The organism is Deinococcus wulumuqiensis R12 (assembly GCF_011067105.1).
Classification (GTDB): Bacteria; Deinococcota; Deinococci; order Deinococcales; family Deinococcaceae; genus Deinococcus; species Deinococcus wulumuqiensis.
This window is the reverse complement of record NZ_CP049357.1, coordinates 1,435,001-1,656,444: the sequence shown is the minus strand read 5'-3', so window position 1 is coordinate 1,656,444 and position 221,444 is coordinate 1,435,001. Positions and strand designations below refer to the sequence as shown.

214 protein-coding genes, 4 tRNA genes, 2 other RNA genes, 1 pseudogene and 2 riboswitches (1 of these 223 cut by a window edge) are annotated in these 221,444 nt (G+C 67.6%); of the genes and pseudogenes, 110 read left to right on the top strand and 111 right to left on the bottom strand.

Annotated elements, in window-relative coordinates; all coding sequences use genetic code 11:
- Positions 1-160 precede the first annotated feature (160 nt).
- From G6R31_RS08100 to G6R31_RS08080, 5 genes are all read right to left on the bottom strand, one after another.
- Positions 161-1,438 (bottom strand): aspartate aminotransferase family protein, encoded by a 1,278-nt coding sequence (locus G6R31_RS08100; RefSeq protein WP_017870540.1) that lies wholly within the window; start codon positions 1,436-1,438, stop codon positions 161-163.
- Positions 1,439-1,667: 229 nt separating this feature from the next.
- Positions 1,668-2,303: a hypothetical protein gene (locus tag G6R31_RS08095; protein WP_017870541.1), complete on the bottom strand. Its 636-nt coding sequence runs from the start codon at positions 2,301-2,303 to the stop codon at positions 1,668-1,670.
- 3 nt (positions 2,304-2,306) lie between these two features.
- Positions 2,307-2,867: a GNAT family N-acetyltransferase gene (locus tag G6R31_RS08090; protein WP_017870542.1), complete on the bottom strand. Its 561-nt coding sequence runs from the start codon at positions 2,865-2,867 to the stop codon at positions 2,307-2,309.
- 74 nt (positions 2,868-2,941) lie between these two features.
- Positions 2,942-3,496, bottom strand: a complete 555-nt coding sequence (locus G6R31_RS08085) for a GNAT family N-acetyltransferase (RefSeq protein WP_017870543.1) — start codon at positions 3,494-3,496, stop codon at positions 2,942-2,944.
- Complete coding sequence (locus G6R31_RS08080) at positions 3,493-4,032, bottom strand: GNAT family N-acetyltransferase (RefSeq protein ID WP_017870544.1); 540 nt, start codon at positions 4,030-4,032, stop codon at positions 3,493-3,495. The genes G6R31_RS08085 and G6R31_RS08080 overlap by 4 nt, the downstream gene beginning before the upstream one ends.
- A 109-nt stretch (positions 4,033-4,141) precedes the next feature.
- Here G6R31_RS08080 and G6R31_RS08075 point away from each other — a divergent pair, with 109 nt between their 5' ends.
- Positions 4,142-5,254, top strand: a complete 1,113-nt coding sequence (locus tag G6R31_RS08075; protein ID WP_017870545.1) for a Gfo/Idh/MocA family protein — start codon at positions 4,142-4,144, stop codon at positions 5,252-5,254.
- Between the two features lie 254 nt (positions 5,255-5,508).
- On the opposite strand, the gene G6R31_RS08070 is transcribed toward G6R31_RS08075, so the two are convergent.
- From G6R31_RS08070 to G6R31_RS08050, 5 genes are all read right to left on the bottom strand, one after another.
- Entirely contained in the window at positions 5,509-5,691 is a 183-nt protein-coding gene (locus G6R31_RS08070; RefSeq protein WP_017870546.1) for a hypothetical protein, read from the bottom strand.
- Between the two features lie 49 nt (positions 5,692-5,740).
- A complete protein-coding gene (locus G6R31_RS08065; RefSeq protein ID WP_017870547.1) occupies positions 5,741-6,988 on the bottom strand; it encodes a lycopene cyclase family protein in 1,248 nt (415 codons plus the stop codon).
- Positions 6,989-7,049: 61 nt separating this feature from the next.
- Complete coding sequence (locus G6R31_RS08060; protein WP_017870548.1) at positions 7,050-7,799, bottom strand: anti-sigma factor; 750 nt, start codon at positions 7,797-7,799, stop codon at positions 7,050-7,052.
- Positions 7,796-8,851 (bottom strand): RNA polymerase sigma factor, encoded by a 1,056-nt coding sequence (locus G6R31_RS08055; RefSeq protein ID WP_017870549.1) that lies wholly within the window; start codon positions 8,849-8,851, stop codon positions 7,796-7,798. Before G6R31_RS08055 ends, G6R31_RS08060 begins: the two co-directional genes overlap by 4 nt.
- Before the next feature lie 194 nt (positions 8,852-9,045).
- Entirely contained in the window at positions 9,046-10,482 is a 1,437-nt protein-coding gene (locus G6R31_RS08050) for an IS4 family transposase (RefSeq protein ID WP_081608361.1), read from the bottom strand.
- 154 nt (positions 10,483-10,636) lie between these two features.
- Between G6R31_RS08050 and G6R31_RS08045 the strand changes: the two genes are divergently transcribed.
- The 6 genes from G6R31_RS08045 (at position 10,637) to G6R31_RS08020 (ending at position 16,773) form a co-directional block, all read left to right on the top strand.
- Positions 10,637-10,915, top strand: coding sequence for a twin-arginine translocase TatA/TatE family subunit (locus G6R31_RS08045; protein WP_017871002.1), 279 nt, complete (start codon positions 10,637-10,639; stop codon positions 10,913-10,915).
- A 51-nt stretch (positions 10,916-10,966) separates the two neighbouring features.
- A complete protein-coding gene (gene tatC, locus G6R31_RS08040; RefSeq protein ID WP_017871001.1) occupies positions 10,967-11,764 on the top strand; it encodes a twin-arginine translocase subunit TatC in 798 nt (265 codons plus the stop codon).
- A gap of 123 nt (positions 11,765-11,887) precedes the next feature.
- Positions 11,888-12,808: a prolipoprotein diacylglyceryl transferase gene (locus G6R31_RS08035; protein WP_017871000.1), complete on the top strand. Its 921-nt coding sequence runs from the start codon at positions 11,888-11,890 to the stop codon at positions 12,806-12,808.
- A 129-nt stretch (positions 12,809-12,937) separates the two neighbouring features.
- Entirely contained in the window at positions 12,938-14,398 is a 1,461-nt protein-coding gene (gene glmU / locus G6R31_RS08030) for a bifunctional UDP-N-acetylglucosamine diphosphorylase/glucosamine-1-phosphate N-acetyltransferase GlmU (RefSeq protein WP_017870999.1), read from the top strand.
- 123 nt (positions 14,399-14,521) lie between these two features.
- On the top strand, positions 14,522-15,406 hold the full coding sequence (locus tag G6R31_RS08025; RefSeq protein ID WP_017870998.1) for a UbiA family prenyltransferase: 885 nt from the start codon (positions 14,522-14,524) through the stop codon (positions 15,404-15,406).
- On the top strand, positions 15,403-16,773 hold the full coding sequence (locus G6R31_RS08020) for a phytoene desaturase family protein (RefSeq protein ID WP_017870997.1): 1,371 nt from the start codon (positions 15,403-15,405) through the stop codon (positions 16,771-16,773). The genes G6R31_RS08025 and G6R31_RS08020 overlap by 4 nt, the downstream gene beginning before the upstream one ends.
- A 12-nt stretch (positions 16,774-16,785) precedes the next feature.
- Here G6R31_RS08020 and G6R31_RS08015 read toward each other — a convergent pair whose 3' ends face one another.
- The 4 genes from G6R31_RS08015 to G6R31_RS08000 all read right to left on the bottom strand — a co-directional run bounded on the left by G6R31_RS08015 (position 16,786) and on the right by G6R31_RS08000 (position 20,696).
- On the bottom strand, positions 16,786-17,124 hold the full coding sequence (locus tag G6R31_RS08015) for a hypothetical protein (RefSeq protein WP_164993941.1): 339 nt from the start codon (positions 17,122-17,124) through the stop codon (positions 16,786-16,788).
- A gap of 243 nt (positions 17,125-17,367) precedes the next feature.
- A complete protein-coding gene (locus G6R31_RS08010) occupies positions 17,368-19,128 on the bottom strand; it encodes a S8 family serine peptidase (RefSeq protein WP_017870996.1) in 1,761 nt (586 codons plus the stop codon).
- 257 nt (positions 19,129-19,385) lie between these two features.
- Entirely contained in the window at positions 19,386-19,814 is a 429-nt protein-coding gene (locus G6R31_RS08005; protein ID WP_017870995.1) for a GNAT family N-acetyltransferase, read from the bottom strand.
- Between the two features lie 108 nt (positions 19,815-19,922).
- On the bottom strand, positions 19,923-20,696 hold the full coding sequence (locus G6R31_RS08000) for a hypothetical protein (protein WP_152423689.1): 774 nt from the start codon (positions 20,694-20,696) through the stop codon (positions 19,923-19,925).
- A 104-nt stretch (positions 20,697-20,800) separates the two neighbouring features.
- Here G6R31_RS08000 and G6R31_RS07995 point away from each other — a divergent pair, with 104 nt between their 5' ends.
- Entirely contained in the window at positions 20,801-21,631 is an 831-nt protein-coding gene (locus tag G6R31_RS07995) for a hypothetical protein (protein ID WP_017870993.1), read from the top strand.
- A 44-nt stretch (positions 21,632-21,675) separates the two neighbouring features.
- Here G6R31_RS07995 and G6R31_RS07990 read toward each other — a convergent pair whose 3' ends face one another.
- From G6R31_RS07990 to G6R31_RS07960, 7 genes are all read right to left on the bottom strand, one after another.
- Complete coding sequence (locus G6R31_RS07990) at positions 21,676-22,242, bottom strand: hypothetical protein (protein WP_152423687.1); 567 nt, start codon at positions 22,240-22,242, stop codon at positions 21,676-21,678.
- 106 nt (positions 22,243-22,348) lie between these two features.
- The gene (gene pruA, locus G6R31_RS07985) at positions 22,349-23,920 is read right to left on the bottom strand and encodes an L-glutamate gamma-semialdehyde dehydrogenase (protein WP_017870991.1); all 1,572 of its coding nucleotides are present in this window, start codon (positions 23,918-23,920) and stop codon (positions 22,349-22,351) included.
- 51 nt (positions 23,921-23,971) lie between these two features.
- Positions 23,972-24,376 carry a hypothetical protein gene (locus G6R31_RS07980; protein WP_152423686.1) on the bottom strand — a complete coding sequence of 135 codons (405 nt, stop codon included), beginning with the start codon at positions 24,374-24,376 and terminating at the stop codon, positions 23,972-23,974.
- Between the two features lie 61 nt (positions 24,377-24,437).
- Positions 24,438-25,370 carry a proline dehydrogenase family protein gene (locus tag G6R31_RS07975; RefSeq protein ID WP_017870989.1) on the bottom strand — a complete coding sequence of 311 codons (933 nt, stop codon included), beginning with the start codon at positions 25,368-25,370 and terminating at the stop codon, positions 24,438-24,440.
- Positions 25,363-26,133 (bottom strand): GntR family transcriptional regulator, encoded by a 771-nt coding sequence (locus tag G6R31_RS07970; protein ID WP_017870988.1) that lies wholly within the window; start codon positions 26,131-26,133, stop codon positions 25,363-25,365. Before G6R31_RS07970 ends, G6R31_RS07975 begins: the two co-directional genes overlap by 8 nt.
- A 48-nt stretch (positions 26,134-26,181) precedes the next feature.
- Positions 26,182-26,652, bottom strand: a complete 471-nt coding sequence (locus G6R31_RS07965; protein ID WP_017870987.1) for an MgtC/SapB family protein — start codon at positions 26,650-26,652, stop codon at positions 26,182-26,184.
- 90 nt (positions 26,653-26,742) lie between these two features.
- Positions 26,743-27,135, bottom strand: a complete 393-nt coding sequence (locus tag G6R31_RS07960; RefSeq protein ID WP_017870986.1) for a hypothetical protein — start codon at positions 27,133-27,135, stop codon at positions 26,743-26,745.
- Positions 27,136-27,242: 107 nt separating this feature from the next.
- Between G6R31_RS07960 and recO the strand changes: the two genes are divergently transcribed.
- On the top strand, positions 27,243-27,977 hold the full coding sequence (gene recO / locus G6R31_RS07955; protein WP_025567660.1) for a DNA repair protein RecO: 735 nt from the start codon (positions 27,243-27,245) through the stop codon (positions 27,975-27,977).
- A gap of 204 nt (positions 27,978-28,181) precedes the next feature.
- On the opposite strand, the gene G6R31_RS07950 is transcribed toward recO, so the two are convergent.
- Both G6R31_RS07950 and G6R31_RS07945 read right to left on the bottom strand, forming a co-directional pair.
- Positions 28,182-29,063 carry an alpha/beta hydrolase gene (locus G6R31_RS07950; RefSeq protein ID WP_017870984.1) on the bottom strand — a complete coding sequence of 294 codons (882 nt, stop codon included), beginning with the start codon at positions 29,061-29,063 and terminating at the stop codon, positions 28,182-28,184.
- Between the two features lie 83 nt (positions 29,064-29,146).
- Positions 29,147-29,875, bottom strand: coding sequence for an SDR family oxidoreductase (locus G6R31_RS07945; RefSeq protein WP_017870983.1), 729 nt, complete (start codon positions 29,873-29,875; stop codon positions 29,147-29,149).
- 105 nt (positions 29,876-29,980) lie between these two features.
- On the opposite strand from G6R31_RS07945, the gene ppgK reads away from it, so the two are divergent.
- The 4 genes from ppgK to rpmE all read left to right on the top strand — a co-directional run bounded on the left by ppgK (position 29,981) and on the right by rpmE (position 33,406).
- Positions 29,981-30,838, top strand: a complete 858-nt coding sequence (ppgK, locus tag G6R31_RS07940) for a polyphosphate--glucose phosphotransferase (protein ID WP_017870982.1) — start codon at positions 29,981-29,983, stop codon at positions 30,836-30,838.
- Positions 30,839-30,976: 138 nt separating this feature from the next.
- Positions 30,977-31,711: a sporulation protein gene (locus G6R31_RS07935; RefSeq protein WP_017870981.1), complete on the top strand. Its 735-nt coding sequence runs from the start codon at positions 30,977-30,979 to the stop codon at positions 31,709-31,711.
- 74 nt (positions 31,712-31,785) lie between these two features.
- A complete protein-coding gene (locus G6R31_RS07930) occupies positions 31,786-32,982 on the top strand; it encodes an amidohydrolase family protein (protein WP_017870980.1) in 1,197 nt (398 codons plus the stop codon).
- 202 nt (positions 32,983-33,184) lie between these two features.
- Positions 33,185-33,406 carry a 50S ribosomal protein L31 gene (gene rpmE / locus G6R31_RS07925; protein WP_010887471.1) on the top strand — a complete coding sequence of 74 codons (222 nt, stop codon included), beginning with the start codon at positions 33,185-33,187 and terminating at the stop codon, positions 33,404-33,406.
- A gap of 435 nt (positions 33,407-33,841) precedes the next feature.
- On the opposite strand, the gene G6R31_RS07920 is transcribed toward rpmE, so the two are convergent.
- Complete coding sequence (locus G6R31_RS07920; protein WP_017870979.1) at positions 33,842-34,858, bottom strand: DHH family phosphoesterase; 1,017 nt, start codon at positions 34,856-34,858, stop codon at positions 33,842-33,844.
- An 83-nt stretch (positions 34,859-34,941) separates the two neighbouring features.
- On the opposite strand from G6R31_RS07920, the gene G6R31_RS07915 reads away from it, so the two are divergent.
- Positions 34,942-35,616 (top strand): HAD family hydrolase, encoded by a 675-nt coding sequence (locus G6R31_RS07915; protein ID WP_017870978.1) that lies wholly within the window; start codon positions 34,942-34,944, stop codon positions 35,614-35,616.
- Between the two features lie 301 nt (positions 35,617-35,917).
- A complete protein-coding gene (gene aceA, locus G6R31_RS07910) occupies positions 35,918-37,207 on the top strand; it encodes an isocitrate lyase (RefSeq protein WP_017870977.1) in 1,290 nt (429 codons plus the stop codon).
- Between the two features lie 230 nt (positions 37,208-37,437).
- Here the strand turns inward: aceA and G6R31_RS07905 are convergent, their stop codons facing one another.
- Together G6R31_RS07905 and G6R31_RS07900 are read right to left on the bottom strand one after the other, a co-directional pair.
- Positions 37,438-38,283 carry an ion transporter gene (locus G6R31_RS07905; protein WP_229659289.1) on the bottom strand — a complete coding sequence of 282 codons (846 nt, stop codon included), beginning with the start codon at positions 38,281-38,283 and terminating at the stop codon, positions 37,438-37,440.
- Between the two features lie 105 nt (positions 38,284-38,388).
- Positions 38,389-38,823, bottom strand: a complete 435-nt coding sequence (locus tag G6R31_RS07900; RefSeq protein WP_017870975.1) for a hypothetical protein — start codon at positions 38,821-38,823, stop codon at positions 38,389-38,391.
- A gap of 155 nt (positions 38,824-38,978) precedes the next feature.
- Between G6R31_RS07900 and G6R31_RS07895 the strand changes: the two genes are divergently transcribed.
- The 6 genes from G6R31_RS07895 to G6R31_RS07870 all read left to right on the top strand — a co-directional run bounded on the left by G6R31_RS07895 (position 38,979) and on the right by G6R31_RS07870 (position 45,498).
- Positions 38,979-39,455: a hypothetical protein gene (locus G6R31_RS07895; RefSeq protein ID WP_025568135.1), complete on the top strand. Its 477-nt coding sequence runs from the start codon at positions 38,979-38,981 to the stop codon at positions 39,453-39,455.
- Between the two features lie 155 nt (positions 39,456-39,610).
- Entirely contained in the window at positions 39,611-40,516 is a 906-nt protein-coding gene (locus G6R31_RS07890) for a histone deacetylase family protein (protein WP_017869085.1), read from the top strand.
- 193 nt (positions 40,517-40,709) lie between these two features.
- A complete protein-coding gene (locus G6R31_RS07885) occupies positions 40,710-41,348 on the top strand; it encodes a cyclic nucleotide-binding domain-containing protein (protein WP_017869084.1) in 639 nt (212 codons plus the stop codon).
- Between the two features lie 305 nt (positions 41,349-41,653).
- Positions 41,654-42,703 carry a DNA double-strand break repair nuclease NurA gene (locus G6R31_RS07880; RefSeq protein ID WP_017869083.1) on the top strand — a complete coding sequence of 350 codons (1,050 nt, stop codon included), beginning with the start codon at positions 41,654-41,656 and terminating at the stop codon, positions 42,701-42,703.
- 23 nt (positions 42,704-42,726) lie between these two features.
- Entirely contained in the window at positions 42,727-44,535 is a 1,809-nt protein-coding gene (locus G6R31_RS07875; protein ID WP_017869082.1) for an ATP-binding protein, read from the top strand.
- 96 nt (positions 44,536-44,631) lie between these two features.
- Positions 44,632-45,498, top strand: coding sequence for a DMT family transporter (locus tag G6R31_RS07870; RefSeq protein ID WP_017869081.1), 867 nt, complete (start codon positions 44,632-44,634; stop codon positions 45,496-45,498).
- Between the two features lie 64 nt (positions 45,499-45,562).
- Here G6R31_RS07870 and G6R31_RS07865 read toward each other — a convergent pair whose 3' ends face one another.
- A complete protein-coding gene (locus tag G6R31_RS07865; protein WP_026138653.1) occupies positions 45,563-46,465 on the bottom strand; it encodes a transglutaminase-like domain-containing protein in 903 nt (300 codons plus the stop codon).
- Positions 46,466-46,606: 141 nt separating this feature from the next.
- Between G6R31_RS07865 and G6R31_RS07860 the strand changes: the two genes are divergently transcribed.
- On the top strand, positions 46,607-48,652 hold the full coding sequence (locus tag G6R31_RS07860; RefSeq protein WP_017869079.1) for a thioredoxin domain-containing protein: 2,046 nt from the start codon (positions 46,607-46,609) through the stop codon (positions 48,650-48,652).
- A gap of 81 nt (positions 48,653-48,733) precedes the next feature.
- Here the strand turns inward: G6R31_RS07860 and G6R31_RS07855 are convergent, their stop codons facing one another.
- From G6R31_RS07855 to mqnP, 8 genes are all read right to left on the bottom strand, one after another.
- A complete protein-coding gene (locus G6R31_RS07855) occupies positions 48,734-48,922 on the bottom strand; it encodes a hypothetical protein (protein ID WP_152423406.1) in 189 nt (62 codons plus the stop codon).
- Positions 48,923-49,215: 293 nt separating this feature from the next.
- Positions 49,216-49,896, bottom strand: coding sequence for a ribose 5-phosphate isomerase A (gene rpiA / locus G6R31_RS07850; protein ID WP_017869078.1), 681 nt, complete (start codon positions 49,894-49,896; stop codon positions 49,216-49,218).
- Positions 49,896-50,429, bottom strand: a complete 534-nt coding sequence (prxQ, locus tag G6R31_RS07845) for a thioredoxin-dependent peroxiredoxin PrxQ (RefSeq protein WP_025567489.1) — start codon at positions 50,427-50,429, stop codon at positions 49,896-49,898. Before prxQ ends, rpiA begins: the two co-directional genes overlap by 1 nt.
- Before the next feature lie 17 nt (positions 50,430-50,446).
- The gene (locus tag G6R31_RS07840; RefSeq protein WP_017869076.1) at positions 50,447-50,866 is read right to left on the bottom strand and encodes a PaaI family thioesterase; all 420 of its coding nucleotides are present in this window, start codon (positions 50,864-50,866) and stop codon (positions 50,447-50,449) included.
- A gap of 364 nt (positions 50,867-51,230) precedes the next feature.
- Complete coding sequence (locus G6R31_RS07835; RefSeq protein ID WP_017869075.1) at positions 51,231-52,364, bottom strand: LysM peptidoglycan-binding domain-containing M23 family metallopeptidase; 1,134 nt, start codon at positions 52,362-52,364, stop codon at positions 51,231-51,233.
- A 77-nt stretch (positions 52,365-52,441) separates the two neighbouring features.
- The gene (locus G6R31_RS07830) at positions 52,442-52,903 is read right to left on the bottom strand and encodes a hypothetical protein (protein WP_017869074.1); all 462 of its coding nucleotides are present in this window, start codon (positions 52,901-52,903) and stop codon (positions 52,442-52,444) included.
- Positions 52,904-52,960: 57 nt separating this feature from the next.
- A complete protein-coding gene (locus G6R31_RS07825) occupies positions 52,961-53,257 on the bottom strand; it encodes a hypothetical protein (RefSeq protein WP_017869073.1) in 297 nt (98 codons plus the stop codon).
- A complete protein-coding gene (mqnP, locus tag G6R31_RS07820) occupies positions 53,239-54,135 on the bottom strand; it encodes a menaquinone biosynthesis prenyltransferase MqnP (RefSeq protein WP_017869072.1) in 897 nt (298 codons plus the stop codon). Before mqnP ends, G6R31_RS07825 begins: the two co-directional genes overlap by 19 nt.
- A 205-nt stretch (positions 54,136-54,340) precedes the next feature.
- Between mqnP and ssrA the strand changes: the two genes are divergently transcribed.
- Together ssrA and G6R31_RS07810 are read left to right on the top strand one after the other, a co-directional pair.
- Positions 54,341-54,688, top strand: a transfer-messenger RNA (tmRNA) gene (gene ssrA, locus G6R31_RS07815).
- Between the two features lie 54 nt (positions 54,689-54,742).
- Positions 54,743-54,827: transfer RNA gene (locus G6R31_RS07810), tRNA-Leu, on the top strand.
- Between the two features lie 216 nt (positions 54,828-55,043).
- On the opposite strand, the gene mglA is transcribed toward G6R31_RS07810, so the two are convergent.
- Entirely contained in the window at positions 55,044-55,634 is a 591-nt protein-coding gene (gene mglA / locus G6R31_RS07805) for a GTPase MglA (protein ID WP_017869071.1), read from the bottom strand.
- A 126-nt stretch (positions 55,635-55,760) separates the two neighbouring features.
- The gene (mglB, locus tag G6R31_RS07800; protein ID WP_017869070.1) at positions 55,761-56,246 is read right to left on the bottom strand and encodes a GTPase-activating protein MglB; all 486 of its coding nucleotides are present in this window, start codon (positions 56,244-56,246) and stop codon (positions 55,761-55,763) included.
- A 100-nt stretch (positions 56,247-56,346) separates the two neighbouring features.
- Between mglB and G6R31_RS07795 the strand changes: the two genes are divergently transcribed.
- Positions 56,347-58,257 (top strand): phosphodiester glycosidase family protein, encoded by a 1,911-nt coding sequence (locus tag G6R31_RS07795; RefSeq protein ID WP_051056449.1) that lies wholly within the window; start codon positions 56,347-56,349, stop codon positions 58,255-58,257.
- 7 nt (positions 58,258-58,264) lie between these two features.
- Here the strand turns inward: G6R31_RS07795 and G6R31_RS07790 are convergent, their stop codons facing one another.
- The gene (locus G6R31_RS07790; RefSeq protein WP_026138652.1) at positions 58,265-58,849 is read right to left on the bottom strand and encodes a 3'-5' exonuclease; all 585 of its coding nucleotides are present in this window, start codon (positions 58,847-58,849) and stop codon (positions 58,265-58,267) included.
- 88 nt (positions 58,850-58,937) lie between these two features.
- Here G6R31_RS07790 and G6R31_RS07785 point away from each other — a divergent pair, with 88 nt between their 5' ends.
- The 4 genes from G6R31_RS07785 to G6R31_RS07770 all read left to right on the top strand — a co-directional run bounded on the left by G6R31_RS07785 (position 58,938) and on the right by G6R31_RS07770 (position 62,885).
- Positions 58,938-60,035 carry a CPBP family intramembrane glutamic endopeptidase gene (locus G6R31_RS07785; RefSeq protein WP_029732924.1) on the top strand — a complete coding sequence of 366 codons (1,098 nt, stop codon included), beginning with the start codon at positions 58,938-58,940 and terminating at the stop codon, positions 60,033-60,035.
- 77 nt (positions 60,036-60,112) lie between these two features.
- Positions 60,113-60,904: a hypothetical protein gene (locus tag G6R31_RS07780; protein WP_229659240.1), complete on the top strand. Its 792-nt coding sequence runs from the start codon at positions 60,113-60,115 to the stop codon at positions 60,902-60,904.
- A gap of 305 nt (positions 60,905-61,209) precedes the next feature.
- Positions 61,210-61,707, top strand: coding sequence for a ribonuclease E activity regulator RraA (rraA, locus tag G6R31_RS07775; protein WP_017869066.1), 498 nt, complete (start codon positions 61,210-61,212; stop codon positions 61,705-61,707).
- On the top strand, positions 61,704-62,885 hold the full coding sequence (locus G6R31_RS07770) for a sensor histidine kinase (protein ID WP_017869065.1): 1,182 nt from the start codon (positions 61,704-61,706) through the stop codon (positions 62,883-62,885). Before rraA ends, G6R31_RS07770 begins: the two co-directional genes overlap by 4 nt.
- 74 nt (positions 62,886-62,959) lie before the next feature.
- Here G6R31_RS07770 and crtI read toward each other — a convergent pair whose 3' ends face one another.
- Positions 62,960-64,606 (bottom strand): phytoene desaturase family protein, encoded by a 1,647-nt coding sequence (crtI, locus tag G6R31_RS07765; RefSeq protein ID WP_017869064.1) that lies wholly within the window; start codon positions 64,604-64,606, stop codon positions 62,960-62,962.
- 77 nt (positions 64,607-64,683) lie between these two features.
- Positions 64,684-65,610 (bottom strand): phytoene/squalene synthase family protein, encoded by a 927-nt coding sequence (locus tag G6R31_RS07760; RefSeq protein WP_017869063.1) that lies wholly within the window; start codon positions 65,608-65,610, stop codon positions 64,684-64,686.
- 269 nt (positions 65,611-65,879) lie between these two features.
- Between G6R31_RS07760 and G6R31_RS07755 the strand changes: the two genes are divergently transcribed.
- From G6R31_RS07755 to G6R31_RS07745, 3 genes are all read left to right on the top strand, one after another.
- Positions 65,880-66,713, top strand: coding sequence for a phage holin family protein (locus tag G6R31_RS07755; RefSeq protein ID WP_017869062.1), 834 nt, complete (start codon positions 65,880-65,882; stop codon positions 66,711-66,713).
- A 1-nt stretch (position 66,714) separates the two neighbouring features.
- Positions 66,715-67,566: a hypothetical protein gene (locus G6R31_RS07750; protein WP_029732793.1), complete on the top strand. Its 852-nt coding sequence runs from the start codon at positions 66,715-66,717 to the stop codon at positions 67,564-67,566.
- A gap of 112 nt (positions 67,567-67,678) precedes the next feature.
- Positions 67,679-68,077 (top strand): Fur family transcriptional regulator, encoded by a 399-nt coding sequence (locus G6R31_RS07745; protein WP_017869060.1) that lies wholly within the window; start codon positions 67,679-67,681, stop codon positions 68,075-68,077.
- Positions 68,078-68,119: 42 nt separating this feature from the next.
- Here the strand turns inward: G6R31_RS07745 and G6R31_RS07740 are convergent, their stop codons facing one another.
- The 4 genes from G6R31_RS07740 to G6R31_RS07725 all read right to left on the bottom strand — a co-directional run bounded on the left by G6R31_RS07740 (position 68,120) and on the right by G6R31_RS07725 (position 72,509).
- On the bottom strand, positions 68,120-69,247 hold the full coding sequence (locus tag G6R31_RS07740; protein WP_017869059.1) for a glycosyltransferase family 4 protein: 1,128 nt from the start codon (positions 69,245-69,247) through the stop codon (positions 68,120-68,122).
- A complete protein-coding gene (locus G6R31_RS07735) occupies positions 69,240-70,130 on the bottom strand; it encodes a bifunctional 5,10-methylenetetrahydrofolate dehydrogenase/5,10-methenyltetrahydrofolate cyclohydrolase (protein ID WP_017869058.1) in 891 nt (296 codons plus the stop codon). The genes G6R31_RS07740 and G6R31_RS07735 overlap by 8 nt, the downstream gene beginning before the upstream one ends.
- A 17-nt stretch (positions 70,131-70,147) precedes the next feature.
- Positions 70,148-71,683: a bifunctional phosphoribosylaminoimidazolecarboxamide formyltransferase/IMP cyclohydrolase gene (gene purH / locus G6R31_RS07730; protein ID WP_017869057.1), complete on the bottom strand. Its 1,536-nt coding sequence runs from the start codon at positions 71,681-71,683 to the stop codon at positions 70,148-70,150.
- Between the two features lie 59 nt (positions 71,684-71,742).
- Positions 71,743-71,826, bottom strand: a riboswitch (ZMP/ZTP riboswitch).
- A 119-nt stretch (positions 71,827-71,945) separates the two neighbouring features.
- Positions 71,946-72,509, bottom strand: coding sequence for a hypothetical protein (locus G6R31_RS07725; protein WP_017869056.1), 564 nt, complete (start codon positions 72,507-72,509; stop codon positions 71,946-71,948).
- Between the two features lie 105 nt (positions 72,510-72,614).
- Between G6R31_RS07725 and G6R31_RS07720 the strand changes: the two genes are divergently transcribed.
- Positions 72,615-73,202 (top strand): hypothetical protein, encoded by a 588-nt coding sequence (locus G6R31_RS07720; RefSeq protein WP_017869055.1) that lies wholly within the window; start codon positions 72,615-72,617, stop codon positions 73,200-73,202.
- Positions 73,203-73,445: 243 nt separating this feature from the next.
- On the opposite strand, the gene G6R31_RS07715 is transcribed toward G6R31_RS07720, so the two are convergent.
- Positions 73,446-74,435, bottom strand: coding sequence for an alpha/beta fold hydrolase (locus tag G6R31_RS07715; protein WP_017869054.1), 990 nt, complete (start codon positions 74,433-74,435; stop codon positions 73,446-73,448).
- Positions 74,432-75,763 (bottom strand): O-acetylhomoserine aminocarboxypropyltransferase/cysteine synthase family protein, encoded by a 1,332-nt coding sequence (locus G6R31_RS07710; RefSeq protein WP_017869053.1) that lies wholly within the window; start codon positions 75,761-75,763, stop codon positions 74,432-74,434. The genes G6R31_RS07715 and G6R31_RS07710 overlap by 4 nt, the downstream gene beginning before the upstream one ends.
- Positions 75,764-75,902: 139 nt before the next feature.
- Positions 75,903-75,997: riboswitch (SAM riboswitch) on the bottom strand.
- A 172-nt stretch (positions 75,998-76,169) separates the two neighbouring features.
- Between G6R31_RS07710 and G6R31_RS07705 the strand changes: the two genes are divergently transcribed.
- Positions 76,170-76,246: transfer RNA gene (locus G6R31_RS07705), tRNA-Ile, on the top strand.
- A 344-nt stretch (positions 76,247-76,590) separates the two neighbouring features.
- Here G6R31_RS07705 and G6R31_RS07700 read toward each other — a convergent pair.
- Together G6R31_RS07700 and G6R31_RS07695 are read right to left on the bottom strand one after the other, a co-directional pair.
- Entirely contained in the window at positions 76,591-77,946 is a 1,356-nt protein-coding gene (locus G6R31_RS07700; RefSeq protein WP_017869052.1) for a M1 family metallopeptidase, read from the bottom strand.
- Positions 77,943-78,416: an NUDIX domain-containing protein gene (locus tag G6R31_RS07695; RefSeq protein WP_017869051.1), complete on the bottom strand. Its 474-nt coding sequence runs from the start codon at positions 78,414-78,416 to the stop codon at positions 77,943-77,945. The genes G6R31_RS07700 and G6R31_RS07695 overlap by 4 nt, the downstream gene beginning before the upstream one ends.
- A 95-nt stretch (positions 78,417-78,511) precedes the next feature.
- Between G6R31_RS07695 and G6R31_RS07690 the strand changes: the two genes are divergently transcribed.
- Complete coding sequence (locus tag G6R31_RS07690; RefSeq protein ID WP_017869050.1) at positions 78,512-78,829, top strand: hypothetical protein; 318 nt, start codon at positions 78,512-78,514, stop codon at positions 78,827-78,829.
- Positions 78,830-79,093: 264 nt separating this feature from the next.
- Here G6R31_RS07690 and G6R31_RS07685 read toward each other — a convergent pair whose 3' ends face one another.
- Entirely contained in the window at positions 79,094-79,642 is a 549-nt protein-coding gene (locus tag G6R31_RS07685; RefSeq protein ID WP_017869049.1) for a phosphoribosyltransferase family protein, read from the bottom strand.
- 309 nt (positions 79,643-79,951) lie between these two features.
- Between G6R31_RS07685 and mbhE the strand changes: the two genes are divergently transcribed.
- The 7 genes from mbhE to mnhG are packed head-to-tail and all read left to right on the top strand — an operon-like array spanning position 79,952 to position 86,125.
- Positions 79,952-82,360, top strand: coding sequence for a hydrogen gas-evolving membrane-bound hydrogenase subunit E (gene mbhE, locus G6R31_RS07680; RefSeq protein WP_017869048.1), 2,409 nt, complete (start codon positions 79,952-79,954; stop codon positions 82,358-82,360).
- On the top strand, positions 82,357-82,899 hold the full coding sequence (locus tag G6R31_RS07675) for a Na(+)/H(+) antiporter subunit B (RefSeq protein WP_017869047.1): 543 nt from the start codon (positions 82,357-82,359) through the stop codon (positions 82,897-82,899). The genes mbhE and G6R31_RS07675 overlap by 4 nt, the downstream gene beginning before the upstream one ends.
- Complete coding sequence (locus tag G6R31_RS07670) at positions 82,899-83,348, top strand: NADH-quinone oxidoreductase subunit K (RefSeq protein WP_017869046.1); 450 nt, start codon at positions 82,899-82,901, stop codon at positions 83,346-83,348. The genes G6R31_RS07675 and G6R31_RS07670 overlap by 1 nt, the downstream gene beginning before the upstream one ends.
- Positions 83,349-83,356: 8 nt before the next feature.
- The gene (locus tag G6R31_RS07665; RefSeq protein WP_229664834.1) at positions 83,357-84,952 is read left to right on the top strand and encodes a proton-conducting transporter transmembrane domain-containing protein; all 1,596 of its coding nucleotides are present in this window, start codon (positions 83,357-83,359) and stop codon (positions 84,950-84,952) included.
- A complete protein-coding gene (locus G6R31_RS07660) occupies positions 84,949-85,458 on the top strand; it encodes a Na+/H+ antiporter subunit E (RefSeq protein WP_017869044.1) in 510 nt (169 codons plus the stop codon). The genes G6R31_RS07665 and G6R31_RS07660 overlap by 4 nt, the downstream gene beginning before the upstream one ends.
- The gene (locus G6R31_RS07655; protein ID WP_017869043.1) at positions 85,455-85,715 is read left to right on the top strand and encodes an MrpF/PhaF family protein; all 261 of its coding nucleotides are present in this window, start codon (positions 85,455-85,457) and stop codon (positions 85,713-85,715) included. The genes G6R31_RS07660 and G6R31_RS07655 overlap by 4 nt, the downstream gene beginning before the upstream one ends.
- Positions 85,715-86,125, top strand: coding sequence for a monovalent cation/H(+) antiporter subunit G (gene mnhG, locus G6R31_RS07650; protein WP_017869042.1), 411 nt, complete (start codon positions 85,715-85,717; stop codon positions 86,123-86,125). The genes G6R31_RS07655 and mnhG overlap by 1 nt, the downstream gene beginning before the upstream one ends.
- Before the next feature lie 113 nt (positions 86,126-86,238).
- Here the strand turns inward: mnhG and G6R31_RS07645 are convergent, their stop codons facing one another.
- Entirely contained in the window at positions 86,239-86,556 is a 318-nt protein-coding gene (locus tag G6R31_RS07645; RefSeq protein ID WP_017869041.1) for a hypothetical protein, read from the bottom strand.
- Positions 86,557-86,681: 125 nt separating this feature from the next.
- On the opposite strand from G6R31_RS07645, the gene G6R31_RS07640 reads away from it, so the two are divergent.
- The 3 genes from G6R31_RS07640 (at position 86,682) to dtd (ending at position 88,244) form a co-directional block, all read left to right on the top strand.
- Entirely contained in the window at positions 86,682-87,458 is a 777-nt protein-coding gene (locus G6R31_RS07640) for a LysM peptidoglycan-binding domain-containing protein (RefSeq protein WP_017869040.1), read from the top strand.
- A gap of 89 nt (positions 87,459-87,547) precedes the next feature.
- A complete protein-coding gene (locus G6R31_RS07635) occupies positions 87,548-87,805 on the top strand; it encodes a DUF1844 domain-containing protein (RefSeq protein WP_025567808.1) in 258 nt (85 codons plus the stop codon).
- Position 87,806: 1 nt separating this feature from the next.
- Complete coding sequence (gene dtd / locus G6R31_RS07630; RefSeq protein ID WP_025567807.1) at positions 87,807-88,244, top strand: D-aminoacyl-tRNA deacylase; 438 nt, start codon at positions 87,807-87,809, stop codon at positions 88,242-88,244.
- 381 nt (positions 88,245-88,625) lie between these two features.
- Here dtd and G6R31_RS07625 read toward each other — a convergent pair whose 3' ends face one another.
- From G6R31_RS07625 to G6R31_RS07610, 4 genes are all read right to left on the bottom strand, one after another.
- Positions 88,626-89,210, bottom strand: a complete 585-nt coding sequence (locus G6R31_RS07625) for a response regulator transcription factor (protein ID WP_025567769.1) — start codon at positions 89,208-89,210, stop codon at positions 88,626-88,628.
- Positions 89,207-90,280: a HAMP domain-containing sensor histidine kinase gene (locus G6R31_RS07620; RefSeq protein WP_017869036.1), complete on the bottom strand. Its 1,074-nt coding sequence runs from the start codon at positions 90,278-90,280 to the stop codon at positions 89,207-89,209. The genes G6R31_RS07625 and G6R31_RS07620 overlap by 4 nt, the downstream gene beginning before the upstream one ends.
- A 192-nt stretch (positions 90,281-90,472) precedes the next feature.
- Entirely contained in the window at positions 90,473-91,156 is a 684-nt protein-coding gene (locus tag G6R31_RS07615) for a Bax inhibitor-1/YccA family protein (protein WP_017869035.1), read from the bottom strand.
- Positions 91,157-91,251: 95 nt separating this feature from the next.
- Positions 91,252-92,805 (bottom strand): PRC-barrel domain-containing protein, encoded by a 1,554-nt coding sequence (locus G6R31_RS07610; RefSeq protein ID WP_017869034.1) that lies wholly within the window; start codon positions 92,803-92,805, stop codon positions 91,252-91,254.
- A 117-nt stretch (positions 92,806-92,922) separates the two neighbouring features.
- Here G6R31_RS07610 and G6R31_RS07605 point away from each other — a divergent pair, with 117 nt between their 5' ends.
- From G6R31_RS07605 to rnpB, 3 genes are all read left to right on the top strand, one after another.
- Complete coding sequence (locus G6R31_RS07605; RefSeq protein WP_017869033.1) at positions 92,923-93,309, top strand: hypothetical protein; 387 nt, start codon at positions 92,923-92,925, stop codon at positions 93,307-93,309.
- Positions 93,299-94,072 carry a pseudouridine synthase gene (locus tag G6R31_RS07600; RefSeq protein ID WP_017869032.1) on the top strand — a complete coding sequence of 258 codons (774 nt, stop codon included), beginning with the start codon at positions 93,299-93,301 and terminating at the stop codon, positions 94,070-94,072. The genes G6R31_RS07605 and G6R31_RS07600 overlap by 11 nt, the downstream gene beginning before the upstream one ends.
- A 21-nt stretch (positions 94,073-94,093) precedes the next feature.
- Positions 94,094-94,537, top strand: an RNA gene (gene rnpB / locus G6R31_RS07595) — RNase P RNA component class A.
- A gap of 182 nt (positions 94,538-94,719) precedes the next feature.
- On the opposite strand, the pseudogene G6R31_RS17090 reads toward rnpB, so the two are convergent.
- Positions 94,720-95,019 (bottom strand): annotated as a pseudogene (locus G6R31_RS17090) (DUF2721 domain-containing protein); the annotation flags it as partial.
- Positions 95,020-95,187: 168 nt separating this feature from the next.
- On the opposite strand from G6R31_RS17090, the gene G6R31_RS07585 reads away from it, so the two are divergent.
- Entirely contained in the window at positions 95,188-96,360 is a 1,173-nt protein-coding gene (locus G6R31_RS07585; protein ID WP_017869030.1) for an AI-2E family transporter, read from the top strand.
- A gap of 75 nt (positions 96,361-96,435) precedes the next feature.
- Entirely contained in the window at positions 96,436-96,975 is a 540-nt protein-coding gene (gene rnhA, locus G6R31_RS07580; RefSeq protein ID WP_017869029.1) for a ribonuclease HI, read from the top strand.
- Between the two features lie 149 nt (positions 96,976-97,124).
- Here the strand turns inward: rnhA and G6R31_RS07575 are convergent, their stop codons facing one another.
- A complete protein-coding gene (locus tag G6R31_RS07575; protein ID WP_017869028.1) occupies positions 97,125-97,565 on the bottom strand; it encodes a DUF3197 domain-containing protein in 441 nt (146 codons plus the stop codon).
- Between the two features lie 86 nt (positions 97,566-97,651).
- Between G6R31_RS07575 and G6R31_RS07570 the strand changes: the two genes are divergently transcribed.
- Both G6R31_RS07570 and G6R31_RS07565 read left to right on the top strand, forming a co-directional pair.
- Complete coding sequence (locus tag G6R31_RS07570; protein ID WP_017869027.1) at positions 97,652-97,963, top strand: ribosome-binding factor A; 312 nt, start codon at positions 97,652-97,654, stop codon at positions 97,961-97,963.
- A complete protein-coding gene (locus tag G6R31_RS07565) occupies positions 97,957-98,379 on the top strand; it encodes an acyl-CoA thioesterase (protein WP_017869026.1) in 423 nt (140 codons plus the stop codon). Before G6R31_RS07570 ends, G6R31_RS07565 begins: the two co-directional genes overlap by 7 nt.
- A 153-nt stretch (positions 98,380-98,532) precedes the next feature.
- Here the strand turns inward: G6R31_RS07565 and G6R31_RS07560 are convergent, their stop codons facing one another.
- Entirely contained in the window at positions 98,533-101,241 is a 2,709-nt protein-coding gene (locus tag G6R31_RS07560; RefSeq protein WP_025566706.1) for a vWA domain-containing protein, read from the bottom strand.
- Between the two features lie 277 nt (positions 101,242-101,518).
- Between G6R31_RS07560 and G6R31_RS07555 the strand changes: the two genes are divergently transcribed.
- Both G6R31_RS07555 and pprM read left to right on the top strand, forming a co-directional pair.
- The gene (locus G6R31_RS07555; protein ID WP_017869025.1) at positions 101,519-103,567 is read left to right on the top strand and encodes a DNA topoisomerase subunit B; all 2,049 of its coding nucleotides are present in this window, start codon (positions 101,519-101,521) and stop codon (positions 103,565-103,567) included.
- Positions 103,568-103,850: 283 nt separating this feature from the next.
- Positions 103,851-104,111 carry a DNA damage response modulator PprM gene (gene pprM, locus G6R31_RS07550; protein ID WP_017869024.1) on the top strand — a complete coding sequence of 87 codons (261 nt, stop codon included), beginning with the start codon at positions 103,851-103,853 and terminating at the stop codon, positions 104,109-104,111.
- 52 nt (positions 104,112-104,163) lie between these two features.
- Here pprM and G6R31_RS07545 read toward each other — a convergent pair whose 3' ends face one another.
- Complete coding sequence (locus tag G6R31_RS07545) at positions 104,164-104,952, bottom strand: tetratricopeptide repeat protein (protein WP_017869023.1); 789 nt, start codon at positions 104,950-104,952, stop codon at positions 104,164-104,166.
- 86 nt (positions 104,953-105,038) lie between these two features.
- On the opposite strand from G6R31_RS07545, the gene G6R31_RS07540 reads away from it, so the two are divergent.
- On the top strand, positions 105,039-105,521 hold the full coding sequence (locus G6R31_RS07540; protein WP_017869022.1) for a hypothetical protein: 483 nt from the start codon (positions 105,039-105,041) through the stop codon (positions 105,519-105,521).
- Between the two features lie 58 nt (positions 105,522-105,579).
- Positions 105,580-107,520, top strand: coding sequence for a LysM peptidoglycan-binding domain-containing protein (locus G6R31_RS07535; RefSeq protein ID WP_017869021.1), 1,941 nt, complete (start codon positions 105,580-105,582; stop codon positions 107,518-107,520).
- Between the two features lie 238 nt (positions 107,521-107,758).
- Here the strand turns inward: G6R31_RS07535 and G6R31_RS07530 are convergent, their stop codons facing one another.
- Together G6R31_RS07530 and rpoB are read right to left on the bottom strand one after the other, a co-directional pair.
- Complete coding sequence (locus G6R31_RS07530) at positions 107,759-112,402, bottom strand: DNA-directed RNA polymerase subunit beta' (protein ID WP_017869020.1); 4,644 nt, start codon at positions 112,400-112,402, stop codon at positions 107,759-107,761.
- Between the two features lie 117 nt (positions 112,403-112,519).
- The gene (gene rpoB, locus G6R31_RS07525; RefSeq protein WP_017869019.1) at positions 112,520-115,999 is read right to left on the bottom strand and encodes a DNA-directed RNA polymerase subunit beta; all 3,480 of its coding nucleotides are present in this window, start codon (positions 115,997-115,999) and stop codon (positions 112,520-112,522) included.
- 247 nt (positions 116,000-116,246) lie between these two features.
- Here rpoB and G6R31_RS07520 point away from each other — a divergent pair, with 247 nt between their 5' ends.
- The 6 genes from G6R31_RS07520 to G6R31_RS07495 all read left to right on the top strand — a co-directional run bounded on the left by G6R31_RS07520 (position 116,247) and on the right by G6R31_RS07495 (position 123,659).
- Complete coding sequence (locus tag G6R31_RS07520) at positions 116,247-117,527, top strand: class I SAM-dependent methyltransferase (protein WP_017869018.1); 1,281 nt, start codon at positions 116,247-116,249, stop codon at positions 117,525-117,527.
- A gap of 120 nt (positions 117,528-117,647) precedes the next feature.
- Positions 117,648-119,525 (top strand): RNA polymerase sigma factor RpoD, encoded by a 1,878-nt coding sequence (gene rpoD / locus G6R31_RS07515; protein ID WP_017869017.1) that lies wholly within the window; start codon positions 117,648-117,650, stop codon positions 119,523-119,525.
- Between the two features lie 175 nt (positions 119,526-119,700).
- The gene (locus G6R31_RS07510; RefSeq protein WP_152423393.1) at positions 119,701-121,158 is read left to right on the top strand and encodes a DUF4129 domain-containing protein; all 1,458 of its coding nucleotides are present in this window, start codon (positions 119,701-119,703) and stop codon (positions 121,156-121,158) included.
- Positions 121,155-122,138, top strand: a complete 984-nt coding sequence (locus G6R31_RS07505) for an AAA family ATPase (RefSeq protein ID WP_017869015.1) — start codon at positions 121,155-121,157, stop codon at positions 122,136-122,138. The genes G6R31_RS07510 and G6R31_RS07505 overlap by 4 nt, the downstream gene beginning before the upstream one ends.
- On the top strand, positions 122,135-123,271 hold the full coding sequence (locus G6R31_RS07500; protein WP_017869014.1) for a DUF58 domain-containing protein: 1,137 nt from the start codon (positions 122,135-122,137) through the stop codon (positions 123,269-123,271). The genes G6R31_RS07505 and G6R31_RS07500 overlap by 4 nt, the downstream gene beginning before the upstream one ends.
- A 124-nt stretch (positions 123,272-123,395) precedes the next feature.
- Positions 123,396-123,659, top strand: coding sequence for a hypothetical protein (locus G6R31_RS07495; protein ID WP_017869013.1), 264 nt, complete (start codon positions 123,396-123,398; stop codon positions 123,657-123,659).
- A 121-nt stretch (positions 123,660-123,780) separates the two neighbouring features.
- Here the strand turns inward: G6R31_RS07495 and G6R31_RS07490 are convergent.
- Positions 123,781-123,866: transfer RNA gene (locus G6R31_RS07490), tRNA-Leu, on the bottom strand.
- A 46-nt stretch (positions 123,867-123,912) separates the two neighbouring features.
- Positions 123,913-123,989, bottom strand: a tRNA-His gene (locus G6R31_RS07485).
- A gap of 118 nt (positions 123,990-124,107) precedes the next feature.
- On the opposite strand from G6R31_RS07485, the gene G6R31_RS07480 reads away from it, so the two are divergent.
- Entirely contained in the window at positions 124,108-125,250 is a 1,143-nt protein-coding gene (locus G6R31_RS07480; protein ID WP_017869012.1) for an acyl-CoA dehydrogenase family protein, read from the top strand.
- Here the strand turns inward: G6R31_RS07480 and G6R31_RS16865 are convergent.
- Genes G6R31_RS16865 through G6R31_RS07465 form a run of 4 tightly spaced genes read right to left on the bottom strand, consistent with a single transcriptional unit; the run spans position 125,247 to position 127,223 of the window.
- On the bottom strand, positions 125,247-125,774 hold the full coding sequence (locus G6R31_RS16865; RefSeq protein WP_264148984.1) for an alpha/beta hydrolase: 528 nt from the start codon (positions 125,772-125,774) through the stop codon (positions 125,247-125,249). The two genes, G6R31_RS07480 and G6R31_RS16865, sit on opposite strands and share 4 nt — an antisense overlap.
- Positions 125,761-126,327: a hypothetical protein gene (locus G6R31_RS16860; RefSeq protein WP_225983328.1), complete on the bottom strand. Its 567-nt coding sequence runs from the start codon at positions 126,325-126,327 to the stop codon at positions 125,761-125,763. Before G6R31_RS16860 ends, G6R31_RS16865 begins: the two co-directional genes overlap by 14 nt.
- A 23-nt stretch (positions 126,328-126,350) precedes the next feature.
- Positions 126,351-126,635, bottom strand: a complete 285-nt coding sequence (locus tag G6R31_RS07470; RefSeq protein ID WP_017869010.1) for a DUF427 domain-containing protein — start codon at positions 126,633-126,635, stop codon at positions 126,351-126,353.
- A gap of 36 nt (positions 126,636-126,671) precedes the next feature.
- Positions 126,672-127,223: a DinB family protein gene (locus G6R31_RS07465; protein ID WP_017869009.1), complete on the bottom strand. Its 552-nt coding sequence runs from the start codon at positions 127,221-127,223 to the stop codon at positions 126,672-126,674.
- A 124-nt stretch (positions 127,224-127,347) separates the two neighbouring features.
- On the opposite strand from G6R31_RS07465, the gene G6R31_RS07460 reads away from it, so the two are divergent.
- From G6R31_RS07460 to G6R31_RS07450, 3 genes are all read left to right on the top strand, one after another.
- On the top strand, positions 127,348-130,464 hold the full coding sequence (locus tag G6R31_RS07460; RefSeq protein WP_017869008.1) for an alpha-amylase family glycosyl hydrolase: 3,117 nt from the start codon (positions 127,348-127,350) through the stop codon (positions 130,462-130,464).
- A 108-nt stretch (positions 130,465-130,572) separates the two neighbouring features.
- Positions 130,573-131,211, top strand: coding sequence for a DUF47 domain-containing protein (locus tag G6R31_RS07455; RefSeq protein ID WP_025566712.1), 639 nt, complete (start codon positions 130,573-130,575; stop codon positions 131,209-131,211).
- Between the two features lie 19 nt (positions 131,212-131,230).
- On the top strand, positions 131,231-132,232 hold the full coding sequence (locus tag G6R31_RS07450; protein WP_017869006.1) for an inorganic phosphate transporter: 1,002 nt from the start codon (positions 131,231-131,233) through the stop codon (positions 132,230-132,232).
- 72 nt (positions 132,233-132,304) lie between these two features.
- On the opposite strand, the gene G6R31_RS07445 is transcribed toward G6R31_RS07450, so the two are convergent.
- Both G6R31_RS07445 and G6R31_RS07440 read right to left on the bottom strand, forming a co-directional pair.
- Positions 132,305-133,522, bottom strand: coding sequence for an ABC transporter permease (locus G6R31_RS07445; protein WP_017869005.1), 1,218 nt, complete (start codon positions 133,520-133,522; stop codon positions 132,305-132,307).
- A gap of 16 nt (positions 133,523-133,538) precedes the next feature.
- Positions 133,539-134,273 (bottom strand): ABC transporter ATP-binding protein, encoded by a 735-nt coding sequence (locus tag G6R31_RS07440; protein WP_017869004.1) that lies wholly within the window; start codon positions 134,271-134,273, stop codon positions 133,539-133,541.
- 68 nt (positions 134,274-134,341) lie between these two features.
- On the opposite strand from G6R31_RS07440, the gene G6R31_RS07435 reads away from it, so the two are divergent.
- Positions 134,342-135,136: an endonuclease III domain-containing protein gene (locus G6R31_RS07435; protein WP_025566714.1), complete on the top strand. Its 795-nt coding sequence runs from the start codon at positions 134,342-134,344 to the stop codon at positions 135,134-135,136.
- Between the two features lie 171 nt (positions 135,137-135,307).
- On the opposite strand, the gene G6R31_RS07430 is transcribed toward G6R31_RS07435, so the two are convergent.
- Positions 135,308-135,571 carry an acylphosphatase gene (locus G6R31_RS07430; protein WP_017869002.1) on the bottom strand — a complete coding sequence of 88 codons (264 nt, stop codon included), beginning with the start codon at positions 135,569-135,571 and terminating at the stop codon, positions 135,308-135,310.
- Between the two features lie 73 nt (positions 135,572-135,644).
- Here G6R31_RS07430 and G6R31_RS07425 point away from each other — a divergent pair, with 73 nt between their 5' ends.
- Positions 135,645-136,616: a phosphotriesterase family protein gene (locus tag G6R31_RS07425; RefSeq protein ID WP_017869001.1), complete on the top strand. Its 972-nt coding sequence runs from the start codon at positions 135,645-135,647 to the stop codon at positions 136,614-136,616.
- Positions 136,617-136,685: 69 nt separating this feature from the next.
- Here G6R31_RS07425 and G6R31_RS07420 read toward each other — a convergent pair whose 3' ends face one another.
- Positions 136,686-137,285, bottom strand: coding sequence for a hypothetical protein (locus G6R31_RS07420; protein WP_017869000.1), 600 nt, complete (start codon positions 137,283-137,285; stop codon positions 136,686-136,688).
- Positions 137,286-137,407: 122 nt separating this feature from the next.
- Between G6R31_RS07420 and G6R31_RS07415 the strand changes: the two genes are divergently transcribed.
- From G6R31_RS07415 to trpA, 11 genes are all read left to right on the top strand, one after another.
- Positions 137,408-138,409, top strand: coding sequence for a polyprenyl synthetase family protein (locus G6R31_RS07415; RefSeq protein ID WP_017868999.1), 1,002 nt, complete (start codon positions 137,408-137,410; stop codon positions 138,407-138,409).
- 68 nt (positions 138,410-138,477) lie between these two features.
- Complete coding sequence (locus G6R31_RS07410) at positions 138,478-140,400, top strand: alpha-amylase family protein (RefSeq protein ID WP_017868998.1); 1,923 nt, start codon at positions 138,478-138,480, stop codon at positions 140,398-140,400.
- 180 nt (positions 140,401-140,580) lie between these two features.
- Positions 140,581-141,384, top strand: a complete 804-nt coding sequence (gene hspR, locus G6R31_RS07405) for a heat shock protein transcriptional repressor HspR, fused homodimer type (protein WP_017868997.1) — start codon at positions 140,581-140,583, stop codon at positions 141,382-141,384.
- Positions 141,385-141,442: 58 nt separating this feature from the next.
- Entirely contained in the window at positions 141,443-142,384 is a 942-nt protein-coding gene (locus G6R31_RS07400; RefSeq protein WP_164993974.1) for a metallophosphoesterase, read from the top strand.
- 272 nt (positions 142,385-142,656) lie between these two features.
- Complete coding sequence (rlmN, locus tag G6R31_RS07395) at positions 142,657-143,697, top strand: dual-specificity RNA methyltransferase RlmN (protein ID WP_017868995.1); 1,041 nt, start codon at positions 142,657-142,659, stop codon at positions 143,695-143,697.
- A gap of 201 nt (positions 143,698-143,898) precedes the next feature.
- Entirely contained in the window at positions 143,899-145,680 is a 1,782-nt protein-coding gene (locus G6R31_RS07390) for a tetratricopeptide repeat protein (protein WP_017868994.1), read from the top strand.
- Positions 145,677-146,942, top strand: a complete 1,266-nt coding sequence (locus G6R31_RS07385; protein WP_081608164.1) for an SPOR domain-containing protein — start codon at positions 145,677-145,679, stop codon at positions 146,940-146,942. The genes G6R31_RS07390 and G6R31_RS07385 overlap by 4 nt, the downstream gene beginning before the upstream one ends.
- Positions 146,943-146,953: 11 nt before the next feature.
- Positions 146,954-147,646, top strand: coding sequence for a redox-sensing transcriptional repressor Rex (locus G6R31_RS07380; RefSeq protein WP_017868992.1), 693 nt, complete (start codon positions 146,954-146,956; stop codon positions 147,644-147,646).
- The gene (locus tag G6R31_RS07375; RefSeq protein ID WP_017868991.1) at positions 147,643-148,284 is read left to right on the top strand and encodes a hypothetical protein; all 642 of its coding nucleotides are present in this window, start codon (positions 147,643-147,645) and stop codon (positions 148,282-148,284) included. The genes G6R31_RS07380 and G6R31_RS07375 overlap by 4 nt, the downstream gene beginning before the upstream one ends.
- Positions 148,285-148,408: 124 nt before the next feature.
- Entirely contained in the window at positions 148,409-149,650 is a 1,242-nt protein-coding gene (gene trpB, locus G6R31_RS07370) for a tryptophan synthase subunit beta (RefSeq protein ID WP_017868990.1), read from the top strand.
- A complete protein-coding gene (gene trpA, locus G6R31_RS07365) occupies positions 149,647-150,456 on the top strand; it encodes a tryptophan synthase subunit alpha (RefSeq protein ID WP_017868989.1) in 810 nt (269 codons plus the stop codon). Before trpB ends, trpA begins: the two co-directional genes overlap by 4 nt.
- A 55-nt stretch (positions 150,457-150,511) precedes the next feature.
- On the opposite strand, the gene G6R31_RS07360 is transcribed toward trpA, so the two are convergent.
- A complete protein-coding gene (locus G6R31_RS07360) occupies positions 150,512-150,841 on the bottom strand; it encodes a DUF309 domain-containing protein (RefSeq protein WP_017868988.1) in 330 nt (109 codons plus the stop codon).
- 82 nt (positions 150,842-150,923) lie between these two features.
- On the opposite strand from G6R31_RS07360, the gene trxA reads away from it, so the two are divergent.
- A complete protein-coding gene (gene trxA, locus G6R31_RS07355; protein ID WP_017868987.1) occupies positions 150,924-151,253 on the top strand; it encodes a thioredoxin in 330 nt (109 codons plus the stop codon).
- Between the two features lie 71 nt (positions 151,254-151,324).
- Here trxA and G6R31_RS07350 read toward each other — a convergent pair whose 3' ends face one another.
- The 11 genes from G6R31_RS07350 to sdhC all read right to left on the bottom strand — a co-directional run bounded on the left by G6R31_RS07350 (position 151,325) and on the right by sdhC (position 159,790).
- Positions 151,325-151,921: an RBBP9/YdeN family alpha/beta hydrolase gene (locus G6R31_RS07350; RefSeq protein ID WP_017868986.1), complete on the bottom strand. Its 597-nt coding sequence runs from the start codon at positions 151,919-151,921 to the stop codon at positions 151,325-151,327.
- Positions 151,921-152,937 (bottom strand): M42 family metallopeptidase, encoded by a 1,017-nt coding sequence (locus G6R31_RS07345; RefSeq protein ID WP_017868985.1) that lies wholly within the window; start codon positions 152,935-152,937, stop codon positions 151,921-151,923. Before G6R31_RS07345 ends, G6R31_RS07350 begins: the two co-directional genes overlap by 1 nt.
- A gap of 11 nt (positions 152,938-152,948) precedes the next feature.
- Positions 152,949-153,362 (bottom strand): isochorismatase family protein, encoded by a 414-nt coding sequence (locus G6R31_RS07340; RefSeq protein WP_017868984.1) that lies wholly within the window; start codon positions 153,360-153,362, stop codon positions 152,949-152,951.
- 33 nt (positions 153,363-153,395) lie between these two features.
- Entirely contained in the window at positions 153,396-153,845 is a 450-nt protein-coding gene (locus G6R31_RS07335; protein WP_017868983.1) for a TlpA family protein disulfide reductase, read from the bottom strand.
- An 83-nt stretch (positions 153,846-153,928) separates the two neighbouring features.
- On the bottom strand, positions 153,929-154,252 hold the full coding sequence (locus G6R31_RS07330; RefSeq protein WP_017868982.1) for a DMT family transporter: 324 nt from the start codon (positions 154,250-154,252) through the stop codon (positions 153,929-153,931).
- Positions 154,249-154,575: a DMT family transporter gene (locus G6R31_RS07325; protein ID WP_017868981.1), complete on the bottom strand. Its 327-nt coding sequence runs from the start codon at positions 154,573-154,575 to the stop codon at positions 154,249-154,251. The genes G6R31_RS07330 and G6R31_RS07325 overlap by 4 nt, the downstream gene beginning before the upstream one ends.
- Before the next feature lie 416 nt (positions 154,576-154,991).
- Positions 154,992-156,131, bottom strand: a complete 1,140-nt coding sequence (locus tag G6R31_RS07320) for an NAD(P)/FAD-dependent oxidoreductase (RefSeq protein WP_017868980.1) — start codon at positions 156,129-156,131, stop codon at positions 154,992-154,994.
- 263 nt (positions 156,132-156,394) lie between these two features.
- A complete protein-coding gene (locus tag G6R31_RS07315) occupies positions 156,395-157,189 on the bottom strand; it encodes a succinate dehydrogenase iron-sulfur subunit (protein WP_017868979.1) in 795 nt (264 codons plus the stop codon).
- A 58-nt stretch (positions 157,190-157,247) separates the two neighbouring features.
- On the bottom strand, positions 157,248-158,999 hold the full coding sequence (gene sdhA, locus G6R31_RS07310) for a succinate dehydrogenase flavoprotein subunit (protein WP_017868978.1): 1,752 nt from the start codon (positions 158,997-158,999) through the stop codon (positions 157,248-157,250).
- Between the two features lie 57 nt (positions 159,000-159,056).
- Positions 159,057-159,434 carry a succinate dehydrogenase hydrophobic membrane anchor subunit gene (locus G6R31_RS07305; RefSeq protein ID WP_017868977.1) on the bottom strand — a complete coding sequence of 126 codons (378 nt, stop codon included), beginning with the start codon at positions 159,432-159,434 and terminating at the stop codon, positions 159,057-159,059.
- Entirely contained in the window at positions 159,434-159,790 is a 357-nt protein-coding gene (gene sdhC / locus G6R31_RS07300) for a succinate dehydrogenase, cytochrome b556 subunit (protein ID WP_017868976.1), read from the bottom strand. Before sdhC ends, G6R31_RS07305 begins: the two co-directional genes overlap by 1 nt.
- 251 nt (positions 159,791-160,041) lie before the next feature.
- Here sdhC and G6R31_RS07295 point away from each other — a divergent pair, with 251 nt between their 5' ends.
- The gene (locus tag G6R31_RS07295; RefSeq protein WP_017868975.1) at positions 160,042-160,284 is read left to right on the top strand and encodes a hypothetical protein; all 243 of its coding nucleotides are present in this window, start codon (positions 160,042-160,044) and stop codon (positions 160,282-160,284) included.
- Positions 160,285-160,299: 15 nt separating this feature from the next.
- Here the strand turns inward: G6R31_RS07295 and G6R31_RS07290 are convergent, their stop codons facing one another.
- Entirely contained in the window at positions 160,300-161,142 is an 843-nt protein-coding gene (locus G6R31_RS07290) for a phosphatase PAP2 family protein (protein WP_017868974.1), read from the bottom strand.
- Between the two features lie 76 nt (positions 161,143-161,218).
- Between G6R31_RS07290 and G6R31_RS07285 the strand changes: the two genes are divergently transcribed.
- Together G6R31_RS07285 and G6R31_RS07280 are read left to right on the top strand one after the other, a co-directional pair.
- Positions 161,219-162,322, top strand: coding sequence for a WD40 repeat domain-containing protein (locus G6R31_RS07285; RefSeq protein WP_017868973.1), 1,104 nt, complete (start codon positions 161,219-161,221; stop codon positions 162,320-162,322).
- A gap of 48 nt (positions 162,323-162,370) precedes the next feature.
- Positions 162,371-163,954 carry an ABC transporter ATP-binding protein gene (locus G6R31_RS07280; RefSeq protein ID WP_017868972.1) on the top strand — a complete coding sequence of 528 codons (1,584 nt, stop codon included), beginning with the start codon at positions 162,371-162,373 and terminating at the stop codon, positions 163,952-163,954.
- Positions 163,955-164,329: 375 nt separating this feature from the next.
- Here the strand turns inward: G6R31_RS07280 and G6R31_RS07275 are convergent, their stop codons facing one another.
- Both G6R31_RS07275 and G6R31_RS07270 read right to left on the bottom strand, forming a co-directional pair.
- Positions 164,330-165,328, bottom strand: a complete 999-nt coding sequence (locus G6R31_RS07275) for an ABC transporter permease (RefSeq protein ID WP_017868971.1) — start codon at positions 165,326-165,328, stop codon at positions 164,330-164,332.
- Between the two features lie 173 nt (positions 165,329-165,501).
- The gene (locus tag G6R31_RS07270; RefSeq protein WP_017868970.1) at positions 165,502-166,539 is read right to left on the bottom strand and encodes an ABC transporter permease; all 1,038 of its coding nucleotides are present in this window, start codon (positions 166,537-166,539) and stop codon (positions 165,502-165,504) included.
- A 736-nt stretch (positions 166,540-167,275) separates the two neighbouring features.
- Here G6R31_RS07270 and G6R31_RS07265 point away from each other — a divergent pair.
- Entirely contained in the window at positions 167,276-168,484 is a 1,209-nt protein-coding gene (locus tag G6R31_RS07265; RefSeq protein WP_188713206.1) for a WD40 repeat domain-containing protein, read from the top strand.
- Positions 168,485-168,557: 73 nt separating this feature from the next.
- Here the strand turns inward: G6R31_RS07265 and G6R31_RS07260 are convergent, their stop codons facing one another.
- Together G6R31_RS07260 and G6R31_RS07255 are read right to left on the bottom strand one after the other, a co-directional pair.
- Positions 168,558-169,310, bottom strand: coding sequence for an RluA family pseudouridine synthase (locus G6R31_RS07260; RefSeq protein ID WP_017868968.1), 753 nt, complete (start codon positions 169,308-169,310; stop codon positions 168,558-168,560).
- A complete protein-coding gene (locus G6R31_RS07255) occupies positions 169,307-169,900 on the bottom strand; it encodes an NADPH-dependent FMN reductase (protein ID WP_017868967.1) in 594 nt (197 codons plus the stop codon). Before G6R31_RS07255 ends, G6R31_RS07260 begins: the two co-directional genes overlap by 4 nt.
- 388 nt (positions 169,901-170,288) lie before the next feature.
- Here G6R31_RS07255 and argC point away from each other — a divergent pair, with 388 nt between their 5' ends.
- Positions 170,289-171,335 carry an N-acetyl-gamma-glutamyl-phosphate reductase gene (argC, locus tag G6R31_RS07250; protein ID WP_017868966.1) on the top strand — a complete coding sequence of 349 codons (1,047 nt, stop codon included), beginning with the start codon at positions 170,289-170,291 and terminating at the stop codon, positions 171,333-171,335.
- Positions 171,336-171,606: 271 nt separating this feature from the next.
- On the opposite strand, the gene G6R31_RS07245 is transcribed toward argC, so the two are convergent.
- The gene (locus tag G6R31_RS07245) at positions 171,607-171,954 is read right to left on the bottom strand and encodes a hypothetical protein (RefSeq protein ID WP_017868965.1); all 348 of its coding nucleotides are present in this window, start codon (positions 171,952-171,954) and stop codon (positions 171,607-171,609) included.
- A 210-nt stretch (positions 171,955-172,164) separates the two neighbouring features.
- Here G6R31_RS07245 and G6R31_RS16855 point away from each other — a divergent pair, with 210 nt between their 5' ends.
- The 3 genes from G6R31_RS16855 to G6R31_RS07230 are packed head-to-tail and all read left to right on the top strand — an operon-like array spanning position 172,165 to position 177,172.
- Entirely contained in the window at positions 172,165-172,638 is a 474-nt protein-coding gene (locus G6R31_RS16855) for an NUDIX domain-containing protein (protein ID WP_017868964.1), read from the top strand.
- On the top strand, positions 172,635-176,435 hold the full coding sequence (metH, locus tag G6R31_RS07235; RefSeq protein WP_017868963.1) for a methionine synthase: 3,801 nt from the start codon (positions 172,635-172,637) through the stop codon (positions 176,433-176,435). Before G6R31_RS16855 ends, metH begins: the two co-directional genes overlap by 4 nt.
- Positions 176,432-177,172: a methylenetetrahydrofolate reductase gene (locus tag G6R31_RS07230; RefSeq protein WP_017868962.1), complete on the top strand. Its 741-nt coding sequence runs from the start codon at positions 176,432-176,434 to the stop codon at positions 177,170-177,172. The genes metH and G6R31_RS07230 overlap by 4 nt, the downstream gene beginning before the upstream one ends.
- Positions 177,173-177,240: 68 nt before the next feature.
- On the opposite strand, the gene G6R31_RS07225 is transcribed toward G6R31_RS07230, so the two are convergent.
- The 3 genes from G6R31_RS07225 to G6R31_RS07215 all read right to left on the bottom strand — a co-directional run bounded on the left by G6R31_RS07225 (position 177,241) and on the right by G6R31_RS07215 (position 180,392).
- Positions 177,241-178,533 (bottom strand): DUF4139 domain-containing protein, encoded by a 1,293-nt coding sequence (locus G6R31_RS07225; RefSeq protein WP_017868961.1) that lies wholly within the window; start codon positions 178,531-178,533, stop codon positions 177,241-177,243.
- A 144-nt stretch (positions 178,534-178,677) separates the two neighbouring features.
- Positions 178,678-179,631: an electron transfer flavoprotein subunit alpha/FixB family protein gene (locus G6R31_RS07220; protein WP_017868960.1), complete on the bottom strand. Its 954-nt coding sequence runs from the start codon at positions 179,629-179,631 to the stop codon at positions 178,678-178,680.
- Entirely contained in the window at positions 179,631-180,392 is a 762-nt protein-coding gene (locus tag G6R31_RS07215) for an electron transfer flavoprotein subunit beta/FixA family protein (RefSeq protein ID WP_017868959.1), read from the bottom strand. Before G6R31_RS07215 ends, G6R31_RS07220 begins: the two co-directional genes overlap by 1 nt.
- 341 nt (positions 180,393-180,733) lie before the next feature.
- On the opposite strand from G6R31_RS07215, the gene G6R31_RS07210 reads away from it, so the two are divergent.
- Positions 180,734-181,429: a hypothetical protein gene (locus G6R31_RS07210; RefSeq protein WP_025567241.1), complete on the top strand. Its 696-nt coding sequence runs from the start codon at positions 180,734-180,736 to the stop codon at positions 181,427-181,429.
- Here G6R31_RS07210 and G6R31_RS07205 read toward each other — a convergent pair.
- The 3 genes from G6R31_RS07205 to prfA all read right to left on the bottom strand — a co-directional run bounded on the left by G6R31_RS07205 (position 181,426) and on the right by prfA (position 183,542).
- Positions 181,426-181,827, bottom strand: a complete 402-nt coding sequence (locus G6R31_RS07205) for a carboxymuconolactone decarboxylase family protein (RefSeq protein ID WP_017868957.1) — start codon at positions 181,825-181,827, stop codon at positions 181,426-181,428. The two genes, G6R31_RS07210 and G6R31_RS07205, sit on opposite strands and share 4 nt — an antisense overlap.
- A gap of 94 nt (positions 181,828-181,921) precedes the next feature.
- Positions 181,922-182,425 (bottom strand): NUDIX hydrolase, encoded by a 504-nt coding sequence (locus tag G6R31_RS07200; RefSeq protein WP_017868956.1) that lies wholly within the window; start codon positions 182,423-182,425, stop codon positions 181,922-181,924.
- Positions 182,412-183,542 carry a peptide chain release factor 1 gene (gene prfA / locus G6R31_RS07195; protein WP_029732746.1) on the bottom strand — a complete coding sequence of 377 codons (1,131 nt, stop codon included), beginning with the start codon at positions 183,540-183,542 and terminating at the stop codon, positions 182,412-182,414. Before prfA ends, G6R31_RS07200 begins: the two co-directional genes overlap by 14 nt.
- 335 nt (positions 183,543-183,877) lie before the next feature.
- Here prfA and pckA point away from each other — a divergent pair, with 335 nt between their 5' ends.
- The 6 genes from pckA (at position 183,878) to G6R31_RS07170 (ending at position 191,286) form a co-directional block, all read left to right on the top strand.
- Positions 183,878-185,473 carry a phosphoenolpyruvate carboxykinase (ATP) gene (gene pckA / locus G6R31_RS07190; RefSeq protein ID WP_017868954.1) on the top strand — a complete coding sequence of 532 codons (1,596 nt, stop codon included), beginning with the start codon at positions 183,878-183,880 and terminating at the stop codon, positions 185,471-185,473.
- Between the two features lie 215 nt (positions 185,474-185,688).
- Entirely contained in the window at positions 185,689-185,820 is a 132-nt protein-coding gene (locus G6R31_RS17020) for a hypothetical protein (protein ID WP_264148968.1), read from the top strand.
- Positions 185,821-185,905: 85 nt separating this feature from the next.
- Entirely contained in the window at positions 185,906-187,030 is a 1,125-nt protein-coding gene (gene pdhA / locus G6R31_RS07185; RefSeq protein ID WP_017868953.1) for a pyruvate dehydrogenase (acetyl-transferring) E1 component subunit alpha, read from the top strand.
- 100 nt (positions 187,031-187,130) lie between these two features.
- Positions 187,131-188,132 (top strand): alpha-ketoacid dehydrogenase subunit beta, encoded by a 1,002-nt coding sequence (locus tag G6R31_RS07180; RefSeq protein ID WP_017868952.1) that lies wholly within the window; start codon positions 187,131-187,133, stop codon positions 188,130-188,132.
- Between the two features lie 528 nt (positions 188,133-188,660).
- Positions 188,661-189,920: a Glu/Leu/Phe/Val family dehydrogenase gene (locus G6R31_RS07175; protein ID WP_017868951.1), complete on the top strand. Its 1,260-nt coding sequence runs from the start codon at positions 188,661-188,663 to the stop codon at positions 189,918-189,920.
- Positions 189,921-189,972: 52 nt separating this feature from the next.
- Positions 189,973-191,286 (top strand): Glu/Leu/Phe/Val family dehydrogenase, encoded by a 1,314-nt coding sequence (locus tag G6R31_RS07170; protein ID WP_017868950.1) that lies wholly within the window; start codon positions 189,973-189,975, stop codon positions 191,284-191,286.
- A gap of 265 nt (positions 191,287-191,551) precedes the next feature.
- Here the strand turns inward: G6R31_RS07170 and G6R31_RS07165 are convergent, their stop codons facing one another.
- The 5 genes from G6R31_RS07165 to G6R31_RS07145 all read right to left on the bottom strand — a co-directional run bounded on the left by G6R31_RS07165 (position 191,552) and on the right by G6R31_RS07145 (position 197,523).
- Positions 191,552-192,583 carry a GGDEF domain-containing protein gene (locus G6R31_RS07165; protein WP_017868949.1) on the bottom strand — a complete coding sequence of 344 codons (1,032 nt, stop codon included), beginning with the start codon at positions 192,581-192,583 and terminating at the stop codon, positions 191,552-191,554.
- A 368-nt stretch (positions 192,584-192,951) separates the two neighbouring features.
- On the bottom strand, positions 192,952-193,563 hold the full coding sequence (locus G6R31_RS07160) for a site-2 protease family protein (RefSeq protein WP_017868948.1): 612 nt from the start codon (positions 193,561-193,563) through the stop codon (positions 192,952-192,954).
- A gap of 49 nt (positions 193,564-193,612) precedes the next feature.
- Positions 193,613-194,836: a tRNA nucleotidyltransferase/poly(A) polymerase family protein gene (locus G6R31_RS07155; RefSeq protein ID WP_017868947.1), complete on the bottom strand. Its 1,224-nt coding sequence runs from the start codon at positions 194,834-194,836 to the stop codon at positions 193,613-193,615.
- A 13-nt stretch (positions 194,837-194,849) separates the two neighbouring features.
- On the bottom strand, positions 194,850-196,118 hold the full coding sequence (locus G6R31_RS07150; RefSeq protein ID WP_025568154.1) for a S1C family serine protease: 1,269 nt from the start codon (positions 196,116-196,118) through the stop codon (positions 194,850-194,852).
- 451 nt (positions 196,119-196,569) lie between these two features.
- Positions 196,570-197,523, bottom strand: coding sequence for an Hsp33 family molecular chaperone HslO (locus G6R31_RS07145; RefSeq protein WP_017872017.1), 954 nt, complete (start codon positions 197,521-197,523; stop codon positions 196,570-196,572).
- A gap of 246 nt (positions 197,524-197,769) precedes the next feature.
- Between G6R31_RS07145 and G6R31_RS07140 the strand changes: the two genes are divergently transcribed.
- Both G6R31_RS07140 and G6R31_RS07135 read left to right on the top strand, forming a co-directional pair.
- Positions 197,770-199,629, top strand: coding sequence for an ABC transporter substrate-binding protein (locus G6R31_RS07140; protein ID WP_029732948.1), 1,860 nt, complete (start codon positions 197,770-197,772; stop codon positions 199,627-199,629).
- 72 nt (positions 199,630-199,701) lie between these two features.
- Positions 199,702-200,388: a response regulator gene (locus G6R31_RS07135; protein ID WP_017872019.1), complete on the top strand. Its 687-nt coding sequence runs from the start codon at positions 199,702-199,704 to the stop codon at positions 200,386-200,388.
- A 227-nt stretch (positions 200,389-200,615) separates the two neighbouring features.
- On the opposite strand, the gene G6R31_RS07130 is transcribed toward G6R31_RS07135, so the two are convergent.
- A complete protein-coding gene (locus G6R31_RS07130; protein WP_017871320.1) occupies positions 200,616-201,098 on the bottom strand; it encodes an OmpH family outer membrane protein in 483 nt (160 codons plus the stop codon).
- Positions 201,099-201,351: 253 nt separating this feature from the next.
- Positions 201,352-201,834 (bottom strand): OmpH family outer membrane protein, encoded by a 483-nt coding sequence (locus G6R31_RS07125; protein ID WP_017871321.1) that lies wholly within the window; start codon positions 201,832-201,834, stop codon positions 201,352-201,354.
- A gap of 162 nt (positions 201,835-201,996) precedes the next feature.
- Here G6R31_RS07125 and G6R31_RS07120 point away from each other — a divergent pair, with 162 nt between their 5' ends.
- On the top strand, positions 201,997-202,626 hold the full coding sequence (locus G6R31_RS07120; RefSeq protein ID WP_025567667.1) for a CBS and ACT domain-containing protein: 630 nt from the start codon (positions 201,997-201,999) through the stop codon (positions 202,624-202,626).
- A 243-nt stretch (positions 202,627-202,869) separates the two neighbouring features.
- Here G6R31_RS07120 and G6R31_RS07115 read toward each other — a convergent pair whose 3' ends face one another.
- Entirely contained in the window at positions 202,870-204,027 is a 1,158-nt protein-coding gene (locus G6R31_RS07115) for an aminotransferase class V-fold PLP-dependent enzyme (RefSeq protein WP_017871323.1), read from the bottom strand.
- Between the two features lie 108 nt (positions 204,028-204,135).
- On the opposite strand from G6R31_RS07115, the gene G6R31_RS07110 reads away from it, so the two are divergent.
- Entirely contained in the window at positions 204,136-205,503 is a 1,368-nt protein-coding gene (locus G6R31_RS07110) for an FAD-dependent oxidoreductase (protein WP_025567665.1), read from the top strand.
- Positions 205,504-205,932: 429 nt separating this feature from the next.
- On the opposite strand, the gene G6R31_RS07105 is transcribed toward G6R31_RS07110, so the two are convergent.
- From G6R31_RS07105 to G6R31_RS07095, 3 genes are read right to left on the bottom strand one after another with little or no spacing between them, the layout of a single operon-like run.
- A complete protein-coding gene (locus tag G6R31_RS07105) occupies positions 205,933-206,289 on the bottom strand; it encodes a roadblock/LC7 domain-containing protein (RefSeq protein ID WP_017871325.1) in 357 nt (118 codons plus the stop codon).
- Positions 206,286-206,624 carry a roadblock/LC7 domain-containing protein gene (locus tag G6R31_RS07100; protein ID WP_017871326.1) on the bottom strand — a complete coding sequence of 113 codons (339 nt, stop codon included), beginning with the start codon at positions 206,622-206,624 and terminating at the stop codon, positions 206,286-206,288. The genes G6R31_RS07105 and G6R31_RS07100 overlap by 4 nt, the downstream gene beginning before the upstream one ends.
- Positions 206,621-206,968: a roadblock/LC7 domain-containing protein gene (locus G6R31_RS07095; protein ID WP_017871327.1), complete on the bottom strand. Its 348-nt coding sequence runs from the start codon at positions 206,966-206,968 to the stop codon at positions 206,621-206,623. Before G6R31_RS07095 ends, G6R31_RS07100 begins: the two co-directional genes overlap by 4 nt.
- A gap of 410 nt (positions 206,969-207,378) precedes the next feature.
- Between G6R31_RS07095 and G6R31_RS07090 the strand changes: the two genes are divergently transcribed.
- The 4 genes from G6R31_RS07090 (at position 207,379) to G6R31_RS07075 (ending at position 210,577) form a co-directional block, all read left to right on the top strand.
- Positions 207,379-207,990, top strand: coding sequence for a helix-turn-helix domain-containing protein (locus tag G6R31_RS07090; RefSeq protein ID WP_017871328.1), 612 nt, complete (start codon positions 207,379-207,381; stop codon positions 207,988-207,990).
- 152 nt (positions 207,991-208,142) lie between these two features.
- The gene (gene apbC / locus G6R31_RS07085) at positions 208,143-209,195 is read left to right on the top strand and encodes an iron-sulfur cluster carrier protein ApbC (protein WP_017871329.1); all 1,053 of its coding nucleotides are present in this window, start codon (positions 208,143-208,145) and stop codon (positions 209,193-209,195) included.
- A complete protein-coding gene (locus tag G6R31_RS07080) occupies positions 209,192-209,986 on the top strand; it encodes a helix-turn-helix transcriptional regulator (protein WP_017871330.1) in 795 nt (264 codons plus the stop codon). Before apbC ends, G6R31_RS07080 begins: the two co-directional genes overlap by 4 nt.
- 36 nt (positions 209,987-210,022) lie before the next feature.
- Complete coding sequence (locus G6R31_RS07075) at positions 210,023-210,577, top strand: 2'-5' RNA ligase family protein (protein ID WP_017871331.1); 555 nt, start codon at positions 210,023-210,025, stop codon at positions 210,575-210,577.
- Between the two features lie 136 nt (positions 210,578-210,713).
- Here G6R31_RS07075 and G6R31_RS07070 read toward each other — a convergent pair whose 3' ends face one another.
- The 3 genes from G6R31_RS07070 to G6R31_RS07060 form a co-directional block, all read right to left on the bottom strand.
- On the bottom strand, positions 210,714-211,814 hold the full coding sequence (locus G6R31_RS07070; RefSeq protein WP_017871332.1) for a bifunctional 3-deoxy-7-phosphoheptulonate synthase/chorismate mutase: 1,101 nt from the start codon (positions 211,812-211,814) through the stop codon (positions 210,714-210,716).
- A gap of 99 nt (positions 211,815-211,913) precedes the next feature.
- On the bottom strand, positions 211,914-212,321 hold the full coding sequence (locus G6R31_RS07065; RefSeq protein ID WP_017871333.1) for a globin domain-containing protein: 408 nt from the start codon (positions 212,319-212,321) through the stop codon (positions 211,914-211,916).
- Between the two features lie 243 nt (positions 212,322-212,564).
- Positions 212,565-213,176, bottom strand: a complete 612-nt coding sequence (locus G6R31_RS07060) for a TetR/AcrR family transcriptional regulator (protein ID WP_017871334.1) — start codon at positions 213,174-213,176, stop codon at positions 212,565-212,567.
- 95 nt (positions 213,177-213,271) lie between these two features.
- Between G6R31_RS07060 and G6R31_RS07055 the strand changes: the two genes are divergently transcribed.
- Entirely contained in the window at positions 213,272-213,583 is a 312-nt protein-coding gene (locus G6R31_RS07055) for a DMT family transporter (protein ID WP_017871335.1), read from the top strand.
- Complete coding sequence (locus tag G6R31_RS07050) at positions 213,580-213,921, top strand: DMT family transporter (protein ID WP_010887648.1); 342 nt, start codon at positions 213,580-213,582, stop codon at positions 213,919-213,921. Before G6R31_RS07055 ends, G6R31_RS07050 begins: the two co-directional genes overlap by 4 nt.
- Positions 213,922-213,954: 33 nt before the next feature.
- On the opposite strand, the gene dgt is transcribed toward G6R31_RS07050, so the two are convergent.
- The gene (dgt, locus tag G6R31_RS07045; RefSeq protein ID WP_017871336.1) at positions 213,955-215,073 is read right to left on the bottom strand and encodes a dGTP triphosphohydrolase; all 1,119 of its coding nucleotides are present in this window, start codon (positions 215,071-215,073) and stop codon (positions 213,955-213,957) included.
- Positions 215,074-215,119: 46 nt separating this feature from the next.
- Between dgt and G6R31_RS07040 the strand changes: the two genes are divergently transcribed.
- Both G6R31_RS07040 and ribF read left to right on the top strand, forming a co-directional pair.
- Positions 215,120-215,623: an NUDIX hydrolase gene (locus G6R31_RS07040; RefSeq protein WP_017871337.1), complete on the top strand. Its 504-nt coding sequence runs from the start codon at positions 215,120-215,122 to the stop codon at positions 215,621-215,623.
- Positions 215,620-216,513, top strand: a complete 894-nt coding sequence (gene ribF / locus G6R31_RS07035; protein ID WP_017871338.1) for a riboflavin biosynthesis protein RibF — start codon at positions 215,620-215,622, stop codon at positions 216,511-216,513. Before G6R31_RS07040 ends, ribF begins: the two co-directional genes overlap by 4 nt.
- Before the next feature lie 52 nt (positions 216,514-216,565).
- On the opposite strand, the gene G6R31_RS07030 is transcribed toward ribF, so the two are convergent.
- Entirely contained in the window at positions 216,566-217,981 is a 1,416-nt protein-coding gene (locus G6R31_RS07030; protein WP_164993973.1) for a CAP domain-containing protein, read from the bottom strand.
- A gap of 379 nt (positions 217,982-218,360) precedes the next feature.
- On the opposite strand from G6R31_RS07030, the gene G6R31_RS07025 reads away from it, so the two are divergent.
- The 3 genes from G6R31_RS07025 to G6R31_RS07015 all read left to right on the top strand — a co-directional run bounded on the left by G6R31_RS07025 (position 218,361) and on the right by G6R31_RS07015 (position 221,045).
- On the top strand, positions 218,361-219,263 hold the full coding sequence (locus tag G6R31_RS07025; protein ID WP_017871340.1) for a 1,4-dihydroxy-6-naphtoate synthase: 903 nt from the start codon (positions 218,361-218,363) through the stop codon (positions 219,261-219,263).
- Positions 219,264-219,348: 85 nt separating this feature from the next.
- Positions 219,349-220,272, top strand: a complete 924-nt coding sequence (locus G6R31_RS07020) for an ABC transporter ATP-binding protein (RefSeq protein ID WP_017871341.1) — start codon at positions 219,349-219,351, stop codon at positions 220,270-220,272.
- Entirely contained in the window at positions 220,272-221,045 is a 774-nt protein-coding gene (locus tag G6R31_RS07015; protein WP_017871342.1) for an ABC transporter permease, read from the top strand. The genes G6R31_RS07020 and G6R31_RS07015 overlap by 1 nt, the downstream gene beginning before the upstream one ends.
- A gap of 83 nt (positions 221,046-221,128) precedes the next feature.
- Here G6R31_RS07015 and G6R31_RS07010 read toward each other — a convergent pair whose 3' ends face one another.
- On the bottom strand, positions 221,129-221,444 hold the end of the coding sequence (locus G6R31_RS07010) for a phosphatase PAP2 family protein (RefSeq protein ID WP_051056510.1). The gene runs 1,028 nt beyond the window's last position; only the last 316 of its 1,344 coding nucleotides appear in the window; the start codon falls outside the window, past its right edge; it ends in the stop codon at positions 221,129-221,131.

The following is a 221,444-nucleotide window of genomic DNA, read 5'->3' as shown; positions in this document are numbered from 1 at the left end:
AATCCGACTGAAAGGAGTAGGAAAAAATACGGATTCTGCGATATGGATGCACAGGCGGCGCTTTCCCGACTGTGCAGGAATTAAGCGGAATCCGTATGAAATGAAGTAAAAGAGATGGCCGAAACGCGCCGCCATCTCCGAAGAAGAATTCCGCCCCTGACTACTCGGTCTGAATGCTCTCGCCCTGGCTGACCTGGGCCTGCCCCATGTCGTCCTGCGCGGCGGCGAGTTCGGCCTGTCGCTCGGCGCGGGGATTGACGTTGTCCAGCACGCGCCCGAAGGCGGCCACCACCGCGTCGATCTGCTCCCGGCTGATGACGGCGGGCGGCAGGAAGCGCACCACCAGCGGAGTGGCGGCGAGGCACAGCACCCCCTCGTCGTGTTCCATCGCGTGGATGTAGGGTGCACTCTTTTCCTTGAGTTCGACGCCGATCATCAGGCCCAGGCCGCGCACCTCGCGGATTTTGGGGGACTGGAGGGCGCGGAGCTTTTCCATCATGTATTCGCCCTTCTCGCGGGCCTGCTCGGACAGCCCTTCACGCTTCATGGCGCGGAGGGCAGCGGTTCCGGCGGCCATGCTCAGCGGGTTGCCCCCGAAGGTCGTGCCGTGGCCGCCCGCAGGCATCCGGTCGGCCACCTCGCCCGTCATGGCAAAGGCGCCGATGGGCACGCCGCCCGCCATCGCTTTGGCCAGGGTCATGCCGTCGGGAATTACGCCGAAATGCTCGCAGGCGAACATCTTCCCGGTGCGGCAAAAGCCGGTCTGGATTTCGTCCAGAATCAGCAGGGCGCCCTTTTCCTTCGTGATGCGGCGGGCTTCCTGCATGAATTCGGGGCTGGCGGGCCGCACGCCGCCCTCGCCCTGCACGGGTTCGAGAATGACGGCGGCCACGTCCTCGGTCACGGCGGCCCGCAGCGCGTCCACGTCGCCGTAGGTGATGTGGGTGACGTTCTTGTTGTCCACCGCGTCTCCGAACGGCTCGCGGTACTTCGGCTCCCAGGTCAGGGCGAGTGCGCCGAGGGTGCGCCCGGAAAAGCCGCGCTTCATCGCCACGAACCGGGAGCGGCCCGTCCCGGTGATGGCGAATTTCTTGGCGGCTTCCATCGCCTCGGTGCCGGAGTTGCACAGAAACACGCGGTCCAGGCCCTGCGGCAGCACACCGACCAGTTCCTGCAGGAACTCGGCCCGTTTGTCGTTGGGCACGGTCTGGGGCATCGCCATCAGCTTGGCGGCCTGCTCCTGCACCGCCTTGACGACATCGGGGTGGCTGTGGCCGATGGTGGCGACCCCGTAGCCCGCCACGCAGTCGATGTAGGAGCGCCCGTTTTCGTCCCACACCGTCGCACCCTGGCCGCGCACCATCACCACGTCGTGCTTGGTGTAGATGCCGCTGTCGTAGCGCTTCTCGGTGGCGAGCCATTTGCTGTCGTTGGTCATGCCCGTCAGTCTAGAGCAGTTCTCCGAATTACGTGATGCGCGGAACGGCACCGCGCATCACTCCATTCTCCGCCCTGCTCAGTGTTTTGCACTCGCTCTCTGCGAGCTGTCCCAGTCCGCTCGCCAAAAAGACGTTACGTCTTTTTGTCAAATGCTCTAGGCGCTCAGCCCACCTGCCCCGCCCCTTTGTTTGTGCAGAGGCGCCTTTTGCCATCCGCCCTCTATCCCTTCAGTCCCAGTCCCACTCGCGCCAGTCGCTGGGCCGCGCTTCCCCGCCCCCACCTTCCGCCCGCGCCGGAGCTTTGGCCGGGGCCTGTCCGGGGGCAGGAAACCAGTCGTAGGCGGCGGCGAGCGCGGTGTCGAGCCTTTCCATCAGCAGGGCGCGCAGCTGCGCCGATTCTTTCTCGGTGACTTTGCCCAGTTCCTTTTCGAGTTGGCGCTGCGTCCTCTCCAGTCCGGCGAGGTAAGGAGCGCGGGCCTTGTTCTTGGCCCCCTTACGCAGGGGTTCGGGGTGGATGGTGGGGGTATACCCCTCGGCGGCGGCCCGCAGCAGGGCGGCACGCTTGGCTTCACGCACCTCGCGGTTGCGGGCGGCGCGTTCGCGGGCGTCGGCGGCTTTCGCCTGCGCCGCCAGAAAAGCGTCGTCGCGCTCGGCCTCGTCCACCCGCGTTTCCAGGTACAGCTTGACCGGGGGCAGACGCCTGCGGCCCATTTTCAGGCCGTTTTCGCGGGTCAGGTCGTGCGGCCCCAGAAAGCGCTCGATCAGGCGCGGCGTCCAGCCCCGGTCCTTGAGATCCTGCGTGGCGAGGTGGCCCGGCGGGTTGACGGGCTTTTCGCGCCCCGCCTTTTCCTTTCTGGCGGCCACGGTCTAGGCCCCCGCCCACTCATGCCGCAGCCACTCACGACGCAGCAGGTCCAGCCGCACCGAGTCGTAACGCTCCCCGCCGACCACCCGCGCCTCGCGCACCCGCGAGCATTCCCGGAAGCCCAGGCGACGGGCCGCCCGAATCATGCGTTCGTTGCCGCTCCAGGTGGTCACGGTCAGGGTGTGCGCGTCGGTCCAGTCCAGCGTGTCCTGCACCCACAGCGCCAAGGCCCGCGTGCCCACGCCGCCGCCCCAGTACGCCGGGTCGTAGATGAGGATGCCCAGATCCCACCAGCCGCCGCCCGCCGGTTCTTCTTCCGAGCGGTTGACCATGCCGACCACCGCGCCGCCCACCTCGATCACGCGCTCGTCGGCGTCGGGGGGGGTGGCGGCGAGGTAACGGATATAGGCCTGCATGGTTTCGCTCGTCTGGCCGGGCGGCGTGTAGGGCGCGTCCCACTCGCGCCACTGCGCCGCCTCGTCGGTCAGCCAGCGCTCCAGGGTGGGCAGGTCGTCGGGGCGGCGGTCACGCAGAAGGACGGTGGGGGCAGAGGGGTCCGGCACGGCGGGGAGTATAGGCGCGGGGGGATGAAAAGGGATTGGGGCTTCGTTCGGTGGGGCGGCGGATAGGGCGGCGGTCAGGCTCGCCGTTCCATCCGGGCGTAGCTGTGACCTGCCAGTTCGCGCCGTCCGACCTCGGTGAGGCCGCTGCGTTCGTACAGCCGCCGCGCCGGGTTGCCGTCCTCGACCAGCAGGGTCAGCGGCAGGCCGAGCGACTGTGCCCTGGCAAAGCAGGCCCCGAGCAGCGCCGCGCCGATGCCCTGCCCCCGCACGGCCGGGAGGGTCGCCAGCGTGTCCAGATAGAACTCGCCCGCCTCGGCCTCGCTGACCACCTCGGGAGAAAGCCCGAGGCTGCGGCGGTGCTGCCGGAAGGGGTCGTCGAGCGCGTGCGCCAACTCGCCGGGGTAGACCAGCGCGAGGCCCACCCGCTGCCCCTGTGCTTCGGCCACCAGCACGTTCGTAAAGCTCAGGCGGTTGCCGCGCAACACGAAAAACTGCGCGATGACGTGCGCGGCGTCCGTGTCGTTGTCGGTGCCGGTCAGATGATGGCCGATGGCACCGATGGCTTCCTGAATCAGCGGCGCGGCAAACTCGGCGTCGAAGGTCTGGGCGGGGCGAAGGTGGACGGTCATGCCCCAGTTTCCCACTCGCGCCGCAGTGCACACAGTTTCACGCTGTCCCAGCGCTGCCCCTGCCACAGCCGCGCCTCCGGAATGCGGGCGCACTCGCGGTAGCCGACGCGCTGCGCCGAGCGCACCATGCGTTCGTTGCCGCTCCAGGTGGTCAGGGTGAGAACGTGGGCATCCGTTTCGGCAAAGGTCAGGGAAGTCCAGAGCCTCAGCGCCTGCCGCCCGAAGCCGCCGCCCCAGTGCCGGGGGTCGTAAATCACGATGCCGAGTTCCCACCACCCGCCCCCCGCCGGTTCCTCCTGCGAGCGGCTGACCATGCCGATGCATTCGCCGTCCAGCGCGATGATGCGCCTGTGTGGGCCAGGAGGGCGGGCCGTTTCCACGAACTCGCTCAGCGTCTTTTTCGCGCCGGACCTGGGAAAATAGGGGCCGTCCCACCGCTGCCATTCCGGGTGGCCCTCGCCGTGCAGCCAGCGCCACAGCACGGGCAGGTCTTCGGGGCGGCGTTCTCGCAGGGTCAGTCCAGGCATCGGGGCCATTGTCGCTGCTTTGCCGCCGCCGGACATCCGCCAGTTGACCTGCCGTCACCTCAAGGCCGTGTGAACCGCTTCCAACCCCCGCCGCACCGCTTTTCCTTACCGTGGGGCCATGCCCCTCAAACCGGAGATTCCCAAACCCGAATCCGAAGTCAAGCGCGTCGGCTACGCCATCGTCGGCCTCGGCAAGCTCAGCGCCGAAGAGCTGATTCCGGCGGCCCGCACCAGCGAACATGCTTATGTTGCCGCGTTGGTCACGAGCGAGGAGGACAAGGGCGAAGCGTTCGCCCGCGCCTTCGACCTCACCGAGAACGACGTGTACACCTACGACGAGTTCGAGAAACTGGCCGAGCGTGACGACGTGGAAGCCGTCTACATCGTGCTGCCCAACTCCATGCACCGCGAGTACGTGGAGCGCGCCGCGAAGATAGGCAAGCATGTGCTGTGCGAAAAGCCCCTGAGCTTGAATGCCGAGGACGCGCAGGCGATGGTGGACGCCTGCCGGGAAGCGGACGTGCTGCTGATGACCGCCTACCGCTGCCAGTACACCCCCGAACACTGGGCCGCCCGTGACGCCGTGCAGAGCGGCAAACTCGGCACCATCCGCGTGATCGACTCCATCCACGCCCATGTCGAGGACGACCCCGAGGCGTGGCGTCTGAAGATGGCGCTGGCGGGCGGCGGCCCCCTGCCCGACATCGGCCTGTACTCGCTGAATATCATCCGCTTCGTGCTGGGCGAGGAGCCGCAGTGGGTCTTTGCCGACCTGCACCAGCCCGAGGGCGACGAGCGCTTTGGGGAAGTCGAGGAGCGCGTGAGCTGGACGATGGGCTTTTCGGGCGGTGTGGTCGCCCACTGCCTGACCAGTTACGCCGCCCAGAGCACCTCCACCCTGCGCGTGCTGGGCGAAAAGGGCAGCGTGCTGATGGACCCGGCCTTCGACTACCAGGGCCTCAAACTGACCATCGAGGACAGCGAAGGCAAGTTCCAGCCCAGCTTTCCCGCCTACGACCAGTTCGGCAACGAGTTCGACCACTTCGCGCAGTGCATCCGTGAGGGCAAGACGCCCTGGACCCCCGGCGAGGAAGGCGTGGCCGACCACGTGGTCATGGACGCCATCTACGAAAGCGCCCGCACCGGCAAGCGCGTAGAGCTGAAGCCTGTGAAGAAGAAGGACGCCTCGCGCGGCGAGAAGAAGCCCGAGATGCCCGGCGAAGGGGCGTAATACGGATTCCGCTAAATTCCTGCACAGTCGGAACTACACCGCCTGTGCATCCATATCGCGAAATCCGTATCTTTTCCTACTCCTTTCAGTCGGATTGAATCCAGAAATCTGCTGGATTCAATCGGAATCCGTATAAATCGGGACAGAATTCATCTTCGTTCCTGGCCCTCTTCCTGCGTGGAAGGGGGCTTTTTGCGGACGGGTACATCAAAAAACCGCCCCGGCGCTAGGCCGAGGCGCGGTCCATGCTGCGGTTACTGCTGGCGCTCGTTGCCGCCGAGGTTGTCCTGAAGCTCGCTGAGCTTGTCGGCCTTCTGCTTGTCGCTCATGTCGCGGTCCATGCCGTTGGCGTCCACGTTGCCGGTGGCGCCCTGCATGCCTTCCTCGATCACTTCGTTCTGGTCGGTGTTGCCGATGTTCTCGTCTGCTTTGGTCATGCTCTCAGTGTGAACCGGGTCCAAAATCGCTGGGTGGGAGCGGCGTGCATCAAACCTTCAGCCCCGCGGCGGCGGCCAGCGCCCGGCTGCTCACGGCAGGGTGCGCGAGGGCGGCGCGGGCCAGCGGCAGCCGAACCCGGCCCCCGGTCTGTGCGAACACCCGCAGCATGGTGCGTGCCAGGCTGCCCGCGTCGGTGCCCGGGTGCAAGAAGGCGGTCCACTCGCGGGGGGGCAGGTCAAAAAATGTCCTGAAGAAGTGCGGCAGCGTGCTGCGGTCCAGGCCCAGCAGCGCCCCCACACCCAGCAGATGCACCTCGCGGGCGGCGCGGCGCTCGGGGGGCCACAGGGCGGCCCAGCCTGCCGCTGCCGCGTCGTCGCCGAGGCTGTCCTCGCTCCGGCGAAGGGCGGCGGTCACGGCGTCGGCCACGCCCGGCGCGTCGGCCAGCGCCCCGGCCACCTGAAACCCGCTGACGGGGTGGACCCGGCCCGCCGCCGCGCCGTAGGCGAGCACGGGGCCGGGCGCGGGGGCCTGCGCGTTCATGGGAAAGGCCACCCACTCCTCGCTCTCGATGCCGCGTGGCGGCGTGCCCTGGGCGTCCAGCCGGGCCAGCAGGCGGCGGCGCAACTCGTCACGGGTGGGCGCGGGCCGGGCAATCAGGCTCGTTTCTTCCACGAAGTAGCGGTCTGCGCCGAGGTGCATGGCGTACAGGAAGGTCGCTTCGCCCCGGCGCAGCTCCGGCGCGGGCGTGCGGTAGTCCATCCACACCATGCTGCCGGGCGTGACGGGCGGGCGGCGAAAGCGGGCCACCACCCCATAGGCCGTCTGAAGTGCCGGACCACCGGGAAAGCGGACGGAGGAGACGAGCGCCCCGTGCCCGCTGGCGTCCACGATCAGCCGGGCGTGCCAGACCGCGCCGCTCTCGCCCCCTACGGTCCAGCCCGTGCCGCGCCGCTCGGCGTGCATGGCCCGGCCCTGGGTCCAGGTCCAGTCCGCCCGCCCGCGCAGGGTCCGCAGCAGCGCGGCATTGTCCAGCAGGGCGTAGGGCTGTCCGAGCGGTGTCACGGGGGAGCCGGTGTACACCCGCACGTCGGTCCAGACCTGTTCGGCGCAGCCCTGCGCCCAGGCGGGCAGCTCGCCCAGCCAGGCCCCGTAGGTGGCGGGAAAGGGCCGGGGCGGATGGGGCGCGACTTGCCGCACGGATAGCCCCCGCGCGGCGAGTTCGGCGCTCAGGGCAGTGCCGCCCGGTCCGCCGCCGATGACCAGCACGTCGCAGGAAGGGGAAGAAAGGGGCGCCATACGGCTCAGGCTAGGGCCGGAACGGGCCGGGGCGCCGCAGGCCAGCCGACACTCCGGGGCCTCAGCGCAGCCGGAATTTGAACAGCAGGGGCGTGCTGGGCTGCTCGCTGCCGCCGGGAGGCTCCACGCTGACGGCCAGAACCGCTTGCCGGGGCATGGCGCGGGTGATCAGGCCACTTTCGAACACCCCCAGCGAGCGGGGAAGGGGGGCGTTGCCGGGGCCGGGCAGCAGGCGCCACAACTGGTAGACGCGCCCGGATTCCAGGGGCCGGTCCATGTGGACATACACCCGCCCGTCGCCGAGCCGCACCAGCCGGGCCACGGCGCCGCCCGAGTCCTGCACGGCTTCGAGCTGTGCTCCCGGCGCCGCCGCATACCGCGAGGCCGCGTCGCCCGCCGGACGCAGGAAAAAGCCGAGGGCCAGCGCCGCCGCCAGGGCCAGCAGGGCCGGGAGCGCCCACGAGGGGTCGGGACGCCGGGGGGCACGGGATGGGGCCGGGGCAGCGTGGGCCGCTTCGGACGCCGGGGCCTGCCCTGCCTGCGCGTCGTGGCGGCCAGCGGGAAGCGGCGGGCGGCTTTGCGCGGCGGTTTCGGCCCGCACCCGCTCGAGCAGCCGCAGGTCGGCCCCCTCCGGAATGCTCTGGGCATAGGGGTCGAGGTCGGCCAGCAGGGAGGCCAGCGCGTCGAGGTCGCGGCGCAGCGCCGCCCGGAGCGCGGGGTCGTGGTCGAGCGCCTGCTGCACCCGCTGCTGGTCGGCGCTCCCCAGTTGCCCCAGCGCCAGCGCCAGCAGTTCCTGCCGCGACGCGCTCACGCCCGGACCTCCGGCGCGGCGTTGCGGGGGTCGAGTGGGTCGGCCCCATCCGACGGGGTGCTGTCAGACGGAGTGCTGTCGGACGGGATGTTGTCGGGCAGGGTGCCGTCGGCGTCCTCAACCGGCATCCTCTCGGACGGCGCGGCCTGGGCGGGGAAGGGGTGGCTTTCCGGCTCCGTGTTCATCTCTGCCACCCCCGCCTCTGCCACAGTCACCTCTGCCGGATTGACTTCTGCTGGAGCGATCCTGACTGGGGCCACGACGACTGAAGTCGCCGCCTCACTCGCCCCGGCCTCCTCGGTTCTCTCGGCTTCTTCGGCTGGCTCAGGTTCGCTCCGGCGGCGCGGCGGCTCCCAGGGTTCCACCCGCGTCACAGGCGCGGTGGCGGCGAGGCTGGTGAGGGAGGGAAAGAAATCGGCTTCTGGGGCCGCAGGCGCAGCCGGGTCCGGTGTCATAGGATCCGTGTCGGCAGGCCCGGCGACGGCATGGGCCAGGGCTGTCTGCAGGGCTTCCTGCGCCAGCCCCGGAAGGCGCTGCATGGCCGAGAGCAATGCTTCCTCGACGGCGGGCTGGGGCAGGCCGCTGATTTCGGACAGGCGGGCGGGCGGCTCGCCGCAGTAGTAGGCCAGGGCCAGCAGGTGCAGGTCCGGGTCGCCGGGGGTGTCCAGCCGCCCGAACTGGTCGTGCAGGCGCATGGTGCCGCCCAGGCCGCGCCGCAGTTGCAAAAAGCGGTGGTGGGCGATGCTGATGAGCCAGCCGTGCACGCTGGCGCGGGCCGGTTCGTAGTGCGCGGCGTGGTGCCAGGCGATCATCAGCGCGTCCTCGACTCCCTGCTGAACCGCGTCCGGCGACGCCAGGATGCGCTCGCCCAGGCCGTACAGGGCGCGGGCGTAGCGGCGGTGGAGTTCGAGCAGCGCCCCCTCGTGCCCGGCGGCCATGTCGCGCAGCACCTGCTCGTCGCTGGGCGGGGGCGGGCTGGCCCCTGGCCGGGGGCCGGAATCGGTGGAAAAAGGCCCCGCGTGGGGGGCGTGGGAGGAGTGGTCCGCGCTCATGCTTCTGCCCGCCAGCTTACCGCACCGCCCTCACGGTTCTGCCACGCGCCGCGGAGCTGAAACCGGGCTGACAGGGCCGTGCAGACTGAGGGGTTCAGAGCCGGTTGTGCGGGAAGGCTGCCCCTGGTGCCGGAACACCTCCGCGTTCTAACCTCGGTCTCGCTGGCGAGGTCTAGTGCTTGTCATTCCCCAAATTAGGTGCGAGCTAACTTATACCCCTCGACATAGACCTGAAGCATATTCATTCCCTCCCACAAGGCCTGCCACCCTGGCAGGCCATCGCTTTTTCGGTTCATATGTCCTCCCAACCTTCCCAATGCCAAAATGACGTCCTGCACAGTCTTCAGTTGCCGTTTCAAAACCTTGCTCAGCACCTGAAGTTCGACGGCACTCAACCCAGCGCTCTGAGCTGGATCATTTGGGCGTTCTCGTGAATCCTCGCGTAGCGCGAGTAACCTTGTGGCCACCACACTCATCATCGAAATCATGGCTTTGAGACGCTGACCCGCTTCCAACTGGAGCCGCTCTGCTCCCAGGCCCGTCTTCAACCCTTTATGAAACTCTTCCACCAGCCAACGGGCCTGGTACTGAAGCGCCACTTCGTGCGCTTCCTCAAAGGTCTCAATGTCGGCATCCGTGAGCAGCATCCATTCCAACGGTTCTTTCACGTCATCCGAAGGCTTTTCTGCCACACGAACAATGCTGACCCGTATCCCTTCCTGACGAGGTTTACCTTGACCACCCGCCATTGGTGTCGGCCAAAGGTACGCACGAACAACACTCACTTCAACGTGTGCAGCACGTGCTTTCTGACCTTTTCTCCCTCGAAGGTCTATGGTGTAACTTCCAAGCGGCGAGGCAGCCCTGGCTGCCTCAAAGACATGCCCAATGCACTCCCGTGTGCGGGCATTCGGATCAAGAAGCCGCCGGTTTTGGGCTGCCCTGACAACGAAACCCTGTCCTTGAGCGATGACGCCACGCATAAAGACCTCAATATCTGCCCCTCTGTCACAGACTCTGACCCATCGAACGTCTTGGTCGTCCGGCCCTTTTCCGATGCGTTCAGTTGCTCTTGTCCACAACGCACTTTCCTTGTTTTCCCGCTGGCGTCGCTCAGCGTCGCTCTCTGACGCTGTGGGTGCGGGTTGCCGGAGGTAATACTCCTGATCGAGTATGCCCAGAACCTGAACGGGAAGCCGTTGCCCACTTTGCTGATGGGGTTTTTGCCATTTCACAGCAAGTGTCGTGTGGAGGGTAAACCCCTGCCGAACCGGGGATCTGAGATCCCCGGTCCGCCCAAGGCCGGGAGTCTCCTGATGTCGTGACCAGATGAATTCGCTGCTGTCTTCAAGCAGCAAGAAGGTTCCTGCCTGCCCCAGTGCTGCGCGTACATGGTTGCGGTGAGGTGTTTGAAGGCGCTCAGGGGTTGCCTCCTTGCGTGACATGAAGGTATACGCCGCTTTGACATCTGCTCTACGGTCAAAAAGCTTGGGGATGGACTTCCCGGATCGGGAAGCCATCCCCTGCGCAATGCGTACTGCTCGTTGATTTCTACGCCGATCTCCAAGATCCACAGCACCAAAGTGCTTCAGTGCCCATTGCTCTGCCTGTAGCGGGTGAAAGGTCGTCACCTACATAGACTGCCTCAATTTGGGGAATGACAAGGGTCTAGTGTGGGGGCCTGTGAAGGTCGGGCCGCAGCGGACCCTTTCCGGAAAAATCGCCGCTCGGCCACCCCCCGTTTCCCCTTTCTCTCTTTGTGCCACCCTTTCCCGGAGGAATCCCATGCCGTTTGGACCGCTTGAAATTATTCTGATTCTGGTCGTCATCGCCCTGCTGTTCGGTGCCAAGAAACTTCCCGAGCTGATGAAGGGAATGGGTCAGGGCATTCGCGAATTCAAGAACGAGGTCCGGGACCCCGCCGCCCCCGCGCCCGGACAGACCACCCAGACCACCGTGTCTGCTCAGCCGGTGGTGGACGTGGCCTCGCGCCAGCTCGACCCGGTGACGGGCGCGCCAGTGGTGAACGAGTCCGCCGTGCAGGTGCCCGGCGAACGCCGCTGAGGGCCGCCCGCGAGTGGTCGCCGCAAGAGACGAGATGAAAGGACGCCTGCCATGACCCGCCCGCCGCCTGCCTCGCCGCCCCCGCCGGAACTGGCGAGCGCGCCGCTGTTCGACCATCTGGAGGAGCTGCGGCGGCGCCTGATTTTCAGCGTCGTCTTTCTGGTGATCGGGATGGTGATCGCCTTTACCTACCGCACGCAGCTGATCGAGCTCGTCAAGGTGCCGCTGACCTACTCGGAGCTTTACACCTCCGGCAAGGTGCAGCTCGTCACCACCCGGCTCGCCTCGCAACTGCTGCTGAGTTTCAACCTCGCGTTCTGGGCGGGGCTGGCGCTCGCGCTGCCGCTGATCGTGTGGCAGATCTGGGCCTTTATCGCGCCGGGACTGTACCCGCACGAGCGGCGCTGGGGCGTGCCGTTTATCCTGGGCGCCGGTTTCGCCTTCGCGGGCGGCGTGGTGTTCGGGTACAAACTGGTGCTGCCCACGATGGTGCCGTTCCTGATCGAGTTTCTGGCCGGGACCGTCACCCAGATGCAGGACCTTCAGGAGTACATCGGGACCGTCGTGACGTTTCTGGTGGCGTTCGGGGTGGCCTTCGAGTTGCCGATTCTGGCGGTCATCCTGACCCGGCTGGGCATCGTCAACCACGTCATGCTGCGCCAGGGCTGGCGCTTTGCGCTCGTCGGCATCATGGTTCTGGCCGCCGTGATCACGCCCACCCCCGACCCCGCCAACATGGCGCTGGTGGCGGTGCCGCTCTACGCCCTGTACGAACTCGGCGTGGTGCTCTCGCGGGTGTTCCGGGTGCTGCCGCCCGCCGAGCAGGAGCAGCCCGCCCAAACGTCTTGAAAGCGGCGCACCTCCCCCGGCTCCCTGCTCCTCTTACGGACAGGGGGCTTTCCGTATCTCCTGTATGTCCCGCGTGTCCTGGCTCGTGGGGCGGCTTCAGGGCATACACTGACCCGCAGACCTATGGACCCCGTTTTCTTACAGATCGGCAACTTCACGATTGCCTGGTACGGCGTGCTGATGATGCTGGGCATCGCCGCCGGCTACTGGCTGGGCCTCAAGCTGGCGCGCGAGCGCGGCCTGGACGCCGAACTCTTCGAGCGCATGATTCTCTGGATGCTGCTGTGGGGCTTCGTCGGGGCGCGGCTGGTGTTCGTGCTGACCTCGTGGCACGTCTTCGAGGGCACGCCCTTTCCCCGGGTGCTGCTCGACATCGTCAACCTGCGCAACGGCGGCATCTCCATTCACGGCGGCTTGATCGGCGGCATTCTAACCCTGATCTATTTCGCCCGGCGCTACCGCCTCGACTTCTACCGCTACGCCGACCTCGCCGTGCCGGGCGTGGCCCTGGGCATCATCGGCGGGCGGCTGGGCAACATCATGAACGGCACCGATACGGTGGGGCGCGTGACCGGCTGGCCGGTGGGCTACCGCTGGCCCGACAGCGCCCGCGCCTTTCACGAAGGCATGTGCCGCCCCGCCCCCAACCCCGACATGGACCTGTCGAAGTACTGCGAGCAGGTCGGCAACCAGATCGTGATGACGGCGAACGTCCACCACACCGCGCTCTACGGCGTCATCATCGGCATCATTCTGGCGGTGGCGTCGTATTTCTGGCTCAAATCGCGGATTCCCGGCTGGGCCTTCTGGCAGTTCTGGCTGTGGTACTCGGTGCTGCGGGCCGGCTGGGAAGAAACCTTCCGCCTCAATCCGCTGACGGTCAAGAGCTACCTGAACCAGGGGCCTGACGCGCCGGGCATCGGCCTGTGGACCGACACCCAGATTTTCAGCGTGCCGCTGATTCTGGTCAGCCTGTGGATGCTGTGGCGACTGCGCCGCACCCCCCAGGACGCCGAAGTTGCGCCGGTCCACCGGCAGGGCTGAGCCGCGAAAGCGCTCCGGGGCCAGGGCGAGTGCCGCTCCGGCCCCTTTTTCCTGGCCTGCGCGTCCCGTCCCTTTTGCCCCTTCACCCCTCGCATCCCGACCCTCTACACTGCGCCAAAGGTGACAACCATGACCCAACAACCCCGTCCCCTGGACGTTCTGATTCTTGCCGCCGGGCAAGGTACCCGCATGAACTCCGCCCTTCCCAAGGTGCTGCACCCCATTGCGGGCCGCCCGATGGTCGCGTGGGCCGTGAAAGCCGCGCAGGAACTCGGCGCCCGCACGGTCGTGGTGGTGACCGGGCACGGAGCGGAGAAGGTGGAAGCCGCCCTGCAACAGCCCGGCGTGGCGTTTGCCCGTCAGGAGCGGCAGCTCGGCACCGGCGACGCTTTTCTGAGCGGGGCCTCGGCCCTCACGGAAGGCGGCGCCGACATTCTGGTGCTCTACGGCGACACGCCGCTGCTGCGCCCTGAAACCCTGCGCGATCTGGTCGCCAGCCACCGCGAGCAGGGCAGCGCCATGACCGTGCTGACCGGCGAACTGCCCGACGCCACCGGCTACGGGCGCATCGTGCGCGGCGCGGGCGGCGAGGTGGAGCGCATCGTGGAGCAGAAAGACGCCACCGAGGAAGAAAGGGCCATAGGCGAATTCAACTCCGGGGTGTACGTCTTCGACGAGCGGGCGCCCGAACTCGCCAAGAAAATCGGCAACGACAACAAGGCGGGCGAGTACTACCTGACCGACCTGCTGGGGCTGTACCGCGCAGGGGGCGCCCACGTCCGCGCCTTCCGGCTGAGCGACCCCGACGAGGTGCTGGGGGCCAACGACCGCGTGGGGCTGACGCAGCTGGAAGCCATCTTGCAGCGCCGCATCCACGAGGGGCACCTGAAAGCGGGCGTGAGCCTCTCGCTGCCCGGCACGGTCCTGATCGAGGACACCGTGCAGATCGGGCGCGACGTGACCATCGAACCCGGCGTGATTCTGCGCGGCCAGACCCGGATTGCCGAGGGCGCCGTGATCGGGGCCTACTCGGTCGTGACCGACTCCATCATCCACGAGCGGGCGGTCATCAAGGCCCACAGCGTGCTGGAACAGGCCGAGGTGGGCGCGGGCAGCGACGTGGGGCCGTTCGCCCGCTTGCGCCCCGGCACGGTGCTGAGCGAGGGGGTCCACATCGGCAACTTCGTGGAAACCAAGAACGCGCGGCTCGACGCGGGCGTCAAGGCCGGACACCTCGCCTACCTGGGCGACGTGGAAATCGGCGCGGAAACGAACGTCGGCGCGGGCACCATCGTCGCCAACTTCGATGGGCTGAACAAGCACCAGAGCAAAGTGGGCGCGGGCGTCTTCATCGGCTCGAACACCACCCTGATTGCCCCGCGTGTGGTGGGAGACGCGGCCTTCATCGCGGGCGGCAGCGCCATTCACGACGACGTGCCCGAGGGCGCGATGGCCGTCGCCCGCAGCAAGCAGCGCAACATCGGGGGCTGGGCGCGGCGCTACTGGTCGGCCCCCGAACGCCGCGAGAAGCTGGCGAAGAAGCTGCCCTGGCTGGCCGGGTGGCTGGAGAAGGGGGAGGGGAGAGAGTAGAGAGGGGAGGGAAGAGGGGGGAGAGCCAGGGCGTTCCCCTCTTTGCCGCTCCACCCTGTTCCCTCAGCCCTGTTCCCTCAGCCCTCCACCCTTTACCCTCCACCCTCTCTACAATGCCCCCGCATGTCCGCCCCGCCGTCCCGTCTCCTGCTGCCCCTCTCCCGCCTGCTGGTCATTTCGCGTCCGGCGCTGTGGGTCAACACCATCGGCACGCTGGTGACGGGCGTGTGGCTGACCGGGCGGCTCTGGACGCCCGATTCCGGGGTGCTGGCGCTGCTGCTGTACCTGACCTTGCCCTTCAACCTGCTGATTTATGGCCTCAATGACCTGTCCGACCGTGAGGAAGACGCCCGCTCCAGCCGCAAGGGAGGCTGGCAGGGCGCCCGGCTCCGGCCCGAGGAGGAGGGGCCGCTGCTGCGCTCCACGCTGCTGGTCAACGCGCCTTTTTTGCTGGGGCTGGCGCTGGTGCTGCCCCCCGCCGCCACCGGGGTGCTGCTGCTCTCTGCCGGGTTGTTTGTCGCCTACAGCCTGCCGCCGCTGCGCTTCAAGGCCCGCCCCTTTCTGGACGGGCTGAGCAACGTGGCCTACGCCTTGCCGCTGGCGCTGCCCGCGCTGGCGTTCGGGGTGGCTGTGCCCTGGGCGCCGCTGCTCGCCCTGATGAGCTACTCGGTGGGCAAGCACGCCTTCGACGCCGCGCAGGACATTCCCGCCGACCGCGCCGCTGGCACCCGCACGGTGGCGACCACGCTGGGCACGCGCGGCACGGCGGCCTACGCCCTGGCCTGGTTTCTGCTCGCCGGGGCGCTGCTGTGGCCGGTGTCGCGCCTGACCGCGCTGGCCCTGGCGCTGACCTGCGGCGGCATGGCGCTGGCCCTGCTGCTCTGGCCGACCCCTGGGCAGGCGGGGCGGCTCTATCCCCTGAGCATCGTCACGCCCTGGATCGTGGGCAGCGTGGCGGGCGTGCAGCTCGTCTTTCTGCTGGCGCGGGGCCGGTGGGACGGCCTGTGAAGTCGGTCGGCGTCCTGGGCGGCGGCCTGGCGGGGCTGTCGCTCGCGTGTCTGCTCGCGCAGCGCGGGCACACGGTCACGGTGTACGAGCGCGACCGCGCCGGGGGCAAACTGCGCCGGGCGGCAGCGGGCGGGCTGACCTTCGACACTGGCCCCAGCCTGTTTACCTTTCCCGAGGTCTGGCGCACCCTGCTCGCCCGGCTGGGGGAAACCGACCCGCTGGACCTGCGCCCGCTGCCGGGCGGCCTGGGCACGCAGCACACGCCGTTCGGCGCGGTGCCCCTGCCGGTGCCGCCGGGACATCCCCTGTTCGGAGAGTGGCAGCGCTACGTCGCCGGGGTCGCGCCGCTGCGCCCTCACCTGCTGGCGCTCCTGACCACCCCACCCTGCCTGACCTCGCCCGGATTTCTGCGGGCCAGCCGGGTGCTTGCGGGGGTACTGCGCGGGCACCTCAGCGCGGAAGGGTGGGTGGCCGCCCACGGGTTTTCCCCGGCCCTCGCGCACGCGCTGCGGACCCAGGCGCTGGGTTCCGGGTTGCCGCCCCAGGACGCCCCGGCGCTCTACGCGCTGCTGCCCGGTTTGCTCGGCGCGGAGGTGTACCGCCCGGCGCGGGGCATGGGCGCGGTGCTGGACGCGCTGCTGGCGTTCGCCCGGGCGCGGGGGGTGGTGCTGCGTGAGGCAAGCGAGGTGACGCGGCTGGACGATCTGCTCCTGGACGGGCTGCAACTGGACGGGCTGCGGCTGACCCTGGCGGATGGGTCACAGGTCCGCCATGACCTCGTGGTGAGTGCCCTGGACCCGGCGCGGCTGGCCCAGTTGCGGGGCCGCCCTGCTCCGTCGCCCCTCGCCCGGCGCACCGTGAGCGGGCTGGCGCTGTATTTCGCGCTGCCGGAGGAGAGCGGTCTGCCCGCCACTTCCGTGCTGCCGCCGTCCGATTTCGCCGTGTTCCGGCGGGCGCTGCACGCGGGCGAGTTGCCGCCCGACACCCTGACCCTCGTTCACGCCGAGGGGCGCAAGCTGGCGGTGCTGCTGACCGTTCCGGCGCTGCCACGCGACCTGGAGCCGGGTCACCCCTGGGTGCAGGCGCAACTGCGGCGGGTGCAGGCCGTGACGGGCGGGCCGGACCTGGGGCGCGGCGCGGCGGTCACGGCGCTGGGTCCCCTCCACTACGCGGCAGGCGGGCATCCCGGCGGGGCGATTTACGGCGCGGCGGCTCCGCTGTGGCGTTCGGGGCCGTTTCACCCGCAGCCTTACCGACTGGGGCCAGGGCTGTGGCAGGTCGGCACCGGGGTCCATCCCGGCGGCGGGTTGCCCGCGATTTTCGGCGGGGCGCTGATCGTGGACCGGCTGATGGCTGGGCCGTCCTGACGTGTTCCAGTGTCACTTCATACGGATTCCGATTGAATCTGGTAGTTTCAGATTCAATCCGAGCGGATGCGAGTAGGAAAAAATACGGGTTACGCGATATGGATGCACAGGCAGCGCTTTCCCGACTGTGCAGGAATTAAGCGGAATCCGTATCAGGTCGCCGTAAGGGTCGTCGTTGCCGCCGCCGGACGGAGTCGGTGCGCTTGTTCCCTGGCCGGGCGTCGCGCCGGAGGCCGGAAACGTGCGGGTCTGGTCCCAGGCAATCATCCCGATGCACAGCAGCAGAATGACGGTCAGCGCCATGAGCAGGGGGTCAGGCGAGCGGCGTGGGCGCGGCGCGGGCGAGGTCATGGTCGCCTCTGGTGAACCGGGGAGATGATGCGGGCGAGGCTGCCGCCCACCAGCCCTGGAGAGCGCCCGCTCAAGGCTTGAACTCCGGCCAGTCGCGTTCCCTGAAGGTCACCTCGTTCCATTTGGGATGGAAGCCGGGCGTTTCCTGAAGTTCGTCAGCCCTTCGTCTGCCGGGGCTGAAGGTCCGCGCTGCGAAAAACCCCCAGCGGTGGCCGGGGGTGATGTGGGTTGCCGGAGCGGAGCTTACTGCCCGGTGATCGCCTTCAGCGGCTGCACCAGCCCGGAGCCGAAGTTGTTGTCCTTGCCTGCCGCGCCCAGGTCCTTGGCGGTGGAGGTCAGCAGGTTGAGCAGTTGGGTGTTGGTCAGCGTGGGTTTGGCGGCCCAGACCACGGCGGCGGCGGCGCTGACGTGCGGGGTCGCCATGCTGGTGCCGTCGAAGTATTCGTAGTCCGCACCCGTGACCGCGACGGTGCCGGTGGTCGGCAGCTTGCCCAGCAGCGCTTGCCCATCGGCCTGGAGGATGCCCACCACCGGCACGCTATAGGCGTTGGTCAGGCTCGTGCCCAGGGGGCCCGCCGCGTTGTTGTAGATCATGACGCCCCTGGCGCCGCTGGCCACCGCGTTGGCGGTCTTTTCCTCGAAGGAGCAGGTGCCGCGCGCAATCAGGGCGATGTTGCCGCTCAGCGCCGCGTTGCGGGTGGAGGTGCCGCAGAACTCGTTCGCGCCCGCCGTGCCGGTGCCGTCTCCCGCCCTGACGATGGTGCCGCTGAAGCTGCCCTTGCCGGTGTTGTCGGCGGCCTGCACCTGCGTGAAGGTCACGCCGCCGCCCGAGGCGCTGGCCTGGGTGCCCTGCCCGAGCGGAATGCTGCTCAGCACGCTCACGCCGGGGCCGACGAGGTCCACCTGGTTGCCGAAGTTGGAGAAGTCCGCCTTGGCCTCCGCGCTGTCGATGGCGCCGATGCCCACCACGTTGGTGTAGGCGGCGGGGTAGGACACGGCGGCGCCGTCGTTGCCGGTGGCGGCGACCGTCAGCACGCCTTTGTTGTAGACGCTGGTGTAGGCCCGCTGCTCGGTTTTGCTGGCGCGGCCCCCGCCCAGCGACAGGCTGATGACGACCTTGCTCTCGGTGCCCCCCTGCGACTTGAGCTGCGCGGCGCACCAGTTCACCCCGTTGATGATGCCGCTGGAGCTGCCGGAGCCGTCGTCGCCCAGCACGCGGGCGATGTACAGGTTCACGCCGCTGGCGACGCCGCCCACACCGTTGGCGTCCATGCCGCTCTGCAGGCCGCTTGCGCCCGTGCCTGCGCCGTACTGGGCGAACACCGTGCCCGCGACGTGGGTGCCGTGGTGCGACACGTCGTTGAGCTGGTAGGGGTCGTTGCGATTGAGGTCCGCCGTGAAGTTCTTGAAGCCCTTGATTTTCTTCTGGAACTCGGGGTGGTTGCCGTCGATGCCCGTGTCACCGATGCACACGGCCACGCCTGCCCCGGTGTAGTTGCTGGCGCGAAGCTGCTCGACCCTGAGCGCGTTGTCGCCCCAGGTGTACTCGCCGCTGGCGGTGTACGGCGGGGTGGTCAGGGCGAGGCTGCTCAGGTTGCCGCCCTTGCTGGCGCCCGCGTCGGTGCTGCCGCTCTTGAAGCCCTGGGCGCGGCGCACCAGATCAGGCTCCACGTACTCCACCAGCGGGTTTTTCTCCAGCTTGCTCAGCGCCTCGGGCGAGAGTTTGACCGCCGCCGCGCTGATCTCGGTCCACTGGCTGGTCATCACGCCGCCCGCCGCGGCGATGGCCTGCGCCTGCATCGCCGCCTGCTCGGTCAGGCTCTGGGCACTCAGCGCACTCTGCTTGAAGCCGACTAGGTAGGCTCCGGCAATCACTTCGCCGTCGCTGCTGGGCTGGCTGGCGACAGGCTGGTCCGCTGCGGCGGCAGGCGTCTGAAGCTGCTGCCCGCACGAAGCCAGGGTGAGAGCGAGGGTGGCGGCGAACAGGGTGCGCGTGTGCTTCATGGGGCCTCCGGGCAAAGGAAAAAACGAATGGGAGAAGCGTCTACCGACCAACGGCAGCCAAAAATTTTCTGTCAGAACCGAAGGACTGACATCAAATTGAGCTTGGGCGGAATCCTAGTGTCGGCTTCATCTCTGCCCCTCCAGAATGCCTAGACAGGCTGGTCCGAGTTCAGAACGGTGATTTTCCTTCGTCCAGGAGGACTTCCACAGCAGTGGCTGGAGCATGGGGTGCCTTGCCGGGTGAGCTTGTGTGGAAGTTAAGGCAGGCTGCGCCGCATGACCCACTGCGGGCCGTGTTCGCCTCCGTCGCGCACGAACCAATCGGCAAAGCCCGCCTTCTCGTACACGCGCCGGGCGTGGGCGTTACGCTGGTTGACCACCAGGAACACATATTCCGCCTGCGGGAAATGCCGACGGGCAAAATCGGCGGTCTGCGCCATCGCCGCCGTCCCTACGCCGCGCCCCTGGCAGCGTTCTTCTATGCTCAGCGCCCGAATCGCCGCGCCCGCCGGGTCGGGTTCCGGCAGATACTTGTCGCTCTGCGCCCCTCTGGAAAGGACGAAATACCCCACCACGTCTTCACCGTCCAGAATGCTGACGCCCAAGCTGTCCGGGTCGGCTTCCGCCTCTGGAATCAGGTCGGCGGGGTAGGCCGTGAAGCCCTCCTGCTGCGGCGGAAGCTGCAAGGTGGAGAGCGCGGCGAGGTGCGCGGGTTAGTAGGGGGTGAGGGTGGGCATGGACTGAGGATAGGAGAAAGCCCCCAGCACACTTGCCGGGGGCCAAAAACGTCTGCCTCAGCGAATGCGGATGCTCTGCGCGAGGCGGTCAAGCGCGGCGAGTTTGCCATCTTCGGCGTCCAGCCGCGCACTCATCCGCTGTATGGCCTGCAAGCCGCCCGCTTCAGGAAGGAGCGCCTCGCCAGCCTTCACAGGGAAGCTGGCCGGAGCGTAAGGCAAGCGCACCGAAATGACGTATTTTCCGTCCCGACTCAGTCCCTGAAAGGTATAGAACACGCCGCTGCGCGGGTAATCGGTCAGCATCTCCTGCCCACGAATAGCCAGATACCGCACGCCCTGAAGCTGAGGCGTCTGCACGCGCCGAATGGCTCCAGCGGCGACCTGCGCCGTGTTCGTCAGCGGCAGATAGGGAAGCTCCTTCCACCCGCGCTGGGCGGTGGGCGAACGCTTGCCAGAAATGATGTCCCGCAGGCCACTGAGTTGCTCATTCACCTTCGCTTTGCTTGGCCCCTTGTACAGCGTCAGCCAGTTCTGCACGGGCGTGACCGTGACGTAAGCGGGCGGCATGTCGGCGGGAAACTGAGACTTCCATCTGGCCTGTCCTGCCCTGTCCAGCACCACCCGCACTTGCGAAGGCGAGAACTGAAAGTAGGGGCCGACGTTGGGGCCGCTTTCGGGGTAGGTCACGGCAGGCCGCACCTCTGCCCGCACCGCGTAGCCGGGAGCCGACAGCGTGACGTAGGGCAGCGGCACAGGCTGAAAGCTGACTTTTTCCTGTGCCAGCGCGGGCGAGAGGGTAAGGAGTGCGAAGGTGAGGGAGAGGCGACGCATGCGAAAAGTGTACTTTGACACTGTGACGGGGAAATGATGGTCAGGGGCGTCTAGCAGCCACACCGCGTCAGTTGCCCTTCATGTGTCTGCCCTAGCCTGAGCCTATGCGCCGACTGTTGCCCCTCGCTGCCCTGTTTCTGGCTTCCAGTGCCGCCGCACAGACGTTCGGCCCCGCGACCTTCTACGCCCCCGCCGATTGGCCCGCGCTGGAGCGCATCGCGCAGCAGGTGCCCGCGTTTTCGGGGTTCACCGTTTCGGAGCAGCAGGGGAAAGGAGTTGTCCTGCCCACCCTGACCGACCCGAAGCAGGAAACCGCGTTGCGGGCGGCGCTGAATGCCGACCCGTACTGGCAAAAGCGGCTGGCGGGCTGGAATATGGGCCAGGGCGTCATCCGCATGAAAACGCCCGTCAGCCGCCTGCTGGATGTGGCACGGCGGGTAAAGCAGGAGCGCCCCAACGCCACGCTGCGGATAGATACGGCGTTCGGCAAAGTGCGGCTGAATGCGCCCGCCGCCTACACCCGCGAGTTGGCCGCGAAGTTGAGAACGGGGGATTTGCTGGTGGATAACTCTTGGAAGCCCCTGCCAAAGTTTAGCTACGACGTGCAGCCGCGTCAGGTGAGCCTCAAGTTTGTCGGCGACGACCCGCGCCACGCTATTCCCGATTTGCGGGTCACAGTCAAAAACTTGGGTGACGGCCCAGCTGGACTTGCGCTGTACTGCGGTACCCTCCCCGTTCACGTAATCACCGAGAAAGGGGAAGCGACACCCCCAGTCAACCTTTTCTGCCCTGACATCCTTGATGTGCGGCTGCTTCAGGTAGGAGAAACAAGGACTTTCTCTTCTTTCTCCTTCAGCAATCTCAAAAAGCTGAGGCCGGGGCGCTACGCATGGCTGGTGGGAAAAGAAAAGTTTCCGTTCGTGCTGACGAAGTAAAACGAAAAAGCCCCCAGCGCACTGGCCGGGGGTTTCCATCTCCTTCAATTCGTTTTTTTCCCGTTCCAGTCCGTCTTGTGTTTTCCTGTTCGCAGGCTGATGGTCGGCCCCCTACCCTTGTCGTCGCGCAGCAGCAGGAACCATTCGTCTGCGTTGCCGTAGCTGGTGTATTTGGGCGTGTAGGCCAGAGTCAGAAGTGGCCCGCCTGCGGCGTTGCAACGGGCACAGGCAAAGCCGCTCGTTACCTGCGAGTAGTTCAGGTCAGCGACTACTTTTCCCGTTGGGTCGTAAATCACGACAGCGTGCATGGTGCCGTTCTCGCCACCCCAGTTGTCCAGCGTCACGACGTGCCCACGCGGGCCAATCAGGACGCGGGCGGGCGTATTGACCAAGGGATGCTTCCAGAGAGTCTTGAGCGTGCCATCCGCCTGAAGTTGAAACAATTCGCCCCAGCTTTCCTTGGCACTTGAGCCTCCCACCGCTTTCGGGAGGAACTTGAAACCGTAGTTGCCATAATCGGTAGCGACCAGCATAGGCGTAGGCTTGACCCAAGAAGTGGCCGCCGCTACAGGAGAGAGAGCGGCGAGGAGGGTGAGAGCAAATCGGCGCATAGGACAAGGTTACTTTTACACCATGACGAAAAAATGATTTGAAAAAGCCCCCAGCTTCTGCGCCAGGGGCCAAATCTTTTATCCATCACCCATCATCTATCATCCATCACCATCTTTCCGTCACCGTCTTGAGCTGCATGAAGTTCGCCAGGTAATCCGGCCCACCCGCCTTGCTGTCGGTGCCGCTCATGTTGTAGCCGCCGAAAGGCTGCACGCCCACAATCGCGCCCGTAATCTTGCGGTTGAAGTACAGGTTGCCCACTTCAAACTCGGCGCGGGCCTGTTCCAGACGTTCGCGGGAGCTGCTGCACACGCCGCCGGTCAGCCCGTACTCGGTGGAGTTGGCGATGTCGAGCGCGTCCTGCCAGTCTTTGGCCCGCAGCACGGCGACCACTGGCCCGAAGATTTCTTCCTGCGCCATGCGCGAGTCGCGCTGCACGTCGCCCACGATGGTCGGCTGAATGTAGTAGCCCTGCTTGCCGTTCGCTTCGCCGGGGGCCTCGCCGCCCAGCAGCACTTTGCCTTCCTGCGGGGCCAGTTCCAGATAGCCCTTGATTTTGTTGAAGCTCATCTGGTTCACCACGGCGGTCACGTTGGCGTTTTCCTCGCCCGTCCCTATCTTGAGGGCTTTAGCGCGTTCCACGAAGCCGCTGACCACTTCGTCGTACACGCTGTCCACCACGATCAGGCGGCTCATGGCGCTGCACTTCTGGCCGTTGAAGCCGAACGCGCCCTGCGTGGCAGCGGTAATCGCGTTTTCGATGTCGGCGGTTTCGTCCACGATCAGGCCGTCTTTGCCGCCGAGTTCCATGATGACGCGCTTGATCCACTTCTGACCGGGCTGCACCTTCGCGGCCACCTCGTTGATGTGCAGGCCCACGGCGCGGCTGCCCGTGAAGGTGATGAAGCGGGTTTTGGCGTGGTTGACGAGATATTCGCCCACTTCCTTGCCGACGCCGGGCAGGAATTGCAACACGCCCGCAGGCAGGCCCGCCTCGCGCATGATGTCCACCATGAAGCCCGCGATGAGGCCCGCGTCTTCGGCAGGCTTCACAATCACGCAGTTGCCCGCCACGATGGGAGCCGCCGCCATGCCGATGAAGATGGCGCACGGGAAGTTCCAGGGGCTGATGCTCACGCCCACGCCGAGCGGAATGCTCATCAGGCCGTTTTCTTCGCCCTCGAACCAGGTGGTTTCGCTGCTGCCGAAGCCCGCGTACTTCATGGCCGAGCGGGCGTAGTACTCCAGAAAGTCGATCGCTTCGGCCACTTCCACGTCGGCCTCAGCGTAGTTCTTGCCCACCTCGATGCTCATCAGGGCGCAGGCTTCCAGGCGGCGGCGCTTCAGAATCGCGGCGGCCTTCAGCAGAATGCGGGCGCGGGCGTCCATGTCCCACTTCTTCCACGACTCGAACGCCTTCCACGCGCCTTGCAGGGCATTTTCCGCATCCTGAATGGTGGCCTTGGCGGTGGTGCCGACCACTTCGGCGGTGTCGCAGGGGTTGATGCTGGTCAGCTTCCCTTCGGTGTCCACTTCCTTGCCGTCGATGATGAGGGGGTAATGCTTGCCGACCAGTTCCTTACGAACTTTGGCGAGGGCTTCCTGGTAAGCCTTGACGTTCTCTTCTTTGGTGAAGTCGGTGAAGGACTGGGGGCGGTATTCTTGAACTTTGATCATGGTGTTTTCCTCCGTGAAGGTCTAAGTGTCTAAGAGTCGAAGGGTCTAAGGCTAAATTTCGGATACGTTACATACGGAAAAGTGACATGAGAACATACGACAGGTGGCGACTGTCCTTCTTTTATCTTTTTCAAAGAAGTAGCCTGCTCCCAGTTGTTCTACAAACTGCCAGCCTTGATTCAGAATCAAAGACTGAATCTGCTTGGCATCTTTCAGTAAGTATCTTCCGCCTGTACCACCTGTTTGAAAATGCTTTGGCTTGCCAGTGAAATAAACGGCAGGCGCAGCAGCAAACAATTCACCTGCTTTCGGTTCTTGCTTCTGAAGCGCCGAGGCATTCAGCCCCAGCCAGAGCAGCGGCCAGAAGGCGTAGACGAGGGCGAAACCCAGAGGGACAGGCCAGAAACGGAGGAGGCTGTTCTGATGCTGGCTTTGCATTGACTTCTCCTCGCTCATGTCCAAAGGCCAAACCTTAGACGCTTAGACTCTTTGACCCTTAGACACGCCGCAGGCGCACTCAACCCTTCAGCATCCCCCGCGCCACGAACATCGCATTTCGCGGCGTTTCGGCAATCCTCCGGCTGAAGTAGGCGTACCAGTCGCGCCCGTAGGGAATGTAGGCGCGGACGCGGTAGCCCTCGGCGGCGAGGCTCTTTTGCAGGTCGCGCCGGATGCCGTAGAGCATCTGGAACTCGAACTGGTCTTTGGAAATCCCATGCGCCAGCACGAAGCGTTTTACGTCGTCGATGATTTTTTCGTCGTGCGTGGCGACGTTGCAGTAATTCCCGGCCTTCAGGTGCGCGTACACCAGGCGGCGGTAATTCTGGTCGACGTCGGCCTTGTCGGGGTAGGCCACCGTTTCGGGTTCCAGATATGCGCCCTTCACCATGCGGATGTTGGGCCTCAGGTCGTCCAGGCTCTCGCGGTCTTTCAGGCTGCGGTACAGGTAGCTCTGGAGCACCGTGCCCACGTGCTCTGCGCCGAATTCGCCCACCAGCACGCGGAACTGCTCCAGCGTGATGTCGGTGCGCGGGTGGTCTTCCATGTCCAGGCACACGAAACCGCCGTATTCCTTCGCCTTGCCGATGATGCGCCGGGCGTTTTTCAGGCCCAGATCGGTGCCACCGTCGTCTTTGCCCTGGCCCACGCTGCTCAGCTTGACGCTGACGTAAGGCTTGATTCCGGCGGCGTGCGCGGCGTCGATCAGCTTGAGCACGTTGTCGGCAAAGGCGGTGCAGTCGGCGGGCGACTCGATGAACTCGCCCAGCAGGTCGAGGTTACCCTGAATGCCGTCCTTTTGCAGTTCCAGTACGGCGCTGATGGCACTCTGGATGTCCTCACCTGCCACGAACCGCTGGGCGAGAGGCCACATCTTGTCGCGGGCCAGTTTTTCCACCTGCGGGCGTTCGGCGACGGTCAGGACGGCTTTGCGGTAAAGCTGGTCAATCATGGGTGCTCTCCAGAAAGGGGCCAGAAGGCGATGAAGGAGGGGAAGAAGAGGGCGGGGCAGCCGGAACGAGTCCCGGAGGGGCGGGGCCTCGCGGGGACGGGGCGCCGAGCAGTTCCCCCAGCACCATCTCCCCGAAGGTGCGAACGTGCTGCCGGGCGGCGGCCCGCGCCGCGTCCGCGTCACGCCGCAGCACGGCGTCCAGAATCGCCCCGTGCTGCTCGGCGGTTTCGGGCCGGGCGTTGTAGGTGCGCGTCCGGTGCTTGATGAGGGCCACCCGCTGTTCCAGGTCACGCGCGAGGTCGGTCAGGGCGGCGTTGTGCGCGGCCTGGGTGATGGCGCGGTGAAACGCGAGGTCGAGCCGGGTCTGCTCGCGGTAGTCCTCGCCCTGCACGGCATTGAGTGCCCCCAGCGCGGCACGCAGGGCGCGGGCGTCGGCGGGGGTGTGCTGCGCGGCGGCCAGAGCAGCGGCCAGCCCGTCGAGTTCCTCGCGCACGGTGTAGGTGTCGCGGGCCTCCTCGGCGCTCAGTGTTCGCACCCGCACGCCCTTGTTGGCCTCGGCCACCAGCAGCCCGTCCTGAGTCAGCCGCATGAGCGCCTCGCGGATAGGGGTGCGGCTGACCCCCAACTGCTGCCCGAGTTCCACCTCGCCCAGCCGCTCACCGGGGGTAAATTCACCGTCCAGCACGGCGCGGCGCAGGTGCTGGTACACACCTTCGCGCACGAGGCCGGGCCTCTCGAAACTGGGCCGCTGGAAGTCGGTCATCTGTGGATATTGTATACAATTCCCACGCGCAGAAGGTGACGGCAGGCGTCAGTCTTTCGGAGCCTGAGTGCCGCCAACGTGCTCCGAGAGGCGTCCCAGCGGTCCCAGCGTCAGCAAAAACAGCAGCGTGGCGCCCGTCGCCAGCACGTACAGGTGCAGGCCGCACGCCACGCCCACGGCGGCGGTCGCCAGCAGTCCGGCGGCGGTGGTCAGGCCCTTGGCCTGATGGCCGGCCTTGCTGGAAAAGATGGCGCCCGCCCCCAGAAAGCTCACGCCGCTGACCACCGCGCCGAGCACCCCGATGATGTCGAAGCGCACCTGGTCGTCCTGCTGGGCGAAGGTGGTGACCAGCGTTTCGCTGAGCACGATGAACAGCGCCGCACTGACCCCCACCAGAATGTGGGTGCGCAGGCCCGCGCTGCGGCTGCGCTGCTCGCGTTCCCAGCCGATGAGTCCGCTCAGGACGAAAGCCGCCAGCAGGCCCTGCATCAGTTTCAATTCGGTCCAGACGGCTTCCACTCGCTCAGGCTAGGGGAGCGGCCCGGCGAATGTCATGGGAATGTCAGGTCCAAGGATTTACCGTTGGCGTAGGTACCTTCCTGCTCCAGCTCACTCCGCGTAGATGTTTTCGATGGGGAAGATGTGGTCGGCCAGGGCTTCCAACCCACGCTGCCCGGCCCGCTGCTGGCAGCCCTCGGTGGGCGTACACAGGGTGACGTAACGGGTGCGGCGGGCGCCGACCACCACGCGGTAAATCTGCGCCTCGCTGCGGCTGCGGGTGTGGTGGCACAGGTCGCAGTGCAGGGCCGTGGTGCCTTTCTGGGCAATCGGGGTGAATTCGGCCAGCTGGTCGCCGTGCACCAGCGCCAGCCGCCCGTCGGCCACCGGGTACAGCCCCAGCGTGGGCGGGGCGCTGAGTGGGCGCTCGCCGAACATCTCGCGGTACGACTCGGGAAACAGTTCGCGCAGCAGCTCGGCGGCAGTGTGGGCCTTGTCGCTCATCCGTTCGAGTGTAGAGGCAAGCGGACGGGAGCAATGTGGCGGCGTTCAGAGGCGGCAAGATTTCGCTGCTGACAGAAAAAACCCTTTTCTTTGCTATACTCCCCCTTATGCGCTCCCGCACCGCCAACCGCAGCGGCATCGTCATTCGCCGCCGGGTGACGCCCGCCGGAGACATCATCGTGACCCTCCTGACCCCACAGGGCAAGCTCAAAGCTGTGGCGCGGGGCGGGGTCAAGGGACCGCTCAGCAGCAGCCTCAACCTCTTTCACCATGTCGGCGTGCAGGTCTACCAGGGGCCGCACAACGACCTCGCCAGCGTAAAACAGGCCGTGCTCGAAGGCGCGTTGCCCACGCTGGCCGAGCCGGAGCGCTACGCCTTCGCGCACCTGATGGCCGAGTTCGCCGACGCGCTGTTTCAGGAAGGCGAATTTTCCGAGCAGGCCTTCGACCTCTTTGCCGCCTCGCTGCGTGGCGTCGCCCATCAGCCCGACCCCGAGTGGGTGGCGCTGGTCATGAGTTACAAGCTGCTGGGGCTGGCCGGGGTCATTCCCCAGACCGCCCGCTGCGCCCGTTGCGGAGCGCCGGAGCCGCAGCACCCCGACCCCCTCGGCGGGCAGCTCCTGTGCGGCAAGTGCGCGGCCTTGCCTCCCCACCCGCCCGCCGTCCTCGATTTTCTGCGAAACGCCGTGCGCCGCACCGTGCGGGCCAATTTCGAGCAGCCGGTGCCGGTGGCCGAGCGCCCTCAGCTGTGGCGGGCGCTGGAAAAGTTCGTTTCGGTGCAGATCGGCGGCGTGCAGAGCTGGCGGCAACTGGTGCCGAGCGGCGTGCCGGTGGTGGGCTGAACTCTGCCTCATGCCAGGACGGCGCCCGGTCACGGCCTCAGTGGGCCGTTATACGGATTCTGCTTAATTCCTGCACAGTCGGGAAAGCGCCGCCTGTGCATCCATATCGCAGAATCCGTATTTTTTCCTACTCGCATCCGCTCTGCTGCGCAGCTTTGCAAGTCGGATTGAATCTGAAACGACCAGATTCAATCGGAATCCGTATTACTTCAGGCGCCGGGCCTCCACGAACCGGATGAGTTCGGCCCGCGTGCCGCCCAGCCACGTCAGGTTGCGCGCCACCGCGCCGATGACGGTGACGTGGTTCAGGCGCGGCAACACCACGCGCTGCACCGGAATCCCGGCTTTTTTCAGCGCCGCTTCCATGTTCAGGGCGTTTTGCGGGTGAACGGTGGTGTCCTTCTCCGCGACCAGCAGCAGGTGCGGCGGCGCGTCGGGGCGAATGTGGCGGTCGGGCATGATGTCCCCCGGGTCGCCGCCCTCGGGAAAGGCCACCCGGCTCTGATACTGCCGGAAATCGTAGGAGTACGGCCCGGCGATGCCGATGACCCCGCGAATGCTCGACACCGGCACGTTCACCTCGGCCAGCCAGCGGGCGTTGTCCACCAGTTCTGCGGCGTTGAAGCCGCCCGCCGAGTGCCCGCTGACAAACAGGTTTTCAGGACTGCCCCCGAACTCCCGCGCATGGTCGCGCAGCCATTTCAGCGCGGCGGCCCCGTCCTGCACATAGCTGGGGTAGCGGTGCTGCGGCGCGAGGCGGTAGTTCATCACCCCGACCACGTACCCGGCGCGGGCCAGCGACTCCCCGACGAAGGCGTGCCCCGACTTGTCGCCGCCCTGCCACGACCCGCCGTGAATAAAGAGGAGGGTGGGGGCGTTGCGGGCGTCTTTCGGGGCGTACACGTCGAGTCTGTTCCGCGCGTCGGGGCCGTAGCGCTGGTCGAGAACGACCCTCAGGCCGCGCGTGGAATTGGTGGCGTTGACGGCGTTTTGCACCCGCTCGCCCGAGCACGCGCTCAGGGTCAGGGTGACGGCGGCGGCTCCGGCCCCCAGCAGGGCGAGGCGGCGAACAGGAAAACGGCTCATGAAAACGATGGTAGGCCCCCCTAGGTACGGCGAGAGGGTGAAGGGGCACGTTGTCACGGGGAGGCGTCACGGGCAAGCAGGCTTCAGATGCTCCAGCCGCCGTCCACCAGCAGTTCCTGGCCGTTGATATACCCGGCCTCGTTCGTCGCCAGAAAAGCAATCGCGGCGGCGACCTCGCCCGGCTCACCGAAGCGCCGCGCCGGAATCCTGCTCCTGAGTTTGTCGGCCTCGGCGGGGTCGGCGTGCAGCTTTTGCAGCCGCTCGGTGGCGGTGTAGCCGGGGGCGACGGTGTTGCAGGTCACGCCGTCGGCGGCCACTTCCAGCGCCAGCGTGCGCAGGTGGTTGGTCACGGCGGCCCGCAGCGCGTTGCTCACGGGCAGATTCAGTGCGGGCCGCCCCACCGTCAGGCTGGTAATGGCGATGATTCGGCCCCAGCGCCGCTCGCGCATGCCCGGCAGGACGGCGCCGACCAGCCGGGTGGTGCTCAGAAAGGTGGTCTGGAAGCCCTGTTCCCAGGCGGCCTCGCTGACTTCGCTCGGCAGCGAGGGGGGCGGCCCGCCGGCGTTGCTGACCAGGATGTCTGGCTGCCCGGCGGCGTCCACGGCGACCCGCACCCCTTCGGGCGTACTCACGTCGGCCACCACCCAGGCCGCGCCGATAGAGTCGGCGGCCTGCCGCAGCGCTTCCTCGCCCCGCGCCGCCAGCGTCACTTCGGCCCCCAGTTCACGCAGTTGCCGCGCCGCCGCGAAACCGATGCCTTTGCTGCCGCCCGTCACCAGGGCGCGTTTGCCGTCCAGCCGAAACAGGGTCATGGAGAAAGTGTACCGGCCCTGCCCAGGCGTCAGCCCCTCGACCTTTCGACCTCCCTGCTCTCTCCTGACACATTCCCCGGTCGCGGCCCCTATGCTGACAGGGTTATGACAGTCATTCTGGGCATCGACATCGGCGGCAGCGGCATCAAGGGGGCGCCCGTGAACACCGACACGGGCGAGTTGACAGCCGAGCGCTGCCGCATCCCCACTCCGGCGGGGGCCAAACCCGAGGACGTGAAGGGAGTGGTCCGGCAACTCGTCGAGCATTTCGGGCTGGAAGGGCCGGTCGGCGTGACCTTTCCCGGCATCGTGCAGGGGGGCCGCACCCTCAGCGCCGCCAACGTGGACGCGGGCTGGATCGGCCTTGACGCCGACGACCTGTTGACCCAGGCCACGGGCCGGGAGGTGCATCTCCTCAACGACGCCGACGCTGCCGGACTGGCCGAGGCGAGGTTCGGGGCGGGCCGGGACGTGCGCGGCACGGTGCTGGTCCTGACCTTCGGCACCGGCATCGGCAGCGCCCTGATTCGCGACGGCGAACTGATTCCCAACGCCGAACTCGGGCATCTGTGGCTGCGGTCCAAGCACGCCGAGTCCTGGGCGTCGGACCGCGCCCGCGAGCGCGACGACCTGAACTGGAAACAGTGGGCGGGCCGGGTCAGCAAGTACCTCCAGCACCTCGAACTGCTGTTCTCGCCCGACCTGTTCATCATCGGCGGCGGGGTCAGCCGCAAAGCCGACAAATGGCTGCCGCACCTTCAGCTCACCCGCAGCCGCGCCGTGCCCGCCGCCCTGCAAAACGAAGCGGGCATCGTCGGGGCCGCCATGCTTGCCGCCTCCGCCGGGCAGGAGCAGGCCGCCAGCGCGGGTGCCAGCACGGGTGAAGGCGTCGCGGGCGGGGCGCCGCGCGGTCCTGCCGCCAGAAAGCCTGCGGAAGGAAAAGCGAAAGCCGGGAAGAAGTAGCGCCTCCGGGCATGTCCTGGAAAACGGCGCTGGCCGCGTGTCCCCCTTCCCGGTGAAGGGGGGGCCGGTCAAGGGGGGGCCGGTGAAGGGGGGGTTTGCAGTGAGGAACCTTTTCTATCCATCGTCCGTACTGCAGACATGGGCTTTTTCAAGAAGATGATGGCGGCGGTCGGTGTCGGTGCGGCCCGCGTGGACGCTCGGCTGCACCGGAATGCGGTGCGGGTGGGCGACGAGCTTCAGGGCGTGGTCGTCGTGACCGGCGGCAGCGTGGAGCAGCGTATCGAGCGCCTCAACCTCGGTCTGACCACCCGTTTCCGGGGGGACGACGAGTACGTGGTGCACACCCTGTTTTCGCTGCCGGTGGTCAGTGGGTTCGACATTCGCCCCGGCGAGGTGCGCGAGTTTCCCTTCCGCCTGCCGGTGCCGCAGGGCACGCCGCTGACCGTGCGCGGCACCGACGTGTGGCTGGTCACCGACGCCGATATCGCGGGTGGCGTGGACCCCGGCGACACCGACCCGGTGCAGGTTCTCCCCGACGCGGCCAGAGGCACGGTCATCGAGGCGGCGCAGCGCCTGGGCTTTGTCCTCAGCGGCAGTGAGGTCGAGTTCCACCGGGGCCATCTGGTGCAGGAACTCAGCTTTCGCCCGCCCTCCGGCCAGTACCGCCTGACCGAACTCGAACTGCTGATGCTGCCCGCGCACGGCGGCCTGGACGTGATTCTGGAGGTGGACCGCCGCGCCACCGGCATGGCGAGCCTGTTCACCAGCGAGTTCGAGACGAAGGGCCGCTGGTTCGTGCCCGACGCGCAACTCGCGCAGGGGCCGGACCTCCTGGCGCACGAGCTGGCCGAGCGCGTTCGCCGCCTGTCGTAACCGCCGCCTCTCGTAACTCAGGAAAGCAGGGGTCAGGAAAACAGGGGAAGGGGCCGGGCGCTAGCATCGGCCCCATGACCTTGCCTGAAGCCGACGCCCTGACCCCCCGCCTGCTCACCTGTGACGTGCTGTACACCGGTCTGGGCGGGGGACAGTCGCCGGGAGGCGTGGTCGTGGTGGGGGAGACGGTGGCGGCCACCGGGCACCCCGACGAGCTGCGCCGCCAGTACCCCCACGCCCGTGAGGAACGGGCCGGAGAGGTCATCGCGCCGCCGCCCGTCAACGCCCATACCCACCTCGACATGAGCGCCTACGAGTTCCGGGCGCTGCCGTATTTCCAGTGGATTCCCGAGGTCGTCATCCGGGGGCGGCACCTGCGCGGCGCGGCGGCGGCCCAGGCGGGGGCCGACACCCTGACTCGCCTCGGTGCAGGCGGCGCAGGCGACATCGTGTGGTCGCCCGACGTGATGGACGCGCTGCTGGCCCGTGAGGACCTTCAGGGCACCCTCTATTTCGAGGTGCTCGGTCCTTTTCCCGAGCAGGCCGACGAGGTGTTTGCCGGGGCACGGCGTCACCTGGAGCGCTGGCGGCGGCTGGAGCGTCCGGGCCTGCGGCTGGGGGTGTCGCCGCACACGCCGTTTACCGTCAGTCACCGGCTGATGCGCCTGCTCAGCGAGTACGCGCTCGGTGAGGGGCTGCCTCTGCAAATCCATGTGGCCGAACATCCCAGCGAACCCGAACTGTTCCGCACCGGCGCGGGGCCGCTGTGGGAGAACCGGATGCCCGCGCTCTACCCGCCTGCCTTTGCCCAGGTCATCGGGCGCGAGCCGCACGCGGAGCTGACCCCGGTGCGTTACCTTGACGAACTGGGCGTGCTGGCGGCGCGGCCCACCCTGATTCACATGGTCAACGTGACCCAGGACGATATCGCCCGGGTCGCGCGCGCGGGGTGCGCGGTGGTGACGTGTCCGCGCAGCAACCGGCACCTCGAATGCGGCACCTTCGACTGGCCGGCCTTCGCCGCCGCCGGGGTCGAAGTCGCGCTGGGCACCGACTCGGTGGCGAGCGGTGAAAGCCTCGACGTGCGCGAGGAAGTGGCCTTTGCCCGGCAGCTCTACCCGCAGCTCGACCCCCGCGTCATCGTGCGGGCGGCGGTCAAGGGCGGGCACCGCGTGGTCGGCGGGCGGGTGCCGTTTCTCCGGCGGGGGGAAAGCTGGCAGGCGAGCCATGTCTGGCCCTCTGCCGGGCAGCCCCCCTTTGCAGGCTCGTGACTGGCCTTGACCCCCGGCGGATGAACTGTCCCGCCGAGCTTTGAGCCTCAAGGCCGACTACGCGGCGAGGTGGCGGGCGAACAATCCATCCGCGCGACGCCCTGAAAACCGTGCTGGGTCAGTAAGCGGTGGGCGGGGAAGGTGTGCTATGCTGTTGCGGTTGTCCCGCTACGCACAGTGACGTGGCAAAAGGAGTAAGAACATGCAAAAAGACCTGCACCCCAAGGCCGTGCCCTGCAAGATCATCTACCAGGGCCAAGTCGTGATGGAAACCATGAGCACCCGTCCCGAGATTCACGTGGACGTGTGGAGCGGCGTGCACCCCTTCTGGACCGGCGAAGAGCGCTTCCTCGACACCGAAGGCCGCGTGGACAAGTTCAACAAGCGCTTCGGCGACAGCTACCGCCGCGGCAGCAAGAAGTAATACCTGTTGCGGTTTTATCGCTACGTTTTAGCGATAAAACCCGAGCACAGCGAGAAGCAAAAAATACGTGCTGCGGGAGATGGACTAATACGGATTCCGCTTAATTCCTGCACAGTCGGGAAAGCGCCGCCTGTGCATCCATATCGCAGAATCCGTATTTTTTCCTACTCGCATCCGCTCGGATTGAATCTGAAACTACCAGATTCAATCGGAATCCGTATAAAATCCAGTGCCTTTCTGGATTTTGGGGAATTGGACGCAGTACGTACAAGGCCCGAACGTTTTTCTCAAGTCGCCCTGCCCATCCGGTGGGGCGGCTTTTTTGTGGTTCTTGCATAGGTCGCTGTTTGAACGCCCTGGCAGACACAGCTCGGAGAGAAGGGGAGACGCGCTGCTCTGGCCCGTCTCCCCCCTTTTAAAGTGTGCGCTTCGGGTTCAGGCCGTGGGTTCTACGGCGTCCACCTGCGCCAGTTCGGCTTCGATGGCGGCGTCCAGCGCGGCGCGGGCCGCCGGATAGGAGCCGACGAAGGTCGCGCCAGCGGCGGGCACGTGACCGCCACCCCCCAGCGCCACCGCCACGTTCTGGGCGCTGACCGGGCCGCGTGAGCGCAGCGAGAACTTGACGCGGTCGCCGTAGTCTTTCGCCATCACGGCGAGCTGGGCGCCCTCGGCGTTGCGCAGCATGTTGACGTAGTTGTCGACCTGTTCCCAGGTGGCGCCGGCGCGGGCCAGCATTTCCTCGTCCACCCGGGTCTGCACGACGCGGCCATCATGCAGGAATTCCAGCGTGCCCAGCACCTCGCGCAGCAGCAGGTAGTACGAACGCGGGTTTTGCCGCATCTGGTCGTTGAGCCAGCCGAGCCGCGCCCCCCGTTCGCGCAGCCGCGCCGCGCATGCGAAGGTCTCGGCACTGACCGAATCGAAGGCGAAGTTGCCGGTGTCGGTGTTCAGCCCCAGCATCAGCGCGGTGGCGATGTCCGGGTTCCAGGGCGTGCCGAGCGCGTCCACCACGTCCGCGACCATCATGGCGGCGGCGGGTTTGCTGGGGTCCACCACTCCGGCGTCGGCGCGGCGCAGGTTGGTGCCGTGGTGGTCCACATTGACCACCGGGCCGCTGAAGGTGCTCAGGTCGGCGCCCGCCACCCGCGCCGGGTCGTTGTTGTCCACGTCGAGGACGGCGACCAGCGCGTGAGCGGGCCACTCGGTCAGCGGCTCGCTGAGTTCGCCGGGTTGCGGCAGAAACTGAAGGTAACGCGGCACCGTCATCGGCGCCAGCACCGTCTTGCCCAGGGTCCGCAGTGCCCGGGTCAGCCCCAGCACACTGCCGAGGGCGTCTCCGTCGGGGTTTTCGTGCGACAGGACCACAATCGGCCCGGTGTGGGCCAGGAGGGCGTCGGCCACGGCCCGAATGTCCCGCTGGTAATCGGGAGTTGCGGAGTTCTCGGCGGTCATCGCCCCCGAGTATAGGTCGGGGCACTCTGTACAGTCTGCACAGCCGCTGGGGGCATTGGGGGGGTGGGGGGCACAATGGCCCCATGAGTGTTTCCGAAAATTTTCCGTCCCCGGTCCCTTCCACGTCTGAGGAAACGGCGGCGCCTGCCCTGGGCACGCGGCACGTCGCGTTCGACTGGGGCGGCGTCTTTACGGTCGGCACCTTCGACGGACGCAGCACCCAGAACGTGGCCGAGCGCAGCGGCGTGGCCGTGGAAAAGGTCCGTGAAAGCTACTTCCGCCACGTCCGGCAACTGGAGGTCGGCGCGTGGAGCCTGCCGCAGTTCTGGGAGGTCGTGGGGCACGAGACCGGCGTGCAACTGCCTTACCCCGAGTTCGAGGCGCTGTACCTGGGCAGCATCCATGACCATGAGCCGATGTACACCACCCTCGCCGCTCTGCCGCGCAGCGTGCGGGTGGGCCTGCTGAGCAACAATTATCCGGTCGTCAGCGACCACCTGGGACGTGACCCGCGTTTTGCCCGCTTCGACGCGCTGGTGTTCTCCAACGAAATCGGCCACAAGAAGCCCGTGCCCGAAGCCTTCGCCGCGCTGGAGCGCGAGATGAAGGTGCCCGCCGCGCAGGTCGCCTTCGTGGACGACGTGCAGGAGAACATCGACGCCGCCCGTGCGTTCGGATTTCACGGCATTCTCTATCACCACGAGGCGCACGAGGCCTTCGAGCACGAACTGCGGGCGTGGCTGAGCGGGGCGGACTAAGAACGCAGGAGACCGTTTTCCGACCTCCCTGAGGAAAAATTCCTTCCCGGAGAAGGCCAGGAGTGCCCGGCCAAAGCGTGGGCCGGGCCGCTGCTGGCTCCGCCCATGTTCTATGGGGGTGGTGTACTTCTCGAAGTGGTGTACTTCTGTCCGTCAGGCGTACACCACGCACGGGCCGGGGTCAGGGCGGGCAAACTGTCCTCACTGAAACGAAGGGACGCGGCGCCACAGCGCGCAGCGAAACGGACCTCCCCACGGTGGGCGAGGCCACTGCCCCACACCCTTCGAAAGGAGCCGCAGCATGACCACCACCCCCAAAACCCCCGCCGAAATCCTGGAAAAGACCTGGCAGACCGAGGAACGCTGGCAGGGCATCAAGCGCAACTACACCGCCGAGGACGTCGTCAAGCTGCGCGGCAGCCTGCCCATCGAGCACACCCTCGCCAAGCACGGTGCGAACAAGCTGTGGCAGCAGATGAAGGAGATGCCCTTCGTCAACGCGCTGGGCGCCCTGACCGGCAACCAGGCCATGCAGCAGGTCAAGGCGGGCCTCAAGGCGATTTACCTGTCGGGCTGGCAGGTCGCCGGTGACGCCAACAACGCGGGCCAGATGTACCCCGACCAGAGCCTCTACCCCGCCTCCAGCGTGCCCGATGTCGTCAAGCGCATCAACAACACCCTCAGGCGCGCCGACCAGATTCAGACCAGCGAGGGCAAGAACGACATCGACTACTTCGTGCCCATCGTCGCCGACGCCGAAGCGGGTTTCGGTGGTCCCCTCAACGCCTTTGAGCTGATGAAGGCCATGATCGAAGCGGGCGCAGCGGGCGTTCACTTCGAAGACCAGCTCGCCAGCGAGAAGAAGTGTGGTCACCTCGGCGGCAAGGTGCTCGTGCCCACCTCGCAGTTCATCCGCACCCTGAACGCGGCCCGCCTCGCTGCCGACGTGAGCGGCGTGCCCACCGTCCTGATCGCCCGCACCGACGCCGACGCCGCCAACCTGCTCACCAGCGACGTGGACGACAACGACAAGCCCTTCACGACCGGCGAGCGCACCCCCGAGGGCTTCTTCTACGTCAAGCCCGGCATCGACCAGGCGATTTCCCGCGCCCTGGCCTACGCCCCCTACGCCGACGTGATCTGGTGCGAAACCAGCGTGCCCAACCTGGAAGACGCCAAGAAGTTCGCCGACGCCGTTCACGCCCAGTTCCCCGGCAAGCTGCTGGCCTACAACTGCTCGCCCTCCTTCAACTGGAAAAAGAACCTCGACGACGAAACGATTGCCAAGTTCCAGGTCGAACTGGGCAAGATGGGCTACAAGTTCCAGTTCATCACGCTCGCCGGATTCCACGCGCTGAACATGAGCATGTTCGACCTCGCCTACGGCTACGCCCGCAAGCAGATGAGCGCCTTCGTGGAACTCCAAGAGCGCGAATTCGCGGCCCAGGAACGCGGCTTTACCGCCGTGCGCCACCAGCGCGAAGTCGGCACCGGCTACTTCGACCTCGTCTCGCAGGCGGCGGGCGGCGGCCAGAGCAGCACCACCGCGCTCGCCGGCAGCACCGAAGCCGAGCAGTTCGCGCACCACTGAAGTTTCCCCAGAGCTTGACCATGCCAGGAGCCTCCCGTTCGGGGGGCTTTTTTTGTGTCCTTATACGGATTCCGCTTCATTCCTGCACAGTCGGGCCTATACAGTTGGGAAGGCGCCGCCTGTGCATCCATATCGCAGAATCCGTATTTTTTCCTACTCGCATCCGCTCTGCTGCGCAGCTTTGCAAGTCGGATTGAATCTGAAACGACCAGATTCAATCGGAATCCGTATTACCCCGGCAGGTTCTCCCCGCAGCGTTTGCAGAAGTGGGCGTCGGGGTCGTGCTGGCCCAGGCCGCACTGCGGGCAGGTCCGGCCCCGGCGGGCTTCCCGGGCTTCCTGCAAGCCCACGGTCACGATGCCGGTGGGCACGGCGATGATGGCGTAACCGGTGAGCATGGCGAGGGTGGCGATGAACTTGCCCAGGCCCGTCTTGGGCGAAATGTCGCCGTAGCCGACGGTGGTGACGGTCACGACGGCCCAGTAGATGCTGGTGGGAATGGAGGTAAAGCCGTGTTCCGGCCCCTCCACCATGTACAGCAGCGTGCCGAACACGATGACCATGGACAGCACCGAGATGAAAAAGACGATGATCTTTTCCCGGCTGGCCCGCAGCGCCTCCCCGATCAGGCTGGCCTGGTCCGAGTAGCGGGCGAGCTTGAACACCCGGAAAATCCGCAGCAGCCGCAGTGCACGCACCACCAGCAGGTACTGCGTGCCGGGAAACAGCAGGCTGAGGTACGACGGCAAAATGGTGATGAGGTCCACCAGCCCGTAGAAACTCAGCGCGTAGCGCAGGGGCCGCCGCGCCCCCAGCAGCCGTCCCAGGTAATCGAGCGTGAACACCACGGTAAAGACCCACTCGGCCCAGCGCAGGCCCTCCCGCGTCGGGCGCGACAGGCCGGACACACTTTCGAGCATCACCGCGATGACCGATGCCACGATCAGGACGATGACGACCTTGTCGTAGGTGCGGGCGGCGGAGGTGTTCAGACCGAAAATGAGGCTGCCCAGCCAGCGGCGCCAGGGAGCGCGGTGGTCGGGAGCGGGCAGGTCCAGGTCCGGCGGCAGGGTCACGGCGGCGAAGATAGCGCAGCCACCGGTCCGCCGGAGGGTCGGCAGCCGCAGCAAGCAAAAGGCCCAGGGTGCGCTGCCCTGGACCTTGCCTCCTCCATGCTGGTATTACTCCGGCAATTCCCCAATGTTCCACCCGTCGATGGCGTCGAAACGCAGCGACAGCGCGGGCAGGTTGATGACGCGGTGACCCTGGTACGAGCGCACGTCGATGAGGTAGAGGTGCTCGAAGTGGACCGGTTCGTCGGCGGCGAGCTGCTCGGGGCTGAAGACGGTCTGGGCGGGGTACATGGCGAGCAGGCCCTCCAGAATCTCGGGGTCGCTGTCCGGCGCCGCGCGGAGCAGAGCGCGCATCCGGGCGTTGTAGCCGTCGGGTCCGGCGATCCGGCCCGAGAACATGCTGCCGCCCGAAATCACGATGACCGGCGGAAACGACACTTCGGGAAAGTCGCGCCCTTCTTCCCACGCGGGGTCCTGGGTCACGTTGCGGGCGGCTTGGTGGGCCATCTTGGCCTGGTACATCCTCAGGTAATCGAGCGACATGGCTTTCAGAGTAACGGGCCGGGCGGGTAGGCTGCGAGGCATGTTCTCGCCCATGCCCCTGGCCCCTGGTCCTGTCGCCACCTTCGGCTGCGGCTGGCTGGCCGACGTGGGTCCGGGGCGAGCCGGAGAGAAGCCGCCGGAAGAGGGGCGCTGAGATGCTTCTCGGGCTGCTGATTCTCCTGCTGCTGAGCCTCAACCTCGGCGGCATCTTCAGCGCGGCGATGCAGTTCGGGCGTCAGGAGGTTCTGGCTGGCCTCGGCACGCTGCTGATGGTCGGCCTGCTCGACGCCGTGGGTTTCTGGCTGCTTCAGGGGCTGCGGGGCAGGATAATACGGATTCACCTCGGGTGCGGCGAGATTCGCGGTAGTGGGAAGGTAAAAATGCCGTGCAGAGCGCGGGAGCGGTCTCCGCCTTCCAGTCCTGCCCTCGTCATCGCGTGGATTTCCCCCCTCGCCGGATGGATTTCACTTCCGATCGCTTTCCACAGCGCCGAGCAAAAGGTCCCCCACAACATGGTTTGCGCCTCGGTTGAACACTCATTTGCCGCCGCACCCGAGGTGATTCCGATTGAATCTGGTCGTTTCAGATTCAATCCGACTTGCAAAGCTGCGCAGCAGAGCGGATGCAAGTAGGAAAAAATACGGATTCCGCGATATGGATGCACAGGCGGCGCTTTCCCGACTGTGCAGGAATGAAGCGGAATCCGTGTAAGGCGCGCCGCGACCTTTCCGGTTCTCCTTCCCGGTCCTCACAGACTCGGCCCGCGCCACTCTCTACCCTGGCCCCCATGCCGCACCCCTTTCGCGCCTACTCGCCCGCCGACTTCGGGTTTCCGCTGCCCGAGGGTCACCGCTTTCCCTACTACAAGTACGCGGGCGTGCGCGAGCGGCTGACCGGGCTGCTGCCCATTCTGAGCACCCCGCAACTGCGCTGGGCCGACGCGGGGCGGGCGCACGACCCGCTGTGGCTGCGGCGCTGGCGGCGGGGCGAGGTGGACCGTCGCGAGCAGCGCGAGTTCGGCCTGCCCTGGTCGCCGGAAGTGGTCACGCGGGCGCTGCGGGCGGCGGGGGGCAGCCTGGCCGCGCTGCACGACGCGCAGAGCGTGGGCTGGGGGGCCAACCTCGCGGGCGGCACCCACCACGCCTTTCATGACCGCGCCGAGGGCTTTTGTCTGGTCAACGACGCGGCGATTCTGACCCGCATCGCGCTGGACCGGGGGACGGCGCGGCGGGTGGCGACCCTCGACCTCGACGTGCATCAGGGCAACGGCACCGCCAGCATCCTCGCGCCGGAAATGGCGGCGGGCACGGCCTTTACCCTCAGCATTCACGGCGAGCGCAACTATCCTTTTCGCAAGGAACGCAGTTCGCTCGACCTCGGGCTGGGCGACGGGGTGACGGACGCCGACTACCTGGACGTGCTCCGCCGGGAAGCCCTGCCCGCGCTGGACGCCTACCGCCCCGACCTGCTGCTCTACCTCGCGGGAGCCGACGTGCTGGCGGGGGACCGCTTCGGCCGCTTCGCCCTGAGCGTGGACGGCGTGCGCGAGCGCAACCGGGCTGTGTTTCGCTGGGCACAGGCGGCGGGAATCCCCATCGTGACCATGATGGCCGGGGGCTACAACCACGACCACGCCCTGACCATCGAGGCGCACGCCAGCGTGGTGCTCGACGGGCTGGAAGTGCTCGGCTGATCCCGCTGGGCCTGCCTTCTTCTGCGGAGCTGCCGCAAAGGGGCCGCCGACGTGTCTTCATGGTGAATGAAGGCGCCACCTCACGCCCGGCCCATGCGCGGCGAGGACAATGTAAAAAGTAAAGCAATTTGCGCTCCACGCTACATTTCCCAGGCTACATTTTCCAGCCCGTTTCTCGTTTCTGGAGGCTCCCATGTCCCCGACGCCGCTTCCTTCGGCTTCTGCTTCCGTACCGCTCCCCCCCGAAAGCCGCCGCCCGGTTCGCCGGGGCGAGACGCTGTACTACGCCGGTGACCCCTCGCCCACCCTCTACCGCCTGGAAACGGGCCTGCTGCGGGCGGTGCGCCTGACCCCGCAGGGCCGCAACCTGACTGTGCGCCACATTCAGCCCGGCGACATTTTCGGTGAGGAAGTGCTGCACGGGCAGCTGCGCACGCACCAGCTCGTCGCGCTGACCGACGCGCTGGTCACGCCGCTGCATGTCGAGCAGCTCACCGTGCGCGACCTGTGGGACGTGACCCGCAGCCTGAGCCTTCAGCTCCAGCGGGCGGTGCAGGGCAGCATTCATGTGCAGGACGGCGACCTGCGCGAGCGAATCGCCCGCTACCTGCTGAGTCTGGCCGACTCCAGTCTGGGCGGCACCCACGCCAGCGGTCAGCGCTTCGTGCGGGCCACCCACGAACTGATTGCCGAGGGCACCGGCGCCACCCGCGAGAGCGTGAGCAAGCTGATCGGCGAAATGCGCGACGACGGCCTGCTGCTTCCCGCCTACCGCTGCCTGACCCTGACCGACGAAACCGAGCTGCGGCGCCTGAGCGGGTATCACGGGTAAGACGCAGAGGGCAGGGCAGAGGGGAGAGAGTGGAGAGTGCAGGGCTTTTTGAGGCGCTGGGGCGAACGCTCTGGCCCCCTTTCTTTTTGCCCTTCACCCTCCACCCTCCCCTCTGTGCCCTCCGCGCCCTGTTCTGCCCCTGATACGGATTCCGCTTAATTCCTGCACAGTCGGGAAAGCGCCGCCTGTGCATCCATATCGCGGAATCCGTATTTTTTCCTACTCGCATCCGCTCGGATTGAATCTGAAACTACCAGATTCAATCGGAATCCGTATGACATCCCGGCTGCCGTACAATCCTGCCTATGCGTATTCGTCTGGACCCCTGGCCTATAGATACTTTCGAGGGGCAACTGACGCTGAAACCCTTTGCCGGACTGGTGTTCGACGTGGAAACCGACCGCTGGGAGGCCATTCCCACCCGGGGCATTCCGGAGGCGGTGCGCGAAGTGCTGGTGGTGGACGGCAAACCCCGCATGGAAGCGCGGCTGCTGATGGACGACGACGCGGGCGAACTGCACCTCGCGGCGTTCGGGGCGTATGTGGTCGGCGCGGTCAGCCTGTGCCCGCACGGGTCGCGGCAGGCCGAGCTGCTGGAGGTGCGGGCGCGGCGGGTGCTGGCCTACAGCTCGGACGCGCCGCTCGAACCGGCCCGGCTCAGCCCACGCAACCCGCACACCGGGGTGCTGGAATACGAGCCGCACGCCTTTTCCGGGCGTCAGGTCGAAGGCCCCCGCGCCGCCGTGCAGAAACTGATGTTGCAGGCGGAGCAGAGCCTCAGCCGCCAGCTCGCCTCGCCCACTCCGCTGGAAGAAGGCGACGCCGACGCCCTCCCCGAGTCGCTGGTGTTGCAGGACGGCCCGGTGCGCCTCGGCGGGGGCGGCAGCGCGGTGGTGGGCTATGTCAAGACCCTGCACACCGATTACCTGGGGGCCGACCGCATCGGGCTGCTGAGTGAGCTGAAATGCGGCGAGCGCACGCCCATCCTGCGCTTCCGGGTGGGGGACCGGGGCGGCGCCGTCAGCGAAGCCGAGGGCCGCGAGCAGCGCTTTACGTGGTACGTGCGGCTGTGCGAGGCGCCGTTTTACCAGCACCCGCTCGCCGGAATCATGCGGCTGGAAATGCACGCGCCCGAGGACAGTTCGTTCGTGCCTGCCGCCGTGCAGCAGATTGCCGACCTGTCGGGGGCGCTGCTGGGCAAACTCGGCAGCAAGCTTCACAAAGACCCCCGCGCCCCGCAGAACCTGATTCCCACGGCGGCGCTCGAACAGGCGATGAACCGCAGCATGGGTAACCTTGACCTCGTGACCCGGCGCATCCGCACGCACCTGGTGGCGCAGGGAGTGGTGGCGTGAGCGGCGCGGAAGCACCCATCGGGATGGTGCTGGGCACCGAGGACGTGACCCCCACCGTCTTCTGGTTTGCGGTGAAGCACGGCGCGAGCGTGGGCCTGGATGACCTCGTGGTGGTCGAGACTCGCAAGCCTGACAGCACGCCAGTGCGCTTTTACGGACTGGTGGACAGCGTCCGCAAGCGGCACGAGGGCGTCACCTTCGAGTCGGACGTGGAGGACGTGGTGGCGGGCCTGCTCCCGGCGACGGTCAGTTACGCCGCCCGGGTGCTGGTCACGCGGGTGGACCCCGAGAACTTCATTCCCCCGCAGCCGGGCGACGTGGTGCAGCACGCGACGGGTAAAGAACTCGACATGGCCCTGAGCGCCGACAAGATGGAAGAAGCTGCCTTTCCGGGGGGCCTGCTGGCCGACGGGCAGCCGCTGCCGCTCAACTTCCGCTTCATCAACGGCGAGTCGGGCGGGCACATCAACATTTCCGGGATTTCCGGTGTGGCGACCAAGACGAGTTACGCGCTGTTTCTGCTGCATTCCATCTTCCGCAGCGGGGTAATGGACCGCACCGCCCAGAAAAGCGGCGGGCAGCAAAGTGGCACGGCGGGGGGACGCGCCCTGATTTTCAACGTCAAGGGCGAGGACCTGCTGTTTCTCGACAAACCCAACGCCCGCATGAACGAAAAGGAAGGCAAGGTCATGCAGGCCAAGGGCCTGAGCACCGACCGCTACGCCCTGCTGGGCCTGCCCGCTGAGCCATTTCGCGACGTGCAACTGCTCGCGCCGCCGCGTGCCGGGGCGTCCGGGGCTGCCATCGTGCCGCAGACCGACCAGCGCAGCGAGGGGGTCACGCCCTTTATCTTCACCATTCGCGAGTTCTGCGCCCGGCGAATGCTGCCCTACGTGTTTTCCGACGCCTCGGCCAGCCTCAACCTGGGCTTCGTCATCGGCAACATCGAGGAAAAGCTGTTCCGGCTCGCGGGGGCGCAGACGGGCCGGGGCACCGGGCTGGTGGTCCACGACTGGCACTTCGAGGAAAGCGAGACGCCGCCCGAGAACCTCGACTTCTCCGAACTCGGCGGGGTCAACATCCAGACCTTCGAGCAGCTCATCGGTTACCTCGAATACAAGCTGCTCGAAGAGCGCGAGGGCGAGGGCGACCCCAAGTGGGTGCTCAAGCAGTCGCCCGGCACGCTGCGGGCCTTTACCCGGCGGCTGCGCGGCGTGCAGAAGTACCTCTCACCCCTGATTCGCGGCGACCTGACCCCCGAGCAGGCTGGGGCGTACCGCCCCGACCCGCTGAGGCGCGGCATTCAGCTCACGGTGGTGGACATCCACGCCCTCTCCGCCCACGCGCAGATGTTCGTGGTGGGCGTGCTGCTGCGCGAGGTCTTCGAGTACAAGGAGCGGGTGGGGCGGCAAGACACCGTGTTCGTGGTCCTCGACGAGCTGAACAAGTACGCCCCGCGTGAGGGCGACAGCCCCATCAAGGACGTGCTGCTCGACATCGCCGAGCGTGGCCGCTCCTTGGGCATCATCCTCATCGGGGCGCAGCAGACCGCCAGCGAGGTGGAGCGGCGCATCGTGTCCAACGCGGCCATCCGGGTGGTGGGCCGCCTCGACCTCGCCGAAGCCGAGCGGCCCGAGTACCGTTTCCTGCCGCAGAGCTTCCGGGGCCGCGCCGGAATCTTGCAGCCCGGCACCATGCTGGTCAGCCAGCCCGACGTGCCCAATCCGGTGCTCGTCAACTACCCCTTCCCGGCCTGGGCCACCCGCAAGGACGAGGTGGACGACCTCGGCGGGCAGACGGCGGCGCAGAAAGGAGCGGGTCTGCTGCGGTGAGCCCTGGCCCTGCCCCAGTTTTCCGATGACCTCTCGAATCACCCGCGCCGCCGTCTGGACAGGCTGGAAACCCCGCCCTGCCCTACACTCCCCTTCATGACCCGCCGCGACGTCCGTGACCTGTTCCTGCTCTCGGCGTTCTGGGGCATGTCCTTCCTGCTCATCAAGTGGGCGGGGCACGACTTTCCGCCCGTGTGGGTGGCCCTGCTGCGCTCGGTGTTCGGGGCACTGGTGCTGCTGCTGGCGATGACCGTGACCCGCACGGCCTTTCCGCCGCGCCGGTTCTGGCCGGTGCTCGCACTTCTGGCCCTGCTCAGCAACGCCTTTCCCTGGCTGATGTTCGCGCTGGGCGAGCAGACCGTGAGCAGCAGCACCGCCAGCATCCTCAACGCCGCCACGCCGCTGTTTACCCTGCTGATTGCGCTGGGCCTGGGCGACTCCCGCCCTTCGGCGCAGATGGGGCTGGGTGTGCTGGTCGGGCTGGCGGGCGTGGCGCTGACCGTTTCCGGCGGGCTGAGCGGCGGGCAGGCGTCGCTCTCGGGCGTGCTGATGATTCTGGCCGCCGCCCTGAGCTACGGCGTCGGCGGCGTGCTGAGCAAGAAAAAGGCGGCGGGCCTGACCCCCCTGAGCGTGGCGGGCAGCCAGCTGCTGCTCTCCAGCTTGCTGCTGCTGCCCTTCGCCGCCTTCGGTCCCCACCCCGCCGACGTGTCGCTGCGGGCCTGGGGCGCGGTGGCCGCGCTGGGCGTTTTCGGCAGCGGCCTGGCCTACCTGCTCTTTTACGCGCTGCTCGCCCGCGTGTCGCCCACCCAGACCTCGGCCGTGACCTACATCCTGCCCATCTGGGGCCTGTTCTGGGGCGCTTTGGCGGGCGAGCATGTGGGCCTGGCCTCGCTGCTGGGGGTGGCGGTGGTGCTGCTGGGCGTGGTGCTGCTGGGCGCGCCGCCGCTGCGCCGGGCGACCTGAATTCATGACAGGGCGAACGGGCCGGAGACTCTGATTCTCCGGCCCGTTCGCGTTGTATTTGCGCTCAGAAGATGCGCGGGTTGGGCGCGATGTCGAGCGTGTTGTCGAAGTCGGTTTCGTCGGCCCAGACCTTCATGTTCACCAGTTTGGCGCCGCCGAAGGACGTGGTGAAGGCCACGTCGGAGGCGTCCCGGCCCTGGGCAATCAGCACGCGGCCCGTGCGCGGCTTGTTGTGGCGGGCGTCGAAGGTGCGCCACTCGCCGTCGATGAACGCCTCGAACCAGGCGTGAAAGTCCATCGGCACGGGGTCGGGCGGATAGTCGATGTCGGGCATATAGCCGCAGACGTAGCGGGCCGGAATGTTGAGCGCCCGGCAAAACGCCACGCCCATGTGCGCGAAGTCGCGGCACACCGCCCGCCCGCTGGCGAGGGCCTGCGACGCGGTGGTGGTCGAATTGGAGCCGTAGCCGTACACGCAGGTGTCGAACAGGTGGTCGCACACCGCCTGCACCTGCGCCCAGCCGCCCTGAATGTTGCCGAAGCGCTCCCAGGCCTCGCTGCTCACGAGGTCGCTGTCCACATAGCGGCTCGGCAGCAGGTACTGCAAGGTGTCGTCGGGCAGTTCCTCGACCTTCATCTTGCGCAGGTGGGGCAACTGCGGGTCGGGTCGGCGCTCGACCTCGGCGATCAGGTCGTGCCCGATGACGAATTCGCCCGGCTGCGCCACCGTACGCCAGACCAGGTTGCCGTGGGTGTCGGTGTAGGTGTGGATGCCCTCGGCGGCCCCCAGGGGCTTCTGGGCAATGAGCCGCTGGCGGGTGCCGGTGGGGAAAAGGCGCTCCTGGGGCTGCACCACAAAGAGCATGGGCGTGGGATAGGGAACCTCGAACGTCAGGGAAAAGCCCGCCCGGACGCGCACGGGCTTTTCGAAAGGGGAATCCTGCTGGGACGTGTTGGTCATTGTCATGGCACAGTTTGCCGCTTGGCGGGGCGCCGTGAGTGTGATGCCTATCTGACCTGCCCTGGCGAGTGGGTCGCCCCGCCTGTGGTCTTCTTCATTCGCGTCCGGGCCGGCGCACTGGATCGGGGCGCTGGGGTAGCCTGCCCTATGCCCAACCGACTCGCCCAGGAAAGCAGTCCGTACCTTCTTCAGCACAAAGACAACCCGGTGGACTGGTGGCCGTGGTCGCCTGAGGCCTTCGAGGAAGCCCGCCGCCGCGACGTGCCGGTGCTGCTCAGCGTGGGGTATTCCACCTGCCACTGGTGTCACGTGATGGCGCACGAGTCGTTCGAGGACGACCAGACGGCGGCCCTGATGAACGCCCGCTTCGTCAACGTGAAGGTGGACCGCGAGGAACGCCCCGACGTGGACGCGGTGTACATGGCGGCGACCCAGGCCCTGACCGGGCAGGGCGGCTGGCCGATGACCGTGTTTCTGACGCCCGACGCCGAGCCGTTTTACGCCGGGACCTACTTCCCGCCGCAGGAGGGAATGGGCCTGCCGAGTTTTCCCCGCCTGCTGAGCAGCATCGCCACCGCGTGGGACAGCGGACGCGGCGACCTGCTCGCGAACGCGCAGGCGCTGACCGACCATATCCGTGAAGCGAGTCAGCCCGTCCGGCGCGAGGGCGACTTGCCGCCCGGCGCCCTGACCCGCGCCGTCGAGAACGCCGCCCGCCTGTACGACGAACAGCTCGGCGGCTTCGGCCAGGCGCCCAAGTTTCCGGCCCCCAGCCACCTCGACTTTCTGCTCACCCAGCCCGGGGGCCGCGAGATGGCGCTGCACACGCTGCGGATGATGGGCGCAGGCGGCATCTACGACCAGCTCGGCGGCGGCTTTCACCGCTACTCGGTGGACGCGCAGTGGCTCGTGCCCCACTTCGAGAAGATGCTCTACGACAACGCCCAACTGACGCGCACGCTGCTGCGGGCCTACCAGCTCACCGGGGAAGAGGACTTCGCGCGGCTGGCCCGCGAGACGCTGACCTACCTGAAGCGCGAGATGCTCGCGCCGGAGGGCGGCTTCTATTCGGCGCAGGACGCCGACACGCCCACCGAGGAAGGCGGGGTGGAGGGCCTGACCTTCACCTGGACCCCCGAGGAACTCCGCGAGGTGCTGGCGGCCTCGGGCCTGGAGGCGGACACCGACCTCGTGCTGCGCTACTTCAACGTCACCGAACACGGCAACTTCCGCGACCCGCACCAGCCGCAGTGGGGCAGCCGCAGCGTCCTGCATGTGCCGCGCCGCGCCGCCGACCTCGCGCCGGACCTGGGCCAGGACGTGCCCGCCCGCCTGCAAGCCGCCAAGGACAGCCTCTTTGCCGCCCGCCAACGGCGCACGCAGCCCGGCACCGACGACAAGGTGCTGACCTCGTGGAACGGGCTGATGCTCGCGGCCCTGGCCGACGCGGGCCGCATTCTGGGGGAAGAAAAGTACCTGCTGCTCGCCCGCCGCAACGCCGAGTTCGTCCGCCGTGAGCTGCGCCTGCCCGGCGGCACCCTGCGCCACACCTTCAAAGGCGGGCGGGCCAGCGTGGAGGGCCTGCTCGAAGACCACGCCCTCTACGCGCTGGGGCTGGTCTCTCTCTATCAGGCGACGGGCGACCTCGCGCACCTGCACTGGGCGCGGGAGTTGTGGCAGCTCATCCGGCGCGACTTCTGGGACGAGTCGGCGGGGGTCTTCTACTCCACCGGGGGCCAGGCCGAGGCGCTGCTCACCCGGCAGGCGCAGTTTTTCGACGCCGCGATTCTCAGCGACAACGCCGCCGCCGCCCTGCTCGCCGTGTGGATGCACCGCTATTTCGGGGACGGGGAAGCGGAGGCCATCGCCCGGCGCACGGTTCAGAGCTTCCACGCCGAACTGCTCGCCGCGCCGACGGGTCTGGGCGGACTGTGGCAGGTGGCCGCTTTTCTGGACGCGCCGCACACCGAGGTGGCCGTCATCGGCACGCCTGCCGAGCGTGAGCCGCTGGAGCGCGAACTGGCGCGGCATTTCCTGCCTTTCACGGCCCTCGCTCCGGCAGAGGAAGGCGCGGGGCTGCCCGTGCTGGAAGCGCGGCCCGGTGGCGGTCAGGCGTATGTGTGCGTGAACCACGCCTGCCAGCTCCCGACCAAAGACCCGGCAGAGTTGAGCCGACAGGTGGCGGCGCTGTAGGGGCCAGAGGGGGCAGGAGGAGACGTCTGCGCGCCTTTCCCTCTGTTTGGCAGGGAGAAGCGACGCGTTTCTCTCCTTCTCTCAGGTTGACGTTCGCCACACCTCTTGTCTCAGGGTCTCACCGTCGGGGGTAAGCAGCCGCAGTTGCCAGCCGCCTGCCACTGGCTGCACGTCCACGTGGGCAGAGGCCAGGGCTCGCGGATGTTCGCCGTCTTCGCCCAACCCTTCCAGAACAACGTCGTGGGCGGTGTTGAGGGCAGACCATGCCACATCACCCTCTAGCATTCCCGACAGCTCCAAGCCGCCAAAACTGCGCCCCCGCCAGTGAAAACCCAGGCCCCCACTTTCCACCTCATACGGATTCCGCTTAATTCCTGCACAGTCGGGAAAGCGCCGCCTGTGCATCCATATCGCGTAACCCGTATTTTTTCCTACTCGCATCCGCTCGGATTGAATCTGGTAGTTTCAGATTCAATCGGAATCCGTATCAGCGGAAAAATGGGGACCGAAGAAGTGGTTCAGCGCGTCAGTGAGAGCGGGAAGGACCACCGCACCACTCATGTTCAGCGCACCAGCTCCCGCACCCCGTCCGGCGCGGCCACGAACGCCCGCTCGGCCATGCCCAGGAACAGGCCCGTGTCCACCACGCCCAGTGTGCCCTTGATGCGGCGTTCGAGTTCATGTGCGTCGAAGTCGGCGGGCAGCCCCGCGTCGAAGATGTAGTTGCCGTTGTCGGTGACGTAATTCTGTGCGCCGCTCATCCGCAGGCGGCCCGAGGGCAGGAACCCGCGCAGCCGCTCGATGGTGGACAGAAAGCCGAACGGCACGATTTCGATGGGCAGCGGGGCCTTTTCTCCCAGCTTCTGCACCAGTTTGGTGTGGTCGGCAATGATAATCAGGCGCCCGGCCTGCACCTCGGTGACTTTTTCACGCACCAGGGCGCCGCCCAGTCCTTTGATCAGGTCCAGATTCGGGGCGATTTCGTCGGCGCCGTCGATGGCGATGTCCAGCGGGCGCGGGTCGAGCGGCTCGGTGGGAATGCCGACCTTGCGGGCGAGCTGCTCACTGGCCTCACTGGTCGAAACGCCGACAATCCCCGTCAGTTCGCCCGCCGCCAGCTTGCGCCCGATTTCCTCGATGGCGTATTTGGCGGTGCTGCCGGTGCCCAGGCCCACCCGCTGCCCGCTCCGCACCAGGGCGACGGCGCGCAGGGCCGCTTCTTTCTTCAGTGCTTCCAGGTCCATCACGCCTGCCCCCGCGCCTTTACGTCCTGGTCGATGGCGGCGGCCACCGCGTCGGCGTGTCCGTCCACCTTCACCGCCAGCCACGACTTGACCAGTTTGCCGTCAGGACCGATCAGGAAGGTCTGCCGCTTGACGCCCTCGGTGGTCTTGCCGTAGCTCGTCTTGGGGCCGAAGCTGCCGATGGCCCGCAGAAATTCGGCGTCGGGGTCGCTCAGCAGGGGAAAAGGCAGGCTGTACTTCTCGGCGAACTTCCGGTGGCTCGTGGCGTCGTCACGGCTGATGCCCAGGATGGCCGCGCCGTGCTGTTTCAGCATCTGGTGGTCACGGAAATCGCAGGCCTCGCGGGTGCAGCCGGGCGTGTCGTCCTTGGGATAGACGTACAGCACGACATATTTGCCGTCGTACTGCCCCAGGGTGTGCAGGTCCCCCGCCGCGTCGGGCAGCGAGAACTCGGGAAAGGAGTCGCCGGGCTGAAGCCGGGTTCCTTCGGTCTGGGCGAGTGTGGGCTGGGATTCGGGGGCCGGGTCGGTCATGGTCACAGGGTAAACGCTCAGGACTTGGGATAGAGCACGGCCTGCGTGCAGCGGAACAGCGCCATGACCTGACCCTGCTCGTTGCGGACCTCGGCGTCCCAGACCTGGGTGGTGCGCCCGGCGTGGACGGCGCGGGCTTCGCAGGTCACGACCCCCTGGCGCGAGGTGGCGAGGTGGTTGCTCTTGAGTTCGATGGTCGTAAAGCCGCTGGCCTCGTCGGGCAGCAGGGTGCGGGTGCCGTAGCCGCAGGTCGTGTCGGCCAGCGCCACCACCGACGCCGCGTGCAGGTAGCCGTTGGGCGCGAACAGCTCGGGCCGCACCGTCAGCTCCGAGCGCAGCAGCCCGTGCTCGATGTGGGTAAAGCGGATGCCGACCAGACCGGGCAGGAAGCCCTCGCCGCGCTCGTTGAGTTCTTCAAGGGTGGGAAGGGGACGCATGACTGTCACTGTAGAGGGTCCGGTGCCCGGCTGCTGCCGATTGCGCCCCAAATCCGTGCCCCTGAAAACCCGTGTCCCCGAACCTCCAGTCGTCTGCCGGTCATCCGGCTTCAGGGGGCCAGGCTTCAGGGGGCCAGACTTCAGGGGGTCAGACCTTAGAGCAGTTCTCCGAATTACGTGATGCGCGGAACGGCACCCCGCATCACTCCATTCTCTCCTGCGGAGCTGTACCAGTCTGCTGCGGACTCGCAGAGCTGCCCCGCAGAGCTTTGCAAGTCCGCCCTGCTCCGTGTTTTGCACTCGCTCTCTGCGAGCTGTCCCAGTCCGCTCGCCAAAAAGACGTTGCGTCTTTTTGTCAAATGCTCTAGGGCCAGACTTTGCCCATCCACCCCGCCGGGTTGGTGCCCTCGCCGCGCACCCGGACTTCGAGGTGCAGGTGTGGCCCGGCGCTCAGGCCGGTGCTGCCGACCTCGCCCACCTTCTGACCGCGCGTGACCTTTTGCCCGGCCTTGGCCGTCACCTTGCTCTGGTGGAAATACAGGCTGACCACCCCGGCCCCGTGGTCGATGACGACCAGCCCGCCGCGCACCGGGTAGCGTCCGGCGATGACCACCGTGCCGTCGTTGATGGCCAGGACGGGCGTTCCGGTGGGGGCGGGGTAATCGGTGCCGTAGTGGTAGGCGACCTTGCCGCCCTGCACGTAGGTGCGCGGCTGCCCGAAGGAGCTGCTGGTGGCCTTGCCGCTGGCGAGCGCGGGCGCGAAGGGCCGCTGCCACTGCTGCGGCGTGCGGCGCAGGTAGGCCTGTTCCACGGCGGCGTCCTCGGCTTCGCGGGCAGGGTCTTGCAGCACCCGGCTGATGCTCTGCGGCAGGTTGAGATGCTGCACCCGCTGTCCCAGGTCGCCCACCGGAATCTGCCCGCGCACCACGTCGCCGCCCAGCCGCACCTCGTAGATTACGGGCGTGGTCTTGCCCAGCACCACTCGCCCCGGCACCACGTACTGCTCGCCGCTCCACAGGGGGCGCAGTTCCTCGTTGGGGTGGCGCACGTCTTCGCCGAGTTCGCTCGGAAAGCGCACCGTCGCGTTTCTGGCCTGCTCGCCGGTCAGCCGCAGCACGAAGCCGTCGCCCATCTTCAGGCTCCTCGGCGCCGTGACCGTCAACCCCGGCAGCTTGAGCACGTTGGGCGCCGTCGCCACGGTGGGCAGCTTGGCGGGCGCAGGTTTAGTGGGCGCAGGTTTGGCAGGTGATGGGGCCGCTGGAGCCGGGACAGGGGCAGGCGTCGCCGCGCCCTCGCCCGGCAGTTTGATGACCTGCCCGACCCGCAGTTCGGGGGTGCTCAGGCCGTTGAGCCGCATCAGGGCTTCGACGGTCAGGCCGCTGCTGCGGGCCAGCGAGTAGAGGGTGTCACCCGGCTTGACGGTGTAGGCCCCCGCCACACCCGAAACCAGAAGCGCCCCCGGAAGCAGGGCGGCGAGCAGCAGAAAACGGGCCTTCATACGCCAGAGGATAACGGCGGGCGCGGTGAGAACTTTCCCCGCCTGGGGGCTGCCCTTGCGGCGGCGCGGGCGAACCCTCAGCGGTCCCCTTCGCGCACGACGAACCCGTGCAGGGGCGGCAGCGTTCGGAACGTCACCCAGTCGCCCGGCTGCGCGGGCGGCAGCGCCCCGAACGCCGCCAGCACCAGCGGCAGTCGCGCCTGCACCACCCACACCCGGCGCGACGCCTCCACCACCTGCCCGCATCCCGTGACCGCCGAAACCCCCTGCACGGTCAGGCGTTCTTCGGCTGCGGCGTGCGGCCCCAGCACCTCGGTGCCGTCCGGGTCCAGCAGGCCGTGGACGACCACCCGTGCCGGACCGGGCCGCGCCGCGTAGGGGCCGCAGCGGTCGAACAGGTACAGCACCCGTCCCCCGGCCAGAAATTCCAGCAGCGGGCTGCCCTCGTGCTGCGGGTACAGTGTGCCCTGCGCCGCGTGGGGGGCGTAGCGTTTGGCGAACTCCGTCTCGGAGGTTTCCAGGGTCCGGTCCTGCGTCAAGCGGGCGCACTCCGGCGGGGCAGAGGAGGACGAAGGGAAAAGAACATGAGGGGCATTTTAGGCGCTTTCCCCGCCTGCCCGCGCTTCGAGGTCGTCCAGTGTCGGCAGCTCGGCCCCGAGGCGAAGCAGCGCCGCGTCCGAGCGTTCCAGGGCAAAGGTGCCTTCCACCTCGCGCAGCACGTGGATGGACACCAGACCGTAGAGCCGCTCGAGCCGCGCCCAGTTCAGGCTGCCGGGGCGCTGGGCGTCACGGGCGCGGGCGAGCAGCGTGCGGGCGTGGTGCTCGTCTCCCGCCGCAAAAGCCTGCGCCGCTGCCAGCGGAATCCAGTCGTCCGTCAGGTCAGGGTGCGCCACGTCACGTCCATGACCACCCCCAGCAGCATGGTGATCGCCAGCCACATGTTCGCGTCGAAAAAGGCCACGTTCACCCGCCCCAGGTCCTGCGGGTCCACGATGCGGTGCTCGAACAGCAAAATCGCGCCCATCACCAGCGCGGCGAGGAAGTACCACACGCTCGCCCCGGCCAGCACGCCGACGAGCAGCAGCAGCAGGAAGGTCAGCAGGTGACTGACCGCCGCGATGTTCAGCGCCGCCGGAATGCCGAAGCGGGCGGGGATGCTCTTGATGCCGCTCGCCCGGTCAAAGGCGTAGTCCATCGTCGCGTAGATGGTGTCCAGACCGATCATCCAGAAGATGACTACCGCCCACAGCGCCCACGCCACCGGATGAAACTCCCCGGTCACGGCAATCCAGCCGCCTGCCGCCGCCGCCCCGTCGGTCACGCCCAGCCAGGCGTGGCACAGCCAGGTGTAGCGCTTGGTGTAGGGGTAGCCGATCAGGAACAGCAGCGCCAGCGGCAGCAGCGCCACGCACAGCGGATTGAGCTGCCACGCGGCGAACATCAGCACCGCCACGCTGACCCCCACCAGCGCCCACGCCTGCGCCGGGCTGACCTTGCCGCTCGGCACCTCGCGTCCCGCCGTGCGGGGGTTGCGGGCGTCGATGGCCCGGTCGATGACCCGGTTGGCCGCCATGGCCGCCGTGCGGGCCGCCGCCATCGCCACCGTGACCCACAGCAGCGTGTGCCAGCCGGGCCAGCCGGTGCCGTTCTGACTCAGGCTCGCCAGCAGCATTCCCGCATAGGCGAACGGCAGGGCGAACACCGTGTGTTCGAACTTCACGAGTTCCAGATAGGTCTTGACCTGGGTTCCGCTCCGGGCAGCCGCGCTCACAGTGGGGCAGGATAGCGCGTGTACGCGCAGGGGGGCAGAGTCGGCCCCGGCGACACCCGGCCCCGGCGCTGACCCGCAGATGAGGGGAAGCCTCAGGCAGGGTCAGGGCGGCTGCGAGGCGACAGGCGCGACAAAATCTCTATTTCCTGCTATCCTGTAGGACGCTGAAGCAGGGGAAGAGATGCCCCCCCGCCGAAAGCCCGCTGGGGGTGACCCGGTTTCGACAGGGGAACTGAAGGTGATGTTGCGTGTCGAGGTGCCGTTGGCCTCGTAAACAAACGGCAAAGCCATTAACTGGCAACCAGAACTACGCTCTCGCTGCTTAAGTGAGATGACGACCGTGCAGCCCGGCCTTTGGCGTCGCGGAAGTCACTAAAAAAGAAGGCTAGCCCAGGCGACTCTCCATAGCCGACGGCGAAAATTCATGGAGCTACGGCCTGCGAGAACCCGCCCGCTGGTGAGCGCCGGCCCGACAATCAAACAGCGGGATACACACGTAGACGCACGCTGGACGGACCTTTGGACGGCGGTTCGACTCCGCCCACCTCCACCACCTGCCCCCTGCCCACCCGGCGGGGGGTTTTTTATATACTCCGCTCTGCTCCCAGCCGGGATGGCGGAATCGGTAGACGCATTCGACTTAAAATCGACCGAGGCAACTCGTACGGGTTCAAGTCCCGTTCTCGGCACCAAAGGCAGCAAAACGAAACGGCCCCTGCACCGGTGGGGGCCATTTCGTTTTGCCTGGTCACTCATACGGATTCCGGTTGAATCTGGTAGTTTCAGATTCAATCCGACTTGCAAAGCTGCGCAGCAGAGCGGATGCGAGTAGGAAAAAATACGGATTCTGCGATATGGATGCACAGGCGGCGCTTTCCCGACTGTGCAGGAATGAAGCGGAATCCGTATCAGCGGTTGCGCGAGAGCCTTTCGAGCACGAGGCGGCTGGTGGCCTTGAGCGTCTCGAACACGCCCGTGCCGTTCGAGGCGACGGCTTCGTAGGTGGGGTAGCGCTTGTGCGGGTCGATCACAGCGCGGATCATGGCGGTGGGCAGGGCGTCGGGAAGGTCGCGCTTGTTGATTTGAATGACGATGGGCACGTCGTTGATGTCGATGCCGTGTTCGGCGAGGTTCTCACGCAGGTTGCGCATGCTCTCGGCGTTGGCCCGCAGGCGTCCGGGCGCCGAGTCGGCCACGAAGATGATGCCGTCCACACCGCGCAAAATCAGCTTGCGGCTGGCGTTGTAAAAGACCTGCCCCGGCACGGTGTACAGGTGAAACCGGGTCTTGAAGCCCTGCACGGTGCCGAGGTCGAGCGGCAGGAAGTCGAAAAACAGGGTGCGCTCGTCCTCGGTGGCGAGGCTGACCATCTCGCCGCGCAGGTGGCCGGGCACCTTGCCGAACACATGCTTGAGGTTGGTGGTTTTGCCGCACATACCGGGGCCGTAGTACACGATTTTGCAGTTGATTTCACGGGCGGCGAAGTTGATGGTACTCACGTGACCTCCGGGGCAAAGAAGCTGGGCGGGGCCGCAGCACTGGGAAAAGGGCAGGGAAGGGGGGACATGAAAACGGGCGGTGCGCCCCGGACAGAGAAGCAGAGGGGGCGACGACAGCGGGGGCGATTACCCGAGCAGGTCGTCGAGCAGGGCCGCAGCGCCCTGACTGAAGTCGGCGCCGAGTTCGGGTTCGGGCAGGTCGCTGACTTCCTGAAGAATGGGTTCGAGCTTGCCGATGGTCTTGCGGGCGTACACCTTGACCTTGCCCAGCGCCACGCTGGAGTCGAAAATCAGGGTCAGCAGGGCGTCGCTGCCGACCGATTCGACGTACAGCGTGCCGTTTTCACCCTGATGGGTCTGCTCCGCGAACGTGGCTTCACCCAGCATGTTCGCCAGCGCGGTGGTGGCGGCGGCGTTGCTGGCGACCAGCGTGGCGACCGAGTCCAGCGCGGGGGGGCGGGGCGCCCACAGAGCCTCTTTGTGCGAAAGCACGAAGCCCTTGCGGTCCACCAGCAGGCAGTAGCGCACGCCGGTGACGCCGAGCAGCTCTTCCAGATGCTGATCGACCCGGGCGAACGCTTCGCCGTACAGGGCAAGTGAAGGTTCAATCATGTCACCGCGCAGTATAAGGAGCGCTCTGGCACAAAGCTCTGACGGCCCGCTCCTGTGCGTGCCGCTCGGCATTCTTGCCCGCTATGCTCCCCACGTGAAGATGCTGGCTTTTTCCCTGGTCGCCCGCTCATGCTCGCCGCTGGGCGCCGGGATACTCACGGCGGCGCTCTGCCTGACGGGAGGAGGAGCGCAGGCCCGGCCCGTCGCCATCGGGGGCAGCGTGCAGGCGGCCAGCGTGGGCACCCGCTGGCTGGGCGGGACTGTGGGCGGCACGGAGATGCTGCCGGTCTGGGCGCTGCCCCGGCTGGGGGTCGAGGTCCGCAACGACCCGAACGACCTGCGCCTGAAGTGGGGAGGACGCGAACTGCGGTACGCCCCGGGCCGGGGCTGGCGGGCGCTGGGCCTGACCCTGGGTGCGCCCCTGCCCGCGCCGCAACTCGAGGGCCAGAGCCTGTACGCGCCGCTCGCCGCCCTGCGCCTGCTGGGGGTGCCGCTGGAAGCCGACGCGCCGGACCTGCTCGCCTTCGCCGCGCCGCTGCGGGTGCCGGGAGAGACGCTGCCGCCCTCGCCCGATTTGCCCCCCTCGCCTGAGATGTCGGCCTCCCCCGTGGTGCCTGCCCGCGTTCCGGTGGGGGCCGTGACCACCGCCCCGTCCCCGGCCCGGACCTCGCTCTTGCCCCTGCCGGACTTCGGCGTCCGGCTCCAGACGGTGCGGGTGGGCCGCGAACTGCACCGCCAGATAGAGACGCAGCGGGTGGTCCTCGAACTCTCGGCGCCGGTGGCCCCGGAGGTGCAGCGCACGGCGAACGGGCTGGCGGTGCGGCTGCCGGGGGTGGGGACCGTGACTGGCGAGCAGACCCTCGCCTCGGGGGACACGCTGAGCCTGGACATGGATGCGGGGGGGAGCTGGGTGCGCCTGCAAACCGGCGGTGGCCGCAGCGAGGTGTTCACGCTCAGCGACCCTCCCCGCGTGGTGATCGACACGGTGACGCAACTGGGCCGCGAGGTGCCGCCGCCGATCAATCCGCAGGCCCTGCCCGCAGGCGTGACCTACCGGCAGCTCGGCGGGCTGCACCTGCTCAGCTTCGACCCGGCCCGCTTTCAGGCGCAGGTGGTGTCGGCGCCGCGCGGGACGTTTGCCGAGGTCGCGCAGCTCGTCGCGCAGGTGGGCGGGACAGCGGGGGTCAACGCCAGTTATTTCGACCCGGCCTCGGCACTGCCGGTGGACCTGGTGGTCAGCGGTGGCCTGATGACCGCCGCCAGCCTGGAAAAACGCGCCGCCGTGGGCCTGCTGCCGGGGGGCGGCCTCGTCTTCGGGTATCCCAGACCGCGCTACCGTCTGCGCGGCCCTTTCGGTGAGGTGCAGGCCAACGCGGTGACCAGCCGGGCGAGGCCGGACTGGCTGACCGCCTTTGTCGGTGACGGCCACACGGAAACGGGCGCGGCGGGGTTCCTGACCCTGCATGTCCGGCTGGGCGGGAGAACAGTCGAGCGGGCCGTGTCCGGTCCTCACGTGCCCCCGGTGGGCACCCTCACCCTGACCTTCGACCCTGACCGCTTCGCGCAGTTGCCCCGGCAGGCGGGCGAGGCGCTGGAGGTCAGCCTCGACTGGCGCTCGGACGACGCGCCCTGGCCGCTGACCCGCGACGCCCTGAGCGCCGGGCCGCTGCTGGTTCAGGCGGGCCGCGCCGTGACCGACCCCCGGCGTGAGGGCTTCAACACCGCCGCTTCCATCTGGCGCCCGACCCGGCAGGTGGCGCTGGGGCTGTGGAAAGGCCAGCCCACCGTCGCCTATCTGGAACACGGCACCCCCGAGGCTTTTGCCGCCGCGCTGGTCGGCGCGGGCCTGAGTGACGCCCTGCGCCTCGACAGCGGCAGCAGCGCCAGCGCCTACCTGACCGGCGGCTACGGGAACCTGGGGGGCTACCTCAACACGGTGTGGGGCCGCCCGGTGCCCAACGCCATCGTGTTCGTGCCGAAGCTGACAGGTGCAGTGAGTGAGGGCCGATAGGGAAGCCTTACCCGCTCTCCCCGAGCAGTTCGCGCAGGCGCAGGTAGGCCTGGGCGGTCACCTGCACGTCGCCGTAACTGCGGTGTCGCCCGCCGGGGGCGAATTCCAGCCCCAGCCGCTCGGCCAGGATGGTCAGGTTGTGCGCCCGTTCGCGGGGAAAGGCGCGGCGCGAGAGCTGCATGGTGCACAGCTCGCGCTCGGGCGCCCAGCTCAGGCCCAGGCGCCCGGCGCCTGCCCGCATGAAGCTGCCGTCGAAGCCGACGTTGTGGGCCACCACCGCCGATCCGCCCACGAAGTCCAGAAATCCGGGCAGGGCCTGTTCGATGGTGGGGGCCGAGCGCACCATCTCGTCGCTGATGCCGTGAACCTGCTGGGCCTGCCAGGGAATGCTGAGCACGCTGCCGTCGGGCCGGGTGGGGCGCACCAGCGTCTCGAACTTCAGCGCCTCGTCGATGCGTCCGCCCACGATCCTCACCGCGCCGATTTCGACGATGGCGGCGCTGGCCGGGGAAAACCCGGTCGTCTCCAGGTCGAACACCACCACGTCCTGCGGCCAGGGGCTGCCCTTTCCTTTCGTTATACCTGCCGTCACCCCCTGAGGCTAGCGCCAAAGCAGGGCGCCGGGAAAACAACGGAGGACCAAGGCGCCGCCGCCCCGCCCCGCGCTACCCTGACCCCAGATGACTGCCCCGGACCGCCCGCCGTCCCCGCCTGCCCGGACCGAGGAGCAGGTGACGCCCGCCGTCCCCGCCACGCCCCGTCCGGTCTGGCCGGAGGATGTGGAAGTCCAGCCCGCGCCCCCCGAGACCCAGCCGAATCCCCCGGAGAACGGGCCGCAGATCACCGCCCTCAGCGGCAGCCGCGCCGCCCTGACGCTTCTGGTGGTGCAAAACGTGGTGTCGGCCCTGGCGATGGGGGTCTGGCTGCCGCTGGGTCCGGGTGGGCAGACGGTGCGCGTCGGGCTGGGGTTGCCGCTGGGCACGGCGCTGCTGCTGTCGTTCGCCGTCTCGGTGGGCGTGGCGCTGACCGCCTTCAGGCCGAGCATCGCCGCGCTCCGCTCCGACACGCGCTGGCGCACGCCGCCGTCGTGGGGCACGGCGCTGGCGGCCTTCGTGCTGGCGTTTCTGGCGTCGCGGGCCTTCGTGGTCGCCTACGTGATGCTGGTGCCGAGCGCGTCCGACACCGTGCCGCAGTTTCTGTCGCGGGGGCTGGACGTTTTGCCGCTGGTGCTGGCGGCGGGGCTGCTGATTCCCTTCGCCGAGGAAGTCGCCTTCCGGGGCCTGATGATGCGCGGTCAGGAGCGGGCCGCCGGTTTCGGGGTGGCGGCGGTGGCGAGCAGCGCGGCGTTTGCCCTGGCGCACGGGGTTCCGGCGAGCATCGTGGGCATCGTGCCGCTGGCCTACGTGCTGGCGCGGCTGACCCAGCACACCGGCAGCCTGTGGAACGCCGTCATCGTCCACGCCCTGAACAACCTGCTGGCGGTGATCCTGGGCCTGTTCCTGCTCGGCAAGGCGGCCCAGAGCCAGAGCAGTGAGCTGCTGGCGAGCGAGGCGCTGCGTGTGCCGGTGGCCCTGGTCGCCCTGGTGTTCGGCGGCGCCGTGCTCACGGTCTTGCACCTGTGGCTCACCCCCCGGCCCGACCCGCAGGAGCGCCGTGCCCCCGGCCCCTGGGTCAGCGCCTCCTACGTGGTGATGGTGCTGTTCGGGCTGGCGATGGCGCTGCTCAGCTTCCCGGCGGTGCAGCGCCTGCTCGACTCGCCCGGTTCCGTCCTGCGCTGACCCTGGGCCGGGCTTGCCCAGGGGGAGAAGGTGTCCCGTCCTCGCCGGGCGGCGCCCCCGCGCATTACAGTTCCCTGGTGCCTGCTTCCTCCCGTTCCCGCACATCCGCCCCCCAGCCCGTTCCCGAACCGCCGCTGCCCGCCGAGGTGCTGACCCGGCCCGCCCCCTTCGGGGAGGCGGCGGTGCGCTCGGGCGCCGGGGTGTACTGGGGGCCGGTGGTGGTTGCGGCGCTGCTGTCGGGGCTGAGCTACGCGCTGCTGCTGCGGCCGGGGCTTGACCTCGCGGCGCAGGCGGCGCGGGCCGCAGGTCAGGGGGCACAGGTCACGCCGCCGCTGCTGACCCACGTGACCAACGCGTTCGGCAGCGTCTTTCTGACCGCCCTGACCTTCGGGCTGATGTGGGGGCTGGGTCTGCTGGGTGGCCGGGTGGCCGGGCAGCGGGGAGGCCCAGGAAGAGAAGCGGCAACCGCACCGGGCGAGACGCGGCCCCTGCCCGTCGCTCAGGTGTTCAGCGCGACGTTTACCCTGCCCATCCTGCTGAGCCTGCTGACCGTGGCGCTGACCCTGCTGACCCCGGCGGCGAGCTGGGCGCCCGACCCGGCACAGGTGGCCGCCGCGCAGGGGTCGCCGCTCGCGCTGCAACGGGCGGCGCTGGCGAGTGCGGCGCAAACCCCGGCGGCGCTGGTGCTGGTGCTGGGAACGCTGCTCGGCACGGCGGCGCAGTGCGTGCTGGCGGGCCGGGCGCTGCGCGGCGCCGGAGCGGGGGCCGGGGCGTGGCCCGCCGCGCTGCTGCCGCTGCTGCCCGCGCTGGGCCTCCAACTTCTGGGCTTGCTGCCTCTGCTGCTGGCACGGTTTGCGCACGCGGGCTGATACGGATTCCGATTGAATCTGGTCGTTTCAGATTCAATCCGACTTGCAAAGCTGCGCAGCAGAGCGGATGCGAGTAGGAAGAAATACGGATTCTGCGATATGGATGCACAGGCGGCGCCTTCCCAACTGTATAGGCCCGACTGTGCAGGAATGAAGCGGAATCCGTATGATGTCTGGCGCCGGACCCGGACGCCCCATCCGGCTTTCCGTCCCGTATCAATCGGCAGCCGTACCACCCAGGCGCTGCACCCAAACGTAGACCTGGGGGGCTGAACTCGGCGGGCCGGGACGCTAGCCTGAAGGTCATGCCCGACTTCACACCGACCACCGACCTGAGTGACGCCTGGCCACAAGCACAGGTGGCGGCGCCCGTCTTTCGCGATTTCGGAGGCCGGGTCCGTTTTCAGGGTGAAGCCGTGACCCTGCGCGTGAGCGACAACAACCCGCTGGTGCGCCAGACGCTTCAGACGCCCGGCGAAGGCCGCGTGCTGGTCGTGGACGGCGGCGGCAGCCTGAACTGTGCGCTGCTCGGCGGCAACCTGGGGATCTTCGGTGTCGAGAACGGCTGGGCCGGAGTGATTGTTCACGGCTGCGTGCGCGACACCGCCGAGTTGCGCGGCCTCGACCTCGGCATTCGGGCGCTGGCGGCGCACCCCCGGCGCAGTGGCAAGCGGGAAGAGGGAGAGCGCGACGTGCCCCTGACCTTCGCGGGCGTGACCGTTCGCCCCGGTGACCGGGTGGTGGCCGACGAGGACGGGTGGCTGGTCCTCGGCGCGGACCTGGTCCCAGAGCCGAAACTGTGAGCGAGGGCCTCGCCCCGGCGGACGCCCGGCCCGCCGTGTTCGTGGTGTCGCCCGCAGCGGAGTACGCGACCGTGCTCGCCGCCGAGTTGCCGGGCGCCGAGGTGCGCTGGGTGCCCGACGGCGACCAGCTGCTGCGGGAGGCCCACGCCCGGATTCCCCAGGTGGCAGTTCTGTACGACCGGGTGCCGGGCACGCCGCTGCCCCAGGTGCTGGGCATCCTGCGGCAGCGGGCCGAACTCGCCGCCACACACTGGCTGGCGGTGGGGTCTTCGGGGCTGGGCGAACTGCTCGGCGCCGGGGCCGACGCGCTCATCGGCGACACCACTCCGCCCCAGGCACTCGCCGCCCAGGTCCTCACCCTGCTGCGCCGCGCCTCGCAACAGACGCAGCTGCACGAACGGGTCGAACGTCTGCAGGGCCGCCTCGACACCTGGGAACACGACGAGCAGGTGCGCGACCAGCTGGTGCATATGCTGGTCCACGACCTGAAAAACCCCATCGCGGCGGTGATCGGCCTGCTTCAGATCATCGAGGAGGACGCCGGACTCTCGGACGAGTCGCGTGAGCTGCTGCGGCTGTGCCGGGACGAGTCGCAGCACCTGCTGCACCTGTCGGTGAACATGCTCGATGTCCGCAAGATTCAGGCGGGCAAGATGAACCTGCGGCGCGAACTGATGTTCAGCCCGATGTTCGAGGAAGTCATCGAACTCGCCCGGGGCGACGTGGGCAGCGCCCTGCGCGAGCGCCGCCTGAGCGTGCAGGTGGCCCGCGACCTCAGTCCGGTCAGCGCCGACCCCGAGATTTTGCGCCGGGTGCTCGCCAATCTGCTGAGCAACGCCCTCAAGCACAGCCTGAGTGGAAGCGGCATTTTCGTGAACGTGCAGCCCGAGCGACAGGGCGGGGGCGTTCTCATCAGCGTGCGCGACGAGGGCGAGGGCATTCCCGCCGAGGACATCCCCAACCTGTTCGCCGCCTTCGAGCAAAGCCGCCTGACCCTGCATGGCCGCTTCGACACCGGCATGGGCCTGGCCTTTTGCAAGATGGCCATCGAGCAGCACGGCGGGCGCATCTGGGTCGAGTCGGTGCGCGGCGAAGGCTCCGAGTTCTGCATGACGCTGCCCTATGCCCAGGACGTAGAGGACGACGAGGACGACGATTACGCCGAGCTGCTGATCTGACGGCGGCGTCCGTATGGGTTTTGGACAAGGCGACGGCCCGCGTTCTCAAGGGCGCGGGCCGTCGCCTTGATTCTTCAGCGCCGGATGTCGGCGTGAATACCGAAGTCCTCGGCGATGAGCCGCGCCGTCATCTTGGCCGACATCATCACGCTGGGGGTGCCCGCGCCCGGCTGCGCCCCCGCGCCGACGAGGTAGAGGTTGCGCACGTCCTCGCTGCGGTTGTGGGGGCGGAAAAAGGCGCTTTGGACCAGTTGCGGCTCCGGCCCGAAGGCGTTGCCCAGGTAGCTGTCGAGCGTGCCTTCGAAATAGTCGGGCGTGACGAACTCGAAGTGGGTCAGCCGCCCGCGCAGCCCCGGAATCAGCCCCCGCGCCTCGATGTCGGCCAGCGCGGCGTCGGCCAGCCTCGGCCCTTCCACCTTCCAGTCAATCCCGCTGCCGTTGTGCGGCACAGGAACCAGGGTGTAGGCGGCGTGGTGTCCGGCGGGAGCGAGGTCCGGGTCGGTGAGTGTGGGCACATGCAGGTACTGGCTGAAGTCCTCGCCCAGCACCTTTTTGCCGAAAATCTCCGTGAGCAGCGCCTCGTAGCGCGGTCCCAGCAGAATGTTGTGGTGCTTGAGCGGCAACTCGTCCCCGCCCCGGAAGCCGAAGTACACCACCAGCAGGCCCATGCTCTGCCGCGCCGCCCGCACCCGCAGGTCGGAATTGACCAGCCGCGCCCGCGCCGGAACCCGCTTGAGGTAGGTGTTGGCCCAGTCGCCGTTGCTCGCCACGAGGTCGGCCTCAAGCTCCTCGCCGCTTTCGAGCCGCACGCCCCGCGCCGTCCGCTGGCCGGGCAAGCGGCCGTCCACCACAATCTCCTTCACCCCGGCCCCGTACCGAATGGTCCCACCGAGTTCCCCGAACTTGCGCACCAGCCCGCGCACCAGCGCCCCGGTGCCGCCGAGGGCGTAGTGAATGCCCCAGGTTTTCTCGACAAAGTGAATCATCGCGTAGATGGCGGGCACGTTCAGCGGGTTGCCGCCCACCAGCAGCGTCTCGAAGGAAAAGACCTGCCGCATCTTGTCCGACTGGAAATATTTGGACGTAAAGGAAAACAGCGTCCGCACCGCGTCGAGTTTCAGCAGGTCCGGCACCACCCGCAGCATGGTGGGCACGTCGCCGAAGTGGGTGTACCCCAGTTCCAGAAAGCCACGCCGGAAGATGGCCTCGGCGTCGGCATGAAAGCGCTCGTAGCCCGCGAGGTCCTGCGGCGCGAGTTCGGCAATCTGGCGCCGGGTGCTGTCGGGGTCGCCGTCGTAGTCGAAAAAGGTGCCGTCGTGAAACACGATGCGGTAGAAGGGCAAAATCGGCACCAGGGTGACGTACTCGCTCGTGCGGGGGCCACCGCTCACGCCCCCCCTGACCCGCTCGCCGCTCAGCACCTCCGGCGGGTAGTCGGGGGCGTCCAGGTGGGCGCGGTCCCGCTCCAGCGCGAACAATTCCTCGATAAAGTGCGGCACGGTGATGACCGTCGGCCCCATGTCGAACACGTAACCGTCAGGCGTGCGCTTCTGGTAGGCGCGGCCCCCCGGCCCGTCCAGCCGTTCCAGAATCGTGGTGTCGAAGCCCAGGCTTTGCAGCCGGATACCGAGCGCGAGGCCGCCGAAGCCCGACCCGACGACCAGGGCCGTCTTGCGGCGGGTGTAGGGCGAAGGAGCAGGCCAGGGAAGAGGGGATGTCATGACTGTGAACCTCTGAACATGTAGAAGAGAGAAAGTGTAAAGAGAGAAAGGGGAAGAAGGTGCAGGCCGGGCGCGGGTCAGCCGTGGGCGGCGTCCAGCGTCCGCAGTTCCCACCACGCCTGCGGCAGCATCAGCAGCTTGCGCCGTCCGCTCACGTAGGCGCGGCGACCAAAGTTGTCGTATCCGGCACGCTCCAGGTCGTCGAGAATGCCCTCGTAGGCGCGGGCGGCGGTCAGCACCGCCAGCGGGCCGCGTCCTTCCAGCCGGGGAATCCCGGCGCGGCCCTCGGCGTACCCCTCGCGGGCCAGGTCGCCGAGGTGCCGCATCAGGGCGCGGTAGCCGGGGCCGAGGGGTTCACCCTGGCGGCAGCGTTCGAGCGCGGCGCGGGACAGGCCGTACTCGGCCAGCAGGCTCTGCGGCAGGTAGACCCGCCCCCGTCCCAGGTCCTCGCCCACGTCGCGCAGGACATTGGTGAGCTGCATCGCCTGCCCGAGTTGCAGGGCGTAGTGAAGGGTTTCGGCGCCGCCCCGGTAGCCGCTGATGGGCGCGACCATGAAGCCCACCACCCCGGCCACCCGCCGGCAGTAGAGCAGCAGGTCGTCCAGCTCGTGGTACTCGTGGCCGCGCAGGTCCATGTTCAGGCCCTCGTGCAGTTCGGCAAAGGCGCTGTGCGGAATGGGGTAGTGGGCCACCGCCCAGGCCAGCGCCCGGCTGATGGGGTCGTCTGCCGGGTGCCCCGCGAACGCCGCGTCGATGCGGCCGCGCCACTCGCGCAGTTCGTGCCCGCTGTCCCCGCTGCCCGCTTCGTCCACGATGTCGTCCCCGGCGCGGCAGGCGGCGTACACCGCCCACACGGCGGCCCGCTCGGGCGGAGAAAACAGGCGCGACCCCAGGTAGAAGGTCTTGCTGTGGTGGCGCGTCAGGTCCCGGCAAAACTGCACCGCCTGTGCCAGTGGGGGGCGGCACAGTTCGGTGCTGGGCAGGGCAGGCGAAAATTCCGTCACGTTCAGGTCCCTCCCTGGCAGTCTAAGAGACGGCCTGCGCTCAGATCTCGCGCCCGCTTACAGAAAACCGGTGTGCTGACGAACGGAAAGCAAGCGGGCGCCAGCAGAGGGCCGCAGTGAAGAGCAGTGAAGAGCAGGGAAGAGGGGAAAACGGGAACAGGGGAAAAAGTGTGTTGACGTTTCCTTTGGGGTAACGGCGCACAGACGTTTCTTTCACTATGCTGGGGCAGAAGCTGCTCCTGTGTGGGCACGAAGCTTGGAGGAAGCACATGGAAGAACGCAAGAGTATGGGAAGCGCACTGGTCGACGTGTTCGACGCGGGCGTGGTTCTCGTCAAGTCCGAAATCAACGCGCTGGGCCGCAAGGTCGGGGAAATTGCCAAGGCCAAGGGCATCGGCGTCGTGTTGCTGCTCGCCGCGCTCGGGCCGCTGCTGCTGGGCCTGATTTTCCTGATCCTGGCCGTGTTCTACGGTCTGATGCGTCTGGGCCTCGCTGCCTGGGCCGCCGCACTGGTCATCGCACTCGTCAGCCTCGCCATCACCGGCGCCCTGATCGCCCTGGGCCTGAAAAAGCTCAGCTCCGAGGTGGACACCGAAATGCCCCGCCGCCCGGTCAACATGGGCAGCTCCGAATCCCAGGGCGCCCAGTCTGTGGGTGGTCAGGCCGCAGGTGGCCAGTCCGCTCACGGCGTGCCCGCCACCTCGCTGAAGTACTCCGTGCCCGCTGCGGCGGCGGCGCCCGCCGTGTCTGCTGGCACTTACGGTGGCTCTCACAGTGATGTGTCCTACAGCAGCGTGGCCCACAGCGGTGCGGTGTCGGGCAGCGTGCAGCCCTCGGTGGAAGGCGCCGCTCGCGTCCCCGTCTACGAGAGCGACGCCGATGGCCGCGCCCACATGTACGGCGACCGCCTCAACGAGAAGCTGGACGGCGACCACCACCACGACCCCAACCTGCAAAACCCCGTCGTGCTGCGTGACGCCCCCGGCATCGCCGTGAGCACCACCCCCACCTTCCGCGAAGACATGCGCCGCGAGGGACTGAGCGTGGATGACGTGCCCCCCACCGACCCCCAGCAGACCAAACCCGGTCAGGGAGGCCACTGAGATGGCAGATTCCAGCGAGCGTAAGGTGCAGACCATTCAGGCCCAGCCGGCCGTGACCCATGAGCCTGTGCCCGCGCAGCCCCAGGGCGCGGCCAGCCAGGGCGCCGAGCAGGGTCCGATGATTTCCGACAGCCTCGTGCGCGTGGGTGAACACACCGACGTGCGCTACCTCAACGAGCAGGAAGAAGCCCGCGAGCGTCTCAAGGCCAGCGTCGACCGCCTGACCGAACAGGCCAGCCTGCAACTTCAGGTGCAGAAAGAGCCTCTGAAGATGCTCGGCGGCGCCTCGGCCGTCGGCGCGGTGGTCGGTCTGGTGCTCGGCCGCCAGTTGCGGCGTTCCAAGAAGGTCTACGTGGACGCCCACAGCCCGGTCAAGCACCAGCGCGAGTTCGTCAAGGCGCAGAAAAAGGCCCAGCAGAACAACAAGACCAACGTGGGCGGCGCCCTCGTCGCCACGCTCGGCACCCTGGCCGTCAGGATGCTGACCGACAAGGTGCTGGCGCCCAAGCTCGAACAGGTCGCCAATGGCCTGCTCGACAAGGCCGGACAGCCCAAGAGCGACGCGCGGACCCCTGCCGCGTCCAACGCCAACATGACGGCGGCGGCCAGCACTGCCAGCCAGATTCCTGCGGCCAACCGCACGGGCGCCGTGTCCCAGGACCAGTCGCGCCAGTCGCAGGCCACCATGCATGTGGCTCAGGCGAGCGGCATGGCCCAGCCGCAGCCCGGCGTCCACTACACCGCCAACCCGGTGCATCCCGGCGTCGTGCCGATTCCCGACAGCACCGTCGAGGCCAAGGCCCAGGGCACCCCGATCAGCGAAGAGCAGAAGGCCAACCCCAACCTGCCCTGAGCGGTTCCTGCTTCGCAAGCGGCTCCCTGCGGGGGGCTGCTTTTTTTTGCCTGCCCGTCGCCGCTGTGAGGGGAATTCCGGTTCCAGCGCCGCGCTTTGCTACCCTGCCGTCATGACTGCCAGCCGCAGCACCCGCCAGCGTGACGTGATTGCCCGAGTCCTGAGCGACGCGCCCGGTCCACTCGGGGTGTCCGACGTTCACGCGCGTGCCCAGGCCGAATTGCCCCGGTTGGGGATCGCCACGGTGTACCGCACCCTCAGGCTGCTGACCGAGCAGCGCCGCATCCATCCCGTTTTGCTCGATGGCGAAACCCTGTACGAAGCGGCGGGCCGGGGGCACCACCACCATTTCAGCTGCACGCGCTGTGGCCGGGTGTTCACCCTGCACTCCTGCCCGGTCAACCTGCCCGACGGTGCCGTCTACCCTGGCGGCTTCGTGGTGGAGGCCCATGAGGTCACGCTCTACGGTCAGTGCCCGAAGTGCGCGGCGGGCGCAGCGGCAGGCGGCTGACCCCGACCCCCGACCCCCGATACTGGAGACGCTGGAAAGGCGTCAGGCCCGGCCCGCGCCCAGTCGCGCCGCTTTCGCAAAGGCCCGCGCCACCTGCTCCACCGTGCGGGCCAGGGCGTGATGCTCCAGCACCCATGCCCGACCAGCCGCCCCCAGCTGCCGCGCCTGGGCGGGGTGGGCCGCCAGCGCCCTGAGCGCCTGGGCCAGCAGCGCGGGTTGCGGCGCGACGAGGAGGCCCGTCTGACCGTCCTGCACCAGTTCGCGCTGCGCGGGGATGGGCGTGGTGACGATGGGCAGCCCGGAAGCGAGCGCTTCTAGCGTCACCAGAGACTGGTTCTCGGCCAGGGTGGGTTGCAGCAGCACGTCGGCGGCGCGGTACAGGTCGGGCATGTCCCAGCGGCGGCCCCAGAACTGGATGTGTTCACGCCCCTGCGCCAGCCGCTGTGCCAGTTGCCCGCCCCCCGAGTCCATGTCACCCACGAACACGAAGTCGATGTCGGGTGTGCGCCGCGCGGCCCAGACAGCGGCCAGCTGGTTTTTTTCAGGTGCGAAGCGGCCCGGAACCAGCACGGTGAAGCGGCGAAAGCCCAGCCTGGCCCGCAACTCCTCGCGCTCGGGTCCGGGCAGGGGGGAAAAGCGGTCCGTGTCCACGCCGTTGGGCACCGCCTGCACGTCCGGCACCTGCAACTCCCGCTGCAAAAAGGCCGCGCCCCAGCGTGAAACGGTCAGGCGTTGCTCGGCCCCGGACAGGTGTTTTCCCTTGGTCTGGCGATAAATCGCGCGGTAGGTGCCCTGAAGCGGCCAGCCGTAGTGGTAGTCGAGCTGGTCGTGAATCACGACGCTGCGGGGCGCCTTGAGCCGGGGCATGAGGGTGCGGTAGGTCGCCGGGTCCCAGACCTGAAGCACCCGCAGGTCGGCGCCCGCCGTGAGGCCGGGCAGCGCCTCCGGCCCAGTGCCGCGCACCACCGCCACCCCCTTTTCCATCAGCTGAGCCGCCCAGCGGTCGAGCGCGGGGGCCGCCGAGCAGTACACCGTCGCCCGCTGGCCGGAGTCGAGCAGGCGAGGCAGCACGTCGAGCAGCCAGACCTCGCTGCCCGCCACGCGGGGGGCGTCGGTGATGACCGCCAGCGTCAGGTCACGCCCCCTGCCACGCGGCGCCGCGTCAGTCATCCACCGGCTCCCCGCGCTGCAACTTCACGCCGCGCACGAGGTTCTGGTACATCAGCGCCGAGGTGAGCGGCCCCACGCCGCCCGGCACCGGGGTCTGCGCCCGCACCGGCAGCCCGGGCGCGGCGTCGCCCACCATCTCGCCGCCCTCCTGCACGTTGATTCCGGCGTCGATGACGACGTGCCGGGGCTGCACCTGATCGGGCCGCAGCAGCCCGGCCCGGCCCACCGCGACGACCACTGCGTCCTGCGGGGCCAGCACGCCGGCGAGATCGCGGGTGTGTTCGTTGCACAGCGTGACGGTGGCCCCCTTGTTGTTCAGCATGAACAGCAGCGGGCGGCCCACCGTGCGCCCCGGCCCGACGACGGCGACGCGCAGACCGCGCAGGTCATCGCCCAGCGCGTCGCGCAGCAGAAAGCGGATGCTGCGCGGCGTGGGCGGCAGCAGCGCCTCCGGTTCGCGCCCGGCGGCAATCAGCGCGAGGTTGGCGGGGGTCAGGCCCTCCACGTCCTTGCGCCAGGCGATATGCAGCAGCGCGGCGTCGGCGTCCAGTCCCTTCGAGAGCGGCAATTCCAGCACGATGCCGTGGACGGCCGGGTCCGCCGAGAGGTCGCGCAGGGTCTGTTCGAGCTGCTCCTGCGTGGCTCCCGCGCCCAGGTCCACCGCCCGGAAGTCCACCCCCAGCTTGCGGGCGCGGCTCTCCTTGCTGCTCACGTACACCCGCGACGCCTCGTCGTCGGAGGCGAGCACGCTCACCAGTTGGGGCCTGAAGGGGGGGTCGAGCTGCGCCCAGGTCTTCAGGTCGTGGCGCACGCCGCGCATCACCCGGTCGGCCAGCGGCTTGCCGAGCAGGGCGGCGGGCGCTGCAGGTTCACTTTCTTTCACGTTTGCCCCGTCCCCATTCAGTGCCGGAAATGCCGCGAACCCGTGAAGACCATGCTGATGCCGAGTTCGTTGCAGGCGGCGATGACTTCGGGGTCGCGCTTGGCGCCGCCGGGTTGCAAGATGGCCGTGACCCCGGCGGCAGCGGCGAGGCGCACCACGTCGTCGAAGGGGAAGAAGGCCTCGGAAGCGAGGACCGCGCCCTGCGCCCCCTCGCCCGCGTTCTGCACCGCACGTTCGGCGGCCCAGATGCGGCTGACCGCGCCTGCGCCCAGACCCACCGTCACGCCGCCCTTGCAGATGGCGACGGCGTTGGAGCGTGCGCCCTTGACCACGGCCCAGGCAAAGCGCAGGTCGTCCCACTCCTGCTCCGTCGGCTGGCGCCCGGTCACGACTTCGGGGCACAGGTCGTCCCAGGGGCGGCGGTCACGCTCCTGCACGGCGAATCCGCCCGCCAGGGGCCGCACGTCCAGCACGCTGACGGCCTCGCTCTGTCCCGCAATCAGCACGCGCAGGTCGGGCTTTTTGGCGGCGAACCACTCCACCGCGTCGGGGGTCACGTCGGGCGCAATCAGGACTTCGAGGAAGGTGCCTTTCATGCTCTGGGCCGCTGCGAAGTCCACCGGCTGGCTGACCGCCACCACGCCGCCGAACACGCTGAGGGTGTCGGCGTCACGGGCGCGTTCCCAGGCCGTCGCTACGTTCTCGGCCACCGCCACGCCGCAGGGGTTGGCGTGTTTGACGGCCACGCACACCGCGCCCTGCTCCTGCGCGGCGAGTTCCTGGCAGAGGCTCCAAGCGGCGTCGGCGTCGGCGTAGTTGTTGAAGCTCATCGGCTTGCCCGCCACCACCTGCGCGTCGATGACCGGCCCCCGCGCATTGCCCCAGCGGTAGATCGCGCCGGGCTGGTGGGGGTTTTCGCCGTAACGCACCTGCGCCACGCGGGTCAGGTGCAGGTCGAGCGTCTGCGGGAGTTCGGTGGGAATGGTGTCGCTTTCGCCCGACAGGTAAGCGGTGATGGCCGCGTCGTACCCGCTGGTGTGCCCGTACGCCTTGGCGGCGAGGCGGCGGCGGTCGGCCTGCGACACTTCGTCCTGCAGGGCCAGCGCGTAGTCGGCGGGGTCCACCAGAATCAGCACCGCTTCGTGGTTCTTGGCCGCCGAGCGGATCATGGCCGGGCCGCCGATGTCGATGTTCTCGATGACTTCGGGGTCGGGTGCGCCCCGGGCCACCGTCTCGCGGAAGGGGTAGAGGTTGACGCACACGAGGTCGATGGTGCCGAAGCTCTGCGCGGCGAGTTCGTCCATGTGGGCCGTGCCGCGCCGCGCCAGGATGCCGCCGTGAATGGCGGGGTGCAGCGTCTTGACCCGGCCATCCATCATCTCGGGAAAGCCGGTCACGTCGCTGACCTGCGTCACACTGACGCCTGCCGCCTGCAACGCCGCGAACGTCCCGCCCGTGCTGAGCAGTTCCCAGCCGCGTGCCTGAAGCTCCTGCGCGAACTCGACGATGCCGGTCTTGTCGCTGACCGAAAGAAGGGCGCGTTTTGTTGCCATTGTTCCCCCAGAAAAAAAGGGACGCTCCTTGCCTTCTCCGCGAGGGGTGAGGAAAAAGAGGGTCCGACCCAGGCGCACGGTCTCGGTGATGTTCGGAAAGCTCCCCTGTGGTGGCCCACTTTGCGCCAGTCACCTTCCGCAAACGCCGCCAGTGTAGCCCATCGGCATAGAGACATAGCCCCTGACGCCCAAAGAAAAGGGGCAGAAAGACCGCTGTCTCTCTGCCTACCTCCTCTCTGCCTACCTCGAAAGTTTTAAGCCTTCAGTTGCTGTTGCCGCTGCCGTCGGGCGAGGGGGTCAGCGGCGCGGTTTCCTGGCTCACTGCCGCTGCCCCGCCCTGCTCGCCGCCGATGACCTGGCGCAGTTCGTCCATCACGGCGCGTTCCTTGTCGCTGACCTGCTCGCCGCCGATGCCGAGGAAACCGCCTTCTTTGGCTGCGCCCGCCGTCTTTTCGACCACGTTCAGCAGCATCTGACGGTAGGCGGCGGCGTCCTCGGCGCTGGTTTTGCTGCTCACCAGCCACATGGCCTGACGCACGCCCTCGATGCTCTGGGCCTTCACGTCGTCGAGGTTCTTGGTGTCCTGCTTGGGCAGGTCCTTGGGGTCGGGCGGGGTGCCCATCAGGTCAGCGGCCATCGCTTCCATCAGCGGGGTGCGGGGGGTGCCGCTCACGCCTTCGCGCACGGCGGCGGCAATCGCCTGCGCCTCAGCGACCAGACCGGTCAGACCGCTGGGGCTGGCGGCCACCACGGCGGCTCCGGCGCGGCCCGGCGCGGTCATGACTTTCAGCCACTCTTCCTGGGTGAAGTTGTCTTTTACGCTCATGCGGCCAGCTTAGGGGCGGGGGCGGGCCGGGGGAATTGTGCATTCGTTGGGACTCGCCGGGCCTCTTGTCAGGAAGTCATCACCGTGGCCCGCTAGTTTCGCCTCATGCGCCCCTTCCTTCCGCTGCTCCTTCTCGGCTCACTGGCGAGCGCCGCCCAGGTGACGCTGCGTGAGGGGCAAACCGGCACACTCGGTTCCCGGCAGTTGCAAGTGCTGGAGGTGCAAGACCGGCGTTGTGGCCCCACTGAAAATTGCCCCGCCGATGTAATGGCGCGGGTACGGGTCCGTCAGGGCAATCGGACGACACTGCTCACCCTCAGCTTTCCGCCAGAGCGCGTGCCCCGCTGGAGTGGGGTCGGGGTGGTGGGCGTGTCCTCTGGCCGGGTCATGCTGACCGACCAGCCGCCCGGCAGCGGTCGGGCAGGCCACCGCCTGACGCTAAAAAGGGGCGAAAGCGGGCGGCTGGGACCGCGTGAAATCACCCTCCTCGGCACGGAGACTCGCACCTGCCCGCCCACGTTGCTCTGCGTGCGCCCCAAAGTCACCCAGGTCTATTTGAATGTGCGCTGGGGCAAGCAAAAAAGCTGGCTGGCGCTTGAATCTCCACCTCCGGCTTCTCCCAAAGGCATTCGCCTGACGCAGGCGACGGCTGGCCCCCGCCCGGCGCTGACCTTTTCAGATTTGCCACAGTGAGGCCTTATACGGATTCCGATTGAATCTGGTAGTTTCAGATTCAATCCGAGCGGATGCGAGTAGGAAAAAATACGGATTCTGCGATATGGATGCACAGGCGGCGCTTTCCCGACTGTGCAGGAATTAAGCGGAATCCGTATTAGAGTATTTGACACAGAAAAATACCCTCACCCCTGCCTTCGGCAGGCCCTCTCCCATCAAGGTAGAGGGTCAAAAGCACAGGTCATTCCTTTGTTAAACGCTCTAGCGGTTCAGAAACTCGCTGACCCGTTCCGGCAAGTCCTGCGGGTCCATCAGGAAAGCGTCGTGGCCGTGAATGGAATCCAGTTCCCAGTATTCGCTGCGGGGCAGTTCTCCAGCGCACGCCCTGACCTCGGCAGCGGGATAAAGCACGTCGCTGGAGATGCCGACCACCAGCACCGGCACCCGCACGGCGTTCAGGTCGGCGCGGGTGGGCTGAAAAGCGTCCATCGCCGCTGTTAGGGCGCAGTAGGTCTGCTCGCAGAAACGGGCGTGCAGTTTCTCGCCCTGGTGGTGCAGGTAGGACGTGACGGCGGGCACCCCCGGCACACGTTCGCCCGCCTGGGTGCGGCTGAAGCTCTCGGGGCTGCGGTAACTCAGCATGGCGATTTGCCGCGCCACTTTCAGCCCCTCGCCGCCGGGAGCCGCCCGAATCGCGCTGCGGGCCGCCGTATTCAGCCCGATGGCCCAGGGCGAATGCCGCGCCGGAGCGCCGATAATCACGGCCCTTTCCACCAGGTCGGGGCATTCCAGCAGCCAGGCGTAGGCCAGCATGCCGCCCATGCTCGCGCCGACCACCCGCACCTGCCGCACACCCAGGTGCTCCAGCAGGGCGCGGCCCACGCGGGCCATGTCACGCAGGGTCAGCGGCACTCCGCCCAGTTCGCCCGCGCCCGTCGTCCCCGCGCACCCGCCGAGGACGTTGGCGCAGACGACATAGTCGTTCGACGGGTCCAGCGGCTTGCCCGTACCCAGAAAATCGGGCCACCACTCGTGTACGGCGCTGTCTCCGGTCAGGGCGTGCAGCACCAGCGTGGCGTCTTCCCGCGCTTCTCCGTAGGTGTGAAAGGCCACCCGCACGTCGCTGAGCACGCGCCCGCAGTCGAGGAGCAGCGGCGCGTGCCGGAACAGGGTGACGGTCTGCGGCCCCGAACAGGCCGGTTCTTCGGCCGGGAGCGGGGAAGAGGAGTGGCCCAGGAACACGGCGGTCACGCCCGCTCTCCCTCGCCCGCTTGCGCCAGTGCCTGCGCGAAATCGTCGCAGATGTCCCCGATGTGTTCGATGCCCACCGACACCCGAATGAGTCCCGGCGTGACCCCGGCGCCCGCCTGCGCTCCCTCGTCGAGCTGGCTGTGGGTGGTGCTGGCGGGGTGGATGACCAGCGTGCGGGTGTCGCCCACGTTGGCGACGTGCTGCGCGAGCTTGACCGAACGGATGAAGGCCTCGCCCGCCGCCCGGCCTCCGCGCAGTTCGAAGGTGAGTACCGCGCCCGCCCCGCGCGGCAGGTAGGTCTGCGCCCGGTCGTAGTGGGGGTGGTTGCTCAGGCCGGGATAGGTCACGCGCGTCACGTCCGGGTGCGAGGCGAGCCACTGCGCCAGCGTCAGCGCGTTCTGGGCGTGGCGCTCGGCCCGCAGGCTGAGGGTCTCCAGCCCCTGCAGAAACTGCCACGCCTGCTGCGGCGCGAGGGTGGTGCCCAGGTCGCGCAGCCCCTCGGTGCGGGCGCGGGTGATAAAGGCCACGTTGGGCAGCCCCAGCGCGTTGCCTTGCCCGAACGTCTCCCAGAACTTCAGGCCGTGGTAGCTGGGCGAAGGCTCGGTCATGAGGGAATAACGCCCGTTGCCCCAGTCGAAGTTGCCCCCGTCCACAATGACGCCGCCGATGCCGTTGCCGTGCCCGCCGATCCACTTGCTCGCCGAGTGCGTCACGATGTTCGCGCCGTGTCTGAGCGGCTGGCAGTAGTACCCGCCTGCCCCGAAGGTGTTGTCCACGACAAACGCCACGCCGCGCTCGTGGGCCACCTTCGCCACGCCCTCGAAATCGGGAATGTTCAGCGCCGGATTGCCGATGGTTTCGAGGTACACCGCCCGCGTGCGCTCGTCGATGAGGGCGGCGAAGTCCTCGGGGCGCTCGTCTCTGCCGGTAAAGCGCACCTCGATGCCCAGCCGCTTCAGGGTCACCCGGAACTGGTTGACGGTGCCGCCGTACAGGTTGGGCGAAGACACGATGTTGTCGCCCGCCTGCGCCAGCGTCAGGATGGTCAGCAGTTGCGCCGCGTGTCCGCTCGACACCGCCAGAGCGCCCACCCCGCCTTCAAGCGCGGCCACCCGCTGCTCGAACACGTCGTTGGTGGGGTTCATGATGCGGCTGTAGATGTTGCCGAACTGCCGCAGCCCGAAGAGGTCGGCGGCGTGCTCGGGCGACTCGAACACGTAGGAGTTGGTGGCGTAGATGGGGGTCTGCTGCGCTCCGGTCACGGGGTCGGGGCGCTGCCCGGCGTGGACCTGGAGGGTGTCGAAATGCAGTTTGGTGGCATCGGTCATGGTGACGGCTCCTCGGAGGTGAACGGTCCGGGGCCGCCAGCTACAGGCAACCCCTTCCCGGTGAAGTTTCGAGAAGGGGCACTTGAACATCGTCATCCGCGTGGCCTTCCCGCTTGGTCCCGCCCGGCGGTCATCGTTGACGCGCTTGGGGGGCTGGCCTTGGCACCGTGACGTGATGAGGTCCGGTTGCCGCGCCGTCGTCGAGCCAGGTCTCTCGGGCGCTCTGAAGTGGGTCGCTCCACACGCGGGAGCTGGCAAGGAAGGTAGCGCGGGGGCAGGCCGGTGGTCAAGAAAAGACCCGGGCCGCGAGTGCCCCGGTGCCCCAGCCCTGCCCGTTGACACACTTGGCTCTCCCTGTTATCTTGTTCCCCGCCTGACCGAAGGGAAAAGGCCGAAAAAAAGGGGCGCGAGTGTAGCTCAGCTGGTTAGAGCGCACGCCTGATAAGCGTGAGGTCCCCAGTTCAAGTCTGGGCATTCGCACCAAAAGACTCCCGTCTAGGACGGGGGTTTTTCTTTTGCATCACGGACAGGTTGCCGGGTTTGTACCTCGGCTCTGTACCGTATTCATACGGATTCCGATTGAATCTGGTCGTTTCAGATTCAATCGGACTTGCAAAGCTGCGCAGCAGAGCGGATGCGAGTAGGAAAAAATACGGATTCTGCGATATGGATGCACAAGCGGCGCCTTCCCAACTGTATAGGCCCGACTGTGCAGGAATGAAGCGGAATCCGTATCAGATGCCGTGTTCGCGGGCCAGCTTCTGCAAGTCGGCCTTGCGTGACTCCCAGGGGTGCGGATTTTTCGTTGTGGCCCCTGCTCCCCGCGTTCAGCGTCCGGGCAGGGGCGGCAGTTCGCCGTGTTCGGCCCACAGGCGCAGAGTCTGCTCGGCGGCTGGCCCCAGTTCCGTCTTCACCAGCGTCAGCAGCGCCGCCGCCGAAACCGGGCGGTCTGTGAAGGTGGCGACGTAGGTTCGTAACAATCCTCTGAACGCCGCGTCGCCCACCTCCAGTCGCAGGGCGTGCAGGGCCAGGGCGCCGCGAAAGTAGGCGCTGGCGTCGAACAGTTGTGCTGGCGTCGTCGCCCGGAGGGGTCGTGACGCCTGCGCGGTGAGCACGGCGTACCACTCGGCGGCGAGGGCCTGCCCGTCTGCGCCCTGGCTCTCGGCCCACAGCAGTTCGGCGTAGGTGGCAAAACTCTCGTTCAGCCAGCTGTCGCCCCAGTCGGCCAGCGTGACCCGGTTGCCGAACCACTGGTGCGCCAGCTCGTGCAGCCGCACCCGCTCCTGGTTGGACGCGGCGGGCAGGGTGGTCAGGCCAGCGGTTTCCAGCGCCAGTTGCCGCACCGGCAGCAGGGCCACGCCGTAGACCTCGCCGGGGTAGGGGCCAAGCCACTCGGTCAGCACGCGCAGCATCCGTGCGGTTTCTCCGGCAGGAATGGCCGCCCCGACTGGCAGTCCCGCCGCGTACACGTCCCGTCGCAGCACCGTCTGGTTGCCCAGCCGAACTTCCGGCTCGCTGCGCCGCTGCAAGGCGCCCACGATGAGGCCGAGCGCGTAGGTGGGCACCGGCTCACGCTGGGTAAAGGTCAGGGTCCTGAGTCCGCCACGTTCGGTCTGCGCCGTAAACAGCCCGCTGGCCGCCGCCGAGGCGCCCGCCGGGACGGTGACCCGCACCGTGAAGGTCGCGGGGTCGGACGGGTGGTCGTTGCACGGCAGGAAGCCCCGGGTGCCGTCGGGTTCGCTCAGGGCGTAGCTCAGCCCCCCTTCGGTCTGCCAGCCGGGGCGCAGCGGCAAGTCGGCGCTGCCGCTGCGGGCACCGTTCCCGGCGTAGCTCAGGCGCAGGCGGCCCGTCTCGCCGGGGTGCAGAGGCCGGGGCAACGTCACTTCCACCTTCTGCGCCCGCTGCACCCAGCGCACGCTCTGCCCGTTCCACTGCGCCGCGCTGACCTGCGGCCCCAGCAGGTCGAGGACGACGCGCGTGAGCACTTCGCGGCTGCCGACGGTCAGCGTCACGTCGCCGCTCAGTTCTGGACTTCCGGGGCGCGGCACGGTCAGGTGCAGGTCGTAATGCTGCACGTCCAGGCCGCGCTGCCCGAGTGCCGGAAAAATAGAGTCGCCGACGCTCTGCCCGCAGGCCGCGCCCGCCAGGACCAGCGGAAGCAGCAGCCGTCCGGCGCGCCTCAAATCGGGTAGTAGGCCCGCGCCTTCCCGGCGATAAAGTCGCGGGTGGGCAGCCAGATCAGCGGGTTGCGTTCCTCGCATTCGGGCGGGGGGCCGTAGCGCACCAGACCCTCCACCTGCTCGAACGGCACCCATTTGACGCCCACCACCTCGGGGTCGGTGGGGTCGAGTTCGCCGTGAAACGTGGCGGTAAAGCGGGCGAAGGTCGCAAAGCACTCGTTGCGGGTGCCGGTCAGCAGCTCGCCTTCGAGCAGGCTGACGAATTCGAGGTTGGTGACGTGCAGGCCGGTTTCGACCCGCACCTGCCGCACGGCGGCGTCGGCCAGCGTTTCGCCCGCGTGGGCCTTGCCGCCGGGCAGACCGTAGAAAATCGAGCCGTCGTCCATGCGTTCTTCGACCAGAAGCAGTTCTTCACCCCGCACCAGATAGACGTGGGCGGCCCGCTTGATGGGCAGCGTGCGCGAAAGGTTCATGTGGGGCGCAGCATAGCGCAGCGGCGCCCTCTGCCCGGAAGTTTCTCAAGGCCCGCCTCAGCCGCCCGGCCCCCGGCGCGCTCTACAGTGCCCGCATGACCCGGAGTGATCATGACGAACGCAACGAAATCAGCGGTGAAGTGGTGGACGAAGGCACCACCGGCGAGCTGCTGAACGACAAGCTGAGCACCGAGGCCATCCTGCGCGAGAACGCCGACGAGAGCGGCAACGTCAACGACCAGCCCGGTTTCGACGACGGGCGGCTCGGCGGCAGTGACGGCGAGGACCGCCAGGGTGAACCCAACAACCGCCTGGGCAGCGACCTCGGAGGAGAAGCCCAGGGCGGCGAGGGCACGGGCCGCAGCGGTGGCGTGGACGGCGGCCCCGAGCGCAAGACGCCGCTGCCGGGGTGAAGGGGGTGATACGGATTCCGATTGAATTTGGTCGTTTCAGATTCAATCCGACTTGCAAAGCTGCGCAGCAGAGCGGATGCGAGTAAGAAAAAATACGGATTCTGCGATATGGATGCACAGGCGGCGCCTTCCCAACTGTACAGGCCCGACTGTGCAGGAATTAAGCGGAATCCGTATGAGGGTGGAGAGGTGAGGGGAGAGAGTAAAGAGAAAAAAGCCTGAGCATCGGCCCAGGCCTTCTTTCTTCTTTTTACCCTCCACCCTTCACCCCTCCACCCTCTCCTCCGTAAACAGCGGCAGGTGCCCCAGCGCCGTCACCTCGGGGCGTTCCTGCCCTTCGGTGAAGACGGCGACCACCGCCGCGACCTCGGCCCCCACCTCGTTCAGAATCTCGGTGATGGAGTGCAGGGTGCCGCCGCTGGACACCACGTCGTCCACGATGGCGACGCGCTTGCCGCGCAGCTTGTCCACGTCGAAGCCGTCGAGCACCAGCAGTTGCGGCTTGCCGGTGGTGATGCTGACCACTTCGCGGGCCACCGGGTCGTGCATGTAGGGCTTTTGCGTCTTGCGAATCACGATGTAGGGCTTGCCCGACTCGCGGCTGATGACGTGCGCGAGCGACACGGCCTTGACCTCGGGAGTGACGAGCACCTCGACATCACTGGGCAGCTTGGCCGCGAGCGCTTTGCCCGCCGCTTCGGTCACTTCGGTGTCGCCCAGCATGTTGAACAGGGCCACGCGCAGGCCGCCGGGCACTTCCATCAGCGGCAGGTCGCGCGTGACGTCGCCCACTTGTACGGTGTAGGTCTTCACCGCGCAAGTGTAGCGCCGCCGCCCCCCTCGCCCGGCGCCTCCGGTACACTGGGGACCGGTCGGCTCCCCACACACCGGGGTCAGCCGAGGAAACGTGGGAACCGGAGGGGGACGGTTCCCGAAGTCCCGCCCAGCGAGGACCGGGGCAGCCTGAACGCGGCGCCCCCGGTGCCTGTCCTGACTTGATGCAGCGTGTCGCGGCGCCGTCTGGCGGCCCGACCTGTGCTGTGATGGAGGCCCTATGCCTGAACTTCACCCTCTTTGTCACCATTCGTCCGACCTTTCGCCGGGAGGCAACGGGAGAAGCCCGTGACCCTCGCGGTTCTGTTTCCGTTTCTGATGGCCGCCGTGTGCGCCCTGCTCGGCCCGCGTCTGGGGCGCGCTACCGGGTACCTCGCCGCTGCCGGGTTTCTGCCCGCGCTGGCGCTGGCGCTGCCGCTCGCCGCTCAGCCCGGCGCCGTTCCTCTCACCGAAACGACGCGCTGGGTGCCCGACCTGGGGCTGAACCTGGTGTTCCGGGGCGACGGGTTTTCGCTGCTGTTCGCGGTCCTGATCGGCGTGATCGGCACGCTCGCCACGCTGTACTCGGTCGCCTACCTCTCGCCCCGGGAAAAATTCAGCCGCTTTTACCCGTACCTGCTGGCCTTCGGCGGCTCCATGCTGGGGCTGGTCCTGAGCGACAACCTCGTGGCGCTGTTCGGCTTCTGGGAAATGACCAGTGTGACCAGCTTTCTCCTGATCGGGCTGTGGCACACCCGCAGCGCGGCGCGCGACGGCGCGGTCAAGGCGTTCCTGATTTCGGCGCTGGGGGGGCTGGGGCTGCTCGCCGCCGCCGCCATGCTCTCGATTGCCGGGGGGAGCACCAACCTCTCGCAACTCGACCTGGGCGCCGTGCGCGAGTCGCCGCTGTTCGTGCCCGCCCTGCTGTGTACCCTGCTGGCCGCGCTGACCAAATCGGCGCAGTTGCCCTTTCACATCTGGCTGCCCACCGCGATGGAGGCGCCCACGCCCATCTCGGCCTTTTTGCACTCGGCCACCATGGTCAAGGCCGGGGTGGTGCTGGTCGCCAAGTTCGGGCTGATTTTCGCCGCGTCGCCGCTGTGGTCGGGGCTGCTGGTGCCGCTGGGCCTGCTGACGATGGCGTGGGGGTCGTGGCTGGCGCTGCGGCAGACCGACCTCAAGGCGCTGCTGGCGTACTCCACCGTGTCGCAGCTCGGGCTGCTGATGAGTCTGTACGGCCTGGCCGACGCCGACGGACGCTTCGCCGCCACCGCGCACCTGCTCAACCACGCGGCGTTCAAGGCGGCGCTGTTTTTCGTGGTGGGCATCATCGACCACGAAACCGGCACCCGCGAGATTCCCTACCTCCAGAACCTGCGCCGCAAGCTGCCGGTCACCTTCGTGATCGCCCTGCTCGCCTCACTGAGCATGGCCGGGATTCCGCCGCTGGGGGGCTTCGTTTCCAAGGAACTGTTCTACGAGAACATGCTGCACGCCGGTCCCGCGTTCATCGCCGTGGCGGTGATCGGCAGTGCGCTGACTTTCGCCTACTGCGCCCGGCTGATGAGCATCTTTTTCGCGCACCGTCTGGGCCTGACCCCCACGCAGCGCGAACTGCGGCACGAAGCGGTCAAGGACGATATCCACGAGGCGCCGCTCAGCCTGACCGTTCCGGCGGGGCTGCTGGCGGGGGCCGCGCTGCTGTTCGGCCTGTGGCCCCACGCGGCGGAGGTGCTCACGCGCAGCGCCGAAACCGCCCTGGGCTTCGGGGAGGTCGAGGGTCACCTCGCGCTGTGGCACGGCGTGACCCCGGCGCTGCTGCTCACGGGGCTGACCTGGCTGATCGGCGGGCTGCTGGTCTGGCAGGCGCGGCCCTTTGCCGAGCTGCAAAGTCGCCTGGCGCCGCGCTGGAACGCCAACACGGTGTACTACTCGCTGGTGCAGGGCCTGAACACCGTGTCCAGCCGGCTGATCGCCCGCACGCAGGGCCTGGCGCTGCCCGACCAGATGCGAATTTCGCTGCTGGCCGCCGGACTCATCGGCGGGTACGCGGTGTGGCGCTCGCCGCAGGTGTTTCACGGCATCGGCAGTGTGCCGCTCGGAATCGTGCCCATCGCGGTGCTGCTGGTCGGGGGCGCGGCGGGCGTGCTGCTGTCCAACAACCGCCTGACTGCCGTCATCGTGACCGGCCTGACGGGGTTCGGCAGCGCCGCCGCCTTTCTCGCCCTGCGTGCTCCCGACCTCGCCCTGACCCAACTGCTGGTGGAGGCCGTGACGGTCATCCTGTTTCTGCTCGCCTTCCGTTACCTGCCGGGCGTCCGTGACCTGCCGCGCACCCGGGGCCGACTGGTCCTCGACGGGCTGCTCGCGGCGGGGGCAGGTGTCGGCGTGACGCTGCTGGTGCTGTCCAGCCTGCGTTTTCTGGCGCCGCCGATTTCGCCCTGGTATCTGGTCAACTCCTACGCGGGCGGCGGCGGCAAAAACGCCGTGAACGTGCTGCTGGTGGATTTCCGGGGCTTCGACACCCTGGGCGAAGGACTGGTGGTGGCGATGGTGGCGCTGGCCGTCTCCAGCCTGGTCCGGCTGGGCAAACCGGGTCGTCCCCGCACCCCGGCGCACGGCGTCACACCCGAGGGGGCGCCGATTCTGACCCCCAGGGCGCCCGCAGCTTCCGCGAGTTCAGACCCTGCCCCGCCCCGTGAAGGAGGCCAGCCATGAGTCCGAAAAAGAAAAAGGCCCCCCGCGCCGCACCTGTTGCGGGGGCGGCTGTCCGGGGTGAGCCGGGCGGACAGGCCGGGCCGCTCGCCCCCACGCCTGCGCCCCTGAGCGGCGACCCCATCCTGCGGACGGTGAGCCGGGCGGCCTTCGCGCTGGTGATGATTTTTGCGCTGCTGCTGCTCTGGCGCGGGCACAACGCACCGGGCGGCGGCTTTATCGCGGGCCTGATGACCGCCTGCGCCCTGATCCTGCACCGCATCGCCACCGGCGAGAGTGCGCTGCGCGTGGACCCGGCGCGGCTGATTCCCTGGGGCGCGGCGCTGTCGTTCGTGACCGGGCTGGTGCCGTACCTGCTGGGCCGCCCCTTTCTGAAAAGCGACTACGGCTACCTCACCACCGAGCTGACCGGCGAGTTCGAGTGGGCCACCGCGATGCTGTTCGACATCGGCGTGTTCGGGGTGGTGGTCGGCAGCACCATGCTGATTGCCGCCGCCCTCACCGACGTGCGTCCCACCGAGCGGGTCGAGGGAGACGAATAATGGCGTCCCTCTTTGCCCTGATTATCGGCATTCTGGTCGGTTCCGGCGTGTTTTTGCTGCTCTCGCGCTCCATCGTGCGGGTGGTGCTGGGGCTGGCGTTTATCGGCTACGGCGTCAATCTCGCCATCCTGACGGTGGCGGGACTGGAAGACAAGTCGCCGCCGCTGCTCACGCTGCCGGGGCCGTATGTGGACCCGCTGCCACAGGCACTCATCCTGACCGCCATCGTGATCGGGTTCGCGACCACGGCGCTGCTGCTGACCGTCGCGCTGCGGGCCTATCAGGTGGCCGGGCACGAAGACGTGGAGGCGTTCGGCGACAGCCTCGCCCGTGACCCCGACGCCCCCGACGGCCTGGGGGCCGACCCCGAGCACCAGAGTCCCGACCAGCCCGAGTGGGAAGAGGAGTCCGGACCCGCCCACCCCGTTTCCGCCGGGGGCCGCGCATGAGCGGCGAGGTGACGACAATTGCGGCGGGCGTGGTGAATTCCTGGCTGCCGCTCGCGCCGATTCTGACGCCGCTGGGCCTCGGGCTGCTGGCGCTGGCCCCGCTGCGCCGCCCGCTTCAGGTGGGCGTATTGCTCGGCGGCATGGCGCTGACACTGCTGTTCGCGTGCCTGCTGCTGGCGGCCACCGGCGACGGCACGGTGCTGGTCAGTGCGCTGGGCGGCTGGTCGGCTCCTTTCGGCATCGTGATGGCCGCCGACCGGCTGGCTGCCTACATGAGCGTGCTGGGCGCCGTCTCGGGCCTTTTCGCCGCGTGGTTCATGGTGACCGAGCAGGACCGGGTGCGCGAGCGGCACCACGCTTTTGCGCTGCTGCTGCTGCTCATGACCGGCGTGCAGCTCTCGTTCCTGACCGGCGACCTGTTCAACCTGTTCGTGGCCTTCGAGGTGATGCTGGTGGCGAGCTACGCCCTGGCGGTGCTGGGCAGTGGCCGCGAGCAACTGCGCGAGGGGTTTCGCTACATCGTGATGAACCTGACCGCCTCGGCGCTGCTGGTCCTGGCCTGCGGCCTGACCTACGGGGTACTGGGCACACTCAACTTCGCGCACCTCGCGCAGCGCAGCGCCGAACTGGGGCCGAACACCACCGTCACGGCGGTCAGCGTGCTGCTGCTGATCGTGTTTGCCGCCAAGGGCGCACTGTTTCCGCTGGGCTTCTGGCTGCCCGGCACCTACCCGGCGCTGCCCACCGCCAGCGGCACCTTCTTCGCGGCGGTGCTGACCAAAGTGGGCGTCTACGCCCTGCTGCGCGTGTTCACCACCGTCTTTCCGCAGGACCCGGCGCTGCCGCAATCGCTCCTGCTGGGCCTGGGCGCGGTCACCATGCTCTACGGGGCGCTGGGCGCGGTCAGCCAGCGCGAGTGGCGGCGCATCCTGTCGTTCACGGTGGTGGGCAGCGTGGGCTACCTGGCCTTCGGGCTGGGCATCGGCACGCCCGAGGCGCTGCGGGCCACCGTCGCCTACCTCGCGGTGAGCGTGCTGGTCACGCTGGCGCTGTTCCTGATCGCGGGCGTGGCGGAGCGGGCAAGCGGCACGCGCAACGTCAAGGCGCGGGGATTTCTGGAATTCATGCCGCTGCTGGCCGCCTGCTTCCTGCTGTGCGCCCTCACGGTGGCCGGACTGCCGCCGAGCGGCGGGTTTATCGCCAAGTTCGCGCTGGTGCGGGCGGGACTGGCCCAGGCAGCGGCGCAGGGGTCGCCCCTGATCGTCGTCGCCGTGGTGAGTGCGCTGCTGTCCAGCCTGATTACGCTCTACGCTCTGCTGAGCGTCTGGCGCGGCTTTTTCTGGGGCAAGCACCCGCGTGAGGAACCGGTGCGCCGCGTGCCGCTCGCTCAGCGCCTGCCCGCGTATCTGGCCTCGGCGCTGGTGGCGGGGCTGAGCCTGGGCGCCGGGCCGCTGCTCGCCTTCTCGGGCACGGTGGCGCGGGAACTGGGCGAACCGGGGCGCTACATCCGGGGCGTACTGGGCACCGCGCCGGTGGTGATTCCGCCGCCGCCGACGGGTGACGACGTGCAGAAAAAAGACGGGCCGAAGGAGGAGAAGAAATGAGGGGGCTGGCGCTCAATCTGCTGCTGGCGGTCGTGTGGGCGCTGTTTTCCGGCGAGGTGAGCAGCCGCGAACTGGTCGTCGGGTTTCTGGTCGGCTTTCTCATCGTGCTGCTCTTTCCACGTGCGCTGGGGGCGGAGCGGTACCTGGAACGCAGCCGGGGGCTGGCGAGCTTCGTGGTCTTTTTCCTGCGGGAGCTGACGGTGGCCAACGTGCAGGTCGCGCTGATGTCCCTGCGGCGTGACCCGCAGCTCAACCCCATGATCGTGGCGGTGCCGCTGCGGCTGCAGAGCGAACTGGGGCTGACCCTGCTCGCCGCCGCCATCACCCTGATGCCGGGCACGGTGGCGATGGGGCTGAGCCATGACCGCCGCACGCTCTATGCCCACGCGGTGGGGCTGCCGACGGCGCAGGCGGCCCGCGACAGCATCGTCAAGGTGGAAGAGGAGCTGCTGCGCTTTCTTCAGCCCGGTTCGCGCTCCTTTCGGCAAGGCGAGGTGCTGACATGATCATCGATATCGCTCTGGGCATCGTGACCCTCTCGGTCCTGCTCGTGACCTACCGTGTGCTGCGCGGCCCGAGCTGGGGCGACCGCATCATGGCTTTCGACTTTCTGAGTGTGAATCTGGTGGTGCTGTTCGCGCTGCTGGCCGTGCGCAGCCGCATGCTGGTGATGCTCGACGCCGCGCTGGTCCTGTCGCTGCTGGGCTTTCTGAGCACGGTGGCCCTGACCCGCTACCTGCTCGTCGGGCGGGTGATGCGCTGATGGGGGAGGCCCTGCTGCGTGACTTCAACCCCTGGCGCGACATTCCCATCCTGATTGGCGCCTTTTTCGTGCTCACGGCGGCCATCGGGATGGTGCGCTTTCCCGACCTGTATTCGCGGCTGCACGCCAGTTCCAAGCTGGTGACGCTGGGTTCGGCAGGCATTTTCCTGGGGGTCGCGCTCTCGTTTCAGGAGTCGGCGGCGCTCACCCGATTGATCGCCGTGCTGCTGTTTCAGTTTCTGACCACGCCGCTCACCGCTTACCTCATCGCGCAGGCGGCTTACCTTCAGGGCCTGCCCCCGGTGCTGCCGGGCGGCGTGGACGAGTGGGGCGCCCTGGGCAAAGCCGAGGAACTCGCGCAGGCCGACCAGGAAGCCGTGCAGAACCTCGCGGCGGAGCGGCAGACCTGAGCAGGAGACAGGATAGACAGGGTAAAGCCACCGCCCTTTCCGCGCCGTGCGGGAGAGCGGTGGCTTCTTCCGTTTCTTTTTCTGGTCTTTTTCTGGCGGGTGCCTGGCCGCAATTAGCTTTCGGCAATTCCCCGCAATTTTTCGACCCGTTCGGCCAGTTCGGGCAGTTCCAGTGCCCGCAGCGCCTTGGCCGCGCGGCTGACCCCCGCCGCGTCCACCTGACCCTGGTTCCAGCCAGCGATCAACATGGCGCAGCCTTGCAGGGCTTCGGTCACCGTCTCCCGGTGAAACATGGCGGCGAGGTTGCCGCTCTGCGCGGGCTTTTGCTGCTGCACCTGCGCCTGCACGTCCAGCACGACCTGCATGAACACCTGATCCAGCCGGGCGCGGTCGTCGGCGCCGACAGGGACATTCTCGGGAAGCTGCGTCATGCCTGCGAGTATGGCGCAGACGGGCGCCTCCCTGCGGTGCCCTCCGTTTTCCTCCTCGGGGCAAACGTCCTGAACAATCCTTAAACAAAGGTAACATGAGGCACGAAGTCGGCTATGGTTGGGGCATGTGGCCTTTTGGAAAGAATACGGCAGAGCGCGTGAAAGATGCGTTCAATGCAAACCCTGTGCTCGCTCCCCAGGGGCTGAACATTCAGGAGAGCCGCGGGACGGTCAAGGTGACGGGCCGGGTCGCCCGTCAGTCGCACATTGGCCTGATTAACGCGGTGGCCGGCGGCATCAACGGCGTCAAGAACGTGGACGTCAGCGGCGTCACCGTGCTTCAGCAGGCTTCGGCCCCCACCCCGGTCGCGCCCGCACCCCAGGCCGCACCGGCCAAACCTGCGGCCCCCGCGCCGACGGTGCAGGACATTCCCGCGACCCCCGTCCAGATGCCCGACATCGTGCAGCAGAGTGCCGGTGAAGTGGAAATCGAGGACACGAGCCGCGTCGCCAAGGCCGTCCTTGCGGCCATCCGGGGCAACGGCGAACTCGCCGACGACCCCATCGACGTGCTGCAAAGCGGCAAGAGCGTGATTCTGCGCGGCGTGGTGGACAACGACCACGAGCTGCGCCTCGCCGAGAAGCTCGCTCGCGGCGTCGAAGGTGTGAGTGGCGTGGACGTCAGCGGCCTGCGCGTGGCCCAGGGCGTCAAGGAACTCGCCAAGGACAAGGACGAGGAGACCGGCGACACCGTCTACACCGTCAAGGCGGGCGACAGCCTCAGCAAGATTGCCGAGCGGTACTACGGCGATCCCATGGAGTACAAGAAGATCGCCCACTACAACAACATCAGCAACCCCGACCTGATTCACCCCGGTCAGAAAATCCGTATTCCTGGTTGATCTCCCGCTGCCCAGGGTCGCCTCCCACTCGGGGGGCGGCTTTTCGCTTTGTCCCTGTGCGTTCCCGGTAGCCTGCTAGCATCGCTGCCATGCCTCACCCTGAATTTGTCGGTCTCGTCAACTCGTTGCAGGCCACGGCCGAAGCGGCGCTCGGTGACCTCAACGCCGCCACCGCCAGTGCCGCGCGTGACGGCCTGCTGGCCGAAACCCGTGCCCGCCAGACCGCCGAGCGCAGCCTGAAACTGCTCGCCATGCTCGCCGAGAAGACGCGCGGCAACCTCGACATGACGGAAGCCGAACTGCTCTCGAACGCGGTCACCTCCTTGCGTGGCCGACTGGAACACTGAGATGCGGGCGGTCGTTCAGCGGGTCACGCGGGCCAGGTGCGTGGTGGGCGGCGAAGTGACGGGAGAAACCGGCCCCGGCCTGCTGGTCTTGCTGGGGGTCGCTCCGCAGGACACCCTGGACACCGCCCGGACCCTGGCCGCCAAGCTCGCCAAACTGCGCATCTTCAGCGACGAGGCGGGCAAGATGAACCGCTCGGTGGTGGACATCGGCGGCGGCGTGCTGAGCATCAGCCAGTTCACCCTCTTCGCCGACACCAGCCGGGGCAACCGCCCGAGTTTCATCGGGGCGGCGCCGCCCGAACAGGGCCGCGAGCTGTACGCCGAATTCAATACCGCCCTGCGTGCCCTGGGGCTGCCGGTAGGCGAAGGCGTGTTCGGCGCCCACATGGAAATCGAACTGGTCAACGACGGACCCGTGACAGTGACGCTGGACATCTGATACGGAAGCCGTATGACGCGGTAAGGAAGTCGAAGGCAATAGGGTTCCTATTGAGAACGCGGTCTGTTCGTATCTGCCGAGAAGCCCTATTCCCCTTGCCATGAGCTATGGGCCATGAGCCAGTCGGCACAGCAGGCTTGAGACCAACTTTGCACATTGTCATACGGATTCCGCTTAATTCCTGCATAGTCGGGAAAGCGCCGCCTGTGCATCTATATCGCGGAATCCGTATTTTTTCCTACTCGCATCCGCTCTGCTGCGCAGCTTTGCAAGTCGGATTGAATCTGAAACTACCAGATTCAATCGGAATCCGTATCAATAATGAAGCGAGGCGCATTCAAGCACGTTCCTTGAATGCGCGAAGTCGAATTCGAAATCGGGTCAGCTGAGCAGGCCGATGCTCCTGGCCCGGCTGACGGCTTCGGTGCGGTCCCCGGCGTTGAGCTTGCTGTACAGGCGGGCGAGGTGGTCCTTGACGGTGTCGGGGCTGACGCCCAGGTCGCGGGCGATTTCCTTGTTGGAAAAGCCCCGGGCGAGCAGCGGCAGCACCTCCGACTCGCGGGGGGTCAGGCGCGGCACGTCCACCTGCGGCAGCCGGTCGACTTCCGGATGGGCCACGATGTCGCGCAGCTGCCGGGCGAGGCTTTCGGGGTCGGTTTCCTTGCTCACATACCCCTTGGCCCCGGCGGCGCGGGCGGCCTGCACGATGGCCGGCTCAGCGAAGGTGGTGATCAGGATGCTGACCACACGCGGCGCGGTCAGGCGCAGGCGGTCACAGACCTCGATGCCGGTCATGCCGGGCATCTTGACGTCGAGCAGCGCGGCGTCGGGCTGGTAGGTGCGGCAGGCGTCGAGCGCACTCGGCCCGTCGGCGGCCTCGGCCACCACGTCGAAGCCCTGCTGAATCAGGGCGTACTTCAGGCCCATACGAAAGAGGGGATGGTCGTCGGCAATCACTATTCTCATGGCAAAACCTCCGGCAGAACGAGGGTGAAGGTGGTCAAGGGGGAAGCGTCGGGCGCGGCAGGCGGGCCTCCCTGCGGAGGTTCACGGCCATAGCGCAGCGTGCCGCCGTGCGCCTCGGCGATGCGCCGAACGATGAACAGCCCGAGGCCCGCCGTTCCGGCGGTGTACTGTTGCCCGGCGATGACGACCGGCTGGGCGTTGAAGGGTTGGGCGAGTTCGTTCAGGGGGACGTTCAGGCCGGGGCCGTCGTCCTGCACGCAGACGTGCCGGGGTGCCACCGTGAGCCGGACCTCGTGCCGGGCATAGCGCAGGGCATTTTCGGTGAGGTTGCCCAGGGCGCGTTCCAGGGCGGCGCGGTCCACCTCGGCCTGCCCGGCGCCGTCCACGTGGAGGGTCAGGCCCAGGGCCTCGGCCTGGGGGCGCAGGCGCCGCGCCACCTGCTCGGCCACCTCGCGCAGGTCGGCCGGGGCAAGGTGAAGTTGCACGTCGTCGCGCTCGAAACGGTGGGCGTCGGCCATCTGCTGCACCAGCGCGAGCAGCCGCTCGGTTTCGGTCTGGAGCTGCTCGCCCACGGCGCGTTTTTCATGGTCGGGAAGCGGCAGTTCGGTCAGGGCGCGGGTCAGGTGCCCAGCTGCGATCAGGGGCGTCTTGAGATCATGCACCAGCGTCGCCATAAAGGCGTTGCGGCGGGTCTGCTCGGTGCCCAGCCGCGTCATCAGGCTGCCGAAGGCCCGGCGCAGCGAGCGGATTTCGCGCGGGTCGTCGGTGTGAAACTGCGCGAAGTCGCCCTCGCCCACTTCCAGTTCCAGCCGGTGCAGGGGACGCAGCAGTGCGCCGCTGAGCACGTAGCCGATGACTGCCGAGAGCAGACCCACCAGCAGGATCCAGGCCGCGCCCGACCAGCTCAGGTTGCCCGCAGAAGCCAGGGTCAGCACCAGGTTGGGCAAAAACGCCAGCAGCGAGATCACCAGGGTGAACTGCGTGCGCAGCGTTTCGAAGGTCTGTCGGGGAAACGCGGACCGTTCGCAGGGTGCGGGCAGGGCAGCGTGGGGAGCTGCGGGCGGAGTCATGCGGGCCACTGTAAGCAGCGCCGTCTAACAGAACCCTCACGGCCTGCGCTTCACATTTGGCATCACTTTGTCAATCCCCCCAGTCTGTCCTGACGGGGGGTTCAACACCCTGGCAGACCGACACGAAAAAACCCTGACCGGAGAGGCCAGGGCGCAGGAGTAAAGGGTGGGATGCCGGTGGTCGGTTGGCGCTCAGTCGCGCGAGTTGCCGATGTTCAGCAGGAACAGGAACATGTTGATGAAGTCGAGGTACAGCGCGAGTGCCCCGTTGATGGAGGCGCGCTCGGCCTGCTCGCCGCTGATGCCGCTCAGGGCGAGGTTGCGCAGCATCTGGGTGTCGTAGGCGGTCAGACCCGCGAACAGCAGCACGCCCACGACGCTGATGCCGAGGCTCAGGGCGCTGCTGCCCACGAACAGGTTGACCAGCATGGCGACGATCAGGCCCAGCAACGCGAACATGAAAAAGCGGCCCATCGCGCTCAGGTCTTTTTTGATGACGAATCCGGCCACACTCATCAGGCCGAAGGTGCCGGCGCTCACGGCAAACGCGGTAAAGACGGCGGCGGGCGAGTAGGCGAACAGCAGGGCGCTGAAGGTCAGGCCGGTGAGCGCGGCGTAGCCGATAAACAGCAGTCCGGCGACCCCGGCGTTCAGGCGCTGGGCGAACATGCTGAGCACGAACACCAGCGCAAGCTGCGCGAGCATCAGCGGAAGGCGCAGTCCGGCGACCTGCATGGCGAGGGCTTCGTTCTGGGCGGTCAGGTAAGCGACGCCAGCGGTGAGCGCGAGGCCCGCCGCCATCCAGGAATAGGTGCGGGCCATGAAGGTCCGAACCTGATCCAGCGTCCTTTGTTGGGTCATGGCAATCTGCTGCATACAAGTCACCATACGGGAACAGGGACAAAAAGGTTCCCGCGCCGTTGCCTTCTTCTTCATGGGCCAGCGCGGGAACCGGGAGAGGGGGGCGGACCTCAGCTCAGTCGGGCGCCTGAGTCCAAACTGGCCGTGTCTACACTGTCCAGCAGCAGGTCGAGCACCCCGGCGGCGCGGGCCTCGTCCAGCGCGGCGTGCGTGACGAGTTCACCGGGCTGAAGAATCACCCGGTCGGTGCGGGTGAGCACGGCGCGGGTCACTGGGCGCCCGAGCGCGTCCCGGACGCGTGCGTGGTGCGCTTCCTGCTCCTGCCGGTCAAGCGTTTCCTCCAGGTCCTCGCGCTTTTCTCCGAGCCAGGATTTGGCGCGGCCCAGCAGTTCGCCCGCGCCCTGCGACACGTTCTGCGACACGCTGCTCAGCCCCTCGGCCAGCTGGTCGCGCAGTTCGGTGGCCTGCTCACGCAGCTCCGCCGGGTCGGGCAGCGCCGCGCCGCCCACGCCCGCCGCCACGCCGCCTGTCCGGGTCGCCGCATACAGGCGCTCCTCCAGGCCGAGTTCACGGGCGCGCTGCGCCACCGCCGGGGTCACGATCTGGCCCTGCACGGCAATCAGGCTGCCCACCGACGAGCGCACGTCTTCCTGTACGCGGCGGCCCACCACGTCCCCCGAGGCACTCTGCGGGTCGGCCAGCAGGCCACGCACGCCTTCCTGCACGCCACCTGCGGTGGCCGCAGCGACCAGAGCGGGCAGGGCGCCACTCTGCTCGGCGAAGCGGGCCTGCCCCTCGTCTATGGGGGTACCTTTCGCCACGATCAGCACGCCGCTCTCCGTCCGCACGTCCTCCCCGGCCACCTTGCCGACCACGAAAGCGCGCTGCCGCTCGGCGCTTGCGTCGCGCAGGTCCTCGGCTTCCTCCTGCACGCGGGTCCGCAGGGTGTCCACCGCCGCCCGTGCCTGGGCCTGCCCCTCACGGGCGGCGTCCTGCACGTTCTCGGTGACGTTTTCGTAGGTGTCACGCACGCTGCGGCTGGTGTCCTCGTAGGCTCCGCGCACGCTGTCGGCGGCGCCCTGAACGGCCCCGGTCAGGCCCTGCCCCACTCCGCTCAGGCTCTGGCCCGCCGCGTGAAACGCTCCGCGAATGCCCCCCGGCGCCTGCTCACGCATGGCGGCGGCCACGTCTGCGGGCACGATGGCGCTGTCCTTGCCGATCTGAATGGTCTGGGGCGCGGGGATAAAGGTACGCCCGTTGGTCATGTCGGCAAACAGCCCGCCCGACGCCTCGTAGCCCTCCACCTGTCCGCTGCGCTCGTCGAAGTACACGTCGGTGATCTTGCCGAGCGTCTGGCCGTCGGTGGTCAGGAGGGTCATGCCGATCAGGTTGGTCTTGCCTGCCAGCGCTTCCTTGAGTACCGGGTCGCGCCGCGTGTTCACCACGTCCTCGGGGGTGGCGATCATCACGGCCTTTTCCCCGATGGACTGCACGCGCTCGAACGGCACGGCCTTGCCCGCGCTGAACCAGCCGCCTTCTTCCACCAGCAGCGCCAGCACCCGGTTGCCCTGGTGGTCGAACACCACGTCATGCACGTTGTCGACCTGCGCTCCGTTGCTCACGGCGACGACGGGACGGCCCAGCAGTTCTTTGCCCTTGATCATGGGCCAAAGGTAGAGCGGCGGGCGGCAAATGTGGGCAGCGGAAGGGTTAAGGCGGCTAGAGAGAAGGCCCGCCGCCGCCCCCTTTCCCGGCGGGCCGGACCCACTACACTGTCCCCCGTGTTACGCGCCGCCTTCTGGATGACCGCCCTGCTGCTGGTTCCGCTCGGGCTGCTGCTGTATTTCCTCTCGGGTGACCTGGCAAGCATCGCCGGAATCTCCCCGCTGTGGCTCGCCCGCGTCTCGGGGGGGCTGCTGCTCGCCTGGGGGCTGTTTCAACTCGCCGCCAGTGCCCGGCCCGACGATGCCAAGGTGGGCGGTCTGGTCGCCGGCAACCTGCTGACGGTCGCCGCCCTGCTGCCCGCCTTGCTGCGGCTTCAGACGACCTTGCCGCCCTCGCTGCGGCTGCTGCTGTGGCTGGTGGTCGGGTGGCTGGGCCTCGCCGCGCTGCTCGCCCTGCTCTCCACGCCGCTGGGCCGCCGGGGAGGTGAGGCCGGTGTCCGCTGAGAGGCTGCACAAGCGCCTCGCCCGCGCGGGCATCGCCTCGCGCCGCGCCGCCGAGGACCTGATTCGTGCCGGACGGGTCAGCGTCAACGGGCAGACGGCGGGCCTGGGCCAGAGCGTGACCGACGCCGACGACGTGCGCGTGGACGGGCGGCTGGTGGAACTCACGCGCCCCGAGGCCGTCACCTACGCGCTGTACAAGCCCCCGGGTTACGTCACCACCGCCCAGGACGAATACGGGCGGCGCAACGTGCTGGACGCCATGCCCGACGTGCCGGGCCTGCATCCGGTGGGGCGGCTGGACAAGGATTCCGAAGGGCTGCTGCTGCTCACCAACGACGGCGACCTGACCCTGACCCTGACCCACCCCCGCTACGGCCACGAAAAGGCCTACCGCGCCTGGACCGAAGGCCGCGACGCGCCGACCCAGGCCGAACTCGACGTGCTGGTGCGCGGCATCGCCATGGACGACGGCCCCGCGCAGGCCCTGAGTGCCGCCCCCACCGAGGACGGCGCTTACGTGGTGCTGGGCGAGGGCCGCAACCGCCAGGTGCGCCGGATGCTCGCCGCCATCGGGCACCCGGTGGGCCGGCTGGTGCGCTACCGGGTGGGCGGGCTGTGGCTGGGCGACCTGAACCCCGGCGAGTACCGGCAGCTCGGCCCGCAGGACCTCGACCAGTTGCTGCACCCGCAAAAGATGCCCCGCGCCGTCTGGCAGGCCGAGTGGGAGCGGACTCAGGACCGCTGGGGCACCCAGTACGGCTGAAGACCTGCTAGCATCGGGAACGCGGGGAAACTCCTGGTCGCGCCTGAGCCGCTTTTTTGGTGGACAGGTGAGGAAAGTCCGGGCACCGCAGGGCAAGGATGCCAGCTAACGGCTGGTCGGCGAGTCGAGCGCCCGCCTGAGCGCCGAGGGCAGGCGGAAAGCGGCGAAGCCGAAGGACAGTGCCACAGAAACCAGACCGCCACCCCACACAGGCCCCGGCGCGGGCGCGGGTGGTCAGGGTGAAACGGTGCGGTAAGAGCGCACCAGGTTCCCGGGAGACCGGGAGCGTCTGGTCAACCCCATCCGGTGCAAGACCCGACCGTGCGGCGAGGGCGGCCCGCCCGTTTGAGCCGCCAGGATGGTCGCTCGAGGCGTCCTGGCAACAGGCGTCCCAGACAGATGATCAGGCTGCCCTGGGGGAGACCCCGGAGCAGACAGAACCCGGCTTACCGTTTCCCCGTGCCACTGCCGCCCCCCGCGCCCGCCGCTGGGGGCGGTTTGTTCGTTTCCTCCGCTCCCTCGAGTTCTTCGGCGTACAGCCCGGCGTAATGCTGCCCGAGTTCTTCCAGAAAACGCATCTCCTCCTTGGTGGTCGCGGCGCTGAAGCGGGCTTCGTAGCTCAGCAAGAGGGCGCCGTAAGCCAGCGCGACGCTGCCGCCGAGCGCCATCAGCAGCGGCAGGCTGCCGGTGTTCACGTCGAACAGCCCGTCCAGCCCGAGCAGGATGCTGGTCAGCACCAGCAGCGCCACCGAGGTGTAGAAGGCCTGCAGCGCCCGCATCAGAAAGCGGGTGCGGCGCGAGAGCCGGGGCAACTGGCGGATAATCAGGCGTTTTTCCTCACGGGCGAGCGGTTCGTGCTGCCCCTCTTCCGAAACGAGTTGCTTGAAGCGTGAGGTCAGCGCGCGCACCCGGTCGGTGGCGCGGCCCACGCGGGTGCTGGTGCTCATGATCAGGGTGCCCGCCCCGCTGATGAGGACGGCGGGGGTAATCATGGCGGCGAGAAGGGAGGAAATCGGCTCGGGCATCGGCCCCAGCGTAGCGGGTGGGCCGTGCGAACGGGCGCAGCGCGGAACACAGGCCCCCGCGCCCCCGCCCAGGCGATACTCTGACCTCCGATGAGCCACGCCTCCCGCACCGTGCCGCAGCTCCTCGCGTTTCTGTGGAGCCGGTCCTCTGTGCGCCTGATCGTCTACACGCTCGCCGCCGTGGTGGTCGTGCTGCTGGCACGCCGCATTTCGGGGCCGCTGGCGCTGATCGCAATCGCCTACGCGCTGTCGTACACCTTCAACCCGCTGCTGGTGCGTCTGGAAAAGCACCGCGTCACCCGCCCCTTCGGTGTGGTGCTGATTCTGGCGGCGCTGCTCGGCGTCTTCGGGGTGCTGTTCTGGACGGTGGCGTCGCAGGTGGTGAGTTTTCTTCAGGGTTTGCCGGGCCTGCTGGGCAGCCTGCCGCAACTGCTCGAAAACCTGATCGGCAAGGGGCCGGGCCAGGACGACGCCAGCATTTCGCAGACCCAGGCGCAACTGACCGAGTACGTCCGCAAGCAGGTGGACGACCTGAGCAGCAACTTCGGGCCGCTGCTGGCGCAGGTGCTGGCGCCCGATTCGGCCCTTTATGGTCAGCTCAGCGGGGTCATGAACTGGCTGGGGCAGGCCGGGCTGGTGCTGACGCTGACGGTGTTTTTCATGCTCGACCACGGCAAGTTCGGGCGCACGCTGCTGCGCCTTTTCCCGAAAAGCTGGCAGCCGCAGCTTCTGGCCGCATCGGAAGACGTGAGCCGGTCGTTCGGCAACTATGTCCGGGCGCAACTGATCTTGCTGCTCGTGATCGGCGCGATTTCCGGGGTCGGTCTGTTGCTGCTCGGCGTGCCCAACGCGCTGGCGCTGGGGCTGCTGACTGGACTGCTCAATCTCGTGCCGCTGGTGGGCATGGTGCTGGCGGCCATTCCGGCGCTGCTTCAGGCGGTGCCGCTGGGCACCACCAAGGTCCTGATCGTGGCGGGGCTGTACTTCGTGCTCAACCAGGTCGCCTGGAACGTGATCGCCCCGATGGTGATGGGCCGCAGCGTCAACCTCAGCGCGGCCAGCATCCTGATCGCCATCCTGATCGGGGGCGGGCTGGCGGGGCTGCCGGGGGCACTGCTCGCCATTCCGACGGCGGCGCTGCTGGTGCTGTGGCTGCGGCGTTACTGGTTTCCCAGCCCGGCCTACCAGGGCGACGGGTCGCTGGCCGTGCCGATGGACCCGGTGCGCCTCCCCGAGGATGTGGAACCGCCCGAAGTCGGCTGACCGGCGGGTCGGCGGGTTCGGGCTACAGGCCAGGCGGTTGACAGCCCCCGCCCGCGCTCCCTACAGTTCGCGCCTATGACGCGCTCCGGCAAATCCTTTTCCCGCAAAGCCCCGGAGGTGTCGCGTGACCGTCTGCCGATTCGCGCCGGGATTCAGCCCGAGGCGCCGGTCAGCGGGCAGGTGGTCGAGCTGTACAGCGACGGCGCCTGCGACACCACCAAGGGACACGGCGGCTGGGCCACCATCCTGCGCTCGGGCGAGCACGAACTGGTCATCAGCGGCAACGAGGAGAACACCACCAACAACCGCATGGAGCTGCGCGGGCTGCTCGAAGGGCTGCGGATGCTCAAGCGGCCCTGTCAGGTCAAGGTGATCACGGACAGCCAGTACCTGCGCAAGGCCTTTACCGACGGCTGGATTCTGAACTGGCAGCGCAACGGCTGGAAAACGGCGAGCAAGGAGCCGGTCAAAAACCAGGACCTCTGGGAAGAACTCATCGAACTCGCCAGGGTCCACGCCCTGACGTTCCTGTGGGTCAAAGGCCACGCCGGGCACGGCGAAAACGAGCGGGTCGACGAGCTGGCGGTGCTGGAGCGCAAAAAGTTGCGCAAGTAACTTATTGAGAACGCGGTATGGCCGTATCACCTGTCGAGGGGCTGTTGCTCCTTGCCATGAGCTATGAGCCATAAGCTCTGAACAGCTTCTTCATGGCTCATGGCCCATAGCTCAGAGCCAGTCGGCACAGGAGGCTTGAGACCCACTTATCAATAGGTCCACTCCGGCTCGGCAGGCGGCGCGGGCGTCGTGTAGATCGCGGGGTCTGCCGGGTTGCTCGCCGCGATGAGATTCGCCACCTCGTCCGCGTCGGGTTCGGCCAGCACGCGCTGAACGTCGCCGCCGCTCAGAATCGTCTCGGCGGTGGGGAGACCCGCACCGTCGGCCCAGTTCACCAGTTCGGCCAGCGCCGCGCGGCCTGCTGCGCCGTAGCGTGGGCCGAACGCCGGAGCCGAAATCACCGCTGTTTCCTGCGGTCCCTGCCCCAGCAGCACGAGCGCCGCGTACCCCGCCTGAGAACGCTCGCCCTGACGGTCGGTGATCAGGATCAAGCGGGCGCCGGTCAGGTCGGCGTCGTCCAGCCGCGTCTGCATGGCCTGCCACGTCTCCAGCGGCGCGGCGGGCACCCCCAGCGGATCAGCGATGTTCATGGCCCCAGCATAGCCCGGCCCCCTTCCGGGCAGTACGATGCGGGGATGAAGTCGCTGCCATCTCCTCACCCTGTCCGGGGCCGCCCATGAAGCCTGAGCAGGTGCAGGCCCAACTGACCCGGGTGCTCAGCAGCGCCATTGCCGAGCTGCGTGACCCCCGCGTGCCGCTGATCGTGACCGTGGAGCGTGTGCATGTCACGCCCGACTACGGTCAGGCGCGGGTGTACGTGAGTGCCATCGGCGCCGACATGCCCGAGTTGCTGGACGCCCTGACCCACGCGCGGGGCCGCCTGCAACGCGAGGTGTCCGCCCAGGTCCGCATGCGCCGCACGCCCACCCTGGAATTTCACGCCGCCGACGACCAGCGCTTTCCTGCCGTGCCGGGAACGACATGGTGAGCGGCCTACAGGCGCACCGGACCGAGCTGCGGGTGCGGTACGCCGAAACCGACGCGATGGCGGTGGCCCACCACGCCACTTACCCGGTGTGGTTCGAGGTGGCCCGCACCGACCTGATGCACGCGCTGGGACTGCCGTACACCGACCTCGAAGCGCGGGGCTATTACCTGATGCTCAGCGGCCTGACGGTCCAGTACCGCCGCGCCGCCCGCTACGACGACCGCCTGGAAATCACCACCCGCATCACCGAGGTCCGCAGCCGCACGCTGAAATTCGGGTATGAGGTCCACCGCCTCGGCCCCGGTCCCCGCGAACTGCTGGCGACGGGAGAAACCCACCACATCGCCACCGACCACCAGTACCGCCCATCGCGCATGCCCGACGAGGTGCTGGCGCTGCTGACCGGGGAAGACTGAGACGGGTTCCGATTGAATCTGGTAGTTTCAGATTCAATCCGACTTGCAAAGCTGCGCAGCAGAGCGGATGCGAGTAGGAAAAAATACGGATTCTGCGATATGGATGCACAGGCGGCGCTTTCCCGACTGTGCAGGAATGAAGCGGAATCCGTATCAGAGGCCGCGCAGAAGCAGGCCCGTCCGCTCGGGCAGGTACATTCCGGCGCGGATGGGGGTGTGGTCGGCGGCGTTGGTCAGCGTGACGCCCTGCGGCAGGTCGGTCAGCATGATGTGGTAGCCACGGGTGCTGAGCTTCATGCCGCGCAGCGCCGGGGCTTCGAGCATCTCTCCGAGGTCGAGAATGCCGGGGGTCAGCGACAGCAGGTGATCGCCGTAAGGCCCGGTGATTTCGAGCTGCGCTCCGTTGGCCCGCAGCATCAGCGGGCGGCCCAGGCCGGTCAGCAGCCCCAGTGAGGGTCGCGGGCCGGTCACGGTGGACACCACGCTCAGCAGGGTGCCCGGCACGACCAGGTCGCCACTGGCAAGCAGCTGGGTGCCCTGGGCCAGAATCAGGTCGTCGGGAATGTGCGAGAGTTCCAGGCCGCCCGGCACCTGCTCAGCCCGCAGCCCGCGCAGGTCGGCGGCTCTGGACACCTGCCCCAGATCGAAGCTCCCGGCCAGCGGCGTGGGAATGCCCCGCATGTCGCCCTCGAGTCCCACCAGGGCCAGCGTGCGGTCGTCGCGGTAGTGCAGCCCCTCGACCCGGCTGGGCACCGCAGGCGCGGCTGGGGCCACCGGGACAGGCACCGGCACCGGAGCCGCCGCGCGGGTGTGGCGCGCCGCCGTGGGTGGGGGGCGGTTGCCCTTGACCGCCGCCGCCGCCATCGTCTTGGTGCCGGTGGCGCCCTGGAGTCCGCGCCGGACCATCAGCGCAATCAGCCCCATCAGCGCGAGCAGCAGCAGAATCCACCAGGGAAAGGAGGGGCGCGAAGCGGCCGGGGCCTGTCCCTGCGAACCCGGAACCGCTGAGGGCTGGGCTGCTGGAGTTTGAGCTGCCGGGTTCTGAGCTGCTGGGTTCTGGGCTGTCGAGGGCTGGGCTGTCGAGGGTTGGGCCGCTGGCGTCTGGCCTCCCTGGGTCGGCGTGGTCTGCGATGGGGCCGACGCACTCTGGTTCGCCTGGCCCTGGCCGGTCGCCTGGCCAGTCGCCGCCGCACCCGGCGTTCCGGGTTGCGGCTGTGCGCTGGCCGGTCCGACCGGCAGCACGGTGGTGGCGGCGCCGCCGTTGCCGGGAAGTCCAGCCACCTGAAGCGGCGTGAGGTTGACCACCTGCCCGGTGGCGAGCAGCAGGCGGGGGGTCAGGAAGCCGCCGGGCAGACTGTTTGCCAGGGCCGCGTCGCTGGCCGAGTCGGCGCTGCGCTGCACCCGCACGGCGAACTCGCTGGCCCCCGGCTGCCGCTCCAGCACGGCGCTGAATCCGGACAGTCCGGCAGGCAACAGCAGTTGCGCGCCGTCGAGCGGGAGGCCTCCGGTGGCCCGGTAGCGCAGCACGGTCTCCTGCCCCTGGGCCAGGGCCGCCGCGCCCGGGTTGAGCCACAGCAGCCCGGCCAGGTCACGGCTGCCGGTCTGCCCCGTCTGTCCGCCTTGTCCCGTCTGCACCGTCGTCTGGGTGGTCGTGGTGCGGGTGGTCGAGACCCCGGTCTGGTTCTGTGCGGGCTGGGTCTGACCGGACTGGGCTTGACCGGACTGGGCTTGACCGGACTGGCCCTGGGCGGCTGCCGTCTGCGTGCCCGGAGTCTGGCCGCCTTCCATCATCTGAAGCTTGAGCAGCACGCGGCGGGTGCGCGGGCCGACCACGTTGGGGCTGGGCACGGCAGGAGCGCACAGCAGCGCGGCGCTGCCCGCAGGGATGTCGCGGTTCACCCGCAGCTGGGCGCTGCCCCCCACGGCGTCAGGCCGGGCCAGGGACACGCGGCTGTCCTGCGCTGCCAGCGAAAGCGGCGTGCCGTCGGGAAACGGGGCGGGCACCCGGTTCGGGTCGGTCACGGTCGCCAGCCGCACCCCACCGCTCAGGGCCACCAGGTCGGGCACCTCGCCGGGGGGCAGCGTCATGCCCGAAGCGTAGTCGCTGGCCGCCAGAGCGTTCTTGGCGTCCTCGGGAATCGAGCTGCCCAGCGCGATGTAGGCGAGGGTATCGAGCGTTCCCCGCGCCTGAAACGCCGACAGGGCGCCCTGGGCCGAGTACTGCGGCTTCGGGTCGTTGTCGATGCCGTCGGTCATCACGAACACGCTGGTCACGTAACGGTCGCTCGCCGCCAGCGGGGTGAGCGCGGCGTGCATGGAGCGGTACAGATAGGTGTTGTTGCCGTCGGCCTTCAGGGTGCCGAGGTCGCCGCGCAGCTGCTCGGCCTGTGCGGGCAGGTCGTAGCTGCGTTCGGCGCGCACGCCGCTGTCGAAGGTGATCAGCTTGACCTGATCGGGCCGGGCCGTGTCCACGTACCGCTCCACGCTGTTCTTGACGCGGTCGAAGATGTCGGCCTTGCCATCTCCGATACCGCGCATGCTGCCGCTGGTGTCCAGCACGAACACCGCCCGCGTCTGACTGGGCACCGTGCCCGAGGGCAGGACGCAGCCGGTCACTCCGCCCGCTGCGGCGCCCCCGCCCAGGGTGCGGGGGGGAGTCGTGGCCGGGGTGGGGAGGGGAAGCGCCGTCCCGAGTGGCCCGGACGCGGCAGGTTGCGCCCCGGAGGTCTGGGGAGCCGTCTGGGCAGGCGCCGAGGTCGCAGGCACCGGAGCGGTTTGCGCGGCCCCCAGGCCGCCGAGGCCGAGGCCACCCAGCAGCAGCAGGCGGCCCGTCAGGGACATGGTCAGGTTCTGGCAGCGCATCTGTGGCCTATTTTGACCCTTCCCGGCAACGGGCGAAAGACCCTCGAACTTTATCCGCCGGTGCCCCACCCGCCCCGCCTCTAAAAAGCCTCGCTGCGGCGGAGTTTAGGGCCTAGAAACGGCCCGAGTTTATTCTGTATATGACGTAATAAGATTGATATTTTTCGTCTCACGCGCTATATTGCTTCCATAGCCGGGGGGGCTGAGGCCGCCTCCGGCCCGACACCGAGTGAGTTCGTTTGTTCCGCCCCGTGTGGGCGGCTTTTTGAGGAGAACCATGACCCACAGTGACGACGAATTCCAGGGCCAGCAGCCCCAGGATGATGCCCAGAACGCGAGTTTCAGCCACGCGGCAGGCACTGCCGACGACTACAACGCCGACCAGATCAGCGTGCTGGAGGGCATGGATGCCGTTCGCAAGCGCCCCGGCATGTACGTGCAGGGTGGCACGGGCATCGACGGCTACCACCAGCTGCTGACCGAAATCATCGACAACGGCATCGACGAAGGGCTGGCGGGCTTCGCCAATGAAATCGAAATCGTGCTGCACGCCGACGGTGCCGCCACCGTGACCGACAACGGGCGCGGCATTCCGGTGGACATCATGAAGTCCAAGGGCCGCCCGGCTATCGAAGTGATTTTTTCCGAGCTGCACGCGGGCGGCAAATTCGGTCAGGGCGCGTACAAGGTCTCCGGCGGTCTGCACGGCGTCGGTTCGACGGTGGTCAACGCGCTCTCGACCTACCTCGACGTGACGGTGAACAAGCACGGCCAGCTTCACCACGTCCGCTTCGAAAAGGGCATTCTGGTGCAGCCGCTCGAAGTGCTCGGCGCCACCCCCAAAGACGTGAAGTGGTCCACCAAGGTGAGCTTCCAGCCCGACCCCGGCATCTTCAAGGAGTTCGACAACCAGTTCGACTACAGCCGCATTCGCAACCGCCTGCGCGAACTGGCCTACCTGACGGGTCTGAAAATCGTCATTCGTGACGAGCGTACCGAGCTGCACGGCGGCGAGGTCAAGGAAGAAATCTTCCACGAGAAGGGCGGCATCGCCAACTTCGCCCGCGCCCTGGTCACCGACGATTCCAAGCTGCTGTACGACCAGCCTGTCGTGATGCGCGGCACCCACGCCGAGGTCGAGGTGGAGGTGGCCTTCATCCACGCCAACACCTACGCCAGCGACAACATCCTGACCTACGCCAACATGATTCGCACCCGCGACGGCGGCACCCCGCTGACCGGCTTCAAGACGGCGTACACCCGCGTGCTGAACAAGTACGCCGCTTCCAAAAACCTCATCAAGGCCGGAAACCCCGTGCCCAGCGGCGACGACCTGCTCGAAGGCATCTACTGCGTGGTGAGCGTCAAGGTGGGCGACCCGCAGTTCGAGTCGCAGGCCAAGGTCAAGCTGCTCAACAGCGAGGCGCAAACCGCCGTCAACGCCATCGTGGGCGAGAAATTCGCGCAGTTCCTCGAAGAAAACCCCAAAATCGGCAAGACGATTGTCGAGAAGGCCGCCGAAGCCGCCCGCGCCCGTGACGCGGCGCGCAAAGCCCGCGACATCGTGCGCCGCTCCAACCCGCTGGAAAACGACGACCTGCCCGGCAAGCTGGCCGACTGCTCCTCGCAGGACCCCGCCGAGTCCGAACTGTTCATCGTGGAAGGCAACTCGGCAGGCGGCAGCGCCAAGGGCGGACGCGAACGCCGTTTCCAGGCCATCTTGCCCCTGCGCGGCAAGATCCTGAACGTGGAAAAGGCCGAGCTGAACAAGATTCTCAAGAACGCCGAAATCCGCTCACTCATCGGTGCTATCGGCGCGGGCTTCGACGGCAAGGGCGAGGAAATGCGCTTCGACCTCGAAAACCTGCGCTACCACAAGATTGTCATCATGACCGACGCCGACATGGACGGCGGGCACATCACCACGCTGCTGCTGACGTTCTTTTTCCGCTTCATGCGCCCGGTGGTCGAGCAGGGACACCTCTACATCGCGCAGCCGCCGCTTTACAAAATCACGGTGGGGGCGCAGACCAAGAACAACAAGGGCGTCTACCTCTTCACCAACGAGGAACTCAAGGAGCACGTCGCCGAGGCGACCAAGGCGGGCAAGAAGTACGAGATTCAGCGCTTCAAGGGGCTGGGCGAGATGAACGCCGACCAGCTCTGGGAAACGACCATGAACCCCGAAACCCGCGTGCTCAAGCGCGTGAGCATTGACGACCTGATTATCGCCAACGAGATTTTCGACGCCCTGATGGGGTCGGAAGTCGCCCCGCGCAAGGACTTCATCCGCGAGAACGCCCGGTTCGCCGAAATCAGCGTCTGAGACGGCTGTTTACCGAACCACGCCGCCTGACTTCACCTTCGACTCCGCCTCCCAACAGGGGCGGGGTTTTTGCTGACTCGCGTTCTGCTGACGGCAGACCAGGACCCGAATCTTTAGACTTTGTCCAAGCGCCGTAGAAATGTGTTCTGAATTTCGTTTGTCGGTGCCCTGGCCGCCTATCTTGCCTTTCGTTCAACACCAGCAGAGAACTTGAAGGGACATGCCGGGAAAAGAGCAAGAAGCGGCATGTGGCCTTTTGTTGGTGAGAGCAAGGAGATTTGAGATGGCAACTGGAAGAGTGAAGTGGTTCAATGCAGAGAAAGGCTTCGGCTTTATCGAGACCGAAGGCAGCGCCGACGTGTTCGCGCACTACAGCGCGATCAACTCCTCGGGCTTCCGTAAGCTCAACGAGGGTGACGAAGTCGAGTTCGAAATTGAACCCGGTCAGAACGGCAAAGGCCCCCAGGCCAAGAACATCGTGGTGACCAAGGCAGCCCCCGCGCCCGCCTACGGTGACCGCCCCCGCCGCGACGACCGCTGGTAATCGCAACACCGCAAAGCCCCCGCCCCAAGTGGTGGGGGCTTTCGTTTGCTTCCTATCCCAGCTTCCTGCGCAGCTCCGAGGCCAGGGTGAACCATTCGCGCTCCTGCTTGCGGTAAAGCGGACTGGCCTGACGCTCGCTTTTTTCCAGGGCTTCCAGCACGGCGCGGGCGTCCTCGGTGCGCCCCTGCCGAATCAGATAGGCAGCGTGGCGGGCGCGTGGCTCCTCGGTGGTGGCGACCTGACTCGCCTCGCGGTAGGTGTGGTCGGCCTCGGGCTTGCCCTGCTGCTCCTGCGCCAGCGCCAGTAGGGTCAGCGTGCGGGTGCGTGTCGCGGCGCTCGTTCGCAGGTCCACCCGGCTCAGCCGTGCCTCGGCGCCTGCCGGGTTGCCCTGGGCCAGATCGAGCTGCGCCGCGCTGAGCAGCACCACCGGGTCGTCGGCGTAGATGCCGCTGAGCAGCGGGGCCAGCGTCGCCTGCGCCTCCTCGGGTCGCCCGGCGCGGGCCTGCAGGTTCGCCAGCTCGGCGCGGCGTTCCAGGGTGTCACTTTCGGCCAGAGCCTGCTGCGCCTCGCGCACACGCACGTCGAGCGGCTTGATCGCCTCCACGCCGCGCTGCACGGCCTGCGTCGCCGCCCGGCGACTGCCCTGCAAATTGGGCAACAGCACCATGAAGGTGTAAAAGAGCGTGGCGATAAACCCGCCCAGAAAAAGATTGAGCGCCAGAAAGACGATCCACAGCGCGCCCTGCCGCGTGACCACCGCGTGCACCAGACAGACGATGTTGAGCACACCGAAGAGGCCGAGCAGCCAGCCGTAGTTGTTGAAAAGACCTGGGATGTCCATACCGCCGACTTTACGGGAGCCGGGTGAAGGGGAGAGCCACGTCGGAAGGACGGCCCGCCCCCCCTCAGGGCGATACGCTGTGAGGTATGGACGTTTTGCGTGCGCTGCACGGCTACAGTTTCAATTTCGACGCCGCGTTTCTGGCCCCCAACCCGTTTGCCCTGACCAGCCTGCTGCTGTTCGTCTGGAGTTTCTGGATGCTGCGGCGCGACGAGGTGACGCCCGGCTTTCTGGCTGGGGTGCGGCTGACCTGGCTGACATTCCTGCTCCCCGCGCTGACCGGCATCCTGCTGACGCTCGCCGGTGGAAAAGTCCCGAGCGCCATAGATGTTGGCGGAGGAAAAACCAAGTTCGGCACGCCCTACGACCCGACCCAGGAAGGGATGCACTGGCTGTACGGCGTCTTTGCCCTGCTGAGCCTGCTGCTGATAGAAAGCCTGATTCGCGGGCAGTTCATCGAGCGGCGCAAGGGCCTGAAGCTGTTGCCGGTGGTCATCCTGTTCATGTACGGCTGCGCCTACATGGTGGGGCACGTGGCGTTTTTTCCGGGCAGCACGCCGGGGCGCTAAGTCGGGCTGCCCCGTCCTCATCCGCTGCTGACGACGGCGTGCTCAAGTGTCTGGGCGCATGCGCTGCCTTTTTCTTTCCTTCATCCTGCTGCTGCCCAGCGCAGCGTCCGCTCCCGTTGCCCCGCAGACCGTGGTGGTCCGGCCAGGGCAGACGCTTTACCGCATCGCCCTTCAGAACGGCCTGAGTGTGGCCGAACTTCAGCGGCTCAACGGCCTGAAGTCCACCACCATCGAGGTGGGGCAGGTGCTCAGGGTCCGGGCGCCACAGGTCAAGCTGTCGCCTGCGCCTGCTCAATCTACGCCCGCTGCTCCGGCTCGTTCTGCTCCGGCTCGTTCTGCTCCGGCCCGGCCCGTCCCCAAACCCGTGCCGACCACCTACACCGTTCGGCGCGGCGATACCCTGACCAGCATCGGGAAGGTCGTGGGTCTGCGGGTGGAACAGCTTCAGCGGCTCAACGGGTTGAAGTCGAACACCCTGGAAGTCGGCCAAGTGCTGCGCCTCACGCCGCCGCCGACCACTTACCGGGTGCAGCGCGGCGATACCCTGGCGAAAATAGGGGTCAAGGTGGGCTTGCGGGTCGAGCAGCTCAAGCGCATCAACGGCCTGAAAGGGGACGCCCTGCTCATCGGGCAAGTCCTGCGACTGACCGCCCCACCTGCCCCCAAAACAACTGTGCCCAAAACGACTGTGCCCAAGGCGCCGCCGACCACCTACACGGTGCGGCGGGGAGACACCCTGGCAAGCATCGGCAAGTTCGTGGGCCTGCGGGTCGAGCAGCTTCAGCGGCTCAACGGGCTAAAAGGGGCCACCATCGAACCCGGCCAGGTCTTGCGGCTGACCGCCCCCAAGCCGGTGGCCGCTGCCAAGCCCCCCGCCAAAGCCCCGACCAAGGCGGCGTCGCCCGGCACCTACGTGGTCGTTCGCGGCGACACCCTGGCGAAAATCGGCGTGAAGGTGGGCCTGCGGGTCGAGCAACTCCAGCGGCTCAACGGCCTGAAAGGAACCACCATTCATGTGGGACAGGTCCTCAAGTTGCGCGGCCCTGCTCCTGCGGCGGCGACCCCTGCCCGCGCCGTGCCCTCGCTGCCCCCCGGCACCGAGGCGCGGCTGATTCACCGCTACGTGCGCGTCGGCCTGCGTGACAGCGCCCGCACGCTGGCCCAGACCTATGGGGTCACGCCCGAGCAGTTGCGGCAGCTCAATGGTCTCAGGAGCACAGGCCACATCCTGCCGGGGATGCGGGTGCTGGTGCCGCAGCGGGTGGCGGTGCCAATTCCGCCGCGTCCGGTGTCGGCCCCCGTGACCCTGCGGCAGGCGACGCTGCTGGGCATCGCCGTGCAGGTGGTTCGGGTGGACCTGCGCTGGCGCAACGTGCTCGTGACGCCGGTCCTGCCCGGCGCGGGCCTCAAGGGCGGCTCGGGGGCCACTGTCAGCGCTCTGGCCGCCCGCAGCGGGGCGCGGGCCGTGGTGAACGGAAGTTATTTTCACCCCGGCACCTACGCCCCGGCAGGCGACATCGTGATGCATGGGCGGCTGCTCACCTGGGGCCGGATTCCCTCGGCGTTGGCGATCACGCCCGACAACCGCGCCGAGATTCGTCAGGGCGGCACCGGGCTGCTGGGGCGGGTGCTCGACACGAGCTGGTCGGGCATGGAAACCGTCATCGCCACCGGGCCGCAGATCGTGCGCGGCGGCGTGGTCCAGAACCGCTACAGCTCGGTGTTTCGTGACCCCGCCGTCTTCGGACAGGCGGCCCGCAGCGCCATCGGCCTCGCCGGACCCCGTGACCTGCTGCTCGTCACCACCCACGCCAAGCTCAGCGTCGGGCAGATGGGCCAGGTGATGCAGGCCCTCGGCGCCCGCGACGCTCTGCTGCTCGACGGCGGCTCCAGCGCGGGTCTGGCCTGGAACGGCGCGGCAGTCCTGAACAGCGTGCGCAAGGTGAGCTACGGCATCGGCGTGTTCACCGATTACGCGGGCAAGCGATACTCGCGCTGAGTGAACTCGATTCGCATCGAAAGCGCCCCCGCCCGATTTCGAGTGGGGGCGCTTTTCTGTGATCTCCGAAGAACGATTCTGCCCCACATCAGGGAGCGTTCTGCCCGACGCGAGTCCACCACTCTGCTCCCGCTTCCCCTGCATCCGACCAAGAAAAGCCCCCACCCGTTTCCGAGTGGGGACCAGCCTTTCAGTGTTCAGCCTTGAGCCATCTGCCATCGGCTTTCTGCCATGAGCCTCAGTCGCCGTAGCCGGGGTTGATGCTGCTGCCGGGGCGGGTGTCGTCGTACCTCTGCGTTCCGGTCACGGCGTCGGAGCTGGTGCTGCCTTCGCCGTATTTTTCCAGCGTGCGCTCGTCGGCCACCTGCATTTCGCGGACGGTCTGAAGGCCCGTGCCCGCCGGAATCAGCTTGCCGAGGATGACGTTTTCCTTCAGGCCGATCAGGTCGTCCACCTGGCCCTTCATGGAGGCTTCGGTCAGCACGTGGGTGGTGTGCTGGAAGGAGGCGGCGGACAGCCACGACTTGGTGGTCAGGCTGCTCTTGGTGATGCCGAGCAGCACCGGCTTCCAGCTCGCGGGGGTCTGGCCGTCCTGCAGCGCGTCGTTGGCCGCGTCCACTTCCCAGCGCTCGACGGTCTGGCCTTCGAGCAGCGTGGTGTCGCCGCCGTCGGTGACTTCGACCCAGCGCAGCATCTGGCGCACGATGACTTCGATGTGCTTGTCGTGGACCTTCACGCCCTGTGAGCGGTACACGCGCTGCACTTCTTCCACGAGGTAACGCTGCGCGGCGTCGGTGTCCTTGTACAGCAGCAGGTCGTGGGGGTTGATCGCGCCGCGCGTGAGCGGCTGACCGGCTTCCACGCGGTCGCCGTCCTTGACCGTCATGCGCAGCACGCGGGGCACTTTGGTCGCCGTCTTGGAGGAGTACTGCTCGTCGTCGGCTTCGATGCGCACGAGGTAACGCTCTTCTTCTTCCTCGATGCGGACCACGCCGTCGCGGTCAGCGACCACAGCCTGCGTCTTGGGCTTGCGCGCTTCGAACAGCTCGATCACGCGCGGCAGACCCATGGTGATGTCGCCGCCGCCCGCGATACCCCCGGTGTGGAAGGTCCGCATGGTGAGCTGCGTGCCGGGTTCGCCGATGGACTCGGCGGCCACCACGCCTACGGCTTCGCCCATGCTGACGGGCTTGGCCTGCGAGAGGTCGTAGCCGTAGCACTTCTGGCACACGCCCGCCTTGACCTTACAGTTCAGCGGGGTGCGGACATAAACCTCACCGATCGCCTTGGCATCCTTGGTGATGGCCTTCACGTCTTCCATCGAGAGCATTTCGCCTTCAGCAATCACGCGGCCATCGCTGAGTTCGACATCGGCGGTGAGGGTGCGGCCATAGATGCTGGTTTCGATTTCGCTGCCCTTGCGGCTGCGCCATTCGCCGGTGCGCTCGTCGGTGGCCCCCAGCGGCATCACGGTGGAGTCGGTGCTGCCGCAGTCCACGTCGCGCACGACGACTTCGTGGGCCACGTCCACCAGCTTGCGGGTGAGGTAGCCGGAGTCGGCGGTACGCAGCGCGGTGTCGGCCCCGCCCTTACGCGCCCCGTGGGTCGAGATGAAGTACTCCAGCACGGTCAGACCTTCGCGGAAGGAGGCGCGAATCGGCACTTCGATGGTCGAGCCGTCCGGGCGGGCCATCAGGCCGCGCATCCCGGCGAGCTGACGAATCTGCTGCGGGTTGCCACGCGCTCCCGACTGGCTCATGATCCACAGGGGGTTGAAGGGGTAGTTCTTGCTGAAGTTCTCGAACACCGCGTCCTTCACGGCGTCGGTGGTGTTGTTCCACAGCTGCACGACCTGCTTGTAACGCTCTTCTTCGGTCATGAAGCCGAACTCGAAGTTCTGCTCGATCTCGGCGAGCATCTGGTCGGCCTCGGCCAGCAGCTCGGGCTTGTTGGGCGGCAGCACGATGTCGTCGATGCCGATGGTGATGCCCGAAGTGGTCGAGAGCTTGAACCCGCCGTCCTTGAGCGCGTCGAGCAGCCCGGCGGTCGCCTCGATGCCGAGGTGCTTGAAGCAGGCCATGACCATGTCCTTGAGGGCGTCCTTCTCGTAGGTGGTTTCGAGGTCCACCAGCGTGTCCACGAGGTGCGCCTGGGTGCCGAGGGCTTCTTGCACCATGCGGCGGAACTGCACGCGGCCCGCGCTGGTCTCGTACACCTGACCGCCCAGACGGATACGGACGTGGTCCTGGTGGTCGATTTCGCCCTGTTCGACGGCATGCAGCGCCTCGTCGGGGTTGGAGAAGGTGTAGCGCAGGCGACCGGGGCTGGTTTCCTGGCCGTTGACCAGGACGGGGCTGTTGAGCATCAGCTTGCCTTCGTCGTAGGCGGCCAGCACGTCGGCTTCCGAGGCGTACTCGGTGCCCGCGCCGAGGTTGTCGCGGCGCAGCTGGGTCAGGGTGAAGATGCCCAGGATGATGTCACGGCTGGGCTTGACGTTCGGCTCGCCGTTGGCGGGGGAGAGCAGGTTGTGCGAGGCCAGCATCTGAATGCGGGCTTCGGCCTGCGCCTGCGCCGAGAGCGGCACGTGAATTGCCATCTGGTCACCGTCGAAGTCGGCGTTGAAGGCTTCACAGACCAAGGGGTGCAATTGGATGGACTGACCTTCGACCAGCACCGGCTCGAACGCCTGGATGCCCAGACGGTGCAGCGTGGGCGCGCGGTTGAGCAGCACGACCTTGTCCTCGATCACTTCTTCGAGGGCGTCCCAGACGGAGTCACGGGTGTCGCGGTAACGCTCCAGCATCTTGCGGGCCTGCTTGATGTTGGTGACTTCGCCCTTTTCTTCGAGCACCTTGAACAGGAACGGCTTGAACAGTTCCAGCGCCATACGCTTGGGCACACCGCACTGGTGCAGCCTCAGCTGCGGGCCGACCACGATGACCGAGCGGCCCGAGTAGTCCACGCGCTTGCCCAGCAGGTTCTGGCGGAAACGGCCCTGCTTGCCGCCGAGCAGGTCGGTCAGCGAGCGCAGGCTGCGGTCAGAGCCGGGGTTGGTCACGGGGCTGCCCCGGCGTCCGTTGTCGATCAGGGCGTCCACCGCTTCCTGCAACATGCGCTTTTCGTTGCGGATGATCATGTCGGGCGCACCCTGGCTCATCAGCTTCTTGAGGCGGTTGTTGCGGTTGATCAGGCGGCGGTACAGGTCGTTGAGGTCCGACGTCGCGAAGCGTCCGCCGTCCACCTGCACCATCGGGCGCAGGTCGGGTGGCATCACCGGCACGGTGCCGAGAATCATCCACGAGGGGTTGTTGCCGCTCGCCTTGAAGGAACGGGTGACTTCCAGCCGTTTGCGGGCTTTGGCACGCTTGTGACGGCTGTTGTCCTTCATCTGCTCGTTCAGCTCGGCTTCGAGTTCGTCGAGGTTGAGTTCGTCGAGCAGTTCCTTGACGGCTTCGGCCCCCATCTTGGCTTCGAAGTCGTAGGACTCGATGACGCGCACCTGCTTACGCACGAGGTCGAGTTCGATGCGGCCCGAGATTTCAGAGCGCAGGTTGCCATCGTCGGCGAGTTCGTCGCCCGGCTCCACGCGGTCACCGTTGACCACCAGCGGCTCGTCGTCGTAGGCGTAGACCTTGGCCTTGCTCACCAGAATGCTCGCGGGCTGGTGCAGGGTAATCACGCCGTCGGCCTCGGCGATGACTTCTTCTTCCTTGTCAATCGCGCCGATCACGCGCTGGCCCTTCGCCACTTCGCTGCCGTCACCGACGAGGACGTGCATGGTGGGGTCGATGGGGTATTCCACCCGGCGCGTCCAGTGCGCGGTGACGGTCACGTCGCCCTTTTTCTTGGGGAAGGTGACGCCGCTGAGGTTGCTGTCGCGGCTCACGCGCAGGCGTACGCCCGCTGCGGCTTCGGCCAGCACCGCGCCCGCTTCCACGATTTCACCCTCGGCCACCTGCACGTTCATGCCGTGCGGCACGTACACGCGGGCCAGCACTTCGCCCTGAGCGGGGTCGGCGTCGGCGCCTTCTTCGTCGGTGTCGCTCGCTTCCACGCCTTCACGCAGCTCGACCATCACCGAGTCTTCGCCCATCTCGTGCATGAACACGGTACCCGCCACGGGCGCGGTGAGCTGCACGTCTTCTTCCAGCTCCGCCAGGATTTCACCGGCACGGAAAGTTTCCTGCTGCACCAGCGCGTCCACGGGGAGCGGCAGGCTGGCTTCCACACCCTCGGCGTAGGCGATGACGGCGCGGCGGGGGAAACGGTACTGCGCCAGACCGTCCATCTTGGAGACCACGTTGCCGCCCAGCGTCTGGCCGCGCGTCACGTACTCGCCGTCACGGATGTCCACGTCCTCGACGCTGTTCGGGATGGTGTAGGTTTCCTGCCGTCCGAAACGCAGTTCACGGTACTCGTCGTCGCTGAGCAGTTCGCCGCGCTTGAGGGGCCGTCCGTCCTTCTGCGCGTTGAAGGGCTTGGTCACGATGAAGGAGGAGAAGTACAGCACCTTTTCCAGTTGCCCGGCGCTGAGGTCGAGCAGGGTGCCGATCTTGCTGGGGCTGTCCTTGACGTACCAGATGTGCGCGGCGGGGGTCGCGAGGTCGATGTGGCCCATGCGGTAGCGCCGGACCTTGGAGCTCGTCACTTCGACGCCGCAGCGCTCGCAGACTTTGCCCTCGTAGCGCTGGCGCTTGTACTTGCCGCAGGCGCACTCGTAGTCCTTGATCGGCCCGAAGATGCGCTCGTCGAAGAGACCTTCGCGCTCGGGCTTCAGGGTGCGGTAGTTGATGGTTTCGGGCTTTTCGACCTCGCCGAACGACCACTCACGGATCTTTTCCGGGCTGGCGATGGCGATGCGAACTTTGTTGAAATCTTTCATTCGTTCTCCTTCGGAGAAGTTGGTGATGGTTGATGGTTTCGCTTCGCTGAGCGTTGATGGAAGCTGCCGCTTAAGCAAACAGCTTAGGCTGGTCTATCAACCATCAACGATCAACCATCATCGTTTCGGCATCATCCCTTCAAAGATGTCCACGGCCTTGTCGCCGTTGTCCAGCACCTCGACGTCCAGGCCGAGCGAGTGGAGTTCCTTGACGAGCACCTTGAAGGATTCGGGGATGGTGCTGCCCGAGACTTCTTCGCCCTTGACGATGCTCTGGTAGGCGGCGTCGCGTCCGTCGATGTCGTCGGACTTGATGGTGAGCATCTCCTGCAGCACGTGCGCCGCGCCGTAGGCTTCGAGCGCCCACACTTCCATTTCCCCGAAACGCTGACCGCCGAACTGCGCCTTGCCGCCCAGGGGCTGCTGGGTGATGAGGCTGTAGGGGCCGGTGGAGCGGGCGTGCAGCTTGTCTTCCACCATGTGGTAGAGCTTCATCACGTACATGATGCCGACCACGACGGGGCCGCTGATGGGTTCGCCGGTGCGTCCGTCGAACAGGATGCTCTTGCCGGTGCGGGCAAGTTGCATCTGGCCCTTCTCGTAGTCGTCGCCGGGGGCGTCGATCACGCCGAGTTTGCCGGCGCGGTCGAGCACTTCCTGCTCACGCTTGTCGAGTTCGAAGCCGTCGTCCTTGCGCTTTTGCAGCCTCTCGGCGGCGGCGACTTCGAGCATTTCCTTGATGGTCGCTTCGGTCACCGAGTCGAACACCGGGGTCTCGAACTTCTGACCCGTGAGGCGGGCCACTTCGCCGAGGTGGGTTTCGAGAATCTGACCCAGGTTCATGCGCGAGGGCACACCGAGGGGGTTGAACACGATGTCCACGGGGGTACCGTCTTCGAGGTAGGGCATGTCCTCGGGGCGCACGATCTTGGACACGACGCCCTTGTTGCCGTGGCGGTTGGCCACCTTGTCGCCCACTTGCAGTTGACGCTTCTGGGCCACGTACACGCGCACCATCTCGCGCACGCCGGGCTTGAGATCCACGCCCTCGTCGCCGCGGCGGAAGCGCACGGTCTTGACGACGATGCCGCCCTGACCCGACTGCACGCGCAGCGAGGTGTCTTTCACTTCCCTTGCCTTCTCACCGAAGATCGAGCGCAGCAGCCGCTCTTCGGGGGTGGGTTCCGATTCGCCCTTGAAGGAGGTCTTGCCCACCAGGATGTCGCCGGGCTTGACTTCGGCCCCCACGCGCACGATGCCGTCCTCGTCGAGGTCGCGCAGCGCGGCTTCCGAGAGACCGGGAATGTCGCGGGTGATCTTTTCCGGCCCCAGCTTGGTGTCGCGGGCTTCGATTTCGTCCTTCTCGATGTGCACCGAGGTGTAGAAGTCCTGGCGCACGAGGTCTTCATTGATGCAGATGGCGTCTTCGAAGTTGAAGCCGTCGAAGGGCATGATGGCGATGGTGATGTTCTGCCCCAGCGCCAGGCGTCCGCGCTCGGAGGCGGGGCCGTCGGCGATGACCTGACCCACCTCAACCTCGTCACCGATAGACACGATGGGGTGCTGGTCGAGGTTGGTGCCCTGGTTCGAGCGGGTAAAGCGAATGAGTTCGAAGGTGCGGACGTTGCCCGCATTCATGTTCAGGTCGCGGTGGTCTTCGGTCAGGGTCACCTGAATGGCGCGGGCGTCCACGTAGGTCACGCGGCCCTTCACGTCACTGACGACCGAGGTGCCGGAGTCGGTCACCACGCGGCGCTCGACCCCGGTCCCCACGGCGGGCGAGTCGGCGCGCACGAGCGGCACGGCCTGCGACTGCATGTTCGAACCCATCAGGGCGCGGTTGGCGTCGTCGTGCTCCAGGAAGGGAATCAGCGAGGTGTTGATGGAGACGATCTGCTTGGGCGACACGTCCATGTAGTCCACTTCGTCGGGCGTGTACAGCAGCGGGTCACCCTTGCGGCGGGCCAGCACGCGCTCGTCGGCGAAGGTGTTGTCGTCGTTGAGCGGGCTGTTGGCCTGCGCGATGGTGTAGCGGTCTTCGATGTCGGCGGTCATGTACTCGACCTGCTCGGACACCACACCGTTCTCCACCTTGCGGTAGGGGGCCATGATGAACCCGAGGTCGTTGACCTTCGCATACGAGGACAGCGAGGAAATCAGACCGATGTTCGCACCTTCAGGCGTTTCGATGGGGCAGATGCGTCCGTAGTGGGTGCGGTGCACGTCGCGCACGTCGAAGCCTGCACGCTCGCGAGTCAGACCGCCCGGCCCCAGGGCCGAGATACGGCGCTTGTGGCGCAGGTCGGACAGGGGGTTGGTCTGGTCCTTGAACTGCGAGAGCTGCGAGCGACCGAAGAACTCGCGCATGGCCGCCACGATGGGGCGGTTGTTGACGAGTTTGGTGGGGGTGGCGGCGTCGGGGTTGCCGAGCAGCATCCGCTCACGCACGCCACGCGCCATGCGGCCCATGCCCACGCGCAGTTGGTCGGCGAGCAGCTCGCCCACAGTACGCACGCGGCGGTTACCGAGGTGGTCAATGTCGTCTTCGGACACGGGCACGTCGGTCAGCACGCCGTCCTCGTCCACCATCGGGACCGTTTCGAGGCCCTGTTGCAGCGCCATCAGGTAGCGGATGGTGTCCACCAGTCCGGCGTCGCTGAACTTGCCGTCCTCGAACTTGAGCAGGGTGCGCTCCTGACGCTGCACGCCCAGCTTGGTGTTCATCTTGAAGCGGCCCGGTTCACCCAGGTCGTAGCGGCGGGGGTCGGCCAGCAGCCCGAAGAGATACTGAATCGCCTTGTCGCGCTTGGGCGGGTCGCCGGGGCGCAGCACGGTAAACAGGCGCAGCAGCGCTTCGTCGGCGCTCATGCCCGCGCTCTTGTCTTCGCCGGGTTCCACGTCGGGGGTGAACTCGGTGAACAGCGAGCGAATCTGGGCGTCGTCCATGCCCAGCACGCGCAGCAGCATCGAGACGGGGAACTTGCGCTTGTTGACCTTCATTTCCAGCACGTCGCCCGCGAACTCGAGTTCGATCCAGGGGCCACGCTTGGGCATGGGAATGATGGCGGCGGTGTACTGCTTCTTGATGCCCTTGTAGGAGCTGGTGAAGTACACGCCGGGCGAGCGGTGAATCTGCGAAATCACCACGCGGTCGGCGCCGTTGATGACGAAGGAGCCGTCGGCGGTCATCAGCGGCAGGTTGCCGAGGAAGACCCAGCTTTCGGGCGGGCTGTCGGGCTTGAAGCCCTTGATGACGCCCGTGTCCTTGTGAATCAGTTCGAGCTTGACGTACAGCGGGGCCTCGTAGGTGAGGTCTTTTTCGCGGCATTCCTCGGGGCTGTATTCGGGTTCACCGAGGCGGTACTCGATAAAGTCGAGCACCATGCCCGTCGAGCGGCCCTTTTCGGACTCGTCGATGGGAAAGACTTCACGGAAGGCGCTTTGCAGCCCCACGTCTTCGCGCTGGTCGGGGGCCTTGTCGTCCTGCAAGAAGGCCTTGAACGAGTTGACCTGCACTTCGGTCAGGTTGGGGAGCGGAATCACTTCGGTGATTTCACCGAACCGCTCGATGCGGGGGGGAGTCTTACTCAGGGTCATGCACACCTCGCACGCTGGAAATCTCGGGTCTGCGGCTTTCGTCCAGGTCCAAAAGCGCAGCTCGGACCGCAGGCACCTTCGCCCACGCTCCTGTCAAAAAAGGACCTAGTTTTGAAGTTCGGCTTCCTGCAAAGAACCCCTGTCCAACCCATCCTGGTTGGCGACAGGAAAGTATAGGGTGCAGGTCAGGAAGGCGTCAAGTGCCAGGGGCGACTGCGCCGCCTGATTTGTGATAAACGGAAGGCCGATGACAGGCGGCAGAAAGCAAGGCGACAAACCGGGCGGCGGCAAGCCCAGACAGAAAATCCGCATCACCCGCGAGGCCGGGCAGCGGCGCGGGGGTGAGCCGGACGCGGCCCCGGCGACGGGCGGCGATGGAGGCGGGTACTTCGGCGTGCGCCCGGCCCAGCTTCCCCACTGGCTCGACCCGCTCTCGGCACTCACCAAGCCCGGCGTACGCGGGTTTCCGGGCGTGGACGCGGCGCAGGCGGCCCTGGCCCAGGCGATGCGCAAAGACCGGGTGCGGGGCGAAGTCCTCGACCTCACGGCGCAGGGCGGCCTGCTCGCCCGCTTGCCGGGCGTGACGCTGCGGGCGGTGGAAGGGTCGGCGGCGGCGCTGACGGTACTGAAAGAAGCGGGCCTGGACACGCAGGCCGCTGCCCCCGGTGAGGACCTCTCCGCCCGCTGGCCCGAACGTGCCCGCACGGTGGCGCTGGTGCTGGCCGGGGACCGGGGCAACGCCTACGCACTCGCGCAGGTCGCCTGGGCACACGCCTGCACGCCGCCCGGCGGCACGCTGTATCTCGCCGGGGACCGCGACAAGGGCTTTGACCGCTACGTGCGGCAAGCGGGCGCGGCCTTCGGGACCGGCGAGGTGGTCGCCCGTGACGGCGGAATGCGTGTCGCCAAGCTGATTCGTCGCCCCGGCCCCACGCCGCCGCTGCCGGAAGCCGAAACCTATGAAGCGTTCGGCGTGAAGGTGGTGGGGTTGCCCGGCGTCTTCAGCGCCGCCAAGCCCGACAAGGCCACCAGCATCCTGCTGGGCCACCTCGCGGACCTCGACCTGAGCGGGCAGCGGGTGCTGGACCTCGGCTGCGGCGCGGGCCTGATTGGAGCTTGGGCCGCAAGCCGGGGCGCACAGGTGACACTGGTGGACGGCGACCTGCAAAGTGTTCGCAGCAGCGAGTGGACGCTGGCGGCCAATGCTCTCCCCGGTGAGGTCATCCACTCCGACGTGGACGCGGCCCTCGGTGAGCGGCAGTTCGACGTGGTGCTGACCAACCCGCCCTTTCATGTGGGGCGCGGCGTGGTGCTGGACGTGGCGCGCGAGTTCATCGCCACCGCCGGGCGCCGCCTCGTTCCCGGTGGGAAGATGTATCTGGTCGCCAACGAGCCGCTGCCCTACGAGCAGGCGCTGGGCGCCCTCGGCCCCGTGCGCGAGGTGGTGCGCGAGCAGGGGTTCAAGGTGCTGGAACTGGTCCGGGCCGGGGAGGGGGAACCTTCCGGGCGGTCGCCGCGCATCTCCTGAATGTTCGCTGGGGTCGTCCCGGCCCGGTGCGGTCCCTCGGCCCCGACCTCTGCTAGACTGACCTGTTCAAGGCCGCCGGCTCTTTTTTCGCGCCCCCACTCGTTTTTCCCAGGAGTCCTTATGGCTGAACCTGTCAAATCCCGCGTTCGTCCCAAGGTCAAGCCCGTTGCCGACGAAGCACCGGCCGAAAGCAAGATCATCACCCCCGACAAGCCCCGCACCCGCCGCAAGGTGGCAGACCCCGCCACCACGGGAGCCGCTGCCTCTGCCGCCGCTCCCCAGGCCAGCGCCGACACCGCGCAGGCGCCGGCCGCCGCCAAGCCCAAGGCCGCGCCCAAGAAGGCACCTGCCAAAAAAGCGGCGACCAAGCCTGCCGACGCCGAGAACGTGGACACGGCAACCGTAAATGCCGCAGACGCCGCACCTGTGGACGCGGCGACCCCGGCCCGCAAGAAGGCCCAGAGCAAAGCCGCAGGCGGCGCTGCCGAACCCAGCAAACCTGCCCGCAAGGCCGCCCCCAAGAAGGCGGCGCAGGACACTCCGGCTCCCGCCGAGGACACCGAAGCCGCTCCGGTCAAGAAGGCGGCGCAGGACACTTCGGCCCCCGCCGAGGACACCGAAGCCGCTCCGGTCAAGAAGGCAGCGGCCAAGGCAGCGCCTAAAACGGGTGCGGGCAAAACGGCTGCGGGCAAGACGAGCGCCGCCAAGGCCACCCCGGCGAAGGCGGCGAGCGCGGCCAAACCCGCGGCGGCGGGGCCTGCCGACAAGCCCTACTACCAGCACCCCAGCATTCAGGAACTGCTCAAGGCGGGCAAGGCGGCGGGCATCCTGGCGAGCGAGGACATCGCCACGGCGCTGGCGGCGGCCCTCGAAGCGCATGGTCTGGACCCCGAGAGCACCGACGCCTTCGAGGACATGCAGCTTTTCCTCGCCGGGCAGAACATCGAGGTGCAGGACCTCGACGAGGACGAGGACGAACTCGAAGGGGACGACCTCGACAGCGACGAGGCGGTGCCCGGAGCGCCTCAGGCCCAGCAGGACGACGACGAGGAAAAGTACTTCGACGACATGCCCCGCGCCGTCAGCAACGACCCGGTGCGCCAGTACCTCCACGAAATCGGGCGCGTCTCGCTGCTGACCCTGGAAGAAGAAATCGCGCTCGCCCGCCGCATCGAGGAAGGCGAGGAGGCCAAGAAGCAGCTCGAAGAAGACGAGTCGCTCGACGACCGCGCCCGCCGCCGCCTGATGCGCCAGACCGAGGACGGCGCCGCCGCCCGTCAGGGGCTGATCGAGGCCAACCTGCGCCTCGTGGTGTCCATCGCCAAGAAGTACACCGGGCGCGGGCTGGGGTTCCTCGACCTGATTCAGGAAGGCAACCAGGGCCTGATTCGCGCCGTCGAGAAGTTCGAGTACCGCCGCCGCTACAAGTTTTCCACCTACGCGACGTGGTGGATTCGTCAGGCCATCAACCGCGCCATTGCCGACCAGGCCCGCACCATCCGCATTCCGGTGCACATGGTCGAGACCATCAACAAGCTGACCCGCACGGCCCGTCAATTGCAGCAGGAACTCTCGCGCGAAGCCACGCACGAGGAAATTGCCGAGGCGATGGGGCCGGGCTGGGACGCCGCCAAAGTCGAAGAAGTGCAGAAGGTCAGCCAGGAACCCGTCTCGCTCGAAACGCCGATTGGCGACGAGAAGGACTCCTTCTATGGCGACTTCATCCCCGACGAGAACCTCGATTCCCCGGTGGACAACGCCGCCAAGACGCTGCTTTCCGAGGAACTCGAAAAGGCGCTGGGCAAGCTCACCGAGCGCGAGGCGATGGTCCTGAAATTCCGCAAGGGCCTCGTGGACGGACGCGAGCACACCCTCGAAGAAGTGGGCCAGCGCTTCAGCGTGACCCGCGAGCGCATCCGCCAGATCGAGAACAAGGCGCTGCGCAAGCTCAAGTACCACGAGAGCCGCACCCGCAAGCTGCGTGACTTCCTCGACTGAGCCGTCTCAACTGAGCTTTCCTGTTTGGGATTGACCCTTCAAGCCGCCCCTGCCCGTATGGTGGGGGCGGTTTTCTGTGCCGCTGCTCACCTGTCGCGGCGGGAACCTTCTCTGCGCTGCCGACGTAGAGTAGGGCGTCAATGAAACTGTTCCGCACAGAGATGATGGGGTGACGGTGTCCGGTCATGCCCCGTCCGGTCATGCCCCCGAAGACGCGCCGACCCCCCTGCACTGGCGGCAGGGTCTGCTCGCGCTGCTGCCGCTGGCCTACGCCGGAGTCATGCCGCTGTGGGCCTGCGTCCTGCTGGGCGGGGCGACCCTGCTCACGCTGCGCTCGGACCGCTGGGCCGCCATTCGGGTGCCGCTGTACCTGCTGATCGTGGGGCTGGCGGCGTTGCCGGAGCTGCTGGGAATGACGGCGGGCAGTGCGGGCGCCGCCTACGCTCTGGCCCTGCGCTACCTGCTGTGGCTGGGGCTGATTGTGGTCCTCCATGTGGGCACCGCCGCCGTGCAGGAGGGCCACCGCTGGGGCGCGGTCCTCGTCGCGCTGGGCGGACTGATCGCACCTCAGCCGGGGGTCCTGCTGGCCCTGCTGGGGGGCCTCGCCGGGCGACCCGGCCCCGACGACCGCTCGGCCCTCCGCCCAACCCGCCCGGCCTCGCGGGTCTGGCTGCCGGTGGCGGGGGGCGCACTGCTGGCGCTGGCGCTGAGTTTCGCGCTGCCGGCGCCGCGCCCCCCCTTTGCCCTGCCACCGACGAACACGGCGCCGCGCGTGGCCCCGGACGCTCCTGTCCGCCCACCTGCTGTCCGCCCACCGGCGCCACTGCCCACCTCCCAGGCACCGGGCGGCGGCGGGCCGGTGGGACTGCCCCGCTTCACGTTCGACGCGCAGCGCAGTGCGTTCGCGCTCAACCTGCTCGCCGTGAGCTGGCTGGGGATGGTCGTGCTGACGGCCACGCTGCTGCTGCGCTCCCGGCAGCGCGGTGGGCGGCTGCGGGACATTCCGCAGGGGGCCGCTGTGCTCGCGGCGCTGCTGCTGACCACGGCGCTCACCCTGCTGGCGGCCCTGGCGATCAGGACGCCGCTGGAGACGGGAGCGAGCGAATCGCCCCCCCTCGGGAGCCTGGGAGAAACGGCGCAGCGAATGCTCAAAGAACTGACGTCCGGCAACCGCCGCACGCAGGACGTCACCGCGCTGGTCGATGTCGTCGCCTGGACCGCCTTTGTGCTCAACGTGCTGGCGGCGCTGGCGGTCTGGCAACTGCTCGGGCGCCGTCGGGCCGCACAGGCCGCGCGCGAACAGTCCCGCCACGGCCCGCAGGCGGCCCCCGCCGCCGTTCCCGCGCCCGCCCTGCACCGTATTCGCCTCGCCTACCGCCAGGCCGAGGACGCCCTGCACGCTGCCGGGCAGCCCCGCACCCCCGCCGAGACCCCCGCCGGGTACGCGGCGCGGCTGGGCACGGACTTTCCCGACCTTCAGGCCCCCCTTCAGACCCTGACCCGGGCGTACGAGCCGGTGCGCTACGGCGGGCACGTGTCCGACGAGGACGCCGACAGCGCCGAAGCCGCCGCCGCCCGCATCACCGAGCTGGCCCCCGCACTCTCTGTCCCCGAACCGAAAGGAACCCCATGACACACTCTCAGCCCCAACCGTTTGCTCAGGACATCATCGCCAACGTCGCCCGCGTGCTGGTCGGCAAGGAAGACGTGACCCGGCTGGCCCTCGCCGCCGTGCTCGCCGGGGGACACGTGCTGCTCGAGGACGCGCCCGGCACCGGCAAGACCATGCTGGCCCGCGCCCTGGCGGTCAGTCTGGGGCTGGACTTCGCCCGCGTGCAGTTCACCCCCGACCTGCTGCCGGGCGACGTGACCGGGGTCAGCGTGTTCCGGCCCGCCAGCGGCGACTTCGAGTTCGTGCCGGGGCCGATTTTTACCGGCATTCTGCTGGCCGACGAAATCAACCGCGCCACCCCCAGAACCCAGTCGGCGCTGCTCGAAGCGATGGGTGAAGGGCAGGTCAGCGAATCGGGCGTGACGTGGCGTCTGCCGCAGCCCTTCGTCGTCATCGCCACGCAAAACCCGGTGGAGCACGAGGGCACCTACCGCCTGCCCGAAGCGCAGCTCGACCGCTTTCTGCTGCGGCTCTCGGTGGGGTATCCGTCGCTGGAGGAGGAAGTCGAGATGCTGGCCCGATTGCAGGAGCGTCACCCCTTGCAGGACTTGCGGGCGGTGGCCGCGCCCGCCGACCTGCTCGCCGCGCAGGGGCAGGTGCGGCAGGTGACGGTCAGCCCCGACTTGCGCCGCTATATCGCGTCTCTGGCCGCCCGCACCCGGGGGCACCCGCAGGTCACGCTCGGCGGTGGTCCCCGCGCCAGCCTCGCGCTGCAGGGGGTGGCGCAGGCCCTCGCCTGGACGCAGGGCCGCCGCTTCGTCACGCCGGACGACGTGCAGCGGGCCGCGCCGGGCGTGCTCGCCCACCGTCTCTCGCTGGGCATCGAAGCCCGGATGCAGGGCCTGGGGGCCGAGGACGTGGTGCGCGAGGTTCTGGCCGCCGAGCCGGTGCCGGTGGAGGGACAGGCAGGAGGCGGCCCGGGCGAGGTGCGCGGCGCATGACCCCGCTGCTGGCCGCCCTGGTCTGGGCACTGGCCCTCGCGCTGCTGACCGCGCTGCTGTGGTGGCTGTACCGCCAGCCGCCCGAGGTCACGCTGACCCGCGAGCTGCCCCGCGCCGGGTTCAGCGGGCGTGAGGTGCCGCTGACCGTGCGGCTGACGCTCCGCAGCCGTCTGCCGGTGCGCTACGTCCTGGACGACCCCGCCCCCGGCTCAGTGGTGCCCCGCGCCGCCGTGCAGTTTGCGGGCGAGGTGCTGGGAACCGTGCACCGTGAGCACTGGACCCGGCTGACCCTCAACCGCCGGGGCGAGTTCGACTGGCCGGGCACCACCCTGCGCTGGGCCGACCCGCTGGGGCTGTTCTGGCGCTCATGCACGCTTCACGAGCCGACCCGCCTCGCCGTGTTTCCTGGCACGCACGGGCTGGTGCTGCCCGACCTGCTGCGGCCCCTGCTGTCCGAGGGCAGCCTGTCGCGCACGCTGGGCCTGGAAGATCCGCTCAGCCTGCGTGGGGCGCGGGAATATGTGCGCGGCGATTCGCCGGGGCGCATCCACTGGCGGCTCTCGGCGCGGCAGGCACAGAAGCCGAGCGGTGGGCTGATGGTCCGCGAACTCGAACGCACGGCGGCGAGCAGCCTGACCGTGTACCTCGACACGTCCGGCGGCAACGACGTGTACCTGGAAAGCGCGGTGCGTCTGGCAAGCAGCCTGATCAGCGAAGGGCTGGCCCTGGGGCTTCCCGTCTCGGTGGCGACGGCGGGCGACCAGACCCCGGCGGGGCGCGGCGAGGCAGCGGCGCAGGCGGCCCTGCTCGCGCTGGCGCGGGTACAGCTCGACCCGGCGCCGCCCCGGATTCCGGCGCCCCGCAGTGGCAGCAACCTCATCATCCTGACCGCGCGGGGCGGGCCACCGCTGACCGAACAGGCGCTGCGAGCACGGGCCACGGCCAGCCGCGTGACCCTTCTCGCGCTGCCCGAGGGCTTTTACCTCGAACCCGGCGAGAAACCGCGCCGACAGTGGGCGGGCTTGCCCGACAGCGTGCGCGAGCTGGAGCGGCAGGCAGGCGTGCTCGCCGGGGCCGGCATCCTGGTGTTCGTGCTGCGCGGCAACCATAGCGTGTTGCGGCTGGGGGCCTGAATGCCGAAAGGTTCAACTGTCCAACCGGTAGAACCCCGCCAGTGCAACCGAAGCAGCGCAACTGCCGCCGTGACATAAAGGACAGCTCAGCCCCGGCCAGCGCCCGACTTGCTAGCGTAGACGCATGAACGACAACGGAAACAAGCCGGTCAAGACCGAAGACGAAATCAGCAACGTGGACCTGCAGTTCATGGGCACCCACGACGAGAAGCGCGAACTGAACGCTGCCGTCAAGGCCGAGAGCAAGGCCGCCGCGATGGCCGACAAGGAAGGCGTGGACAAGATCGACGTGATGAGCGCCCAGAGCATGGACGCCTCCGACCCGCCCAGCACCAACATGGGCGACGCCGAGCGCGACGACAGCGACAACAAGGACAGCGTGGGCTGAAGCCACACCATTGTTCCAGGGCAGACCGGCGCGGAGCTGGCCTGCCTTTTTTCATGCCCTGCCCGGAGAGGCAAACAGAAAAAGGGCCGCCCAGCGGACGACCCGGTTTCTGTGCTGTGCTTGGTGCGAGAGAAGGGACTTGAACCCTCACATCCTACGGATACTAGATCCTAAGTCTAGTGCGTCTACCAGTTCCGCCACCCTCGCCTGCGCCTGAACGGAAAAACCCCGCCGTTTTGGGGGCGGGGCGGTGTGGGGTGGAATATGGGACTTGAACCCACGGCCTCCGCTTCCACAGAGCGGCGCTCTAACCGACTGAGCTAATTCCACCGTACCCACTGGGGGGTGCCCGTTCAGGCTCAAGCAGTGTAGGGGAGGGCGGGGAATGTGTCAATGTCCAGCTCGGTGACCTGACCTCTGACCCCAGAGGGCGTACCCTGCACGCATCATGAATTTCAATTTGCCCGACGACCTGCGGGAGATGCAGGCGACCATCCGCGATTTCATGCTGACCCGCGTGGAGGACCGCGCCCACGAAATCGAGGACACCAACCGCGTGCCGCCCGAACTGGTCCGGGCCGCCGCCGACCTCGGGCTGTTCGGGCTGAGCATTCCCGAGGAATACGGCGGCGTGGGCCTGAGTACCCTGGGCCGCTGCGCCGTGTACGAGGGCCTGGGGCAGGGGCACATGGGCTTCGGCGGCATGATTTCCGCCCACGCCAGCATCGGCACCAGCGGGCTGGTCAAACTCGGCAACGAGGAGCAGAAGCAGCGCTTTCTCCCGCGTATGGCGGCGGGCGAGTGCATCGCGGGCTTTGCCATCACCGAGCCGAGCAGCGGCAGCGACGCGGCCAACATCCGCACCCGGGCCGTGAAAAAGGGGGACACCTGGGTGCTGAACGGCACCAAGCACTACATCTCCAACGCGCCGATTGCCGGACTGCTCACCGTCATCGCGGTCACCGACCCGTCGCAGGGGCCGCGCGGCATGAGCGCCTTTCTGGTCGAGCCGCACAGCACCCCCGGCGTGAGCATCGGCAAGATCGACGAAAAGATGGGCCAGAAGGGGGCGCTGTCTGCCGAAGTGATTTTCGAGGACGCCGAGGTGCCCGCCGCCAACCTGCTGGGGCCGGAAAACCGGGGCTACCGCGAGGCGCTGGGCATCCTGACCAACGGGCGCGTGGGCATCGCCGCCCGCTCCACCGGGGCCATGCAGCGCCTGCTGGACCTGAGCGTGGCGCACGCCCAGACCCGCGAGCAGTTCGGCAAACCGATTGCCGAGTTTCAGGCGGTGCAGTTCATGCTGGCCGAAATGGACATCGCCATTCAGACCAGCCGGGTGCTGTGGCAGAAAGTCGCCTGGATGGTGGACGAGGGCCAGGACGTAAAGCGCATGGCGAGCGTCGCCAAGTACCACGCCACCGAGATGCTTTCGCAGGTGGCCGACAAGGCCGTGCAGGTCGCGGGCGGCATGGGCTACGTCAAGGACGCCCCCTTCGAGCGCTTTTACCGCGACCAGCGCCTGCTGAGAATCTACGAGGGCACCAGCGAGATTCAGAAGCTGATCATCGCGCGGGACCTGATCGCCTAAGCGCTGCCTGAGCCCTTTACCCACCACCGCAGAAACGCCGGAAGCCGCGCCCGCCACGCGGCTTCGTCGTGCCAGTGGCCCTGGCCGATGGTGACCTGAACTTCGCGCACCAGGGGCGAGAGGTCGGCGGCGAGCGCGTGGGTAAGCTTCACGATTTCGGCGGCGCCCTTCAGGTCGGGTCCCTCGTGGTCGCCCATGTCGAGCCAGACGCGCGCCTGCGGGTCGCTCCGCCCGGACATCCAGCGGCGCAGGGCGAAGTCGGCGGGCCAGATCGCCGGACTCAGCACGCCCCAGGTGCCGTACTCGCCGGGGTCCCGCAGGCCGGCATAGAGCGTGATCAGCCCTCCGAAAGACGAGCCGGCCAGTGCCGTGCGCGCCGGAGCCACCGGGCCGAAACGCCGGGTGAGTTCGGGCTTCAGCGTCTCCCTGATCCAGTCGAGATACTCGTCGGCGACCGGGTCAAAGTTGTTCAGCTCAAACGCAAAAGGCACGTAGCGGCGGCTGCGCTCCTCATTTACCGGCAGCGCGGCGACGCGGACCGGGTGGCCTTCGCGCGCCAGAGTGAGGGCGGCGCCTGCCGCGTCCCAGCTCGCCCCGGCAAAGCTGGGGGCCTCGTTTCTGCCCGTCGTGCAGGATCAGCAGGGGAAGGTTCCCGGTCGCGCCTTCCGGCCACCACAGCCGCACCGGTTGCTCGCCCCAGGGAGCGGGCAGGATGAACTCTTCGCGTGGAGGAGCAGACGGAGAAGGTCGGCCTTGTCCGGCACGCCTGTCTTGCCAGCCAGCCAGAGGAAGGCTGACGGTCATGTCTTCCCGGATCACCGCCTGGTGCGCCGGGGCTCGCCCGCCCCACGGATCTCCTTCCTCAAGGATCTTCCCGGAGGGCGTCCGCACCCGCACCTTGACACTCAGCAGCTCTCCTTCGGGCAATTCGGCCTCCAGCACGGCCCCCGCAGCGGTGCGACCGAAGCTCCAGCCTGCGGGATCGCTCGACCAGTCGCGGTGCTCCCCCGTCAGGAAAAGTTCACCGGGCGGGGTATCGGAGGGCAGCGCCGGAATCTCGAAGCGGACCTGGGGCATGGCCCGACGCTACCGCACGGCGCTCAGTCGGCTTCGACCTTCACGCCCTTCCAGAAGGCCACCCGCCCGCGAATCTGGGCGGCGGCGTCCTTGGGCTCGGGATAGAACCAGGCGGCGTCGGGGTTCTGCTGCCCGCCGACTTCGAGGGTGTAATAGCTCGCGGTGCCTTTCCAGGGGCAGACGCTGTGCGTGTCGCTGGGGCGCAGCACGTCCTGGCGCACGCTCTCCAGCGGGAAATAATGGTTGCCCTCGACGACCACCGTGTCGCTGCTCTGGGCGATGACTGTTCCGTTCCAGACGGCTTTCATGCTCCTGAGCGTACCCGGTATCTCGGCTTCCGACCGTCAGCCGGCTTGCAGGCCACCGTCTCCCAGGGCGAGGCGGGCGTGCGCGAGGTGGTGGCGCAGGTGCCAGTCGTGCTTGTGCGCGAGCTGCCAGAGGTCCTGGCGACCCTCGGCGGGGTGGACGACCTCACGGGCGAAGCGCTCGGGGGCCAGGCCGCGCAGCAGCGAGGTCCAGCGGCGGTTGACGGCGCCCAGCAGCTCCAGGGCGTCGGAAACCGGCAGCTCGGCGTCGGGGAGGCGCAGCCACTCGGCCTGGGCGAAAGGCTGAATCTGAAACCCGTCCTCGGTCAGGCCGTGGCGCAGGCGGTTGAGGCCGTGCAGGTGCGCGTCGGCGGTGTGGTGGGCGAGCTGCTGCACGGTCCAGGCGCCGGGCCGGTAAGTGCGGGCGAGGTCGGCGGGGGCGCAGGAGCGGAGGAGCGCGCGCCACTCCTCGACCGCCCCAGTCATCGCGCCGGCGAAGGCCGCGAGTGTCTCCGGGCGGCGCTCCTGCGCGGGCAGCGGCGTGAGGGGGCCGATGGGGAAACGCCGGTCTTCACCCGAAGGGGCGGTCATGGACCGAGTCTAGACAGCCAGCCGCTGACACGGCAGGGGAAGAGGGCGCATACTAAGGCCCTTGCATCACAATTCTTCAGCGGCAGGTGCCAAGCCGGCATCTTCCGAAAGGAGCGCCTCCCGGATGAAACGCTTCCAAACCGCCCGTCTCGGCCTGCTCACTCTGCTGACCGTCAGCCTCGCCGCGTGCGGGATGACCCCGACGCCCGGCACCGGCAACACCCTGGACCGCGACTGGCGCGACGACGTGATCTATTTCGCCATGACGGACCGCTTCGCCAACGGCAACCCGGCCAACGACAACGGCCCTGACCGCAACGCGGGCGACCGCGCCGACCGGACCAACCCGCTCGCCTGGCACGGCGGCGACTTCGCGGGCCTCAAGGCCAAGATCGAGGAAGGCTACTTCAAGCGCATGGGCTTCACCGCCATCTGGGTGAGCCCGGTCGTGTTGCAGGTGCCGGCCATCGCGGGGCCGACGAGTGGGCCGAACACGGGCAAGATTTTTGCCGGCTACCACGGCTACTGGGCCGAGGATTTCTTCAAGGTGGACCCCCACTTCGGCACGCTCGCCGAGTACAAGGCGCTCATCCAGACGGCGCACCGCAACGACATCAAGATCATTCAGGACATCGTGGTCAACCACGCGGGGTACGGGGCGACACTGACCCAGACGAAGCCCGACTGGTTTCACACCGACAACCCGGACGGTGACCCGAGGACGAACGACGGCGATTGTCAGAAGACCGACAACCAGACGACCGACTGCCCGCTCGCCGGCCTGCCCGACTTCAAGCAGGAACTTCCCGAGGTAACGACCTACCTCAACGACTTCGTCAAGTATTGGCGCGACGAAACCGGCATCGACGGCCTGCGCATCGACACGATGAAGCATGTGCCCGACGCCTACTGGCGGCAGTTCTTCGCGGCGGGTGGGGCAGGCGACCCGCGCAAGGTCTGGTCGGTGGGCGAGGTGTTCGACGGCAACCCGGCCTACCTCGCGCGCTTCATGGATGAACTCGGGTCGCCGAGCGTGTTCGACTTCGCGCTGTACCTCCGGATGAAAGACCACCTCACGGGCGCTGGGGGCAATCTGGATGAGATTGCGAACGTGTTCGCGCAGGACGGCGCCTACAGCGACCCCACGCGCCTGACGACTTTCGTCGACAACCACGATGTCAAGCGCTTCGTGAACGAGGTCACCGGACGCGGCGGCACCGGGGCGCAGGCGGCGGAGCGGCTCGACGCGGCCCTGTCGCTGATGTACTTCTCGCGCGGCACCCCCAGCGTGTACCAGGGCACCGAGATTGCCCAGCGCGGGGAAGGCGACCCCTACGATTACGCGGCGGAGGACAGCAACCGCCAGGACATGGACTTTGCGGCGCTTGCGGGCAGCTCGCTCGACGAGCGGCTGGGCCAGCTCGCCGAAGCGCGCAAGAAATACCGTGCCCTCACGCGCGGCGCGCAGCAGGAGTTGTGGCGCCCGAACGGCGGCGCGCCGATCCTCGCCTACCGCCGGGTGGTCAGCGGCGTGAGCGGCGCGGCGGGGCAGCCGGTGGTGTTCGTCGTCAACGGCGGCGACTCGGCGGTGGACCTCTCCACCCTGAGCGGCGGCGGGATTGGGCTGCTGGGCACCTTCAGCGGCGGCGCGCTGACCGAGATCACGGGCCGGGCCTCCAACCTGAGCCTTCAGGACGGCAAGCTCGTGGGGACCATTCCGGCGCGCAGCGTGCTGGCCGTGACAGGCGCAGCCGGCAGCGGCGGGGCGGGCACGGTCAACGCCAACCTGCCGGAAGTGACGGGCCTCGCCGCGCGGGCGGGGGACGGCGCCGCCGAGCTGACCTGGACACCGAGCACGGCGGCGGGCGTGACGGGTTACCGCATCTACGCCAAGACGGGCAGCGGCGCCGAGCGGCTGCTGAACTTCGCGCCGATTCCCGCCGCGCAGGGCACGTACCTCGTGCGCGGCCTGCCCAACGATCAGGCGACGACCTTCCGGGTGGTGACGGTGGACGCCTCGGGCGCCGAGAGTCGCGGTGCGAGCGTCACGGCGACCCCGAGCGCCGGCAACACCGTCAAGGTCACCTTCACCGTGGACGCCCGCAGCCAGGGCAATGGCCCCATCGAGCTGCGGCGCTTCGATACCGGCGCGCAGGTCGAGTATCCGATGACGCAGGTGTCGCGCGGCATCTGGAAGACCGATATCGACCTGCCGCTTTTCCGTGAAATCAAGTTCAAGTTCGGCAATGACGACCCGAGCGCCAAGAACAGCGGCTACGAGGGACCGGGGCAGCCGGACCGCTCCTACGTGGTGGGCACGGCGGGCAACAGCTACTCGGGCACCTACGACTTCATCACTGTGCCGGTGCCGACCGGCGTCGTCGAGGGCAAGGTCACGGGTGGCGGCCAGGCCCTCGACGACGCGCTCGTCGAGGCGGCCACGGCGGACCCCAACCTCAACTACGCGCTGACCTTCGGCGACGGCACATATACCCTCTTCGCCCCGACCGGCGCCCAGACGCTCAAGGCGAGCGCCGAGGGCTACGCGGCGGGCACCCTCAGCGTCACCGCGCCGCAGACCGGAGCGAACTTCAACCTGACCGCCTCCGGCGTTCCCGACGGCCCGGTGGTCGGCAAGTACAAGATCAACGGCGACCTGAGCGACTGGGCGGCGCCCAAGGTGAAGGTGGACAGCCCGGCGGCGGGAGTGTTCGATGAGAACAACAACTGGCTGACCCTCCAGGCCGACAGCGACGCGCAGTACCTCTACCTCGCCTACACCTACCGGGTGGACGGCAACAGCGCGATCCTCTACCTCGATGACCAGGCGGGCGGCGCGGCGCAGGCCGATAATTTTGACGCCTGGAAGCGCGCGGCGACCTTTACCGGGAGCATGGGCGGCGTGGACGCCTTTATCGCCCGCTACGGCAACGAGGCGCCGCAACTGCTGCTGGTCAGCGGCGACACGACGACGCTGGTGGACGCGGGCAAGTACACGGTGGGCGTGACCGGCACGCTTCCGAATCAGACGGTCGAGCTGGCGGTTCCCTGGTCGGCGCTGGGGCTGAGCGCGGCGCCGGCAGCGGGCGTGAACCTTGTCGGCGGCATCTTCGGCGGGGAGGGCTACGGCGCGGGCGACATCATCCCCGACTCGGGCAGCACGCCGGGCGGCGCGAACACCATCGGCTCGCCCGAGGACCAGCGCCGGGCGACCTTCAGCGCCCCGGTCAACGTGAGGTAGCGCTAGGCTGAGCTTCAGACGGGAGCGGGAGGTCGGGCCTCCCGCTTCTCTGGGCCGCGGCGGGCTGACACAGCCCTGACAAAGCGGCCCACAATCAGGAGGATTGTCATGGTCTTGTCAAAATTCATGCCCCACAACCCCAAGTTCGCCGCCAAGTTCGCCGAGGCGGCCCGCAACGCCCACGCGACGGCGCAGGCCCTCGTGGACCTGCTCGAAAACTACACCGACGTGGAGCGCAAGGTGCAGCGCGTGCTGGACCTCGAACACGAGGGTGACCGCATCACTGCTGAAGTGACCAACCTGCTGGCCGAGTCGTTCATCGTGCCGTTTGACCGCGAGGACATTCTGGCGCTCAATGCCGAACTCGACGACCTGGTGGACGATATGGAAGAAGCCGCCAGCAAGCTCAGCCTCTACGGTATCGGGCGCCCGCTGCCGCAGATGGCGCAACTGGCCCGCGTGGTGGAGCAGCAGTGCGCCCTGCTCGCGCAGGGAATGCCGCTGATCGAGGACGGCAGGATGGTCGACGAACTGCGCCAGCTCTCGGGGCAGATTCGCGCCCTGGAAGACGAGGGTGACCGCATCAGCGACGAGGTGGCCCGGCACCTGTACGACGGCGTAACCGAAGTGCCGCAGATGATTCTGGCGATGCGCTCCGGCGAGATTCTCAACCTGATCGAGGACGCCTCCGACCAGGCGCAGCGCGTCGCCCGCACCGTCGAGAGCATCCTGCTCAAGAACGCGTAAGGGACGGGGCCTGCGACTTATGGAAACTGCGCTGCTCGTCCTGATCGTCATCATTACCCTCGCCCTGATTTTCGATTTCATCAACGGCTTTCACGACACGGCCAACGCGATTGCCACCTCGGTCGCCACCAAGGTGCTGACCCCCGCACAGGCCATCGCCATGGCCGCCATTCTGAACGTGGTCGGCGCCCTGACCGGCACCGCCGTCGCCAAGACGGTCAGCAAGGACATCATCGCGCCTGAGTTCGCCACCCTGGGGCTGGTGGGGGCCGCGCTGGTCAGCGCGATCATCTGGAACCTCTTTACGTGGTGGAAGGGCCTGCCGAGCAGCTCCAGTCACGCCCTGATCTTCAGCATGGTCGGCGCGGGCGTGGCGGCGGGCGGCTGGGGCGCGGTGGTGCCCAAGGGCGTCGTCAAGACCTTGCAGGGCCTCGTCTACAGCCCGGTTCTGGGCTTTATCGTGCCGATTCTCCTGATGGCGGTCATCTCCTGGCTGTTTCTGCGCTGGATGAAGCCCCGCGCCGTCACCCGCAATTTCCGCGTCCTGCAAATCCTGAGCGCGGCTTTCATGGCCTACTCGCACGGACGCAACGACGCCCAGAAGACCATGGGCATCATCACCTTCGCGCTGGGGGCGTACTACGGCAGCGTGTACGAGACGGTGCCTACCTGGGTGATTCTGTCCGCCGCTGCCGCGATGGGCCTGGGCACGGCGATGGGCGGCTGGCGCATCATCAAGACGATGGGGTTCAAGGTGGTGGACCTCAAGCCCGTGGACGGCTTTGTCGCCGAGACGAGCGCGGCCCTCATCATCGACGGCGCGTCCACGCTGGGCATTCCCGTCAGCACCACCCACACCATTTCCAGCTCCATCATGGGCGTGGGCACCACCAAGGGCTTCAAGAAAGTGAAGTGGCAGGTGGCGGGCAAAATCGTGCAGGCGTGGATTTTCACCATCCCGACGTGCATCGCGCTGGGCTGGCTGGTCCATCAGGCGATTTTGCTGATGGGCGGGAACTGAGCGCCCACCCGCAGGAATGGAAGGAGAAAGGCCCCGACGCATCTGCCGGGGCCTTTCTCGTTTCGTCTCGCCTCAATTTCTGAAAATGACTTCTTCGCGTCCAAACGATTTCCAGGCCAACCAGCCGAGCACGGCGGCGCCGAGCAGGTTGGCGAGGACGGCGGCGAGCGTGTGCTGGGGCGTGATTTGGCCCTTCACCACGTCCAGGATGGCGACCATGCTGCCAAAGAGCGGCGTGGCATACAGCCAGTCCCCCGCCTTGAGAAAGTCGGAAAACTGCAACATGACCGCCGGAATGACGATGAGGAGCGAAAGCGGCGAGACGTAGGTCTGCGCTTCCTTGTACGAGCGGGCGTAGATGCTCAGGGCAATCAGGACCGCCGAAATCAGCAGCGCCACGCTCAGCACGATGACCGCCATCGCTGCCAGCGAGCCGAGGGTCAGGGTGAATTGCCCGCCCATCATCTGCATGGCCTGGGCGTCCACGACCGCCCGCTTCGTCAGCGCCGCCGCGACCAGCCCGGTGCCCAGGAACCCCAGCAGGCTGAACACCCCGGTGACCAGCGCCGTCAGCGTGGTCGCCAGCAGCTTGCCCGCCACCACCTCGCCCCGGCGCACGGGGGAGACGAGCAGGCTTTCCAGGGTGCCGCGTTCCTTTTCACCCGCCGTGGAGTCCAGCGCCGTGGCCATCGCCCCGCTGAGCAGAAAATTCAGCATCAGCATCGGCACCAGGAAGGCGAGCACGCCCGCGCTTTTTTCCTGCGGCGGGCTGGCGTCCACCGACTTGACCTGCACCGGGGTCAGCACGCTTTCGCTCAGGCCCAGCGCGGTCAGTCGCTTGCCGGTCAGCGAGCGGTTGTAGCTCTCCACGGCACTCCTGACCTTGGCGTAGGCCCCGGTCTGGCTCTTGAGGTTGCCGAGCTTGGCGTACAGTTCCAGCGTGCCCTGGGCATTGCCCGCCTGGGTCGGCAGCGGGCGCGGCACCCGGATGACCGCTTCCACCTCGCCGCTGCGGACGGCCTGAATGGGGTCCTGTACAGGTTGCAGCCGCACCCCGGAGCCGCCGCCCTCGCTGCGGGTGAGCGTGCGGTGCAGTTCGGGGGGCAGGGTGCCGATGACGCCCACCTTCTGCGTTTCCCTCACCTGCCCGCCCATCAAGCTGCCCATCAGCAGCGGCATGCCGAGGGTCAGCAGCGGCAAGACCAGCAGCGGCAGCAGGATGGTGCTCGTCAGCGTGCGGCGGTCGCGCAGGGTGGACAGCAGGTCGCGCCAGGCGATATTCCAGACCATCCGGGGACGCAGGGCTTCAGACCGCATGGGCCTCACCTCCCCGCAGCAGGGCGAAAAAGGCCCGTTCGAGGGTGCGCTCCCCGGTCCGCTCCAGAATCGCCGGAATGGGGTCGAGGGCGACCAGCTCTCCCCGGTGCAAAATCGCCACCCGGTCACAGACTTCCTCGGCCTCGCTCATGACGTGGGTGGAATACAGCGTGAGCCGCCCCGGGGCGCGGGTCTGCGCCACGAAATCGAGCAGCGTGCGCCGCGCGAAGATGTCCAGCCCGCTCGCCGCCTCGTCCAGCACCAGCACGGCGGGGTCGTGGATGACGGCGCGGGCGATGACCACCTTCTGCTTCATGCCGGTGCTGTATTCCCCGGCCCGCGTGTCCAGCGTGCGCCCCAGTTCCAGCCGGTCGTCCAGTTCGGCAATCCGCGCCTCGGTCTGCTCGCGGCCCATGCCGTAGAGCGAGGCGAAGGAGCGCAGCACCTCGCGCCCGGTCAGGCGGGCGGGCAAGCCCATGCCGCCGTTGACCACGCCGATTTGCCGCCGCACCGCTTCGGCGTCCCGCCGGGTGTCGAGGCCGCCCACCGTCACGGTGCCGGACGTGGGGGTCAGCAGCGTCGCCAGAATGCGCAGCAGCGTGGTCTTGCCCGCGCCGTTGGGACCGAGCAGCCCGAAGACTTCGCCGTCACGGGCCGAAAAAGAAACGTCCCGCAGCGCCGTGAACTCGCCGTAGGACTTGGAAAGATGCCGAATGTCGAGCATAAAACGACCTTTTGCAAATTGAGAGAGGAGACAGGGAAGAAGGCTGACACTCCCTGTTACGCTGCCCCGTGCCTGTGCGTTCCCCCCGTCCCCCCTCGGCCCGTGCGCCGTTTCTCGCCGAGCAGAACCCGCCGCCCGCATGGTTTGGTGCCTACCTGTCCCGGCTGCGCGAAACCTACGCGCCCGAGTTGCCGCCGCCGCGCCCGTTTCCCGACCCGCTCGGCGGACTGATTCGCACGATTCTGTCGCAGCAGAACACCCGCCGGGTCGCGCAGCGGCAGTGGGAGGTGCTGACCGCGACCTACCCGCAGTGGGAAGCGGCGCTGCTCGACGGCCCGGACGGCATCGAGGCCACGCTGAAGTCGGCGGGCGGGGGGCTGTCGCGCATGAAGGCCGACTACATCTACGGCATCCTCGCGCATCTGGAGGAGCAGCACGGCGCCCTTAGCCTGCGCTTTCTGCGCGAGTTTCCGCACACGCCGCAGGGCCACGAGCAGGCGCGGGCGGCCCTCGCCGCGCTGCCGGGGGTGGGCCACAAGACCGTGGCGTTGGTGCTGCTGTTCGATTTGCGCCGCCCCGCCATGCCGGTGGACGGCAACATGGAGCGGGCGGCCAAGCGGCTGGAACTGGTGCCCGCCGCGTGGAACAGCCACAAGGTCGAGCGCTGGTACGCCGAAGTCGTGCCCGGCGACTGGGAAACACGTTTTGCCCTGCACATTTCCGGCGTGCGCCACGGGCGCGACACCTGCCGCAGCAAGCACCCGCTGTGTCCCGCGTGCCCCCTGCGCGAGTTTTGCCCCAGCGCGGCGATTTTCGAACTGGGCGCGGTGGGGGAGGCCGGGCCGCCCGAACTGGCCGGGTAGCGCCGGGCCTGTGGCTTATACGGATTCCGCGATATGGATGCACAGGCGGCGCTTTCCCGACTGTGCAGGAATTAAGCGGAATCCGTATTTTTTCCTACTCGCATCCGCTCTGCTGCGCAGCTTTGCAAGTCGGATTGAATCTGGTAGTTTCAGATTCAATCGGAATCCGTATCAGTAGATGTGGAACTCCCGCAGCCCCGTGCTCTCGCTGTACTGCGTGTCCACGCCCTCCACGCGGGCGTGGGGCGGACCGCGCCGCAGCCAGTGAAGCAGGCGGGTCAGTGCGGCCTCGTCGCCCTCGGCCACCACTTCCACCTTGCCGTCGCTGAGGTTTTCGGCGTAGCCGCAAAGCCCCAGGTCGCGGGCATACCGCTGAATGAAAAGTCGGTAGCCGACCCCCTGAACGGTTCCGGAAACGAGAGCAGTCAGACGCATGGGGGCCAGCTTAGCGGCGTGGCCCAGGCGTTAGGATGGCGCCATCTACAAAGCAGGCCACAGGAGGCGCAACATGACGGCACAGACGGTGACGGGTCCGGTCGCGGCGGAGCAGCTTGGGATGACGCTGCCCCACGAGCACGTGGTGTTTGGGTATCCCGGGTACGCGGGCGACGTGACACTCGGGGGGTTCGATCATGCGGCGGCGCTCGCGTCCTGCACCCAGACCGCGCGGGCGCTGCTGGCGCGGGGCATCCGGACAGTGGTGGACGCCACCCCCAACGATTGCGGGCGCAATCCGGCTTTTTTGCGCGAGGTCAGCGAGGCGACCGGCCTCCAGATTCTGTGCGCGACCGGCTTTTACTACGAGGGCGAGGGCGCCACGACCTACTTCAAGTTTCGTGCCTCGCTCGGGGACGCCGAAAGCGAGATTGAGGAGCTGATGCACCGGGAAGTCACCGAGGGCATCGCAGGAACGGGTATTCGCGCCGGAGTCATCAAGCTGGCGAGCAGCCGTGACGCCATTACCCCCTACGAGCAGATGTTTTTCCGGGCGGCGGCCCGGGTGCAGCGCGACACCGGCGTGCCCATCATCACCCACACCCAGGAAGGGCAGCAGGGGCCACAGCAGGCCGAGTTGCTGACCTCACTGGGGGCCGATCCGCAGCGCGTCATGATCGGGCATATGGACGGCAACACCGACCCCGCCTACCACCGCGAAACGCTGCGGCATGGTGTGAGCATCGCCTTTGACCGCATCGGCCTTCAGGGAATGGTGGGCACCCCCACCGACGCCGAGCGGCTGGAGGTGCTGACCACCCTGCTGGGAGAGGGCCACGCGGACCGCTTGCTGCTCTCGCACGACAGCATCTGGCACTGGCTGGGGCGCCCGCTGGTGATGCCCGGCGCGGTGTTGCCCGCCGTCAAGGACTGGCACCCGCTGCATGTGTCCGATGACATCCTGCCCGAGCTGAGGCGCCGGGGCGTGACCGAGCAGCAGATTCGGCAGATGACGGTGGACAACCCGGCCCGACTGTTCGGGTAGGCCGCACAAAAAGAGGAGCGGCACCGGGAAGGGGCATTTCCCTCCGGTGCCGCTGTGCAAGCGAGACGCTCAGTGCCCGTTTTGCCCGTCGCGCTCGCTCTGGAGTTTGCCGCCGCCCTGCACGTCTTCGAGGCGCACGGCGCCGCTGCGGCGCATGATGCTCAGGGCTTCGTCGGCCCGTGAGCCGTCGGGGTCGCGGGCGATGACCAGGGTCTGCCCGTTTTTGATGCCCTGACCGAAGCGCTCGGCCTGCGCGGCAGGCACACCCATGCGGCGCAGCAACTTGACGTGGTCGCCGTGGTCACTGCCCGCGAGGGCGCCGAACAGCAACCCCATGCCCGCCGTGCCAATGGTGACGAGCAGCATCGCCATCAGGGCGCCGTTGCTGTAGATGCGGGTTTCGGGAATCGCCAGCAGCAGGCCCCACACCGGCAGCATGACGAGAATGCCGATCACGGTGCCGTAGAGGGTGCCCTTGATGACGGTGCCCGAGCCGCCCGGCGCCCCGGCTTCGGGGCTGACGCCGGTGGCCTGCGCGATATCGTTTTCGGCCACCACGTCGGCGAGGGCGAAACCGAGACGCTCACGCTCGAAGCCTCGTGCCTGAAGGGCGCTCAAGGCCTGCCGGGCCTGGGCGGGATCGGGAAAAAGGGCGACGACGCTTTCCATGCCCTGTTTTTTAGCATGTCGTGAGGGCCGGATGCGAGGGACACGGCGGCAGCGGGAGACAGCGTGGGCGAAGGTGCCATTTGCCCTGCCCAAGCTGTCCCGCCGCTCCTATACTTGCCCGCATGATTGGCGTGTTTGCCCCGCGTATTCCCAGCCCGCTGACCGGGCTGGCGGTGCCCGACGCCGCCTTCGAGGCCCGCATGCGCGAGGTGCTGCGCTCGGACGTGGAATTCATCGCCCTGATCGGGGAAGACCTCGTCACGGCGGGTGGCAAACGGGTGCGTCCCCTGGTGACGCTGCTCGCGGCGCAGGCGCTGGGGGGCCGTCCCGATTCGCCGCGCTGGGACGGGGTGCTGCGCCTGAGCGTGTGCGTGGAACTGCTGCACTCGGCCAGCCTGCTGCACGACGACCTGATCGACGATTCCGACCGGCGCCGGGGTCAGGAAACGGCCTTCCGACGCTTCGGCAACGTGGTCAGCGTCATGAGCGGCGACTTCATGCTGGCGCGGCTGCTGGGCGAACTCTCGACCGTGCCCGGCAGCCCGGCGCTGACCCGCGCCTTCGGGCAGGCGGCGAGCGTGATTTGCGAGGGCGAGGTGCTGCAGTTTCAGGTCGCGTCCTACGCCGACTATTCCTTCGAGAACTACTTTCAGGTCATTCACGGCAAGACGGCGGCGCTGCTCGAACTCGCGGCGCAGGCCCCAGCGCTGCTGCTCGGCGCTCCGGAAGCCGAGCGGGAAGCGCTGCTGACCTTCGGGCGCGAGTACGGCATGGCCTTTCAGATGCAGGACGACCTGCTCGACCTGCTCGGAGAAGAAGCCCAGATCGGCAAGCCCGTGGGCGGCGACCTGCGCGAAGGCAAGGCCACCTATCCGGTGCTGCTGCTGCTGGAAGGCGAGTCGGGCGCCGAGGTCCGCGAGATTCTGGAACGCCGCGCCGCGCAGCCCGGCGACGTGGAACGGGTGGTGGCCCTCGCACGGCAGGAAGGCGCCGACGAGCGCACCCACGAAGAAATTCGCCGCCGCGTCGGGGAGGCGGTTGCGGCGCTCGGCGTGCTGCCGCCCTCGCCCGCGCGGGAGGCGCTCGCGGCACTGGCGGGCAGGGAAATCGAGCGGACGCGCTGAGGGCGGCGCGGCCCGGTTGGGGCCAGGATGGAAGCCTTTCCAGGGCGGCGGGCGTATTCTGGCCTTCCATGCTCACGCCCGACCTCACCGCCCGCCTGCGCCCCGCTTTCGACGACGACCGCGAGGCCGACACCTTTTTGCTGCGGCTGGAGCGCTACGGCCCCGAACTGGCCGACAATCTGCGGGCGGTGTACGGCGAGCGGGCCGACGCACTTCTGGCCGAACTGCTCGAAGTGATGCTGCACGCCTACCACGCCCGCCCCGCTGACCTGCGGCGGCTGGACGAGGCCCGGCTGCTGCGCCCCGACTGGCTGCAAGCGCCCGACATGGTGGGCTACGTCGCCTACGCCGACCGCTTTGCCGGAACCCTGAGGGGGGTCGGTGAACAGGTCGGTTATCTGCAAGACCTGGGGGTCAAGTACCTGCACCTGATGCCGCTGCTGCGCCCCCGCGACGGCGAAAACGACGGCGGGTACGCGGTGCAGGACTACCGGGCCGTGCGTGGGGACCTGGGCAGCATCGACGACCTCTCGGCGCTGGCCCGTGAGTTGCGCGGCAAGGGCATCAGCCTGGTGCTGGATCTGGTGCTCAACCATGTGGCCGAGGAACATGAGTGGGCGGCCCGCGCCAGGGCCGGGGAAGCCGCCTACCGCGACTACTTCCACGTCTACCCGGACCGTACCCAGCCCGACGCCTTCGAACAGACATTGCCAGAGGTCTTTCCGGACTTCGCGCCGGGCAACTTCACCTGGGACGAGGCTTTGCAGGGCTGGGTCTGGACGACCTTCAACCGCTACCAGTGGGACGTGAACTGGAGCAACCCCGCCGTGTTCCGTGAGTACCTCGACCTGATTCTGTACCTCGCCAACCGGGGAGTGGAGGTCTTCCGGCTCGACGCCATCGCTTTTTTGTGGAAGCGGCTGGGCACCGATTGCCAGAACCAGCCCGAAGTCCACCGGCTCACCCACGCGCTGCGGGCGGCGACCCGCGTGGTGGCCCCGGCGGTGGCGTTCAAGGCCGAGGCGATTGTGGCGCCGGGCGACCTGATTCATTACCTCGGCTCGCGCGACCACCACGGGCGGGTGTCGGACATGGCCTACCACAACTCGCTGATGGTGCAGATGTGGAGTGCGCTCGCCTCGCGGGACGTGCGGTTGCTGTCGGCGGCGCTCACGGCTTTTCCGCCCAAACCGACCAACACGACCTGGGGCAGCTACGTGCGCTGTCACGACGACATCGGCTGGGCCGTTTCCGACGAGGACGCGGCGAGGGTGGGCCTGAGCGGACCCGAGCACCGCCGCTTTCTGTCGGATTTCTACAGCGGCGACTTTGCGGGCAGTTTTGCGCGGGGCCTGGTCTTTCAGCACAACCCGCAGACGGGCGACCGCCGCATTTCGGGCACCGCCGCCAGCCTCGCCGGACTGGAACAGGCACTCGAAAGTGACGACCCGGCGCGGGTAGACGACGCCCTGGGCCGCCTGCTGCTCCTCCACACGCTGATGCTGGGCTTCGGCGGGGTGCCGCTGCTCTACATGGGCGACGAGTTGGCGCTGCTTAACGACTACGCTTTTGCCGACACCCCCGAACACGCCGCCGACAACCGCTGGGTTCACCGCCCGCGCATGGACTGGGCGCTGGCAAAGGCGATTCAGGCCGACCCCACACTGCCCGCTGCCCGCATGAACGCGGGGCTGCGCCATCTGCTCGCCGTGCGCCGCCGCACCCCGCACCTGCACGCCAGCATCGAGAGCCGCCCGCTGCCCAGTCCCGACCCCTGCGTGCTGCTGCTGCGGCGCGAGCACCCGCTGGGGGTCATGGTGCAGGTCTACAACTTCAGCGAGCACCGCATCCAGTTTCCGGCCCACGTCCTGCGCGAGCAGCTCGGGGACGGGGCGCGTGACCTGCTCTCGGCCAACCACTTTCATCTCACCCGCCCGACGCTCACGCTTTCGCCGTTCCGGGCGCTGTGGCTGGTGGGGGCCGAGGCTTAGAGACGTTGATGATGGATGATGGTTCCGCTTCGCTGATGGATGATGGAATGATGATGGAATAAGGAGGCTTGCGACAGCTCCCCGCCCCAGGCCATCTGCCCTCCGCTATCCGCCCTCAGCGGCGCAGCCCCTGCCATCGGCGGCGCAGCAACCTTGCTTGCGGTATACTCAACTCCGCTTATGGGTTCGGACGCCAAACATCGCCCTGTCTACGTCATCTCGGTGGCGGCGGAACTGGTGGACATGCATCCCCAGACGCTGCGGCTGTACGAACGCAAGGGCCTGATTCGTCCGGGGCGCTCCAGCGGCAAGACCCGGCTGTATTCCGAGCGCGACATTGAGCACCTGCGCGAAATCCGGCGCCTGGCCCAGGAACTCGGTGTCAACCTCGCGGGCGTGGAGGAAGTCATGCGCCTGCAACACCAGCTCGACGACCTGCAACAGGAGTTCGAGGCCGAAATCGAGCGCATCGAGGACGAACTGCGTGAGCAGGCGCGGCCCCAGGCTCTGCCCGCCCCCGGCGCGGCGCCCGACCCGCGTGACCGGCCCGTCTACGTGATTTCCATCGCCGCCGAGCTGGTGGACATGCACCCCCAGACGCTGCGGCTGTATGAACGCAAGGGCCTGATTCGTCCGGGGAGAAGCAGCGGCAAGACCCGGCTGTACTCCGAGCGCGACATCGAGCACCTGCGCGAAATCCGGCGACTGACCCAGGAACTCGGCGTCAACCTCGCGGGCGTCGAGGAAATCATGCGTCTGCGCCACGAACTCGACGCTTCCCGCGCCCACCTGGAGGGCAACGTGCGCCGCTTGCAGGACGACCTCAGCGAGCGCATGACGAAGTGGCGGACCCTGCCTGCCCCCACTGGAGAGCAGGCGCCCGACCTGAACCCCGATACCGGTGCGGACAGCGGCGGCGCCAGCGAGGAGGCCGACGACCTGCTGGCCGGGGCAGCGGACAGTTGGCCGGACCGGACACGTTGACCGCGCCCCAGGGGGCAGCCCAGCCGCTATCCTGCGGCGACATGCTGCCGAGGCCCTCTTGAGTCTGGACCCCCTGCGCCCTGAACCGGCTTCCGCGTCCGCTTGCCCGCTGTGGGTGGTGGGCGACATTCACGGTGCCCATGACAAGCTGCGGGCGCTGCTGCTGCGGGCCGGGCTGACCGACGCCCTGGGCCGCTGGACCGGGGGCGCGGCGCGGCTGGTCTTTCTGGGGGACTATTTCGACCGGGGACCCGACGGACTGGGCGTGCTGCGGCTGGTGCGGTCGCTGGAGGCCCAGGCACGGGCGGCGGGCGGCGAGGTCACGGCGCTGCTGGGCAACCACGAGGTGATGTTTCTGGCGGCGGCGCTGTTTCGCGAGCACGACCCGCGTGACCGGCTGGGCTTTTTCGAGTACTGGCGGGTCAACGGTGGGCAGCTGAGCGACCTCGAACGCCTCGCCCCCGACGACCTGGCCTGGTTGCGTGCCCGGCCCCTGCTGGCCCACGCGCAGGGCTGGCTGCTGCTGCACGCCGACTCACCGTTTTACCTGGGGCTGGGCGACACGGTGCCGGAGGTCAACGCCCGCGCCGCCGAACTGCTGCTCAGCTCCGAAGCGGCCTCGTGGTCGGCGTTCGCCAACGCCTTCGTGGACCGGCTGAAGTTCGCCGGACCGGACGGAGCGGCGCAGGCCCGGCGGGTGCTGGAGCGCTTCGGCGGCGAGCGGCTGGTCCACGGGCACACCCCCACCCCGCTGCTGCTTCAGGGCAGCGGCCACGACCTGCCCGACGGCCCCACCGTGCCGGTGCTCTACGCCGAGGGTCTGTGTCTGGCGCTGGACAGCGGCATGGCCTACTTTCCCGAGGCGGGCTTCGTGGCCCGGCTGGGCGAACTGGCCCCGCAGGGGCGTCCCGAGCGGCTGCTGACCGAACTGGTCACGTTGCCCCCCGAATTCGTCGAGCTGCCCCTGACCGGGCCGGAAGCGGTGCGCGGAGAAGCGTGACAGAGGCGGGGGGGAGAGGCCGTGGGGAGAGGTCATACGGATTCCGATTGAATCTGGTCGTTTCAGATTCAATCCGACTTGCAAAGCTGCGCAGCAGAGCGGATGCGAGTAGGAAAAAATACGGATTCTGCGATATGGATGCACAGGCGGCGCCTTCCCAACTGTATAGGCCCGACTGTGCAGGAATGAAGCGGAATCCGTATCAGGGGCCGCGCACAGCCCACGTCTGGCAGTCCACAAATGCCGCTGCCGGGTTGCTCTAGACTGCGCTGATGCGCCTGCTTCTCGACCTGCACCCTGACGACTATCCCCTGGAGGGCTTTCGCCGCAAGCAACTGCTGGAGTGGGTCTTCGTGCAGGGGGTGGGGGCCTTCGACACCATGACCAACCTGCCCGCCGGGCTGCGGGCACAGCTGGAAGCCGAGTACCGCCTCAACCCCTTTCAGGACATCGAAACCGTGCGCAGCCACGACGGCTCGGTCAAGTACCTCTTTACCCTGCTCGACGGGCGGCAAATGGAAGCGGTCTACATGCCTTACCTCGACCGCAAGACCATCTGTGTGTCCACCATGGTCGGTTGCCCGGCCCGCTGCGCCTTTTGCGCGACCGGAAAAATGGGCTTCGGGCGCAACCTGACTCCGGGCGAAATCGTGGGACAGGTGCTGGCGGTGGCCGGGGGCGAGGGGATTTCCCCGCGTGAGATTCGCAACCTGGTGTTCATGGGCATGGGCGAGGCGCTGCTCAACTACGAGCACAGCATGGCGGCGGCCCGCGTGCTGCTGCACCCCGACGCGCTGGGCATGAGCAAGCGCCGCGTGACCCTCTCGACGGTGGGCATCGCCAAAGGGATTCGCCGCCTCGCCGAAGAAGACGACCTGGGCATCAAGCTCGCCATCTCGCTGCACGCCCCCGACGAGGAGACGCGCCAGAAGATCATCCCCACCGGCGCGGCCAACTCGATTGACGAGATCATGGCGGCGGCCCGCGATTACCAATCGGTGACCGGGCGGCGCGTGACGATGGAATACACCATGCTGCGCGGCGTCAACGACCATCTGTGGCAGGCCGAACTGCTCGCCGACCGCCTGAGCGGGCTGGTCAGCCACGTCAACCTCATTCCCATGAACCCCTGGGAAGGCTCGGACTTCGAGTCGAGCAGCGAGGAGCAGATTCAGGCGTTTTACGACGCTCTTCAGGACCGGGGGGTGGACGTGTCGGTGCGGCGCTCGCGCGGCAAGGATGCCGGAGCCGCCTGCGGGCAGCTCGCGTTGCGGCGTCCCGGCGCCCGCACCGGAGCGGTCGGCGCCGCCTGATTCCCGGAAACGCCGCTTCGGGAAACCGCTTCAAGCTGGGCCTGCGGGGGGCACTGGGGGCAAAGGTTTTTTTCCCTGACGGGGCATGGGAAAATCAAGGTGAAGAGGCTGTCCCCATCGCCGGGGTCCGGCGCAGTAAGGGTTGCGCAAGGCCGCTGGCGTCATACTGACTGCTGCCCGTCTTTTCAGGAGGCTCTATTCATGCTTGTTTCCCCTGACACTTCCCGGTTTCTCGCCGCCCGCCTGCTTCTTGGGGTCTGGCTGGCCTGCGGCGCGGGTGCCCAGGCCCAGACCCTGATGGATACCTCAGCCGCCATCGGGGTGCAGAACACCCTCAACCAGGTGCAGCCCGGCGTCCGGCAGGTGCCCGGTTCCATGACCGTGCAGTTCGACGCCTGCCAGATGGCCCCCGAACTGTGCAAGGACGGCCAGCCCATCGGCACTGCCCCGGCGTCTCCGGCCTCCGTTCCCGGTCAGCCTCAACCCGCCCAGGCTGCACCCGCCCCGGCTCCCGCTGCGCCGACTGTACCCGCACAGACCGGTCAGGCGGCGGCCGAACAGACCCCCGCCGCCCGGCCCGCGCCTGTGGTGGTGCCGCTGACCGCCGAGCAGCAGCAACTGTTGCTGGGGGCACAGGCGCAGTTTGCCTCCGGGCGTTTTGCCCAGGCCCGTAACGAGTTCGAGGCGCTGATCGTGCGCAACTACAGCAGCCCCGAGCCGCACTTCGGGCTGGGTCTGGCGCTGTATCAGCTCGGGGACCTGCGAGGGGCCGCGTTCGAGTTCGGGCAGTTCATGCAGTTCGCTCCCCAGCGGTACGAAGGGCCTTACAACCTGGGCGTCATCGCGGCCCGGGAAGGCCGCTACCCCGAGGCGCTGCGGCTGTACGGCGACGCGCTGGCGCTGGCGGTCTCAGCCCCGCCTGCCGCCCGGGAAACGCTGCTGCAGGCGCTGGCGACCGAGCAGGGGCGGGTCAAGGACTACGCGGCCCTCTCGGCGACCTACGCCGCGCTGCGGACGGCCAATCCGGAAAACGTCGAGTACATTTACCGCCACGCCCAGACGCTCTATCGGGCCGGACAGTATGCCGACGCGCTGCCGGTGACCTACGCGGTGCTGGAACGCAAGCCCAGCAGTCTGCAAGCGGCGCTGCTGCTGGCTGATCTGTACGTCGCCCAGGGGCTGCCCGACCGCGCCGTGCGCGAACTCAGCGCCGCCGCCGCGCGGGTGCTGACCGGCACCGACCGGGCGGCGCTGCTGCTGCGGCAGTCTGCCTTGCTTCAGGCCCAGAAGAACCTGCGCGGCGCCCTGAACGCGGCCAGCGAAGCCCGGCAGGAAGACCGCCGCCTGCCTGCCGCCGTGGTCCGCGAGGCCGAACTGCTCGCCCTGCTCGGCCAGCGTGCGGCCGCGATTCGGGCCTACCGTGACGCGCTGGCGCTCACGCCGAAGTCGGCGCGGCTTCACGGCGCCCTCGCCGCGCTGTATCTGGAAGGCAACCAGTATCAGGAGGCGGCCCAGGCCGCTCAGCAGGCGCTCAGGCTCACGCCCGACGCCAGCACCCAGGCGCGGGCGCAGTACGTGCGTGGCGTGGTCGCCTACCGCCAGGGCCGGTACGCCCAGGCCCGCGCCGCGCTCAATTCCAGCGTGCTGGCCGTGCCCGACGCCGACAGTCTGCTGTGGCTGGGCCTGAGCTACTACGCCCTGAAGGACTACGCCTCGGCGGTGCCGGTCCTGAGCGAGAGCGTGCGGCTGCGGCCCACCCCCGCCGCCCGGCAAAACCTCGCCGCCGCCCTGCTCGCCACCGCCCGCTACGCGGAAGCCGAGGCGCTGCTGCGTGGTCTGGTGACCGACGAGGCCAAGAACGCCGAGGGCTGGTACCTGCTGGGACTCTCGCAGCGTGCCCAGCAACGCCCCGACGAAGCCCGTCAGTCCTTCAAGACCGCCGCTGGCCTCGGCAGCTCGCGGGCCAAGGACGCGCTCAAATGACCGGCGCCCGGACCCCCTCACCCGGACGCCCCCGACCCCGCCGGACCGCTGCCGGTCTGCGCCGCTGGCCTGAATACACGGCTGCCGGTCTGGTCCTCGCCCTGGGCCTGGGCCTGGGGAGCCTTCTGCTCGACGGCAAGCGCCGCCCGGCTGAAGAGGTCGCCGCGCCGCAGCCGCCCTCCACCATTCCGGTGTCTCCTGGCGCCGTGACCGGGCTGTCTTCATCGGCACCCGCCGCGCCCTCGGCGCCCACTCAGGCCCAGGCAGGCACGATTCCTCCGGCCCCGGCGACGCCGCCTGCGCCCAAGATTCCGCCCCCGGTCCTGCCGGAGCCTCGGCGCCTGCCTGCTCCACCCACCCAAGCGAAACCGGAGACCGCCGCAGCGGGCACCCCCGCTTCCGCGTCCCAAACTCCGGCTGCTCAGGCTTCGGCGGCCCAGACCCCAGTGGCCCAGGCTCCAGTGGCCCAGGCTCCGGCAGCCCAGGCTCCGGCAGCTCAGGCTCCTGTGAACCAGGCGCCCACTCCTGCAGCAGCGACTCCGGCCCGGCCACAGCCCGAAGCCCCGGCCACGCCCGAAGCCGGTGCCCCGGCGCAGACGCAGAGCGAACCGGACTCCCCCGCGCCTGCACCGGCTGCGGGCACCCCGGCTGTCTCGCCCAGTGCCCAGCGCACGCCGCTGCGCAGCGAGTACCGCGTGATGCTGGGCACCTTCGGCAGCGAGGCGGCCCTGCGCTCGGCGACGGCGGGAGTGGGCGCCCTGGGATACACCGTCTATGCCATCGACCTGGGGAACCAGTTCGTGGCGCAGGTCGGCCCCTTCCCCGACGAAGCGACCGGCCAGCAGGCCGCCGCCGACATCCGCCGCGCCTACGCCCGGGCCGAGCTGTATCCGCCCCGGGGCCGCACCCTGCAAACCACTGCGGCGGCCTCGGCGTCTGCGGCGCCTGACCCCGCTGCGCCTGCTGCCGTCACGCCTGACCCTCCGGCCAGCGAGCCGGCAGCGCCGACGGAGGCCGCCGCTCCCCCGGCCCCGCTGCCCGCTCCGGCGGGTCCGGTCTACGTGCAGGTCGGGGCCTTCAACACCGTCGAGGGCGCGCGGCGCTTTGTCGAGCAGCTCCGGGCGCAGGGCTTTACCCCCAGTGTCAACGCCCCTGAAACCGGCAAGGTGACCGTGCTGCTCGGGCCGCTGTCGGGGGACGCCCTGCTCGCCGCCGAGGGCCGACTCGACGCGGCGGGCCTCGACCACTTCAGGTTGCGGTGAGCCGAGTGCGAGTGTCCGACATCCCGACCGCCACGCTGGGCCGCGTGGTCACCTATGTCCGGGTGCTGGAGGAGCTGGAAGCCCAGAACGTCCAGCAGGCCTCCAGCGGCGACCTCGCGCGGCGGGCCGGGGTCACGCCCTTTCAGGTGCGCAAGGACCTGACCTACTTCGGGCGCTTCGGCACGCGCGGCATCGGGTACACCGTGGCGGTGCTGCGCCGTGAGCTTCTGCGAAAGCTGGGCCTCGACCAGACCTGGAACGTGGTGATCGTCGGCATGGGCCGCCTCGGGCACGCCATCGCCAACTATCCGGGCGCCAGCGACTACCAGTTTCGCAACGTCGGCCTGTTCGACGTGGCTCCGGACGTGGTGGGGCGCGAGGTGCGCGGGCTGACCATTCAGCATATCGGTCAGCTCGGGCCGTTCGTCGCCTCGGTGGCGGGGACCCCCCGGCAGGTGGACCTGGGCCTGCTGACGGTGCCTGCCGAACATGCCCAGGCGGCGGCGCAGGCACTGGCGGCGGCGGGGGTGGGCGGCATCCTCAACTTTGCTCCAGCCGTGCTGCAAACCCAGGACCTGCTCGTGTCTACCCCCACCGGGGAACGGGAAGTCACGGTGGAAAACGTGGATTTCCTGGCTGGTATGAAACGACTCGCCTTCTATATGCTCGGGCCTCAAGCGGGGCCGACGGAGGAAACGGTATGAAAAGAATGACTTCCTTGTTGCTTTTGGCAGGTTTGGCACTGAGTGCCTGCGGCAGTGCTCCGCCCCAGATCAGTGGAAATGGCCGTGTGAGCATAGGCGTTGACGCCGACGACGCGGCTTCAAGAGTCGATGTGACCCGTTCGTACACACCCGCCACCACAGACGACAAGGGCAATGTCACTCCGGCGAAAGAGACGTGGACCGTGGGTGAGGTTGGCCCGGCGACTTTCACGTTCATGTCCCGTCCAGGCTCCGATGCCGCGTATATCACGGGCTACCGAATTGTGCGTTACGACTACAATGGTCGCATCATCGACGCTTCTGAGCCAGTTGAGAAGTCTGACCTATATGTTCCGTCGGGCTATGACTGCCCTGAGCGTGCAAGCCTTCCGAACTATCAGTCCTGCCCGCAGTTCAATACCGACGGAAGCATGAAGTCTGACACCGTTCCCGCCAACGGGCTTCCCGTTCAGATGGCTATCAATCTCGCCAGTGCCCTGGTGTCGGAAGTCCAGTCCACACGTCGGAACGCATACAGTACGGTCGATCTGGAGTTCTTTGGATACAGTGCCAACAATCGGCCTGTTACTGTCACCGTCAAAGACGTCGTTTCACGCGCCTACAAACTGGGCGACTGAGCGAAAGGCATCGTTCAAGGTGGAGGCCCCGACAAAGCGGCCTCCTTTTTTCCTTCCCAAATCTGTACAACTCGTCTAACTTTACTTGGCAACTGAAAAGGCGCTGTGGCCTAAGCTGAGCATCATGTCTCTTTCCATCCCCAGTTTTCCGCTGCCGGACGCGCGCGGGCGGTATGGCCGCTTTGGTGGACGTTATGTGCCTGAAACACTGATTCCCGCGCTCGACGAACTGGAGCAGGCGTATGAGGCGGCCAAGCGGGACCCCGCCTTTCTGGACGAACTCGACCGCCTGCTGCGCGAATTCGTGGGTCGGCCCAACAGCCTGTACCTCGCCGAGCGCCTGACCGAGCACGCGGGCGGCGCCAGGATTTATCTCAAGCGCGAGGACCAGAACTTTACCGGCGCCCACAAAATCAACAACTGTCTGGCCCAGGCCCTGCTCGCCAGGCGGATGGGCAAGAAAAAAGTGATTGCCGAAACCGGCGCCGGGCAGCACGGGGTGGCGACGGCGACGGCAGCGGCGCTGCTCGGGCTGTCGTGCGTGGTGTACATGGGCGAGGAGGACATCCGCCGTCAGTCGCTCAACGTCTTTCGCATGAAGCTCCTCGGCGCCGAGGTCCGGCCCGTGACCAGCGGCACCGGCACCCTCAAGGACGCCACCAACGAGGCGATTCGTGAGTGGGTCACGCACGTGCGCGACACCTTCTACATCCTGGGCAGCGTGGTGGGGCCGCACCCCTACCCGGCGATGGTCCGCGACTTTCAGAGCGTGATCGGAGAGGAAGTCAAGGTCCAGCTTCAGGAGAAGGAAGGCCGCAGCGTGCCCGACGCCATCGTCGCGTGTGTGGGCGGCGGGTCGAACGCCATCGGGATTTTTGCGCCTTTCGCTTACCTGCCTGAGAGCGAGCGTCCGCGTCTGATCGGCACCGAGGCCGCCGGGCACGGCGTGGACTCGGGGATGCACGCCGCCAGTGTGGCAGGCGGGCGCATCGGGGTGCTGCACGGCTCCATGATGTACCTGCTCAACGACGACGAGGGCCAGATCGTGCCGCCGCATTCCATCAGCGCGGGGCTGGACTACCCCGGCATCGGCCCCGAGCACTGCTACTACTCGGTGATGGGCATGGCCGAATACGTGCCGGTCACCGACGCGCAGGCGCTCGAAGGGCTCAAGCTGCTCACCCGTCTGGAAGGCATCATCCCGGCGCTGGAATCGGCGCACGCCATCTATCACGCCGTAGAACTCGCCGGACAGATGAAGCCGGACGAAATCGTGGTGGTCAACCTCTCGGGGCGCGGCGACAAGGACGTGAACGAGGTGATGCGCCTGCTGGACAAGGCGGAAGGCCAGGAGGCCCAGGCATGACCGCCACCGCCGAAACCGTGAACCGGGGCGTGCAGCGCCTCCACGCCGCCTTTGCCCGTGCCGGGGCCGAGGGCCGCGCCGCCTTCATTCCCTTCATGACCGGCGGTTACCCCGACGCGGGACGCTTTCTGGACGTGGCGGGCGAACTGCTCTCCCGCGCCGACATCATGGAAGTCGGGATTCCCTATTCCGACCCGCTCGGTGACGGCCCCACCATTCAGCGGGCGTCGGAGCAGGCCCTCGCGGGCGGCACCAGCACCCGGCGCACCCTGGATCTGGTGCGCGAACTGCGCCGGAAGTACGACACGCCTCTCGTCATCATGACCTATGTCAACCCCATCTACGCCGTCGGACCCGCCGAATTCATGCGGCTGGCGCAGGCGGCGGGAGTGGACGGGCTGATTCTGCCCGACCTGCCGCCGGACCAGGACCTCGAAATTGCCGACCTCGCCGCGCAGCACGGCCTGGGGGTGACCTTCCTCATCGCGCCGACCTCCACCCCGGAGCGCGTGGAGCTGGTGGCCGGGGCCTGCACCGGCTTTCTGTACGCCGCCAGCGTGACCGGCGTGACCGGCACCCGCGAAGGCTCGGCGCTCGGCGAAGTGCCCCGGATGCTGGCCCTCGCCCGCCAGCACGCCCAGGTGCCGGTGGTCGTGGGCTTCGGCGTCAAGGACGCGGCCACCGCCCGGCAGGTCGCGCAGGTCGCCGACGGCGTGGTGGTCGGCAGCGCCTTTATCGGCGCGGTGGAGGCTGGGCAGGACGTGGGCGCCCTCGCCGACGAAATCGCTGCCGGGTGCCGCCGGTAAATCCGCCGCCCCCAACGCTGAGCAGGCCGCCCGGCACACGTTCGGGCGGCCATCTTCATCCCAGCGGCAACTGCGGGCGCTGCCCTTCCGTGTTCAGCGCCTCCCACACCGCCCCGCGCAGGGCCAGCAGATTCACGCCGCCGAAGTCGCCGGGCAGGGTGTCCAGGTACTTTTCGGCTTTGTAGAAGTTGCGGTGCGCGAGGCTGCCGTGGTGCCAGCGTTTGTGCAGGGCGGCGGCGAGCAGAATCAGCGCCTGGACCAGCGCCCGCTGCTCGCCGGTGGACACCCGCCAGACGTCTTCCCAGGCTTCGTGGGCTTCCCACCAGTGCCCGGCGTTGAAAAGGTCGGCGCCGCGCCGCAATTCGGGGTTCATGCGGGCCAGCATACCCGGCAGGTTAAGGCAGGCTCAGCCTGTCCCCATGCCCCGCCTATCCGCCGATATGCGGGAGGGGGGTATAGTTCTGGACATGAAGCCTGTGGAACTCACGGACGGCAACTTTACGAGCGAAATCGCGCAGGGCCTGACCCTGGTCGACTTCTGGGCGCCCTGGTGTGGCCCCTGCCGCATCATTGCCCCGGTCATCGAAGAGCTCGCCGGTCAGTACGAAGGCCGCGTCAAGGTCGCCAAGGTCAACGTCGACGACAACCCCGCCACCAGCGGCCAGTTCCGCGTCATGAGCATCCCCACCATGATCCTGTTCAAGGACGGCCAGCCGGTCGAAGGCATGGTCGGCGCCCAGCCCAAGCGGGCTTTCGAGTCGCTGCTCGACAAGCACCTCGGCACCGCTGTCAACTGATTTTTAAGCCCCTCCCCAGGAAGCGAAGGCCACGCGCCTTTGCTTCTTTGTTTTGGCCTTTTGCCTCCTGGTCACAGCCGCGTGAACCCCTGCGGCGTCCAGGCGTGCAGGGCTTCGGAGAGCAGCACCTCGCCTTCGGGCCAGTCACCATGTCCACTGGCGATGTTGATGTGTCCGGCCTCGCCCGCCGTCACGAACGCGGCGCCCCAGGCGTCGGCAAACTGCTCGGCGCGCTCCGGGGTGCAGAAGGGGTCGTTCTCGCTGGCGACCACGAATGCCGGGAAGGGGAGGGGAAGCAGAGGCACCGGGGCCATCTGGCAGGCCGCGGGGTGTTCGCGCTGCAAGGTGGCGTTCTCGGTGTCGGGCGGCGCGACCAGCAATGCCCCCTTCACCCGTTCGCTGACGGGATAAAGTTGCGCCCAGTGCGCGACGGTGGGCACGCCGCACGAGTGGGCGACCAGCACCAGGTCGCCAGGGGTCGCCTCCACCACCTCCTGCAAGCGGGCCGCCCAGCTCTGCGGCGCCGGGTTCTCCGGGTCGTCCTGCCGCACCCGCGCCGCGCCGAACTTCTGCTCCCAGAGGCTTTGCCAGTGCTCCGGCCCGGAGTCGCCCAGGCCGGGCACGATGACCAGACGGGGCAGCCCCTTCAGGCTGGGCAGGCTGGACATCAGGCGCCCACGTAGGCCAGCATCAGGGCGGCGGTGGCTTGCAGGGCGTCGGTGTGGGTGCGCTCGTAGGCGTGGCTGGCGTCCACGCCGGGGCCGATGAGGGCCACCGGGTAGTCGCCGCCCGCCCGCCAGGCCGCCGTGCCGTCGCTGGAGTAAAAGGGGTAGATGTCCACCCGCAACTCCACCCCGGCCCGCGCCGCCGCTGCCCGCAGGCGGTTGCCGAGCGCGTGGTCGTAGGGTCCGCCGCCGTCCGCCACGCAGAGGGTGACGTGGTGCTCGCTGCTCGTCTGCCCGTCGCCCACTGCCGCCATATCCACCGCAATCAGCTCGTCGGTGTGCGGGGGAATGCCGGTGGCCGCGCCGTGCCCGACCTCCTCATAGGTGGTGACGTGAAAGGCCACCGTCTTGACCGGGGGCGAGTGCAGCAGCTCGCGGGTCACGGCCAGAAACACCGCCACTGCCGCCTTGTTGTCCAGGTGCCGCGCCTTGACGTAGCCCGCCGGGGTCAGGCGGGGCCGGGCGTCGAAGCTGACGAAGTCGCCTGTGCCCACCCCCAGCGCCCGCGTTTCGGCGGCGCTGCCGGTCACGGCGTCCAGACGCACCTCCATCACGGCGGCTTCACGGCGCAGGTCACGCAGGGCCGCCCCGTGAACGTGGGTGGACTGCCGCACGTTGACCACCGTGCCGCTCAGCATTTCGCCGCTCTGGAGGTGGACCAGCACGTCCTCGCCTTCCACCGTCGCCCAGTCGTAGCCGCCCAGGGGCCACAGCAGCAGGCGCCCGTTGGGTTTGACCGCCTTGACCATCGCGCCCAGGGTGTCCACGTGCCCGCTGTAGGTGACGTGGCCCGCCCCCGTTCCGGCGATTTCCCAGGTCAGGGCGCCCTTGCGGGTGTGCCGGGCCTGCACGCCCAGTTTGTGCAGCTCGGCCTCGACCAGGGCCACCGCCGCCCCCGTGAACCCGGTGGGACTCGGCGTGGCGAGCAGCCGCAGCAGCACGTCCAGCGTGTAGTCCATCCGCTCGCCGTTCACGCGGCGCCTCCCGCCACGACCTGCACCTGATAGCCGAGGACGCGGGCCGACTGCGCCGTCACGTCCAGTTCTTCACCCGGCAGCCCCAGCAGCGTCAGCTCGCGCACCGCCCGGCCCCGCAGCGCGGCGTCGAGGTCGGACCCGGCGAAGGCGTCGGGCAGCTGCGCCCGCACCAGCACGTCGCCCGCCTCGGCGCGGAAGTCGGGGTACAGGGTCCAGCCCTTGCTGAAGGTTTCGCCCTCGCTGCCGACTTCGCCGTCCCACTGCACCAGGGCGATCAGGTCCCCTGCGGCGCGGGCGTCCTCGATGTGCCGCAGCCAGTCGCGGGCCAGCTCGCGCTCGTCGGGTCGGTCGTGCAGGTGATGCCGCTGGGCACTGAGCAGCAGCAAGGCTCGGGGGGTCAGGGTCATGGGCGCGATGATAGGGGAAAGGGGTGCGGGAGGTCAGGTGCCCGACTGCCCCCACTCGGCCAGCAGATATTCCAGCCGGGTCTGCGCGTTCTCCTGGCTGCCGTACACGCTCCGCAGCAGTTCGCCTCCCGGCGCGAAGGCCAGCCAGTGCGGGGTGCCCTCGGTCTGCCACTCGCGGGCAAAGGAGCCGTCCAGGTCGAGCGCCACCGGAAACGGCAGTTTGGCGAAGTCCCGCGCGAATTTCACCAGGGTCGGTTCCACCTCCTCCCGCGTGAGCTGCCGATGTCCGTAACTGGTGTGAACGGCCAGCAGGTGGACATGCTCGCCGTACTCGGCGTGCAGCCGCTTGAGGAAAGGAATGCCCCGCGACACGCAGCCGGGACACTCCAGATTGAAGGTCATGACCAGACCGGGCCGCGTCCACCCGGTCGGCGGCGGCAGGGGAGAGCCGTGAACGAAGTCGGCGGGGTCGGGCCAGCGCATAGGGGCAGTGTAAACCCGAATGCGAACCCCCGCCCCGCCGCAGCCTGCCGCTTGCCCCGGCATCTTGTACCTTCCTGCGACCTTCAGTGGCCCCGGCTCAGCACGCCCACGCTGAGGACAATCAGGCCGATGCCGGCCCAGGCCGTTCCCGTCAGCCGGGTGCCGTCCAGCCGACGCGAGAGCAGCGCCGCCGTCACGATGCCCAGGCCCCCCCAGGCGGCGTAGGCCACCGCCACCGGCACCTCGCGCACCGCCAGTCCCAGCAGGGCAAAGGCGAGCAGCACCAGCCCCAGCGCGGCCAGCCCCGGCAGCGGCCTGCGAAACCCGTCCGAGACCTTGAGCAGCGCGTTGGCGGCGAGGTCCAGCGCCACCGCCCCCACAATCAGCAGCAGGGCGAGGGGGGTCATGCGTCCGCCTCCCGCGTGCCCCGGTGCAGCAGCGCGGCGCCCAGCAGCAGCCCGCCCAGCGCGAGCAGTTGCAGCGGCTGAAGGTGCTCGCCCAGCAACGCGGCGCCCAGCAGCGTGATGAGCAGCAGGCCGGTGGCCTCCCACACGGCGAACGCCACCGCCACCGGAATCTGCCGGAACGCCTGCGCGAGCAGCCAGTACGACCCGGCCAGCAGCAAAAAGGTCAGCGGGAGTTGCCCCTGATCGAATGCGAAAAGTTTGAGAGACAGGGTGCCTGTCACTTCCAGAGCGATGGCCGCAAACAGCGCGGTCCACGCACGCATAAGTCACCTTCCTTGCGGGTGGAGGAGAAAAGAGCGTCGTTGGGGAGAACGTGCGCTTCTTGCCCAGAACCCGAAGCCCGGCGCTCAGGCAAAGGCGGGGGAAGGTCAGCCGTCTGGCCGGCGCTCTCCGGTCTGTATGGTCCATCTCCCCACGAACGAAACTTCCGCACCTGCAGCTCCTGGACCTGCGGTTCACAGAGCGGGCGAGGCACCTGCCCCGGATGGGTGGACTGCCCCGGCTGCCTTCACTGTGCTCCCGAATGGTCAGGGGAACGTCGGCTGCGGCTCAAGGTTCGTTCAACCCTGGCCGTTCCGTCAGCGGCGAGTCACGGCGGCAAACAAAACCCCCGGCCCACAGGGGGACCGGGGAGGCAGGGAAACGGGGAGGCAGGGAAAACAGGGCCAGTCTCAGTGGCTCAGTCGACGCTGGAGCGCCACTTCCACTCGGACGCCCGCTTCATGACGTGGGCGATGCCGCCGGTGATGGCGAGCTTCTGGTTCCAGGGCAGCTTCATCCAGCCCACCGCCATCAGGCCGCCGAGCGACACGAATTCGCCCAGGGTGGTCGGCTCGTAGGGCACCAGGGGCCTGTTCTGCACGATGTTCATGATGTTCTTGGCGGTGGTGCGGCCCTGTTGTCCGGCGTGCTGCGCGGTGGTGGGCACCGGCTTGCCTTCCTGGTTGAGCGCCAGCCCCATGTCCCCGATGATGAACACGTCGGAGTAGCCCTTGGCCCGCAGGAACTCGTCCACGGCGATGCGCCCGCCGGGGCCTTTTTCGATCTTCTGACCGCGCACGATGTCACGGGCCTGAATGCCGCCGGTCCAGATGATCTTGCCCGCCTTGATGACCTTCTGCTCGCCGCCCTGCGTCTGCACGGTCACGCTGTCGGCGGTCGCCTGCATGATGCGGTGGCCGACCATGATCTTGATGCCGTACTCTTCCAGCGTCTGCTGCGCCTTGGCCCGCAGCGCTTCGTCCAGAATGGGCAGAATCTTGGGACCGGCTTCGACGAGGTAGATGTTGAAGGGGGGCAGGCCGCGCTCCTTGCTCAGCAGTTCGGCGCGCTGCGCGAGTTCGGTCACCAGTTCCACGCCGGTCAGACCCGCGCCGCCGACCACGATGTCGCGGTTGCCCTGGTAGCCGTTGTCGAAGGTGCGGTTGACGAAGTTGAAGATGTCGTCGGCGTCGCTGAGCTGCTTGAGTTCGGTGGCGTTCTCGGCCAGACCGGGAATGCGGTAGAAGTTGGTCACGCTGCCCAGGCCCACCACCAGGGTGTCGTACATCAGCACGCGCCCGTCCTTCAGGCCCACCTCGCGCTCGTCGAGGTCCACGTAATCCACGCGGGCCTGCTCCAGGTGCACGCCGGTGCCGCGCAGCAGCGGCAGCAGCGGCAGCGTCACGGGGGTGTTGTGGGCGGCGGCCTCGTGCAGCCGGGTCTCGAAGGTGTGGTAAGCGTTTTGCTCGATCAGCAGGCTTTCGAGGCCGGGGATCGGCTTGAGGGAAGTGGCTGTGGCGAGGCCAGCGTAGCCCGCACCGAGGATCAGGGTTTTCATCTTCAGGACTCCTGTGAAAGTATTCACGAGCAAAGGGCCACTCGGCTGCCCGCAAAAGTGCCGGGACTTTCGCCCGGCGTTCGGGTCCAGTGTACACCTTTGTCCAAAACGGTTCGTCGGATAGGCCGCTCTTGCCTGGAGGTGTCGGGCGCTGACCCGTATGGATGGACAGCCGGGGCGGGTTCAGCGGATTTGGAAAGCCGTGCCCCACGAAAAGGCGCCCCGCAGAGGAGGCGCCGTGCAAAAAGCAGTCGGAATGGGAATTACGCCTGCTGGTACATCACCGCACGCTTGACTTCCTCGATGAGGGCCGTGATGGGGATTTCACGCGGGCAGGCCTCGGTGCAGTTGTAGGCGGTGCGGCAGCGCCAGACGCCGGTGTTCTGGTTCATGATGTTCAGCCGCTGCTGCGTGGCCTGGTCGCGGCTGTCGAAGATGAAGCGGTGCGCCTGCACGATGGCCGCCGGGCCGAGGTACGAGCCGTTGACCCAGAAGATCGGGCAGGAGGTGGTGCAGCACGCGCACAGGATGCAGTTGCTGGAGTGCGCCATGCGCTCGGCCTGCGCCTCGCTCTGGATACGTTCGCCTGCGGGAGCGGGTTCCTCGTTGATGAAGTACGGCATGATCGCCTTGTACGCATCGAAAAAGGGTTCCATGTCCACCAGCAGGTCGCGCTCGACCTTCAGGCCGCGAATCGGCTCGACGGTGATCTCGCCGCCCGAACCCTTGACGAGGTCACGCACCAGAGTCTTGCAGGCCAGGCGGTTGCGCCCGTTGATCATCATCGCGTCCGACCCGCAGATGCCGTGCTGGCAGGAGCGGCGGAAGGTCAGGCTGGGTTCGTGGTACCACTTGATTTCGTTGAGCACGTCCACCAGGCGGTCACCGGCCTGCGCTTCCAGGTTGTACGTGACCCACTTGGCCTTTTTGTCGGTCTCGGGGTTGAAGCGCAGAATCTTGACTTTCAGTTGCAGCATCGGCATGTCCGCCGGGGCGAGCGGGGCCGCGCCGGACGGCAGGGCGCTGGAAGAAGAAACGGAAGTCTGGGTCTGGGTCATAACAGTTCCTTATCAGAGTGGAAAAGGCGCGACTGGCACGCTTCCCACTCTGCCGCTGTCAATAGACGCGGGCTTTAGGCTCGAAGGAGCGGGTAAAGCCCTTCAGGGCCACGTCCTTGTAGCCGATGATGACGTTGCCCGGGTTGTTCAGGTCCTTGTAGGCCATCGTGTGCTTGAGCCAGTTTTGATCGTCGCGCTGGTGGAAGTCCTCGCGGTCGTGGGCGCCGCGCGACTCGGTGCGGTTCACGGCGCTGCTCGCCATCGCCTCGGCGCAGTCGAGCATGAAACCGAGTTCCAGCGCCTCGACGAGTTCGGAGTTGTAGCGGGCGTTGGTGTCGGACACGCTCACGTTCTTGTAGCGGGTCTTGAGTTCCTTGATGATTTCGACCTGCGCCGCCATGTCGGGACCGTTGCGGAAGATGCCCACGTTGCGCATCATCGTTTCCTGCAACTCCTTGCGGATGGCGGCGGCGTTGTCCTTGCCGCTGGCCTGACGCAGCTCGTCGAAGGTGCGGCGGCTTTCGGCCTCGGGGTTTTCGGGCATCTCGGCGTACTCGACCTGCTTGGCGTACTGCGCGGCGAACATCCCGGCGCGGCGACCGAACACCACGAGGTCGCCCAGCGAGTTGGTGCCCAGGCGGTTGGCGCCGTGCAGGCTGACGCAGGCCTGCTCGCCCGCCGCGTACAGCCCTTCCACCGAGCCGCCCTGACCGTCGCTCAGGCACAGGCCGTTGAGGTCGGTGGGAATCCCGCCCATCGCGTAGTGGGCGGTGGGCTGCACCATCACGAGGTCCTTGACCGGGTCCTGGCCCAGGTAGGTGCGGGCGAGGTCGGTGATTTCGGCCAGCTTGCCTTCGATCACTTCGCGCGGCAGGTGGGTCAGGTCGATGTGGATGGCGTCCTTGTCCTTGCCCACGCCGCGCCCCTCGCGGATTTCGGTGGTCATGCTTCTGGCCACGATGTCACGTGGCGCGAGGTCCTTGATGGTCGGCGCGTAGCGTTCCATGAAGCGCTCGCCGCTGGCGTTGCGCAGAATGCCGCCCTCGCCGCGAATGCCTTCGGTCACCAGAATGCCCAGTTTGGCGAGGCCGGTGGGGTGGAACTGGTAGAACTCCATGTCTTCGAGCGGCAGGCCCTTGCGGTAGTAGATGCTCATCAGGTCGCCGGTCAGGGTCAGCGCGTTGGAGGTGATCTTGAACACGCGCCCGTAGCCGCCCGCCGCCAGAATCACGGCCTTGGCGTGGAAGGTGTGCAGCTCACCGGTGGCGAGGTCGTAGGCCACCACGCCACGGCAGCGCCCCTGCTCGATAATCAGGTCGGTGACGTGGAACTCGTTGAAAAACAGTGTGCCGGCCTTGACGTTCTGCTGGTAGAGCGTCTGGAGAATCATGTGGCCGGTGCGGTCCTTGGCGTAGCAGGAGCGCTCCACGGCGGCCTTGCCGAAGTCGCGGGTGTGGCCGCCGAACTTGCGCTGGGCGATCTTGCCTTCGGGCGTGCGGGAAAAGGGCAGGCCCATGTGCTCCAGTTCGTACACCACTTCGATGATGTCCTTACTGAACACCTCGGCGGCGTCCTGGTCGGTCAGGTAGTCGCCCCCCTTGATGGTGTCGAACATGTGCCATTCCCAGTGGTCTTCCTGCACGTTGCCGAGCGCAGCGCCGATGCCGCCCTGGGCCGCGCCGGTGTGCGAGCGGGTGGGATAGAGCTTGGAGATACAGGCGACCGACACGCCCTGTTTGGCAGCGTACAGCGCCGCCATCAGGCCCGCGCCGCCCGCCCCGACGACGATCACGTCATAACGGTGATGCATGAAAGGTTCCTCTCAATCAGGTGTTGAAGCTGTCTGGTTGCCTTCGGGTGGTGGGCTTCAGATGGAAATCAGGCCCACGGTGCCGAAGGCGAAGAGCAGCGCGATCACGGTGTAAAAGATGCCCTTGATCCAGGCGCGGTCGGGCCGCGAGCGCACGTAGTCCTCGATGGAGTAGCGCGCTCCGTTGGCCCCGTGCAGCAGCGCGAGGCTCAGAATCAGCCAGTCGTAGAACTTCCAGGCCGGGTTGCTGAGCTTGTTGACCACGGCGACATAGGTCGCGTCGGCCTCGCTGACCTGAATGAAGGTCATGTAGATGTGCCCCAGCACCAGGAAGACCAGAATCAGGCCGCTGATGCGCATGAAAATCCACCAGTTCAGCTCGGCGTTGGTGTGGGCCTGCGCCCGGGCGTCGGTAAAGGTCCGCGCCTTGATCATCAGTAGCCTCCCAGAATGCGGGGAATGTTGACCCAGGCGGTGTAGGCAGTGGCGAGCAGGGTCAGCGCCATGACGCCGTACCACATCTGCCGCTGATAGGCCACGCCCGCACCCGCGAAGTCCATCACGATGATGCGCAGGCCGTTCAGGGCGTGGTAGACCACCCCGGCCGTCACGAAGATCAGACCGACGCGAAACGGCCACAGGTCGTAGGTGTGGTGAATACGCATGTAGAACTCTTCACCCAGAATGACCGACCCGATGCTGAACACATGCAGCATCAGATAAGCCAGAATCGCCAGTCCAGACAGGCGGTGTAGCAGGAAGGCCCACTGCCCTTCTCTCCCTTTGTACATTCCTCAGTCCTCCTCAGTACCGGCCCCACACCGCCAGGAGGTGAGGAGCCGCGTTGCCCTGTCTTGTGATGGCGGCGCCACTTGCACGTCGCATCACCTGCGTGAGACCTGTGCAGCATACCACCGCCCCCCTTGCGGCAAAGGGGATATTGCCGCTGCCCGGCGCTCTATGCGGGACAGCGCCGCGTCCCGGTGCAGGAAAATCGTATGCGGGCCGACGGTGTGAGGCCCGGCGCCGCTATGCTGCCCCCATGACTCCTTCCCCTTCTCCCGAAACGGGCGCCCCCGACCTCCGCGCCGAGGTGGACTACCTGCGCAAGCTCAACCTCGCCCTGCTGACCCTGCTGGAAAAAAAGGGCGTGCTGAGCGAGGCCGAGGTCCAGACCGTGCTGCGCACCGCCCACCGCGCCGCCTCCCCGCCCAAAGCCCCGCAGCCTGTCGGCCCGGCGCTGCTGGGCACGCGCTGGGTCAAGGCCGAGGAAAGCGGAAAGTAGACCTGAGAGGAAGGGTCAACCTTCGGCCTGTTGCCCCGTTGCCCGTTGCTCCGTTTGCCTCTGCGCGTCCAGCCGCACCGGAAGCCAGCGCCGCAGCAGCAGCGGTACCCCGTGCAGCGCGATGAGCACGACCCCTGCGTACCGCAGCGCCCGCAAGAGTGGCGAGTGCCCCAGCCCGCCGAGGACCGCGCCCAGGCCCAGGTAGACGGCAAAAATCAGGGCAAGGCCCAGCGCGGCCACGCTCAGCCGCCCGGCCCAGTCACGCGGCGGGGTGAAGTCGGGCCGAGCGGCCCAGTACCCGGCGAGCAGGCCCAGCCCGGCGCTGTATTCGCGGGGCGTCTCTATGGGCAGCAGGGCGGTCAAGCCCAGCAGCAGCGCCGGAAGGCCCCAGCGGGCGGCGTTCCAGTTGGCGAAGGTGCCGTGCGCCCCCAGCCACGCAAACCCCAGCCCCAGCCCCAACCCCACCAGCACGTCGGACGGAAAGTGAACGTGCAGGACGAGGCGCGAGGCGATGACCAGCGCGACCAGCACGGCTGCGAAGGCGGTGAAGGCCGGGCGCCGCAGTTGCGCCGCGATGCCCAGCCACAGAGTCGCGCTCATCTGGCTGTGGCCGCTGGGCAGGCCGGGACCGCCCGCCGTCGCCCGCGCCGCTTCGGAGGCCAGCGTGGGGTCGGCGGTAAAGGGCCGGGGCAGGTTCAGGCCGTACTTGAGCGCCGTGTTCACCAGGTAGCTCAGCGCGAAGGCCACCCCGAGGTCGCGCCCGCCGCGCGGACTCACGAGCAGGGTGTACAGCGCCAGCACGACGAGAAACACTTCGTCGCGGCCCAGGTTGGTGACCGCCAGCCACAGGGAATCCATGCCCCGCAGTGTGGCAGGTTCAGGGGTGGGCGGCCCGCCTCATACAGCGTCAGCTCCAGTCACCGACACTGGGTTGATGAAACGGACCCTGGCCCTCACCCTGTTCGCTCTGGCTTCTGCGCTCGCCGTTCCTGCCGGGCGCTCGCTGACGCTGCCTACGCCTGCTTTCAGCACTTATATAGACGCGCAGCGGGCGGTGGTGGAGTCGCCAGACAGCGGCAAAATTACCCTGATTCCACGCATCGGCACGCCGCGAATCGTCTCGACTGGGAAGGGCAGCCGGTTTCACGCACTTCACATCACCCCGCAGGGCCGGGTGCTTGCCGCCGAACTGGATTTTGGGGATTGCCGGGTGCGCGTCTGGGACGTGAGTGCGGGGCGGCCCGTGTCCACGCTGGCGGGGGAGTGGACCAGGGCGCTGGGCTGTGACGATCCCATTGGGCTTCTCTTCGCCCCAGCCTTTTCACCCGACGGCAAAACGCTCTACACCGCCGACCGGACTGGCCTGCGCCGCTGGGACGTGGCGAGTGGAAGACCTCTCGGGGCCGCCCCAGGCAAGCTGCGTCACGTCGCCGTGTCTGCTGACCGGGTGGTGGCGCTGGGGGAGGATGGCCTCACCGTCTGGACACCTGACCTGAGCCGTCGCCTCGCCGCGTCGGGAAATCTCGGGAAGCTCTGTCTGGGCAGTCCCTATGCGGGAGTGGTAGTTCGTGGTCCCCTCGTCGCCTACAGTTGCCGCGATGAGGTGCGGGTCTGGCATTCGGGCAGCGACCAGCTCACGTTGCTGCCCCGCCAGAGCCGTGGGGCGGACTGGAACGACGCCCCTGTCTTTTCACCGGGTGCCCGCTTTCTTGCGGCGGACGAGGACACGCGCGGCGTCGCCGTCTGGGACCTGCGCAGCGGCAAACGCCTCGCCCAGACGAGCGTGCCTGCCGGGGTGCAGGTGACGGACGTGAAGTTCACCGCTCGCCGCCTGGTGGTGGCCCTCAGCGATGGGCGGGTGCAGTTCTACGACCTGACGGCGGGCCTGCGGGCGCTCCCGACACAGCAGGTCCTGACATTCCCCGGCCAGCGCACCGTCAATGTGCATGTCACGCTCGCCGTCAGCGCGGACGGGCGCGAAGTGCTTGTTTCCGCGGCTACGCCCGCCGGTCAGGTGCGGGTGCTGCCGCTGCCCTGAGCCTGCCCGCTCCCCTTTTCCCGCCGGTCATCCTCTATCCTTCAGCCCATGACCGCCCCCGCGCCCACGCTCACGCACCCTCACGCCTCGCCCGTCGCCCTGTCGCTGCGCGGCATCACCAAGCGTTTTCCACTCGTGCTTGCCAACGACAACATTTCCATGGACGTGAAATGGGGCAGCGTCCACGCCCTGTGCGGTGAAAACGGCGCGGGCAAAAGCACGCTGATGAAAATCGTCTACGGCGCCCAGCCCCCCACCAGCGGTGAAATCGTGGTGGACGGCCAGCCCGTGACCTTTTCCAGCCCCGCCGACGCCATCGCGCAGGGCATCGGCATGGTGTTTCAGCACTTTCAACTGGTGGACACGCTGACCGTGACCGAAAACGTGATTCTGGGGGCCGAGCCGACCCAGGGCACCTCCATCAACTACGGCGCGGCGCGGGCGCGGGTGGCGCAGCTCATCAAGCAGTTCAACTTCGACCTCAACCCCGACGCGCTCGTGGGCGAGCTGCCGGTGGGCCTCCAGCAGAAAGTCGAGATTCTCAAGACGCTCTACCGGGGCGCACGCATCCTGATTCTGGACGAACCCACCGCCGTGCTGACCCCCAGCGAAACGGAAGAACTGTTCGAGTTTCTCAAGGGCCAGTACGCCGCGAGCGGCAACGCCGTGATTTTCATCTCGCACAAGTTGCACGAGGTGCTGCACATCTCCGACACCATCTCGGTCATCCGTGACGGCAGGATGATCGGCTCTATCCCGGCGGCGGGCGCGACCACCGAAACGCTGGCGAAGATGATGGTGGGCCGCGACGTGACCCTGAGGGTGAACAAGCAGCCCGCGCAGCCCGGCGAAGTCGCGCTGGACGTGCAGAACGTGACGGTGCGCGGCGGCAGTGACACGGGAAGGGGAGGCGGGCACGGCGGCCACGCCGAAGCGGTGCGCGGCGTGAGCTTTCAGGTGCGGGCCGGGGAGATCGTGGGCATCGCAGGCGTGGAAGGCAACGGCCAGAGCGAACTCGTGGAGGCCATCACGGGTCTGCTGCCGTATCAGGGCCGCATCACTTACCTGGGGCGCGAGGCGCGGGGCGTGCGCGAGGTCGAAGCCTCGGGCCTCTCACACGTGCCCGAGGACCGCAACGAGCGCGGGCTGGTGCTGGAAATGTCCACCGCCGAGAACTTCATCCTGGGCGAGCAGGACCGCGCCCCCTTCGCCGGGCCGCTGGGCCTGCTCAACCTCGATGTCATCGAGCAAAATGCCCGCGACCTCTCCGAGAAGTACGACGTGCGCCCCCGCTCGACCACCCTCCCCGCCGGGCGCTATTCGGGCGGCAACGCGCAGAAAATCATCGTGGCCCGCGAAATGCGCAAAGGCCCCAAGATTCTGGTCGCCAGCCAGCCCACGCGCGGGGTGGACATCGGTGCCATCGAGTTTATTCACGCCCGCATCGTGGAAGCGCGGGACCAGGGTCTCGCCGTGCTGCTCGTCTCCGCCGACCTGGGCGAAGTCATGAACCTCGCAGACCGGATCCTGGTGATGTACGAGGGCCAGATTGCGGGCGAAGTCAGCGCCGCCGAAGCCACCGAAACGGGACTGGGGCTGCTGATGACGGGGTCGGGGGGAAGGCAGGTCTAATACGGATTCCGATTGAATCCAGCAGATTTCTGGATTCAATCCGACTGAAAGGAGTAGGAAAAGATACGGATTTCGCGATATGGATGCACAGGCGGCGCTTTCCCGACTGTGCAGGAATTAAGCGGAATCCGTATAAGGGTTTTGCCCGCTGCCGTTTCCGGGCGGGTTTTTTTACACAAAAAAGGAGGCCCCTCGCCTACTCAGGCGAAAAGGCCCCCTCCCTTAGACTCTCAGACCCTTAGAGCAGTTCTCCGAATTACGTGATGCGCGGAACGGCACCCCGCATCACTCCATTCTCCGCCCTGCTCAGTGTTTTGCACTCGCTCCGCTCGCCAAAAAGACGTTGCGTCTTTTTGTCAAATGCTCTAGACCTCTTTACTGCGTGCTGCGTGGGTCGAGCACGTCGCGCAGGCCGTCGCCGAGCAGGTTGAAGCCCAGCACCGTCAGGAAGATGGCGAGGCCGGGAAAAATCATGGTCCAGGGGGCGTCCACATAGTACTGCCGCGAGTCGGAAATCATGGTGCCCCACTCCGGCAGCGGCGGCTGCGCCCCGATGCCGAGGAAGCCCAGCGCGGCCACCTCGATGGTGGCGGTGGCGATGCTGAGCGCGCCTTGCACGATCAGCGGCGAGAGCGAGTTGGGCAGCACGTGGCGGAACACGGTGCGCCACTGGCTCGCGCCGAGTGCCCCTGCCGCCTGCACGAACTCGCGCTCGCGGATACTCAGGACCACCGAGCGGGCCAGGCGCATATACACCGGAATCTGCACCAGCGACACGGCGAGCATGGCGGTCACGAGCTGCGGACTGTTCAGGGCAAAGAGGCGGTCTAAGGCCTGAATCAGAAACGGCGGGTTGTCCGAGCTGAAGATGGTGGCGAAGCCGATGGCGAGCAGGATGCTCGGGAAGGCCAGCAGCACGTCGGTGAGGTAGCCCATCACCGAATCGAACCAGCCGCCGAAAAACCCGGCCATCACGCCGAGCAGCGTGCCGATGACCAGCGCCAGCACGGTGCTGACCACCCCGACCTTGAGGCTGATGCGGGTGCCGTGCAGCACACGCGAGTAGATGTCGCGCCCCAGGTTGTCGGTGCCGAACGGCGCGGCCCACAGGTCCACCTTGCCGCTGACGGGGTCGGTGTAGGTTTCCTTGGCCGTCTCGTTCCACAGCGCGGTGATGCTCGGCGGCTTGAGGGTCAGGCGGTAGTTGCGGTCGGTGGTGGGGTCGTAGGGCCGCAGCAGCGGGGCGAGCAGGGCGAGCAGCACGAAGAGAGAGACGATGACGGCCCCGACCTTGCCGGGCGTGCTGCGGCGAAAGCGCCGCCAGAAGACGCTCTGGCCCCGGCGCGGGGGCGCGGAAGTTACGGTTGCGGTCACGGGTTCCCCTTTATACGGATTCCGATTGAGACTGGGAGTTTCAGATTCAATCCGAGCGGATGCGAGTAGGAAAAAATACGGGTTACGCGGTATAGATGCACAGGCGGCGCCTTTCCAACTGTGCAGGCCCAACTGTGCAGGTCCGACTGTGCAGGAATGAAGCGGAATCCGTATTACCTGTACTGAATGCGCGGGTCGAGCGCGGCGTAGCTGAGGTCCACCAGCAGGTTGACCAGACTGATGACCAGCGCGATGAAAATCACGCCGCCCTGAATCACGAAAAAGTCGCGCGAGCTGATGGCGTCGTACAGCCACGAGCCGACGCCGTTCCACGAAAAGATGGTTTCGGTCAGCACCGCGCCGCCGAGCAGCCCGCCGACCTGCAACCCGATGACCGTCACGATGGGCAGCAGCGCGTTGCGAAGGGCGTGCTTGAGGGTGACAGTGCGGGCGTTCAGACCTTTGGCGCGGGCGGTGCGCACGTAGTCCTGCCCCAGTACGTCGAGCAGGCTCGAGCGCGTAATCCGGGCGATGATGGCGAGGGGAATGGTGCCCAGCGCAATGGCGGGCAGCACGAGGTGCTTGGCGGCGTCCCAGGCGGCGGCGGGCTGCCCGCGCAGCAGGCCGTCGAGCACGTTCAGGCCCGTGATGGGCTGGATGTCGAAGTCGGTGCCCAGCCGCGCACTCGGCGGCAGCCAGCCCAGCTTGACCCCGAAAAAGTACGACAGCAGCAGCCCCAGCCAGAACACCGGCATGCTCACCCCGACCAGGCTGATGGTGGTGGCGAGGTTGTCCCAGATACTGTTGCGCCGCAGCGCCGCCAGAATCCCGGCGGGCAGCCCCACGAGCAGCGCAAAAATCAGCGCGGCGAAGGCCAGCTCCACCGTCGCCGGAAAGCGCGTTTTCAGGTCGTCCTTGACCGGAATCTGCGTGACGATGCTCTTGTCGAGGTCGCCGCGCAGCAGCCCGCCCATGTACTCGGGGTACTGCGCGTTGAGGGGGCCGCCCTCGCCACCGGCATTGAAAAACCAGGGCCGGTCGAAGCCGCGCTCGTGGTTGCACGCGGCGATGGACTCGGGCGTGCCGCGCTCACCCAGAATGGCGGTGCAGGGACCGCCCGGAATCAGCCGCACGAAGGTGAACACCAGCAGGCTGATGCCCAGCATGACCAGCAGCGTGCGTGCAAGGCGGCGAATCAGATAACTGCCCAAGATGGACCTCCACAGGGGTCGGGCGTCGCCGCACCCCGACATTGCAGTTTGTGCATATGCCGCGCAGTCTAGAGCAGTTCTCCGAATTACGTGATGCGCGGAACGGCACCCCGCATCACTCCATTCTCTCCTGCGGAGCTTTGCAAGTCCGCCCTGCTCCGTGTTTTGCACTCGCTCTCTTCGAGCTGTCCCAGTCCGCTCGCCAAAAAGACATTGCGTCTTTTTGTCAAATGCTCTAAAGCCCGGCGCGGCTGGACGCGTCAGCCTGTTCTAAGCCGGTCGCAGTGAATCTCCAGATCCACCGAGCGGACCTGTAAAGCTGCCCCGCAGAGCGAGAAGCGGAAAAAGTGCGTCGGACTGGGATGGGGAGCATGTTCGGTTCTTTCCCGAGCGTGCGGAATGTTATTGAGAACGTGCAAAGTTGGTCTCAAGCCTCCGCCGACTGGCTCTGAGCTCTGGGCCATAAGCTCTGAACAGCCTCTTCATGGCTCATGGCCCAGAGCTTATGGCAAAGGGAAGGGAATGTGGCTTCTCGGCAGGTGATACGGATTCCGATTGAATCTGGTAGTTTCAGATTCAATCCGAGCGGATGCGAGTAGGAAAAAATACGGATTCCGCGATATGGATGCACAGGCGGCGCTTTCCCGACTGTGCAGGAATTAAGCGGAATCCGTATGATACGGCCATATCGCGTTCTCAATAAGTCCAACGCTCCTACGGCATACTTTATAAGCCTATGCGAGTCTCCCCGTTGCCGCGTGCGTCGCTTCCCTGCTCGCCCGTCCCGTCCCCGTCGTCCGGCGGCCCGCGCTCCGGCTCTGCGCCGTCTCGCCCCGCGCCGTCTCGCCCCGCGCGGCTGGCGCTGGCCCTGCTGCTCACGGGGCTGGGGGCAGGGTGGCAACAGGGAGCCGCCCAGACTGCAAACCTCCAGACCGCCAATCTCCAGGCCCTTGCCGTTCCCGCGCTGCCGGTGGCTGCTTCCCCCGCGTCGCCCGGTCTGCCCACCTCGCTTTTGTCCTCCCTGTCGTCGCTGAACCTGATTCCTATCGGCAGCGAGCGGCTGGAAGTGCTGGGGGTGGCCCCCGACGCGCAGGCCGGTGCGCCGGGCGCTCCCGGGGGTGGCCTGCTGGCGGTGCGCGGGGCGGGCAGCAACGCGCTGCAGCTCTACGACGCCGTCAGCGGACAGTTGCGGCGCACGGTGCGCCTGCCGCCCGAGGTGCTGGTCAATGTGCCCCCGGCCATCAGTCCCGACGGGCGCTGGCTGGCGGTGGCGATTCAGACCGACGCGGCGACCGGCGAGGGCCGCATCGGTCTGCTGTCCACCACCGACCCGGTGTACCGCTTTTTCCTGAAATCCGCCGGGCTGAGCGGCACCACCGCCCTCGCGTTCAGTCCCGACGGCACCCGGCTGGCGGCAGGCAACCGCAACGGCTACGCGCAGCTGTGGAACCTCGACACCCGCGAGCGCCTGAGCACCGTCAAGGGCCAGGGTCCGCCCCTGAGCCTGGAGTTCAGCCCCGACGGCAAGCTGTTTTTGCCCCGTTTCCCAGGTCAGAAGGGCAGCACCCTCGTCAGCGTGAGTGGCGGCCAACCGCTGGCCGTGCTGGTGGACGGTGCGGGCACGCTGGCGGTGCCGGGCCTGCTGGTGGGTGCCGGGGGCCGCGCCCTGGCCCTGCCTTCGGGGACGCCGACGCCGCTGCCTGCGTATCTGGCCGGGGGCGCGGTGCTCGCCGGGTTCGACCGCTCGCGTTCCCGCGCCCTGGTGCAGTTGCCGGTCGGCCCCGAGTGGTTGGCGCTTGAGCTGCGTGACGTGCTGACCGGCAGGGCGCTGGGACAGTGGGTGCTGCCCGCCGCCTTCGCCACTGCGCCGCGCCTGTTGCCGAGCGGCCAGCACGCGCTGATCGGGGACGGGGCGGGGGGACTGCGGCTGCTGACGCTGCGATGAGGCGGATGGCGGATGGCAGAAGGCTGATGGCGGAAAGCAGCTGAAGCTTGGGCGGGCCTTCTGCCTTGAGCCATCAGCCATCCGCCCCCAACCCCTCCCAGTACGCCCGCAAATCCGGCGCCAGCGGCACCTCGGCGGCCACCTGCGCTCCGTCCCACGGGAAGGCGATGCGGCCAGCGTGCAGCGCCTGACGCGCCAGCCCCAGCCGGGCGGTGAGTTCGGGGGTCTGTCCGGTTTCCATGAACTCCAGAAAGGCGCTGGGGTCGCGCCCGTAAATCTTGTCTCCCACCATCGGCAGCCCGAGATGCGAGAGGTGCGCCCGAATCTGGTGCAGCCGCCCCGAGCGCGGATAACACTCGATGAGCGCGTGCCCGGCGCGGCGTTCCAGCACCCGGAAGTCGGTCACGGCGGGTTTGCCGTCGGGAACCACCGCCTGTCGAATCTGGATTTTGTTCGCTCCGCCGAGGCCCAGGTCGCCCAGCGGCGCGTCAAGTGTCCGGCGCTCCCAGTCGGGCGTGCCGTGGACGACGGCGAGGTACGTTTTGCCGACCAGATGCGTCTTGAACAGGGTGAAGAACTTGCGGGCGGCGTCGCTGTCGCGCGTCAGAATCTGTGCGCCGCTCGTCTCGCGGTCGAGGCGGTGCGGCGGGGCCAGCCCCTCTTCGCCGGTTTCCGCCTGCATGAAGGTCAGGAGGTCGGGCACGTCCACCCGCGCCCGCACCGGATGGGTCAGCCACAGCGCGGGCTTGTGGACCACGTAGAAGTCGGGATGCTCCATGACGACGCGCGGCTTTTCGGTGGGCGGCAGCAGCGGGGCGCGGGTCATATCTCCCACACGCTCTGGTAGTCGCGCCCCCGCAGCCGCTCGCTGAGGTCCACGCCGCGCTCCACCGTGCGGCGCAGGCGTTCACGCAGCCACTCGCCCGGCACCTGCGGCGCGTCCCAGTGGGCCGAAGTCGCGTAGACGAAATGCGGGTTTACCACGCACTTGAAGTCCACCATCAGCCCGAAGGCCAGCGCCCCGTGGCTCAGATACCCCTGGTCCAGTCCGCCCGAAATCAGAAACGTGACCGGCTTGTCGAACCATGCGCCGTGCAGCCCACGCTCCGCGTCCGAGCTTCCGGTCAGTTCAATCAGCGCCTTGGCCCCCGACCCCAGGCCCCAGTTGTACACGGGCGCGGCCAGAAAAATCCCGTCGGCTCCGGCCACCGCGTCGTGGTAGGTCTGGGCGTGGGGGTGCTCGTAACAGCCGCCCGGTCCCTGCACGTTGTCGAACGGGCCGAGCGGCGTCTGACGCAGGTCGAGGTGCGTGACGCGGTGTCCGGCTTCCCGCAACTGCTGCGCCGTGAGCGCCGCCAGCCACGCCGAGCGGCTCTCCGGGTCGAGGCTGGTCGAAAGAACGGTCAGCGAAAGCATGAGGGGAAGTGTAGAGGGCAGGAGAATGAAGAGTCATACGGGTTCCGATTGAATCTGGTCGTTTCAGATTCAATCCGACTTGCAAAGCTGCGCAGCAGAGCGGATGCGAGTAGGAAAAAATACGGATTCCGCGATATGGATGCACAGGCGGCGCCTTCCCAACTGTACAGGCCCGACTGTGCAGGAATTAAGCGGAATCCGTATCAGAAGTCGGAGAACGCCCTGCCGCCACCTTTCACCGCTCCACAAAAATTTGCGAAACGCAGAATTCCGAGGCCGTCGGGCGCGAAGCGCACGGGCCGCACACGAACAGCGAAGCAGCGGCGTCCGACACATGCCCTAGACCCACTCCCCCAGCTTGGCCCCCTCACCCTCTACACTGCCCTCCATGACTGCCGAGAAAAAGACCGTCGCCATCGTGGGCGGCAGCGGCTACGCGGGCGGCGAATTCCTGCGCCTCGCCCTGAACCACCCCCATCTCGAAGTGACCCAGGTGACCAGCGAACGCAGCGCGGGGCTGCCGGTGGGCATGGTGCATCCCAACCTGCGCGGGGCCACGAACCTCAAGTTCCGCAAGGCCGCCCAGCTGGACGAGGCCGACATCGTCGTGCTGGCGCTGCCGCACAACTCCGCAGCCAAGCGACTCGCCGAGTTCGAGGCCAAGGGCAAGGTCATCGTGGACCTCTCCGCCGACTTTCGCCTCAAGGACCCCGAGGTCTACCAGCGCGTCTACGGCGAACCCCACCCCACGCCCGAAAAACTGGGGGAGTGGGTCTACGGCAACCCCGAACTCCACCGCGAGGACCTGAAGGGTGCCACCCGCATCGCCTGCGCGGGTTGCTTCGCCACCTCGGTGATTCTGGCGCTGTACCCGCTGCTGAAACTGGGCGCCCTGGCCCCCAAGGACATCATCGCCACCGGGCTGGTCGGGTCGAGCGCGGCGGGGGCCAGCAGCAGCGAGTCGTCGCACCACCCCGAGCGGGCAGGCAGCCTGCGGGTGTACAAGCCCGTCGGCCACCGCCACACCGCCGAAGCGCAGCAGGAGCTGCCCGGCAACTTTCCGCTGCACCTGACCGCCATTTCCACCCCCCGCGTGCGCGGCATCCTGACCACCATTCAGGCCTGGGTGCCCGACGGCTGGTCGGACAAGGACGTGTGGAGCGCCTACCGCGAGGTCTACGGCCAGGAGCCGTTTATCCGCATCGTCAAGGTCGCCAAGGGCATTCACCGCTACCCCGACCCGATGCTCCTCGACGGCACCAACTTCTGCGACATCGGTTTCGAGATGGACGTGGACACGGGCCGCGTGGTGCTGATGTCGGCCATCGATAACCTGGTCAAAGGCACGGCGGGCCACGCCATCCAGTCGCTCAACATCGCCCATGAATGGGACGAACGGGCCGGGCTGGAGTTCATGGGGCTGCACCCGGCGTGATACGGGGCTGGGCTTTCCTCCGCACCTCCGAGGAAAGCGCCCGAATGTGCTCTGCTTCGCAGCTTTGCAAGTCCGCGTCGCCCAGCCCCGTTTTTTCTTCTCCTCCCCGCGCTGAAAGCGGGCCAGGGAGCGGTTCTATCGGCCCTGCGCCGCTTCGCTCTGCTCGGAAAAACAGTTTGGAGACCCAAACTATTTTTCGAAGCCGTATGAGGACCGGCGGTTCTCATGGGCCTTTCCTCTGGTGGGGAGAGGCCCTTTTGCTCACAGCCTTTTACAGCCGTTCCACTACCCACGCCCGCACCAGCAGTTCGTCCTGCCGGAAGGTCTCGCGCAGCTGCTCGCGGGACTTGGCCCACCACGCCCGGTCGAGTTCTTCCACCATCACCTCGTAGACCACCACGTCGTCGCGCACGGGTTCACTGGCCTCGTCGTCTTTCCACTGGCCCCGGGCCGGAGCGCGGGTGTGGGCCGTGACGCCGCCGAAGCGTTCGGTCAGCTGGTCGCGCACGCGGGCAAAGTCGGTGCGGGGAAAGAGCTGAGCCTCGTTGTCGTACAGGGGCAGAAAGAGTTGGACGGCGTGCGGGGCTTCACTGTAGGCCCGCGCTCCTGAATAGCCCACCCTCCCGCCCGGCTGCGCCTCCGCGCTATCTTTGCTGTCATCGCGCCTTCGTAGCGCGGTCATCCAGAGGTGCCCGAGGGTTTTTTCTGCCCCATGACGGCGCGGCAACCAGCCCACATTTCGGCCATGGTGCTTTCAGAAAAGGTTCTGTGTAGGTGCGCCGACGATGGCGCGAGCAGGGCCGATGCCCGCAGGAGGTGCATTTCAGATATGAGCCATGAGCTATGGGCCACGAGCGACCCGGCCAGCGCCGACGCTAAGGCCAGTGAAGGAACGACAGGGCAGACCACCCTATACGCGCCGGGCAGCGTGCCCGCCGAGAAAATCCGCTTCGTGACCATCCTGGCTGACTATCAGGGCGGCTGGCTGCATCTGCGTCAGCGTGGGTGCACGGGATGGGAGTGTCCGGGCGGCAAGGTGGAACCGGGGGAAACCCTGCTGGAGGCCGCCGAGCGCGAACTGCGCGAGGAAACCGGGGCCACTCGCTTCACGCTGCGCCAGACCCATGAATACGACTTTGGCGGCAGCTTCGGCGCACAATTTCGCGCCAGCATTGCCGAACTGGGGGCGGAGCGCGAGGGGAAAATGGAAGCCCTGCGCGTGTTCCCTGCGCTGCCCGACGAACTGGCCCACCCCCAGATTTACCCCGCCCTGTTTGCCGCCTGCAAGGAACTCCAACCATGACCTCGCCTCTGTACGCCGAAGCCCGCAAGCGCATCCTCATCCTCGACGGCGCGTGGGGCACCCAACTGCAAAACGCGAACCTCACCGAGGCCGATTTCCGCTGGCCGGAGGCCGACCCCCTGCGGATGTACCGGGGCAACTTCGACCTGCTGCAACTCAACAAACCGGACGTGATTCGCGCCGTCCACCGCGCCTATTTCGAGGCCGGGGCGGACATCGCCAGCACGAACACCTTCAACTCCACCACCATTTCGCAGGCGGATTACGGCACGGAAGCCCTGGCCTACCGCATGAACGTGGAAGGCGCACGGCTGGCCCGCGAAGTGGCCGACGAATTCGAAGCCCAGGACGGCAAAAAACGCTGGGTGGCGGGCAGCGTCGGCCCCACCAACCGCACGGCGACCTTATCCCCAGACGTGGAGCGCCCCGAGTTCCGCAATGTGACCTACGACGACCTCGTGGCGGCGTACTCCGAGGCCATCACAGGGCTGATGGACGGCGGCGCGGATTTGCTCCTCATCGAAACGGTCTTCGACACGCTGAACGCCAAAGCCGCGCTGTTCGCCGCGCAGGAAGTTTTTGCGAGGCAGGGGCGCGAACTCCCCATCATGCTGTCGGGCACCATCACCGACGCTTCGGGCCGCACGCTGAGCGGGCAGACGCCGGAAGCCTTCGCGGTGAGCACCGAGCACGCGAACCTGTTCAGCCTGGGCCTGAACTGTGCGCTGGGCGCGGATTTGCTGCGGCCTCACCTGCGGGCAATTGCGGCGAACACCGAGGCGTTGGTGTCGGTTCACCCCAACGCGGGCCTTCCCAACGCCTTCGGGGAATACGACGAAACGCCCGAACACACGGCGGCGGTGCTGGCGGATTTTGCCCGTGAGGGGCTGGTGAACATCGTGGGCGGCTGCTGTGGCACCACGCCCGAGCACATCCGGGCCATTGCCGAGGCCGTCGGGGACATCGAGCCGCGCACCGCGCCCGAACTCCCGCCCTTCCTGCGCCTCAGCGGTCTCGAAGCCTTCACCCTGACGCCCGAGACCAACTTCGTGAACGTGGGCGAGCGCACCAACGTGACCGGCAGCCCCAAATTCAGCAAGGCGATTCTGGCGGGCGATTTTGATGCGGGCCTGAAAATTGCCCGCCAGCAGGTACAAAACGGCGCGCAGGTCGTGGACATCAACTTCGACGAGGGAATGCTGGACGGCGAGGCCGCGATGGTTAAGTTCCTGAACCTGCTGGCGGGCGAACCCGACATTTCCCGCGTGCCGCTGATGCTGGACTCCTCCAAATGGGAAATTCTGGAAGCGGGCCTGAAGCGCGTGCAGGGCAAGGCGATTGTCAACTCCATTTCGCTGAAGGACGGCGAGGACAAGTTTCTGGAACGCGCCCGGCTGCTGCGGCGCTACGGGGCGGCGGCGGTGGTCATGGCCTTCGACGAGCGGGGGCAGGCCGACAACCTGGAACGCCGCAAGGAAATTACCTCTCGCGCCTACAAACTGCTGACCGAACAGGCCGATTTTCCGCCGCAGGACATCATCTTCGACCCGAACGTGCTGACGGTGGCGACCGGCATCGAGGAGCATGACCGCTACGCGCTGGACTTTATCGAGGCGACGCGCTGGATCAAACAGAACCTGCCGGGGGCGCTGGTGTCAGGTGGGATTTCCAACGTGTCGTTCAGCTTCCGGGGCAACAACCACGTGCGCGAGGCGATGCACGCGGTGTTTCTGTACCACGCCATTCGCGCCGGGCTGGACATGGGCATCGTGAACGCGGGGATGCTGGCCGTGTACGACGACATCGAACCCGAACTGCGCGAGGCCGTGGAGGACGTGATTCTGGCCCGTCGGGAGGACGCCACCGAGCGGCTGCTGACTCTCTCGGAGCGGTACAAGGACGTGAAGCGCGAGGTGGCGACCCAGAACGCCTGGCGCGAGTTGCCCGTGCGTGAGCGGCTGACGCACTCGCTGGTGCAGGGCATTTCGGACTTCGTGGACGCCGACGCCGAGGAAGCTTACCGCGAACTGGGCAGCCCACTGGCGGTCATCGAAGGCCCGTTGATGGACGGCATGAACGTGGTGGGCGACCTCTTCGGCGCAGGGAAAATGTTCCTGCCGCAGGTCGTCAAATCGGCCCGCGTCATGAAGAAGGCAGTGGCCTACCTCACGCCGTATCTGGAAGCGGAAAAGTCGGAAAGCAGTACGAAGGGCAAGGTCTTGCTGGCAACGGTGAAGGGTGACGTGCACGACATCGGCAAGAACATCGTGGGCGTGGTGCTGGCCTGCAACGGCTACGCGGTGACCGACCTGGGTGTGATGGTGCAGACCGACCGCATTCTGGACGAGGCCGAAAAACTCGGCGCAGACGTGATTGGCCTGAGCGGGCTGATTACCCCCAGCCTGGACGAGATGGTGAACGTGGCCCGCGAGATGACCCGCCGGGGCGTGAAAACGCCGCTGCTCATCGGCGGCGCGACGACCAGCCGCGCCCATACCGCCGTGAAGATTGACCCCGCGTACGACGGCACGGTGGTGCATGTGCTGGACGCCTCCCGCGCCGTGACGGTGGTGAACGACCTCCTGACCGACGAGGCGACCTACGCCGCGCAGACCCGCGAGCAGTACGACGCGCTCAGGGAGCGGCATGGGGAGCGGCAGGTGCGGCTGATTCCGATTGCGGAGGCGCGCGAACGGGCACCGCGTCTGAACCCCGTCGCGCCTGTGGCTCCAAAGGAACTAGGCCGCCAGGTCATCGAGCAGCCCATTGCCGGATTGCTGGACTACATCGACTGGACGCCTTTTTTCATCGCCTGGGAGATGAAGGGCATCTACCCCAACATCCTGACTGATCCCCTGCGCGGCGAGGAAGCCCGCAAGCTGTTCGACGACGCGCAGGCACTCCTGGGGCGCGTCATCGAGGACGGCTCACTGACCGCACGGGGCGTGATTGGGCTGTGGCCCGCCCACCGCGAGGGCGACGACATCGTGCTGGACGACACCGCGACGGCACGGGGTGAAACGCTGGACTTCGAGACGCACGAAATCGCCGCCGGGCGCGAGCCACTGCCGGAAAGCGTGCGCCTCCACACCCTGCGCCAGCAGCGCGACCAGACCACGCCGAACACTGCGCTGGCCGACTTCATCGCCTACAAGGGCGACCACATCGGCGCGTTTGCCGTCGCCATTCACGGCGCGGAGGAACTGGCCCGCGAGTTCGAGGCGCAGCACGACGACTACAACGCGATTCTGGTCAAAGCGGTGGCCGACCGACTGGCCGAAGCCTTCGCGGAGAAGCTGCACCGTGACGTGCGGGTGGACTACTGGGGCTACGCGCCGGACGAGGCGCTGGACAACACCGACCTCATCAAGGAGCGGTATCAGGGCATCCGCCCCGCCCCCGGCTACCCCGCGCAGCCCGACCACACCGAGAAGCGCACCATTTTTGGACTGCTGAACGCTGAGGAAATCGGCCTGAGCCTCACCGAGTCGTGCGCCATGTTCCCCGCCGCCGCCGTGTCGGGCCTGTACTTCGCCCACCCGGACGCCCGTTACTTCGCCGTGGGCCGCATCGGACGCGACCAGGTGGAAGATTACGCCCGGCGCAAGGGCTGGACGCTGGAGGAAGCGGAGCGGTGGCTGGGGCCGATGCTCGCTTACGCGAGTGCAGAAGGCGGAGTAAAGGATGCAGATGGCAAAAGGCAGATGGCAGATGGCAAAGTGAGCTTAAGCCCAGGCGAAAGCGGGCCTTCTGCCTTGAGCCTTCAGCCATCTGCGGCGACCGGAGGGAGCCTATGACCCGCATCTCCCTCGAACTCGTTCCCCGCTCGCGCTCCAAATTGCGGGCCGAACTCGCGCTGGTGGCCGAGCAGTTTCCTGGCGTGGATACGGTGAACATTCCTGACCTGACGCGCTTTTCCACGCGTTCCTGGGAGGGCTGCGCTTTTGCCCCGGCGGGGCTGCGGGCCATTCCGCATGTGCGGGCCATTGACCTCAACCCGAAAGAGCCGCTGCCGATGGTGGGGGCTTTCCTGGCGCACGGCATCGAGGAAGTGCTGATCGTGTCGGGCGACGCGCCCAGCGACATGAACCGCCGGGTCTACAACGTGGACGCCGAGCAGGCCATCCGCCGCTTCCGGCGCGAGCTGCCGCATGTCAAGGTCTACGCGGGTCTCGACCCCTACCGCCAGAGCTTCGCCGCCGAGCGCGACTACCTGGAACGCAAGCTGGAAGCGGGGGCGTCGGGCTTTTTCACCCAGCCTTTTTTCGACATGCGGCTGGTCGAAGCCTACGCCGACATCGTGCCGGACGGGGCCGAGGTCTGGTGGGGCGCGACCACCGTCACCGAGGAAGGCAGCCTGAACTACTGGCAGACCCGCAACCGCGCCGTGTTTCCCCGCGCCTTCGAACTGACGATGGACTGGGACAGGCGCTTCGCCGCGCAACTTCTCGCCTTCGCACGGGCGCAGGGCCAGCACGCCTATTTCATGCCGGTCAAGACGGACGTGGGGGCGTATTTGCAGGGCATCGTGTAAGCGCAGATGGCAGAAGGCAGATGGCTTTTGCATGAGCCATCTGCCTTCCGCCATCTGCCTTCCGCCCCTCAGCCGTTGTCCACGACCACCGTAAACGTCTTGCTGACCTTGCCGTTCGCGGGCACGTCCACGCGCAGTTCGGCGGTGCCCTGGTTCTGCACGGGCGCGGCGCTGTCGATGGTCACGCGGCGGCCTCCCACGCGCTCGGTCACTTCGGCGCGGACGGCGCGGCTCTTGCTGCTCTCGAAGGTGTAGGTGACTTTGTAGGTCGTCCTGGTCGGGTTGCCCTTGGCGTCCTTGACCTGGCTCACGGTCTGCACGGTGCGGGTGTAGGCCACGTCGGGGTCGTCACCCAGCGTGAATTCCACTTCGCCTCCCTTGCGCGTCTCGGCAATATTCGTCTGGCCCACGATTCGCCCGTCCTCGCGCACGGTGACCGGGCCAGCGGGCAGGCGGTCATCGGCGGTGAAGCGGTAGAAGCGGCTGAGCGTGCCCTCGCGCTTGTCGGTGCCGAAGTAGGTGTTCAGGCCCGCGTAGCGCTCGAATTTGGTCAGCTTGGGCGTCAGGAAAGGCAGCGTGACCACGCTGTTGGCGGGCAGGGTAAACGCGGTGGACAGCGTGTACTTGTACAGGCCGCGCAACTCGCCGCCGCTCTGGATTTTGGGGGCCGCGTAGCCCGCCTGTGTGGTGGCCGCCTCGGCGCGCATCAGCATCGGCGCGGGGGGCATCATGTCACCCTGCACGTTCACGTCCCCGGCGTACAGCTCGGTGTTCTTCACGTCGTAAGGCTGGTCGGTGCTGTTGCGGATGTCGGCCAGCGCGGACAGTTGCGCTCCGGCGTCGCTCGCCTTGAGGGTGTAGCGCGGCTGCCAGGACACGCTGCGGGTGAGGTAGCTCAGCGTGCCGCTGCCCGCGTTTTTCAGGCTGTAGGTGAGCGTCTGCGAAGGGCTGAGGGGGTTGGCAGGCGGCAGCACGTCGAATTGCAGCTTGTCGTAGGACACGGTGAAATACTTGCCGCTCGCGTCCTTCACCAGCAGATCTTTGGCCCGCACCAGCGTGACGGGTTCGGTCTTGCCGCCTTCACGCTCCAGATACACGGTTTTGCCTTCCAGACCGCTCAGCCAGTTGGCTTCCAGCTTCTGCACCGCGCTGTCGAAGGCCAGGCCTTCCAGGTCGAGGCTGCCGCCGATCACGCCGTTCCAGGCTTCCTGGGGCAGGGCCACGGTCAGCGTCTTGCCCGCGCTGCTCACCTGCTCGCGCACTTCGGTAAAGCTGGGGTAGATGCGGATGTCGGTGGCGGCGGCGTGGGTCATAAGACCTCCGAGGGTCAGGGCCAGGGCGAGGGCAAAAGGCTTTTTCATGGGCCTATCGTGCCGCTGTCACGTTTGCACCGGGTGAGACACGGCGTCAGAAACGGGTCAACACCGCCATGAAAAAGGCAGCCATGAAAAAGACAGCCATGAAAAAAGCTCCCCGCACCGGGGGAGCCTGAAGGCGGAGAAGACTCAGCGCTGCTTGGCGGCCTCGATCAGCGCGGGCACGATCTGGCTCACGTCGCCCACGATGCCGTAGTCGGCCACCTTGAAGATGGGCGCTTCGGCGTCCTTGTTGATGGCGATGATGTTCTTGGACTTGCCCATGCCCGAGAGGTGCTGCACCGCGCCGCTGACCCCCAGGGCGATGTAGGCCTTGGGCTGCACGGTCTTGCCGGTCTGGCCCACCTGCTCGGCGTAGGGGCGCCAGCCCGCGTCCACCACGGCCCGCGTCGCGCCCACGCCCGCGCCGATCTGGTCGGCGAGGCCCTCCACCATGGCGGCGAAGTTCTCGGCGCTGCCCACGCCGCGCCCACCGGTCACGATCACGTCGGCTTCGGTCAGGGCCACGCGGCTCGACTTTTCCACGCTCTTGCCGGTGACTTCCACGCGCGCGGCGGGCAGGTCCAGCTCCACGTCGTACTGCTCGCCTGCCGCGCCGGTCGGCTGGGCCGGGCCAAAGGAACCGGGCTTGACGGTCACGACAATCACGTTGCCCTCGGCCTCCACCGTCTCGGTCACGCGGGCGAGGTAGGTGTAGCGCTGCGCCTGCACGGCTGCGCCGCTCGTGCTCAGCGCAATGGCGTCTTCGAGGTAGGGCGCGTCGAGCTTGACCGCCACGCGGGGAGCGTACTCGCGCCCGCTGCGGCTGCCGCCGATGATGACCAGGTTGGCTTCGCCTTCCTGGGCAATCTGCGCGGCGGCGGCGGCCCAGACCTCGGCGCTGTACTGCGCCAGGCCCGCCGCGTCGCCCACCAGCACCTGGTCGGCGTACCCCGCGGCTTCGTTGGCGACCTCGGCCACGCCCTGCCCCAGCACCAGCAGGGTCACGGGACCTTCACGGCCCGACGCGCGGGCGGCGCTGACCATTTCGAGGGTGGACTTGGCGAGCTTGGCGCCGTTGTGTTCGGCAACAATCAGAATCATCAGGCAATCACCTTCGCTTCGTTGCGCAGCAGGTTCAGGAGTTCGGCGGCGGCGGCCTGGGGGTCCTTGCCGTCGATCATCTTGTTCAGGCGGGCGCGGGTCTGGATTTCGGCGTTCACGGTACGCACGCGGGCCTGCACGCCGTACTGGTCCAGGGTGTCCTTACGCAGTTCCTTTTTCTTCGCCTTCATGATGTTGGGCAGCGTGGGGTAACGCGGCTCGTTCAGGCCCTGCTGGGTGGTGACCACGGCGGGCAGCGCGGCGCGGAAGCTCTCGTTGCCTTCGTCCACGTCGTGACGGCCCGTGATGCTGTCGCCCTCGACCTTCAGCTCGTTGGTCCAGGTCAGCTGCGGCCAGCCCAGGCGCTCGGCGGTGGCGGCCCCGAGGGCCTGCGAGTCCCAGTCGGCTTCCTGCCCGCCGACCAGAATCAGCCCGATGTTCTCGGCCTGCGCGATCTGCGCCACGACCTTGCTCAGGCTCACGGCGTCGATCTTCTCGTCGGTTTCGACGTGAATGGCGCGGTCCACGCCCATCGCCAGGGCGGTGCGCAGGGCGTCCTCGTTGCGCTGCGGGCCGACCGCCAGGGCGATGATGCTCTCGACGGGGGCGCCGCCTTCACGCAGGCGCAGGGCCTCTTCCACGCCGTACTCGTCCATGCCGTCGACCACCAGGGTCGCGCCTTCGAGGTCCACGCCGCTTCCGGCGACCTTCACGCGGGCTTCGGCGTCGGGCACCTGCCGCACCAGAGTCAGAATGTTCATGCGTTTTCCTCCACACAGGCTGCCACGCGGGCAGCGGAAAGGTGATTTTCTTGTCGGTGGCGGTGCGGCCCAGCAACCAGGGGATGCCCGGACAGCGCCCTTCACCTTCAAGTTTGTACTCGGTCCAAGTTAGCGTTTCCGGCTCAGATTTTCCACCACTTCCGGTCCCTGTCAGGATACAGGTCGCGGTCAGGCGGCAGTGTAGGCAAGGCCCCTGCCCGGTCGACGTGAGGCTCTGTGAGCTAAGAAACCACCGGACCTGACGCCCGGCTGTCGGCTTGTTCAAGACAAGCTCAAGTGCCCGGTGAGTCCTCCTCATGGTGGTGGCAGACAGTGGAAGCATGAAGAAGCTTGTTGCTCTTGCCGTCACGGCGCTCGCCGCCACCGCCGCCGCTCAGACCACCGTGGTCGTGCAGCCCTCGTCCAGCCTGGGTCTGCGTGGCCTGGAATTCGGCGTGCTCGGCGGCTACGCGGGCGGCCTCAACGGTGAAGTCTTTGTCCACGCGCCCAACGTGGCGGGTCCGGTGGGGGTCAAGGCGAGTGCCTCCTACACCTCGGCCAGCGACGCCCTGCGCGACGACGTGAGCGTCAACCCGACCCTGGGGCTGGACACCTTCGGTGAATTTAAGCAGCAGGGTCTGGCGACCGAGAGCGGCAGCCACGCCACCTACGCCCTCGACGGCACCTACAACCTCGGGCAGGTCGGGCGCGGCGTGGACCTGACTGCCTACGCAGGCGGGCGCTACGGCACCTTCAGCGCCACCGAAACCTACGCGGGCGACGCTGCCCTCTCGCAGACCACCCGCACCAGCGCCTTCGGTGTGGGCGCCGGGGCCATGCTGGGCTACCGCATCAGCGACCGCGCCAGCCTGGTCGGTGACCTCGGTGTGGACCAGTACTTCAACGGCGCCATCACCAACGGCACCGACGCTGGCACCTACAAGGTCGGCGAAGCCGGGTACAACGACGTGCGTGCCCGTTTCGCCTTCCCCGGCACCGTGTTCAAGGCCAAAGTGGGCGTGAAGTTCAACTTCTAAACCCCGGTCTCTGACTCGCTCCCCGGCTGCGGCTGGGGGGTTTTCTTTTCGTTGAGCGCCTGAAGCTGAGCAAACGCCGCCACCGTGCGCGGAAACCCGAGGTACGGAATGCACAGCAGCAGGGCCTCGCGCACCTCCTGCTCGCTGGCCCCGGCCCGCAGCGCGCCGCGCAGGTGGGTTTTCAGCTCGTCGGGGCTACCCAGCGACACCAGCAGCACGCAGGCGAGCAGTTCCTTGGTCCTGAGGTCCAGGCCGGGCCGCTCGTACACCGTGTCGTAGGCGAAGTCGCGGACATACGCCATCAGGTCGGGGTCTAGCGCAGAGAGTCGCTCCAGGATGCGCTCCTCCTGCGAACCGAAAATGGCCTGCCGGGCAGTGGGGGAGGGGTCTTCGGACATGGGCACAGGATGGCAGGCCGGGAAGAGGCGAGTGGGAAGTCGAGAAGTTGAGGAGTCGAGAGGAGCCGGACTCGACCCCTCGACTTCCCTTCTCCTACCGCTCTTTTGCCGCTGCCCGCAGCGCCGGAATCCTCAGCCCGCCGCGTCCGTCCCAGCCCTTGAAGGCGTAGAAGCGGCCCGGCTCGCCCGTGTTCAGGTAGTCGGCCAGCGGCTCGCGCATGGGCGGCGAGTCGAGCTTGTCGAGGGCTTCTTCCACGCTGCAAAAGCGGGCCTCGACGATAAAGCCGTCGGGGTCGGCGGGGTTGAGCAGCCCTTCCCAGGTGGCCTCGAAGGCGACGGCGATGGCGCGCTCGCCCCGGCGCTCGTCCTCGATGTGAACGGTGTAGGCCATGTGCTTGATGCCGGTGAGCTTGAGGCCCGTTTCCTCGTAGATTTCGCGGTAGAGCGCCTCGGGCAGCGTTTCGCCGTGTTCGACCACGCCGCCGGGCAGGGTGTGGCGCACCCGTCCGTGTCCCTGCCAGTCGTTGCCGACGAGCAGCACCCGCCCGAAACGGTCTTTGAGGATGCCCGCCGCCACCAGCAGGTCACGCCGCCCCATGCTGGTCCTTTCTGCGGCTGCCGTTCTGCTGGTCTTCCGGGGCGTCTTGCGCCATGGCGAGCAGCTGCGCCTCACGCTGCGCGCGGGCCAGGGCCGACACCACCGGGGCCAGGGCGCCCCCCATCACCGAGTCGAGGGGATGGTTCTTGTCGTCGCCTTCCAGACGGTGGTCGGTGACGCGGTTTTGCGGATAGTTGTAGGTGCGCACCTTTTCGGAACGGTCACCGCTGCCCACCTGCGCGGCGCGGTCCTGGCGTTCCTGGGCTTCGCGGTTGGCCCGCTCACGTTCGGCCAGGCGAGCCGTCAGCACTTGCAGCGCCTTCTCGCGGTTCTTGATTTGCGAGCGCCCGTCCTGACACACCACCATGATTTCGTCGGGGGTCCCGGCGCGGTAGACCGCCCGCACCGCCGAGTCGGTGGTGTTGACGCCCTGCCCGCCCGCGCCCTGCGAGCGAAACACGTCGATACGGACTTCGGACAGGTCGAGGGTGACTTCGCCGGGTTCGGCCTCGGGCAGCACCGCCACCGTCGCCGTCGAGGTGTGGATGCGGCCCTGCGACTCGGTGGCGGGCACGCGCTGCACCCGGTGAACGCCGCGCTCCCACTTGAAGGCACGAAAGGCGAAGTCGCCGCTCACTTCGGCCACGACCTTGCTCGCGCCGCCCAGGTCGCTTTCGGCGGCGTCGAGGACACTGAGTTTGAGGTTCAGGCCCGCCGCGTAGCGTTCGTACAGCCGCAGCAGGTCCATCACGAACAGCCCCGCCTCGGCGCCGCCCGCCCCGGCGCGCAGTTCCAGAATCACGTCTTTGGCGTCGTCGGGGTCGGTGGGCAGCAGCAGCAGTTCGAGTTCGCTCTCAATTTCGGTCAGCCGCGCCTGCACCCCTTCGGCCTCGGCCTGCGCCAGCTCGCGCATGTCGGGGTCGTGCAGCAGTTCGCGGGCACCTTCCAGGTCGCTCTGAAGTTGCTTCTGCTCGCGCACCAGGGTCACCAGGGGCAGTAGTTCGCGGTGGCGGCGGGTCAGGCGGGCGTACTCGCGGGGGTCGGCCAGGGCCGCCGGGTCACCCAGACGGCGCTCGACCAGCCCGAATTCGGACACCAGTTCGTTCAGGCGGCTCATGTTCGCCACAGGGCACGCCAGGGCGCTGGCCCCCGGCGCGTTTGCATCAGGGTGGTCACGGGAAACATGCCGGGTAGTCTAGCGCCCCCGTTCCGCGTTCCCCAGGCAGCTTCAGCGAAAGGCCAACGGGCGCCGTAGCGACGCCTCCCCCGGATCAACCAGGGCATTTGTGTTGTGTTCCTCCGGTCCGGGGCCGCGCTGGGCGCTTCGCAGACTGGCAGTTGGTGTTTCTGGACGGGTGACGAAGGCCCCTTGTGTTGGAAGCGCTTCCCGGGTCAATATCTCGGAGCCTAAGCACAGCGCCACATCTCTGTTCGGATCTTCTCGGAGGCCCTATGACCACTGCTCAACACGACGCTCAGGTTCTTGCCGACCTGGGCCTGAACCCCGGCCAACTCCACCTCAACCCCGGCGTAGACGACCTCTACGCCCACGCCATTCGCCTGGGGGAAGGCGTCAAAGCCGCCACCGGCCCGCTGACCGTGCGCACCAACAAGACGGGCCGCAGCCCCAAGGACCGGTTCATCGTCGAGGACGACAAGACGAGGGACACCGTGTGGTGGGAAGGCTTCAACGTGCCCATCGGCGCCGACGTGTTCGACCGCCTGCTCGACAAGATGGTGAAGTACGCGGAGGGCAAGGAACTGTTCGTGCAGCAGGTCTTCGCCGGAACGGACAAGGACCACCGCATCCCCGTGCGCATGATTACCGAAATGGCGTACCACTCGCTGTTTATCCGCAACATGTTCGTCCGGCCCACCGAAGACGAACTGAAAGATTTCCAGCCCGAGTGGACGGTCCTCAACATCCCCAGCTTCAAGGCCGACCCCGCCGTGGACGGCACCCGCACCGACACCTTCATTCTGGTCAACTTCAGCAAGAAGATGATCATCGCGGGCGGCACCCAGTACGCGGGCGAAAACAAGAAGGGCATCTTCGGCGTGCTGAACTACCTGCTGCCCGAAAAAGGCGTCATGCCCATGCACTGCTCGGCCAACGTGGGCGAAGGCGGCGACGTGGCGCTGTTTTTCGGGCTGTCGGGCACCGGCAAGACCACCCTCTCTGCCGACCCCCAGCGCAAGCTGATCGGTGACGACGAACACGGCTGGACCGACAGTGGTGTGTTCAACTTCGAGGGCGGCTGCTACGCCAAGGTCATCAACCTGAACCCCGAAGCCGAACCCGCCATCTACCAGACCACCCGCAACTACGGCACGGTGCTGGAAAACGTGGTGCTGGACGACCAGGGCAACCCCGACCTGAACGACGGCGGCCTCACCGAAAACACCCGCAGCGCCTACCCCATCGAGCAGATTCCCAACATTCAGCCCGGCAGCGTGGGCGGCATTCCCAAGAACGTGGTGTTCCTGACCGCCGACGCCTTCGGGGTGCTGCCGCCCATCAGCCGCCTGAGCGCCGAGCAGATGATGTATCAGTTCATCAGCGGCTTTACCGCCAAGATTCCCGGAACCGAACAGGGCGTCACCGAGCCGACTCCCACCTTCTCGACCTGCTTCGGGGCGCCCTTCATGCCCCGTCACCCCGGCGAATACGCCAAGCTGCTCGCCCAGAAAGTAGAGGAGAGCGGCGCGAAGGTCTGGCTGGTCAACACCGGCTGGAGCGGTGGGCAGTACGGCACCGGCAAGCGCATGAGCATCGCCCACACCCGCGCCCTCATCAACGCGGCGCTCAGCGGGCAGCTCGACGACGTGGAATTTACCCGCGACCCCTTCTTCAACCTCGAAATTCCGACCCAGGTGCCCGGCGTGCCGCAGGAAGTCCTCAACCCCCGCGACGCCTGGCAGGACAAGGCCGCCTACGACGAAACCGCCAAGAAACTGGCCCGCATGTTCCGCGAGAACTTCAAGCGCTTCGAGGCCGGGGTGGACCGCAGCGTGACCGACTCCATGCCCGACCCTGACCGGGCCTAGAGCATTTGACAAAAAGACGTAACGTCTTTTTGTCAAATGCTCTAAAGCTCGAATCGGCGAAAACGGGGAGGACCGGAATGAGGCGAGGGGGAGCCTTTCCGGTCCTTGCCTCTGCTCGGCCCTCCCGAAAAGGGCGCCGGGTTTGCTAGGCTGGGCTTACGTTCTCAACTCACTGCTCAGCCTCCGCTGTTCCTCTTTGCCCTGGAGCTTTCGTCATGCCGTTGCCCCGCCCTGCCTTTTGCCTGCCCCGTTCCGCCCGCCTGCCGGGACGGCACCGGGGGACGCTGCCGTTGGCCTGGGGGCCTTGCCGCCTGACGCGCCTGCTCAACCAGCGCCGCGCTCCCTGACGGCCTTTCCCTTTTTCTCTTGACTGCCCCAGCGCGGTCAAGGCGGGCACCGTTTTGGCTTTCCCTTTTCCCTCCAGGAGTGTTCATGACCCACCACCTACCCCGCCCGGAAGCCCAGGAAGCGGCCCAGGCGTTCCAGAATGCCGCCGCCGCCTACGACGAGGCCGCCGCCAAGGGCGACATGTTCCGTATCCTCGCCGAAGGGGGCCAGGTCGTGCGCCCCGAGCTGCTGCCCGCCGCCGAAACGCGCCTGCACCTCTACCGCCAGATGCGCCGCGCCCGGCAGTTCGACGAACGCGGCTGGGTGCTCTACCGCCAGGGCCGCCTGGGGGTCTTTCCGCCCTTCGGCGGCATGGAGGCCAGCCAGTGCGGCACGGCGGCGGCGCTGACCAAGGACGACTGGCTGTTTCCCACCTACCGCGACACGGGCGCGGCGCTGACCCTCGGGCTGCCGATTGCCCGCACGCTGGCCTACTGGCGCACCAGTCCGCACGGCTGGCAGATGCCCAAAGACCTCAAGGTGCTGCCCTTCTACATCCCGATTGCCACCCAGTACCCGCAGGCGGTGGGTGCGGCACTGGCCGAGAGACGGCGCGGCACGAAGAACGTGGCGATGGCCTTTATCGGTGACGGCGGCAGCAGCGAGGGCGACTTTCACGAGGCGCTGAACTTCGCCGGGGCGCTGAACGCTCCGTGTGTGTTCATCCTGCAAAACAACGGCTGGGCCATCAGCGTGCCCACGCGCACCCAGACGAAGGCCACCAACCTCAGCCACCGCGCCCTGGGCTACGGCATTCCCGGCGTGCGGGTGGACGGCAACGACGTGCTGGCGACGTGGCATGTGACCCGTGAAGCCGTGGAACGCGCCCGCCGGGGCGAAGGCCCCACCCTCATCGAAACCGTGACCTACCGCGTCAAGCCGCACACGGTGGCCGACGACCCCACCCGTTACCGCACCGACGAGGACACGGCGGGCTGGGACGAAAAAGACCCGCTGCTGCGCCTGCAACAGCACCTGCTGGCCGAGGGGATCTTGACCGAACAGAGCGACGCCGCGCTGCAACAGGAAGTCGCCGAGGAGTTCGAGGCGGCGCTGGCCGAGGCCGACAGCTACCCCGACCCCCAGCCCGCCGAGATTCTGGAGCACGTCTTTGCCGAGCCGACGCCGCAGCTCGTGCGGCAGCGGGCCGAGTTGCTGGAGGAAGTGTGAGGGGGCGGAAGGCAGATGGCCGATGGCCGATGGCTCAGGTTTCCTTCTTTGCCCCTACCGAGGTGTTCGCATGACCGCTGTTGCCGCAGACCCCAGAACCATGACCACCGAAACCGTGACCACCAGAACCATGACGATGGTCGCCGCCATCAACGACGCGCTGGACATCGCCCTTGCCCGTGACCCCGACGTGTGCATCTTCGGGGAAGACGTGGGCGTGATGGGCGGCGTGTTTCGCGCCACCGACGGCCTGCAACGCAAGCACGGCGTAGAGCGCGTGTTCGACACCCCGCTGGCCGAGGCGGGCATCGTGGGCATGGGCATCGGCATGGGGCTGGCGGGCCTGAAGCCGGTGGCCGAAATTCAGTTCGCGGGCTTCCTGTACCCCGCGCTCGACCAGATTCTTTCGCACCTGGGGCGCTACCGCCACCGCACCCGCAGCCGCTACCACCTGCCGATGGTGATTCGTGCGCCCTACGGCGGCGGGGTGCATACCCCCGAGCAGCACGCCGACAGCCCCGAGGCGATTCTGGCCCACACCCCCGGCGTCAAGGTCGTGATTCCGAGCACGCCCAGCGACGCCAAGGGCCTACTGCTCGCCGCCATTGACGACCCCGACCCGGTCTTTTTCTTCGAGAGCATCAAGATGTACCGCTCGCTCAAGGAAGACGTGCAGACCGGCCACTACACGCTGCCCATCGGCAAGGCCCGCATCGTGAAGCCGGGCGACGACGTGACCGTGATCTGCTACGGCGGCATGGTGGAAGTGTGCCAGAAGGCCGCCGAAGCCGCCGCTCAAGCGGGAATCGGCGTGGAGGTCATCGACCTGCGCACCCTGGTGCCGCTCGACCTGGGCACCATTCTGGCAAGCGTGGAAAAGACGGGCCGCGTGGTCATCGTCACCGAGGCACCCCGCACCGCCGGATTCCACTCCGAAATTTCGGCCAACATTGCCGAGGAAGCCATCGAATTCCTGCAAGCGCCCATCGTGCGCGTGACCGGCTTCGACGCGCCCTATCCGCCCTTTACCGCCATCGAAGACCTCTACCGCCCTGGCCCGCTGCGGGTGGCCAGGGCCATCAAGAAGGTCATGGCGTACTGATACGGATTCCGCTTAATTCCTGCACAGTCGGGAAAGCGCCGCCTGTGCATCCATATCGCAGAATCCGTATTTTTTCCTACTCGCATCCGCTCTGCTGCGCAGCTTTGCAAGTCGGATTGAATCTGAAACGACCAGATTCAATCGGAATCCGTATGAGCCGACCGGAGGCCGGGGCCGGGCGCGTCAAGGCTCTGCCTAGAGCATTTGACAAAAAGACGCAACGTCTTTTTGGCGAGCGGAGCGAGTGCAAAACACTGAGCAGGGCGGAGAATGGAGGGATGCGCGGTGCCGTTCCGCGCATCACGTAATTCGGAGAACTGCTCTAGTTATGTCTGATGTTCGAGGTCATGTCTGATGTTCGGGGAAGTGCAGGAGAAGTCTCCGGCGCTTTCTTGAACCCGGTCCAGACGGCAGAAAAACGTCCAGGCAGTGAGGACATGGACGGGCAGGGGGTGGCGTCAGTTGTCTATCCCTGTATCCTCAGATACGCCAAAACTATTTTGAGCAAGTGTCAAGGAGAGTGACCCTATGCGGGCGACCGGACTCAACTGGCAGGGGCTGATTGAGCAGCTTCAGCAGGCCCTGCCCTACACCGAGGTGACCGACCAGTCCCTCGCCTATTTCAAGTATCCCAAACGCACGGTGAGCATCAACCTGCCGGTGCGGATGGACGACGGCCAGGTGCGGATGTTCCGTGGTTACCGCACGGTTCATTCCACGGCGCGTGGCCCCAGCATGGGCGGCGTGCGGTACAAGGCCGGCATGACCGCCCACGAATGCGAGGTGCTCGCGGCCATCATGACCCTCAAGGCGGCGGTGGCCGACCTGCCGCTCGGCGGCGCGAAGGGCGGCGTGGACGTGGACCCGGCGACCCTCAGCCCACACGAACTCGAGGGCCTGACCCGGCGCTTTACCTCGGAACTGGTGGAACTCATCGGCAAGAACGAGGACATTCTGGCGCCCGACGTGGGCACCGACCAGCAGGTGATGGCGTGGGCGCTCGACGCCTACAACGAGAACACCGGCGAAACGACCAACGGCGTGGTCGTCGGCAAGCCGCTGCCCCTCGGCGGCAGCTACGGCAGCAAGGACGCCCGGGGCCGCAGCGCCGCGCTGGTGACCGCCCGCGTGCTGCAAGACGCCGGGGTGCCCCTGCAGCGGGCGCGGGTGGCGGTGTTCGGCTACGGTGACGTGGCCCGCCGCGCCGCGCAACTGCTCGCCGAGCAGGGCGCCCTGGTGGTGGCCCTGAGCGACCACGCGGGCAGCGAGCAGGAAAGTGCGACCTATGCCAGCTCCGGCCTGGACCTGACTGCCCTCGAAGCCCACCACGCGGCCTCGGGCAGCCTGGGCGGGTTCGCCACCGACATCACCCCCCAGGAACTGGTCGAACTCGATGTGGACGTGCTGGTCCTCGCCTACGACTACGGCGCCGTGAACGCGGGCAATGCCCACGCCGTTCGCGCCCGCTACGTGGTCGAGGCGACCAACCGCGCCGTGTTGCCCGAAGCCGAGCGCTTCCTGACCGGACAGGGCGTACAGGTGATTCCCGACGTGGTGGCGAGCATCGGCGGCATTGTCGTGAACTACCTCGAATGGGTGCAGGACGCCAGCAACTTCTTCTGGACCGAAACCGAAATCGAAGCGGCCATCGACGCCCGCGTGAACGCCGCGCTCGATACCGTGCTCGCCTTTGCCGAGGCCAGCGACACCGACCTGCGCACCGCCGCCTACGCGGTGGCCCTGGGCCGCCTGCACAACGCGACGGTCATGCGCGGCGTGTACCCGTAAGCCCGAGCTTTTTCCCCGTACCCCTGCGTTTCCTCTCTTTCAGGAGTCTGTTATGACCACCACCGACCAGCCCACCGCGCAGTCCGGCGCCCGGCACGAAATCCCCAGCTACCTCGACCCCAACAACATCGGTCCCTACGAGATCTATCTGGAGCAGGTGGACCGCGTGACCCCCTACCTTGGCAAGCTCGCCTACTGGGTCGAGACCCTCAAGCGCCCCAAGCGGATTCTGGTGGTGGACGTGCCGGTCCACCTCGACGACGGCACCGTGGCCCACTTCGAGGGCTACCGCGTGCAGCACAACACCTCGCGCGGTCCGGCCAAGGGGGGTGTGCGCTACCACCAGGACGTGACCCTCAGCGAAGTGATGGCGCTCTCGGCGTGGATGACCATCAAGAACGCCGCCGTCAACCTGCCTTACGGCGGCGGCAAGGGCGGCATCCGCCTCGACCCGCGCAAGTACAGCCAGGGCGAACTCGAGCGCGTGACCCGGCGCTACACCACCGAAATCGGCCTCATCATCGGGCCGGAAAAGGACATCCCCGCGCCTGACGTGAACACCGGCCCGCAGACGATGGCCTGGATGATGGACACCTACTCCATGAACGTGGGCCGCACGGCGACCGGCGTGGTGACCGGCAAGCCCGTGTCGCTGGGCGGCTCGCTGGGCCGCGCCGACGCGACCGGGCGCGGCGTGTTCGTGACCGGCGCCGAGGCGATGAGCAAGCTCGGGATGCCGCTGGAAGGTGCCCGCATCGCCGTGCAGGGCTTCGGCAACGTGGGCGAGGCCGCCGCCCGCATCTTCCACCAGCACGGCGCCAAGATCGTCGCCATTCAGGACGTGACCGGCACTGTTTACAGCGCGGCGGGCATCGACCCCGGCAAGGCGCTGGCGCACCTCAAACAGACCGGCAGAATCACGGGTCTGGAAGGCACCGAGGAAGTCCAGAAAGACGAATTCTGGTCGGTGGACTGCGACGTGCTGATTCCGGCGGCGCTGGAAAAGCAGATCACCCTGCAAAACGCCGACAAAATCAAGGCCAAGCTGGTCGTGGAAGGCGCCAACGGCCCCACCATCCCGGCCGCCGACGACCTGCTCGCGCAAAAGGGCGTGACCGTCGTGCCCGACGTGCTCGCCAACGCGGGCGGCGTGAGCGTGTCGTACTTCGAGTGGGTGCAGGACTTCTCCAGCTTCTTCTGGACCGAAGACGAGATCAACGCCCGCCTCGACCGCATCATGCGCGAAGCCTTCCAGAGCCTCTGGGACGTGAAGGAAAAGCACGGCGTGACCCTGCGCACCGCCGTCTACATCGTCGCCTGCACCCGCGTTCTCGAAGCGCGGGCGCTGCGCGGGCTGTACCCGTAAGCCCACACCCGTAAGCCTCTCTTAGAGCAGTTCTCCGAATTACGTGATGCGCGGAACGGCACCCCGCATCACTCCATTCTCTCCTGCGGAGCTGTCCCAGTCTGCTGCGCAGCTTTGCAAGGCCGCCCTGCTCAGTGTTTTGCACTCGCTCTCTGCGAGCTGTCCCAGTCCGCTCGCCAAAAAGACGTTGCGTCTTTTTGTCAAATGCTCTAGAGCAAAAGGGCCGCCTCCTCGCTGGGGCGGTCCTGTTCGTGTGCGCCCCTGCTCAGGCTTGGGGTGGCTGGCCCGCCACGTGCATCACCCGGTTGCGCCCGGCGCGTTTGGCGGCGAGCAGGGCGGCGTCCACCTCGGCAAAGATACCGGGCAAGTGTTCGGGCATCACATACTGGCCCAGGCCGGCGCTGAGGGTGACGTGGGTGCCCCCGGCGAAACTGCGCACCTGCACTTCTTGCCGCACGCTGTCGAGCAGGTCTTCGGCTTCGGCGGGAAACAGGCCAGGCAGCAGCAGGGCGAACTCCTCGCCGCCCCAGCGGTACGCCGAGCTGCCGGCGGGCAGGTGGTCGAGCAGCACGTCGGCCACACCGCGCAGCACCCGGTCCCCGGCGGTGTGGCCGTGCTGGTCGTTGATCGCCTTGAAATGGTCCAGGTCCAGCAGCGCCAGGACGCCGCTCTGGGCAGCCTGCCGCGCCGCCTCGTCGAAGGCGCGGCGATTGAGCAGGCCGGTCAGCGGGTCGCGCTGGGCATCCTGTGCACTGCGCTGGGCCTGTCGCTGCAAACGAATCGTCTGCTGGCCGAACAGACCGCCCACCACACAGCTCAGCAACATGATCAGCGCCAGCCCCGGCTCGTTGCCGGTGGGCCGCGCCCACTGCCCCACCAGCAGGCTCGACAGCCCCACGAGCGTCAGCGTTAGCGCCTGCCCCAACCGGGGACGGTCCACGAACAGAAAACTCCAGGCCATGCTCGTGATCGGCCCCGCCAGCAGCAGCAGCGCGAATCCCGAGCGGCTGCTCAGGTCGTCCTGCGGCATCCAGTACTGCCAGGCGTTGACCCCGGCAAGCAGCAGCAGGTGCAGACCGGTCAGGGCCAGCCGCATCCCCTCTTCCAGCCTGGGCGGAATCCAGCGGTAAAACAGCGCGACCAGCAGCAGCGGCAACCACAGCGGCAGGGTCGCCAGATAGTTGGGAGAGGCCGCCAGCGAGGTGCTCCAGAGAATCGTGAGCGCCAGCAACTGAAAATAGAGCGCCGTGAAGGTCGTCGGCGGGCGGGCGCGAGGTGAAGCGGTGAGGGGCGACATTGCCCTGGACTCTGCCGCCACCTCTCCTGCGGGGTTCTTACCTTAACGCAAGGTAAAGCCCAGGCCCGGCGGCGGCTTCTTGCTTCCTTCTGATACGGATTCCGCTTAATTCCTGCACAGTCGGGAAAGCGCCGCCTGTGCATCCATATCGCAGAATCCGTATTTTTTCCTACTCGCATCCGCTCTGCTGCGCAGCTTTGCAAGTCGGATTGAATCTGAAACGACCAGATTCAATCGGAATCCGTATGAAGCCATGTTGTCCAAGTTGGATGCCGCCATTCTTCAGCCGGGCCGAGCGTTCCGGAGAGAGAACGGAGCCAGCAGAACGCCTTTTATGCCTGCTCTCCTTCGCTCCCTGCCATCCCGGATCAGGCGCCGACCAGCCCCAGCACCCAGCGCTGCACCTGACCGATCAGGCTGCCGATCTGACCGCTCAGGGCGTAGATGAAGACCATCACGATCAGGAAGGAGAAGGGCTGGGCCTCGAACTGCGCCAGGCTGCGGCCCAGCGAGGGCACCAGCGAGCCGAGGATGCGGCTGCCGTCGAGCAGCGGAATCGGCAGCAGGTTGAAGACGGCGAGCACCACGTTGATGCTCAGCACCGTGCTCAGCACGACGCCGAACAGCGTCGACACCGGCACGAAGGCGATCAGCGCGGCGCAGACCAGCGCGATCAGCAGGTTGCTCAGCGGCCCGGCGGCGGTGGCCCACAGCGTGCCCCAGCGCCCCAGGTTGCGCGGATTGATCGGCACCGGGCGGGCGAAACCGAAGCCCACGAACAGCAGCAGCAGCGTGCCGAGCGGGTCGAGGTGCTTGAGCGGGTTGAGCGTGACCCGCCCGTAACTGCGCGGGGTGCGGTCCCCCAGGCGGTCAGCCGCGTAAGCGTGTGCAAATTCGTGAACGGTCAGCGACAGCACCAGCGCCAGCGCCGTGATGGCGAAGGCGAGCGGACTCACTTGCAGCAGGGAAATCAGACCCATATTCGGACCATTGTAGGGCCATCCACATGAAGCGCCGGGTTCACCGGGTTCAGTTCGCCTTGGGGTTCGGGCCGCTTCGGGGGCTGGGTTGTGCTGAAGCCTGGGTCGAGGGTTGGGCCAGATAAGCCCGCAACGCCGCCCGCTCCTCATCGGGGGAGCGCACCGCTCCTGCCTGACGCAATCCGGCGAGGTGCGCCAGAGCCTTCCCCACCTGCGGCCCCGGCGCTACGCCGAGCGCCAGCACCTCGCGGCCCGTGAGCGGCGGGTAGCTGTCCGGGCGCAACACCTCGCGCAGTTGCCGCTCCGGTGTGCCCGGCGCAAAAGAACTGTCCGACAGCGCCCGTGCGAGCAGCGCCGCCGGGCGCTCCCCCACCCCCAGTCGCCCGGCAAGGACGGACGGGTCGGGGGCCGCCGACAGGACCGCCGCCGCGTAGGTGATGGGCAGCACCGGACTCCCTGCGTCCTGCCGGGCGTCGAGCGTCTCCAGCAGGGGGAAGCCCGGCAGCAGTGCCCCCGCGCCCCAGTCGTCCAGCACGCGGGCCGCCTGTCCCGGGCGCGGTTCGGCGAGCAGCAGTTTCAGCTCGGCCCACAGCCGGGGGGTGCGCTCCGCCTGCGCGAGGGCGTCGGGCACCTGCGCCCGCAGCTCCGGCGCCGCGCACAACTTCAGCCGCGCCGCGAGCCGGGCCGCCCGCACCAGTCGGCTGGCGTCCTCATGAAAGGAGCGGCCATGCAGGGGCCGCAGTTCCCGGCGTTGCAGGTCGCCCAGCCCCCCCACCACGTCGAGCAGTTCGGGCGGGCCATCCGCCGACAGCCGCAGGGCGAGCGCGTTGATTCCGAAGTCGCGGCGGCGCAGATCGTCGGGCAGGCTGCCCGGCAGCGGCCTCGGGTTGTGCCCCGGCTGCGGGTAGGTTTCGCGCCGCGCCCGCACCAGATCGGCGCCGCGTCCGTCGGGCAGGGTCAGCGTGGCGTTCCCGAACGCCGGGTGGTAGACGAACGGCAGCCCGCTCGCCTGCGCCAGCGCCTGCACGTCGCTGCCCGTCCCGCCCGATACCGCAATGTCCGGCACCGTAATGTCCGGCAGCGCGATGTCCGACACCACAATGTCGAGGTCGAGCGGTGTCTGTCCCAGCAGCGCGTCTCTGACGGCCCCGCCGACGAGTGCCAGTTCGGTGCCCGGCCCGGCTCGGCGGGCCAGGTCGCGCAGCCACGCCCGGTCCTGCGGCTGAAGCTGTGCCCAGACCTGCGCCCCGACAGCCGTGCCCAGCCCCGACATCACTGACCCGACATCACTGAAAGGCCGACTCGTCGAGGGTGAGCGTCACGTCCCGCGTCTGCCCGCCCCGCACCACCTTGAGCGTGACCCGGTCGCCCACCTTCTTGTCGAGCAGCACGGCTTGCAGGTCTTCGAGGGCGTCCACCGGCTGCCCGGCGGCCTGCACGATCACGTCGCCGCCGAGCTGGATTTGGCCCCCGCCGGGGAGGTCCTGGGGAGGGCCGCCCCCGCGCAGCCCCGCCCGCGCCGCCGCGCCACCCGGCGCCACCCCGCCGATCAGCAGGCCGGTGTCGGGCAGCCCCGCCGCCCGCTTGCCCTGCGGGTCGAGCATCCCCAGCCCGAGCGCGAGCACGCCGCCCCGGCCCCGCACCAGAATCCCGGGCTCAATGCCCACACGCGGCGCGTAGACCATCTGTCCGCCTGCCGCCTGCAAGCGGGGCAGCAGGTTGCGGGCGGTGTTGATGGGAATGGCGAAGCCCACCCCCGCGCTCTGGGCCGCGCCCGCCTGACCGCTGGGCGAGTAGATCTGGGTGTTGATGCCGATGACCCGCCCGTCGCTGCCCAGCAGTGGCCCGCCCGAGTTGCCGGGGTTGATGGCCGCGTCGGTCTGGATGGCCCGCTGCGTGATACCTTCTCCCCCCGCCGAAAATCCGATGGGAATCTGGCGCGAGGTGGCACTCACGATGCCCTCGGAAACGCTGAATTCCAGGCCGAAGGGCGCACCCATCGCCACCGCCTTCTGGCCCACGGCCAGCCGGTCGCTGTCGCCCAGCGGAATGGGCCGGATGTCGGCGGGCTTCAGGTCAGGAGCACGCAGCAGGGCGAGGTCGTACTGCGGCGCCAGCCCGATGACCTGCGCGTCCAGCGTTTCCGTGCCCCCCAGCAGCCGAATCTGGATGCGGTCCGCGGCCCCGCCGTCTGCCCCGGCGACCACGTGGTAGTTGGTCAGGATGTCGCCCGCCGAATTGACGAAAAACCCGCTGCCCAGCCCGCGCTGCACCTCGCCCTGGCCCTGATCGGTCATCCAGCCGAAGGGGTCCTGGCTCGCCACCCGCTCCTCGGTGGAGATAAAGACCAGTCCCGGCTCGTATTTCTGCACGATTTCGATGGTGTTCTGCTCGTTTTGCAGCCGCGCGCCTGCTTCGGCGGCTGGGCCGCTCGCCGAAGTGGACGTGGGCGCCGGGCTGCGGGCGCCCCCCAGCGGCACCTGATCCCGCAGGACGGTCGCGCCCAGTCCCAACCCCACCAGCACCAGCATCACGGCCCAGCCCTTCGCCTTCATGAAGGTATTATACGGATTCACCTCGGGTGCGGCGGCAAATGAGTGTTCAACCGAGGCCCAAACCATGTTGTGGGGGACCTTTTGCTCGGCGCTGTGGAAAGCGGTCGGAAGTGAAATCTATCCGGCGAGGGGGGACATCCACGCGATGACGAGGGCAGGACTGGAAGGCGGAGACCGCTCCCGCGCTCTGCACGGCATTTTTTCCTTCCCACTACCGCGAACCTCGCCGCACCCGAGGTGATTCCGATTGAATCTGGTAGTTTCAGATTTAATCCGAGCGGATGCGAGTAGGAAAAAATACGGATTCCGCGATATGGATGCACAGGCGGCGCTTTCCCGACTGTGCAGGAATGAAGCGGAATCCGTATGCTGCCACCGCAGGCGGGTGGGCGAGAGCGGCAGAAAAACGGAGCCAGGAGATTCACCCCCGGCCCCCTCGGAACACCTGCGCTTACGCCCGCGCCCGCGTCTCGCCGTCGTCGAGCGCCGCGATCTCGTCGGGGGAGAGCCGGTAGGCCTCGCCGCACCAGTGGCACAGCACTTCCTGGCCGCCCGCGTCGATCATCTCCTGCCGCTCCTGGGCACCGAAGAATTTCAGGCTGTCGGCGGCCCTTTCGCGCGAGCAGCGGCACGAAAGGCGGGCGGGTTGCGCCTCGGTCGCCAGTTGCAGGTCCAGGCCCTCGGCGGCCCCCTGCATCGCCCCGAGCAGCCCCCCGGCGCGGAGCTGGTCGGTCAGCATGCCCAGCGCGGCGATGTTGGCTTCCAGCCGCGCCAGCGTTTCGTCGGTCACGCCGGGCATGGCCTGAATCAGCAGCCCGCCCGCGTGGGCGACCCGGCCCCCTTCCTCGTACACGCCGAGCAGCACCGCGTTGGGAATCTGTTCGGACGACCCCAGGTAGAGGCTCACGTCCTCGGCGATTTCGCCGCTGCGCAGGCGCACGCTGCCGGTGTAGGGTTCGCCGTTTTCGAGCAGCCGGGTGACGGCCAGTTCGCCGTCCACGCCCACGATGCCGCGCACGTCGAGTTTGCCGTCGCTCTCGCGCAGGGGCAGGTCGGCGTCCGGGTGCCGGACATACCCGCGCAGGCGCCCGTCGGTGCTGCCCTCGGCCACGATCCAGCCCACCGGCCCGCCGCCGTCTACCCGCACCGTCACCCGCGAGTCGGTGCGCTTGCCCAGCACTGCCGCCAGCAGCGCCGAGGCCGCCAGCGTGCGCCCCAGCGCCGCCGTCGCCGTCTTGCTCAGGCCGTGCCGCAGCCGCGCTTCTTCCACGACGTGCGACGCCTCGATGCCCACCAGTCGCAGGGTGCCGCCCGCCGCCGTACCGCGCAGGATGAAGGAAGCGGGCAGCGGCAGGTCGGCGTAAGCGTCCGGGGTGGCAGTGTTGGCTTTGGCAGTATCGGTCATCAGAAAACTTTACATGAGAACACTCAAGGCAGATGTGGAGCGGATTGCATTCGGGCGGCTTTGCCCCGTTTCTGACGGGGAGACGGGCCAGCCTTGCGTTTTTTGTTACTTCTTACTCATCTGGCGGGCTTAGGGTGACCCTCGTGTTTTTAGCGGTGGGAAGACGTGTAGCTGCTTGAGCGCCATGTTCGCCGCCGCGACGGACCGGGTCCGTTTCGCTTTTTAGTTCTCTTTCGAGGTGTTCTCATGACCAGACTTTCCCGACCCCTTGGTGCTGTGGCGCTTGCCACGCTCGCCCTGAGTCTTTCGGCTTGCAAGAGCGAGACCAAAACGACCACCACGACCACCGAGCAGACCCAGAGCGCGGATGCCCAGACCTCAACCGAGCAGACTTCGACCGAGCAGACCACCACGACCACCACGTCGGGCAAGAACCTGAACACCCTGGTCGTGCAGGAATCGGCCGACATTCCCACCCTCGACCCCGGCACCACCTACGACACCGCCAGCGGTCAGGTCGTGGAAAACCTGTACGAGACGCTTCTGGGCTACCAGGGCAACTCCATCCGTGAACTTCAGCCCCTGCTGGCGACCGAGTGGGAGCAGAGCGACGACGGGCGCGAGTACCGCTTCACCCTGCGCGAAGGCGTGAAGTTCCACAGCGGCAACCCCTTCGAGTGCAAGGACGCCGAGTACACCTTCCGGCGCAACCTCGTGACCAACACCGCCGACAGCGGCAACTGGTTCCTGTCCGAGTCGCTGCTCGGCACCGCCAGCAACGCCAACGACGACCAGTCGGTGACCTGGGAGAAAATCACCGACGCCGTGAAGTGCGACGGTGAGACGCTGGTGTTCAATCTGCCCAAGATCGACCCGGCGTTCCTGTCCAAGCTCGCCTACATCGGCCAGGGCATCGTGGACAGCGAGCACGCCAAGAAAATCGGCGAGTGGGACGGCACCGAAGCCACCTGGAAGGACGCGGTGGGCAAGGACCTGATCGGCAGCCCGCTGGCGAACGACCCCAGCGGCACCGGCGCGTATAAGCTGCTCAAGAAGGACGCGACCTCGGTGGCTGCCGTCGCCTTCGACGGGTACTGGGGCGACAAGCCCAGCATCCAGAACGTGATTATCCAGAAGGTGCCCGAGCCGGCAGCCCGCATTCAGGCCTTCCTGAAGGGCGACGCCGACTTCATCGAGACGGGCGGGCGCGAAATCGTGGAAACGCAGCTCAAGGGCAAGCCCGGCGTGGCGGTCCTCGACGACCTGCCCGACACCACCGCCACCGGCCTGAGCATGAACCAGAACATCAAGGTCAAGGCCGGGCAGGAGCAGCAGCAGATCGGCAGCGGCAAGCTCGACGGTCAGGGCATTCCCGCCAACTTCTTCAGTGACGTGGACGTGCGCCGGGGCTTCGTGGCCGCCTTCGACGTGCCGTCGTACATCCAGGAAGTGCAGCGTGGTAAGGGCACCGAGCGCAACTTCCTGCTGCCCGATTCCTTCCCCGGGTACGACGCGAGCGTGCCGGGCGCCAAGTTCGACCTCGACGCCGCCAAGCAGGCCTTCCAGAAAGCCTGGAACGGTCAGGTCTGGGACCAGGGCTTTACCCTCAACGTGTCCTACCGCGCGGGCAGCCGGGGCATGCAGACCGCCATGGAAATGCTCAAGCGCAACATTGAGGGCCTGAACCCCAAGTTCAAGGTCAACGTCGTCGCCAAGGAATGGAGCGAAATCATCAAGGCCAGCGGCGAAGGCACCGAGGCGATGGTGGTCACGAGCTGGGCGCCCGATTACGCCGACCCGGACAACTTCGTCAACACCTTCTACTCCTCCAGCGGCTACTACGCGCCGCGCATCAACGCCAAGGACGCGCAGATCGACGGCTGGATCGCCGAGGCCCGCAGCACCACCGATGAGCAAAAGCGCAACGCCCTGTACCGGCAGATCGCCGAGCGTGCCCAGGAGCAGGCGCTGTACATCCTGATGCCGGGCGGGGTGGGTTACTCGGTCTACCGCGACAATATCGGCGGCGTGAATACCGAGAACTACAACCCGATGTACGGCTTTTCCCAGGCCGGAACGCTCTGGAAAAACCTCACCAAGAGCTGAGACCGCCCTTGAATCAGACCACCTTGCCGCGTGCAGGGTGGTTTTTCTTTGAAGCCCCGTTATGCTGCCCCCATGCTCCACACCGACAATGACGCCCCCGGTCCGGTCCGGCCCATTTCCCTGCTGCTGGTGGACGACCACCCGGTGGTGCGCAAGGGCACCCGCGAACTGCTCGAGGGCGAGGCCGACCTGCGCGTGGTGGGCGAAGCGGGCAGCGGCGAGGAGGCGCTCGCGCAGGCCCGGCTCCTGACCCCCGACGTGATCCTGATGGACGTGTCCATGCCAGGCATGAACGGCATCGAGGCGACCAAGGCGATCAAGGCCGAGCAGCCGGGCGTGGGCGTGCTGGTGCTGACCAGCTACGACGACGACGCTTATGTTTTCGCGCTGCTCGAAGCGGGCGCGGCGGGCTACCTGCTGAAAAACGCCAGCGAGGACGACCTGCTCGGCGCGGTGCGGGCGGTGGCGGCGGGCGAAAGTGCACTGCACCCGTCCATTGCCCGCAAGGTGCTGGAGCGCTTCAGCGTGGCCTCGAACCCCACCCCCCCCGAAGACGACCTCAGCCCCCGCGAACTCGAGGTGCTGCGGGTGGCCGCCAGCGGGCGCACCAACAAGGAAATCGCCCGAGACCTCGACATCAGCCCGCGCACCGTGCAGGTCCACCTCGCCAACATCTTTTCCAAGCTGGGTGTGGGCAGCCGCACCGAGGCCGTGCTGCACGGCATCAAGCGCGGCTGGATCGACCCCCGCAGTCTGTAAAGGCATAGAGCGGCGGCCCGGCACCTCTCCCGCCGGGCCGCCGCTCTATGCCTCTGGTTATACGGATTCCGCTTAATTCCTGCACAGTCGGGCCTGTACAGTTGGGAAGGCGCCGCCTGTGCATCCATATCGCAGAATCCGTATTTTTTCCTACTCGCATCCGCTCTGCTGCGCAGCTTTGCAAGTCGGATTGAATCTGAAACTACCAGATTCAATCGGAATCCGTATTACTTCTTCAGCGCCTTGAGGATGGCGGGCGTCAGGTCGGTCTTGGCGACGTTGGCGTACACGACCAGCTTGGAGCGGGCCGCCACCTCGGTGTCGAGGACCACGCCGAAGCCGCTGCTCTTGGCGACGGCAGCGATGGTGCTGTCCACCCGCTTGCCGATGGGCTTGAACGCCTGCGCCAGGCGGGACTGGTAGTTCTTCTGGGCGTTGGCGTAGCTCTGCTGGGCCTTTTTCAGGGCGTCGGTGTCGGCCTTGGTGCGGGTGCGGTTGGCCTTGAGGGTCAGTTGCCGGATGTTCGCCTCGCGTTTGGCGAGGTCGGTGTCTACCCGCTTGCGCAGGTCGAGGTAAGGGCCGCCGCCGGGCACGGCCGCCACGACCTTCTGCACGTTGACAAATCCTACGCGGGTATTTTTCGTCTGGGCCTGGGAAACCGTGGTGAGCAGAAACAGGGGAAGCAGCAGCAGGGTACGTTCAAACTTCATGGTGACTTCCTTTGAGGGCCGTATCATACGGATTCCGATTGAATCTGGTAGTTTCAGATTCAATCCGAGCGGATGCGAGTAGGAAAAAATACGGATTCTGCGATATGGATGCACAGGCGGCGCTTTCCCGACTGTGCAGGAATTAAGCGGAATCCGTATCAGCCGGACAAAACGAAACCCCCGCAAACCGGGGGCAGGAAAGACGCGAACTGAAGCGGGCGGCACCTGTCCCCGCCGGGCGGGGGCGCGTGGATTACTTGATGGTCTTCTTGACGGCGTCGGTCAGGTCGGTGCTGGAGTCGGCGTAGATGACCAGGCCGCTTTGCTGGGCAATGGCGCGGTCCATGATGACGGAAAAGCCGTTGGCCTTGGCGTAGTCGTTCAGCGACTTGTCGATGGCGGTTTCGACCTGGGCGGTCTTGTCGTTCAGGGCCTTGGTCTTGGCGTTGTAGGTGGCGAGCAGGGTTTCACGCTGCTGCTTTTCGGCGGCCGTGGCGCTCGCGCCCTTGGCGTCGATGGCCCGGAGCTTGTTGACCGTGTCGGTCAGCGCGGCGTCCTTGTTCAGGCTTTCGCTCATCGCCAGAACGTCCTTGTTGCCGGGGTGGGCGGCAAAGAGGGCGTCCACGTTCACGAAACCGACCTTCTGGGCCGGGGTCTGGGCATGGGGGGCGAGGGTACCGAATCCGAACGCGGCAGCGAGGGCAACGGGCGCGAGCGCCTTGGCGGTGATCTTCATGACTGCGACGCTAGCACGACTTTTTCTGAGCCGAATGAAGCGATTCACAGTTGTTTGCGGGGGGCCGTCATTTCGCCGTCAGCTTCCGGAGACACGGCTTTCGGAGACATGGCTTCCGGAGAGGGGGAGGGCAAAAGGCGAATGTGGCGCTAAACTCCTTTCATGCTCGTACGCGACTGGATGACGCGTGACCCGGTAACGGTCACGCCGGATACGCCTGTGATGGACGCCCTCAAGCTGATCAGCGAGCGCCGGGTCAGGCGCCTGCCGGTGCTGCGTGACGGCAAACTCGTCGGGATCACCACCCGCAAGGACCTCAAGGACGCCATGCCCAGCAAGGCCACCACCCTGAGCGTGTGGGAACTCAACTACCTGCTGAGCAAGCTGACCGTGGAAGAAATCATGGGCCGCCCGGTCATCACCGCGCAGGAAGACGAGTACATGGAAGACGCCGCCCTGCGGATGCAGGAGCACAAGTTCGGCGGCCTGCCGGTCGTGGGCGCCCAGGGGCAGATGACGGGCATCATCACCACCTCGGACATCATTCGCGCCTTTACCACCATCCTCGGGATGAACGAGGGCGGCCAGCGCCTGACAATCGACATGCCCGACGTGCCCGGCAGCCTGGAGCGCGCCGCGCAGGCCGTGCAGCCCAGCAACATCCTCAGCGTGGCGACCTATGACATGGACGGACCCGGGGGCAACCGCCGCTTCGTGCTGCGCGTCGGGGGCGAGGGGCTAAGCGGTGTGCGCGACCGGGTGCGCTCGGCGGGCATCTCGGTGCTAGACTGAAGCCCGAGCGTCGCCTCGGCGACCGTTTTTCCTTTGGGCGGCTGGGGGCCTGAGCTGTAAGGCTCGCCCCCAGCCGCCTGTTTCTCTTATTGATAACGTGCAAAGTTGGTATCGAGCCTGCTGTGCCGATCGGCTCTGAGCTATGGGCCATGAGCCATGAAGAGGCTGTTCAGAGCTTATGGCCCATAGCGCATGGCAAAGGGAATGTGGCTTGTCGGCAGGTGATACGGACATACCGCGTTCTCAATATCTCAACACGTCCCAGGCCGCCTGCACGGCCGCGCCGCGCTCGAACGAGACACCGAGGCTGGCAAAGCAGTCTTCCAGCATTCCGGCGATCCCCAGGGCGTCGTAGCGGTCGGCGTAGCCCATCGTGGAGAGGCGGAACACGGTGTCTTCGTGCGGGGCCTGTCCGGGAAGCGCCCGCTGGCCCATCTCCGCAAGGCGGGCGGCGATCTGTTTGCCGCCGAGACCCTGGGGCGCGCGCAGCACGGCGACGGCGGCACTGGGACGGGCAGCCCAGGCGGGGGCGCCGAGGGCCGTGCCCGCCGCAATGAGGGCGTCGGTCTTGCGGCGCTGCTCTGCCCACAGCACTTCGAGCGGCACCCTCAGGGAGCGGTCAAGCGCGACCGAAAGGGCGTAGATCAGGTTGATGGCGGGGGTCTGCGGCGTGCTTCCGGCCTTCTGCCCAGCGAGTTCGCGGGTCATGTCGAGGTAAAAGCCGTGCGGCGTGTTCTTGATCATCCGGGCCTGGACGTCCGGCGAAAACAGCACGAAGCCCAGGCCGGGCGGGGTCGCGGTGCCCTTCTGGCTGCCGGACACCACCACATCCACCCCCCAGGCGGCGGGGCGCAACTCGGCATTGCCGTAGGACGTGATGCAGTCGGCGATGATGATGAGGTCGGGGTTTTGCGCTTTGGCAGCTGCGGCAATCGCCCCGAGGTCGTGCAGCGCTCCCGTGCTCGTCTCGCTGTGGGTGATGGTGAGCGTGTGCGCGCCTTTGCAGGCGTCGGCCACTTCGCCGGGGTCGAGCATCTCGCCCCAGGGTTTGGCGACGATGCGGGTGTCGTAGCCAAAGCGCTGCGCCATCTCGCCCCAGCGCTCGCTGAATTTGCCTGCCTGGGCGTTGACCACCCGGGCACCGCTGGGGGTGGTGCTGACCAGGGCGCCCTCGAAGGCTCCGGTGCCGCTGCTGGTGGTAATGACCGCGTCGTAGGGGTCGCCCAGCAGCCGGGTCAGCTTCTCGCGGGCTTCCATCAGCTTGGCGATGCCTTCCGGGGCGCGGTGGTGCATCTGCGGCTGCGCGAGCGCGAGCAGCACGTCCGGCGCGACCTCCACAGGGCCGGGCGCGATCAGGCGTTCGCGGTTGAGGGGCAGGTGGGCGGGCAGCGCGTCACTCATGACTCCGACTGTACCGGTCACCCCGGCGGGTGGACGAAATCCGTCTAAGTTGGGACAGGCGGCGGGCGCCGCGTCACCCTTGTCCTTCTCAGCGCTTACCCTGCCTCCATGCGAATTGTGATCGTGGGTGGCGTGGCCGCCGGAATGAGCGCGGCGAGCCGGGCCAAGCGTTTTGACCCGGACGCCGAGATCGTGGTCTTTGAGCGCGGAGACTTCATCAGCTACGGCGCCTGCGGCCTGCCCTACGTGCTGGGCGGGGCGGTGGGCGAGTGGGACGACCTGATTGCCCGCACGCCCGCGCAGATGCGTGGCCGGGGCATCGGGGTGCAGCTGGGGCATGAGGTGACGGGCGTGGATGCCGGGGCACGCACTGTCACGGTTCTGGACCGCGCGGCGGGGCGCGCCGCCACCGAGCCGTACGACCGCCTGTTGGTCGCCACCGGGGTTAGTGCGGTTCGGCCAGATTGGGCGCAGACCGACCTCGCGGGTGTCCACGTGCTGCGCGAGATTCCCGACGGGCAGGCCATCGCAGACAGTTTGAAAGGAGCCAGGCGCGTCTGCATCGTCGGCGGCGGGTACATCGGTCTGGAACTCGCGGAAAACATGTGCCGCCGGGGTCTGAGCGTTGTGCTGCTGGAACGGAGCCCGGACGTCGGGGGCCGGGTGCTGGACCCCGAGTACCGCCCCCGCCTTCTCGACGAACTCGAGCGGCACGGGGTGGAGGTGCGCTGCGGGACCACCGTGGAGGGCCTGACCGGCAAGGCGGGCCGCGTGACCGGTGTGCAGACGGACGGCGGGCTGGTCCGCGCCGACGTGGTGGTGGTCGCGGTGGGGGTCAAACCTAATGTGGACCTGCTGCGGGCGGCGGGGGCCCGCCTCGGCAAGACCGGCGCGGCGGCGGTGGACGTGCGGCAGCAGACGAACGTGGACGGCGTCTACGCGGCGGGCGACAACTGTGAGAGCCTGCACCGGGTCACGCGGCGCCGGGTCCACATTCCGCTCGGCCTGACCGCCAACCGCATGGGCCGCATCGCCGGAATCAACATGGCGGGCGGCGACGCCAAGTTTCCCGGCATCGTCGGCACCAGCATCTTCAAGGTCTTCGGCCTCGGCGTGGCGCGCACCGGGCTGACCCAGGGCGAAGCCGCCGCGCTGGGCCTGGACGCCGTCAGCGTGGACGTGACCAGCACCGACCACGCGGGCTACTACGCCGACGCCCGGCCCATTCACGTCCGGCTGACCGGCGAGCGCGGGACCGGGCGCCTGCTGGGGGGGCAACTGCTCGGCGAAAACCCCCTCAGCGTCAAACGGGTGGACGTGATCGCCGCGCACCTGCACGGACGCGGCAAGGTGGAAGACCTCTTCCAGATGGACCTCGCCTACGCGCCGCCCTTTTCCGGCGTCTGGGACGTGCTGCTGGTGGCCGCCGACCGCCTGAACCGGGCGCTGCGCGACCAGGGAACGCAGAGCATTTGACGCGGGAAAGACCCCTGATACGGTTTAAAATTGAGTCCCGGACATGTCCGGGCGCAATTTTGCGCGGAGCGCATGGAAAAAATACGGTTTTAAGGAGATAGGCGGGCATCCGGCGCCTTTCCGGATGTTCGGGAATCGGATTAAAGCCGTATGAGCGGCGCGGAAGAGATGGCGGCGCTTTTCCGACATCTCTGAAGAAGAGTTCAGCTCCGTATCATGCCCCAGCGCCGGTCTCCGAAGGACGGCAGGCGTGGGCAGCAGCGCCGCCCACCGCGTCATGCTCTGCTCCGCAGCTTTGCGGGCAGCTCTGCGGGTCCGCTCGCTGGCAAGCGGTGCCAGCTTTTTGGCCCCTGCCCTCAATACCGAACAAAGAGAACCGGGCGACCCTCTGGGAGAAGCCCGGTTCCAGTTGTCGGTGCAGCCTGCCGTTTACTCGCCCGCCGCCTGGGCCTGGGCCAGCACCCGGCGTACGCCCAGGCGCACGCGGCCCAGGCTTGGCACCTCGTCGAAGCGCACGAGGAGCATCCCTGCGCCGCAGGGCATGAGCAGGAGCGGGCCGCTGTCGAGGTCGAGCAGCAGGTCGTGCCAGCTCGGGCTGTCGGTGGCAGCTTGCAGGCTTTGCAAGACCGCCCGCGCCGCCGCGACGATGGTGGGGTCGGTCGCGCCGCTGCCGACCATGTTGAGAATCTGGCCGTCGCCGTCCACCACGCCCGCCCCCTGCACGCCGCGCACGTCCAGCAGCGGAGAGAGGTCGGGCAGCGGGGGCTGGTCCGGCACGAGGCTCACAGGCCCTCGGTGCCCGGCAGGTCGAAGACCTCCAGGGCCAGCTTGGCGAGGGCCTGCTGCATGGGCCGGGTGTCGAGGCCGCGCGTTACGGCGGCGCCGAGCACGTATGCGCCGCTGGCGAGGGCCACGACTTCGAGCTTTTCGCTGGTAAAAGCCATCCGGGTCACGCGCCCGGCCTGCAGGCGGTCCGTCGTGCGGTCAATCCAGGAGCGCAGCTCGGCGAGTTCGGCGGCCAGCACCTCGCCTTCGCCCACCATTTCCAGCGGCAGGCCGTCGGGACCGACCAGCACCCCGGCCACGATGCCGGGTTGGGTTCGCAACACGCCCAGCTTCACAGTTGTGCCTCCAGGGTCCGGGCCGCCGCGTGGCCGTACAGCCGCGCCTGCCCCAGATTGCTGTGCCCGTCGAGGGCAAGCAGCAAAAAGAATTCGGAATTGATCGGCAGCAGGTACACGCTCATGCTCTCGCCGCGCAGGTACAGCTCGCGTGCCTGCTCGCCGCCCAGGGTGTCGGAAGCGGCGCCCGCCGCCCGCAGCAGCCCGGCATGCTCGGCCACCAGCAGGTTCAGGTCGGCGGTGGTGGGGCAGTACCCTTCCACCAGCAGGCCGTCAAGCCCGCCGATGGCCGCCGCCCAAGCGCCGCGCACATCGGTCACAAGTTGGGTGAGTTCAGACAGCATCTGCCCGGCATGATACGGCTCCGCAAGTCACGTCACTCTGACTGAGGGTCGGTGCTGCCAAGTCAGGGCAGAAGCGTCTTTCCCCGGTGGAGGCAAGCCTCAAAAGTTGACCTCATCGGGTTCTTAATTGGATGACGGTCATTTGACATGGGGTTGGAGAGAGGCCAGAACCGAGCACTGCGAAAAAAGCTGTTCAGGTGGGCTGTTTCGGGATATGGGGGGTCAGAACGCGCCCCCTGAACAGGGCCAAATCCGCTTTGGATGACATTTCGTCACCTCGTAATCTAAATCATGATTAAAGAAACAAAACTGTTTACAAAATTGTGATCTTCACCTATACTTTCTGACATCAGCGGAGGTGTTCGCGCCTCCAGTTCCCTCAACTTTTCTCGCCCCAGGAGGCGTTTTTCATGACCCAGACCCAAACTGCTGCCCGCACCTTCGTGGACACCGTGACCTACCGCCCCGGCGCCGTCATCCTCTACCCCGGCAAAAGCGACATGCTCTACCGCGTTTCCAGCGGCCTGGTGCGTGTGCACACCATGGACGACGACGGCAACGGCCTGACCCTGCGCTACGTCAAGCCCGGCGAGTATTTCGGTGAAGAAGCCCTGGCGGGCGTGAACCGTGCCTACTTTGCCGAAGCCGTGACCGACAGCGCCATCGACGTGATCAACCCCGCGCTGATGAGCGCCGAGGACAACCTGGTGGTGACCACCCATCTGGTGCGCACCCTCGAACGCGCCTATGAGAGCATTTACCGTCTGGTGGGCAAGCGCCTGCGCGCCCGCATCGCCGGAGAGCTGCTCGAACTCAAGGACACCGCCCTCGCCACGCAGCTCGACAGCGGCGAAGTGATGATCTACGCCACCCACGACGAACTGGCCGCCGCTGTCGGCAGCGTGCGCGAAACCGTGACCAAGGTGGTCGGTGAACTCAGCCGCGAGGGTGTCATCAGCGCCGGCTACGGCAAGATCACCCTCAAGGACGAGCAGGCCCTCGCCACGATTGCCGCTGCCTGAGCCTTCCTTCTTCTCTGGCCCCTCACCGTCATGGTGGGGGGTTTTCTGGTGGTGCGGCCAGCGGGAGAAGGGAGGCGTTCCTCGCGGCGGCACAGCGTTCTGTGAGTTCCGTCGTTGCTACGCGGCAGATTTAGGGTCAAGATGACGCCCATATGAACGACGCCCTGCTGCGTGCCCTGAGCACTGTGAACGACCCCGAGTTGCACCGTGATCTGGTGTCGCTGGGCATGATCGAACGGGCCGAACTGAGCGGCGACGTGGCGCAGGTCAAGGTCAACCTCACCACGCCCGCCTGCCCCCTGAAAGGCCAGATCGAACTCGACGTGCGCTCGGCGCTGCTTCAACTTCCCGGTGTGCGCGACGTGCAGATCGAGTTTGGCGCGATGGTGCGGGCCGCCGCGCAACCGGCGCTGCCGGGGGTCAAGCATGTGGTGCTGGTCGGCAGCGGCAAGGGGGGCGTGGGCAAAAGCAGCGTGGCGGTCAATCTCGCCGCCTCGCTCGCCCACGACGGAGCGCGGGTGGGTCTGCTCGACGCCGACGTGTACGGCCCTTCGGTGGCGCACATGCTGGGGCAGGGACAGGCCCGCGTGACCGCCGACGAAAACCGCAAGATGCGGCCCATCGAGGCGCACGGCGTGCGCTTCATCAGCATGGCGAACCTCTCGCCCGCCGGTCAGGCGCTGGTCTGGCGCGGGCCGATGCTGCACTCGGCCATTCAGCAGTTTCTGAAGGACGCGGCCTGGGGCGACCTCGATTACCTGATCGTGGACCTGCCGCCGGGCACGGGCGACGTGCAGCTCTCGCTGACGCAGACCATTCAGGTCACGGGCGCGGTCATCGTGACCACCCCGCAGGACGTGGCGCTCATCGACGCGGCGCGGGCCATCGACATGTTCCGCAAGGCCAGCGTGCCGGTGCTGGGCGTGGTCGAGAACATGAGCTACTTCGTGGCGCCGGATACGGGCCACACCTACGACATCTTCGGGCGGGGGGGCAGCCGCAAGCTGGGCGAGCAGTACCCGCTGCTGGGCGAGATTCCGCTGGACACCGAAGTCAGGCAGGACGCCGACCTGGGCGCCCCGACGGTGCTGGCGCACCCGGACAGCGCGGCGGCGCAGTCGCTGCGGGCGGTGGCGCGGACGCTGGCAGGGCAGATCAGCGTTCGGACCCTCTCCGAGCTGCCGGAGCAGCTGCCCGTCGTATGACCTCCCAGCTGCGTGACGTGCCCCAGCGGGAAGCGGGCGAGCGCGACGCGGCCGAGCTGGACCCGGGCACCCCGCCCGAACGCACCAAGACCCGGCTGCTCGAGCTGCTCAAGCGCCACGGGCCGCAGACCGCCCAGGACCTCGCGGGCCGATTGCAGATCACCAGCCCGGCGGCGCGGCGGCACCTGACCGACCTGCAGGCGCAGGGGCTGGTGCAGGTGCAGGTCGAGAAACCCGGCGGGCGGGGCCGCCCCCAGCACGTGTTTGGCCTGACCGAACACGCCGAGGAGCGCACCTTTCCCAGGACCTACGCCAGCCTGTGCCTGGACGTGCTCGAATCGGTGTCGGACCTCTATGGCCGGGACGCCGTAGACGAGGTGCTTCAGGCCCGCAGTGACCGCCTCGAAACGCTGCTGCGCGAGTTGCTGCCGCCCGAGATGCCGCTGGCCGAGAAGCTGCGCCACCTGACCGGGGTGCTGACCGAACTCGGATTCGCGCCCCACCTCGAACGCGAGGGGGAGCACTGGGTGCTGGTGCAGGGCAACTGCCCCAATTTGCAGGTCGCGCGGCACTTCAAGGTGATGTGCGGCGCCGAACTGGCCATGTACGCCAAGCTGCTGGGCGTTCCGGTCACCCGCGAGGAACACCTGGCGTGCGGCCAGCCGAGTTGCCGCTACCGCCTGGCTGAGGAAGCGGCGCCTATCCTGAAGCCGGGTGAAGTGAGACCTGAAAATGCCCCGCCCACCTCGCACTCGACCGCTTCCGAAGCTTCCTGTTCCGAAGCGACCTGACCCGCCCGCCTGACCCTGAGAAACGGACCCACTCCCATGACCTTGCCAGCCTCCCCGACTTCCGACCCTGCGCCCGCCGAGGCGCCCGCGCCGCTGTACTCGGTGGTCGCGTGGCCGCCCGAGGCGCTCGACACCTGGATGCGGCGCATTCAGGAGCGGCTGGGGGTGCGCGGCTTCGGGCTGCCGCACCTGAACCTGCGTGCTCCCTTCACCACCCCGCTGAGCGCTGCCGAACTGGTGGACGGGCTGCGCGGCGCCTTGCAGGACCAGCGGGCCTTCGACGTGCGGGTCAAAGGCTGGAAACAGCTCCCGAGCGTGATTTTTCTGGAGTGCGAGCTGAGCGCGGAGCTTCGGGGACTGCACGACCGCTTGCTGGAAGTCGGGCCGTCGAGCCGCTCGCCCTACGACGGCGCCGAGTACCGGCCGCACCTCACCCTGGCGCTCGGCGTGCTGCCCTGGGCGAGTGAGGAGCTGTGGGAACAGGTGCAGCGCGAGGTGCCGCCCCTGGGACACTTTCACGTCGAGGCCCTGAGCCTGACGCGGGAGCAGCGCGGCGAGGTGCAGGAGCTGCACACCTTTCCGCTGGGCTGAACGTGGGGCAGCCTTGCCCCTGCCGGAGCAACGAAACACCCCACCCGAAGCGCGTTGCCCGGTGGGGTGTTTCGCTGCCGCTTGGATATAGAGCGGCAAGGCCAAGAATGAAGTGCTCCGGGGTTTCGGCTCCGGATCAGACCGTCGCGGCCACCGCCGGTGCCTGAAGCAGACTGCCCACCCCGGCCAGGAACTTCTCGTACCCGGCGAAGTCGAGCTGCTGCTCGTTGTCGCTGAGCGCAGTGGCGGGGCTGGGGTGAACTTCCACGTGGATGCCGTCGGCGCCCACCGCGATGGCGGCCTTGGCGAGCGGAATCAGCAGGTCGCGGCGCCCGGCGGCGTGGGTCACGTCCACGATGACCGGCAGGTGGGTTTCTTGCTTGGCGAGGGCCACCGCCGAGAGGTCGAGGGTGTTGCGGGTCCACTTCTCGTAGGTGCGGATGCCGCGCTCGCACAAAATCACTTCGTTGTTGCCCTCGCTGAGAATGTACTCGGCGGCGTACAGCCATTCCTCGATGGTGGCCGAAAGGCCGCGCTTGAGCAACACCGGGCGCCGGGCGCGGCCCACCTCGCGCAGCAGGGCAAAGTTGTGCATGTTGCGCGCGCCGATTTGCAGGATGTCGGCGTACTCGCTCACCACGTCCACGTCGCGGGTGTCCATCACCTCGGTCACGAACAGTTGCCCGTGCTCCTTGGCGACCCGGCTGCCCAGAATCAGGCCGTCCACGCCCATGCCCTGAAAGCCGTAGGGGCTGGTGCGCGGTTTGTAGGCGCCGCCGCGCAGAATCCTGACGCCCTTGCCCTGCAAGAAAGCGGCGGTCTGTTCCATCTGTTCCTCGGACTCGATGGAGCACGGCCCGGCGATGATGACCGGCGCCTCGCCGCCGCCGATCCGCACGCCGTCGATATCGAGCACGGTGTCTTCGCTCTTGACCTTGCGCGACACGAGCAGCTGCTTCTTGTCGTTGCTTTCCTCGAGGGCCAGGCTCGCCTTGAAGATTTCCTTGAAAATCGTCTTGACCGTGGCGGTGGGGAAGGGACCGGGGTTGAGTTTTTCGAGTTCCTTGAGTTGCTGCTCCTCGCGGGCGGGGTCGTAGTGGTTGGGGCGGCCCTCGGCGCTCTTGGCGTGGCCGATCTGGGCCACCACTTCGCCCCGGCGCGAAATCAGCGCGAGCAGTTCGCGGTTGATCTGGTCGATTTCAGCGCGAAGGTCGTCGATGGTGCGTTGCTGCGTCATACCGAGCAGTGTAGGCAAGGCGCCCGCACGTCCCCCGGCCCGGGGCTAGTCAATTGACACAAGGTGTCTAAGCCGCCTCCCCCGAGGCCGCCGCCGGGGTCAGCCCTCCGCCCCGTCCTCCGCATTCACCATGTGCGTCGCCACCCGCGAGAGGGCGAGGTACAGCTCCTGCGCGTCGGCCTCGGCGATGCCGGGCGTCTCGCGCAGCGCCGCGTTCATGCACGCCAGCCACGCCCGCGCCCGCCGGGGCGTGATGGGAAAGGGCAGGTGCCGCGCCCGCAGCCGGGGATGCCCGTAGAGCTGGTGATAGAGCGGCGGCCCGCCCGTAAACCCGGTCAGAAAGGCGAGCTGCTTGCGGGCCGTGTCGGTCAGGTCGTCGGGAAAAATCGGCGCGAGGTCGGGGTCACGGGCCACCCGCGCGTAGAAGCGGTGAACGAGCAGCGCCAGCGCGTCGGGGCCGATGCGGTCGTAGAGCGAAGCCGCCGGGTCGAGAGGAGAAGAGGGCAAAGACACGCCCGGAAGGTAGCAGGCGCAAGGTCGCAGGCGCCGCTGCGTCCGAAGCCCTATCATACGGATTCCGATTGAATCTGGTCGTTTCAGATTCAGTCCGACTTGCAAAGCTGCGCAGCAGAGCGGATGCGAGTAGGAAAAAATACGGATTCTGCGATATGGATGCACAGGCGGCGCCTTCCCAACTGTATAGGCCCGACTGTGCAGGAATGAAGCGGAATCCGTATCAGGGACACGCGCTCAGGCGCCGGGGGAGACCGTGTCCGTGTCTGCGGCGAGCAGCGTCCGGACCCGCTGAAGCAAGGCTCTTTTGGCTTCGTCGGGCGTGAGCTGCCGCATGAGCAGATGCAGGCAAAGGCCGTCAATCAGGGCGTGCAGGCCTGCCGCCGCCTGCTCGGGGGTTTCCGTTCTGAGCAGCTCGGCCTGCGCCAGACTGCGCATGATGTTCAGAAGTGTGGCGTGCAGGTCGCGGTAAAGAATCCCGTGCGCGTCGGCGTACTGCTCGCCCCGCACGGCAGCGGACGCGAAAGCCAGCCAGACCTCCGTCCACTCCCGCGACGGCCCGCTGAGCGGCAGCAGGGCCAGCAGGAAGCTTTCGAGTTGTGCCTGGGGCGGTCCCTGAAGGGGGAGGGCGCGAAGCTCCTGCTCGACGGCTCTGGCCAGCTGCTCGGCGGCGAACGTCAGGATGCTGTCGTGGGTCGGCAGATAGTGGCGGATGGCGCCGCTCGACCAGCCGGACTGCCGACTGAGGTTGCGGATGGTCACGCCGTCCAGCCCCTCGCGCCGGATGAGCGCCCAGACGTGGTGAACGAGTTCCTGGCGGCGCTGGTCATGGTCCACGATACGCGGCATGACAGAGTTTTAGCACATTCTTGCTAAATCAGAAGTCGCCGTGCTAGAACATCCTCGCTTATTCGCACATTCATGCGAAATAGCAGGAGGTTCGGATGAACGCGTGGGCAGCTCTGGTCCTGGCGGGCCTTTTCGAAGTCGGCTTCACGACGGCGCTCAAGTTGGAGCAGCGCAACAAAAACTGGTTCTGGGCCTTTATCGCCTGCGCCTGGATCAGCTTCGGTCTTCTGTCACAGGCGATAGAAACCATTCCCCTCGGCACGGCCTACGCCGTCTGGACCGGCATCGGCGCGGTGGGCACGGTCCTGGTGGGTCGGGCCTTTTTCGGTGAGCCGCTCGGCGGGCGCAAGCTCGCGCTGCTGGCGGTCATGGTCGCGGCCATCCTCGGCCTGAAGGTGACGGCATGACGGCCCCGGCCCCGCAGACGAAAAACGCCGCCTGGGGCTGGGTCCTGCTGGCGGGGCTGTTCGAGGTCGGCTTTACCTATGCCCTGAAAATGTCGCAGCACGACGGCAAATACCTGGGACTGTTCCTGCTGTGCGCCATCGTCAGTTTCGAGTGCCTGGCCCAGGCGCTGAAGACGCTTCCCGTCGGCCTCGCCTACGCCGTCTGGACCGGTATCGGCAGCGTGGGGACCATCCTGGTCGGGTTGGTGCTTTTTGGCGACAGTCTCTCGGCGCTGCGTCTGGGCCTGCTGACGGTCCTGATCGGCTCCATCGCCGGTTTGAAGATTGTGGATCGGTGACGAAGACCGGGCAAGCCGTAGCGGCAGGCAGGTTCAGCCCCGCAGCGCCGCGTGCGTTTCCAGCGCGTAGCGGTCGGTCATTCCGGCGATGTGGTCGCAGATGGCCCGCCGCAGCCCGTCGCGCTCGATGCGGGCACGCGGGCGCGGGGGCAACAGGCCGGGGCGCTGCTCGAAGGCGCTGAACAGGTCGGTCAGCACCTGCTCGGCCTGGTAGACCTGCCGCTCGACCTGCCAGTGGCGGTAGAGCCGCTCGCGCAGAAACTCCCCGGTTTCGCGCAGGTGCGGGCGCAGCGCCGGGCTGTAGGTGATGAGCCGGGTCGGGTGCGCCTGCACCGCGTCCGGCGAGGCCACGCCACTGGCCGCAATCGCCGCGTCGCTGCTGCGCGTCAGGTCGCCGATCAGCCAGCCCAGCAGTTCACGTTGCAGGGTGCGCAGGTCGGCGGAGGAAGGCCGCTCGGTGCGGACCCCGCTGCGCTCCTGCAGCTCGCGCCACAGCGGCAACTCCAGCAGGTCGCCGGGGTGCAGCAGCCCGCTTCTCAGGCCGTCGTCGAGGTCGTGGGCGGTGTAGGCGAGCGCGTCGGCGGCGTCCACCACCTGCGCTTCCAGACTGGGCTGGCGCTGTTCGGGGGGCAGCCCAGCCCGCCCGTGCTTGTTCAGCCCGTCGAGGGTATCGAGCGTGAGGTTCAGGCCGGGGCGCTCGCCCGAACGCTCCTCCAGCAGCGTCACGATGCGCCGGGCCTGCGTGTTGTGGTCAAAGCCCCCGGAGTCGCCCATCAGCCCGTCGAGCAGCCGCTCGCCCGCGTGCCCGAACGGGGGGTGCCCGAGGTCGTGTGCGAGCGCCACCGTTTCGGCCAGGGTTTCGTTCAGGCCCAGGGACAGCGCCACCGAGCGGGCCACCTGCTGCACCTCCAGCGTGTGCGTCAGCCGGGTGCGGTAGTGGTCGCCGAGCGCCGGGGCGTTGAGAAACACCTGCGTCTTGGCCTCCAGCCGCCGGAAGGCCTTGGTGTGCAGCACCCGGTCGCGGTCCTTCTGGTAGGCGGTGCGCGTCTCGCTGGGGGGTTCGGGCACCTCGCGCCGGGCCTGACCGCTGCGCCGGGCAAAGGGCGAGAGGCCAGCGTCTTCACGGGCTTCGAGGTCGGCGCGGGTGAACATGTCCGGAGAATAGGCGCTTTTTCTTTTGCCGCTCTAGACTTCCCCCATGTCCGCTGCCAAGACCATCTACGACGGCCACATCGTCAAACTTGAACTGGAAGAAGGCAAATGGGAAATCGTGCGCCACGCCGACGCGGTGGCGATTTTGCTGCTGAGCGAGCAGGGCGAGATGAAGCTGGTGCGCCAGCACCGCCGCGCGGTCGGTGCCGACACATTGGAAGCCCCGGCGGGCCTGATCGACGAGGGCGAAACCCCGGAACAGGCCGCCCGGCGCGAGTTGCAGGAAGAAGTGGGCCTCGACGCCGACCTGACGCTGCTCACCCGCTTTTACACCAGCCCCGGCTTTTGCGACGAGCAGCTGTACGTGTTCGAGGCGAACAACCCCCGCGAGTCGCGCCTCCCGCTCGACGAGGACGAAGAAATCGAGGAAGTCTGGATGGCCCCGCAAGCGCTGCTCGACGGCCTGCGTGAAGGCACCATAGAGAGCAGTTCGCCCACCGTCGCGGCGGCGCTGTACGCTCTGCAGCGGCTCGGTCAGGGGGCGAAATGAAAACCTACGTGTCGCCCTCGCAGCGGCCCGACACCGAAACCGTCATCGCCATCGGTTCGTTCGACGGGGTCCATCTGGGGCATCAGGCCCTGCTCGCGCAGCTCAAGGCCCGGGCGCGGGAATACCGCGTGCCGAGCGTGGTCTACACCTTCGACCCACCCACCCGCGTGCTGACCCAGGGCGTCGAGTTTCTGTCCACCTTGCCGGAAAAACTCGACCTGCTGCGGCTCTACGGCATCGACGAAACCATCGCCGTGCCGTTTACCCCCGAGTTCGCCGCCCGGCCCAAGGAGCAGTTTCTGGCCGACCTGCGGACGATGCGCCCGAAAGCGGTGGTGGTCGGGGAGGACTTCTATTTCGGCAAGGGCCGCGCCGGGAGCGTGACCGACCTGCGCGGTATCTGCCCCGACGTGGTCTCACTTCCTATGCACCAGCTCGGCGGCGACGACATCAAGAGCACCCGCATCCGGGCGCTGCTCGCAGGGGGCGACGTGGACGGCGCGCAGCGGCTGCTGGGCCGCCCCTACGAGGCGCAGGGCGTGGTGGTGCGCGGCGACCAGCTCGGGCGCACCATCGGCTGGCCCACCGCCAACCTCCGGGTGCCCGAAGGCAAGGCGCTGCCGCTCGGTGTCTTTGCCGTGCAGGTCGTGAGCGACAAGGGCGAACGCTGGGGCGGCATGGCGAACGTCGGCTGGCGTCCCACCGTGGAGGGCCGCGAGAGGCGGTTCGAGGTCCACCTGTTCGACTACCAGGGCGACCTGTACGGCGAGGAATTGCAGGTCAGGTTCGTCGCCCGCCTGCGCGGCGAGCAGAAATTCAGCGGCCTGGACGAACTCCGGGCGCAGCTCGGGCGCGATGCCGAGGCGGCGCGGGCGGTGCTGGGCGCTTGAGGAAAAAGGAAGCCGGGGGCCGTTCTAACCGCGCCCCCGGCTTCCTTTTTCCTCAGCGCGGCGTCCCGAAGTTCTGGCCCCAGTACAGGCCGTAGGGGCTGCCGTCCACCCTCACGCCACCCACGCCCATTTCGGTGAAGGCGGGATTCATCAGGTTGGTGCAGTGGCCGGGGCTTCTGAGCCAGGCGTCCACCACGGCGGCGGGGCTGGGCTGCCCGGCGGCGATGTTTTCTCCGGCGGTGCGCCAGACATAGCCCGCTCCGGTGATGCGGTCGCTGAACTTCACGCCTTCGGGGGTGGTGTGGTCGAAGTAGCTGCGTTTGCCCAGGTCCAGTGCATGGTTGCGGGCGGCGCGGGCCAGCTGGTCGTTCCAGCGCAGCGCTGGGGCCGGGGCTTGCGGCACGGTGCCGCAGGTGGCGCCCCGGGCGCGGGCCTCGTTGGTCAGACGCAGGACTTCGAGTTCGTCGGCGCTGGCGGCGCGGTCACTGCCGGGATACCAGACGTAGCCGCTGGGGACAGAAGGAGCCGGGGCCGTCGGTGGCGGGGCGACGGGCACCTGCACCGTGATTTGCAACTGGGCGAGGCGCGAGGGGTCGTGCACGCTGCGGGCCGTGACCGTCAGGGTGCCGCCGGGGGCGCTGGCGGGCACGCTCAGCGCGGCGCTGCCGTCGGTGCGGGACGTGAGTTGGGCACTCAGGGCCGGGGTGTCGCCCCGCACTTCCCAGGTCACGCCCGGCTGGTAGGCGCCGCTTCCCTGCACGGCGGCCTGCAGGTCGAGGTTCTCTCCGGCAGTCAGCGAAAGGCGGCTGGCGGTGAGGGTCACGCCGCTCACCTGAGCCGGGGCGGAAACGCTGACCTGAAGCGTGGCCTGCCGCGACAGACCTGCCGCCGTGCCGGTCACGGTGACGGTGTAGTGCCCCGCCGGGGTCTGCGCGGCGTCCAGGAGCAGGGTCTCTCCGCTGAGGCCGACCCGCAGACCGGACGGCGCCGCCGCGACCGCCAGCTTGACCGCTTCCGTCAGCGCCGCGTTGGGAAGCACGGCGACGGGCAAGCGGCCACTTTGACCACTCACGAGGGGCAGGGCGCTCTGACCCAGGCCGAGGCTGAAATCGGGTGCGGGGGTGGTGGGCACCGGGTTGGCAGGAGGCACAGGGCTGGCAGGAGGCACAGGGCTGGCAGGAGGCACAGGGCTGGCAGGAGGCACAGGGCTGGCAGGGGGCGAGACAGGCGCGGGAGCCAGCACCGTGACCTGCAAGGCCGCCTGCCGCCGCTCGCTGCCCCAGAAGCCGGTCACGGTCAGCCGGTAGCTGCCGGGCACGGTCCCGGTGTCCCGCAGGCGCAGTTCGCTGCCGCTCAGGAGGGCGCTCAGGCCCGCCGGGGCACCGCTGACTTCCAGGCGGTCAGGGGCGCGGCTGACCTGCACCGGCACCGTCCAGTCCTGGCCGTCCCTCAGCGTGACTTCCGGCAACCCGAGAGTCAGCGAGGGAGCCGCCGGGGGCGCAAGCGGGGGCTGAGCGGCGGGGGGCGTGACAGGAGATGGCGTGACAGGAGACGGGCCTGCTGATGGCGTAGGCGCCGTGTTACACGCGCTCAGCGGGCCGCACAGGACCAGGGCGAGCAGAAGCGGGCGGGCAGCAAGAGGCACACAGAGGGGGCGCGGCATCACGGCATTCTCCTTGTGAGGGTGAGAAAAGGTTAAAAGGCGGTTGAGCTGCGCCTCAAGTTGACTGAACCTAAGGCGCCCTGTCAAACGAAAATCTCACAGGAGTCCTTGCAACTCTCACCCGGTTGCCCCGGTTCGGGCCGACGTCACCCTCTTTTTTCCTCGCCGGGCCTACCCTGGAGCCATGACGAGTTCCGCACCCGAAGCTTCCGCTTCCCTGCCCGACGTGCTGCACCTCGGGTATTCGTTTTGCCCCAACGACACCTTCATCTTTCACGCGCTGCACGCGGGGCTGGTGCAGGGGCCACTGCCGGTGCAGGAAGTTCTGGAGGACGTGCAGACCCTCAACGAGTGGGCCACCGAGGGCCGCCTGCCGATGACCAAAATCAGCTACCGCGCCTACTTCGGCGTGATGGACCGCTACGTGGCGCTGCGCTCGGGCGGGGCGCTGGGCCGGGGGGTGGGGCCGCTCATCGTGACCCGGCCCGGCGTCACGGACCTCACCGGCCTGCGGGTCGCCTCGCCGGGGGCGCTGACCACCGCCGAACTGCTGCTGCGCCTCGCCTATCCGGGCGCCGAGGTTGTGCGGATGCGCTACGACGAAGTGATGCCTGCCGTGCAGCGCGGCGAATACGCGGGGCAACCCGTCGGCGCGGGGCTGATTATTCACGAGTCGCGCTTTACCTACCCCGACTACGGCCTCGACAACCTGCTCGACCTCGGCGCTTGGTGGGAAGGCGAAACCGGGCTGCCGCTGCCGCTCGGCGCGATTCTGGTGCGGCGCGACCTGCCCGTCCGGACGCAGCGGGCGTTGCAGGACGCCGTGCGCCGCAGTCTGGAGTACGCCTACGCCCACCCCGGCGCGGCCCGCGCCTACATCCGGCAGCACGCGCTGGAAATGTCCGACGAGGTGATGCAGGCGCACATCGACCTGTACGTCAATGCCCTGAGTCTGGACGTGGGCGAGGAGGGCGAGCGGGCCGTGCGTGAGCTGCTGCGCCGGGCGGTGGCGGCCGGCGCGGTGACGGCGCGGACGGACCTGCCGCTGTTCGTGCCGGCCCTGGAAGAAACCGGGGAAGCGTCCTGAAGCCCGCCCCGTTTGGCCCCCTCTGCCCGGCCTTATGGCACCGTTGTAAGAGTCTTGATGAGGTGACCTACGTTACGATGAGGGCGTGAGCAAATCCTCCGTGCCCGCTTTTCCGGCCATCGAAGTGCGGGGCCTGTCCAAGAGCTACGGCCAGACGCACGTGCTGACCGACGTGTTCCTGAACGTGATTCCCGGCGAGGTCTACGCGCTGACCGGCCCCAACGGTGCGGGCAAGACCACCCTGATCCGCATGCTGACCGGGCTGGCCTTTCCCACCCGGGGCGAGGTGCGGGTGATGGGGGTCAATGTCCACACCGACGGCCCCCGGGCGCGGACGCTGATGGGCGCGGTGGTGGAGGCCCCCGCCAAGTTCTACCCGCAGTTCACCGGCATCGAGAACCTGAAGATTCACGCCGGGCTGACCGGTGCGGGCGTGGGGCCGGGGCGCATCAGCGAGGTGCTGGCGCTGCTCGAACTCACCAGCATGGGCGGGCGCCGGGTGGCCGAGTACTCGCTGGGCCAGCGTCAGCGGCTGGGGGTGGCGAGCGCGATTCTGGCCGAACCCCGGGTCCTGATTCTGGACGAGCCGACCAGTGGCCTCGACCCCCTGGGCATCGGCCTGATTCACCGCATCGTGACCAGCCTGGCGACCTCGGGCTGCGCGGTCATTCTCAGTACCCACCACCTGCGCGAAATCGCCACCTACGCCCACACCGTCGGCATCATGACCGCCGGGCGGCTGGTGGACACGGTGGACCTGCGCAGCCGCACGAGTGCTTACCGCTTCCGGGTGGACGACCCGGTGGGCGCGGCGGCGCTGCTGGAGCGTCAGCCGTATGTGCGCAGGGCTGTGGCCCGGCCTCCCTACGCGGTGGCGCAGCTCGGAGCACAGGCCAACGTGCCCGAGGCGCTGCGGCTGCTGGCGAACGAGGACGTGGCCGTCTACGAAGTCACCCCCGACCATTTCGACCTGTACGAGTATTACCGTGAACGTGTGGAGTACGCCTGATGCTCAGCCTGATTTCGCTCGAATTCCGTAAGCTGCTGGCCTCGCGCAGCGCCCGTATCGCCCTGCTGGTCTGTGCGCTGCTGCCTTTTCTGTGGTCGTTCGCGCCGCGCCTGAACGAGATTTTGCGGGTGGACCTCGTCAGCGGCTGGCAGCTTCCGGCGGTCAGCATCGGCGTGGCGGTGCAGTTCCTGATGCCGCTGTTTATCGCCGTGACCGTGGCCGAGATGATCGGCGCCGAGGTCGCGCAGGGCACGCTGGCCCCGCTGCTCCTGCGGCCCGTGAGCCGCACGCGGGTGATTGTCGGCAAGCTGGTCGTGGCGCTGTTTTTCCCGCTGCTGCTGGTCGCCGCCACCCTGCTCGGGTCGCTGGTGGCCGGGATTCCGCACGGTTACGGCGAGTTCAGGGGCGGCACGGGCCTGGGGCCGGGGCTGTTTCAGGGGGTGGGCATGCTCTCGCCCTCGGGGGCGCTGTCCGAAGTGCTGCGTGGCGGCCTGCTCACCTGGGTCATGCTGATGCCGGTGGCGGCCCTCTCGCTGTTTTTCGGCGTGCTGCTGCTGGGCACCTCGGCGGCGGCGTTGGCGACCCTGGCGACCCTGAGCGTGCTGCGGCTGATGGTCGTGTTCCCCGAGGGCTTGCAGCGCGTGCTGCTCACCAGTTACCTCAACCTCTACGTGACCCAGGGCAGCCTGACGCAGGCGCTGGTGCTGCTCTTTATCTACACCCTGGGCTTCAGCCTGATGGCGATTTTCGCCTTCGACCGGCGCGACCTGTAGTAGACCCCAGCGCCGTTCGGCAAAACGGGGGCGGGACCGGCAACCTTTCTGGCCGGTCCCGCTTCTTCATGCCTGTTCCGGAATCAGGGGGACGACTCGCCCAGCAAGGCCCAGGCCACCCGCCGCCCGACATCGAGGCCCGCCGCACCGTCCAGGGTCCAGTGGATGCCGCCGACCACCCGCGAGAACGCCGCGTCCTGGGCGTCGCGCCGCAGTTGCCGGGCCTGCAAGGGGAAAAACCGCGCCAGCACCTCGGCGGCGGCTCCGCTGACGGTGGCGTGCCCGCTGGGGTAACTCGGAAAAGGGGGGGTGGGCAGCGGCGGGGTCCAGCCGGGCTGCACCTGCTCCATCCAGCCCTGGGGCCGGGCCACGTTGTACTCGAATTTGCCCTGCCAGCAA

Coding starts and splice junctions, on each gene's coding strand:
- G6R31_RS08085 (WP_017870543.1), bottom strand. CDS start 3,496: ATGACCGTCCACCTTCGCCCCGCCCAGACCTTCGACGCCGAGTTTGCC.
- G6R31_RS16860 (WP_225983328.1), bottom strand. CDS start 126,327: ATGCCCCAGGTCCGCTTCGAGATTCCGGCGCTGCCCTCCGATACCCCG.
- G6R31_RS07255 (WP_017868967.1), bottom strand. CDS start 169,900: ATGCTTTCGCTGACCGTTCTTTCGACCAGCCTCGACCCGGAGAGCCGC.
- pckA (WP_017868954.1), top strand. CDS start 183,878: ATGACCACTGCTCAACACGACGCTCAGGTTCTTGCCGACCTGGGCCTG.
- G6R31_RS07895 (WP_025568135.1), top strand. CDS start 38,979: ATGCTTCTCGGGCTGCTGATTCTCCTGCTGCTGAGCCTCAACCTCGGC.
- G6R31_RS07980 (WP_152423686.1), bottom strand. CDS start 24,376: ATGAGCGAGGAGAAGTCAATGCAAAGCCAGCATCAGAACAGCCTCCTC.
- G6R31_RS07520 (WP_017869018.1), top strand. CDS start 116,247: ATGACAGGCGGCAGAAAGCAAGGCGACAAACCGGGCGGCGGCAAGCCC.
- G6R31_RS07975 (WP_017870989.1), bottom strand. CDS start 25,370: ATGATTGACCAGCTTTACCGCAAAGCCGTCCTGACCGTCGCCGAACGC.
- G6R31_RS07990 (WP_152423687.1), bottom strand. CDS start 22,242: ATGCGCCGATTTGCTCTCACCCTCCTCGCCGCTCTCTCTCCTGTAGCG.
- G6R31_RS07480 (WP_017869012.1), top strand. CDS start 124,108: ATGAATTTCAATTTGCCCGACGACCTGCGGGAGATGCAGGCGACCATC.
- G6R31_RS07360 (WP_017868988.1), bottom strand. CDS start 150,841: ATGCTGGCCCGCATGAACCCCGAATTGCGGCGCGGCGCCGACCTTTTC.
- G6R31_RS07180 (WP_017868952.1), top strand. CDS start 187,131: ATGACCACCGAAACCGTGACCACCAGAACCATGACGATGGTCGCCGCC.
- G6R31_RS07660 (WP_017869044.1), top strand. CDS start 84,949: ATGAGGGGGCTGGCGCTCAATCTGCTGCTGGCGGTCGTGTGGGCGCTG.
- ribF (WP_017871338.1), top strand. CDS start 215,620: ATGAAAACCTACGTGTCGCCCTCGCAGCGGCCCGACACCGAAACCGTC.
- G6R31_RS07225 (WP_017868961.1), bottom strand. CDS start 178,533: ATGAAAAAGCCTTTTGCCCTCGCCCTGGCCCTGACCCTCGGAGGTCTT.
- G6R31_RS08080 (WP_017870544.1), bottom strand. CDS start 4,032: ATGGCCCCGATGCCTGGACTGACCCTGCGAGAACGCCGCCCCGAAGAC.
- G6R31_RS07160 (WP_017868948.1), bottom strand. CDS start 193,563: ATGGGTCTGATTTCCCTGCTGCAAGTGAGTCCGCTCGCCTTCGCCATC.
- G6R31_RS07440 (WP_017869004.1), bottom strand. CDS start 134,273: ATGCTCGACATTCGGCATCTTTCCAAGTCCTACGGCGAGTTCACGGCG.
- G6R31_RS08100 (WP_017870540.1), bottom strand. CDS start 1,438: ATGACCAACGACAGCAAATGGCTCGCCACCGAGAAGCGCTACGACAGC.
- sdhC (WP_017868976.1), bottom strand. CDS start 159,790: ATGTACAAAGGGAGAGAAGGGCAGTGGGCCTTCCTGCTACACCGCCTG.
- G6R31_RS07620 (WP_017869036.1), bottom strand. CDS start 90,280: ATGACTCCGCCCGCAGCTCCCCACGCTGCCCTGCCCGCACCCTGCGAA.
- trxA (WP_017868987.1), top strand. CDS start 150,924: ATGAAGCCTGTGGAACTCACGGACGGCAACTTTACGAGCGAAATCGCG.
- G6R31_RS08025 (WP_017870998.1), top strand. CDS start 14,522: ATGTCCGCCCCGCCGTCCCGTCTCCTGCTGCCCCTCTCCCGCCTGCTG.
- aceA (WP_017870977.1), top strand. CDS start 35,918: ATGACCACCACCCCCAAAACCCCCGCCGAAATCCTGGAAAAGACCTGG.
- G6R31_RS07890 (WP_017869085.1), top strand. CDS start 39,611: ATGCCGCACCCCTTTCGCGCCTACTCGCCCGCCGACTTCGGGTTTCCG.
- G6R31_RS07695 (WP_017869051.1), bottom strand. CDS start 78,416: ATGAACCTTTCGCGCACGCTGCCCATCAAGCGGGCCGCCCACGTCTAT.
- G6R31_RS07455 (WP_025566712.1), top strand. CDS start 130,573: ATGGTCTTGTCAAAATTCATGCCCCACAACCCCAAGTTCGCCGCCAAG.
- G6R31_RS07090 (WP_017871328.1), top strand. CDS start 207,379: ATGACCCAGACCCAAACTGCTGCCCGCACCTTCGTGGACACCGTGACC.
- G6R31_RS17020 (WP_264148968.1), top strand. CDS start 185,689: ATGCCGTTGCCCCGCCCTGCCTTTTGCCTGCCCCGTTCCGCCCGCCTG.
- G6R31_RS07690 (WP_017869050.1), top strand. CDS start 78,512: ATGACCCGGAGTGATCATGACGAACGCAACGAAATCAGCGGTGAAGTG.
- G6R31_RS07210 (WP_025567241.1), top strand. CDS start 180,734: ATGAAGAAGCTTGTTGCTCTTGCCGTCACGGCGCTCGCCGCCACCGCC.
- G6R31_RS07150 (WP_025568154.1), bottom strand. CDS start 196,118: ATGAAGGCGAAGGGCTGGGCCGTGATGCTGGTGCTGGTGGGGTTGGGA.
- G6R31_RS07860 (WP_017869079.1), top strand. CDS start 46,607: ATGCCCAACCGACTCGCCCAGGAAAGCAGTCCGTACCTTCTTCAGCAC.
- G6R31_RS07425 (WP_017869001.1), top strand. CDS start 135,645: ATGACGGCACAGACGGTGACGGGTCCGGTCGCGGCGGAGCAGCTTGGG.
- G6R31_RS07795 (WP_051056449.1), top strand. CDS start 56,347: ATGCTGGCTTTTTCCCTGGTCGCCCGCTCATGCTCGCCGCTGGGCGCC.
- G6R31_RS07785 (WP_029732924.1), top strand. CDS start 58,938: ATGACTGCCCCGGACCGCCCGCCGTCCCCGCCTGCCCGGACCGAGGAG.
- G6R31_RS07345 (WP_017868985.1), bottom strand. CDS start 152,937: ATGGACTACACGCTGGACGTGCTGCTGCGGCTGCTCGCCACGCCGAGT.
- ppgK (WP_017870982.1), top strand. CDS start 29,981: ATGACAGTCATTCTGGGCATCGACATCGGCGGCAGCGGCATCAAGGGG.
- G6R31_RS07740 (WP_017869059.1), bottom strand. CDS start 69,247: ATGACTGACGCGGCGCCGCGTGGCAGGGGGCGTGACCTGACGCTGGCG.
- G6R31_RS07950 (WP_017870984.1), bottom strand. CDS start 29,063: ATGAGCCGTTTTCCTGTTCGCCGCCTCGCCCTGCTGGGGGCCGGAGCC.
- G6R31_RS07460 (WP_017869008.1), top strand. CDS start 127,348: ATGAAACGCTTCCAAACCGCCCGTCTCGGCCTGCTCACTCTGCTGACC.
- G6R31_RS08065 (WP_017870547.1), bottom strand. CDS start 6,988: ATGGCGCCCCTTTCTTCCCCTTCCTGCGACGTGCTGGTCATCGGCGGC.
- G6R31_RS07945 (WP_017870983.1), bottom strand. CDS start 29,875: ATGACCCTGTTTCGGCTGGACGGCAAACGCGCCCTGGTGACGGGCGGC.
- rpoD (WP_017869017.1), top strand. CDS start 117,648: ATGGCTGAACCTGTCAAATCCCGCGTTCGTCCCAAGGTCAAGCCCGTT.
- pprM (WP_017869024.1), top strand. CDS start 103,851: ATGGCAACTGGAAGAGTGAAGTGGTTCAATGCAGAGAAAGGCTTCGGC.
- G6R31_RS07115 (WP_017871323.1), bottom strand. CDS start 204,027: ATGAGTGACGCGCTGCCCGCCCACCTGCCCCTCAACCGCGAACGCCTG.
- tatC (WP_017871001.1), top strand. CDS start 10,967: ATGACCCGCCCGCCGCCTGCCTCGCCGCCCCCGCCGGAACTGGCGAGC.
- G6R31_RS07935 (WP_017870981.1), top strand. CDS start 30,977: ATGGGCTTTTTCAAGAAGATGATGGCGGCGGTCGGTGTCGGTGCGGCC.
- G6R31_RS07640 (WP_017869040.1), top strand. CDS start 86,682: ATGTGGCCTTTTGGAAAGAATACGGCAGAGCGCGTGAAAGATGCGTTC.
- G6R31_RS07645 (WP_017869041.1), bottom strand. CDS start 86,556: ATGACGCAGCTTCCCGAGAATGTCCCTGTCGGCGCCGACGACCGCGCC.
- apbC (WP_017871329.1), top strand. CDS start 208,143: ATGAACGACGCCCTGCTGCGTGCCCTGAGCACTGTGAACGACCCCGAG.
- G6R31_RS07635 (WP_025567808.1), top strand. CDS start 87,548: ATGCCTCACCCTGAATTTGTCGGTCTCGTCAACTCGTTGCAGGCCACG.
- G6R31_RS07305 (WP_017868977.1), bottom strand. CDS start 159,434: ATGATCAAGGCGCGGACCTTTACCGACGCCCGGGCGCAGGCCCACACC.
- G6R31_RS07335 (WP_017868983.1), bottom strand. CDS start 153,845: ATGCGCTGGCCCGACCCCGCCGACTTCGTTCACGGCTCTCCCCTGCCG.
- G6R31_RS07325 (WP_017868981.1), bottom strand. CDS start 154,575: ATGCGTGCGTGGACCGCGCTGTTTGCGGCCATCGCTCTGGAAGTGACA.
- G6R31_RS07670 (WP_017869046.1), top strand. CDS start 82,899: ATGGCGTCCCTCTTTGCCCTGATTATCGGCATTCTGGTCGGTTCCGGC.
- G6R31_RS07470 (WP_017869010.1), bottom strand. CDS start 126,635: ATGAAAGCCGTCTGGAACGGAACAGTCATCGCCCAGAGCAGCGACACG.
- G6R31_RS07625 (WP_025567769.1), bottom strand. CDS start 89,210: ATGAGAATAGTGATTGCCGACGACCATCCCCTCTTTCGTATGGGCCTG.
- G6R31_RS08070 (WP_017870546.1), bottom strand. CDS start 5,691: ATGACCAAAGCAGACGAGAACATCGGCAACACCGACCAGAACGAAGTG.
- G6R31_RS07750 (WP_029732793.1), top strand. CDS start 66,715: ATGGCAGATTCCAGCGAGCGTAAGGTGCAGACCATTCAGGCCCAGCCG.
- G6R31_RS07930 (WP_017870980.1), top strand. CDS start 31,786: ATGACCTTGCCTGAAGCCGACGCCCTGACCCCCCGCCTGCTCACCTGT.
- prxQ (WP_025567489.1), bottom strand. CDS start 50,429: ATGACCGACCCGGCCCCCGAATCCCAGCCCACACTCGCCCAGACCGAA.
- G6R31_RS07025 (WP_017871340.1), top strand. CDS start 218,361: ATGACGAGTTCCGCACCCGAAGCTTCCGCTTCCCTGCCCGACGTGCTG.
- G6R31_RS08000 (WP_152423689.1), bottom strand. CDS start 20,696: ATGCGTCGCCTCTCCCTCACCTTCGCACTCCTTACCCTCTCGCCCGCG.
- G6R31_RS07230 (WP_017868962.1), top strand. CDS start 176,432: ATGACCCGCATCTCCCTCGAACTCGTTCCCCGCTCGCGCTCCAAATTG.
- G6R31_RS07265 (WP_188713206.1), top strand. CDS start 167,276: ATGCGAGTCTCCCCGTTGCCGCGTGCGTCGCTTCCCTGCTCGCCCGTC.
- G6R31_RS07350 (WP_017868986.1), bottom strand. CDS start 151,921: ATGTCCAGCCTGCCCAGCCTGAAGGGGCTGCCCCGTCTGGTCATCGTG.
- G6R31_RS07215 (WP_017868959.1), bottom strand. CDS start 180,392: ATGAACATTCTGACTCTGGTGCGGCAGGTGCCCGACGCCGAAGCCCGC.
- dgt (WP_017871336.1), bottom strand. CDS start 215,073: ATGTTCACCCGCGCCGACCTCGAAGCCCGTGAAGACGCTGGCCTCTCG.
- G6R31_RS07755 (WP_017869062.1), top strand. CDS start 65,880: ATGGAAGAACGCAAGAGTATGGGAAGCGCACTGGTCGACGTGTTCGAC.
- G6R31_RS07375 (WP_017868991.1), top strand. CDS start 147,643: ATGAAAAGAATGACTTCCTTGTTGCTTTTGGCAGGTTTGGCACTGAGT.
- G6R31_RS07675 (WP_017869047.1), top strand. CDS start 82,357: ATGAGTCCGAAAAAGAAAAAGGCCCCCCGCGCCGCACCTGTTGCGGGG.
- G6R31_RS07050 (WP_010887648.1), top strand. CDS start 213,580: ATGACGGCCCCGGCCCCGCAGACGAAAAACGCCGCCTGGGGCTGGGTC.
- G6R31_RS07500 (WP_017869014.1), top strand. CDS start 122,135: ATGACCCCGCTGCTGGCCGCCCTGGTCTGGGCACTGGCCCTCGCGCTG.
- G6R31_RS07920 (WP_017870979.1), bottom strand. CDS start 34,858: ATGACCGCCGAGAACTCCGCAACTCCCGATTACCAGCGGGACATTCGG.
- pruA (WP_017870991.1), bottom strand. CDS start 23,920: ATGATCAAAGTTCAAGAATACCGCCCCCAGTCCTTCACCGACTTCACC.
- G6R31_RS07915 (WP_017870978.1), top strand. CDS start 34,942: ATGAGTGTTTCCGAAAATTTTCCGTCCCCGGTCCCTTCCACGTCTGAG.
- G6R31_RS07430 (WP_017869002.1), bottom strand. CDS start 135,571: ATGCGTCTGACTGCTCTCGTTTCCGGAACCGTTCAGGGGGTCGGCTAC.
- G6R31_RS07060 (WP_017871334.1), bottom strand. CDS start 213,176: ATGCCGCGTATCGTGGACCATGACCAGCGCCGCCAGGAACTCGTTCAC.
- G6R31_RS07200 (WP_017868956.1), bottom strand. CDS start 182,425: ATGGGGCGGCGTGACCTGCTGGTGGCGGCGGGCATCCTCAAAGACCGT.
- rnhA (WP_017869029.1), top strand. CDS start 96,436: ATGACGCGCTCCGGCAAATCCTTTTCCCGCAAAGCCCCGGAGGTGTCG.
- G6R31_RS07870 (WP_017869081.1), top strand. CDS start 44,632: ATGACCCGCCGCGACGTCCGTGACCTGTTCCTGCTCTCGGCGTTCTGG.
- G6R31_RS07175 (WP_017868951.1), top strand. CDS start 188,661: ATGCGGGCGACCGGACTCAACTGGCAGGGGCTGATTGAGCAGCTTCAG.
- G6R31_RS07840 (WP_017869076.1), bottom strand. CDS start 50,866: ATGCGTCCCCTTCCCACCCTTGAAGAACTCAACGAGCGCGGCGAGGGC.
- G6R31_RS07410 (WP_017868998.1), top strand. CDS start 138,478: ATGCTCACGCCCGACCTCACCGCCCGCCTGCGCCCCGCTTTCGACGAC.
- G6R31_RS07545 (WP_017869023.1), bottom strand. CDS start 104,952: ATGGACATCCCAGGTCTTTTCAACAACTACGGCTGGCTGCTCGGCCTC.
- G6R31_RS07155 (WP_017868947.1), bottom strand. CDS start 194,836: ATGTCGGGGCTGGGCACGGCTGTCGGGGCGCAGGTCTGGGCACAGCTT.
- rlmN (WP_017868995.1), top strand. CDS start 142,657: ATGCGCCTGCTTCTCGACCTGCACCCTGACGACTATCCCCTGGAGGGC.
- rpmE (WP_010887471.1), top strand. CDS start 33,185: ATGCAAAAAGACCTGCACCCCAAGGCCGTGCCCTGCAAGATCATCTAC.
- G6R31_RS07040 (WP_017871337.1), top strand. CDS start 215,120: ATGTCCGCTGCCAAGACCATCTACGACGGCCACATCGTCAAACTTGAA.
- G6R31_RS07095 (WP_017871327.1), bottom strand. CDS start 206,968: ATGCTGTCTGAACTCACCCAACTTGTGACCGATGTGCGCGGCGCTTGG.
- G6R31_RS07075 (WP_017871331.1), top strand. CDS start 210,023: ATGACCTTGCCAGCCTCCCCGACTTCCGACCCTGCGCCCGCCGAGGCG.
- G6R31_RS07555 (WP_017869025.1), top strand. CDS start 101,519: ATGACCCACAGTGACGACGAATTCCAGGGCCAGCAGCCCCAGGATGAT.
- G6R31_RS08075 (WP_017870545.1), top strand. CDS start 4,142: ATGCCCCTCAAACCGGAGATTCCCAAACCCGAATCCGAAGTCAAGCGC.
- prfA (WP_029732746.1), bottom strand. CDS start 183,542: ATGAGCCGCCTGAACGAACTGGTGTCCGAATTCGGGCTGGTCGAGCGC.
- G6R31_RS07280 (WP_017868972.1), top strand. CDS start 162,371: ATGACCGCCCCCGCGCCCACGCTCACGCACCCTCACGCCTCGCCCGTC.
- G6R31_RS07655 (WP_017869043.1), top strand. CDS start 85,455: ATGATCATCGATATCGCTCTGGGCATCGTGACCCTCTCGGTCCTGCTC.
- G6R31_RS07080 (WP_017871330.1), top strand. CDS start 209,192: ATGACCTCCCAGCTGCGTGACGTGCCCCAGCGGGAAGCGGGCGAGCGC.
- rpoB (WP_017869019.1), bottom strand. CDS start 115,999: ATGACCCTGAGTAAGACTCCCCCCCGCATCGAGCGGTTCGGTGAAATC.
- pdhA (WP_017868953.1), top strand. CDS start 185,906: ATGACCCACCACCTACCCCGCCCGGAAGCCCAGGAAGCGGCCCAGGCG.
- G6R31_RS07415 (WP_017868999.1), top strand. CDS start 137,408: ATGATTGGCGTGTTTGCCCCGCGTATTCCCAGCCCGCTGACCGGGCTG.
- mnhG (WP_017869042.1), top strand. CDS start 85,715: ATGGGGGAGGCCCTGCTGCGTGACTTCAACCCCTGGCGCGACATTCCC.
- G6R31_RS07330 (WP_017868982.1), bottom strand. CDS start 154,252: ATGACCCCCCTCGCCCTGCTGCTGATTGTGGGGGCGGTGGCGCTGGAC.
- rpiA (WP_017869078.1), bottom strand. CDS start 49,896: ATGGACCTGGAAGCACTGAAGAAAGAAGCGGCCCTGCGCGCCGTCGCC.
- G6R31_RS07880 (WP_017869083.1), top strand. CDS start 41,654: ATGCGTATTCGTCTGGACCCCTGGCCTATAGATACTTTCGAGGGGCAA.
- G6R31_RS07110 (WP_025567665.1), top strand. CDS start 204,136: ATGCGAATTGTGATCGTGGGTGGCGTGGCCGCCGGAATGAGCGCGGCG.
- G6R31_RS07720 (WP_017869055.1), top strand. CDS start 72,615: ATGCGCCCCTTCCTTCCGCTGCTCCTTCTCGGCTCACTGGCGAGCGCC.
- G6R31_RS07725 (WP_017869056.1), bottom strand. CDS start 72,509: ATGAGCGTAAAAGACAACTTCACCCAGGAAGAGTGGCTGAAAGTCATG.
- G6R31_RS07340 (WP_017868984.1), bottom strand. CDS start 153,362: ATGACCCTGACCCCCCGAGCCTTGCTGCTGCTCAGTGCCCAGCGGCAT.
- rraA (WP_017869066.1), top strand. CDS start 61,210: ATGCCCGACTTCACACCGACCACCGACCTGAGTGACGCCTGGCCACAA.
- crtI (WP_017869064.1), bottom strand. CDS start 64,606: ATGACATCCCCTCTTCCCTGGCCTGCTCCTTCGCCCTACACCCGCCGC.
- G6R31_RS07540 (WP_017869022.1), top strand. CDS start 105,039: ATGGACGTTTTGCGTGCGCTGCACGGCTACAGTTTCAATTTCGACGCC.
- trpB (WP_017868990.1), top strand. CDS start 148,409: ATGTCTCTTTCCATCCCCAGTTTTCCGCTGCCGGACGCGCGCGGGCGG.
- G6R31_RS07170 (WP_017868950.1), top strand. CDS start 189,973: ATGACCACCACCGACCAGCCCACCGCGCAGTCCGGCGCCCGGCACGAA.
- G6R31_RS07140 (WP_029732948.1), top strand. CDS start 197,770: ATGACCAGACTTTCCCGACCCCTTGGTGCTGTGGCGCTTGCCACGCTC.
- G6R31_RS07315 (WP_017868979.1), bottom strand. CDS start 157,189: ATGACCCAGACCCAGACTTCCGTTTCTTCTTCCAGCGCCCTGCCGTCC.
- mglB (WP_017869070.1), bottom strand. CDS start 56,246: ATGATTGAACCTTCACTTGCCCTGTACGGCGAAGCGTTCGCCCGGGTC.
- G6R31_RS07465 (WP_017869009.1), bottom strand. CDS start 127,223: ATGACCGCCCCTTCGGGTGAAGACCGGCGTTTCCCCATCGGCCCCCTC.
- G6R31_RS07835 (WP_017869075.1), bottom strand. CDS start 52,364: ATGAAGGCCCGTTTTCTGCTGCTCGCCGCCCTGCTTCCGGGGGCGCTT.
- purH (WP_017869057.1), bottom strand. CDS start 71,683: ATGGCAACAAAACGCGCCCTTCTTTCGGTCAGCGACAAGACCGGCATC.
- G6R31_RS07420 (WP_017869000.1), bottom strand. CDS start 137,285: ATGGAAAGCGTCGTCGCCCTTTTTCCCGATCCCGCCCAGGCCCGGCAG.
- G6R31_RS07320 (WP_017868980.1), bottom strand. CDS start 156,131: ATGAAAACCCTGATCCTCGGTGCGGGCTACGCTGGCCTCGCCACAGCC.
- G6R31_RS07135 (WP_017872019.1), top strand. CDS start 199,702: ATGCTCCACACCGACAATGACGCCCCCGGTCCGGTCCGGCCCATTTCC.
- G6R31_RS08035 (WP_017871000.1), top strand. CDS start 11,888: ATGGACCCCGTTTTCTTACAGATCGGCAACTTCACGATTGCCTGGTAC.
- G6R31_RS07070 (WP_017871332.1), bottom strand. CDS start 211,814: ATGACGCAGCAACGCACCATCGACGACCTTCGCGCTGAAATCGACCAG.
- G6R31_RS07900 (WP_017870975.1), bottom strand. CDS start 38,823: ATGTCGCTCGATTACCTGAGGATGTACCAGGCCAAGATGGCCCACCAA.
- G6R31_RS07570 (WP_017869027.1), top strand. CDS start 97,652: ATGAAGCCTGAGCAGGTGCAGGCCCAACTGACCCGGGTGCTCAGCAGC.
- G6R31_RS08010 (WP_017870996.1), bottom strand. CDS start 19,128: ATGAAGCACACGCGCACCCTGTTCGCCGCCACCCTCGCTCTCACCCTG.
- G6R31_RS07495 (WP_017869013.1), top strand. CDS start 123,396: ATGAACGACAACGGAAACAAGCCGGTCAAGACCGAAGACGAAATCAGC.
- G6R31_RS07220 (WP_017868960.1), bottom strand. CDS start 179,631: ATGATTCTGATTGTTGCCGAACACAACGGCGCCAAGCTCGCCAAGTCC.
- G6R31_RS08015 (WP_164993941.1), bottom strand. CDS start 17,124: ATGACCTCGCCCGCGCCGCGCCCACGCCGCTCGCCTGACCCCCTGCTC.
- G6R31_RS07530 (WP_017869020.1), bottom strand. CDS start 112,402: ATGAAAGATTTCAACAAAGTTCGCATCGCCATCGCCAGCCCGGAAAAG.
- G6R31_RS07260 (WP_017868968.1), bottom strand. CDS start 169,310: ATGACCCGCGCCCCGCTGCTGCCGCCCACCGAAAAGCCGCGCGTCGTC.
- G6R31_RS07560 (WP_025566706.1), bottom strand. CDS start 101,241: ATGCGCTGCCAGAACCTGACCATGTCCCTGACGGGCCGCCTGCTGCTG.
- G6R31_RS07120 (WP_025567667.1), top strand. CDS start 201,997: ATGCTCGTACGCGACTGGATGACGCGTGACCCGGTAACGGTCACGCCG.
- G6R31_RS07575 (WP_017869028.1), bottom strand. CDS start 97,565: ATGAACATCGCTGATCCGCTGGGGGTGCCCGCCGCGCCGCTGGAGACG.
- G6R31_RS07165 (WP_017868949.1), bottom strand. CDS start 192,583: ATGTCGCCCCTCACCGCTTCACCTCGCGCCCGCCCGCCGACGACCTTC.
- recO (WP_025567660.1), top strand. CDS start 27,243: ATGCGCTCCCGCACCGCCAACCGCAGCGGCATCGTCATTCGCCGCCGG.
- G6R31_RS07505 (WP_017869015.1), top strand. CDS start 121,155: ATGACACACTCTCAGCCCCAACCGTTTGCTCAGGACATCATCGCCAAC.
- sdhA (WP_017868978.1), bottom strand. CDS start 158,999: ATGCATCACCGTTATGACGTGATCGTCGTCGGGGCGGGCGGCGCGGGC.
- argC (WP_017868966.1), top strand. CDS start 170,289: ATGACTGCCGAGAAAAAGACCGTCGCCATCGTGGGCGGCAGCGGCTAC.
- G6R31_RS07875 (WP_017869082.1), top strand. CDS start 42,727: ATGGTGCTGGGCACCGAGGACGTGACCCCCACCGTCTTCTGGTTTGCG.
- G6R31_RS07285 (WP_017868973.1), top strand. CDS start 161,219: ATGAAACGGACCCTGGCCCTCACCCTGTTCGCTCTGGCTTCTGCGCTC.
- metH (WP_017868963.1), top strand. CDS start 172,635: ATGACCTCGCCTCTGTACGCCGAAGCCCGCAAGCGCATCCTCATCCTC.
- G6R31_RS07995 (WP_017870993.1), top strand. CDS start 20,801: ATGCGCCGACTGTTGCCCCTCGCTGCCCTGTTTCTGGCTTCCAGTGCC.
- glmU (WP_017870999.1), top strand. CDS start 12,938: ATGACCCAACAACCCCGTCCCCTGGACGTTCTGATTCTTGCCGCCGGG.
- G6R31_RS08045 (WP_017871002.1), top strand. CDS start 10,637: ATGCCGTTTGGACCGCTTGAAATTATTCTGATTCTGGTCGTCATCGCC.
- G6R31_RS07960 (WP_017870986.1), bottom strand. CDS start 27,135: ATGAGCGACAAGGCCCACACTGCCGCCGAGCTGCTGCGCGAACTGTTT.
- G6R31_RS07205 (WP_017868957.1), bottom strand. CDS start 181,827: ATGTCCGAAGACCCCTCCCCCACTGCCCGGCAGGCCATTTTCGGTTCG.
- G6R31_RS07710 (WP_017869053.1), bottom strand. CDS start 75,763: ATGACCGATGCCACCAAACTGCATTTCGACACCCTCCAGGTCCACGCC.
- G6R31_RS07615 (WP_017869035.1), bottom strand. CDS start 91,156: ATGCAGCAGATTGCCATGACCCAACAAAGGACGCTGGATCAGGTTCGG.
- G6R31_RS07865 (WP_026138653.1), bottom strand. CDS start 46,465: ATGACAATGACCAACACGTCCCAGCAGGATTCCCCTTTCGAAAAGCCC.
- hspR (WP_017868997.1), top strand. CDS start 140,581: ATGGGTTCGGACGCCAAACATCGCCCTGTCTACGTCATCTCGGTGGCG.
- G6R31_RS08055 (WP_017870549.1), bottom strand. CDS start 8,851: ATGAGCGCGGACCACTCCTCCCACGCCCCCCACGCGGGGCCTTTTTCC.
- G6R31_RS07745 (WP_017869060.1), top strand. CDS start 67,679: ATGACTGCCAGCCGCAGCACCCGCCAGCGTGACGTGATTGCCCGAGTC.
- trpA (WP_017868989.1), top strand. CDS start 149,647: ATGACCGCCACCGCCGAAACCGTGAACCGGGGCGTGCAGCGCCTCCAC.
- G6R31_RS07535 (WP_017869021.1), top strand. CDS start 105,580: ATGCGCTGCCTTTTTCTTTCCTTCATCCTGCTGCTGCCCAGCGCAGCG.
- G6R31_RS07610 (WP_017869034.1), bottom strand. CDS start 92,805: ATGATCAAGGGCAAAGAACTGCTGGGCCGTCCCGTCGTCGCCGTGAGC.
- G6R31_RS07450 (WP_017869006.1), top strand. CDS start 131,231: ATGGAAACTGCGCTGCTCGTCCTGATCGTCATCATTACCCTCGCCCTG.
- G6R31_RS07125 (WP_017871321.1), bottom strand. CDS start 201,834: ATGAAGATCACCGCCAAGGCGCTCGCGCCCGTTGCCCTCGCTGCCGCG.
- G6R31_RS07290 (WP_017868974.1), bottom strand. CDS start 161,142: ATGGATTCCCTGTGGCTGGCGGTCACCAACCTGGGCCGCGACGAAGTG.
- G6R31_RS07585 (WP_017869030.1), top strand. CDS start 95,188: ATGAGCCACGCCTCCCGCACCGTGCCGCAGCTCCTCGCGTTTCTGTGG.
- G6R31_RS07130 (WP_017871320.1), bottom strand. CDS start 201,098: ATGAAGTTTGAACGTACCCTGCTGCTGCTTCCCCTGTTTCTGCTCACC.
- G6R31_RS07385 (WP_081608164.1), top strand. CDS start 145,677: ATGACCGGCGCCCGGACCCCCTCACCCGGACGCCCCCGACCCCGCCGG.
- G6R31_RS07565 (WP_017869026.1), top strand. CDS start 97,957: ATGGTGAGCGGCCTACAGGCGCACCGGACCGAGCTGCGGGTGCGGTAC.
- G6R31_RS07015 (WP_017871342.1), top strand. CDS start 220,272: ATGCTCAGCCTGATTTCGCTCGAATTCCGTAAGCTGCTGGCCTCGCGC.
- dtd (WP_025567807.1), top strand. CDS start 87,807: ATGCGGGCGGTCGTTCAGCGGGTCACGCGGGCCAGGTGCGTGGTGGGC.
- G6R31_RS07295 (WP_017868975.1), top strand. CDS start 160,042: ATGACTCCTTCCCCTTCTCCCGAAACGGGCGCCCCCGACCTCCGCGCC.
- G6R31_RS16855 (WP_017868964.1), top strand. CDS start 172,165: ATGAGCCATGAGCTATGGGCCACGAGCGACCCGGCCAGCGCCGACGCT.
- G6R31_RS07055 (WP_017871335.1), top strand. CDS start 213,272: ATGAACGCGTGGGCAGCTCTGGTCCTGGCGGGCCTTTTCGAAGTCGGC.
- G6R31_RS07445 (WP_017869005.1), bottom strand. CDS start 133,522: ATGGTCTGGAATATCGCCTGGCGCGACCTGCTGTCCACCCTGCGCGAC.
- G6R31_RS07145 (WP_017872017.1), bottom strand. CDS start 197,523: ATGACCGATACTGCCAAAGCCAACACTGCCACCCCGGACGCTTACGCC.
- G6R31_RS07970 (WP_017870988.1), bottom strand. CDS start 26,133: ATGACCGACTTCCAGCGGCCCAGTTTCGAGAGGCCCGGCCTCGTGCGC.
- G6R31_RS07885 (WP_017869084.1), top strand. CDS start 40,710: ATGTCCCCGACGCCGCTTCCTTCGGCTTCTGCTTCCGTACCGCTCCCC.
- G6R31_RS07390 (WP_017868994.1), top strand. CDS start 143,899: ATGCTTGTTTCCCCTGACACTTCCCGGTTTCTCGCCGCCCGCCTGCTT.